Annotated in this window: 215 protein-coding genes, 1 tRNA gene, 8 pseudogenes and 4 riboswitches (2 of these 228 cut by a window edge); of the genes and pseudogenes, 184 read left to right on the top strand and 40 right to left on the bottom strand. The window is 33.8% G+C overall.

Annotation, left to right across the window (positions count from 1 at the left end):
• On the bottom strand, nucleotides 1-801 hold the 5' portion of the coding sequence (locus TETH514_RS05165) for a Na/Pi cotransporter family protein (protein ID WP_004400573.1). Its footprint begins 126 nt before the window's first position; the window shows 801 of its 927 coding nt (coding positions 1-801); the start codon lies at nucleotides 799-801; its stop codon lies off the left edge, out of view.
• A gap of 127 nt (nucleotides 802-928) precedes the next feature.
• On the opposite strand from TETH514_RS05165, the gene TETH514_RS05170 reads away from it, so the two are divergent.
• From TETH514_RS05170 to TETH514_RS05265, 20 genes are all read left to right on the top strand, one after another.
• Nucleotides 929-3,259, top strand: coding sequence for a sugar phosphate nucleotidyltransferase (locus TETH514_RS05170; RefSeq protein WP_009052785.1), 2,331 nt, complete (start codon nucleotides 929-931; stop codon nucleotides 3,257-3,259).
• A 164-nt stretch (nucleotides 3,260-3,423) separates the two neighbouring features.
• Complete coding sequence (locus tag TETH514_RS05175; protein WP_003866556.1) at nucleotides 3,424-3,702, top strand: hypothetical protein; 279 nt, start codon at nucleotides 3,424-3,426, stop codon at nucleotides 3,700-3,702.
• Nucleotides 3,699-4,259, top strand: a complete 561-nt coding sequence (cas4, locus tag TETH514_RS05180) for a CRISPR-associated protein Cas4 (RefSeq protein ID WP_009052784.1) — start codon at nucleotides 3,699-3,701, stop codon at nucleotides 4,257-4,259. The genes TETH514_RS05175 and cas4 overlap by 4 nt, the downstream gene beginning before the upstream one ends.
• Before the next feature lie 72 nt (nucleotides 4,260-4,331).
• Entirely contained in the window at nucleotides 4,332-5,216 is an 885-nt protein-coding gene (gene pdaA / locus TETH514_RS05185) for a delta-lactam-biosynthetic de-N-acetylase (RefSeq protein ID WP_003866558.1), read from the top strand.
• 283 nt (nucleotides 5,217-5,499) lie between these two features.
• On the top strand, nucleotides 5,500-6,069 hold the full coding sequence (locus TETH514_RS05190; protein ID WP_003866560.1) for a glycerol-3-phosphate responsive antiterminator: 570 nt from the start codon (nucleotides 5,500-5,502) through the stop codon (nucleotides 6,067-6,069).
• Nucleotides 6,070-6,150: 81 nt separating this feature from the next.
• Nucleotides 6,151-6,879: an MIP/aquaporin family protein gene (locus tag TETH514_RS05195; protein ID WP_009052783.1), complete on the top strand. Its 729-nt coding sequence runs from the start codon at nucleotides 6,151-6,153 to the stop codon at nucleotides 6,877-6,879.
• A 72-nt stretch (nucleotides 6,880-6,951) separates the two neighbouring features.
• A complete protein-coding gene (gene glpK / locus TETH514_RS05200; RefSeq protein WP_009052782.1) occupies nucleotides 6,952-8,445 on the top strand; it encodes a glycerol kinase GlpK in 1,494 nt (497 codons plus the stop codon).
• A gap of 168 nt (nucleotides 8,446-8,613) precedes the next feature.
• A complete protein-coding gene (locus TETH514_RS05205; RefSeq protein WP_003866563.1) occupies nucleotides 8,614-10,116 on the top strand; it encodes an NAD(P)/FAD-dependent oxidoreductase in 1,503 nt (500 codons plus the stop codon).
• A complete protein-coding gene (locus tag TETH514_RS05210; RefSeq protein ID WP_003866564.1) occupies nucleotides 10,109-11,368 on the top strand; it encodes an NAD(P)/FAD-dependent oxidoreductase in 1,260 nt (419 codons plus the stop codon). The genes TETH514_RS05205 and TETH514_RS05210 overlap by 8 nt, the downstream gene beginning before the upstream one ends.
• 1 nt (nucleotide 11,369) lies before the next feature.
• A complete protein-coding gene (locus TETH514_RS05215) occupies nucleotides 11,370-11,735 on the top strand; it encodes a DUF1667 domain-containing protein (protein ID WP_003866565.1) in 366 nt (121 codons plus the stop codon).
• Between the two features lie 19 nt (nucleotides 11,736-11,754).
• Nucleotides 11,755-13,389 (top strand): sigma 54-interacting transcriptional regulator, encoded by a 1,635-nt coding sequence (locus tag TETH514_RS05220; protein ID WP_003866566.1) that lies wholly within the window; start codon nucleotides 11,755-11,757, stop codon nucleotides 13,387-13,389.
• Nucleotides 13,390-13,806: 417 nt separating this feature from the next.
• The gene (gene dhaK, locus TETH514_RS05225; RefSeq protein WP_003866567.1) at nucleotides 13,807-14,805 is read left to right on the top strand and encodes a dihydroxyacetone kinase subunit DhaK; all 999 of its coding nucleotides are present in this window, start codon (nucleotides 13,807-13,809) and stop codon (nucleotides 14,803-14,805) included.
• An 18-nt stretch (nucleotides 14,806-14,823) separates the two neighbouring features.
• Nucleotides 14,824-15,462, top strand: a complete 639-nt coding sequence (dhaL, locus tag TETH514_RS05230) for a dihydroxyacetone kinase subunit DhaL (protein WP_009052781.1) — start codon at nucleotides 14,824-14,826, stop codon at nucleotides 15,460-15,462.
• 14 nt (nucleotides 15,463-15,476) lie between these two features.
• Nucleotides 15,477-15,869: a dihydroxyacetone kinase phosphoryl donor subunit DhaM gene (dhaM, locus tag TETH514_RS05235; protein WP_009052780.1), complete on the top strand. Its 393-nt coding sequence runs from the start codon at nucleotides 15,477-15,479 to the stop codon at nucleotides 15,867-15,869.
• A gap of 198 nt (nucleotides 15,870-16,067) precedes the next feature.
• Nucleotides 16,068-17,918, top strand: coding sequence for an MBL fold metallo-hydrolase (locus TETH514_RS05240; RefSeq protein ID WP_003866570.1), 1,851 nt, complete (start codon nucleotides 16,068-16,070; stop codon nucleotides 17,916-17,918).
• A 10-nt stretch (nucleotides 17,919-17,928) separates the two neighbouring features.
• Entirely contained in the window at nucleotides 17,929-19,512 is a 1,584-nt protein-coding gene (locus TETH514_RS05245) for an Hsp70 family protein (protein WP_009052779.1), read from the top strand.
• Nucleotides 19,502-21,079, top strand: a complete 1,578-nt coding sequence (locus tag TETH514_RS05250; protein ID WP_009052778.1) for a HEAT repeat domain-containing protein — start codon at nucleotides 19,502-19,504, stop codon at nucleotides 21,077-21,079. Before TETH514_RS05245 ends, TETH514_RS05250 begins: the two co-directional genes overlap by 11 nt.
• Nucleotides 21,080-21,091: 12 nt before the next feature.
• A complete protein-coding gene (locus tag TETH514_RS05255) occupies nucleotides 21,092-22,042 on the top strand; it encodes a hypothetical protein (protein WP_009052777.1) in 951 nt (316 codons plus the stop codon).
• An 11-nt stretch (nucleotides 22,043-22,053) separates the two neighbouring features.
• Nucleotides 22,054-23,550 (top strand): hypothetical protein, encoded by a 1,497-nt coding sequence (locus tag TETH514_RS05260; RefSeq protein ID WP_009052776.1) that lies wholly within the window; start codon nucleotides 22,054-22,056, stop codon nucleotides 23,548-23,550.
• Nucleotides 23,540-24,244, top strand: a complete 705-nt coding sequence (locus tag TETH514_RS05265; RefSeq protein ID WP_012268651.1) for a TIGR01906 family membrane protein — start codon at nucleotides 23,540-23,542, stop codon at nucleotides 24,242-24,244. The genes TETH514_RS05260 and TETH514_RS05265 overlap by 11 nt, the downstream gene beginning before the upstream one ends.
• Before the next feature lie 9 nt (nucleotides 24,245-24,253).
• Here TETH514_RS05265 and TETH514_RS05270 read toward each other — a convergent pair whose 3' ends face one another.
• Nucleotides 24,254-25,786 carry an ATP-dependent metallopeptidase FtsH/Yme1/Tma family protein gene (locus TETH514_RS05270; protein ID WP_009052774.1) on the bottom strand — a complete coding sequence of 511 codons (1,533 nt, stop codon included), beginning with the start codon at nucleotides 25,784-25,786 and terminating at the stop codon, nucleotides 24,254-24,256.
• Nucleotides 25,787-25,920: 134 nt separating this feature from the next.
• Here TETH514_RS05270 and TETH514_RS05275 point away from each other — a divergent pair, with 134 nt between their 5' ends.
• From TETH514_RS05275 to TETH514_RS05300, 6 genes are all read left to right on the top strand, one after another.
• Nucleotides 25,921-26,904, top strand: coding sequence for an acyl-CoA dehydratase activase (locus TETH514_RS05275; protein ID WP_003866578.1), 984 nt, complete (start codon nucleotides 25,921-25,923; stop codon nucleotides 26,902-26,904).
• A 219-nt stretch (nucleotides 26,905-27,123) separates the two neighbouring features.
• A complete protein-coding gene (locus tag TETH514_RS05280; protein ID WP_009052773.1) occupies nucleotides 27,124-28,878 on the top strand; it encodes a cell division protein FtsA in 1,755 nt (584 codons plus the stop codon).
• A gap of 96 nt (nucleotides 28,879-28,974) precedes the next feature.
• Nucleotides 28,975-29,481 carry a hypothetical protein gene (locus TETH514_RS05285; protein WP_003866581.1) on the top strand — a complete coding sequence of 169 codons (507 nt, stop codon included), beginning with the start codon at nucleotides 28,975-28,977 and terminating at the stop codon, nucleotides 29,479-29,481.
• A gap of 18 nt (nucleotides 29,482-29,499) precedes the next feature.
• On the top strand, nucleotides 29,500-29,856 hold the full coding sequence (locus TETH514_RS05290) for a nucleotidyltransferase domain-containing protein (protein WP_003866582.1): 357 nt from the start codon (nucleotides 29,500-29,502) through the stop codon (nucleotides 29,854-29,856).
• The gene (locus TETH514_RS05295; RefSeq protein ID WP_003866583.1) at nucleotides 29,825-30,232 is read left to right on the top strand and encodes a nucleotidyltransferase substrate binding protein; all 408 of its coding nucleotides are present in this window, start codon (nucleotides 29,825-29,827) and stop codon (nucleotides 30,230-30,232) included. Before TETH514_RS05290 ends, TETH514_RS05295 begins: the two co-directional genes overlap by 32 nt.
• Before the next feature lie 86 nt (nucleotides 30,233-30,318).
• Nucleotides 30,319-30,999: an HAD family phosphatase gene (locus TETH514_RS05300; RefSeq protein WP_009052772.1), complete on the top strand. Its 681-nt coding sequence runs from the start codon at nucleotides 30,319-30,321 to the stop codon at nucleotides 30,997-30,999.
• A gap of 10 nt (nucleotides 31,000-31,009) precedes the next feature.
• Here the strand turns inward: TETH514_RS05300 and TETH514_RS05305 are convergent.
• Nucleotides 31,010-31,085, bottom strand: a tRNA-Arg gene (locus TETH514_RS05305).
• 117 nt (nucleotides 31,086-31,202) lie between these two features.
• On the opposite strand from TETH514_RS05305, the gene TETH514_RS05310 reads away from it, so the two are divergent.
• Entirely contained in the window at nucleotides 31,203-31,808 is a 606-nt protein-coding gene (locus TETH514_RS05310) for a 50S ribosomal protein L25/general stress protein Ctc (protein WP_003866585.1), read from the top strand.
• Nucleotides 31,809-31,838: 30 nt separating this feature from the next.
• Here the strand turns inward: TETH514_RS05310 and lysA are convergent, their stop codons facing one another.
• Complete coding sequence (lysA, locus tag TETH514_RS05315) at nucleotides 31,839-33,176, bottom strand: diaminopimelate decarboxylase (protein WP_003866586.1); 1,338 nt, start codon at nucleotides 33,174-33,176, stop codon at nucleotides 31,839-31,841.
• 123 nt (nucleotides 33,177-33,299) lie between these two features.
• A riboswitch (Lysine riboswitch) is annotated at nucleotides 33,300-33,489 on the bottom strand.
• Nucleotides 33,490-33,621: 132 nt separating this feature from the next.
• Here lysA and TETH514_RS05320 point away from each other — a divergent pair.
• The 15 genes from TETH514_RS05320 to uvrC all read left to right on the top strand — a co-directional run bounded on the left by TETH514_RS05320 (nucleotide 33,622) and on the right by uvrC (nucleotide 52,772).
• Entirely contained in the window at nucleotides 33,622-34,077 is a 456-nt protein-coding gene (locus TETH514_RS05320) for a hypothetical protein (RefSeq protein ID WP_009052771.1), read from the top strand.
• Nucleotides 34,078-34,311: 234 nt separating this feature from the next.
• A complete protein-coding gene (locus TETH514_RS05325; protein ID WP_009052770.1) occupies nucleotides 34,312-35,436 on the top strand; it encodes an ABC transporter ATP-binding protein in 1,125 nt (374 codons plus the stop codon).
• A gap of 403 nt (nucleotides 35,437-35,839) precedes the next feature.
• Nucleotides 35,840-36,892 (top strand): CdaR family transcriptional regulator, encoded by a 1,053-nt coding sequence (locus tag TETH514_RS05330; RefSeq protein WP_009052769.1) that lies wholly within the window; start codon nucleotides 35,840-35,842, stop codon nucleotides 36,890-36,892.
• Between the two features lie 6 nt (nucleotides 36,893-36,898).
• Complete coding sequence (gene ftsE / locus TETH514_RS05335; protein ID WP_003866591.1) at nucleotides 36,899-37,585, top strand: cell division ATP-binding protein FtsE; 687 nt, start codon at nucleotides 36,899-36,901, stop codon at nucleotides 37,583-37,585.
• The gene (gene ftsX / locus TETH514_RS05340; protein ID WP_009052768.1) at nucleotides 37,569-38,462 is read left to right on the top strand and encodes a permease-like cell division protein FtsX; all 894 of its coding nucleotides are present in this window, start codon (nucleotides 37,569-37,571) and stop codon (nucleotides 38,460-38,462) included. Before ftsE ends, ftsX begins: the two co-directional genes overlap by 17 nt.
• A gap of 23 nt (nucleotides 38,463-38,485) precedes the next feature.
• Nucleotides 38,486-39,625 carry a murein hydrolase activator EnvC gene (locus TETH514_RS05345; RefSeq protein ID WP_003866593.1) on the top strand — a complete coding sequence of 380 codons (1,140 nt, stop codon included), beginning with the start codon at nucleotides 38,486-38,488 and terminating at the stop codon, nucleotides 39,623-39,625.
• Nucleotides 39,626-39,712: 87 nt separating this feature from the next.
• The gene (locus TETH514_RS05350) at nucleotides 39,713-40,909 is read left to right on the top strand and encodes a S41 family peptidase (protein WP_003866594.1); all 1,197 of its coding nucleotides are present in this window, start codon (nucleotides 39,713-39,715) and stop codon (nucleotides 40,907-40,909) included.
• A 9-nt stretch (nucleotides 40,910-40,918) separates the two neighbouring features.
• Complete coding sequence (locus TETH514_RS05355) at nucleotides 40,919-42,163, top strand: PDZ domain-containing protein (RefSeq protein ID WP_009052767.1); 1,245 nt, start codon at nucleotides 40,919-40,921, stop codon at nucleotides 42,161-42,163.
• Between the two features lie 13 nt (nucleotides 42,164-42,176).
• Nucleotides 42,177-42,902: a 2-phosphosulfolactate phosphatase family protein gene (locus tag TETH514_RS05360; protein ID WP_003866596.1), complete on the top strand. Its 726-nt coding sequence runs from the start codon at nucleotides 42,177-42,179 to the stop codon at nucleotides 42,900-42,902.
• Nucleotides 42,903-43,062: 160 nt separating this feature from the next.
• Nucleotides 43,063-45,048, top strand: a complete 1,986-nt coding sequence (uvrB, locus tag TETH514_RS05365) for an excinuclease ABC subunit UvrB (RefSeq protein ID WP_009052766.1) — start codon at nucleotides 43,063-43,065, stop codon at nucleotides 45,046-45,048.
• Nucleotides 45,049-45,057: 9 nt separating this feature from the next.
• Nucleotides 45,058-47,841, top strand: a complete 2,784-nt coding sequence (uvrA, locus tag TETH514_RS05370; RefSeq protein ID WP_009052765.1) for an excinuclease ABC subunit UvrA — start codon at nucleotides 45,058-45,060, stop codon at nucleotides 47,839-47,841.
• 9 nt (nucleotides 47,842-47,850) lie between these two features.
• Entirely contained in the window at nucleotides 47,851-48,255 is a 405-nt protein-coding gene (locus TETH514_RS05375) for an FHA domain-containing protein (protein WP_003869421.1), read from the top strand.
• A gap of 11 nt (nucleotides 48,256-48,266) precedes the next feature.
• On the top strand, nucleotides 48,267-49,511 hold the full coding sequence (locus tag TETH514_RS05380) for an FtsW/RodA/SpoVE family cell cycle protein (protein WP_003866601.1): 1,245 nt from the start codon (nucleotides 48,267-48,269) through the stop codon (nucleotides 49,509-49,511).
• Nucleotides 49,486-50,907 carry a penicillin-binding protein 2 gene (locus TETH514_RS05385; protein WP_009052764.1) on the top strand — a complete coding sequence of 474 codons (1,422 nt, stop codon included), beginning with the start codon at nucleotides 49,486-49,488 and terminating at the stop codon, nucleotides 50,905-50,907. Before TETH514_RS05380 ends, TETH514_RS05385 begins: the two co-directional genes overlap by 26 nt.
• A 17-nt stretch (nucleotides 50,908-50,924) precedes the next feature.
• Nucleotides 50,925-52,772 carry an excinuclease ABC subunit UvrC gene (gene uvrC / locus TETH514_RS05390; protein WP_009052763.1) on the top strand — a complete coding sequence of 616 codons (1,848 nt, stop codon included), beginning with the start codon at nucleotides 50,925-50,927 and terminating at the stop codon, nucleotides 52,770-52,772.
• A 284-nt stretch (nucleotides 52,773-53,056) separates the two neighbouring features.
• On the opposite strand, the gene TETH514_RS05395 is transcribed toward uvrC, so the two are convergent.
• Entirely contained in the window at nucleotides 53,057-54,037 is a 981-nt protein-coding gene (locus TETH514_RS05395; protein WP_009052762.1) for a biotin--[acetyl-CoA-carboxylase] ligase, read from the bottom strand.
• Nucleotides 54,038-54,183: 146 nt separating this feature from the next.
• On the opposite strand from TETH514_RS05395, the gene hprK reads away from it, so the two are divergent.
• From hprK to TETH514_RS12540, 25 genes and pseudogenes are all read left to right on the top strand, one after another.
• Nucleotides 54,184-55,101, top strand: a complete 918-nt coding sequence (gene hprK, locus TETH514_RS05400) for an HPr(Ser) kinase/phosphatase (protein WP_009052761.1) — start codon at nucleotides 54,184-54,186, stop codon at nucleotides 55,099-55,101.
• A 15-nt stretch (nucleotides 55,102-55,116) separates the two neighbouring features.
• A complete protein-coding gene (locus tag TETH514_RS05405; RefSeq protein WP_003866606.1) occupies nucleotides 55,117-55,854 on the top strand; it encodes a phosphatase in 738 nt (245 codons plus the stop codon).
• Nucleotides 55,851-56,789 (top strand): ROK family protein, encoded by a 939-nt coding sequence (locus TETH514_RS05410; protein ID WP_003866607.1) that lies wholly within the window; start codon nucleotides 55,851-55,853, stop codon nucleotides 56,787-56,789. Before TETH514_RS05405 ends, TETH514_RS05410 begins: the two co-directional genes overlap by 4 nt.
• A gap of 12 nt (nucleotides 56,790-56,801) precedes the next feature.
• Entirely contained in the window at nucleotides 56,802-58,274 is a 1,473-nt protein-coding gene (locus TETH514_RS05415) for a long-chain fatty acid--CoA ligase (RefSeq protein ID WP_009052760.1), read from the top strand.
• 18 nt (nucleotides 58,275-58,292) lie between these two features.
• Nucleotides 58,293-58,892, top strand: a complete 600-nt coding sequence (locus TETH514_RS05420; protein ID WP_009052759.1) for a YesL family protein — start codon at nucleotides 58,293-58,295, stop codon at nucleotides 58,890-58,892.
• A 64-nt stretch (nucleotides 58,893-58,956) separates the two neighbouring features.
• Complete coding sequence (locus TETH514_RS05425) at nucleotides 58,957-59,118, top strand: nucleotidyltransferase domain-containing protein (protein ID WP_009052758.1); 162 nt, start codon at nucleotides 58,957-58,959, stop codon at nucleotides 59,116-59,118.
• Nucleotides 59,119-59,218: 100 nt separating this feature from the next.
• Nucleotides 59,219-60,625 (top strand): AmmeMemoRadiSam system protein A, encoded by a 1,407-nt coding sequence (gene amrA / locus TETH514_RS05430; protein ID WP_009052757.1) that lies wholly within the window; start codon nucleotides 59,219-59,221, stop codon nucleotides 60,623-60,625.
• Nucleotides 60,626-60,675: 50 nt separating this feature from the next.
• Entirely contained in the window at nucleotides 60,676-61,677 is a 1,002-nt protein-coding gene (gene amrS / locus TETH514_RS05435) for an AmmeMemoRadiSam system radical SAM enzyme (protein WP_003869410.1), read from the top strand.
• A gap of 138 nt (nucleotides 61,678-61,815) precedes the next feature.
• Nucleotides 61,816-62,043, top strand: a complete 228-nt coding sequence (locus TETH514_RS05440) for a hypothetical protein (RefSeq protein ID WP_004404829.1) — start codon at nucleotides 61,816-61,818, stop codon at nucleotides 62,041-62,043.
• A 68-nt stretch (nucleotides 62,044-62,111) separates the two neighbouring features.
• A complete protein-coding gene (locus TETH514_RS05445) occupies nucleotides 62,112-62,450 on the top strand; it encodes a hypothetical protein (RefSeq protein ID WP_009052756.1) in 339 nt (112 codons plus the stop codon).
• 150 nt (nucleotides 62,451-62,600) lie between these two features.
• Entirely contained in the window at nucleotides 62,601-63,026 is a 426-nt protein-coding gene (locus TETH514_RS05450; protein WP_003866614.1) for a hypothetical protein, read from the top strand.
• On the top strand, nucleotides 63,005-63,223 hold the full coding sequence (locus TETH514_RS05455) for a type II toxin-antitoxin system HicA family toxin (protein WP_003866615.1): 219 nt from the start codon (nucleotides 63,005-63,007) through the stop codon (nucleotides 63,221-63,223). The genes TETH514_RS05450 and TETH514_RS05455 overlap by 22 nt, the downstream gene beginning before the upstream one ends.
• Nucleotides 63,224-63,508: 285 nt before the next feature.
• Nucleotides 63,509-64,102, top strand: coding sequence for an IS607 family transposase (locus TETH514_RS05460; protein ID WP_003866616.1), 594 nt, complete (start codon nucleotides 63,509-63,511; stop codon nucleotides 64,100-64,102).
• Nucleotides 64,083-65,519 carry an IS200/IS605 family accessory protein TnpB-related protein gene (locus TETH514_RS05465; protein WP_003866617.1) on the top strand — a complete coding sequence of 479 codons (1,437 nt, stop codon included), beginning with the start codon at nucleotides 64,083-64,085 and terminating at the stop codon, nucleotides 65,517-65,519. Before TETH514_RS05460 ends, TETH514_RS05465 begins: the two co-directional genes overlap by 20 nt.
• Before the next feature lie 149 nt (nucleotides 65,520-65,668).
• On the top strand, nucleotides 65,669-66,661 hold the full coding sequence (locus TETH514_RS05470) for a LacI family DNA-binding transcriptional regulator (protein ID WP_009052755.1): 993 nt from the start codon (nucleotides 65,669-65,671) through the stop codon (nucleotides 66,659-66,661).
• A gap of 57 nt (nucleotides 66,662-66,718) precedes the next feature.
• The gene (locus TETH514_RS05475) at nucleotides 66,719-67,807 is read left to right on the top strand and encodes a Gfo/Idh/MocA family protein (RefSeq protein WP_004404816.1); all 1,089 of its coding nucleotides are present in this window, start codon (nucleotides 66,719-66,721) and stop codon (nucleotides 67,805-67,807) included.
• Nucleotides 67,808-67,821: 14 nt separating this feature from the next.
• Nucleotides 67,822-68,871, top strand: coding sequence for a Gfo/Idh/MocA family protein (locus TETH514_RS05480; protein WP_009052754.1), 1,050 nt, complete (start codon nucleotides 67,822-67,824; stop codon nucleotides 68,869-68,871).
• Nucleotides 68,872-68,888: 17 nt separating this feature from the next.
• Complete coding sequence (locus TETH514_RS05485; RefSeq protein WP_009052753.1) at nucleotides 68,889-69,638, top strand: sugar phosphate isomerase/epimerase; 750 nt, start codon at nucleotides 68,889-68,891, stop codon at nucleotides 69,636-69,638.
• On the top strand, nucleotides 69,639-70,565 hold the full coding sequence (locus tag TETH514_RS05490; RefSeq protein ID WP_009052752.1) for a sugar phosphate isomerase/epimerase: 927 nt from the start codon (nucleotides 69,639-69,641) through the stop codon (nucleotides 70,563-70,565). It abuts the gene before it with no gap.
• Between the two features lie 107 nt (nucleotides 70,566-70,672).
• Nucleotides 70,673-71,593 (top strand): AEC family transporter, encoded by a 921-nt coding sequence (locus tag TETH514_RS05495; protein ID WP_009052751.1) that lies wholly within the window; start codon nucleotides 70,673-70,675, stop codon nucleotides 71,591-71,593.
• 22 nt (nucleotides 71,594-71,615) lie between these two features.
• Nucleotides 71,616-72,587 carry a D-glycerate dehydrogenase gene (locus tag TETH514_RS05500; RefSeq protein WP_009052750.1) on the top strand — a complete coding sequence of 324 codons (972 nt, stop codon included), beginning with the start codon at nucleotides 71,616-71,618 and terminating at the stop codon, nucleotides 72,585-72,587.
• A 241-nt stretch (nucleotides 72,588-72,828) separates the two neighbouring features.
• A complete protein-coding gene (locus tag TETH514_RS05505) occupies nucleotides 72,829-73,584 on the top strand; it encodes a DeoR/GlpR family DNA-binding transcription regulator (RefSeq protein WP_009052749.1) in 756 nt (251 codons plus the stop codon).
• 38 nt (nucleotides 73,585-73,622) lie between these two features.
• Nucleotides 73,623-74,198 (top strand): annotated as a pseudogene (locus tag TETH514_RS05510) (NAD(P)-dependent oxidoreductase); the annotation flags it as partial.
• Nucleotides 74,199-74,254: 56 nt separating this feature from the next.
• Entirely contained in the window at nucleotides 74,255-75,661 is a 1,407-nt protein-coding gene (gene gndA, locus TETH514_RS05515; protein ID WP_009052747.1) for an NADP-dependent phosphogluconate dehydrogenase, read from the top strand.
• A 108-nt stretch (nucleotides 75,662-75,769) separates the two neighbouring features.
• Nucleotides 75,770-75,949: a hypothetical protein gene (locus tag TETH514_RS12540; RefSeq protein ID WP_012268654.1), complete on the top strand. Its 180-nt coding sequence runs from the start codon at nucleotides 75,770-75,772 to the stop codon at nucleotides 75,947-75,949.
• A 14-nt stretch (nucleotides 75,950-75,963) separates the two neighbouring features.
• Here TETH514_RS12540 and TETH514_RS12545 read toward each other — a convergent pair.
• Nucleotides 75,964-76,316 (bottom strand): annotated as a pseudogene (locus tag TETH514_RS12545) (DDE-type integrase/transposase/recombinase); the annotation flags it as partial.
• Nucleotides 76,317-76,333: 17 nt separating this feature from the next.
• Here TETH514_RS12545 and TETH514_RS05520 point away from each other — a divergent pair.
• A complete protein-coding gene (locus tag TETH514_RS05520) occupies nucleotides 76,334-77,854 on the top strand; it encodes a gluconokinase (RefSeq protein WP_009052745.1) in 1,521 nt (506 codons plus the stop codon).
• A gap of 61 nt (nucleotides 77,855-77,915) precedes the next feature.
• Here the strand turns inward: TETH514_RS05520 and TETH514_RS05525 are convergent, their stop codons facing one another.
• Nucleotides 77,916-78,275 carry a Uma2 family endonuclease gene (locus TETH514_RS05525; protein ID WP_009052744.1) on the bottom strand — a complete coding sequence of 120 codons (360 nt, stop codon included), beginning with the start codon at nucleotides 78,273-78,275 and terminating at the stop codon, nucleotides 77,916-77,918.
• Nucleotides 78,276-78,584: 309 nt separating this feature from the next.
• On the opposite strand from TETH514_RS05525, the gene TETH514_RS05530 reads away from it, so the two are divergent.
• From TETH514_RS05530 to TETH514_RS05615, 18 genes and pseudogenes are all read left to right on the top strand, one after another.
• Nucleotides 78,585-80,162, top strand: a complete 1,578-nt coding sequence (locus tag TETH514_RS05530; protein WP_009052743.1) for a UDP-glucose--hexose-1-phosphate uridylyltransferase — start codon at nucleotides 78,585-78,587, stop codon at nucleotides 80,160-80,162.
• Entirely contained in the window at nucleotides 80,159-81,322 is a 1,164-nt protein-coding gene (locus TETH514_RS05535) for a galactokinase (protein WP_009052742.1), read from the top strand. Before TETH514_RS05530 ends, TETH514_RS05535 begins: the two co-directional genes overlap by 4 nt.
• A gap of 13 nt (nucleotides 81,323-81,335) precedes the next feature.
• Nucleotides 81,336-82,325 carry a UDP-glucose 4-epimerase GalE gene (galE, locus tag TETH514_RS05540; RefSeq protein WP_009052741.1) on the top strand — a complete coding sequence of 330 codons (990 nt, stop codon included), beginning with the start codon at nucleotides 81,336-81,338 and terminating at the stop codon, nucleotides 82,323-82,325.
• 14 nt (nucleotides 82,326-82,339) lie between these two features.
• Nucleotides 82,340-83,530 carry an ROK family transcriptional regulator gene (locus tag TETH514_RS05545; protein WP_009052740.1) on the top strand — a complete coding sequence of 397 codons (1,191 nt, stop codon included), beginning with the start codon at nucleotides 82,340-82,342 and terminating at the stop codon, nucleotides 83,528-83,530.
• A 91-nt stretch (nucleotides 83,531-83,621) separates the two neighbouring features.
• Nucleotides 83,622-84,527: a hypothetical protein gene (locus TETH514_RS05550; protein WP_009052739.1), complete on the top strand. Its 906-nt coding sequence runs from the start codon at nucleotides 83,622-83,624 to the stop codon at nucleotides 84,525-84,527.
• A 439-nt stretch (nucleotides 84,528-84,966) separates the two neighbouring features.
• Nucleotides 84,967-86,268: an ABC transporter substrate-binding protein gene (locus tag TETH514_RS05555; RefSeq protein ID WP_009052738.1), complete on the top strand. Its 1,302-nt coding sequence runs from the start codon at nucleotides 84,967-84,969 to the stop codon at nucleotides 86,266-86,268.
• Nucleotides 86,269-86,392: 124 nt separating this feature from the next.
• Nucleotides 86,393-87,268 (top strand): carbohydrate ABC transporter permease, encoded by an 876-nt coding sequence (locus tag TETH514_RS05560; RefSeq protein ID WP_009052737.1) that lies wholly within the window; start codon nucleotides 86,393-86,395, stop codon nucleotides 87,266-87,268.
• Entirely contained in the window at nucleotides 87,265-88,077 is an 813-nt protein-coding gene (locus TETH514_RS05565; RefSeq protein ID WP_009052736.1) for a carbohydrate ABC transporter permease, read from the top strand. Before TETH514_RS05560 ends, TETH514_RS05565 begins: the two co-directional genes overlap by 4 nt.
• A 105-nt stretch (nucleotides 88,078-88,182) precedes the next feature.
• Nucleotides 88,183-90,384 (top strand): alpha-galactosidase, encoded by a 2,202-nt coding sequence (locus tag TETH514_RS05570; protein WP_009052735.1) that lies wholly within the window; start codon nucleotides 88,183-88,185, stop codon nucleotides 90,382-90,384.
• On the top strand, nucleotides 90,377-92,608 hold the full coding sequence (locus TETH514_RS05575) for a glycoside hydrolase family 2 TIM barrel-domain containing protein (RefSeq protein ID WP_009052734.1): 2,232 nt from the start codon (nucleotides 90,377-90,379) through the stop codon (nucleotides 92,606-92,608). The genes TETH514_RS05570 and TETH514_RS05575 overlap by 8 nt, the downstream gene beginning before the upstream one ends.
• A gap of 206 nt (nucleotides 92,609-92,814) precedes the next feature.
• The gene (locus TETH514_RS05580; RefSeq protein ID WP_009052733.1) at nucleotides 92,815-95,949 is read left to right on the top strand and encodes an alpha-mannosidase; all 3,135 of its coding nucleotides are present in this window, start codon (nucleotides 92,815-92,817) and stop codon (nucleotides 95,947-95,949) included.
• 100 nt (nucleotides 95,950-96,049) lie between these two features.
• Nucleotides 96,050-96,634: an MFS transporter gene (locus TETH514_RS05585; protein WP_003866654.1), complete on the top strand. Its 585-nt coding sequence runs from the start codon at nucleotides 96,050-96,052 to the stop codon at nucleotides 96,632-96,634.
• A gap of 323 nt (nucleotides 96,635-96,957) precedes the next feature.
• Nucleotides 96,958-97,092: pseudogene (locus tag TETH514_RS05590) on the top strand (aldo/keto reductase); the annotation flags it as partial.
• A 205-nt stretch (nucleotides 97,093-97,297) separates the two neighbouring features.
• Nucleotides 97,298-98,671, top strand: coding sequence for an ABC transporter substrate-binding protein (locus TETH514_RS05595; protein WP_003866656.1), 1,374 nt, complete (start codon nucleotides 97,298-97,300; stop codon nucleotides 98,669-98,671).
• A gap of 83 nt (nucleotides 98,672-98,754) precedes the next feature.
• Nucleotides 98,755-99,657 carry a carbohydrate ABC transporter permease gene (locus TETH514_RS05600; RefSeq protein ID WP_009052732.1) on the top strand — a complete coding sequence of 301 codons (903 nt, stop codon included), beginning with the start codon at nucleotides 98,755-98,757 and terminating at the stop codon, nucleotides 99,655-99,657.
• 24 nt (nucleotides 99,658-99,681) lie between these two features.
• On the top strand, nucleotides 99,682-100,524 hold the full coding sequence (locus TETH514_RS05605; RefSeq protein WP_009052731.1) for a carbohydrate ABC transporter permease: 843 nt from the start codon (nucleotides 99,682-99,684) through the stop codon (nucleotides 100,522-100,524).
• A gap of 131 nt (nucleotides 100,525-100,655) precedes the next feature.
• Nucleotides 100,656-101,105 (top strand): glycosyl hydrolase-related protein, encoded by a 450-nt coding sequence (locus tag TETH514_RS05610; RefSeq protein WP_232195911.1) that lies wholly within the window; start codon nucleotides 100,656-100,658, stop codon nucleotides 101,103-101,105.
• A 143-nt stretch (nucleotides 101,106-101,248) separates the two neighbouring features.
• Nucleotides 101,249-102,139, top strand: a complete 891-nt coding sequence (locus TETH514_RS05615) for an AraC family transcriptional regulator (protein WP_232195938.1) — start codon at nucleotides 101,249-101,251, stop codon at nucleotides 102,137-102,139.
• A 217-nt stretch (nucleotides 102,140-102,356) separates the two neighbouring features.
• Here the strand turns inward: TETH514_RS05615 and TETH514_RS05620 are convergent, their stop codons facing one another.
• Nucleotides 102,357-103,256 (bottom strand): acetamidase/formamidase family protein, encoded by a 900-nt coding sequence (locus TETH514_RS05620; protein WP_003866662.1) that lies wholly within the window; start codon nucleotides 103,254-103,256, stop codon nucleotides 102,357-102,359.
• A gap of 594 nt (nucleotides 103,257-103,850) precedes the next feature.
• Between TETH514_RS05620 and TETH514_RS05625 the strand changes: the two genes are divergently transcribed.
• On the top strand, nucleotides 103,851-105,212 hold the full coding sequence (locus tag TETH514_RS05625) for a sodium-dependent transporter (protein WP_009052730.1): 1,362 nt from the start codon (nucleotides 103,851-103,853) through the stop codon (nucleotides 105,210-105,212).
• Nucleotides 105,213-105,368: 156 nt separating this feature from the next.
• On the opposite strand, the gene TETH514_RS05630 is transcribed toward TETH514_RS05625, so the two are convergent.
• The 3 genes from TETH514_RS05630 to TETH514_RS05640 all read right to left on the bottom strand — a co-directional run bounded on the left by TETH514_RS05630 (nucleotide 105,369) and on the right by TETH514_RS05640 (nucleotide 108,230).
• On the bottom strand, nucleotides 105,369-106,169 hold the full coding sequence (locus tag TETH514_RS05630) for an ExeA family protein (protein WP_009051793.1): 801 nt from the start codon (nucleotides 106,167-106,169) through the stop codon (nucleotides 105,369-105,371).
• Between the two features lie 17 nt (nucleotides 106,170-106,186).
• Nucleotides 106,187-107,512, bottom strand: coding sequence for an IS481 family transposase (locus TETH514_RS05635; protein ID WP_009051794.1), 1,326 nt, complete (start codon nucleotides 107,510-107,512; stop codon nucleotides 106,187-106,189).
• Between the two features lie 136 nt (nucleotides 107,513-107,648).
• Nucleotides 107,649-108,230, bottom strand: coding sequence for a DUF6431 domain-containing protein (locus TETH514_RS05640; protein ID WP_003870792.1), 582 nt, complete (start codon nucleotides 108,228-108,230; stop codon nucleotides 107,649-107,651).
• Nucleotides 108,231-108,795: 565 nt separating this feature from the next.
• On the opposite strand from TETH514_RS05640, the gene TETH514_RS05645 reads away from it, so the two are divergent.
• From TETH514_RS05645 to TETH514_RS05655, 3 genes are all read left to right on the top strand, one after another.
• Nucleotides 108,796-110,103, top strand: coding sequence for an ATP-binding protein (locus tag TETH514_RS05645; protein WP_009052729.1), 1,308 nt, complete (start codon nucleotides 108,796-108,798; stop codon nucleotides 110,101-110,103).
• 120 nt (nucleotides 110,104-110,223) lie between these two features.
• Complete coding sequence (gene fsa, locus TETH514_RS05650) at nucleotides 110,224-110,874, top strand: fructose-6-phosphate aldolase (protein ID WP_009052728.1); 651 nt, start codon at nucleotides 110,224-110,226, stop codon at nucleotides 110,872-110,874.
• A 96-nt stretch (nucleotides 110,875-110,970) separates the two neighbouring features.
• Nucleotides 110,971-112,278, top strand: coding sequence for an ABC transporter substrate-binding protein (locus TETH514_RS05655; protein WP_009052727.1), 1,308 nt, complete (start codon nucleotides 110,971-110,973; stop codon nucleotides 112,276-112,278).
• A gap of 23 nt (nucleotides 112,279-112,301) precedes the next feature.
• Here TETH514_RS05655 and TETH514_RS05660 read toward each other — a convergent pair whose 3' ends face one another.
• The gene (locus tag TETH514_RS05660) at nucleotides 112,302-113,963 is read right to left on the bottom strand and encodes a penicillin-binding protein 2 (protein WP_009052726.1); all 1,662 of its coding nucleotides are present in this window, start codon (nucleotides 113,961-113,963) and stop codon (nucleotides 112,302-112,304) included.
• 165 nt (nucleotides 113,964-114,128) lie between these two features.
• Nucleotides 114,129-114,188: riboswitch (Fluoride riboswitch) on the top strand.
• A gap of 87 nt (nucleotides 114,189-114,275) precedes the next feature.
• Between TETH514_RS05660 and TETH514_RS05665 the strand changes: the two genes are divergently transcribed.
• From TETH514_RS05665 to TETH514_RS05705, 11 genes are all read left to right on the top strand, one after another.
• Nucleotides 114,276-114,620 carry a DUF6062 family protein gene (locus TETH514_RS05665; protein ID WP_232195940.1) on the top strand — a complete coding sequence of 115 codons (345 nt, stop codon included), beginning with the start codon at nucleotides 114,276-114,278 and terminating at the stop codon, nucleotides 114,618-114,620.
• Nucleotides 114,607-114,816: a hypothetical protein gene (locus TETH514_RS12275; RefSeq protein ID WP_013337644.1), complete on the top strand. Its 210-nt coding sequence runs from the start codon at nucleotides 114,607-114,609 to the stop codon at nucleotides 114,814-114,816. The genes TETH514_RS05665 and TETH514_RS12275 overlap by 14 nt, the downstream gene beginning before the upstream one ends.
• 318 nt (nucleotides 114,817-115,134) lie before the next feature.
• Nucleotides 115,135-116,454 carry an ABC transporter substrate-binding protein gene (locus tag TETH514_RS05670; protein WP_009052725.1) on the top strand — a complete coding sequence of 440 codons (1,320 nt, stop codon included), beginning with the start codon at nucleotides 115,135-115,137 and terminating at the stop codon, nucleotides 116,452-116,454.
• Between the two features lie 74 nt (nucleotides 116,455-116,528).
• Complete coding sequence (locus tag TETH514_RS05675; RefSeq protein WP_012268656.1) at nucleotides 116,529-117,419, top strand: carbohydrate ABC transporter permease; 891 nt, start codon at nucleotides 116,529-116,531, stop codon at nucleotides 117,417-117,419.
• Nucleotides 117,419-118,246, top strand: a complete 828-nt coding sequence (locus tag TETH514_RS05680; protein ID WP_003870827.1) for a carbohydrate ABC transporter permease — start codon at nucleotides 117,419-117,421, stop codon at nucleotides 118,244-118,246. The genes TETH514_RS05675 and TETH514_RS05680 overlap by 1 nt, the downstream gene beginning before the upstream one ends.
• A 19-nt stretch (nucleotides 118,247-118,265) precedes the next feature.
• Nucleotides 118,266-119,741, top strand: a complete 1,476-nt coding sequence (locus TETH514_RS05685; protein ID WP_003870828.1) for a glycoside hydrolase family 32 protein — start codon at nucleotides 118,266-118,268, stop codon at nucleotides 119,739-119,741.
• A gap of 66 nt (nucleotides 119,742-119,807) precedes the next feature.
• Nucleotides 119,808-120,776, top strand: a complete 969-nt coding sequence (locus tag TETH514_RS05690; RefSeq protein WP_003870829.1) for a carbohydrate kinase — start codon at nucleotides 119,808-119,810, stop codon at nucleotides 120,774-120,776.
• A gap of 87 nt (nucleotides 120,777-120,863) precedes the next feature.
• Nucleotides 120,864-121,838 (top strand): LacI family DNA-binding transcriptional regulator, encoded by a 975-nt coding sequence (locus TETH514_RS05695; protein ID WP_003868037.1) that lies wholly within the window; start codon nucleotides 120,864-120,866, stop codon nucleotides 121,836-121,838.
• Nucleotides 121,839-121,981: 143 nt separating this feature from the next.
• Nucleotides 121,982-123,058: a bis-aminopropyl spermidine synthase family protein gene (locus TETH514_RS05700; RefSeq protein WP_009052724.1), complete on the top strand. Its 1,077-nt coding sequence runs from the start codon at nucleotides 121,982-121,984 to the stop codon at nucleotides 123,056-123,058.
• A 94-nt stretch (nucleotides 123,059-123,152) separates the two neighbouring features.
• Nucleotides 123,153-123,302 (top strand): hypothetical protein, encoded by a 150-nt coding sequence (locus tag TETH514_RS12550; protein WP_156770523.1) that lies wholly within the window; start codon nucleotides 123,153-123,155, stop codon nucleotides 123,300-123,302.
• 27 nt (nucleotides 123,303-123,329) lie between these two features.
• Nucleotides 123,330-123,755 (top strand): hypothetical protein, encoded by a 426-nt coding sequence (locus TETH514_RS05705; RefSeq protein ID WP_009052722.1) that lies wholly within the window; start codon nucleotides 123,330-123,332, stop codon nucleotides 123,753-123,755.
• Between the two features lie 16 nt (nucleotides 123,756-123,771).
• On the opposite strand, the gene TETH514_RS05710 is transcribed toward TETH514_RS05705, so the two are convergent.
• On the bottom strand, nucleotides 123,772-124,401 hold the full coding sequence (locus TETH514_RS05710; RefSeq protein WP_003868041.1) for a class I SAM-dependent methyltransferase: 630 nt from the start codon (nucleotides 124,399-124,401) through the stop codon (nucleotides 123,772-123,774).
• Nucleotides 124,402-124,729: 328 nt separating this feature from the next.
• Here TETH514_RS05710 and TETH514_RS05715 point away from each other — a divergent pair, with 328 nt between their 5' ends.
• From TETH514_RS05715 to TETH514_RS12280, 6 genes are all read left to right on the top strand, one after another.
• Nucleotides 124,730-125,089 (top strand): DUF5320 domain-containing protein, encoded by a 360-nt coding sequence (locus TETH514_RS05715; protein WP_003868042.1) that lies wholly within the window; start codon nucleotides 124,730-124,732, stop codon nucleotides 125,087-125,089.
• A 194-nt stretch (nucleotides 125,090-125,283) separates the two neighbouring features.
• Nucleotides 125,284-125,646, top strand: a complete 363-nt coding sequence (locus TETH514_RS05720) for a NifB/NifX family molybdenum-iron cluster-binding protein (protein WP_003868043.1) — start codon at nucleotides 125,284-125,286, stop codon at nucleotides 125,644-125,646.
• 14 nt (nucleotides 125,647-125,660) lie between these two features.
• Nucleotides 125,661-126,509: an ATP-binding protein gene (locus TETH514_RS05725; protein ID WP_009052721.1), complete on the top strand. Its 849-nt coding sequence runs from the start codon at nucleotides 125,661-125,663 to the stop codon at nucleotides 126,507-126,509.
• The gene (locus TETH514_RS05730) at nucleotides 126,506-127,381 is read left to right on the top strand and encodes an ATP-binding protein (RefSeq protein ID WP_009052720.1); all 876 of its coding nucleotides are present in this window, start codon (nucleotides 126,506-126,508) and stop codon (nucleotides 127,379-127,381) included. The genes TETH514_RS05725 and TETH514_RS05730 overlap by 4 nt, the downstream gene beginning before the upstream one ends.
• Before the next feature lie 83 nt (nucleotides 127,382-127,464).
• Nucleotides 127,465-128,283: an MBL fold metallo-hydrolase gene (locus tag TETH514_RS05735; RefSeq protein ID WP_003868046.1), complete on the top strand. Its 819-nt coding sequence runs from the start codon at nucleotides 127,465-127,467 to the stop codon at nucleotides 128,281-128,283.
• A 35-nt stretch (nucleotides 128,284-128,318) separates the two neighbouring features.
• Nucleotides 128,319-128,396 carry a 4Fe-4S binding protein gene (locus TETH514_RS12280; protein WP_255345465.1) on the top strand — a complete coding sequence of 26 codons (78 nt, stop codon included), beginning with the start codon at nucleotides 128,319-128,321 and terminating at the stop codon, nucleotides 128,394-128,396.
• Nucleotides 128,397-128,414: 18 nt separating this feature from the next.
• Here TETH514_RS12280 and hydE read toward each other — a convergent pair whose 3' ends face one another.
• Nucleotides 128,415-129,464, bottom strand: coding sequence for a [FeFe] hydrogenase H-cluster radical SAM maturase HydE (gene hydE, locus TETH514_RS05740; RefSeq protein ID WP_013337643.1), 1,050 nt, complete (start codon nucleotides 129,462-129,464; stop codon nucleotides 128,415-128,417).
• Between the two features lie 200 nt (nucleotides 129,465-129,664).
• Between hydE and TETH514_RS05745 the strand changes: the two genes are divergently transcribed.
• The 18 genes and pseudogenes from TETH514_RS05745 (at nucleotide 129,665) to copZ (TETH514_RS05835) (ending at nucleotide 147,937) form a co-directional block, all read left to right on the top strand.
• Nucleotides 129,665-131,005, top strand: coding sequence for an FAD-dependent oxidoreductase (locus TETH514_RS05745; RefSeq protein WP_009052718.1), 1,341 nt, complete (start codon nucleotides 129,665-129,667; stop codon nucleotides 131,003-131,005).
• Nucleotides 131,006-131,176: 171 nt separating this feature from the next.
• The gene (locus TETH514_RS05750) at nucleotides 131,177-132,313 is read left to right on the top strand and encodes an iron ABC transporter substrate-binding protein (protein WP_003868049.1); all 1,137 of its coding nucleotides are present in this window, start codon (nucleotides 131,177-131,179) and stop codon (nucleotides 132,311-132,313) included.
• Between the two features lie 61 nt (nucleotides 132,314-132,374).
• Nucleotides 132,375-133,439 (top strand): iron ABC transporter permease, encoded by a 1,065-nt coding sequence (locus tag TETH514_RS05755; RefSeq protein WP_003868050.1) that lies wholly within the window; start codon nucleotides 132,375-132,377, stop codon nucleotides 133,437-133,439.
• Nucleotides 133,436-134,188, top strand: coding sequence for an ABC transporter ATP-binding protein (locus TETH514_RS05760; RefSeq protein ID WP_009052717.1), 753 nt, complete (start codon nucleotides 133,436-133,438; stop codon nucleotides 134,186-134,188). Before TETH514_RS05755 ends, TETH514_RS05760 begins: the two co-directional genes overlap by 4 nt.
• A 23-nt stretch (nucleotides 134,189-134,211) precedes the next feature.
• Nucleotides 134,212-134,628: a tRNA (N6-threonylcarbamoyladenosine(37)-N6)-methyltransferase TrmO gene (tsaA, locus tag TETH514_RS05765; RefSeq protein ID WP_003868052.1), complete on the top strand. Its 417-nt coding sequence runs from the start codon at nucleotides 134,212-134,214 to the stop codon at nucleotides 134,626-134,628.
• A gap of 76 nt (nucleotides 134,629-134,704) precedes the next feature.
• Nucleotides 134,705-135,163: pseudogene (locus TETH514_RS05770) on the top strand (FmdE family protein).
• 63 nt (nucleotides 135,164-135,226) lie between these two features.
• Complete coding sequence (locus TETH514_RS05775; protein WP_003868054.1) at nucleotides 135,227-135,829, top strand: DUF1847 domain-containing protein; 603 nt, start codon at nucleotides 135,227-135,229, stop codon at nucleotides 135,827-135,829.
• 517 nt (nucleotides 135,830-136,346) lie between these two features.
• On the top strand, nucleotides 136,347-136,589 hold the full coding sequence (locus TETH514_RS05780) for a ferrous iron transport protein A (protein WP_003868055.1): 243 nt from the start codon (nucleotides 136,347-136,349) through the stop codon (nucleotides 136,587-136,589).
• 1 nt (nucleotide 136,590) lies between these two features.
• The gene (locus TETH514_RS05785; protein WP_003868056.1) at nucleotides 136,591-136,833 is read left to right on the top strand and encodes a FeoA family protein; all 243 of its coding nucleotides are present in this window, start codon (nucleotides 136,591-136,593) and stop codon (nucleotides 136,831-136,833) included.
• A 14-nt stretch (nucleotides 136,834-136,847) separates the two neighbouring features.
• The gene (gene feoB, locus TETH514_RS05790; RefSeq protein ID WP_003868057.1) at nucleotides 136,848-138,890 is read left to right on the top strand and encodes a ferrous iron transport protein B; all 2,043 of its coding nucleotides are present in this window, start codon (nucleotides 136,848-136,850) and stop codon (nucleotides 138,888-138,890) included.
• 244 nt (nucleotides 138,891-139,134) lie between these two features.
• Entirely contained in the window at nucleotides 139,135-139,728 is a 594-nt protein-coding gene (locus tag TETH514_RS05800) for an HD-GYP domain-containing protein (protein WP_003868058.1), read from the top strand.
• 68 nt (nucleotides 139,729-139,796) lie between these two features.
• A complete protein-coding gene (locus tag TETH514_RS05805) occupies nucleotides 139,797-140,270 on the top strand; it encodes a Fur family transcriptional regulator (protein WP_003868059.1) in 474 nt (157 codons plus the stop codon).
• Nucleotides 140,271-140,453: 183 nt separating this feature from the next.
• A riboswitch (cobalamin riboswitch) is annotated at nucleotides 140,454-140,667 on the top strand.
• Between the two features lie 112 nt (nucleotides 140,668-140,779).
• A complete protein-coding gene (locus TETH514_RS05810; RefSeq protein ID WP_009052715.1) occupies nucleotides 140,780-142,858 on the top strand; it encodes a ribonucleoside triphosphate reductase in 2,079 nt (692 codons plus the stop codon).
• Nucleotides 142,855-143,541, top strand: coding sequence for an anaerobic ribonucleoside-triphosphate reductase activating protein (locus tag TETH514_RS05815; protein WP_009052714.1), 687 nt, complete (start codon nucleotides 142,855-142,857; stop codon nucleotides 143,539-143,541). The genes TETH514_RS05810 and TETH514_RS05815 overlap by 4 nt, the downstream gene beginning before the upstream one ends.
• A gap of 267 nt (nucleotides 143,542-143,808) precedes the next feature.
• Nucleotides 143,809-146,463 (top strand): PAS domain S-box protein, encoded by a 2,655-nt coding sequence (locus TETH514_RS05820; RefSeq protein ID WP_232195913.1) that lies wholly within the window; start codon nucleotides 143,809-143,811, stop codon nucleotides 146,461-146,463.
• 67 nt (nucleotides 146,464-146,530) lie between these two features.
• A complete protein-coding gene (locus tag TETH514_RS05825) occupies nucleotides 146,531-146,872 on the top strand; it encodes a DUF134 domain-containing protein (protein WP_009052712.1) in 342 nt (113 codons plus the stop codon).
• A 116-nt stretch (nucleotides 146,873-146,988) separates the two neighbouring features.
• A complete protein-coding gene (locus tag TETH514_RS05830; RefSeq protein WP_009052711.1) occupies nucleotides 146,989-147,624 on the top strand; it encodes a DedA family protein in 636 nt (211 codons plus the stop codon).
• An 88-nt stretch (nucleotides 147,625-147,712) separates the two neighbouring features.
• On the top strand, nucleotides 147,713-147,937 hold the full coding sequence (gene copZ / locus TETH514_RS05835; RefSeq protein ID WP_009052710.1) for a copper chaperone CopZ: 225 nt from the start codon (nucleotides 147,713-147,715) through the stop codon (nucleotides 147,935-147,937).
• A gap of 64 nt (nucleotides 147,938-148,001) precedes the next feature.
• Here the strand turns inward: copZ (TETH514_RS05835) and TETH514_RS12290 are convergent, their stop codons facing one another.
• Nucleotides 148,002-148,154, bottom strand: a complete 153-nt coding sequence (locus TETH514_RS12290) for a DUF1540 domain-containing protein (RefSeq protein WP_003870552.1) — start codon at nucleotides 148,152-148,154, stop codon at nucleotides 148,002-148,004.
• Between the two features lie 319 nt (nucleotides 148,155-148,473).
• Here TETH514_RS12290 and cysK point away from each other — a divergent pair, with 319 nt between their 5' ends.
• The gene (cysK, locus tag TETH514_RS05840) at nucleotides 148,474-149,412 is read left to right on the top strand and encodes a cysteine synthase A (RefSeq protein ID WP_009052709.1); all 939 of its coding nucleotides are present in this window, start codon (nucleotides 148,474-148,476) and stop codon (nucleotides 149,410-149,412) included.
• 16 nt (nucleotides 149,413-149,428) lie between these two features.
• Nucleotides 149,429-149,654, top strand: a pseudogene (locus TETH514_RS12880) ([FeFe] hydrogenase H-cluster radical SAM maturase HydE); the annotation flags it as partial.
• 25 nt (nucleotides 149,655-149,679) lie between these two features.
• On the opposite strand, the gene TETH514_RS05845 reads toward TETH514_RS12880, so the two are convergent.
• The 3 genes from TETH514_RS05845 to TETH514_RS05855 form a co-directional block, all read right to left on the bottom strand.
• Nucleotides 149,680-149,856 carry a MarR family transcriptional regulator gene (locus TETH514_RS05845; protein ID WP_009052708.1) on the bottom strand — a complete coding sequence of 59 codons (177 nt, stop codon included), beginning with the start codon at nucleotides 149,854-149,856 and terminating at the stop codon, nucleotides 149,680-149,682.
• A 320-nt stretch (nucleotides 149,857-150,176) separates the two neighbouring features.
• Nucleotides 150,177-150,461 (bottom strand): SHOCT domain-containing protein, encoded by a 285-nt coding sequence (locus TETH514_RS05850; RefSeq protein ID WP_009052707.1) that lies wholly within the window; start codon nucleotides 150,459-150,461, stop codon nucleotides 150,177-150,179.
• A gap of 31 nt (nucleotides 150,462-150,492) precedes the next feature.
• Nucleotides 150,493-150,681, bottom strand: a complete 189-nt coding sequence (locus TETH514_RS05855; protein WP_011026495.1) for a hypothetical protein — start codon at nucleotides 150,679-150,681, stop codon at nucleotides 150,493-150,495.
• Between the two features lie 239 nt (nucleotides 150,682-150,920).
• Between TETH514_RS05855 and TETH514_RS05860 the strand changes: the two genes are divergently transcribed.
• Genes TETH514_RS05860 through TETH514_RS12300 form a run of 3 tightly spaced genes read left to right on the top strand, consistent with a single transcriptional unit; the run spans nucleotide 150,921 to nucleotide 153,299 of the window.
• A complete protein-coding gene (locus TETH514_RS05860) occupies nucleotides 150,921-151,616 on the top strand; it encodes a response regulator transcription factor (protein ID WP_011026494.1) in 696 nt (231 codons plus the stop codon).
• Complete coding sequence (locus tag TETH514_RS05865) at nucleotides 151,579-152,964, top strand: ATP-binding protein (RefSeq protein WP_172632705.1); 1,386 nt, start codon at nucleotides 151,579-151,581, stop codon at nucleotides 152,962-152,964. The genes TETH514_RS05860 and TETH514_RS05865 overlap by 38 nt, the downstream gene beginning before the upstream one ends.
• Nucleotides 152,965-152,990: 26 nt before the next feature.
• On the top strand, nucleotides 152,991-153,299 hold the full coding sequence (locus tag TETH514_RS12300) for an SHOCT domain-containing protein (RefSeq protein ID WP_232195944.1): 309 nt from the start codon (nucleotides 152,991-152,993) through the stop codon (nucleotides 153,297-153,299).
• Here the strand turns inward: TETH514_RS12300 and thiF are convergent.
• The 3 genes from thiF to TETH514_RS05880 all read right to left on the bottom strand — a co-directional run bounded on the left by thiF (nucleotide 153,238) and on the right by TETH514_RS05880 (nucleotide 155,073).
• Nucleotides 153,238-153,843 (bottom strand): sulfur carrier protein ThiS adenylyltransferase ThiF, encoded by a 606-nt coding sequence (thiF, locus tag TETH514_RS05870; RefSeq protein ID WP_009053045.1) that lies wholly within the window; start codon nucleotides 153,841-153,843, stop codon nucleotides 153,238-153,240. The genes TETH514_RS12300 and thiF overlap by 62 nt on opposite strands.
• Before the next feature lie 113 nt (nucleotides 153,844-153,956).
• The gene (locus tag TETH514_RS05875) at nucleotides 153,957-154,859 is read right to left on the bottom strand and encodes an ATP-binding protein (RefSeq protein WP_009053044.1); all 903 of its coding nucleotides are present in this window, start codon (nucleotides 154,857-154,859) and stop codon (nucleotides 153,957-153,959) included.
• A gap of 19 nt (nucleotides 154,860-154,878) precedes the next feature.
• A complete protein-coding gene (locus TETH514_RS05880) occupies nucleotides 154,879-155,073 on the bottom strand; it encodes a MoaD/ThiS family protein (RefSeq protein WP_009053043.1) in 195 nt (64 codons plus the stop codon).
• A gap of 237 nt (nucleotides 155,074-155,310) precedes the next feature.
• Between TETH514_RS05880 and TETH514_RS05885 the strand changes: the two genes are divergently transcribed.
• The 4 genes from TETH514_RS05885 (at nucleotide 155,311) to nifS (ending at nucleotide 159,456) form a co-directional block, all read left to right on the top strand.
• Nucleotides 155,311-155,676 carry a helix-turn-helix transcriptional regulator gene (locus TETH514_RS05885; RefSeq protein ID WP_009053042.1) on the top strand — a complete coding sequence of 122 codons (366 nt, stop codon included), beginning with the start codon at nucleotides 155,311-155,313 and terminating at the stop codon, nucleotides 155,674-155,676.
• A 19-nt stretch (nucleotides 155,677-155,695) separates the two neighbouring features.
• Nucleotides 155,696-157,672: a heavy metal translocating P-type ATPase gene (locus TETH514_RS05890; RefSeq protein ID WP_012268662.1), complete on the top strand. Its 1,977-nt coding sequence runs from the start codon at nucleotides 155,696-155,698 to the stop codon at nucleotides 157,670-157,672.
• A gap of 37 nt (nucleotides 157,673-157,709) precedes the next feature.
• Nucleotides 157,710-157,934 (top strand): copper chaperone CopZ, encoded by a 225-nt coding sequence (gene copZ / locus TETH514_RS05895; protein ID WP_009052959.1) that lies wholly within the window; start codon nucleotides 157,710-157,712, stop codon nucleotides 157,932-157,934.
• 367 nt (nucleotides 157,935-158,301) lie between these two features.
• Nucleotides 158,302-159,456: a cysteine desulfurase NifS gene (gene nifS / locus TETH514_RS05900; RefSeq protein ID WP_009052958.1), complete on the top strand. Its 1,155-nt coding sequence runs from the start codon at nucleotides 158,302-158,304 to the stop codon at nucleotides 159,454-159,456.
• Nucleotides 159,457-159,612: 156 nt separating this feature from the next.
• On the opposite strand, the gene TETH514_RS05905 is transcribed toward nifS, so the two are convergent.
• Complete coding sequence (locus TETH514_RS05905) at nucleotides 159,613-160,851, bottom strand: IS110 family transposase (RefSeq protein WP_172632708.1); 1,239 nt, start codon at nucleotides 160,849-160,851, stop codon at nucleotides 159,613-159,615.
• Between the two features lie 478 nt (nucleotides 160,852-161,329).
• Between TETH514_RS05905 and TETH514_RS05910 the strand changes: the two are divergent.
• The 33 genes and pseudogenes from TETH514_RS05910 to TETH514_RS06065 all read left to right on the top strand — a co-directional run.
• Nucleotides 161,330-162,307: pseudogene (locus TETH514_RS05910) on the top strand (heavy metal translocating P-type ATPase); the annotation flags it as partial.
• Between the two features lie 157 nt (nucleotides 162,308-162,464).
• Nucleotides 162,465-162,749 (top strand): HD-GYP domain-containing protein, encoded by a 285-nt coding sequence (locus tag TETH514_RS05915; RefSeq protein ID WP_232195917.1) that lies wholly within the window; start codon nucleotides 162,465-162,467, stop codon nucleotides 162,747-162,749.
• Nucleotides 162,750-162,852: 103 nt separating this feature from the next.
• Nucleotides 162,853-163,080, top strand: coding sequence for a hypothetical protein (locus TETH514_RS12885; RefSeq protein WP_232195919.1), 228 nt, complete (start codon nucleotides 162,853-162,855; stop codon nucleotides 163,078-163,080).
• Between the two features lie 34 nt (nucleotides 163,081-163,114).
• Nucleotides 163,115-163,402, top strand: coding sequence for a phosphatase PAP2 family protein (locus tag TETH514_RS12890; protein WP_232195921.1), 288 nt, complete (start codon nucleotides 163,115-163,117; stop codon nucleotides 163,400-163,402).
• 66 nt (nucleotides 163,403-163,468) lie between these two features.
• Nucleotides 163,469-163,888 (top strand): PaaI family thioesterase, encoded by a 420-nt coding sequence (locus TETH514_RS05925; protein WP_009052955.1) that lies wholly within the window; start codon nucleotides 163,469-163,471, stop codon nucleotides 163,886-163,888.
• Between the two features lie 70 nt (nucleotides 163,889-163,958).
• Nucleotides 163,959-164,705 (top strand): cysteine hydrolase family protein, encoded by a 747-nt coding sequence (locus TETH514_RS05930; RefSeq protein WP_009052954.1) that lies wholly within the window; start codon nucleotides 163,959-163,961, stop codon nucleotides 164,703-164,705.
• A gap of 62 nt (nucleotides 164,706-164,767) precedes the next feature.
• Nucleotides 164,768-165,127, top strand: coding sequence for a phasin family protein (locus tag TETH514_RS05935; protein ID WP_009052953.1), 360 nt, complete (start codon nucleotides 164,768-164,770; stop codon nucleotides 165,125-165,127).
• A gap of 34 nt (nucleotides 165,128-165,161) precedes the next feature.
• Nucleotides 165,162-166,838 (top strand): 2-polyprenylphenol 6-hydroxylase, encoded by a 1,677-nt coding sequence (gene ubiB, locus TETH514_RS05940; protein ID WP_009052952.1) that lies wholly within the window; start codon nucleotides 165,162-165,164, stop codon nucleotides 166,836-166,838.
• 29 nt (nucleotides 166,839-166,867) lie between these two features.
• Nucleotides 166,868-167,437, top strand: coding sequence for a TetR/AcrR family transcriptional regulator (locus TETH514_RS05945; protein ID WP_009052951.1), 570 nt, complete (start codon nucleotides 166,868-166,870; stop codon nucleotides 167,435-167,437).
• Between the two features lie 14 nt (nucleotides 167,438-167,451).
• The gene (locus TETH514_RS05950) at nucleotides 167,452-168,315 is read left to right on the top strand and encodes a patatin-like phospholipase family protein (RefSeq protein WP_003868725.1); all 864 of its coding nucleotides are present in this window, start codon (nucleotides 167,452-167,454) and stop codon (nucleotides 168,313-168,315) included.
• Between the two features lie 750 nt (nucleotides 168,316-169,065).
• Complete coding sequence (gene murB, locus TETH514_RS05955; RefSeq protein WP_009052950.1) at nucleotides 169,066-169,971, top strand: UDP-N-acetylmuramate dehydrogenase; 906 nt, start codon at nucleotides 169,066-169,068, stop codon at nucleotides 169,969-169,971.
• Between the two features lie 12 nt (nucleotides 169,972-169,983).
• A complete protein-coding gene (locus TETH514_RS05960; RefSeq protein WP_012268667.1) occupies nucleotides 169,984-170,715 on the top strand; it encodes a PHP domain-containing protein in 732 nt (243 codons plus the stop codon).
• 5 nt (nucleotides 170,716-170,720) lie between these two features.
• Complete coding sequence (rapZ, locus tag TETH514_RS05965; RefSeq protein WP_003870534.1) at nucleotides 170,721-171,575, top strand: RNase adapter RapZ; 855 nt, start codon at nucleotides 170,721-170,723, stop codon at nucleotides 171,573-171,575.
• Nucleotide 171,576: 1 nt separating this feature from the next.
• Nucleotides 171,577-172,551, top strand: a complete 975-nt coding sequence (gene yvcK, locus TETH514_RS05970) for a YvcK family protein (RefSeq protein ID WP_003868730.1) — start codon at nucleotides 171,577-171,579, stop codon at nucleotides 172,549-172,551.
• A 186-nt stretch (nucleotides 172,552-172,737) separates the two neighbouring features.
• Nucleotides 172,738-174,318 (top strand): alpha-amylase family glycosyl hydrolase, encoded by a 1,581-nt coding sequence (locus TETH514_RS05975; RefSeq protein WP_009052947.1) that lies wholly within the window; start codon nucleotides 172,738-172,740, stop codon nucleotides 174,316-174,318.
• Nucleotides 174,319-174,374: 56 nt separating this feature from the next.
• Nucleotides 174,375-175,616 carry a maltose ABC transporter substrate-binding protein gene (locus tag TETH514_RS05980; protein ID WP_009052946.1) on the top strand — a complete coding sequence of 414 codons (1,242 nt, stop codon included), beginning with the start codon at nucleotides 174,375-174,377 and terminating at the stop codon, nucleotides 175,614-175,616.
• Between the two features lie 46 nt (nucleotides 175,617-175,662).
• Nucleotides 175,663-176,583: a carbohydrate ABC transporter permease gene (locus tag TETH514_RS05985; RefSeq protein WP_003868311.1), complete on the top strand. Its 921-nt coding sequence runs from the start codon at nucleotides 175,663-175,665 to the stop codon at nucleotides 176,581-176,583.
• A gap of 1 nt (nucleotide 176,584) precedes the next feature.
• Nucleotides 176,585-177,478: a sugar ABC transporter permease gene (locus TETH514_RS05990; protein ID WP_003868312.1), complete on the top strand. Its 894-nt coding sequence runs from the start codon at nucleotides 176,585-176,587 to the stop codon at nucleotides 177,476-177,478.
• A 122-nt stretch (nucleotides 177,479-177,600) separates the two neighbouring features.
• Nucleotides 177,601-178,590 (top strand): acyl-CoA dehydratase activase-related protein, encoded by a 990-nt coding sequence (locus TETH514_RS05995; protein WP_009052945.1) that lies wholly within the window; start codon nucleotides 177,601-177,603, stop codon nucleotides 178,588-178,590.
• Nucleotides 178,587-179,663 (top strand): 2-hydroxyacyl-CoA dehydratase, encoded by a 1,077-nt coding sequence (locus TETH514_RS06000; RefSeq protein WP_012268668.1) that lies wholly within the window; start codon nucleotides 178,587-178,589, stop codon nucleotides 179,661-179,663. The genes TETH514_RS05995 and TETH514_RS06000 overlap by 4 nt, the downstream gene beginning before the upstream one ends.
• Before the next feature lie 99 nt (nucleotides 179,664-179,762).
• Entirely contained in the window at nucleotides 179,763-180,563 is an 801-nt protein-coding gene (locus tag TETH514_RS06005) for a helix-turn-helix domain-containing protein (RefSeq protein WP_009052943.1), read from the top strand.
• Nucleotides 180,564-180,576: 13 nt separating this feature from the next.
• Nucleotides 180,577-182,301: a glycoside hydrolase family 13 protein gene (locus TETH514_RS06010; protein ID WP_009052942.1), complete on the top strand. Its 1,725-nt coding sequence runs from the start codon at nucleotides 180,577-180,579 to the stop codon at nucleotides 182,299-182,301.
• 92 nt (nucleotides 182,302-182,393) lie between these two features.
• The gene (locus TETH514_RS06015) at nucleotides 182,394-182,627 is read left to right on the top strand and encodes a hypothetical protein (protein ID WP_003868318.1); all 234 of its coding nucleotides are present in this window, start codon (nucleotides 182,394-182,396) and stop codon (nucleotides 182,625-182,627) included.
• Nucleotides 182,628-182,733: 106 nt separating this feature from the next.
• Nucleotides 182,734-183,690 carry a DNA-binding protein WhiA gene (gene whiA, locus TETH514_RS06020; protein WP_009052941.1) on the top strand — a complete coding sequence of 319 codons (957 nt, stop codon included), beginning with the start codon at nucleotides 182,734-182,736 and terminating at the stop codon, nucleotides 183,688-183,690.
• Entirely contained in the window at nucleotides 183,690-183,956 is a 267-nt protein-coding gene (locus tag TETH514_RS06025) for an HPr family phosphocarrier protein (RefSeq protein WP_003868320.1), read from the top strand. The genes whiA and TETH514_RS06025 overlap by 1 nt, the downstream gene beginning before the upstream one ends.
• A 50-nt stretch (nucleotides 183,957-184,006) precedes the next feature.
• A complete protein-coding gene (locus TETH514_RS06030) occupies nucleotides 184,007-185,314 on the top strand; it encodes a DRTGG domain-containing protein (RefSeq protein WP_009052940.1) in 1,308 nt (435 codons plus the stop codon).
• Between the two features lie 11 nt (nucleotides 185,315-185,325).
• A complete protein-coding gene (locus TETH514_RS06035; RefSeq protein ID WP_009052939.1) occupies nucleotides 185,326-188,763 on the top strand; it encodes a DNA polymerase III subunit alpha in 3,438 nt (1,145 codons plus the stop codon).
• An 81-nt stretch (nucleotides 188,764-188,844) separates the two neighbouring features.
• On the top strand, nucleotides 188,845-189,042 hold the full coding sequence (locus TETH514_RS06040; RefSeq protein ID WP_003868324.1) for a hypothetical protein: 198 nt from the start codon (nucleotides 188,845-188,847) through the stop codon (nucleotides 189,040-189,042).
• A gap of 76 nt (nucleotides 189,043-189,118) precedes the next feature.
• Nucleotides 189,119-190,084, top strand: a complete 966-nt coding sequence (gene pfkA, locus TETH514_RS06045) for a 6-phosphofructokinase (protein WP_003868325.1) — start codon at nucleotides 189,119-189,121, stop codon at nucleotides 190,082-190,084.
• A gap of 22 nt (nucleotides 190,085-190,106) precedes the next feature.
• Nucleotides 190,107-191,858: a pyruvate kinase gene (pyk, locus tag TETH514_RS06050; RefSeq protein WP_009052938.1), complete on the top strand. Its 1,752-nt coding sequence runs from the start codon at nucleotides 190,107-190,109 to the stop codon at nucleotides 191,856-191,858.
• Between the two features lie 51 nt (nucleotides 191,859-191,909).
• Nucleotides 191,910-192,326 (top strand): thioesterase family protein, encoded by a 417-nt coding sequence (locus tag TETH514_RS06055; RefSeq protein WP_004401572.1) that lies wholly within the window; start codon nucleotides 191,910-191,912, stop codon nucleotides 192,324-192,326.
• Between the two features lie 193 nt (nucleotides 192,327-192,519).
• Complete coding sequence (gene rlmD / locus TETH514_RS06060) at nucleotides 192,520-193,881, top strand: 23S rRNA (uracil(1939)-C(5))-methyltransferase RlmD (protein WP_009052937.1); 1,362 nt, start codon at nucleotides 192,520-192,522, stop codon at nucleotides 193,879-193,881.
• A 136-nt stretch (nucleotides 193,882-194,017) separates the two neighbouring features.
• Nucleotides 194,018-194,938 carry an AEC family transporter gene (locus tag TETH514_RS06065; RefSeq protein WP_009052936.1) on the top strand — a complete coding sequence of 307 codons (921 nt, stop codon included), beginning with the start codon at nucleotides 194,018-194,020 and terminating at the stop codon, nucleotides 194,936-194,938.
• A gap of 13 nt (nucleotides 194,939-194,951) precedes the next feature.
• Here the strand turns inward: TETH514_RS06065 and TETH514_RS06070 are convergent, their stop codons facing one another.
• Nucleotides 194,952-196,304 (bottom strand): MATE family efflux transporter, encoded by a 1,353-nt coding sequence (locus TETH514_RS06070; protein WP_009052935.1) that lies wholly within the window; start codon nucleotides 196,302-196,304, stop codon nucleotides 194,952-194,954.
• 327 nt (nucleotides 196,305-196,631) lie between these two features.
• Between TETH514_RS06070 and TETH514_RS06075 the strand changes: the two genes are divergently transcribed.
• From TETH514_RS06075 to TETH514_RS06100, 6 genes are all read left to right on the top strand, one after another.
• A complete protein-coding gene (locus TETH514_RS06075) occupies nucleotides 196,632-197,270 on the top strand; it encodes a TrkA C-terminal domain-containing protein (RefSeq protein WP_009052934.1) in 639 nt (212 codons plus the stop codon).
• Between the two features lie 105 nt (nucleotides 197,271-197,375).
• The gene (locus TETH514_RS06080) at nucleotides 197,376-198,488 is read left to right on the top strand and encodes a betaine/proline/choline family ABC transporter ATP-binding protein (RefSeq protein ID WP_009052933.1); all 1,113 of its coding nucleotides are present in this window, start codon (nucleotides 197,376-197,378) and stop codon (nucleotides 198,486-198,488) included.
• Between the two features lie 19 nt (nucleotides 198,489-198,507).
• On the top strand, nucleotides 198,508-199,146 hold the full coding sequence (locus tag TETH514_RS06085; protein WP_009052932.1) for an ABC transporter permease: 639 nt from the start codon (nucleotides 198,508-198,510) through the stop codon (nucleotides 199,144-199,146).
• 19 nt (nucleotides 199,147-199,165) lie between these two features.
• Entirely contained in the window at nucleotides 199,166-200,080 is a 915-nt protein-coding gene (locus tag TETH514_RS06090; protein WP_009052931.1) for a glycine betaine ABC transporter substrate-binding protein, read from the top strand.
• A gap of 148 nt (nucleotides 200,081-200,228) precedes the next feature.
• Complete coding sequence (cimA, locus tag TETH514_RS06095; protein ID WP_009052930.1) at nucleotides 200,229-201,791, top strand: citramalate synthase; 1,563 nt, start codon at nucleotides 200,229-200,231, stop codon at nucleotides 201,789-201,791.
• Nucleotides 201,792-201,882: 91 nt separating this feature from the next.
• Nucleotides 201,883-202,821 (top strand): DUF1848 domain-containing protein, encoded by a 939-nt coding sequence (locus TETH514_RS06100; protein ID WP_009052929.1) that lies wholly within the window; start codon nucleotides 201,883-201,885, stop codon nucleotides 202,819-202,821.
• A gap of 121 nt (nucleotides 202,822-202,942) precedes the next feature.
• Here TETH514_RS06100 and pepT read toward each other — a convergent pair whose 3' ends face one another.
• Both pepT and TETH514_RS06110 read right to left on the bottom strand, forming a co-directional pair.
• Nucleotides 202,943-204,169, bottom strand: coding sequence for a peptidase T (gene pepT, locus TETH514_RS06105; protein WP_009052928.1), 1,227 nt, complete (start codon nucleotides 204,167-204,169; stop codon nucleotides 202,943-202,945).
• A gap of 18 nt (nucleotides 204,170-204,187) precedes the next feature.
• On the bottom strand, nucleotides 204,188-204,685 hold the full coding sequence (locus TETH514_RS06110) for a nitroreductase family protein (protein ID WP_009052927.1): 498 nt from the start codon (nucleotides 204,683-204,685) through the stop codon (nucleotides 204,188-204,190).
• Nucleotides 204,686-204,863: 178 nt separating this feature from the next.
• Here TETH514_RS06110 and TETH514_RS06115 point away from each other — a divergent pair, with 178 nt between their 5' ends.
• Complete coding sequence (locus tag TETH514_RS06115; protein WP_009052926.1) at nucleotides 204,864-206,219, top strand: glucose-6-phosphate isomerase; 1,356 nt, start codon at nucleotides 204,864-204,866, stop codon at nucleotides 206,217-206,219.
• Between the two features lie 45 nt (nucleotides 206,220-206,264).
• Here TETH514_RS06115 and glgP read toward each other — a convergent pair whose 3' ends face one another.
• Nucleotides 206,265-207,890 carry an alpha-glucan family phosphorylase gene (gene glgP, locus TETH514_RS06120; protein ID WP_009052925.1) on the bottom strand — a complete coding sequence of 542 codons (1,626 nt, stop codon included), beginning with the start codon at nucleotides 207,888-207,890 and terminating at the stop codon, nucleotides 206,265-206,267.
• Between the two features lie 499 nt (nucleotides 207,891-208,389).
• Nucleotides 208,390-208,494, top strand: a riboswitch (SAM riboswitch).
• Nucleotides 208,495-208,557: 63 nt separating this feature from the next.
• Between glgP and TETH514_RS06130 the strand changes: the two genes are divergently transcribed.
• The 3 genes from TETH514_RS06130 to TETH514_RS06140 are packed head-to-tail and all read left to right on the top strand — an operon-like array spanning nucleotide 208,558 to nucleotide 212,375.
• Nucleotides 208,558-209,469, top strand: a complete 912-nt coding sequence (locus TETH514_RS06130; RefSeq protein WP_003871154.1) for a methylenetetrahydrofolate reductase — start codon at nucleotides 208,558-208,560, stop codon at nucleotides 209,467-209,469.
• A gap of 13 nt (nucleotides 209,470-209,482) precedes the next feature.
• On the top strand, nucleotides 209,483-211,906 hold the full coding sequence (locus TETH514_RS06135) for a homocysteine S-methyltransferase family protein (RefSeq protein ID WP_009052924.1): 2,424 nt from the start codon (nucleotides 209,483-209,485) through the stop codon (nucleotides 211,904-211,906).
• Entirely contained in the window at nucleotides 211,875-212,375 is a 501-nt protein-coding gene (locus TETH514_RS06140; protein ID WP_006569951.1) for a YbaK/EbsC family protein, read from the top strand. The genes TETH514_RS06135 and TETH514_RS06140 overlap by 32 nt, the downstream gene beginning before the upstream one ends.
• A 16-nt stretch (nucleotides 212,376-212,391) precedes the next feature.
• Here TETH514_RS06140 and TETH514_RS06145 read toward each other — a convergent pair whose 3' ends face one another.
• The 3 genes from TETH514_RS06145 to TETH514_RS12305 are packed head-to-tail and all read right to left on the bottom strand — an operon-like array spanning nucleotide 212,392 to nucleotide 213,413.
• Nucleotides 212,392-212,964, bottom strand: a complete 573-nt coding sequence (locus TETH514_RS06145) for a manganese catalase family protein (RefSeq protein ID WP_003868341.1) — start codon at nucleotides 212,962-212,964, stop codon at nucleotides 212,392-212,394.
• 13 nt (nucleotides 212,965-212,977) lie between these two features.
• Nucleotides 212,978-213,235, bottom strand: a complete 258-nt coding sequence (locus tag TETH514_RS06150; RefSeq protein ID WP_003868342.1) for a spore coat protein CotJB — start codon at nucleotides 213,233-213,235, stop codon at nucleotides 212,978-212,980.
• A gap of 4 nt (nucleotides 213,236-213,239) precedes the next feature.
• Complete coding sequence (locus TETH514_RS12305) at nucleotides 213,240-213,413, bottom strand: spore coat associated protein CotJA (RefSeq protein WP_003868343.1); 174 nt, start codon at nucleotides 213,411-213,413, stop codon at nucleotides 213,240-213,242.
• 201 nt (nucleotides 213,414-213,614) lie between these two features.
• Between TETH514_RS12305 and rlmD (TETH514_RS06155) the strand changes: the two genes are divergently transcribed.
• Entirely contained in the window at nucleotides 213,615-214,979 is a 1,365-nt protein-coding gene (rlmD, locus tag TETH514_RS06155; RefSeq protein WP_369791823.1) for a 23S rRNA (uracil(1939)-C(5))-methyltransferase RlmD, read from the top strand.
• 202 nt (nucleotides 214,980-215,181) lie between these two features.
• Here the strand turns inward: rlmD (TETH514_RS06155) and TETH514_RS06160 are convergent, their stop codons facing one another.
• From TETH514_RS06160 to TETH514_RS06185, 6 genes are read right to left on the bottom strand one after another with little or no spacing between them, the layout of a single operon-like run.
• Nucleotides 215,182-216,081: a GIY-YIG nuclease family protein gene (locus TETH514_RS06160; protein ID WP_009052922.1), complete on the bottom strand. Its 900-nt coding sequence runs from the start codon at nucleotides 216,079-216,081 to the stop codon at nucleotides 215,182-215,184.
• 25 nt (nucleotides 216,082-216,106) lie between these two features.
• Complete coding sequence (locus tag TETH514_RS06165) at nucleotides 216,107-219,079, bottom strand: type I restriction endonuclease subunit R (protein WP_009052921.1); 2,973 nt, start codon at nucleotides 219,077-219,079, stop codon at nucleotides 216,107-216,109.
• Between the two features lie 19 nt (nucleotides 219,080-219,098).
• Nucleotides 219,099-219,884 carry a hypothetical protein gene (locus TETH514_RS06170; RefSeq protein WP_012268672.1) on the bottom strand — a complete coding sequence of 262 codons (786 nt, stop codon included), beginning with the start codon at nucleotides 219,882-219,884 and terminating at the stop codon, nucleotides 219,099-219,101.
• Nucleotides 219,871-220,332 carry a TFIIB-type zinc ribbon-containing protein gene (locus tag TETH514_RS06175; RefSeq protein ID WP_009052919.1) on the bottom strand — a complete coding sequence of 154 codons (462 nt, stop codon included), beginning with the start codon at nucleotides 220,330-220,332 and terminating at the stop codon, nucleotides 219,871-219,873. Before TETH514_RS06175 ends, TETH514_RS06170 begins: the two co-directional genes overlap by 14 nt.
• Before the next feature lies 1 nt (nucleotide 220,333).
• Nucleotides 220,334-221,725: a restriction endonuclease subunit S gene (locus TETH514_RS06180; RefSeq protein WP_009052918.1), complete on the bottom strand. Its 1,392-nt coding sequence runs from the start codon at nucleotides 221,723-221,725 to the stop codon at nucleotides 220,334-220,336.
• A gap of 4 nt (nucleotides 221,726-221,729) precedes the next feature.
• Nucleotides 221,730-223,388 carry a class I SAM-dependent DNA methyltransferase gene (locus tag TETH514_RS06185; protein WP_009052917.1) on the bottom strand — a complete coding sequence of 553 codons (1,659 nt, stop codon included), beginning with the start codon at nucleotides 223,386-223,388 and terminating at the stop codon, nucleotides 221,730-221,732.
• A gap of 268 nt (nucleotides 223,389-223,656) precedes the next feature.
• Between TETH514_RS06185 and TETH514_RS06190 the strand changes: the two are divergent.
• Nucleotides 223,657-224,894: pseudogene (locus tag TETH514_RS06190) on the top strand (IS110 family transposase).
• Nucleotides 224,895-225,050: 156 nt separating this feature from the next.
• Here the strand turns inward: TETH514_RS06190 and TETH514_RS06200 are convergent.
• The 5 genes and pseudogenes from TETH514_RS06200 to TETH514_RS06220 form a co-directional block, all read right to left on the bottom strand.
• Nucleotides 225,051-225,224: pseudogene (locus tag TETH514_RS06200) on the bottom strand (type I restriction-modification system subunit M N-terminal domain-containing protein); the annotation flags it as partial.
• A gap of 51 nt (nucleotides 225,225-225,275) precedes the next feature.
• A complete protein-coding gene (locus tag TETH514_RS06205) occupies nucleotides 225,276-225,488 on the bottom strand; it encodes a helix-turn-helix domain-containing protein (protein ID WP_009052915.1) in 213 nt (70 codons plus the stop codon).
• A gap of 23 nt (nucleotides 225,489-225,511) precedes the next feature.
• The gene (locus tag TETH514_RS06210; protein ID WP_009052914.1) at nucleotides 225,512-227,290 is read right to left on the bottom strand and encodes an AAA family ATPase; all 1,779 of its coding nucleotides are present in this window, start codon (nucleotides 227,288-227,290) and stop codon (nucleotides 225,512-225,514) included.
• A 4-nt stretch (nucleotides 227,291-227,294) separates the two neighbouring features.
• Nucleotides 227,295-227,744 (bottom strand): ABC-three component system middle component 2, encoded by a 450-nt coding sequence (locus TETH514_RS06215; RefSeq protein WP_009052913.1) that lies wholly within the window; start codon nucleotides 227,742-227,744, stop codon nucleotides 227,295-227,297.
• On the bottom strand, nucleotides 227,737-228,753 hold the full coding sequence (locus tag TETH514_RS06220; protein WP_009052912.1) for an ABC-three component system protein: 1,017 nt from the start codon (nucleotides 228,751-228,753) through the stop codon (nucleotides 227,737-227,739). Before TETH514_RS06220 ends, TETH514_RS06215 begins: the two co-directional genes overlap by 8 nt.
• A gap of 347 nt (nucleotides 228,754-229,100) precedes the next feature.
• On the opposite strand from TETH514_RS06220, the gene TETH514_RS12715 reads away from it, so the two are divergent.
• The 5 genes from TETH514_RS12715 to TETH514_RS06240 form a co-directional block, all read left to right on the top strand.
• Entirely contained in the window at nucleotides 229,101-229,247 is a 147-nt protein-coding gene (locus tag TETH514_RS12715) for a hypothetical protein (protein WP_003350897.1), read from the top strand.
• Between the two features lie 164 nt (nucleotides 229,248-229,411).
• Entirely contained in the window at nucleotides 229,412-229,906 is a 495-nt protein-coding gene (locus tag TETH514_RS06225; RefSeq protein ID WP_009052911.1) for an RNA polymerase sigma factor, read from the top strand.
• A 117-nt stretch (nucleotides 229,907-230,023) separates the two neighbouring features.
• Nucleotides 230,024-230,233 carry a hypothetical protein gene (locus TETH514_RS06230; RefSeq protein ID WP_009052910.1) on the top strand — a complete coding sequence of 70 codons (210 nt, stop codon included), beginning with the start codon at nucleotides 230,024-230,026 and terminating at the stop codon, nucleotides 230,231-230,233.
• Nucleotides 230,226-230,543, top strand: a complete 318-nt coding sequence (locus TETH514_RS06235) for a hypothetical protein (RefSeq protein WP_009052909.1) — start codon at nucleotides 230,226-230,228, stop codon at nucleotides 230,541-230,543. The genes TETH514_RS06230 and TETH514_RS06235 overlap by 8 nt, the downstream gene beginning before the upstream one ends.
• Nucleotides 230,540-230,686, top strand: the 5' portion of a protein-coding gene (locus TETH514_RS06240) for a DUF2800 domain-containing protein (protein ID WP_009052908.1). The gene runs 981 nt beyond the window's last position; the window shows 147 of its 1,128 coding nt (coding positions 1-147); its start codon is at nucleotides 230,540-230,542; the stop codon falls past the right edge of the window. The genes TETH514_RS06235 and TETH514_RS06240 overlap by 4 nt, the downstream gene beginning before the upstream one ends.

The following is a 230,686-nucleotide window of genomic DNA, read 5'->3' on the forward strand; positions in this document are numbered from 1 at the left end:
GATGAGTTTCAAAAACTCTGCAAAAAAATTTGTAAAAGGCAAAAAGAGTATAGTGCCCCCTATATTAAGAAAAATGTTAAAGAGAGCTATTTTTTTCCCTTCTTTGTTAGAGGCAAAGCTCAGTATGATAGCCTCTGAGCAAGTTCCAATATTTAAACCATATATTATTGGCAATGCTTGAGGCAAGGTTATTAGTTGAGAGGAGACCAAAACTTGTAGTGTTGCTATACCTACATTACTTGATTGAAGGATTAATGCTGTGATTATTCCAGCAAGAATTCCCCAGAAAGGATTTGAAAGATTAGCACTAATAAGCTCGAAGTTAGAATTTTTTTTAAGAGGCATTGTAGCCAGTTCCATTATCTTAAGACCATAAAATACTAATCCAAATCCTAAAAATACATTTCCTACAAATTTTAATTTAGTATTGCAATTTTGGAAATGTAGTACAGAACCTATAAAAACTAAATAAGGGGCTATTTTAAACAGATTAAATGCGTAAAGCTGCACGGCAATAGTAGTTCCAATATTAGAACCTATAATTATACCTGCTGCGCTTTTAAGAGTTAAAAGCTCTGCTCCTGCCATTGTTACTGCGATTACAGTTACCATGCTACTGCTTTGAATAATTAAGGTTATAAAAAAACCTATTATTATTGATTTTAATAAATTGCTTGCAAAATTGTTAATAATTTGAGAAATTTTTTGTTGTGAGAAGACCTTTAATCCCCTTGTTAAAGTAAAAATTCCCCAAATAAATACTCCTATTCCTGCCGCGAAATATATTAAAGAGATTATCATTTTTACTCCCCCGCAAAGTCCTTTCCTATTTCAATTTTATGTTGCCAATGTCTTAAAATGAATAATTTTTCATTAAATAAAAAACACTAAGAATTAGAGGTTAATAATATTTTTTAGAGGTGGTTGGATGAAAGGGATAATCATGGCGGGTGGAGAAGGAAGTAGACTAAGACCTTTAACAGCCGATATACCTAAGCCTATGGTACCTGTTGCAAATAAACCTGCGATAAAGCACATAGTGGAACACTTACACAAATATGGAATCAAAGATTTAGCTGTTACGCTTTTTTACTTGCCTCAAAAGATTAAAAAATATTTAGAAGAAGAATATGGGGATGAAATAAAGTTTTATATAGAGGATAAGCCGTTAGGGACGGCAGGCAGTGTCAAAAATGCTAGAGACTTTCTAAATGATACTTTTATTGTTATGAGCGGAGATGTAATTACTGATGTTAATATAAAAGAAGCTTATGAGTTTCACAGAAAGAAAGGGGCAAAAGTTACTCTTATTTTGACAAGAGTAGATGTGCCGTTGGAATATGGTGTTGTGATTGTGGATGAGGAAGGCAAAATAAAAAAATTTTTAGAGAAACCTTCTTGGGGAGAAGTGTTTAGCGATACAGTAAATACGGGTATATACATAATAGAACCAGAAATATTGGAGTTTATACCTCAAGATAAGCCTTTTGATTTTAGTAAAGATTTATTTCCTATGTTGTTGAAAAATGATATTCCAATGTACGGTTATATTACAGGAGGATATTGGTGTGATATAGGAAATACCAATCAATACATCACTAGTCATTTTGATATTTTAGAAGGAAGAGTAGATTTAGGATATAAGGATAAGTTACTTAAAAAGGGAAAGGTAATAGGCAAAAATGTTACAATTTCTCCTGAAGCTAAAATCATCCCTCCTGTGATTATAGGAGACAATGCAATAATTGAAGCTAACGCTGTTGTAGGACCTAACGTAATAATTGGTAAAAATAACTATATAAAGAAAGGGAGCAGTTTAAAAAATGCTGTATTGTGGGATGAAATAATTGTAGATAAAAATTGTGAATTAAGGGGTTGTGTAGTTTGCAATAGAGTGAGAATCGGCAATAATGTCCGAATTTTTGAAAACAGTGTTATAGGGGAGAGTTGTAAAATAAAATCCTTTGCTGAAATAAAGCCAGAGGTAAAAATATGGCCCTATAAAATAATAGATGAGGGCTCTGTGATCACAAAAGATGTAGTGTGGGGGAATGGAAGGAAGCCTTTGACTTTTGGGTATAGGGGGATTAAAGGAGTTTTTAATGAGGATATTACTCCTCAAATTGCAGTTGAAATTGGAGAAGTTTTTGGAAATATAGTGAATAGCAGTGTGTTGGTAGGACACGATGGGGATATTGTATCTCAATTTATAAGCGATTTAATAAGTTTTGGGCTTGTATCTGGTGGTTGTGAGGTCTTAAAAGTCAATAATACTCTTTTACCCACTTTAAGATATGGAATTAAGAAAAATAAGTGTGGAGGAGGAATCTATGTAGAGGAAGAAGAAGGAAATTTAAGGATTTTGTTTCTCGATAAAGAAGGGTGTGATATCGATAGAAACTTAGAAAAGAAAATAGAGAACAAATTGAGAGTATATGATATTGAACGAGTTGATGGGAAAAATTTAAAATCTATAAGAGAAATTGATATAAACAATGATTATCTTAACTTTCTTTTTAAAAAAAGGACTGCCTATAAAAGTTTTAAAATTAAACCTTACGATGAAAAAACAAAACTGCTATTAGAAGCCGTAGGTAAAAATGAGTTTTTTATAACGCAAGAGTCTTATGATGTAGGGGTGCTTTTTTATAAAAATGGGGAAAAAGTTAAACTCTACGACGAAAAGGGAAGAGAATTTGATGAGGATGAACTTGAGTTTATAAGAATGTTAATTGCTAAAGAGCAAGGGGCCAAAAATTTTGTACTTCCTTTCGATAGTTCCAAATACTTGACAGAATTTGCGAAGGAATTTGCTATTGAGACTGTAAGCAGCAAAATTTCCCATAAAGATAGAATGAAAACAATAGTGTCGAAGGAAGGCGTAGAAAAAGATCTACAGATTAATTTAAATTTTGACGGATTTAGTTTTTTACTAGACCTTTTAGAATATTTACAACATACCTCTCAAAAACTTTCCTCTATAAAAGATAGTTTTCCTTTAAGATATAGAATAACCAAAAGTATAAAATGCGATTGGAGAGATAAAGGAAAAATAATAAGAATGCTTTTTGAAAAGGCCGATGGAGGGGCAGAATTTTTAGATGGTTTAAAGTTTAATAAAGAAGATTCATGGGTGTTAGTAGTACCGGATTATGAATTACCTGCTTGTAATATTTATATAGAAGCTCCTACAAAAGAAAGAGCTGAAGAGTTATTTTCAATGTATGAAAAAGAAATTAAAAGTATTGTACAAAAGTAAAATTTTATTTGAAGTTTGCGAGACAAAGAGACGTAGGCGGGGCCGGATGCAAGGATGCCGGAGGCTGGCCTTATGCACGCACTACAGTTTGAAGCGGGTTTTACCCCGTTTTTTTATATGGTATAATAAAGGCATGAAAAAATTTCTCTTGAAGGTGTTTTATTATGAAAAAAGAGGGTAAATATATTTCCGCTACAGAGATAAATCAATTTCTTTATTGCCCCTATCAGTGGTATTATATAAAAAAATATGGAATGGAATATATCAATGGTTTGAGAGAACAAAAAGAGCAAGATTTGCAATTTAATAACTTTAAGAAAGGGATAGAATATCATGAAAAATATTACAAGGATATTGTAAAATTGCGATATAAAAAATATGCGATTATTTTTGGAATTATAGCTATTTTATTGATAATTGCGATTATGAGGGTTTTAAAATGATTCTCAATATAATTTTTTTATTTTTTACCATATATTTGCTTATTCAATCATTTATCGAACAGAAGCCTTTTTATAAAAAAATGAGAAGAAGCATAGGATTTCGAGGAGGCAAAATAATATACATAGATAAGCCACAAGAGGTGAAGGAAAAAGGAGTAGTATATGGAAAATTATTAAAATCGGATAAATATGGCTTATCGGGAAAACCAGATTATATTTACCAATTAGCAGAAGATTTGATACCAATAGAACTAAAGAGCAGTCAAGCAGAGGATTCACCTTATTATAAAGATGTTATGCAATTAGTTGCATATTTTTTGATAATAGAAGATGTATACCAAAAAAGAGTAAAAAGAGGGCGAATAGTTTATAGGAATACTATGTTTGAGGTTTATAATAGGCGACACTTAAGAAAAGAACTTTTTAATATATTAAAGCAAATGAAAAAAATGCAAGAAGGAGATTACTTTCCTGAAGTAAATCCTTCTTTTGCTTTATGTAGATTCTGCCCTTGTAGAGATACTGTATGTGAAATATACAAAAATACTTCCAAATAAAAACAGAATATTATGTTTATATAGAGAAAAAAATAAAAAAGAAATATAGAAAAATTGAAGTGAGGTATGACCATGGTAAGAAAAATATTCTCTATCTTAATGGGAATTTTGTTGTGTTTTTCAATTGCTTCTTGTGGAATAGCTAAAAAAGACATTACAAGGGCAGAAGAACAAAAAATGCAAAATGAAGCTTTACAAAAGCCTTTGGAAAAACCTAAAGAAAAAATATCTAATACGGTCAACAATGCTGTTTATACCAATACAGAAAATCTGGATAACACTTTGTATAGCTGGGGACTAAGGGTGTTGCCAAATCATCAAACTCCAGAAATTACCCCTTTGGCAATGGAGCTTATAAAAAAATACGATGCGATTTTTGTAGGAGATACGACAAAAAAGGTAGTTTATTTGACTTTTGACGAAGGATATGAAAATGGTTATACACCTAAAATATTAGATATACTCAAAGAAAACAATGTAAAAGCTGCTTTTTTTGTAACTGGGCCCTATGTAAAAGAACAGGCTGATTTAGTTAAAAGGATGGTGGAGGAAGGGCATATAGTTGGGAATCACACTGTGAATCATCCAAGCTTACCTACCTTATCTGATGAAAAAGTAAAAGAGGAAATAACTATGTTGGGAGATATGTTTAAAGAGCTAACAGGAAAAGACATGAAGTATTTTAGACCTCCCAAGGGAGAATATAGTGAAAGGACTCTTTATCTTACTAAGTCTTTGGGATACAGGACTGTTTTTTGGAGCCTTGCGTTGGCTGATTGGCAGCCACTTCCCGGAGGACCAGAGGAAAGCTATAATACTGTTATGAAAAGGCTTCATCCGGGGGCGGTAATACTTCTTCATGCAGTTTCAAAAGACAATGCTTTAGCCCTTGATAGAATAATTAAGAGTATTAAAGCTGAAGGATATGAATTTAAAACTCTAGACGATATACCATGAAAAAAGCAAAATTTATACTTCCTCCCAGTAAGTTAGAAATTTTTATAAATATATGGAGATTTTTTGTTTATTATGTTTACTTAGGAATTTTGGCTATAGGATTTTTTATGGCAATAAAAAATCAAGAGGAAAAGAGAATGTTAATTAAATAACATTTTGATACTAATTATCATGATAAAAAATGACCTTTGATATTTTATACCAAATAGTTATTTTTTTTACTCATTTTACTGAAGAGTTTTTTGGCATATTACTTGCATAAGAAAAAGGTGGGGGTATAAAGATGAAAGAAAAGATTCTGGATGCAATGAGAGACTTCCCGATAATAGCTGCAGTGCGAGAGGCAAAAGATTTAAATACGGCTCTTTCTTCAAATGCACAGGTGATATTTTTACTTACTGGTGACATAATGAACATTTCTGAAATAGTTCAAGAGGTCAAAAGACATGATAAAATTGTTTTTGTGCATTTTGATTTGCTTGAAGGTTTAGGAAAGGACAACAAAGCAGTAGAGTATTTGGCTGAAAAAATAAAGCCACATGGTATAATCTCTACCCGCAATAATATTTTGATACACGCTAAACAATTTGATCTTTTCTGCATCCAGAGACTTTTCATTTTAGATTCCCAGGCATTAAAAACAGGGTTTGCTTCAACAAAACAAATAGTTCCAGATGCAATAGAAGTAATGCCTGGGATAATTCCCTCAGTGATAAGTGAAATATCAGTAGATGTGCATCAACCAGTCATCGCAGGAGGTTTAGTCAAGACAAAAGAAGAAGTTATAAATGCACTTAAATCTGGCGCCATTGCTGTATCAACAAGCGAAAAAAGTCTGTGGTTTATAGAATGAAAGGAGGGATAGTTTTAACATATTGCATAATTATTTTAAAAGTTAAACGATTTGAAATTTGGAATTATGGAGGGATATTTTATGAGTGACCTTGCAAAATATGTTGCTGAATTTTTTGGTACTATGATACTTATTTGGTTAGGTGATGGCGTTGTTGCAAACGTTGTCTTGAATAAATCTAAAGGGCAAAATAGCGGCTGGATTGTAATCACAGCGGGATGGGGATTTGCAGTAATGGTAGCTGTTTATGTAGTTGGATGGATAAGTGGTGCTCACATAAATCCAGCTGTGACTCTTGGTTTAGCAACGATAGGGAACTTTCCATGGAGTTTAGTGCCAGGCTACATTATAGCACAAGTTTTGGGAGCTTTTGTGGGAGCCATAATTGTTTATTTGATGTACATGGATCATTTTGCTGCAACTGATGATCCCACAGCTAAGCTTGGTACTTTTGCAACTATTCCAGCTATAAGAAATTTGGGTAAGAATTTTATGACAGAGGCATTTGGTACTGCCATGCTTTTAATAGGAATACTTGGAATTACTAATAGCAATAACTCTGTTGGAGGAATGGGAGCGCTTTTAGTAGGACTTCTCGTATGGGCGATAGGTTTAAGCTTAGGTGGACCTACAGGTTATGCAATTAATCCGGCGAGAGACTTCGGCCCGAGACTAGCTCATGCTGTTCTTCCTATTCCAGGTAAAGGGGATTCTGATTGGGGATACGGCTTAATAGTTCCAATATTTGGGCCGATAGTCGGAGGAATACTTGGAGCCATAGTTTACCAACTTATTGTGAATATACATTAGTGAAAGAGCTTAAATCGGCGAGAGTTTTTCTCTCGCCGACAAATATAACAAAAATTATGAGGGGGAAAAGAGATGGCAAAGTACATTATGGCTTTTGACCAGGGGACAACAAGTTCCCGTGCGATAATTTTTGACCATAGTGGGAAAATTGTGGCTTCACAAAATCAAGAATTTAAGCAAATTTATCCTAAGGCAGGTTGGGTAGAACATGATCCAATGGAGATATGGGGTACACAAATAGGTGTTGCAAAAGGTGTTATAGAAAAAGCGGGTATTAATCCGGAGGATATTGCAGCTATTGGCATTACAAATCAGAGAGAGACAACTGTTGTATGGGATAAAAATACAGGAAAACCTATTTACAATGCAATAGTGTGGCAATGCAGAAGAACTGCTCCTATATGCGATGAACTAAAAAATAAAGGTTTTGACAAGAAAATTAGAGAAAAAACCGGACTTGTAGTAGATGCATATTTTTCTGGTACTAAAATAAAATGGATTTTGGATAATGTTGAAGGAGCAAGAGAAAAAGCAGAAAAAGGAGAATTGCTTTTTGGAAATATTGATACCTGGCTTATTTGGAATTTGACAAGGGGTAAGGTACACGTAACTGACTATTCTAATGCGTCAAGGACGATGCTTTTTAATATCCATGAATTAAAATGGGATAAAGAGATATTAGAAGAACTTAATGTCCCAGAGCAAATGCTTCCTGAAGTTAAGCCTTCCAGTTATGTATATGGCTATACTGATAAAAGTATATTTGGAGTAGAGATACCTATTGCCGGAGATGCGGGAGACCAGCAGGCAGCTTTGTTTGGTCAAGCCTGTTTCAAACCTGGGATGGCAAAAAACACCTATGGAACAGGCTGCTTTATGCTCATGAATACTGGTGAAAAGGCTGTACCTTCCAATACTGGACTTCTCACTACAATCGCTTGGGGAATTGATGGCAAAGTAGAATATGCCTTAGAGGGTAGTATATTTATAGCAGGTGCTGCGATACAGTGGCTGAGAGACGAGCTTAGAATAATTGACAATTCACCTCAAAGTGAGGAATATGCGCTGAAAGTTGAAGACACAAATGGTGTATATGTTGTTCCTGCTTTTGTAGGATTAGGAGCCCCTTATTGGGATATGTATGCGAGAGGCACTATTGTAGGACTTACAAGAGGCGCAAAGAGAGAGCATATAATAAGGGCAACACTGGAGTCTATTGCTTATCAGACAAGAGATGTATTAGAGGCTATGCAAGAGGATTCAGGTATTAAATTGCAGGCTTTAAAAATTGACGGTGGAGCAAGTGCTAATAACTTCTTGATGCAATTCCAATCTGACATTTTAGGTGTTCCAGTTGACAGGCCTCAAGTAATTGAAACTACTGCTCTTGGCGCTTCTTATCTTGCGGGATTGGCAGTAGGATTCTGGAACAGCAAAGAAGAAATAGAGAAGAATTGGAATGTTGATAAACATTTTGAACCAGCTATGGATAATGAAAAGAGAGAAAAATTGTATAAAGGTTGGAAAAAGGCTGTAGAAAGGGCTATGAAATGGGCTGAAGAATAAAATAAAAAATTGATAAAAAGTAGCAGGAATTTTAAGATGTTTGTAGAATATATTTATTAAAGAGAAGAAAAAATAAATATGAGTATGGTGGAGATTTGGAGAACCATATATAGCCGACAGGGGTCGGTTATATATGGTTTTTTTATCTTTTAAGGAGGTTTTATGACTATGAAAGAAATGTACGATGTTTTGATAATAGGTGCTGGAGTGGTTGGATGTTCAATTGCGAGAGAACTTTCAAAATACAAATTAAAAATATTAGTTGTAGAAAAAGGTGAAGATGTGGCTTCGGAAGGAGCTTCTAAAGCTAATAGTGCAATACTACATGCGGGTTATGACCCTGTACCTGGTACTTTAAAAGCTATGCTGAATGTCAGAGGAAATGAAATGTACGATGAGTTGTGTAAAGATTTGGATGTTCCAATAAAGAGAACAGGTTCTTTAGTTGTGGCTTTTTCTGAAGAAGAGGTAAAAGAGCTCTATGAATTGTTTGATAGAGGAATAAAAAATGGTGTCAAAGGGTTGTCTCTCATTACAAAAGATATGGTCAAAGAGATAGAACCACACATAAATGACACTGTAGTTGCTGCTTTGTATGCCAAAACAGCAGGAATAATATGTCCTTATGGATATACTATTGCAGTGGCAGAAAATGCTGCACAAAATGGAGCAGAATTTGTTTTTAATTCAGAAGTAATTGATATCAAAAAAAATGGGGACTTCTTTATAGTAAAAACTCACAAAGAAGAATTTTACAGTAAATATGTTGTCAATGCTGCAGGACTTTATTCAGATGTCATAAATAACATGGTAGGGGCGAAGCCATTTTCTGTGCATCCTAGAAAAGGAGAATATTTGATATTAGATAAAGACCAAGGATATCTTGCAAGGACAGTAATATTCCAGGTTCCAACTAAAATGGGTAAAGGAATACTAGTTTCTCCTACAGTTGATGGAAATCTATTGATAGGACCTACTTCAGAAGACATACAAGATAAAGAATTTAAAGCAACTACCAGAGAAGGGCTCAATAAAGCAATTACAGTTGCAAAAAGAAGTGTGGATAAATTTGATGTCAGAAAGACTATCACTCAGTTTACAGGACTTAGAGCGACTCCTGATACAGAAGACAAAGACTTTATAATTGGAGAATCTGATGTGAAAGGATTTATAAATGCTGCTGGAATAGAATCTCCTGGTTTTACTGCAGCTCCTGCTATCGCTGAAATGATAAGGGATATACTTAAAGATGCTGGACTTCAGTTGATTGAAAAAGTAGATTTTAACCCAAAAAGAAAACCAGTCATAAGATTTACTGAACTTTCAGACGAGGAAAGAAACAAGCTTATAAAAGAAAATCCTGCTTATGGAAGAATAATATGCAGATGTGAGACAGTGACGGAAGGAGAGATAATAGATGCGATAAGAAGACCTGTAGGTGCAAAATCTTTAGATGGTGTTAAAAGGCGTGTAAGAGCTGGAATGGGAAGATGCCAGGGAAGTTTTTGTGGGCCGAGAGTTGTTGAAATATTAGCAAGAGAACTTAATATTTCTCCTCTTGAGGTTACAAAGCATGGAAGAAATTCGAATATACTAACTGCAGAGACAAAAAAATTTTTATTAGAAAAAGCATCGGAGGTTTTAAAGAAAGAGGTGTATGAGAATGCTTAACTATGATATAGTCATAATAGGTGGCGGCCCTGCAGGCTTGGGTGCTGCTGTAGAAGCCTATGAAAAGGGTGTAAAAAATATAGTCATAATTGAAAGAGATAAATATCTTGGGGGTATTTTAGAGCAGTGCATACACAATGGATTTGGACTTCAGGAATTTAAAGAAGAATTGACAGGACCAGAATATGCACAAAGATTCATTGATAAAGTAGAAGAATATGACATAAATGTAATGTTGGAAACTATGGTTTTGGAAATAACTCCTGATAGAATTGTAAAAGCTGTTAATTCTAAGGAAGGTGTGTTCACAATAAAAGCTGGAGCTATAATTTTAGCTATGGGATGCAGGGAAAGGCCGAGAGGTGCTATTATGATACCTGGCACTCGCCCAGCAGGTATTCTCACAGCAGGTACTGCTCAGAGGTATGTAAATATGGAAGGATATCTTCCAGGGAAAGAAATAGTGATATTAGGTTCTGGTGATGTTGGGCTTATTATGGCGAGAAGGCTTACATTAGAAGGAGCAAAAGTCAAAGCAGTTGTAGAACTCATGCCTTACTCTAGTGGACTTACAAGAAACATCGTTCAGTGTTTAGAGGACTTTAATATTCCTCTTCTTTTAAGTCACACTGTCATTGAAATTCACGGCAAAGACAGGGTAGAAGGAGTTACAATTGCCAAAGTTGATGAAAATAGAGAGCCAATTATGGAGACTGCACAGTATATAAGTTGTGATACGTTAATACTTTCTGTTGGCTTGATTCCTGAAAATGAGCTCTCTCAAAAGGCCGGTATAGAGCTAGACCCTATAACAGGAGGACCTATTGTAAATGAAATGTTAGAAACAAGTGTTCCTGGAATTTTTGCTTGTGGCAATGTCCTTCAAGTTCACGACTTAGTTGACAATGTTACTGCAGAAGCGAGATTGGCAGCTAATTCAGCAATACGATTTATTCGAGAAGGTGAATTTGGAAAAAGCAATATTGCCGTAAAAGCTGGTAATGGCATACGTTATGTTGTTCCGCAAAAGATAAATGTAGATAACATAGAAAAAAGGATAAAATTCAGAATGAGACCTGTTAACGTTTATAACAATGCTATGTTAGCAGTAAAGTCAGGAGACAAATATTTACTAAGACAAAAAAGGCAGCGCTTAACCCCTGGTGAAATGATTGATGTAAATTTAAGTAAAGACATACTAAAAAATGCAAATCTTGAAGAAGGTATTGTCTTTTTAGTTGAGGAGGGATAAAATGGAACTAAAAGAAATTACATGCATAGTTTGCCCCTTGGGCTGCAGGATACAAGTTGAAATGGAAGGAGGGGAGATAAAAAGCGTAAAAGGATATTCTTGTTCTAGAGGATTAGAATATGCTAAAAATGAAGTTACTATGCCTAAAAGGACTATTACTACAAGTGTGAGAGCAATAGGGGGACATCTTCCACTCTTATCTGTTAGGACAAAAGAGCCTGTTCCAAAAGAAAAGATACAAGAAATAATGCTTGAATTGGCTAAGGTAGAGGTTAAAGCTCCTGTAAAAATAGGAGATGTAGTGGTGAAGAACATTTTAGGTACGGGGGTTGACATAATTGCTACAAGAAACCTCTATGTAAAATAAGTTTTTGCGTGGTGATAAAATGGAGGGAAGAAGGGAAATATTAAGAACTCCTGTGAGTATCCATTCTCAGATTGCTGCCCATATTGTTCAAAAGGTTAGTCACATAAGCAGACAAAACAATGTAAGCATATTTTTAAGGAAGATAAATGACAATAGGTTGATTCCTGCAAATAGTATGTTATCAATGGTGACTTTTTTTGCTTCTCGGGGAGAAGAAATAGAAGTAGTGGTAGAAGGAGCAAATGTGGACAATGCTATAAAAGAGTTTAAAGGCTTTTTTTACAACGAGTTAGGGAAAGAAAAGGAAGAAAAAACTACTTATGAACTTTTAAAAAATACCTCAATAGCCTATGAGAAAATATTTAATTCTATTGGCTCAGGACTTATAGTTACTGATGAAAATGGGGCAATAATGATTTTTAACAAAGCAGCTGAAAGTATTACAGGGATTAATATGGACCAGGCTATAGGGAAAAAAATACAAGAAGTGATGTCGGATATAAAAATTGCTGATGTGTTAAAAACTGGCAAAGAAGAGATGAATAAAAAACTAAAAATAGGCACAAATGTGGTGTTAACAAATATAACACCTATTTATACAGGTACAAAAATAGAAGGGGCGGTTATAGTATTTTATGACTTCCCTCAAATAGAATATTTGGAAAATGAGCTAAAAAGAGATAGAAAACTTGACAAAGCTTTTGACATAATAATAGGCAATAGCGGAAAATTAAAAGACGCTCTTACTATTGCTTCTAAAGCTGCAGAAACTGATTCAACAGTCCTCATAAGAGGGGAAAGCGGAACGGGGAAAGAGCTGGTGGCTAATGCGATACATTACGCCAGTAAGAGAAAGGATAAACCATTTATAAGGGTAAATTGTGCGGCTATTCCTGTGACTCTATTGGAGAGTGAACTTTTTGGGCATGAAAGAGGAGCTTTTACTGGAGCTGTAACTCAAAAGATAGGAAAATTCGAATTAGCAGATGGAGGAACGATATTTCTTGATGAAATAGGAGATATTCCACCTGAGATTCAGGTAAAGCTTTTGAGAGTGATTCAAGAAAAGGAATTTGAAAGAGTAGGGGGAATAAAAACTATAAAAGTAGATGTGAGGATAATCGCTGCGACAAATAAAGATTTAGAAAAAGCAATAAAAGAGGGGACTTTTAGAGAAGATTTATACTATAGATTAAACGTTATACCTGTGATTTTGCCTCCATTAAGGGAAAGAAGAGGAGATATTCCTCTACTTGTCGAACATTTTATAGAAAAGCTGAACAAAAAACTAAACAAAAATGTAAAAAAGGTTACGAAAAAAGCTATGCAAGCATTGATATATTATGATTGGCCTGGGAATATACGAGAATTAGAAAATATAATTGAAAGGTGTATAACATTAAGTGATACTGATTACATCGATTATGAAGATTTGCCCCAATATATTCGAAATGAAACTACTACTGTATCAGATGATGATATTATTTATCTTGGAGAAAATAGTGAGCTACTTACAATGGAGGAATATGAGTATAAAATAATAAAGGCTGCGATACAAAGATATAAAAGCTTTAATAAAGCAGGAAAAGTTTTAGGACTTACCCATAAAACTATTGCTGCAAAAGCAAGGAAATTTGGACTTGTTGATAGATAATACCAAAAGAAATAAATAGTTGATACTTTTTACCAAAATAGCCTTTGAAGGCTATTTCAGACTGTAGACAAACTTTCGTAAATAGGATATTTTGCATAAGGAACGACTTGTGACAAAGCGGCAACAAAACTTAACAAAACCGAGGGTGGAGGCAGGGCCGTAGCCACGGATGGCGGAGGCGGGCACTAAGACAAGGATGTCGAATGTGCCCGGTACCCTGCCGGAACCCGAAGGTCGAGTTTAGTTTTGTCGCTTTGGAACATCGGAGTGACGATGCAAAATATCCTATTTTAAAAATTTTTTACTTTTTTTAAAAATTTTTTACTTTGTCAACAAGCTATACCTGTTCGCTACAATTTATTTGGCACGTAAATTGCATTTAAAAACTAACAAAAGTAAATTAAGAGGAGGTAAATTATGAAAAAGTTGATTAATAATCCTAATGATGTCGTGAAAGAAATGATAGAAGGTTTGCTGGCTGCTCACCCATCTTACCTGAGAAAGCTTGACAACATAGATGTAATTGTCAGAAAAGATGCACCTGTAGAAGGAAAAGTTGGACTTGTAAGTGGTGGCGGCAGTGGCCATGAGCCTGCTCATGCAGGATATGTGGGCTATGGAATGTTAGATGCGGCTTGCCCTGGTGCTGTCTTTACTTCACCTACGCCTGACCAAGTTTATGAAGCGATTAAGGCGGTGGATGGAGGAAAAGGAGTATTATTGATTATTAAAAATTACACAGGTGACGTAATGAATTTTGAAATGGCTAGAGAAATGGCACAGATGGAGGGAATAGAAGTAGATGAAGTGATAGTAAACGATGATGTTGCAGTAGAAAATAGCACTTGGACGCAGGGAAGACGTGGCATTGCTGGAACTGTTTTTGTTCACAAAATTGCTGGTGCAAAGGCACAAGAAGGGGCTAGCTTACAAGAAGTAAAAAGAGTAGCTGAGAAAGTAATTGCAAATGTAAGGTCAATGGGAATGGCACTAACACCCTGTACTGTTCCAGCAGCAGGGAAACCCAGCTTTACTCTTGCAGAAGATGAGATGGAGATTGGTATAGGAATACATGGAGAGCCTGGAACTCACAGAGAAAAAATAAAACCTGCAGATGAAATAGTAGAACATTTAATGGAGAAAATAATAAATGACCTGCCTTATAAAGAAAATGACGAGGTTGCTGTTATGATAAACGGGCTTGGTGCAACTCCTTTAATGGAACTTTATGTTGCGAACAGGAAAGTAGCAGAAATCTTAGAGAGTAAGAAGATCAAAGTTTACAAAACATACGTAGGAGAATTTATGACCTCTCTTGAAATGAGTGGATTTTCTATAACATTATTAAAATTAGATGAAGAACTTAAAACATTGTTAGATGCAAAGGCTGATACACCTGCTTTCAAACAATTATAAATTTTTAGGAGGTAGAAGATGGTTATCACAAAAAATGATGTCCTAAAAATTGTGGACAAAATTGTAGAGGTTATAAAAGAAAATAAAGAGTACCTTACAGAGTTGGATGCTGCTATTGGTGATGCGGACCACGGAATAAATTTAGATAGAGGATTTGATGCCGTAAAGCAAAAATTGACCACATTGCCTGAAACTACTGATATAGGGACAATATTAAGAACTATAGGCATGACTCTTGTATCTACGGTGGGAGGAGCTTCTGGTCCTTTATATGGTACAGCTTTTATGAGGGCTGGACAAGTAGTTCAGGGTAAAAATGAACTTTCTGAAGAGGATATAGTTAAAATCTTTGAAGCTGCTTTAGATGGCATCAAACAAAGAGGAAAAGCCGAAGCAGGAGACAAGACTATGATAGATTCTATTGAACCTGCATATAAAGCTTTAAAAGAGAGTTTAGAGAACAACATTGCATTACCTGAAGCATTAAATAGAGCAGCTAATGCTGCAAAAGAGGGAATGGAATACACTAAGAATATTTCTGCAAGAAAAGGAAGAGCAAGTTACTTAGGAGAAAGAAGTATTGGACACTTAGATCCAGGGGCAACATCAGCATATTTGATGATAAAGTCTTTTTCTGATGTTGTCAATTTATCATGATGGTGGAGGAAAAAATGGTTGGAATAGTGTTAGTCTCTCACTCAAGAAAAATAGTAGAGGGGATTTATGAACTTGCAAGCCAAATGACAGGTGGAAAAGTTCCTATAGGGATAGCTGGCGGGACACAAGATGGCAGATTGGGAACAGATGCTACAGAGATAATGGAGGAAATTAAAAAAGTAGACGAGGGAGAAGGAGTAGTAGTTTTAGTTGATATTGGAGGTGCTGTAATGAGTGCGCAAATGGCGATAGAACTCCTGGGAGAGGAATATGAAGGTAAAGTAAAAATTGCTGATGCACCTTTAGTGGAGGGAGCAATTGCAGCTAGTGTAGAGGCTTCTATAGGTAGTGATTTTGATAAAGTTCTTTTAGTGGCAGAAGAAGCAAAAAAACTTAATAAATTTTAATATTTTTGAGTCTGGACAAAATCCAGACTTAGTTTTTGTGTAGAATTTTTACTCAAAAGGTATTAAAATAAAAACATAAGGAGGTGATGGAATACGTCATTTTTAAATATTTATGATGTATACGATAACAACCTAAAAGAATTTATAGAAAAGGAGGATTATATAAATGCTTATTGGTATGTTTTTCAGCAAAAAAGTTTGGTAAAGAAATTGGACAAAAAATTATATGAATATTTGCTGTTGTGGCAGATAATACTTGAAATTTATATAGGTATTCCTGAAGAGGCAAAAGAGCATTTTTTTGAGCTAAAAAGCGAATTAGAAATTGATGAACATAATTTAGCTTTGTTTATAAAAAGTGTGATTCTTTTAGATTTGGTAGAAGAATCTTTAAAAACAAAAAACCTTTTTGAAGCATTAATGAATTATAGTGGGGAAGACCAATGGATAAAATTTTATTTATTGTTACTTTCTTTTAAAAATAAAAGAAGGATTTTAGAAGTTTTGGAAGAATTACTTTATATGGAGAAAAAAGTAGAAGATAAATTGTTACTGCCTAAAATATATGGGCTTATAGCTGAAATATACGAAGAAATTGGTGAAATAAAAGGGCACCAATTCTTAGATAAAGCTTATAAATTAAATCCTCAAGATTTATATATATTGCGGCTAAAATTAAAATATGGCCTTATTAGTGAAGAAGAAAAACAAAATCTTAAACTTTATCGTTTGTTTCCAGAAGATTCGAAATTAATAAATGAGTATTACCATAAAACCAGAAAAAATTTTAACTCCATCCATAACTTTAAATTTTTTTGTTGGGGAGGGGATAATATTGGTGCTAGCTCTTATTTGGTATCCTATGAGGGAATAAATATTTTACTAGATGCGGGAGCTTTGATTAAGGATAAAACCTTATATTACAATTCTATAAAAAATTTACCTATAGATATTAAAGATATTGATTTGGTAATTATTACTCATGTTCATTTAGACCATTCTGGGGGAATTGTAGAATTATTAAGAAAAGGTTTAAACTCTCCGATTATAATATCAAGACCTACTAAAGAAATTTTGAAGCAAATATTTTTGCGGGGACATACAAAATTGGAGGTAAAAATAGAAGAAGAAATTATAAATTTTGACAGTCAGATTATAAGTTTTGATACAGAAGAAGAAAGTAGTTTTAGAATAAAAAATAAAGAAGTAAAACTTAAGTTATTTCCTGCGGGGCATATTTTAGGGGCTGTAGCTGTGTATCTTGAGATTGACGGGATAAAAATTTTTTATACAGGTGATTTTACATTAAAAGATGTGGAAAGCAATAAAGGACTTAGATTTCTTCCCGATTTAAAAGTAGATATTTTAATAACTGAAGCTACTTATGGTTACGGCAATAACTTTGGTGTCCAAAATAAGTATTTACAGGATAAATTGATACTTAAGTCGATAGAAAAACTATTAAAAGATGAAGAGAGAATACTTTTACCTGTATATGCTATTGGTAAAGGGCAAGACCTATTATTATTTTTTAGAAAAACTTTTTCATATATTCCTTTTAATGTGTATGTAGATGGAGATATAGCATATTTTAGTAAATTATATGAAAATTTTGCTGGGCCCATATATGGAAATGGAATACTAAATGTGGCTGGAAATACTTTATACACTGATAGAAAAGATTTTATAAAAAAGGAAATAGCCCTAGGCAATTGCGTGATTCTCGCCAGTTCAAATGACTTAAAAGAGGGAAGTGCATCTTTTATATATGCTTTTGAAATAAAAAATTTTTCAAAGGGCTGTATTATGAATCTCGATACTAATAATAGAGAAATTGAAGGTTTAAAAAATTATCAAATTGGAATGTTAAATCATGCAAATATGGTAGACCTATTAGAAACAGTTATAAAGATGGCTCCATCTGCTGTTTTTGTAATTCACAGGGGATACGAAAGTAAGAGTGAAATAAATATAGAAACAATTTTAAAAAGAATTGAAGGAATAAAAGTTTTTGCACCAAAAGAAGGAGAAATAATAGAACTTCAATAGGGGGGAGTTTATGAAAAGATATGTAGGAATAGATTTAGGTACTACGAATACGGTTGCATCAGTTTTGGAAATATCTCAAGAAGGGGAATTACTGCCTCGGGTCATAGATATTGGACAGTTTAATGAAGACTATGAATATATTTATGATAAAATATTGCCTTCTTGTTTATATGTAGATAAAAGTGGAAATCAGTATGTGGGTAGAATAGCACAGTCTATGAAAGTTAAGGAACCGGAGAGAGTTATTTATAACAGTAAAAATTATATAGGAACGTCAGGTTATTTTTGGGAAATTGATAGAAAACTTTTTTCACCAGAAGAAGTGGCAGCTTTAATATTAAAGGAAGCTAAACAGAGCTTGGAGAGAGAAATTGGTGAAGAAGTAGTAAATGCAGTTATAACTGTGCCAGCATCTTTTAATCACGACCAAATTCGAGCAACAAAAAAAGCTGCAAAAATGGCAGGATTTGATGAACAAAATACTTATTTTATTTCTGAGCCTACAGCAGCACTTCTTGATTTTATAAATACTGAGAAGAAATTGCCACAAAACAAAAGACATTTAGATTTTTCGCGGCCGAGAAAAATGTTGGTGTTCGATTTAGGAGGAGGAACTTGTGATGTCTCGATATTAGAAGTACAAATAACGGATAAGGACTTCATTGTAGAAGAAATAGCCATTTCTTCTCATACTCTAGTAGGAGGAATAAATTTTGATTTAATAATGGGCAGTATTTATCTTTTAGAAAAATGTTCGAAGGAAATGGGGGATTTATTTGATAGTGAAAATGAAAAAAGGCATGTATATAATAGATTGGTTTGCGAGATGGAAAAGGCAAGAAAATTTTTTAGTATTTCAGTGGGAGAAGAAGTAATATATGAAAATATTGTAGAAAATTTTATAAAAGGGAAACCTTATAAGTTTAAAATATCTAATAAGGAATATGAGGAGTGCATAAGACCTCTATTGGTTAAAGAAGGAAACATGGGATATAATGTCGTAGACCCTATTTTAGATACTTTGGAAAAAGCGGGGCTTATGATTCAAGATATAGATGATGTACTTTTGACAGGAGGTATGAGCAATTATAAGCCTGTGCGAAATGTCATAGAGAAATTATTTGTGAAAAAAGCTTTAATAAGTTTACACCCTATGTTTTCGGTTGCGCGGGGAGCAGCAATTTACCACTATTTAAGCGAAAAACTGAATAAAGGAAATAACAATATCAAAATTGAGCCTGTTCTGGCTTCCAACATATACATTGATATAAAGAATGGGTTACCTTTTTTGATTGTTTCACAAGGTACAAAAGCACCTTATGAAAGAGAGTATGACAAGATTTTAAGAGTAACTAATGCTACGGGGATGCGCTTGGATGTATTTTCAGGGAAAAATTTATGGGATCCAAAGATGAAGCGTTTAAAAAGTGTCCAATTAAATTTTTCAAAGTTAATAAAACCCGGCACGCCTATTTCTCTAAAAATAAATTTTGATAAAAATAGGATTTTGACTTTGAGCGCATGGGTAGTAGCTTCTACAGAGCAAAGAGTCCAAGTGGCTATTGGCGAGGAGAGTGAAAAGTATGAGCATTGACTGGAAGGAGTTGCTTTTGGAGAATAAAGATTTTTTTATAAATGTTTCTAAAGAGGTGATGGATGAAGGAATGGAATATTTGGGAGCAAAAAGGCTGAAAGATAAAGATAAAAACTTTAAAAGAGAACTATTTAAATATTATATTAGCGAAACTAATGCAAAACTTGTTGGAGAAAAAATTCAATTGCTATCTACTCTTAACCAATCTGCCCTAACTTCTTTAGAAAAAGACATTGTTGAATTAGGGAGAAATATTTTATCAGAAGGGCAAAATCCAATTGAGATGATAGTATATAGTACAAAGGCTTTGGATTTAAGACAAGAAGAAGTTTTTAAAAGAATGGTAAGAATTCTCAAAAATATATCAAATAACAGCTTAGAGGCCCGCGATGCTCTTATCACTATTTTGCAAGAATGGGAATGGGAAGAACAAATTAAACTTGTCATTCAAACGCTTAGAGAAATAAAAGAAATAAGGGCTTATGAGCAATTAATTACACTTTTAGAAAATGATAATTTAAAGGAAATAGCAGCAGAAACTCTTATAGAATTGGGAGAGAAAAAATGCATTCCTCATATATTGAATATGGTTAATTCTCTTAATGGATTTAATAGCAGAGAAAGAAATTTTGCTTTTAGAATTTTAACAAAGCTTATTGTGCTAGGAGATGAGGCAGTAAAGCAGATAATAGAAAAATATTTGGACAATGAAAATAGCAGCTTGAATATTGTATATTCTAATGTTATAGCGAATCTAAAGGAAAAGGCAGTTGAAAATATTGCAGAGCTGCTATATGAGGAGAGATATAGTCAAAAAGCTGCGATAACATTAGGGAAAATGAGGACGAGCATTGCTACAGAGTATTTACTTAAGGCTTATTATGATCCTAGCATAGAAAACAAAATGAATATAGTAATTGGGTTAGGGTATACGAAAGATGAAAGATGTGCAAATGTAATGTTGGAAATTTTGAAAGAAGAAAATCAATCGTTAGAGTTAAAGGCTTGTGCCATTACTTCTTTAGCAAATTTGCAAATATTAGAAGCAAAACCTATGATAAAACAGTTTTTAGAAAATAATTATTTGGCTATTAATGCTTATTCGGCTTTGGTTCAGTTGGGAGAGATAAAATATCTAAGTAATTTATTCTATTATATTGTAAAACCAGGTTTTTCTGTAGAGGAATTATTAAATGCAATAAAAGAAATTAAAAGATTGAAGGGGCTTAGGAACAGTGACATAAATAGGCAAATTGCGGAAGGGATAAAGTATATTATTAAAAATGATGATGGTTATGCTTGTATAAACGCTTTAAAAATAATAGAAACAAATCTCGACGAGGAAATAGCACAAGAATTAATACAAAAATTAAAAAACACTGCAAAGGAAGAAATACAGTATTTGATTTATAAAATTTTAGGCAAAAATGCGAAAGGATTAAAAAATATAATTGATGAAAAAATATTTAGGGATGCAATGGAAAGCAATAGTGCTAGGATTAGGTATTTAGCACAAAAAATCATTGAAGAGAACTATAAAAAAACAGACAAGCTCATTAGAATGTGAGAAGGTGAAAATATGTTGGAATTTAAAAATGTGACAGAAAAGAAGTATATAGATATTTTTTTATCTACTCTCCCCTATGATGTGCTTATAAAACCTTTCAAAAAAAATACTAATTTACAAAAAAAGTTGGCCGGTTTTCGATTAATAGAAAGTGCTTCTCCACCTAAAAAGATAATTCCAATTCTCAGAGAAGAGATTTTGAAAGGGAATATAGAGGAAGAAATGTTTATAAAAGAATGGGAAAAAATTTATGCAGATTTGGTAAGGCAGATACAGCCTTTGACTCTTGAAAAAATAGAGGAGAAAGTACCAGAGCTTTTGAGTTTATATAAGCCAGAAGTTATTTTTTCCGCACTTCTATTTTCCAAAGGAGAGAGTTATAAAAAAATATTACAGGACTTATCAAATTTAATTGAAGGAGAAAAAGAAAAAATAGAAAAAAATATTGATGGGCAAGAGGGTAGTGATAAACCAGTAAAAATCAACAAAAAACTATTGAAAGAGATTGAAAAATTACAGGAAAAATTGATTCTGCAGGAAAAAAAGAATATAATGGAGATAGAAAGGCTTACTGAAAAAATAAAAGAGCAAGAAGGGGAAATTTTAAGCTATAAAAATAAAATTTCACAGTTAGAAAAGGAAAAAGAAACATTAGAGGAGAGAATAGAAAAAATTGGATTAGAGTTTGAAAAAAGAATGAACAAGATTATTGAAAATGCTTCATCAAAAGAAAGACAAGCCGAAAATTTAAAAATCTCCGTGAATAGATTGCTAGTAGAAATCCAACAGCAAAAGATAGATTTTAACAATGTTTTGCTTGAAATAAAAGAAATTTTGACTAATATAGAAGAGAAAACAAATTTTTTGCTTGCCAACACTGTAGCTCAACTGGCTGTAACTAAGGAAGAACAAGAGTATTCTTTAGTAGAAGACCTGTCGCGAATGTTAAAGATAATTGACTGAGAGGTGTAACAATGCAACAAGATGAAGTAAGAGAATTGCGGGAACAACTAAATAAAATTCCGAAGACACCAAATGAGATTTCTTTGTTGTTAAAAAGAATAATAAAAAAACAAAAAGAAATAGTACAAATAATTAGCATTTTGGAGCTTTTTAATGAGACGGTGTATTTATACCATGTACTATTTAGGAAAAAAAATGTGGCAAATGCTTTGGCGTATTTGGATAAAGAAACACAAAACATTTTGGAGGTTGTTAAGAATATAGCAAATAATACAAAATATTTCAGCCTTATGGAAGAAAAAATGAAAGAAAATGTAGAAAAGACGATTAGAAAATATAAAGAGTATTTTGAAAATGCTATAGATGTTTTGTATGGGTATTATGTAGAATCGAGATATGTTAACGAAGTGGTAAGTGATAGAATAAGAGATTTCTTTTCTGAAGAATTGATAGATGAGGAAGAATTTTACGAAAGTGTTATTAATTTTATAAATGAGGTTGAAGAGGAAAAAGAAGAAAGGATAAAAGAAATAATATCCAGTATTCCTTTTGCTATGTCTAAAAAACGCTTTTATGAATATTTAACAAAGGGATTGGAGAAGGATTATCCAAATTATGAAGCTTTTTTGGAAAATGTAATAGATATAGAGGAAAATTTTTATGGAAAATTAATAGAAGGCTACGGCGAATTTTTCCCTCTTATTGCTAAGAAAATTGAGTACTTACAGTCACTGGATTTTAAAGAAATGACTCGGGAAGAAGTAGACGCGTACTTTAAAAAAAGTATAGAGTTAATAAAAAGTATTCAAAGTCTAAGAGAGGTTTCTTTTTCTGTTTTAAAAATTATAAATAGATTATTGATAGTATTTTTGCCAGAAAATAAATTTGAAACTTTATTTAAAAAAGAGCCTTTTATTGTGGAGTATATGGATTTTTACAGCAAATTGAATAAAGATTCTTTAGATTACAAAGAAATAGAAAAAAACATCAAAAAATGTGATAATGTAATTTCTAATTGGTATTTTGAATTGTATAGGTATAATCTACTATTGGGAGAAATTGATTATTCTGGTTTAGATATTATGGAAATTATAAATGAGGGTATATTAGGAGACATTGAAACGCTTTCAGAGTACGAAAACTTGTTAAATGATACGAGTGAAGTAGTACTCGAGGGTGGTCAAATAGACGAAGAACCTATAGATATGGCTCTGATAAAAGGCGAAATAAAAAATGTCATTTCTTTAATTGAAGATATTTCAAGAAACATGAAAAATGAGTATAGAAAAGCGAGAATGAAAAGACTTATGGGAATTATTCCTGTACCTCAGAATTTTGAAAAAGAAGTCTTGCATTATATAAAAAACTCCATTGAGCTTGACAATTCACAGAGTAGAAAGTTATCTTTTATGCATACAGTAAAGAAAAAAATAGAACTTTACAAGGATTTAAAAAACCAAAAAAATTTTTATGAAGCTATAATAAAAGGTGCAAAGGATGTTATTTAAAATGGTGAGGAAAACTATTGATGCCCTCCTTATTGGCGGGATGATGATTTCACTGCTTTTGGCTGTTTTGCTTAGTAGTTTGCAATATGTGGCTTTTAACCGTAATTTTTATAAAGAGGAATATGAAAAAAATAATGTAATGTCAGTAACTGGCATGAGTATTGATGAACTTATGAAAGTAACCCAGATAATGCAGAAGTATTTAATGGATAAAGAAGAAACTTTAGATGTAATGGCAAAAATTAATGGCAGTATGCAGAGAATGTTTAATGATAGAGAATTAGCTCATATGAAAGATGTAAAAGATTTGTTTCAAATGGGTTTTTTAACAAGAAATATATCAATAATAGTTTTTATACTCATTTTTACATACTTTCTTTTTGAAAAATCCTTTTATAAAGCCTTTGATTATCTTCTAAAAGGTACAATATTTATAATAATTCTACTGTTGGTTTTTGCGCTGGCGGTGACTTTGAATTTTGATAATTGGTTTACTGGTTTTCACCTTGTATTTTTTGACAATGATTTATGGCTATTAAACGTTGAAACAGATAGACTTATACAAATGTTTCCTTTAGAATTTTTTCAAGATGCTGTGTTTGTAATTTTCAGAAATACTTTCTTTACTTTTATAGTTATACTTGCTATAGTATATGGAGTAGTGAAAATGACAAAAAAGCCTGTTTTTAAATAGGCTTTTTTGTCATACGCATAAGGTATTTTCTTCTTCCCATAATGTTTCTAATTCTTCTTTTGTAATTGATTCTTTTTCTAAAAGCTTTTCGGCTATTGCAATAACTTTATGTTTATTTTCCAGCAATATTTTTTTGGCAAGTATATAACAGCTATTTATAATTTTGTCAATTTCTTTATCGACAATTTCTGTGGATTTTAACATGTGTAAGTCAAAAACCCTGTTTCCCAATTCACTCATTCCATAATTGCAAACCATCTGATAGGCAATTTTTGTAGCTTCTTTTAAGTCATTTTCGGCTCCTGTTGAAATTTCATTGAATATTATTTCCTCAGAAGCTCTACCCCCTAAAAGCATGGTTATTTTATTTTTCAACTCTGTTTTTGTTAGTAAAAAGGCATCTTCTTTTGGAAAGTTTAATACATATCCTAATGCTTCACCTCGAGGAACGATTGAAATTTTTTCTATAGTATTTACGTTTAAAATTTTTCCAATAAGAGCGTGACCTGCTTCGTGGTATGCAGCAATATTTCGTTCTTTTTCTAATACAGAAGGATTTTTCTTTTTAAGACCTGCGATTACGCGCTCTAATGCTTCTTCAAACTCTTCCTTTCCAATTTTACTTTTGTTTTTCATTACAGCCAGTATTGCTGCTTCGTTGCACATAGCAGCCAGATGTGCCCCTGTCATACCGTGAGTTTTTCGAGCTAATTCACTTAAAGATACACTTTCGTCAAGGGGTTTATTGCGAGTATGTACCTTTAATATTTCCAACCTTGCTTTCATATTAGGTGCTCCAATGTGTATGGTTCTATCAAATCTTCCAGGCCTTAATAAGGCTTCGTCTAACATGTCAATTCTATTAGTTGCTCCTATGACTATAATCCCTTCGTTGCTATTAAAACCATCCATTTCTACTAACAGTTGATTTAAAGTTTGATCTTTTTCTGAATTGTTATCGGTGTTTCTCTTTGTTCCCACAGCATCTATCTCATCTATAAATATAATACTGGGAGCGCTTTTTTTTGCTTTTGCGAAAAGAGCTCTTATGCGACTTGCACCTACTCCTACATATTTCTCTACAAATTCTGAACCGGAAGCACTGATAAAAGTAGAATTGGTTTCACCAGCTAATGCCGTAGCCAAAAGAGTTTTTCCTGTGCCTGGTGGTCCGTAAAATAATATACCCTTAGGAATTTTTGCACCCATTTTGTTGTACTTTTCTGTATTTGTCATAAAGTCGATTATAACTTTTAATTCATCGATTACTTCATCTAATCCTGCCACATCCTTAAAAGTGATATTGGTTTTTCGATGACTGGTATCTTCCTTTGTCTCAGTGATATTGTTGTAGTTTACAGGCATGAGCTCCGAAAATTTATTTTTAAATAGTAGGTAGGTTACAACAATTACTGCTGCTGTCAAGATAAAAGAAAGGTTGAGATTTAGATTTGGTTTTACTTCTGAGATAAAAATGTAAATAAAAAGTAAATTTATAAAGATAGAAAGCGCCAAAATAATAATATGCAAATTCTTTTTCATAATTTCTCGCCCCCACTTTTATTCTGAATGTAGTTTTTGCTTATTAATGCAATTTATTCGTTAATTGAAAGAGTATAAAAAATGATTTTGAAGGTAAAAATGTAAAATAAATGAACGATTTTAGGAGGTTAGATATGAAAGGTTACATGGGGATAGACGTAGGTTCTGTTAGTACTAATATTGCAGTAATTGATGAGAATAATAGAGTAATAGATTCTGTTTACATAAGGACACAGGGTCAACCTATTAAAGCAGTTCAAAATGCTCTTCGTGAGATAAAAAATAAAATAGGAGATATGGTTATTAAAGGAGTAGGCACCACAGGGAGTGCAAGGCAATTGACTGGCTTAATGGTGGGGGCAGACATTGTCAAAAATGAAATTACTGCTCATGCCGTGGCAGCTTCCAATGTAATAAAGGATGTCAGAACGGTAATTGAAATAGGGGGACAAGACTCGAAGATCATAATTTTAAGAGATGGGGTAGTAGTAGATTTTGCAATGAATACAGTCTGTGCAGCAGGTACCGGTTCTTTTCTTGACCAGCAAGCATACCGGTTAAATATTCCCATCGAACAGTTTGGAGACATAGCTTTGCAATCTAAAAGTCCTGTCAGAATTGCGGGTAGATGTAGTGTTTTTGCAGAATCTGACATGATTCATAAGCAGCAGATGGGATATGCTCTTCCAGACATAATAAGTGGCTTGTGTGATGCACTTGTTAGAAATTATCTAAATAATGTAGGGAAGGGAAAAGAAATAAAAGAGCCAATAGTGTTTCAAGGTGGTGTTGCTGCTAATAAAGGAATAAAGGCAGCCTTTGAAAAGGCATTAGGAATGAAAGTATATGTGCCTGAACATTACGGTGTAATGGGAGCCATCGGGGCAGCAATATTGGCAAAAGAAGCAGTGAAAGAAAAAGGATATACTTCCTTTAAAGGCTTTGAAGTAAGTGACTTTAAATATAGAGCGGTAGGTTTTGAGTGTACTGCTTGCCCAAATCGATGCGAAGTCGTAGAATTCATACAAGGAGATGAGGTAATTTCAAGATGGGGAGATAAGTGTGGCAGGTGGTCTAACAGTACTAGTAAGAAAGTCCATGCAAATACAGCTAGTTAATTAATGGGAGGCAATATAAGCCTCCCAATTTTAAACCTTATTTTTTTATATATGTCCATTTCCAATCATTATCCACGCCAACTGCATGCCTTACAATTCCTTTTACGTAATCCTGCTGTTAAAAATGTTAATCTATATTAAACTTACTAAAAACTCTTCCGAAATAATATGTAAAATTGTATAATAAAATTATAAAGTAATAATTTCGGAGGTTAAAGGATGGATAACCGTGATATTATTTTTGCTCTTGACATTGGGACAAGGGTAGTTGTAGGGATAGTTGGAATTGAAAATAATGGGAAATTCCAAGTGCTTGCTGTTGAACAGATGGAACATGAAAGTAGGGCAATGTTTGATGGGCAAGTTCATGATATAGATAAAGTTGCTAATGTTGTTGAAAAAATAAAGAGAAGGCTTGAAGATTCTTTAAATATAAAATTGACGGAAGTGTGTATTGCGGCGGCGGGAAGGTCTTTAAAAACTCAATTTGCGAGAGCGGAAAAAAATATTGATGAAGAGCACGAAATAACAGTAGAAGACATAAACAATCTCGAATTGGAAGCCCTTGAGATTGCACAAAATTCCATCATTTCTCAATCAGGAGTTACAAGATATCATACCGTCGGTTATACAGTATCCAATTATTACTTAAATAGTTTTCCTATTACCAATTTAAAAGGACATAAAGGCCGTGAAATAGCAGTAGAAATTTTAGCTACTTTTCTTCCTTACGATGTAGTAGAGGGACTCTATGCTGCAGTAAAAAAAGCTGGGTTGGAAGTTTCATATATCACTTTAGAGCCTATAGCAGCAATAAATGTGGCAATTCCACCTGAAATTCGGATGTTGAATATAGCTCTTGTAGATATAGGAGCAGGTACTTCTGACATTGCTATATCAAAAGAAGGAAATATAATAGCATATTCTATGGTGCCTTATGCCGGCGATGAAATTACCGAATCAATTGCTACCCATTTCCTCACCGATTTTAATACTGCCGAAAAAATAAAAAAAAGCACAAAAAAAGAAATAAAATTTAAAGACGTGTTAAATATAGAGCACAAAATAACAAAAGAAGAAGTAATGGAAATTATAGCGCCACAAGTTAAAGTTTTAGCGCAAAAGATATGCGAGGAAATTATAAAATATAATGGTAAAAGCCCTTCTGCAGTATTTTTAGTGGGTGGCAGTAGTAATCTTCCTAATTTGCCTGAAGAAATAGCCTCTATATTGAATTTACCTATAAATAGAGTATCTGTGCGAGATATAAAATCAGTAGAAATTTTAGATTACAAAGGGAAGACGTTAAAAGGCCCTGAAAGCATAACTCCAATAGGAATAGCTTACTCTGCAATGATAAATAAGAAAAAGGACTTTATAAAAGTTTCTATTGATAATAAAACAATAAAGATTTTTAACGTAAAAAATCCCACGGTAATGGATGCTTTAGTTGCTATAAACTATGACTCTAAAAATTTAATTGTGCAAAATGGTGAAGATTTAGTTATCAAGCTTAACGGCCAAAAAGTTGTTATTAAAGGTGAAGAAGGAACACCTCCCAAAATATATGTAAATGGTTCATTAGCAAATTTAAAGACTCATATAAACGATGGGGACAAAATAACAATTGTAAAAGGTCAAAAAGGGCAAGATGCTACAATAACCGCTGATGAACTACTAAAGCAGCAAAAGGGGAAATTAATTTTTGTAAATGATTCCAAAGTGGACAAAAATTATGTTATAAAAAATGGGGATGAGATAGTTATAAAAGAAGATTTAACAAGTTTTGTTGTTACAGTAAATGGGAAAGAAGTAGAGTTAAAGGGGAAAGAAGAGTATCTCTTTGTAGACGTATTTAATTTTATAGATTTGAAACTGGATAATAACAAGGTGCCAGAAATGAAACTTAATGGAAGGCGTGCCTCCTATACAGATATATTAAAGCCAGGAGATAATATTGAAATTGAAATATAAAAGTAGGTGAAGTCTCCGCTTTTAAAAGGGTGGAGACTTTATAAAGTTGTGGAATTTTGACATTGCTGATATAATTAAGGGAGAGGTGAAAAGAGAATGGATATATTTATTGAAAAATTGGTCAAAAAACAAAAAACTTCGAAGGATAATCTATTTAGTATTGGTGTTGTGGTGGCTACATTAATTATTGTGTTTGGCGTGATACCTTTAATACCAATAGTTAAAAATTTCTTAATTTTCTTTTTGTTTTTGTTTGGCTATTTAGCGCATTACTTAATAAGGTCGAGAAACATTGAGTTTGAGTATTCGCTTACAAACAGTGAATTGGATGTAGATAAAATAATTGACCAAAAAAGAAGGAAACATGTTATAAGCGTTGACTGCAGAGATTTTGAAATCATGGCAAGAGTTAACAGTGACAGATTCACACAAGATATAAAAACTATTAAAAATCGAATTGAAGCGGTAAGTTCTATGTCTTCTCCTGATGTATATTTTGCAGTTTTTGAAAATGGGGGAGTAAAAACTTTGCTATTTTTTGAGCCAAATGAAAAAATGTTGGAAGCGATAGCAAGGTATATACCAAGGAAGCTTTTTAGATAATATTGAGAGGTTTGGGATATGAAAGGAGAATTAGAATTTCTAGATATTAGTAAGAAAACAGGATTGTCTGTCACACTATTGAAAGAAATAATAAAGGTGATATCAAAATATACAAGTGTTGAAAAAGCAGTTATTTTTGGTTCCAGAGGTCGGGGAGACTTTAAAAAAACGTCGGATATTGATATTTGTATTTTTGGAGATGAAGTAACACATACAGAGATAAATCTTTTAGAATTTGATTTAAGAGAATTAAATACTCCTCTTGACTTTGATGTAGTAAGTTTTAAAAGTATTACGAAAGAGGAATTAAAAGAAAACATATTGAAGGATGGAGTAGAGGTATATGATAGAAAAAAGATTACTTCAGAGATTTGAAGATTTTAAAAATGCTTTTATGCGTTTAAAAGAAGCCTTTGATATCGAGATAGAGAATGAGATAATTATTGATGGGATAATACAAAGATTTGAATTTACTTTTGAATTAGCGTGGAAACTTATGAAAGATTATCTTGCTTATGAAGGGATTGAAGTAAACAGTCCGAGAAGTGTTATCAGGGCAGCTTATGAAAATCATTTAATAGATGATGGAGAAGCTTGGATAGATATGTTAATGGATAGAAATAAAACTTCACATATTTACGATAAAAAATTATCTTTAGAGATTTATAACAATATAAAGGATAAGCATTTAAAATATCTTGAAGATTTAAAAAGAAAATTGGAAATGATCATTGAGAGAGAAAATAAGTAAGATTCCTTTATCTTAATTTATGCTGCTATAAGGGGATTATTTGAAAATAGAAAGAAATAACTAATAAATTATAAGGAGTTGATGAAATGATTAAAGCAGTTATTTTTGACATGGACGGTGTAATTATTGACAGTGAGCCAATACACATTAAATTAGAAGAGGAATTATTCAAAAGTTTAGGAGTAGAGATAAGTGAAGACGAACATTTGACATTTGTGGGGACTTCTTCTTATTATATGTGGAGGAAGGTTAAAGAAAAATTTAATCTTTCTCAAAGCGTAGAAGAGCTTGTAGAAATAGATAGAAAAAGGTATTTAGAACATGTCTTGAAAACAGGCGAAATAATTCCTATAGAAGGTATAACAGAGACGGTAAAAAAGCTTTTTGAGAAAGAGTATAGATTAGCTGTTGCTTCTTCCTCTCCTATAGATGTGATAGAATTAGTTGTGAAAAAGTTGGGAATTGATAACTGTTTTGAGGTGCTTGTATCTGGAGACTATGTAAAAAATAGCAAACCAGCCCCAGATATATTTTTATATGCAGCAGACAAATTAAAAGTAAAACCTCATGAGTGTGTTGTAATTGAGGATTCATACAATGGAGTTCATGGTGCTAAAAAAGCAGGGATGAAAGTGATAGGTTTTAAAAATCCTAATTCCGGAAATCAGGACTTATCAGAAGCTGATTTTATTATAGATTCTTTGGGAGAAGAATTATTAGAAATTATAGATGAATTAAACAATGCGGAAGATGTTGTTAAAAACTAATAAAAATAAATGGTGCGCCTGACAGGAATTGAACCTGCGACCTCTCGGTCCGGAGCCGAACGCTCTATCCGCTGAGCTACAGGCGCACACTTTACACATAAAAGTTTACTATGAAAAAACTAACCTGTCAAATGGATTTGATATTTATTAAACGTAGTGGTAAAATAATATTTGGAAACAATAAACAAAAGGAGGAGTGACAGATGCAGAGCGTTAGTATCGAAGCTATAAAAAGAGATACTGGTAAAAATGCAGCTCGCCGTTTGAAAAATCAAGGCTATATTCCTGCTATTTTATATGGCAAGGGTATGGCGGAGAGCATTCCTTTGGCAGTTGAATATAACAAGCTTCAAAGGTTGCTACAAAAACATGGAAGGAATGTCCTCCTCAATGTGATTGTGGATGGTTCTACTCATAATGCGGTTATTAAAGAGATTCAAGAAGATACTTTGAAAGGGAAAATAATTCATGTTGATTTCCAAAGAGTGTCAATGTATGAAGAAATTGAAGCTACTGTTCCATTGAAATTTGAGGGAACAGGCCTTATTGAAAGTAGAGGTGGAATTGTACAGCATCAACTTTGGGAGTTGACAGTGGAAAGCTTACCCGACAAAATTCCTCAAGAAATTGTTGTGGATTTAAGCAATTTAGAGATTGGAGATACACTTTTTGTAAAAGATATACAAGTTCCTGAGGGAGTAAAAGTTGTAGATGACCCCGATGAGATTGTAGTTTCTGTATTGGCACCTAGAGAAAGTGAAGAAGAGGCAGAAGAAGAGGCTACTGAAACAGCGAAAGAAAGTGAATAATAAAAAAAGAGAGGTTATACCTCTCTTTTTTTAATAATTAGCTATTTTTCTTTTTTCATTGGTTAGCCTTTCTGGGATTATATCATTTCGGATTAAGTCTTCATAAGTTTCTCGCGCAACAATTATATCAGCCTGACCATTAGATACGAGTACTGCAGCAGGACGAGGTAACCTGTTATAATTGCTGGCCATCGAATAATTGTAAGCACCTGTACAGGTTACAGCTAGTATATCTCCTTCTTCAATTTTAGGTAGAGTAATGTCCCAAATTAGCATATCACCTGATTCGCAAAGCTTTCCTGCTATTGAAACTTTTTCTGATTTTATATTCTTAGCTTTATTAGCTACAATAGCATCATATTTTGCTCCATATAAAGCGGTACGTATATTATCAGACATTCCTCCATCTACCGCTACGTATTTTCTGACACCTGGTATGTCTTTAATTGCTCCTACTGTGTAAAGAGTAGTTCCGGCATTTCCTATTATAGAACGACCTGGCTCTACAATTATGTTTGGCATTTTTATATTTAAAGCAACGGAGTATTCTTTTACTGCTTGCATTATTTCTTGAGCTATTTGTTCGATTGGCTGGGGATCGTCCTCTTCTACATATGCTATTCCAAAACCTCCACCTAAATCTAGTTCCCCTACTTCCCAACCTAAAAATTCTTTTACTAATTTTAAGAAATTCATCATAATTTCTATTTCAGCTTTATAAGATTCTGCATCAAAAATCTGAGAACCGATATGAGAATGTAGACCTACTAGATTTACATTTTCCAAAGTTAAAGCATATTCTATGGCTCTCATTGCGTCTCCATTAAAAAGAGGGAAGCCAAATTTTGAATCCATTTGTCCTGTTTTTACATATTGGTGAGTATGAGCTTCTACACCAGGAGATACTCTTATATAAATATTAGGAACTTTATTCATCTTTTTTGCCAAGTCATTTAACATATTTAGTTCATACCAATTATCTACAATGATTCTCCCAATATTATTTTCTAATGCCATTATAAGTTCTTCTTTTGATTTATTGTTGCCGTGAAAGTATATTTTTTCAGCAGGGAATCCTGCTTTTAACGCAGTATATAGTTCTCCACCAGAAACGACATCAAGACCCAAGTTTTCTTCTTCAATTATTTTGCATATTGCCATTGTCATGAAAGCTTTGCTGGCATAAATCACTTCATTTCCTGGATAATCTTTTTTAAAGCCATTATAAAATGCTCTACAATTTTGCCGCAATAACTCTTCGTCTATTACATAAAGCGGTGTACCAAACTTTTTTGCAAGAGTTACAGTATCGCAACCACCTATTTCCAAATGACCCTTTGAATTTATCTTCATTGTCCCATGCAACATTCTATCAACCTCATTTACTTTAATAATTTAAATTATGAAACTAAATAACAAAATAAAATACAGCTAAGTATTACCTCAGCTGTCTAGTTTGCACATAGACATGGTAATACCTCCTTCCCCCTATAGCGAGATAGCTCTTCACTGAAGGCTCGGGAAACCTCCAGTGACAGTCCTATACCTATTCGGCATAGGCCCAGCTGCGTAAACTTTAAGGAATTTACGCGCTTCGGCGAGCATCCCTTTCATATACCTTCATCGGCCCTTAAATACCTCTGGTATACTACTCTTGATAACCCGCGCCTCTACCTCACCTTCCAAGAAGATGAGGTATTGTTATTCAATTTTTTTATTATAATATCATTTATGAAAACACCTGTCAATAGATTTTCGAAAAATTCTTATTAGAAATTAAAAAATGGATAAACTAAATGAGAGGTGTTTATAAATGCCATGGATAATAACTTTCATAGTTTCATGGATTATATTCTTTTTGTTAGTTGATTGGAGGTATATAAAATATACTGTATGGGGAGGACTATTAGCTTTAAGCTTTCAACTTGTTGTAGATGAAATTGCAATTGGTCTTAATCTTTATGATTTTTCTAATGTTGTTATTAGGATCTTTGATTCAAGTTTATTTTTTACTTTAGGTGCGCCTTTTTGCATAGGGGTATTGTATGCACAAACATATCCTAAAAATAATATTTTGCGCCTTATAGATGTGATCATTTCAACCGCATTATTTTTTATAATGGAATATTTATTAGTGCATATAGGGGCACTAAAGTATTTTCACTGGCACTATTTATATAGTCTAATTATAGACGTGGCAGCACTTTTGGCCTTAGGAAATCTCATCACTATTTTTAAATTGTCCCCCTGGATGAGGAGGGAAAAATAGTGAAACTATATGTTTTTTTGAGTTTGATTGTTATTGATGGGGTATTGGTGTTCTTGTGGTTTAATTTTTTAAATAAAATTCAAAAAAAAGAGGGTTAAAGAAAAAAATACCTACTATTGTAGATATATTGTACAAAAATTTGTGCTAAATATCATATTTATTGACGATAGTAAAGTAGAAGAAATAGTATTATAATAAAGGCATCAAACGTTTTCTAATAGGGGGAATCTAAAAATGGCTGATGTTGTACTCAAACATGTTTACAAAGTCTATCCAGGTGGTGTTACCGCAGTTAAAGATTTTAATCTGGAAATTCAGGACAAAGAGTTTATAGTATTGGTTGGACCTTCCGGTTGTGGTAAAACTACAACATTGAGAATGATAGCAGGACTTGAGGAAATATCAAGTGGGGAACTTTATATTGATGGCAAACTTGTGAATGACGTGCCACCAAAAGATAGGGATATCGCAATGGTATTCCAAAACTATGCTCTTTATCCTCATATGACAGTGTATGACAATATGGCTTTTGGTCTTAAACTTAGAAAGGTTCCAAGAGCGGAAATTGATAGAAAAGTAAAAGAAGCAGCTCGAATTTTAGGATTGGAAGAATATTTAAACAGGAAACCAAAAGCTTTGTCAGGTGGACAAAGACAGAGGGTTGCATTGGGACGTGCTATTGTCCGCAATCCAAAAGTATTCTTGATGGATGAACCTTTGTCCAACTTAGATGCAAAGTTGAGAGTACAAATGAGAACCGAGTTGGCTAAACTACACGATAGATTACAGACGACTTTCATATATGTTACCCACGACCAAACAGAAGCTATGACAATGGGTACAAGAATAGTAGTTATGAAGGATGGCGTTATTCAGCAAGTAGATAAACCTCAGACTATTTATGATTATCCAAATAATTTGTTTGTAGCTGGATTTATTGGAAGTCCTCAAATGAACTTTATTGATGCAAGATTAGAAAATAAGAATGGCAAAGTATATGCTACTTTTAAGGGATTCAGCATTTTGGTGCCAGAAGGGATTTTAAAGAGATTAAAAGATCCAAGCTACGTTGGAAAAGAAATTGTGCTAGGAATAAGGCCAGAAGATTTGCATGACGAAGAAGTGTTCTTGGAAGCATATCCAGAGGCTGTAGTTGAAGCAAAAGTAGATGTTACAGAGTTGATGGGTCCAGAGACATATCTATATTTGGATGTGAATGGTGTTCCATTGACAGCAAGAGTAGATCCAAGAACAAGGGCAAAAGCAGGAGACGTAATTAAAATAGGATTTGATATAAATAAATTGCACATGTTTGATAAAGAAACAGAAATGTCAATTTTGAATAGAGTAATAAGCTAAAAGGCGGTTATTCCGCCTTAGACTGTAGACAAACTTTTTATATAACATGTTAGCATTTTGCATAAGTGTAGCGACTTGATAGAGCAGTAACTAAACTTAGCGAGGCTGAGAGGCGAAAGCGGGGCCGAAGCCAAGGAAGGCGGAGGCGGGCACTAAGTCAAGGATGACGAATGTGCCCGGAACCCCGCTTGAGCCCGAGGGCGAGCGATAGTTTAGTCTGCGATATCACCGGAGCGAACGATGCAAAATGCTAACAACGATAATTAGTTTGCCAGCAAACTGAGGCGGTTATTCCGCCTTTTATTTTTTGTGTCAAAATACCACATAAATTTACATTTGCCTATTATTTCTTCTAGGAAATAGTGTATAATTATTGTATACTATAAAGTAAGGTGGTATGAAAATGATCGGCTATGACCTTATAAAAAAGGTGGCTTACGATATTCAAAAAAATCTTCAAATGCCGTTATATATAATAGATAAGTCAGGAAATTTAATTTACGGTAACAAAGATTTTTTTGAAAAAAAAGCAGGATTTTTAGAGATAAAGGTAGAATATATTGATGAAAAAGATATATATGAAGTAGGAGAATTTATATGCTATAACATATTTTACAATAATGTTCTCTTTTTTACTATCGCTTTAGAAAGAAAAGATGAACAATCAAAAAAAGTGCTTTATCTAATTTCTCTAATTTTTGAACAATTGCTGCAGAAATATAATAGAGAAGAGTTTTTGATAGAGGCTTTAACAGGTAAATTAAGCGTAAATTTAGTGTCGTATTATGCTGAAAAATATAAAATAAATAAGAATGTGAAATACACAGTAGCAATTGTCGAATCGAATAATGAAATTGATGATGCGATAAAGATAATTACAAATATTTTTGATAAAGGCAATTTATATACTGTAAAATTTGATGATAAAAGATTTGTAACGATATTTTCTTACAAAGGAAATAACTCTTTAATAGAACTTTATAAAACTATGAAAGATATGATAGAATCTGAAGGCTATATGAAAGTAAAAATAGCTAGTTCTTCTTCCTTTGTGCCAATTGAGAATATACATATCGCCTATAGGGAAGCAGAGACAGCCTTACTTATTGGACAAAAATTGGAAGATGAAAAAGGAATATATATTTACGAAGATTACAGCTTTCCAGAAATTTTATGGGGAATTGATATAGAGAAGGTAAATAATTTTATTAAAAAAAGAAATATTGATTTTGGTATTTTCAAAGATGAGGAATTGATACAAACCTTAAATGCTTTTTTCAGGAATAGTTTAAATTTGAGTGAGACTGCCAGAGAGTTATACATTCATAGGAATACATTAGTTTATAGACTTGATAAAATTTTTAAAATGACAGGTCTGGATGCTAAAAATTTTGATGATGCTGTCCTATTAAAGACGATCATGATTTTGACCAAATTATATAATATTCCGAGGTGAGAAAATTTGATTAAATTTATAAATGTATCCAAAAGATACAATAAAGATATAATTGCTCTTTCAAATATTAGTTTTGAAATTGAAAGTGGGGAATTTGTATTTATTGTTGGGCCTAGTGGCGCAGGTAAATCAACTTTAATTAAATTATTGCTAAAAGAGGAAGAACCTACTTCTGGCAGTATTATGATTAATAAAAAAGATATAACAAAACTTAAAAAGCGTGAGATACCTTATTTGAGAAGGAGTATGGGGGTAGTTTTTCAAGATTTTAGATTGCTTCCTAATAAAACAGTGTTTGAGAATGTTGCCTTTGCTATGGAAATAGTTGGAGCACATCCAAAGGAGATAAGAAGAAAAGTCCCAATGGTATTGGCATTAGTAGGGTTAAGTGATAAAGCGGACAAGTATCCTAGGCAGCTGTCTGGTGGAGAACAACAAAGGGTTTCTTTAGCAAGAGCTATTGTAAATGAACCTTCTATTCTTATAGCAGACGAGCCTACTGGTAATCTTGATCCTGATACTTCCTGGGAAATTGTAAAACTCATTTCTGAAATAAACAAAAGAGGCACTACAGTTGTTATGGCCACCCATGCAAAAGATATAGTAGATGCCATGAAAAAAAGAGTAATAGCGCTGGAGAAAGGAAACATAGTACGAGACGAAGTAAGGGGTGCTTATGGATATGCTCTTTAGAAATTTAAAATATTTTTTAAAAGAAGGTTTTAATAATTTAGCAAGAAATAGGCTTATGACAATAGCTTCTATAACTTCTGTAATGGCAGCAATGCTTATTTTAGGTTTGTTTCTTGTTATTATTTTAAATGTTAATAGCTTGACTAATCAGGTGGAATCTCAATTAGAACTTAAAGTCTTTTTAAAAGATAATATTTCTGAACAAGAAGTTAGCCAGATAGGTAATGAGATAAAATCAATACATGGTGTTACTTCAGTAGTTTTTGAATCTAAAGAAGAGGCTTTACAAAAATTCAAACAACAATTAGGAGATAAAAGCTATTTAGCAGAAGGTTTAGAAAAGGACAATCCCCTTCCCCAATCTTATATAGTAAAAGTGAAAGATGCTAATTTGATGAAAAATATTTCAAACAAGATAAAGCAGATAAATGGAGTTGACAAAGTAAGTTATGGGCAAGATGTTGTAGATAAGCTTCTTGGAATTATAAAGATAATAAGGATAGTGGGGCTTTCTATTATACTTATTCTCTTTATAATTTCAATTGTCATAATTTCCAACACAATAAAATTGGGGGTTTTTGCAAGGAGAAGAGAAATCAACATAATGAAGTATATTGGAGCGACTGATTGGTTTATACGATGGCCATTTTTGATTGAAGGTATAGTATTAGGATTGGTAGGTGCCTTGCTATCAGTTGTAATATTAGCTTTAATTTATGGATATATGCTTGATATTATTAATAATAAATTAATGGTGTTTAAACTATTGCCATTAGAAAAAATAGCAGGGGACATTATAGTATATTTTTCTATAATTGGTGCAATTATTGGAGCCTTAGGAAGTGGACTTTCAATTAAAAGGTTCTTGAATGTTTAAAAATTTACAAGGGGGAAATAGCATTGCGAAGATATAGGTGGAAATGGCTAATCTTTGTCGTTATATTTCTCTTTACAGTGCTCTTTACGTCCTATCCAAAAGCAGACCAGCTTCAAGATGCTAAAAACAAATTAAATCAAATCCAAAAATCCATTACTGAGACTAAGAAGAAAAAGGAAGAAATAATTAATCAAAAAAATGATATTGCCGCTCAAATAGCAGATTTGGATAAAAAACTTAATGCTACACAGCAAGAATTAGCAAATGCACAAAAACAATTGTCTGATATTACTGCAAAACTTAACAAGACGCGAAAAGAATTAGAAGCGGCCAAACAAAAGGAAAATACCCAGCTCCAAACAATGAAAGAGCGTATAAGGGCTATATACATAAGTGGCGAATGGGGATATTTAGACGTACTTCTTGGTGCCCAAAATTTTGGAGATTTTATAACGCGATTGGATATTGTAAAACGCATAGTAGATTTTGATTCTAGTTTATTTGAATCCTATAAGCAACAGAGAGAACTTATTGAACAAAAAGAAAAAGAATTAGCACAAATGCAAAGAGAAGCGCAAAATTATAAAAACCAAATAGTTTCTCGACAAAGGGAATTACAAGTAGCTATGGCCTCGCGGGAAGGTTTGATGAGAGATTTAGAGAGACAGCAAAAATTATATGAACAACAGGAAGATGAGCTTTTGCAGCAGTCGAAACAGTTAGAGACAGTTATTCAACAATTGCAAGCGAAGTCAAGCATCAAATATGGCGGTGGAAAACTCTTATGGCCTGTTCCTTCTAGTAATGTGATTACCTCACCTTTTGGAATGAGATTGCATCCTGTACTTGGGGTTTATAGAATGCATACAGGTATTGATATTGCCGCCAATACGGGGGCTTCAATAGTAGCTGCGGCAGATGGACAAGTAATTTTTTCAGGATACTATGGGGGATATGGTTATACGGTAATTATAGACCATGGGGATGGAATATCTACCTTGTATGCTCATAATTCTGCCTTATTAGTAAAAGAAGGAGATACAGTTAAAAGAGGCCAAGTTATTGCAAAGGCAGGAAGTACAGGTTTAAGCACAGGTCCGCATTTGCACTTTGAAGTGCGTAAAAATGGTGTTCCAGTTAATCCGATGGACTGGTTAAAATAACCAGTCTGTTTTTTTTATTTCATGAATGTTGTATAATAAATAAGAACATATATATAATTTTAAGAGACTAAAAAAGGTGGGGAAATTATGGCAAAAAAAAGATTTTATATTTTGTTAGCAATGCTTTTGATAGTTACAAATGTCATAACTTTTGCACTCGCAAATGTGGTGTCAGTGGCTCTTCCCAATGGTAAAGTAATTGTTTCTCGCGAGGAGTACCAGTTGATAAAAAAATATAGTAAACTTTTTGAAATTGAGAAAACCCTTGAAAATAGATATGTGGATAGAGTAAATTCTTCAATTCTTTTAGAAGGCGCTCTGAAAGGAATGGCTAATTCTTTAGAGGACCCTTATACTGTATACATGAATAAAAAAGAATTTTCTGATTTTATGACTCAAACTACAGGTACTTATGGGGGAATAGGGATAGTTGTAGCAGTTGATAAAGAAGACCATATTGTGGTGGTTTCTCCAATAAAGAATACACCGGGGGAAAGAGCAGGAATAAAATCCGGAGATATAATAGTAGAAGTGAACAATAAAAAAGTAAGTGGCAAAAATTTAGATGAAGCAGTAGCTATGATGAGAGGACCTCAAGGAACAGAGGTAACCCTTACTATAATGAGAGAAGGAAAAACTTTTACTAAGACAATTACAAGAGAGATAATAAAATTAGAAACAGTATATGATGAAATGCTTCCTGATAAGATTGGGTATATTAAGATTACAATGTTTGACCAAAGCACAGCTGATGACTTTAAGGCAGCTCTTGATAAATTAAAGTCTCAGGGTATGAAAGGACTTATACTAGATTTAAGAGATAATCCTGGTGGACTTTTAGAGGAAACTATAGATATTTCTAATTTAATTTTGCCAAAAGGGGTTGTTGTGACGACCAAAGGGAGAGTTGACAATAAAGAATATTATTCTAAAGGACCTGGTCTGGGATTGCCACTTGCTGTGCTTGTAAATAAAGGCAGTGCTAGTGCCTCAGAAATTTTAGCAGGTGCAATAAAAGATAGGAAAGTAGGAGTTTTAGTTGGATCAAATACTTTTGGAAAAGGACTTGTACAAACTATTGTTGACTTTGGTGATGGTACAGGATTAAAATATACTATTGCAAGGTATTACACGCCAAATGGCACAAATATTCAAGGCAAAGGAATTGAGCCCAACTATGTAGTGGAGCTTCCTGAAAGTTACACTCTTCAAGATACTCCTGACTTAAAAGGAGATACTCAGCTTATAAAAGCTTTTGAAATTGTAAAAAGTGAGATAAAGTAGGGTGTTAAAATGACAGCTTTTATTAAAGTTTTTTGGTGGGCAATAGAGACGATAGCTTTATCAGTTTTTAATCCCTTTTTCTGGATAGTGATAATTCTGATAGTAATGCAGTATAGAAACAAAATAGCCATAGAAAGGGAAATTATGGGACAGGAGCAAGAACCAATGAAAGAATTGGTTCTTGACTCTGTCTTTTATGGTGTAATTGCTGCAATAATTGGGAGCTTTCTCATGATATTTTTAGGAATAACAATAGAAAATATAGGGCTTCAGTATGTATGGCCTTTGGTCATAGTATTGATGCTTGTCAATCCTAGATATATTTGTTTTTCTTATGCAGGAGGAATAGTTTCTCTATTCAGCTTGTTTTTTGGATTTCCTAATATAAGTGTGCCTGCCCTTATGTCTATTGTAGGTATTCTTCATTTGATGGAAAGCCTTTTAATATATATAGATGGTCCAAGGAATGCCACTCCTATCTTTGTAAGGCTTAAGGATGGGCGAGTGGCAGGAGGCTTTACTATGCAAAAGTTTTGGCCTATTCCTTTTGCTGCATTAACTATTGCTACTGGGATAACAATAACGGGACAGGGTGTAAATATGCCAGATTGGTGGCCCATCATCAAACCCTCTGGCATTGATTTAAATAATGTAATTTTTTTGATGATGCCAGCAATTGCAGCTTTGGGATATGGAGATTTAGCTTTAACTCAACTTCCAGAGAAGAAAACGCGCATTTCTTCGCTGCGTTTATTTTGCTTTAGCATAGTTTTAATTATATTAGCAGTATTAGGAATCTATATTAAATTATTTCAATATTTGGCAGCTATTTTTGCTCCAGTAGCTCATGAGCTTTTGATTTTGATAGGACAAAGAGAAGAAAGGGAAAATCCACCTCTTTTTGTAGCGCCAGATACAGGAGTGATGATTTTAGCGACAGCAAAAGGTTCTCCCGCTAGAGAAATGGGAATTAAACCGGGGGATGTAATATTAAAAATTAATGATATTCCTATTAATGAGCCAGATGATATAATACGAATACTCAATGAACGGCCTTCTGTGATGTGGATCACTGTAAAAGATTTAAATGGCAATTATACTAACTATGAATATAAGGATCCACAGGGAATTTTGGGATTAGGAGTTTTAATAGTGCCAAAGGCAACTTCTATGATTTATGAAATTAATGGGGAAGGAATATTTATAAAAAAATTAAAAGAAATCTTTAAAAACATTTTTAAGAAAAACAGATAAGGAGGCAGGGTGAGTGTTTTTACAAACTTTTGAAACATATAATTCTTTTAATGAAAGAGAGTTAAAAAATAAAAACGTCGTTGTAATAGATACCCTACGAGCTACAAGTGTTATTACTACTGCTTTATACAATGGAGCTAAAGAGATTATTCCAGTTTCAGAAGTGGAAGAAGCGATCGAACTTGTAAAAAGTTTAGATAAAACGACTTATCTTTTGGGTGGGGAAAGGAACTCTACAAAGATTGAAGGCTTTGACTTATCTAATTCTCCTTTGGAGTATACTCGTGAAAAGGTGGAAAATAAAACAATAATTTTTACTACTACTAATGGGACAAAAGCTTTAAAAAAAGTCTCTTTAGCAGATAATGTAATTTTAGGATGTCTTTTAAATGCTTCTGCGGTTGCTAAGTATATATATACCAGCAATAAGGATACAATAATTGTATGTGCCGGGACAGAAGGGAAATTTTCTCTTGACGACATAATAACTGCTGGAGTGATATATAAAAAACTGCAAGATTTAATGGAATTTGAAAGTGATGATTTATCAAAAGCCAGTTATTTTTTGTACAAACCTTATGAAGATAACTTGTATGAAATAATGAAACATGGCTTTCACTTTAAAAGATTAAAAGACTTAGGGTATGATGAAGACATAGAGTTTTGCTTGACGGTTGATAAGTTTGATATTGTGCCAAAACTTAAAGACGGAATTATAAAAAATTCAGCCGACCTGTAAAGGCCGGCTGTTTGGTATGTGCAAAATGTCAGCCATTTATAAAGTGTAGCTACATCTTTACCTACAAGATCTTGACACGGACGGCTGTTTGGTTATGTTTGTGTTGACAAGTAGGGTATGCTATAATAATAAGATGATAATTGCAAAGAGGGTAGAAAAAATGAGTGGATTTAAGTTGGTATCTAATTTTAAACCAACAGGAGACCAACCTCAAGCTATAGATAAATTAGTTGAAGGGGTAAAAAAAGGATATAGATTTCAAACCTTATTGGGTGTGACGGGTTCTGGAAAAACCTTTACTATGGCTAATATAATCCAGAAGTTAAATCGTCCTACTCTTGTCATCGCTCATAACAAGACCTTGGCTGCACAATTGTACAGCGAATTTAAAGAGTTTTTTCCAGACAATGCGGTAGAATATTTTGTGAGTTATTATGACTACTACCAACCGGAGGCTTATATACCCCAAACTGATACTTATATTGAAAAAGATGCTTCTATAAATGAAGAAATAGATAAATTGAGGCACTCTGCTACGGCAGCTCTTTTTGAGCGAAGAGACGTTATAATTGTCGCCAGTGTTTCTTGTATATATGGCTTAGGTGACCCTGTAGATTACGAAAATCTTATGCTTTCTCTAAGGCCGGGAATGATAAAAGATAGGGACGAAATAATTAAAAAGCTTGTAGATATACAATATGAAAGAAATGATGTGAATTTTACAAGAGGCAAATTCAGGGTAAGAGGAGATGTTATAGAAATTTTCCCTGCTTCTTTTTCCAATAAGGCGATAAGGGTTGAGCTTTTTGGAGATGAAATTGACAGAATAGCGGAAATTGATGTGTTAACAGGTGAAGTACTGGGATTAAGAAAACACGTGGCTATATTTCCGGCTTCTCACTATGCTACTTCAAAAGACAAATTGGAAAGAGCGATAAAAAGCATTCGAGAAGAACTGGAGCAAAGGTACAAAGAGCTTAAAGATGCTGGCAAAATAGTAGAGGCTGAAAGACTAAGACAGAGGACAAATTACGACTTAGAGATGCTTCAAGAGATGGGCTACTGCCAAGGAATAGAAAATTATTCAAGGCATATTTCAGGAAGACCTCCAGGAAGCCCTCCTTATACTCTTTTAGATTATTTCCCTAAAGATTTCCTTATCTTTATAGATGAGTCTCATGTGACAATTCCTCAGATTAGAGGGATGTACAATGGAGATAGGTCGAGAAAAGAAGCATTAGTAGAATACGGATTTAGACTTCCTTCTGCCTTTGACAATCGTCCTCTTACTTTTGAAGAGTTTGAAAAGAGGATAAATCAAGTTATCTTTGTTTCTGCAACACCAGGACCTTACGAGCTTGAACATTCGGAGCAAGTTGTTGAGCAGTTAATACGACCGACAGGTCTTATAGATCCAGAAGTGATTGTAAAACCTGTAAAAGGGCAAGTAGATGACTTAATAGGAGAAATTAGAAAGACGGTAGACAAAGGCTTTAGAGTACTTGTTACAACTCTTACGAAAAAAATGGCAGAGGATTTAACGGATTATCTAAAAGATATGGGAATAAAAGTAAAATATTTACATTCTGATATTGAGACGATTGAAAGGGTGGAAATAATAAGAGATTTAAGGCTGGGTAAATTCGATGTTTTAATAGGCATAAATCTTTTAAGAGAAGGGTTGGATATACCTGAGGTTGCTTTGGTGGCAATATTAGACGCAGACAAAGAGGGATTTTTGCGTTCAGAGACTTCCTTAATACAGACTATAGGACGTGCCGCAAGAAATGCGGAAGGACGAGTAATAATGTATGCAGATACTGTAACAAATTCTATGAAGAGAGCAATTGATGAGACGAATAGAAGAAGAAAGATACAAATGGAATATAACAAAAAGCATGGTATAACTCCAAAGACAGTAATTAAGGGAGTAAGAGATGTAATTGAAGCTACTCACGTAGCTGAAGAAGAACAGAAGTACAGAAGAAAGAAAGTTAAGACTTATGACCCTGAAATTATTAAGTCAACTATAGAGCAACTTGAAAAAGAAATGAAAGAAGCTGCAATTGAGCTGCAGTTTGAAAAGGCTGCAAAATTGAGAGATGTGATTTTTGAATTGAAGAAACAGTTGGAGGAAGTAGTTTGAGGTGAAATCATGGCGAAAGACAAAATTGTAATTAAAGGGGCAAGAGTTCATAATTTAAAAAATGTAGATTTGGAGATTCCACGAGATAAATTAACTGTGATAACGGGTTTATCAGGTTCTGGTAAGTCTTCTCTTGCCTTTGATACCATTTATGCTGAAGGTCAGAGAAGATATGTGGAGTCGTTGTCAGCTTATGCAAGGCAATTTTTAGGACAAATGGACAAACCAGACGTTGATTATATAGAAGGTCTTTCACCGGCAATATCTATAGACCAAAAGACCACAAATAAAAACCCTCGTTCTACGGTAGGAACGATAACTGAGATTTACGACTATCTAAGACTTTTATATGCAAGGGCTGGGATTCCCCATTGTCCTGTTTGTGGAAAAGAGATTAGCATGCAAACTATAGATCAGATGGTAGACAGAGTCAAAGAATTGCCAGAAGGTACAAGGATACAGGTACTGGCTCCTGTTATTAGAGGAAGAAAAGGGGAATATGCTAAGCTTTTAAATGACATAAAAAAGAGCGGATATGTCAGAGTGAAAATTGATGGAGTCATGTACGATGTAAATGAGGAGATTAAACTTGACAAAAATAAAAAGCATACTATTGAAGTTGTGGTAGACAGGGTTATTATAAAACCGGGAATAGACATGAGGTTGACAGACTCTATAGAAACAGCTTTAAAATTAGCAGATGGGATAGTTTCTATTGATGTAATAGACGGAGAAAGCTTTACACTCTCTGAAAAATACGCTTGTACAGAGTGCAACATAAGTATTGAAGAACTTTCCCCGAGAATGTTTTCCTTCAATAGCCCTTATGGGGTTTGCCCTGTTTGCACTGGATTGGGAGAATTTATGAAGGTAGATCCAGAGCTTTTAATACAAGACCCTAAAAAATCATTAGCAAATGGGTTGTTGCCGGGGATTGTTGCTTCACAGGATAGTTATGCTTATTACAACATTTTAAGATTAATTGAACATTTTGGATATACAGAGAATACTCCTTATGAAAAGTTTAGTGAAGATTTAAAGAATGTACTGCTTTATGGCAAAGATACAAAAGGTAAGTCCTATGGATTTGAAGGTATAGTAAACAATCTTGAAAGAAGGTACAACAATACTTCTTCAGATTTTATAAAAGAAGAGATAGAGAAATATATGAGACCGGTTACTTGTCCTGCATGCCATGGGGCTAGATTAAAGCCAGAAGCGCTAGCTGTGACTGTTGGTGGACTTTCCATAAAAGAAATGACAGACCTTTCTGTTGGCGAGCTTATAAAATTTATTGAGGAACTCAAATTAACAGAAAAACAAGAGATTATTGCAAAGCCAATTTTAAAAGAAATAAAGGCAAGGCTTAATTTTCTTGTGGATGTAGGACTGGATTATTTGACTCTTTCAAGACCTGCAGCTACTTTATCAGGTGGAGAAGCACAAAGGATAAGATTGGCAAGCCAGATAGGCTCTGGGCTTGTAGGAGTCACATACATCCTGGACGAGCCGAGCATTGGACTTCATCAAAGAGATAATGAAAGGCTTATAAATTCCTTGAAAAAATTAAGAGACCAAGGCAATACTCTTATAGTAGTAGAGCACGATGAGGATACAATATATGCGGCAGACTACATTGTGGATGTAGGACCAGGCGCAGGTGAGCATGGAGGAGAAATTGTAATTGCGGGTACGATAGAAGATGTGTTAAAATGTGAAAAATCAATTACAGGCCAGTATTTAAGTGGTAAAATAAAGATAGAAGTGCCAAAACAGAGGAGAAAACCTAATGGAAAAGCTTTAATAGTGAAAGGAGCTAAGGAAAACAATTTAAAGAATATAGATGTGGTTTTCCCCCTCGGAGTATTTATATGTGTTACAGGGGTTTCTGGCTCAGGCAAAAGCACCCTTATAAATGAGATACTGTACAAAGCATTGGCACAGAAGATTTATAAGTCCAAAGATAAACCAGGTATGCACGATGCAATAGAGGGTATCGATAATATAGATAAAGTAATAAATATTGACCAGTCTCCTATAGGCAGGACTCCTCGCTCAAATCCTGCTACCTATACAGGAGTTTTCGACTATATAAGAGAGGTTTTTGCAAATACTCCAGAAGCTAAAATGAGAGGCTATAAACCAGGAAGATTTAGTTTTAATGTTAAAGGTGGAAGGTGTGAAGCCTGTGGTGGAGATGGTATAATTAAAATTGAGATGAACTTTTTGCCGGATGTGTATGTCCCTTGTGAAGTCTGCAAAGGGCAAAGGTATAATAGGGAAACATTGGAAGTAAAATATAAAGGGAAAAATATTTCGGATGTACTTAATATGACGGTAGAAGAGGCGTTAGAATTTTTTGAAAATATACCCAGGATAAAAAATAAATTGATGACTTTATATGATGTGGGTTTAGGATATATTAAGCTAGGGCAACCTTCTACTCAGCTTTCAGGAGGAGAAGCACAAAGAGTAAAATTAGCTACTGAACTTTCTAAAAGGCCTACAGGTAAAACACTATATATTTTGGATGAGCCTACAACTGGATTACATTTTGCAGATGTGCATAGGCTTCTTGAAGTTTTAAATAGATTAACTGATGCGGGCAATACTGTTATTGTAATTGAACACAACTTAGATATCATAAAAAGTGCAGACTATATCATTGACTTAGGACCAGAAGGTGGAGACAAGGGTGGAAGGGTAATAGCTACAGGGACACCTGAAGAAGTTGCTGCTAATGAGAATTCTTATACAGGCCATTTTTTGAAAAAAGTCCTTTCTCAAAAATGAGGTGAATTTATGTATTATGCCATAGCTTCTCAGATATTAAAATATGTCCTTATTTTTCTCATCTACCTGTTTTTATACAGGGTTTTTAAAATAGTGTATATGGACATAAAAGGGGCAAGATATGAGAGGCAAATAACCTCTGCAAAACTTTCTTTTTTAAATGGAGAAAGGACTTTTAATCTTTTTGAAGTTACTACTATAGGAAGGTCGGAGGAATGTGATATAGTAATTGAAAGCCCTTATGTGTCTGCACGGCATGCTATCATACGAAAGAGGGGCAAAAGGTTTTATATACAAGATTTAAACAGTACAAATGGCACTTTTGTAAATGGTAAGAGAATAAAAAGAATTGCCAAAATAACAAATAATGATGTAATTACTTTAGGAGATGTTGAACTCAAATTTATTTTATAGGGTGAAATCTTATGGAAGAATATATAAAAACTGGATCTAAAGCTATGAAAAATGTTTTTTGGATATTTGTAATAGCCTTTTTGCTGCTTTTTATACACAATAAACCGAAGGGATTTGACACTATATATTTTACATTAGCATTTCCAATATTAATTTATATTGTTTATTACTTACATGTAAGATTGTTTCCCTTGGGGGAAATCCAATTTGTCATTTTAACTTCTTTTTTGACCGAAATGGGACTTATAATGATATACAGAGTTGCGCCGAATTTGCTCGTAAAACAGATTGTCTGGATTGCAATAGGATTTTTACTTTATTTCATTTCCTCATATATCTTCAAACACTATTATTTGCTTTATAAACTCAAATATGGGGAAGCTATTTACATTGCAATTACAATAGCGCTATTGGCTTTACCATTGATTTTTGGAAGAGAGATAGGTGGTGCTAAAAACTGGCTTACTTTTGATGGCATATATGTTCAGCCAGCTGAGCTTGCTAAGATAATATATATAATTTTCTTGGCAAAATATTTGTGTACTAGGAGAGAAACGAAAGACATAATTATGTTAGGATTAATAACTCTTGTAATCGTAGGAATATTTGTATTGGAAAAAGACTTAGGGATGGCGTTTTTGTTTTATGCTACTACAGTATTATTAATTTTTGTCTCTACTTCTAATCTATTGTACACAGCAGTAGGGATTGGGCTATTTGTTCTAGGAGGTATAATATCCTACTTTTTGTTTTGGCACGTAAGAGTAAGAATTGAGGCATGGTTGAATCCTTGGATGGATGTACCAGGAAAAACATATCAAATTGTACAGTCCCTTTTTGCCATTGCGGCGGGAGGTTTTTTTGGTACAGGGCTTGGCATGGGGCATCCCGAATATATACCGGCTGTGGCAACTGACTTCATTTTTTCTGCCATTAGTGAAGAATTTGGGTTTTTAGGAGCGGTAGCTATAATTCTTGTGTATTTTGTTATAATGTATAGAGGGATTAAAGTGGCACTAAATGCTAAAGACGAGTTTGGTGTATTAGTAGCTACAGGCCTCATTTCAATGTTTAGCTTACAAGTTTTTACTATAATTGGTGGTGTCATAAAATTCATACCTCTGACAGGGGTAACCCTTCCCTTTGTAAGTTATGGCGGTAGTTCTATGGTGACGAGCTTTGTGACATTGGGCATGCTCAATGGCATAGCTCTTAAGGAGGAGCAACAGGATGTCCAACTTAAATCGCAATATTAAAATTCTGTTTTGGTTTTTTTCTGTACTTTTTTTCGGCCTAATTGCCTATTTAACTTATTTCCAAATATATGAAAGAGATAAATTAATTACTAGTTCTTATAGTGTTTACAATCGAAGACTTATAGAACAGGAAAAAAAGATATTGCGAGGTAGTATTTTGGACAGAAATGGGATTGTGCTTGCAAAAAGCGTGCAGGTAGATGGTTTACAAAAAAGGGAATATCTAGATGGACCTGCTTTTGCCCATGTGATAGGATACAGCCGTAGAATATACCAGCAAGGAAACACAGGGATAGAAAAAGCCTATGATAGGGAACTACTTGGAATGGTAGGAAATGACCCGATGATTCTTTTGAGGAAATTAATTTTTGGAAAAGGACAAATGGGGAATAATGTTTATTTAACAATAGATAAAACATTACAAGATATTGCTTATAAGGATATGGAGGGTAAAAAAGGAGCGGTTGTGGCTTTAAATCCAAAGACTGGTGAAATTTTAGCGATGGTTTCTACACCTTCTTATGACCCCAATACTTTAGGAGAGAATTGGGAAGAAATAATGACAAGTTCTGAGCACGTAGTTTTAAATAGAGCTACGCAAGGTTTGTATCCTCCAGGGTCTGTCTTTAAAATTGTAACTACCGCAGCAGTTTTGACATATAACCCTGAGTTATATGACAAGACTTTTTATTGTAAAGGATATATAATTGTAGATGGTAATAGAATAAATAATTTTGGAGGTATTGCTCACGGAATAGAAGATTTTAAACAAGCTTTTTATAGGTCTTGCAACTCCTTTTTTATACAGGCTGGTTTGGATTTAGGAAGTGAAAATTTGCAAACAATAGCTTATGCTTTTGGACTAGATAAACGAGTTCCTTTAGAGATAGATACAACAAAAAATCAATTTCCTCCTATTGATGGGAAGTCTGATTTAGCTGAGACTTCTATAGGGCAAGGGAAAATGCTTGTGACACCTCTTACAATGGCCTTAGTTGCTTCTGCCGTTGCAAATGATGGGGTTATAATGAAACCCTATTTGATGAAATATGTAGCAGATCCTATTTCAGGGGCTGTCATTGAAAAAAGCACTCCTTCACAGTATTTAAATCCTATATCAAAAAAGGTGGCAGATGCTATTAAACAATTGATGATAGGCGCAGTTAACGATAAAGAGGGGACAGGTAAAGCTGCACAAATTCCTGGTATTACAGTTGCAGGCAAAACTGGGACTGCAGAAAATCCTCACGGTGATCCTCATGCGTGGTTTGTAGGTTTTGCCCCTGCAGAAAACCCACAGATAGTTGTAAGTGTAATAGTTGAAAATGGCGGTGAAGGTGGGAAAGTAGCAGCACCTATAGCGAGAGATATAATAAGAGCTTATTTAACTAAATGACCTGAAGGTGATGGATAATGACCATAGAAGAAAAATTAAAGCTTTTGCCTGAAAAACCTGGCGTTTATATAATGAAAGATAAAAGTGGCAAAATAATTTATGTAGGTAAAGCGGTAGTTCTCAAAAACAGAGTGAGGCAGTATTTTCAAAATAAAGAAAAACAATTGCCAAAAGTAAAAGTAATGCTTTCTCATGTAGAAGACTTTGAGTACATTGTTACTGATACTGAACTTGAAGCTTTAATGTTGGAATGCAACTTAATTAAAAAGTATAAGCCTAAGTATAATGTATTATTAAAAGATGACAAAAATTACCCCTATATTAAAGTTACAGTAAATGAAGAGTATCCCCGCATAATGTTTACGAGAAGGATTGAACCCGATGGGGCGAAATACTTCGGACCTTATAGCAGTGCCTTTGCAGTGAGGGAGACTATAAAACTTGTCAGAAAAATGTTTCCAATAAGAACATGTAACAAAAATATTGAAAAGGACATGGGTAAGGTTAGAGAATGTCTCTATTACCACATAGGATTGTGTTCTGCCCCTTGTACTAACAAAATAAATAAAGAAGATTATATAAAATTAGTTGATCAGGCAGTTCTCTTTCTTGATGGAAAGAGGGATTGGCTCATACAAAAACTTAAAGAAGATATGAAAAAAGCGGCGGAAGAATTGAGGTTCGAGGAAGCGGCGAGGATTAGAGACCAGATTTTTGCTATTGAAAGGACATCAGAAAAACAAAAGGTGGTATCAGTAGGAGAAGATGAGCAGGATATAATTTCAATGGCCCGAAGTGCGGATATTTCCTGCATACAGGTGTTCTTTGTACGAGACGGAAAATTAAGCGGAAGAGAGCATTATTATATGAAAAATACAGAAGGGATGGAAAGAGGAGAAATAATCTCTTCTTTTATAAAGCAATTTTATGAAGGTGCTCCTTACATTCCCAAAGAAATAATAACTGATGTGGAATTAGACGAAAGTGAGCTTCTCAGTGAATGGTTATCACAAAAGAGAGGCAATAAAGTTTTTATAACCATTCCTGTTAGAGGTAAGAAAAAAGAGCTTGTGGATATGGTTTATCAAAATGCTTTAGAAGCCCTTAAGAATGACATATCAATAAGAGAGGAAATTTCAAAAGACCAGGTTGTATTAGAACTTTCTAATTTAGTGGGACTTGACTACGCCAAGAGGATTGAAGCCTATGATATTTCAAACACAAGAGGTCAAGACAATGTAGGGTCTATGGTGGTGTTTGTAGATGGAAAGCCCAAGAAAAGTCAGTACAGAAAGTTTAACATAAAATATGTAGAGGGACAAGACGATTATGAGAGTATGAGAGAGGTAATAGAAAGGCGTTTTTTACATGCCATTGAAGAAAAAGAGCTTATTGAAAAAGGTGAACTTGAAGAGGATAAGGCCAAATTTGCTGAAATGCCAGATTTAATATTTGTAGATGGTGGCATAGGGCATGTAAATGCTGTACTGCAGGTGTTAAGTGGCTTGGGGATTTCTATTCCTGTTTATGGTATGGTAAAAGATTCAAAACACAGGACTCGAGGCCTTGTATCACCTCAAGGTGAAATTGACATACCTATGACTACAAAAGCTTTTCGCCTGATTGCTCAAATACAAGAAGAAGCTCATAGATTTGCCATAACTTTCCACAAAGAAAAGCAAAGTAAGAGATTTAAAAGCGAACTTCTCAATATCCCCGGCATAGGAAAAAAGAGGGCAAAAGCTTTATATGATGCCTTCAAATCCATAGAAGAAATAAAAAGGGCAAGTGTGGAGGACCTTAAAAAAGTGGAAGGAATGAATGAAAAAGCTGCTCAAGCTGTATATGAATATTTTAGGAAATAAAAAGCGTCAAGATTTTGTCTTGACGCTTCAGACTATAGACAAACTTTCGTAAAGGAGATATTTTGCATAAGGAGCGACTTGTTACAAAGCGATAACAAAACTTAGCAAGACCGAGGGCGGAGGCGGGCACCTTAAGGCATGGATGCCGATTGTGCCCGGTATCCTGCCGGAACCTGAAGGTCGAGCTTTAGTTTTGTCGCTTTGGAACACCGGAGCGACGATGCAAAATATCTCCTTTGAACATTTTTTAACTTTGTCAACAAACTGGAGCGTCAAGATTTTGTTTAAACATAATCCAGTAACCCCCTTACAGACACATCTCCTGACATAATACTAAGTCTTTTGCCCTCTTTTGTCTCTACTACCAAACTTCCATTATTGTCAATAGTGACAGCTTTTCCTTCAATTTCACCTTCATTGGCAATGACTTTTATCTGCCTTCCTATTGTTATGGACTTTTCAATGCATATAGGCCCTATGTATTCAAAGCCTTTTTGTAAATATGCATTATAATAAAATTCCAGGTTATTTAAAATGCTGGCGGTAAGTTTTTTCCTATCAACTTTAGAGTTGGTTTCTAAGTACAAGGAAGTGGCTTTCCCTTTTAATTCTTCAGGGAAATTGTCACAATTTACATTGACTCCAATTCCTATTATCACATAGTTTATTTTGTCAATTTCTGAACTCATCTCTGTCAATATTCCACACACTTTTTTATTGTTTAGTATTATATCATTTGGCCACTTTATTTTGCTTTCTACATGAAATACTTCTTCAATAGCTTTGACTACAGAAATTGCCGCTACTTGTGTGAGATTAAGTGCCTCCTGTGGCTGTATATTTGGTTTTAAAATGATAGACATCCAGATGCCACAGCCTTTTTGAGATATCCAACTTCTTCCTAATCGGCCTCTTCCTGCTATCTGCTCTTCGGCAATAATTACTGTACCATCAGGAACCTTTGATGCCATTTCTTTTGCGAAGTTGTTTGTAGAATCAATGACTAACTTATGTATATAATTTTTTCCTATAAAATTTGTAGTAAGATAAGGGGATACTTCTTCATAAATTAACAAATCAGGCTCAGAAACTAACATATACCCCAGCTTGTGATGGGCTTCTATTTGGTATCCTTCATTTTTTAATTCATTTATATGTTTCCATATAGCAGTTCTTGAGACGTTGAGTTGATCAGAAAGTTTTTGCCCAGAGATATATTCCCCTTTGTTTTCTTTTAAAAGTTTAAGAAGCTTTGACCTTAACATTTTTTCACCTCAAAAGTTTATATGGCTATAAACATATTATAATTTACATCTTCCAAGAAGAAAAGGTTTTGTCTATTTACTTATTTTACATTAAATAATATAATTGAATTAAATGCAGCGTTTTGTTGCTGGCTGGAGGTGAAAAAGTGGATAAGATTCCTGTTGAAACTTTGATAAAGGATTTAAATTTGGAAGTTATTGTTGAGGCCAAAAATAATAAAATAGATATAACTACAAGTGATGTAAATAGGCCGGGCTTACAATTTTCCGGCTTTTATGAGCATTTTGCTTACGAAAGAGTGCAAATCATTGGAAAAGTTGAAACAACTTTTATAGAACAGTTGCCAGATGATGTATTAGCTGAAAGAGCAGACAGGTTTTTTAATTATCCCATTCCCTGTCTTATTGTAACGAGAGATTTAAATATTCGTCAAGAGATCATAGATGCTGCGCAAAAACACGATAGATACCTTTTAAGGACAAAAGAAGCTTCTACCAAGTTTATAAATAGATTAATTAATTACCTTGATGAAAAGTTAGCACCACAAATTACTATTCACGGAGACCTTGTAGATGTGTATGGTATAGGTGTTCTTTTATTAGGAGAAAGTGGCATAGGTAAAAGTGAAACGGCATTAGAGCTAATCAAAAGGGGACACCGACTGGTTGCTGATGATGCGGTGGAAATCAGCAAGATAAGTGAGGACAAGCTTCAAGGGAGTTCACCTGAGATAATAAGGCATTTTATTGAAATAAGAGGTATTGGCATACTTGACATAAAGACATTGTATGGTGTGGGTTCTGTTAGAAATTCTATGAACATAGACTTAGTTATTCAATTGGAAGAATGGGACGAAGATAAGTACTACGACAGGTTAGGATTAGAAGACGATTATATCAAATTTTTAGATGTCAAAGTTCCAAAGCTTACTATACCTGTAAGACCAGGAAGAAATCTCGCGATAATAGTAGAAGTAGCAGCGATGAACCACAGGCAAAAACAAATGGGATACAACGCTGCTCACGAACTTAACAAAAAATTATTAAAACAAATAGGGAATTAAAGGGAGAGGATAAAGTTGAAGTTAGTTTTGGATACTCACACTCACACAATTTCCAGCGGTCACGCTTACAGCACTATTACAGAAAACGCAAGGGAGGCTTATAAAAAAGGGCTTCAACTTATATGTATGACAGACCACGGACCTAAAATGCCAGGAGCTGCTCACCTTTGGTATTTTGGAAATTTAAAAGTGTTACCTGAAAAAATAGAGGGGGTGGAGATATTAAAAGGGGTAGAAGTTAATATAATGGATGAAGAAGGAAATTTGGACTTACCAGAAGGAATACTTAAAAAACTAGATATAGTGATTGCCAGTTTACATGACGTGTGTTTTGAACCAAGTGACGATATAGAAAGAAACACAAAAGCTATTATAAATGCTATAAAAAACCCTTATGTAGATATAATAGGACATCCTGGGAATCCCATCTATCCAATAGATATTGAAAAAGTTTTAATGGCTGCTAAAGAATATGGCAAATTTATTGAAATAAACAACAGCTCCTTTGTAAGTTCAAGAAAGGGCAGTGAAGAAAATTGTTTTCTCATTGCTAAAAAAGCGAAAGAAATGGGAGTAAAAATTGCTGTGGGAAGCGATGCACATGTAAGCTTTGATGTAGGAAGGTTTGAGGAAGCTCTCAAAGTTATTAAGAATGCCGGTATAACTGAGGATTTAGTGCTTAATACTGATGTTGGAAAAATAAAAGAATATCTTAAAGAGAAAAAACGGAAAATTGGAGGAGAGGAAGAATGAGAATTGGTGTTGACCTTGGAGGCACTAATATTGCTGTTGGATTGGTGGATGAAGAGGGACGTATAGTAGCTACAGGTAGCAGGCCGACAAAACCGGAAAGGGGTTATGAAGCAGTTGCCAAAGACATAGCGGATATAGCTATAGAACTTATTAAGAGGAGTAATCTAAGTGGAAGTGATATTAAGTCAATGGGAATAGGAGTCCCGGGTGTAGCAGATAGCGAAAGAGGCATAGTAATACGAGCGGTGAATCTCTTTTGGACAAAAGTTCCTCTTGCAAAAGAAATAAGAAAATACATTGATTTGCCAATATATATGGACAATGATGCTAATGTAGCAGCTTTGGCAGAAGCAGCATATGGGGCTGGCAAAGGTTCTAAGTCCTCAGTGACAATTACCTTAGGAACAGGAGTAGGTTCTGGTTTTATCCTTGATGGTAAAATATACAATGGTGCACATCATTTTGCACCTGAGCTTGGACACATAGTGATAGGAGACAATGGTATAAGATGTAACTGTGGTAAAATTGGATGTTTAGAGACATATGCTTCAGCAACTGCTTTAATAAGAGAAGGGAAAAAGGCAGTAGAGAAGAATCCCAATTCTCTTATTTTAAAATTTGCAAATGGAGATATAAACAGCATAACGGCTAAAAACGTAATTGATGCTGCGAAGCAGTATGATGAAGACGCCATGAGGATTTTTAATGACTATGTCAAATACTTAGCTATTGGGATTGTAAATGTGATAAACATGTTTGACCCTGAAGTGATAATATTGGGTGGCGGAGTTGCAAATGCAGGGGATTTTCTCATAAAACCTCTTAAAAAAGAAGTGGCAGAGAATATTTTATTCAAAGACTTACCGTATGCTGACATAAGAAAAGCAGAGCTTGGAAATGATGCAGGGATCATCGGTGCTGCCATATTAAGTTAAAGGAGGATAATTATGCAAATTCATGAACTTCACAAAAACGCAAAAGTGTCTGACGATCATGTTGCAATAAAGTTTAAAGATAGAATCTATAGTTACGGAGAAGTTGACTCTCTCATAGATAAGTACGCTTCTTTCTTTCAATCAATAGGTGTAAAAAAAGGTGATAGAGTAGCATTGAGTTTTCCTAATTGCCCTGAATATATTTTTTCTTTTATGGGAGCATCTAAAGCAGGGGCAATTGTTGTACCGCTAAACATGATGCTTACACTTGAAGAAATTGCATATATAATTATGGAATCAGGTGCTAATACTATAGTCATTCATCCTTTAATAGCTCAAAAAATTGATAAGTCTCAATTAGGAAGATTGAATCTCAAAAATGTGGTCGTTTTAGATGAAAATACCATTAATGCAATTTTAAAAATGGGTCCTTCTCAACATGTTGAAATAGAACCAGACGAAGTATGTACGTATATATATACCTCTGGAACGACAGGGAAACCTAAAGGTGCGATGCTTACTCACAATAACTTCATTGCTGATGTAAAAGCATTAGACGATGTATCTGACTTAGGACCAGAGGATAACTTTTTGTGCGTATTACCTTTGTTTCACAGTTTTTCTTGGACAGTCAACATACTTCTTGGATTTTATTTGGGTTCTGCTATTACAATAAAAGAAAGTTTTATGCCAAAAGACACATTGGAGACACTGACAAAAGAAGATGTAACTGTATTTTGCGGAGTGCCTTCGATGTTTGCAGTCCTTATGAGAATGGCAGAAAAGGGACAATTTAAAGCTTTAAGGTTAGCTATATCAGGTGGAGCTCCATTAGCCCCTGAGATACAAAGAGGATTTGAGGAAAAATTCAATTTTCCTCTTGTAGAAGGCTATGGTTTAAGTGAGGCAGCTCCTGTTGCACTTTTAAATCCTTTAGAGCCTAATGCAATAAGAAAGCCAGGGTCTGTGGGATTGCCACTTCCTTGTGTTGAAGCAAAGATAGTGGACGAAAATGACAATGAACTTCCTGTGGGAGAAGTAGGGGAGCTTGTTTTAAGAGGACCTAATATAATGGTTGGCTATCACAACATGCCAGAAGAAACTGCCCAGACTTTAAGAGGTGGTTGGCTCCACACGGGCGACCTTGCCAAAAAAGATGAAGACGGATATTTTTACATTGTAGACAGACTAAAAGACATGATAATATTAGGTGGGTTCAACGTATATCCGAGGGAAGTAGAAGATGCCTTGTTAGAACATCCAGATGTTTTAGAAGCTGCTGTGATAGGAGTGGGTGATCCATTGAAAGGAGAAGAAGTCAAAGCTTTTGTGGTGCTAAAAGAAGGAGCGAAAGCTGACAAAAAAGAGCTTCAAAACTTTTTAAAGTATAAATTGGCATCTTATAAAATTCCAAAGATTTTTGAGTTTGTACCCGAACTTCCCAAGAATGCAGCTGGTAAAATACAAAAGAAATTGTTAAAATAAATGTAAAGGTGAAATGCAATGAGAGATTCAAAGCTTTACGACATAGCCTATTTCATAAGCGATTTAATGATATTAAATCTTCTGTGGATTGTATTTTCACTTCCTGTTGTGACAATTTTCCAATCCACAGAAGCTCTTTTTCGTTCTGTGCATCTTTTAAGAAAAGACGAAGGAGAAGGAGTCTGGAAAGAATTTTGGAAAGCCTTTAAAAAACACTTTTGGTGGATGCTTATAAACTTTGTGATTACCGTTGCTGTTATTTTAATACTTTATGTAGACGTGAGATTTTTTATACAACAAAACACAGCTTTTGCATACATTCTTGCTGGTTTGTTATTGTCAATGGGACTCATGTTTTTAATCACATTGATATACACGTTTTTGACGATTCAATATTATGAGGGAAAACTTTTTGGCTTATGGAAAACCTCTTTTTTATTAGGTCTTGGACATTTACCCCAAACAATACTCATAATTTTGACGTTGTTAACTGCCTTGATTCTTGCAAACATTATGCCAATATTGTTCTTTATAATATTAGCAAGTGTTTCAGCCTATGTAATAGATATTATTTTTGAGGGAGTAATTAGGAAGTATATAAAGAAAGATGAGGAATGAGGTATAGTAGTTTAAAATATGAATTTACCACTTTAAGCATTGAGAAGATAAAGGAGATGAGACAATGGCTACTTTCATTGATAGAAAAACCGTAGAAAAAATTGCTAGAGAATACGCCGAATTAGCCAAAAAAGAAATGAACATTGAGAAAGCTTATTTATATGGTTCTTATGCGAAAGGCAATTATACTAGTGAAAGTGATATTGATATTGCTGTTATTATGTAATTTTTAAAAAGCTTCACCCTAATATTAATTTATAAGGGATGAAGCTTTTGTTATTGTGGTATAATCAAATATGAGAAGAAAAAGTGTCGAGGTGTTAAAAATGGGAGTTTTGTTGTCTTGTTATCTCATGCCTCATCCACCTATAATCGTACCTGAAGTAGGGAGAGGAGAAGAAAAAAAGATTCAAAAGACGATAGATTCACTTAATACTGTTTCAAGCAACATAAAAGAAAAAAAGCCTGATACAATAATAGTTGTCACTCCTCATGGATACGTTTTTAGAGATGCTGTGGCAGTGACTGTTTTTCCTCGTTTAGAAGGAGACCTTGGACAGTTTGGTGCAAGAGGTGTAAGGTTTGAATTTGAGAATGATTTAGAACTTGTTGAAAAAATTGTAGAAGAATCTAGAAAGAGAGATATACCTATTGCAGAAGTAGATGATGAATTAGCCAAAAAATATGTGCTTCCAAAAAAGCTTGACCATGGAACTATTGTACCTCTATATTTTGTTACAAAACATTATTCTAACTTTAAATTAGTCCATATTTCTTATGGATTTTTGTCCTTTGAACAGCTTTATGAATTTGGCACTGCAATTGGAGATGCTATAAGAAATTCAAACAAAAAGGTCGTTTTTATCGCCAGTGGTGATTTATCTCACAAATTGACTCCCAATAGTCCAAATGGCTATACGCCAAAGGGAGAAGTTTTTGACAAAAAACTTTTAGACTTGCTTTCTGAAATGAAAGTAGAAGAAATAATCGGAATGGACAAAGGCTTAATTGAAGAAGCTGCAGAGTGTGGATTTAGATCGGTTTGTGTTATGCTGGGAGCTCTTGATGGATATGAGGTCAAAGCGGAAGTATTATCTCATGAAGGACCTTTTGGTGTAGGATATGGTGTTGCACAACTTGCCGTTGGGGAATACAAAGGCACAAGTCTTATAGAAAAATTGTACAGGTTAAAAAGACAAAGGATTGAAGAGATAAGGCAAAAAGAAGACCCCTATGTCAAACTTGCCAGAGAAAGCCTTGAATATTATGTAAAAAATAGAAAGCCAATGCCAGTACCACAAAGTTTACCGGAGGAGATGTATAGTAGAAGAGCAGGAGTTTTTGTTTCTCTTCACAAAGATGGGGAATTAAGAGGATGCATAGGTACAGTGTTTCCACAGCAGAAAAACATAGCAGAAGAAATAATAAAAAATGCCATAAGTGCAGGTTTTGAAGACCCTCGTTTTGAACATGTAGAAGAACATGAACTGAAGGATATAGAGTATTCTGTTGACATTCTAATGCCTCTTCAACCTGTTAAATCAAAAGAAGAACTTGACCCCAAAAAATACGGAGTAATAGTGAGAAGTGGCTATCGTTCTGGTCTACTTTTGCCTGACTTAGAAGGAGTAGATACTGTTGAAGAACAAATTTCTATTGCCTTGAGAAAAGCGGGAATTAGGCCAGATGAGGATTACACCATAGAAAAATTTGAAGTTGATAGACATAAATAGTAAGGTAAAAAGGAGGGAGGAGCCATTTCTCCATTTAAGTTGATGGATAAATGGTATCTTTTACTATGTTAAAAGAGGCTATGTTCTATAAAAAACTAGAAAATAATGTTGTAGAATGTTTGCTATGTCCCCACAATTGCCGTATAAATGAAGGAAAGTACGGAGTCTGCAATGTGAGAAAAAATATAAACGGAACATTAGTGACTGAAAATTACGGAATTATAACCTCTGTAGCAATGGACCCAATTGAGAAAAAACCTCTTTATCACTTTTATCCAGGCAGATATATATTTTCTGTGGGGACTTATGGCTGCAATTTAAAGTGTAAGTTTTGTCAAAATTGGGAAATAGCACATCAAAAATGGGAGGGAGATTACATCTCTCCTCAACAATTGATTGCTGCAGCAAAAAGACAAAGAGACAATATAGGGATTGCTTTTACTTACAACGAGCCTTTAATATGGTATGAATATGTACACGATGGATTGATTGAGGCTAAAAAAGAGGGGTTAAAAACTGTACTTGTGACAAACGGATATATAAATTTAGAACCATTAAAAAAGATACTTCCTTATGTAGATGCCATGAACATAGATGTAAAAGCCTTTACAGAAGATTTTTATAAAAAGATTGTCGGCGGAAGATTAGAACCCGTTTTAAAGACCGTTGAAGAAGTTTCGAAATATTGCCATGTAGAGGTTACTAATTTAGTTGTTACTGATTTAAATGACAAAGAAGAAGAAATAGAAAACTTAGTAAAATGGCTTTCTCAAATTGACAAAAATATACCTTTACATTTTTCAAGGTATTTTCCACGCTACAAACTAAATAATCCTCCTACTCCTATTTCTATTCTTGAAAAAGCCTATCAAATTGGGAAAAAGTATCTAGATTTTGTCTATGTAGGGAATGTAATGGGATTTGATAATAATACCCATTGTCCTTATTGCGGTAATTTGCTTGTAGAGAGGCAAAACTGGTATGTTAATGTAAAAGGATTGGAAGGCAATAAGTGTAGGAAATGTGGTAACAGTATAAATATAGTTAATTAAAGATGCAAAATATCTCCTTTTACGAAAGTTTGTCTACAGTCTGTAAAAAGACTACAAAGCCTTTTCTTTTTTTGTGGCACTATCGTGATAATTTTCATATATTATCTTTAGATTATACTTTTTTGGAGGTAAATAATAATGGATGACATAAAAAAAGAATTTCAAAAGGCAGTTGATGCCTTAAAATATGCGATGGAATTGTCTTTTAAGGAATATAAAAAAGACCCGTCTAAAAAGAATGAAATAGTAAATTTATGGCAAGAGACAATAGGAGAATTTTTACAATATTTTTCTAAAATTAGTGAAAAATATAATGCAAAGGATTTATATAAAGCGATAACAAAAGTTATGATTTTTGGTAAATAACACATTAAATTATATAAAAAATTGAGGGCAAAATATTAATGGAACAAAAGAGAGGAGGAGAGAAGAAAATGGGTATTTTAAAATTTCTTTCCTCCAGAAAGCTTTACTGGGGGATTGGAGCAGCAGCTTTAAGTTTAATGCTCTACCCAAAAGCAAAAGAAAATATGAAACCCTCAATAGAAAAGAGCATAGAAGAGATGCAAGATGCTGTTAATAAAGCTATGGAGTTTTTTGACAATAGCAAACAAAAAATAGTTGAAACAGTTAAAAATAAGATGGAAGAATTAAGACAGCAAGGCAGTGAAAAAGAAGAGATGATGCAACAAAAACAACAAGCCCTACAGCAATTAGAATACCTTAAAAATAAGATACAAGCTCTTGAAGAGCAGATAAAAACATTAAAATGATAGTTTTGCTCAACCGCTGTGGTTGAGCTTTTTCGGTTCACAAAGAGGCGGAATAAATTTGTTTTGTATAAAAACTTAGCAATATGTACATATTGTACATATTGCACATAATATGATATAATGGAGGTGAAAAAGGGGGGAATGAATGAAATGTTTACAGTGAATGCAACAGATGCTCGAAATGAATGGAGTGATTTTATCAATTCGGTCATTCGTGAAAAGCCAAAAATTATTAAGCGCACAAAAGATTATATTTTTGTTTCAAACTTAGAAATGGCAAAAGAAATGTTAAAAGTATATACATTTACAGCAAATATTTTTAAAGAAGAGAATGGGAGTGTAACAATTTCATTAAATGAAATTGATATTGTTGCTAATGGAAAAAACGAAGAAGAAGCTTTAAATCGTTTAGTAAATGATTTAATTGAATATGCAGAAGATTTTTATAACGATTTTCAATATTGGTATTCAGCTCCTAACCGTAAAAAACATTTACCATATATTTTAAATGTCTTATTACAAGATAGTCATGAAGGAGTAAAAAAACTAATAAAATGCCAACGTGGAGAGAATTAAAGCGTTTTTGTGAAAGAGACGGTTGGGAGTTATACAAACAAACGGATCATTATTTCTACGTTAAACGTGATAAAAATGGCAATATTAGACGGACAAAAGTTTCAATGGGAAGTGGTGAAATTCCAAAATATTTATGGAAAGAGATTTTAAAAAATCAGCTTCAAGTTTCAGAAGAATATTTTAACAGCAAAATATAGTATCGAGGTACAGTATTTTTACTTCGATGCTTTTTATTTTGTTAGACTGCTTCGGCAGTCTTTTTTAAATAAAAAAACAAAATTTAAAATAAAAGTATGAAAATTTATTTGTTGCTATTGATTTTTTTTAATTTAGAGGTATAATAGTAAATGTAATGCGTTACATATTTTATTAGATATGTCTCTGAAAATCAATGAAAAATATTATGTAATCTGTTACACAAGAGGTTATAACAGTTGGCGATAATCGTGCAAAAAGGTATAATTTTAATTAGGTGATGATAGATGTTATTAAGTATGCAAAAAGTAAAAGAAATATACTCGATTAGTCGAAGGACACTTATAAACTGGGAAAAAGAAGGGTTAATTACTCCTCTTAGAACTCCAAAGGGTAGAAGAAGGTATAGAAAAGAAGATATAGAGAAGCTATTAGGTATGATAGAAGAAAAACCAAAACCGACTGTAGTTTTATATGCAAGAGTATCCACAAAAAAACAAGAAGAATATCTTAAGAATCAAATTAGAAGACTCGAAGAATGCGCTAATTTCCAGGGATGGCAGTATGAAGTCATATCCGAAATAGCAAGTGGGGTAAATGAAAACAGGAGAGGCTTATTAAAGCTTTTGAACAAGATAAAAAGAGGGGAAGTTGAAAAAGTTGTAATAGAATATCCTGATAGGCTAGTGAGATTTGGCTTTGAATATCTCAAATTTTTCATGGAAAGCTTTGGGGTGGAGCTTATAGTTTTAAACGGAGAAGAGAATAAAGAAGATGTAAATAAAGAGCTGGCAGAGGACTTAATAGCAATAGTCACCTCATTTGCAGCAAGAATTTACGGACAAAGAGGTAGTAAAAAGTATGATAGTAATACAGGCTAAACTCATTTTCCTAAATAAAGAAGACAAACAAATAGTATTAGACTTAATGAGAAGATGGTCCTCCTGCATGAGATTTGCATACAAAAGGCTTTTAGAAGGTTATGATAGAAAAACATTAAAAAGAGACCTTCAGGGGATGTTTGACTTAAACTCAAGATATGTAGATGATGCAATAATGAAAGCAATAGGTGTATTAGAATCATCTAGACAATTAGACAACAATCCAAAGAAAGTCATTTTTGGAGGAAGAGACTTATTTGGAAAACTTCAAAAGCGCCATATAAACGGGAAAGCATATGAAAAATTAAAAATTAGGTGGCAGGAGAAGAGAAAAGGAAATCTCTATTCAAGAGGGGATAAAAGCAAAAAAGGAAATCTCAACACAAGAATAGAAGCAAAAGAAAATAGTACTTTCTTAAGGATAAATGTAGGAGAAAGAAAATATGTCTATTCCAGAATAGAAGCAGGATATAAAAAGAATAAGAGAAGAGAAGAACTTCTACAGGAAATTGCCGAATCAAATATACCATACTCTGTAGAGCTAAAACTTAAAAATGGCAGCATATATGCCTATTTTGCTATTGAAGAAGAATATCCAGAAATAAAAATAACAAAAGAAAAAGGAGTCATAGGAATAGATGTAAATGCATATCCGGACAACATATCATGGGCAGAAACAGATGAAAAAGGGAATCTAATAAACTATGGCAGTATACCAATGCCAGAGCTTGCAAGCGGAAATAAAAACAAAAAAGAATATTACAGATGGCAGTATGCTCATGAAATAGTAAAAATAGCAAGAGAGAAAGGAAAAGCAATAGTAATTGAGGGATTAGAAATAAAAGAAAAAGGTAAAAGAGGAGACTTTTCAGGGAGAAAATCAAGGAGAATAAGACATAACTTTAGCTATAAATCACTTCTTTCAAAAATAAAAACACTAGTAAAAAGAGAAGGGATAGAAGTAATAGAGGTAGACCCTTCTTACACATCAATAATAGGCATGTTAAAATATGCACCGCAGCATATGATAACAAAAGATGAGGGAGCAGCCTATGTAATAGCAAGAAGAGGATTGGGACTGCAAGAAAAGATACCAGACAATTATATAAAGTTTCTCAACGCATTGACTGTAGAAGAATTAGAAGAATTAAAGGAGTACGTAAAGAAAACAGTCAAAAACATATATTTAAAGAAAAAGCATTTAAGAGAGATAAATAGAGCAATAAAATTTTTACAAAGCCTTGAGAGTGAGTCAGGAAGGGTACTAAAACCTCTGGAGGGAACAAGTTTTAGTATCTATGATTTCTGGCGAGTTTTCAAGGTAGCGGTGGTAACACCACTCTCTCCTGAGAAGGTACCAAGAGACTTCTCTATCCTGAAGGAATTATTAATTCAGGGTAAGTGGGGAGACCCGTAAGGGCGTAAGTTCCTGCTTCTTGGGGCAGGGGCTATGGGAGTGCTTAAATACCGCCTGCTGGGAATAGGCACTCTCTGAAAGGGCGGACTATAAATAGCCCAGCCTTCTAAACTAGTGCAGTTTTGCACAGTTTAGATGACCAGGTTACAATGGCTAATATTAGAGAAGTTGCTAAAAGAGCAGGAGTCTCTGTTGCAACAGTATCAAGAGTTTTAAATGGCAGTGACTCGGTGTCTGAAGAAACAAAGGAAAGAGTATTAAAAGCGATAAAAGAATTAAATTATCATCCAAATCTCCTTGGAAGAAATTTAAGACGTTCTGAAACGAAAATGATATTGGCTTTGATGCCTAATGTCTCAAATCCTTTTTATGCAAGGGTTGTAAAAGGAATAGAAGATGTAGCCCATAAAAATGGTTATAATGTAATGCTTTGCAATACTGATTCTGATATTAACAGAGAAAAGGTATACCTTGAAATTTTAAAAAACAGATTAGCGGATGGCGTTATTTTTATGGCGCCTGTGATGGGAAAAGAAGAATTGACATTGATAGGCCAAAATTATCCTGTCGTTCAGTGTTGTGAATACATAGAAGGAGCTGGCGTTTCATATGTATCTATAGACAACTTTTCTGCAGCTTACAAAGCAGTAAAGCACTTGGTAAGTTTAGGACATAAAAAAATAGGAATGATAAGCTGTGAAAATAACTTTGTATCTACGAAGCAGAGGGAAGCGAGTTATAAAAAAGCTCTTGAAGATTCAGGGATAGAATTTGACGAAAAGCTTATAAAATACGGAGATTACAGCTTTAAAAGCGGAGTAAGAGCAGCGAAACAGCTTTTGGTGATGGAAGAAAGGCCTACTGCTATATTTGCAATCTCTGACATCATGGCTATTGGAGCTATAAGAGCGATAAAGGAAGAGGGGCTTAAAGTCCCTGAGGATATAGCGGTTGTAGGCTTTGATGATATAAGCTTTGCTTCTATGTATGACCCTATGCTTACAACTATTTCACAGCCAAAATACGATTTAGGATGTGTTGCTATGGAACTACTGATAAAACACATGAGTGGCAAATTAGAAGAACCACAGAGGATTTTTTTAGAACATGAGTTAATAATAAGAGAGTCGACAGTAAAATAAAGAATAAAGTTTTGTCTTAAAAATACAAATTTAAATATAATCATGGGAGGAATTTTTATGGTAAAAGAAAAACTTAGAGTAGGAATTATAGGTTGTGGAGGAATTGCTTTTGGTAAACACATGCCCTCTTTGGCAAAACTAGACAATATTGAAATGGTGGCCTTTTGTGACATCATAGAAGAGAGGGCTCAAAAAGCGGCAAAAGAATATGGTACAAAAGACGCGAAAGTATATACGGATTACAAAAAACTTCTTGAAGATAAAACGATAGATGTGGTTCATGTTTGTACTCCCAACAAGTCTCATGCAGACATAACTGTTGATGCTCTTTATGCAGGAAAACATGTAATGTGTGAGAAGCCTATGGCTAAGACTGCTGCAGATGCCAGAAGAATGGTGGAAGCATATAAGAAAACAGGTATGAAACTCACTATAGGGTATCAAAATCGCTTTAGACCAGATTCTCAATATTTACATAAAGTTTGTCAAAATGGTGAATTAGGGGAAATATATTTTGCTAAGGCTCATGCTATACGTCGCCGCGCGGTACCTACATGGGGTGTTTTCTTAAATGAAGAAGAGCAAGGTGGTGGGCCTTTAATTGATATAGGAACACATGCCCTTGATTTGACATTGTGGATGATGAATAACTATAAGCCTAAAGTTGTAATGGGAAGCGCCTACTATAAATTAGGCAAAAGAGCAAATGCTGCGAATGCTTGGGGGCCATGGGACCCTGAAAAGTTCACAGTTGAAGATTCAGCTTTTGGATTTATAGTAATGGAGAATGGGGCTACCATTATATTAGAGTCCAGTTGGGCTTTGAATACTTTAGAAGTTGGCGAGGCTATGACCACTTTGTGTGGAACAGAAGGCGGAGCTGACATGAGAGATGGACTTCGCATAAATGGAGAGAAATTTGGAAGGCTTTATACAACTAAAGTTTCTACTGATGTAGGTGGAGTAGATTTCTATGAAGGTAAATCAGATGAGCCGGGATTTTTAGAAGCAAAAGCTTGGATTGATTGCATCATAAACGATACAGAGCCGGTTGTAAAGCCAGAAGAAGCTCTTGTAGTAACTGAGATACTAGAGGCTATTTATACATCTGCGAAAACAGGAGAACCAGTATATTTTAACAGGTAAATGGAGGCTTTTGTATGGAAAAACTTAAATATGCATGTGTTGGTGCAGGGTCAGTTGCTGATTACAAACACTTAAACGGTTATTCAAAAGTAGAAGATGTTGAAATTGTAGCCATATCTGATCCGGATATAGAGGCTGCAAAAAGATTAGCGGAAAAGTACAATATACCTCACGTTTATACAGATTATGAAGAAATGTTTAAAAAAGAAAAACCAGACTTAATAAGCGTATGTACTCCTAATTATTTACATGCGCCTATTTCTATAAAAGCGATGGAAAAGGGAATTCATGTGCATTGTGAAAAACCTATAACTCTAAATGCAAAAGAAGCTTATGAGGTCATTGAATCAAAAAATAAATACAAAAGGAAGTTTATGGTAGGATTAAATAATAGGTTTACAAATGAATCTTTCTTTGTAAAAAGATATATAGAGGAAGGGTATATAGGCGAAATATACCATGTAAAGACTGGCTGGAGGAGAAGGAGAGGCATTCCTGGAAAGGGCGGATGGTTTACAAATAAGAAATTGTCTGGAGGAGGCCCTCTCATTGACCTGGGAGTACATTTTTTAGACTTAGTCTTGTATTTCATGGGATACCCAGAGGTGCAATCTGTGTCAGCAGCTACTTATTCTAAGTTTTCAAATAGCAACAGTTTAAACAGCTGGAATTATGCAAAAAGCGGGGATGGAATTTACGATGTGGAGGATATGGCAGTAGGCTTTGTAAGGCTTAAAAATGGTGCCACAATTGACTTTGAATTCAGCTGGGCTTCCAACATTGAGGGAGATTACAATTACTATGAAATTTTAGGTGATAAAGGTGGCATATGGTTTAAAAACGGACAGCTTAAAGTATTTTCGGAAATTGTTGATACATTGATTGACATAGTTCCCGACACCAATTATCCAAAATCGCCTTTAAATGAATTTGAACATTTTGTTGACTGTATAAAAAATGACAAAGAGCCTTTGGCTTCTGCTGAAGAAGGGGCAAAACTCATGGGAATAATAGACGGTGCCTATGAATCAGCTGAAAAAGGTAAGGAAATAGTTTTAGGTTAAAGGGGGAAAAAATTAAAATGAGTATACCTATAGCACTTCAACTTTACACTTTGAGAGAGGAGACACAAAAAGATTTTATAGGTACTCTTGAAAAGGTTGCGGAAATAGGATACGAAGGAGTGGAGTTTGCAGGATATGGCGGTTTAAAAGCATCAGAATTAAGAAAAACGCTTGATAATTTAGGATTAAAAGTTGCTGGTAGTCATGTAGGAATAGAATTACTTAAAAACAATCTTGAGGAAGTGATAGATTATAACCTTGAAATAGGCAATAAATACATCGTCTGTCCGTGGAATGAGTACAAGTCAAGAGAGGATTATATTGAAACAGCAAAGTTGTTTAATAAAATAGGTGAAAAGTGTAGGGAAAAGGGACTTGAGTTTTGCTATCACAACCACAATCACGAATTTGAAATATACGATGGAGAATATGGACTTGATATACTTTACAAAAATACAGATAAAGACCTTGTAAAAGCTGAAATCGATGCGTATTGGGTTACATATGCGGGAGTTGACGCGGTAGAATATCTTAAAAAATTCTCCAATAGACTACCTTTAATTCACTTAAAAGACATGGATAAAGAGGACAGGTCTTTTACTGAAATAGGAAATGGAATTATCAATTTTAAAGAAGTAATAAAAATTGCAAAAGAAAATGGAGTTAAATGGTTAATTGTTGAACAGGATGTGTGTAAAAGACCTCCAATTGAAAGTGTGAAAATTAGTTTTGAAAATTTAAAAAAGATTTTAGAGGAGGAAATGTAGATGTATTTAGGATTTTTAACAGTATGTCTTGGGAATATGCCTCTTAAAGAAAAAGCTAAGTGGGCAAGTGAAAATGGGTTTAAATCACTGGAAATTGCCTGCTGGCCTAAAGACAATACGAGGGATTATTCTGCAAGTGACATAGATGTAGAAAATCTCACACCTGAAGAGGCGGAAGAAATAAAAAAATATTTTAAGGAGTACGGGCTCACAATTTCATCTCTTGCATATTATGACAACAACCTTGACAGAGACCCAGAAAAGAGAAAGTTTATAAACAATCACTTAAAAAAGTGCATTGATGTAGCTAAAATGCTGGGGACTGACATGGTGGGGACTTTTGTAGGCAGGAACATTGAAAAAAGCATCAAAGACAATTTTGATGAATTTGAAAGAGTTTTTACCGATATAGTAAGTTATGCGGAAGACAAAGGAATAAAAATTATAATCGAAAATTGCCCTATGGAAGGATGGCAGGTACCTGGCCTTCCAGGAACCATATCTTTTACACCAGAGCTTTGGAAGGAGATGTTTAGAAGGATACCTTCTAAAAACTTTGGTTTAAATCTTGACCCTTCCCATCTTGTTTGGCAGTTTATAGACTATATAGATGTGATACCAGAGTTTAAAGATAGAATATTTCATGTACACGCAAAAGACACAGAAGTGTTTGAGGATAAATTTAAGCGATATGGAGTTTTCAACAGACAGCTTTACACAGGAACGCATGGCGAATTTGGATACTGGAGATACCGAATGCCAGGTATGGGAAATGTAGATTGGGGCAAGTTTATAAAGGCGCTAAAAGACAACGGATATGACGGAGTAATAAGCATAGAACATGAAGACCCTCTATATGAAGGCAGTGAAGAGAAAGTTAAAGAAGGACTTATTTTAGGTCTAAATCATCTAAAACAATTTATATAACTTTAATAACTTTAAAAAAAGCTCAACCTAATAATCGGTTGGGCTTTTTTTTAATGTAAACATACTGTAAAATATAAGATATACGTTAAGTGATGGGGGAGATAAAATTGGTCACTTCAAAAATCGCTGAAGTGCTTCTACAAATATTCACTGTTATGGCAGTAGGATTTTATGTGGCAAAAATAAAAATAGTAAAGGAAGAAAATTTTAAAGCTTTTGCTGATCTAACTGTCTTAGTGGCAATACCTGCTCTTATATTTTACGGCATATACACAAACTACACCTTAGATATGTTAAAAACTTCTTATATGATACCAATAGTGGGAGTGGCTGTTCCTTTTTTAACCTATCTAGTGAGCAAAATTATCTTTTTACTTTTAAAAGTTCCTGAAGAGATAGAAAAAGAACTTTACCTCATTTCTTCTTTTAGCAATACCTTGTTTGTAGGGTTACCTGTCAGTTTGGCTCTTTTTGGAGAAAAAAGTCTGCCTTTTGTCATATTATATGATTTTGGACATACTTCACTTTTTTGGACATTGGGTGTGATGATTATTACAGGTGACAAGCTTTTTAATGCGAAAAACTTTAAAAAGTTAGTTAATCCCTCCACAATTACTCTTTTCTTTAGTTTTTTAGCTATAACTTTACATATTAAAATTCCTTCTTTTTTATTAAAAAGCCTTCAAATGATAGGTGGCATTGCTGTACCTCTTGCTATGATGTTTATAGGGATGAATATGGTCCATATCGATTTTAAAGAAAGAAATGGTAGCAAATATGTTTATATCGCAGCAGTAATTAAACTTATTTTAGCTCCTCTTATTGCTTATGGAGTGGTGAGCTTTTTGAGTATACCTTCACTTGTGAAAAAGATAGTCATTTTAGAAAGCGCTATGCCTGCAATGGCTAGTTCAGCAATTATTGCAAAACAATATGATAAAAACCACAAATTTGTCTCTATAAGTGTATTTTTGACAAATATTTTGTCTTTTATAACAATATCTGTTATACTATACTTGATGGGATAAATTTGTATGGAGGAGGATTCTTATGTTTAAAGTGTATGTTACAAGGATGATTCCTGAGGAAGGGATTGAACTTTTAAAAAAGTACTGCGAAGTTGAAATAAACCCAGAAGACAGACCTCTTAAAAGAGAAGAATTGCTTGATGTAATAAAAGACAAAGATGCCGTTGTGACGCAGCTTAATGAAAAAGTTGATGCAGAATTTTTTGATTCAGCAAAAAATTTAAAAATTGTGGCAAATTACGCTGTAGGATTTGACAATATCGATCTAAAAGAGGCAACTAAGAGAAAAATTTATGTTACAAATACGCCAGATGTTTTGACAAATGCAACAGCAGAACTTGCATGGGCACTCCTCTTTGCAGCAGCTCGAAGGGTTGTTGAGGCAGATAAATTCACAAGAGAAGGAAAATTTACTGGATGGGCACCGAACCTCTTTTTAGGTAAAGCTGTGACGGGAAAAACATTGGGAGTAATTGGTGCGGGGCGTATAGGACAAGCTTTCGCAAAGATGTCGAAAGGGTTTGACATGAAAATTTTATACACTGCAAACACTCCAAAAGAAGAATTTGAAAAAGAGACAGGTGCAAAGTATGTTGACTTGGAAACACTTTTGAAAGAATCGGATTTTGTATCACTTCATGTTCCGCTGACACCTCATACACGCCATTTAATAGGGGAAAAAGAATTAAAACTTATGAAAAAAACCGCAATTTTAATAAATACAGCGAGAGGTCCTGTTGTAGATGAAAAAGCGCTGGTAAATGCATTAAAAAATAAAGACATTTATGCAGCAGGTCTTGACGTATATGAAAAAGAACCGGAGATTACAGAGGAATTAAAAACTTTAGATAATGTAGTAATACTTCCACATATAGGAAGTGCTACAGATGAGGCAAGGAGAGATATGGCAGTACTTGTTGCACAAAATATAATAGACGTAATAGAAGGAAGAACGCCGCGCACCCTTGTAAATAAAGACATATTGGAGAAGTAAATTTTTAAGGAATCCCTAAAATGGGATTCCTTACTTTGTTCTTATAAAACCATACAAACTAATAAAAAAATTTTAAAACAAAGAAGGATTTTTTGGATTTGTGTAGAATTAATATATTAAAGTCAATAAAATCAACAAACAAAAACGGAATTTCCAACTTGAAACTGTGTTTTGTTTTTATTTACTTTTTAGGTTTTGAGCAAAATAAAAAACAAATTGATATTTTTAGGAGTGGATGTAGATGCTGGTTTCGACAAGGAGAGATAAAATCAAAGAAATCATTTTAAAAAAGAAAGCCGTTAAAGTCTCTGAGCTTTGTGAGATTTTCAAAGTTTCTGATGAGACAATAAGAAGGGACTTAGAAGAATTAGAAAGACAAGGACTGGTAGAGAGAAACTATGGAGGCGCAGTACTGAAAGAAAATATTATTATTCCTCCACTTGTCAAAAGATTTAAAGAGCACACAGAAGAAAAGCAAAAAATTGCTGCAAAAGCGGTAGGAGAAGTAAAAGAAGGAGATGTCATTTTTTTAGATGCAGGTTCTACTACTTATCACATAGCCCGACTCCTTAAAAATTTTAATAACATAACTGTTGTGACAAATGCTTTAAACGTTGCTACAGAATTAGCTAATAATCCTAATATTAATCTTTTTATTACTGGTGGAAAATTAAAAACTGACAATCATTCAATGGTAGGCTTTGAAACACTAAATTGCATTGGCAGATACAACATTGACATCTTGTTTTTAGGAACTGGTGGCATTTCTTTAGAAAAAGGGCTTACGACTTCTGATATTTTTGAAGCCGAAGCTAAAAAAGCAATGATAAAATCAGCCAAGCGAGTAATTGTCGTGGCTGATAGTGGCAAATTTGGAAAAGTTGCAATGGTGTCTTTTTGCACATTTGAAGATGTAGAAAAGATAATAACCTCTGGAGAACAAAACAAAGAGATAGTAGAGGAATTAAAAAATTATGTAAAGATTGAAGTGGTATAGAAAATTTAAAAGGAGAAGATTACTTAGGAGGCGTAAAAATGGGTGTTAAAATTGCTATTGTAAATTCCAGTAGTTTTGGTAAGCATTTTCCTGAACATATCGAAAGGTTAAAAGCGTTAGGAGAAGTAGAAAGATTTGAACTTCCCCACGATATAAGAGGGAAGGCTTTAGCAGAAAAGCTAATGGGCTATTCTGTAATAATTGCCAGTGTCAAGCCATATTACGATAAGGAGTTTTTTGAGCATAAAGATAAAACTCTTTTAATAACACGCCACGGCATAGGTTATGATACAATAGACATTAAAAGCGCTACTGAAAAGGGAGTTATTGTAACGAAAGTTGAAGGCATTGTAGAAAGGGAAGCTGTAGCCGAAAATGCTGTTGCACTTTTATTAGATGTTATGAAAAAAGTAAGGTCTGCATCCCTTAAAGTGAAAGAAGGAAAGTGGGAGGAAAGAGCGAGCTTCATTGGATATGAGATAAAAGACAAAGTTGCAGGAATTATAGGTATTGGAAATATTGGAAGCAGAGTTTGTGAAATTCTGAAATATGGGTTTGGTGCTAAAGTAGTGGCTTATGACCCTAATCTTTCACCTGAAAACTTTGACAAAAGAACTTAAAAAATTATTTGAACTGCACACTAAATTATAAAAAACGAGGAGGTAATTAGATGAAAGACATTGGATTAATTGGATTGGCAGTAATGGGACAAAATCTTGCTCTAAATATTGCGAGGAAAAAGTATAGTGTATCTGTTTTTAACAGGACACCTGATAGAACACAAGAATTTATGAAAAACAAAGTAAAAGACGAAGAAATCGCAGCTTATTATGATATCAAGTCTTTTGTAGAATCTTTAAAAAAGCCGCGAAAAATCATCCTCATGGTTAAAGCAGGAAAACCAGTAGATGAAATGATTCAAGAACTTTTACCTTATCTAGATAAGGGAGATTTGATTATTGATGGAGGAAATTCCTACTTTAAAGATACCTCCAGGAGAATTAATGAATTAAAAGAAAGAGGCATATTGTACCTTGGAATGGGAGTGTCAGGAGGAGAAGCCGGAGCTTTACACGGGCCTTCTTTGATGCCAGGGGGATCTTACGATGCTTATGAGATGGTAAAAGAAATTCTTTTAAAAATTGCTGCTCAGACGGAAGCAGGTCCTTGCTGTACATACGTTGGAAATGATTCTGCAGGACACTTTGTCAAAATGGTTCACAACGGTATAGAATATGCCATAATGCAAGCAATAGCTGAGGTTTACGATGTACTTCGAAAGGTGTTAAAACTTTCTCCCGAAGAGATAGGAGAGATATTTGAAAAATGGAATAATGGGGTGTTAAACTCCTTCCTGATGGAAATTTCTTATAAAATAATGAAGTACAAAGACAAAGAAACAGGAAAATACCTCGTTGACCTCATATTAGACGAAGCAGAACAAAAAGGCACAGGCAAGTGGACTTCTCAAACTTCTTTGGATTTAGGAATCCCAACTCCTTCTTTAAATCTTGCAGTAGAAGCAAGAACTTTGTCTTTCTTTAAAGAGGCGAGAGTAGAATTGTCTAAAAAAGTAACAAAAACTTATCCTAGCATTAAGGTGGACAAAGAGAAAGTAATAAATGATTTGGAGAATGCATTGCTTTTTAGTGTTTTCGTCTCTTTTTCTCAAGGACTATGGCTTATATCTGAGGCTTCAAAGGCTTTTAACTATAACATTGACCTTTCAGAAGTTTTAAGAATTTGGAAAGGCGGATGCATCATAAGAGCCAAAATTTTAGATTTCTTAAGAGACATTATTAAAGAAAATAAAGAAAATGTAAATCTTCTTAACAGTGAAAAGGCGTTATCTTTCTTAATGGATAAAATTGATTCAATAAAATATATCACTAATTTAACAAAAGATTTTTACCTTCCAACGCTTGTACTTAATTCTTCATTAGATTATTTCTTGAGCATGATAGAAGAAAACTTGCCTGCTAATCTAATCCAAGCTCAAAGAGATTTCTTCGGTGCTCACACTTACAGAAGAATAGACAAAGAGGGAATTTTCCACACTGAATGGGAGGCAAACTAAAACCTAATTGACATCATTTAGTTAATGTTGAATTAATGGGAGTTTTTTGCTCCCCATTTTCTTTCAATAAAAATTCAATAAAAAAATTTAAAAATCAAGAAGGATTTTTTGGATTCGTACATGCTTTTAAACAAAGAAGGCATAAAAGACATTAACAAATGGCAGCAAGCAGGTATAAAGCTTCCGGACTTTGATGTAGAAAAAATAGCAGAACAAACCAAGAAATATCCTACATGGGTGCATTTTGGAGCAGGGAATATATTTTTAGAGGATTTATTGCACTCTTGAAGCAAGTTATTTTGACTGTTTGCTGATTCAAATGAACTAAATCCTTGCTTAGTTTTATACCAGGCTTTAAATTGGTGATGGAAAGATTCTATCAAATTATTAGAAATGTCATCTTTAAAGCTTTCAACTCTAATATGTTTAACATTGTCATCAAAGAGAGATTTAACAGGTACTTTATAGGCGCTGTAACGATCACTGACTATAGCAGAGGGAGTTCCTAAACCTTAACAGAATTAAGCAAAACAAAAGCTTGTTTAGAGTTTCTATAAGGTGATAGATGGAAGCCTAAGATGAAACGAGTTTCTGAATCTATAATAAACCAGATGTAATATTTTTCACCTGCGATTTTAAATACAGTTTCATCCACAATTAGGAGGTAATTTTATGGAATATTTAATAGGGGTAGATATAGGCACGACAGCTACTAAGGCTATAGCATTTAATAGGGAGGGTGTTATTATATCTAAAAAGAGTGTTGAGTATCCTATATACCATCCAAAACCTACATGGAGTGAGCAGGACCCTGAAGAGATATTTCATGCGGTTTTAATTTCTATAAAGGATGTAGTTGAAGAAAACAATGCAATGGGTAATAAACTTGAGGGTATAAGTTTTAGTGCAGCTATGCATAGTTTAATAGCTGTAGATCCTGAAGGGAAACCATTGACCAATTGTATAATCTGGGCTGATACAAGAAGTGAAGAATATGCAAAGAAAATGAAAGAAAGTAAGGTCGCACATTCCATATATCTAAAAACGGGAACTCCGATACACCCTATGTCACCACTTTGTAAACTTTTATGGATGAAGGAGAATAATAGTGAGATTTTTAATAAGGCGTATAAATTTATATCAATAAAGGAATATGTCTTTTACAAATTATTTTCAATATATATCGTTGATTATTCTATTGCATCTGCAACAGGGCTGTTTGATACTTATAAATTAAAATGGGATGATGAGGCACTGAATCTCATTGGCATTTCGCCTGATAGACTATCTATTCCTGTTTCTACAACACATACTGTTAGAGGGCTAAAAGATGGATATGCGAAGTTTTTAAATATACCTAAAAGTACACCATTTATAATTGGGGCTAGCGATGGATGTTTATCAAACCTAGGTACCAATGCTGTAAAACCTGGTGTAGCTGCTGTCACAATAGGTACCAGCGGTGCGATAAGGGTAATTTCAAACAAACCGGTGTCAGATCCAGGCGAGAGAATATTTTCTTATATACTTACTGAAAATCATTATGTAGTAGGCGGTCCAATCAATAACGGAGGTATAGTGCTAAGATGGTTTAGAGACAACTTTTATCCGTTAGAAGTTGAAAATGCAAAAAAAGAAAATATTGATTTCTACGATATTTTAACTCAAAAAGTAGATAGTATTCCTGTGGGAGCAAGCGGATTAATATTTCTCCCTTATTTACTAGGAGAGAGAGCACCCCATTGGGATGCCAATGCTCGAGGCGTTTTTTTTGGAGTAAATATAACCCATACGAGAGAACACTTTCTAAGGGCATTAATGGAGGGTGTAATATTTGGAATATATAGTGTAGGAAAAGTCTTAGAGCAGATTACTGGTAACATAGAAAAAATTTATGCTACTGGTGGGTTTGTAAGGTCATCACTATGGGTTAAGATCCTAGCGGATGTTTTTAATAAAAAGGTTTTGGTAGCAGAAAGCTATGAGAGTTCATGTCTTGGTGCAGTTGTTCTAGGGATGAAGTCTCTCGGTTTAATAAGCTCAATTGAAGATGTTGAAAAAATGGTTCCGATATCACAAACCATATATCCAGATAAAAATCACCATTATACTTATACAAGGTTATTTGAAATATATGAACGTCTATATGATCAACTAAAAAATGAGTTTATTAGAATAATAAATCTGCAATAATATAATAAGAACTGAGTTATAAACTTGTTTTAATGCACTTTATATTATTTTGGGAAGATACTTATGATAAAGGTGATTGCAATTGCATACAGATATTGGGATTATTGGACTTGGTATAGTTATTTTCAGTGAGTCCTTTTTCATCACAAATAACAGCTATATCTGGCTGTACTTTGTGCTTTTCTTGAGCATTTTGTAGTATAACATCTAAAGGGGCAACAAAATGTTTGCACTTTTTATCTCTAAAATATATTCCAAATTCTGTCGATAAGTTCGTTAAAATTCTTTGGTGTGCCACTGAAGGTGCGGATAACAAATATATTTCGCCGTTTATGAATTCGAGCATTTCATCAGTTTTAGAGTCTATTTCTTCGAATTCTTCATAAGTAATTCTTTTATTTTTAGGTATTATATTTTCCATTATATCATCCCCATTTACTACGTTCTAAATATATTTTAGCACATTTTTCAATATTAACAATTATTCATTACCTTTATAAAAATATCTAAAAAACTTTTTATAAACTAGAAGGAATTTTTAAATGTGTGTCGAATATAATAAAAAAGAGGTTAATTAAAATAATAAACAAACTCTTTTAAATGTTTTTCATTGCATGTGAATGTCATGTTTTAATAATCTCTTGTTTTAACAAAGTCATTGTATACTGTAGATTTCTTTTTTATTACAGACTTAATTAAAAAATATAATAAAGTCACTGGAGGATATATTATGGATTCCAGAGAGGTAGCATTACACATCGAGCGGCTTATAAAGTTTGCACTTAAAAAAGGCTTGATAGAGGAATTAGATGTGATTCCAAGCCGCAATGCACTTATGGATTTATTTAAAATAGAAAAACCTTATGAAGGTGAGGTTTCTGAGGAGGAATTAGAAAGCCCTTCTCCTATTTTAAACAAATTATTGGACTATGCGGTGGAGATAGGCCTTATTGAGGATACTGTTACCTATAGAGATTTAATGGATGCAAGAATTATGGGGCTTTTAATGCCAAGAGAATCAGAAGTTGTAAAAAAGTTTAATACCATTGCCTCTGAAAAGGGGATTGAAAAAGCCACAGAGTATTTTTACAAATTATCTCAAGCCTCCAATTACATCAGGATGGATAGAACTTCGCAAAATTTATATTGGCGTACTCCCACAGAATACGGTTCTTTAGAAATCACTATAAATCTTTCTAAGCCAGAAAAAGATCCAAAAGAAATTGAGGCGGCAAAGAAAATTCCTCAGTCAGGATATCCAAAGTGCCTTTTATGCATTGAAAATGTAGGTTTTGCGGGAAATTTAAATCATCCAGCAAGGCAAAACTTAAGAATAATCCCAGTAAAAGTTGCGGGAGAGCAATGGTATTTCCAGTATTCACCTTATGTATATTACAATGAGCACTGCATTTTGCTCCATGAATCCCATATTCCAATGAAAATATCAGAAAAAACTTTTGTGAGGCTTTTTGATTTTATTGAGCAATTCCCCCATTATTTTATGGGCTCCAATGGGGATTTGCCAATTGTGGGAGGCTCGATTTTATCCCATGAACATTTTCAAGGGGGAAGGCACGTTTTTCCAATGGAAGAGGCTCCTATAGAAGAATACTTTATATATCCTCAATATCGTAACATTAAAGCAGGAATAGTCAAATGGCCTATGTCTGCCATTCGCCTTTCAAGTAAAGACAGGGATAAACTAATAGAGCTTTCTTCACATATATTGAATACCTGGAAGGACTATAGTGATGAATCTTGTGACATATTGGCATATACTAAAAAGAATGGGGAACTTATCCATCACAATACGATTACACCTATTGCGAGGATTAATAAAGAGGGGGAATTTGAAATTGACCTTGTCCTTCGGAATAACAGGACAACAGATGAATACCCCTATGGAATTTTTCATCCTCATGAGGAACTTCACCATATAAAAAAAGAAAACATTGGACTTATAGAAGTTATGGGATTAGCAGTTTTGCCAGGAAGGCTGAAATTTGAGTTGGAGGAAATTATTAAGTTTTTAATAGGGGAAGAAAAATTTAATCCAGACTTGTATAGTGAAGGCAGTCCTTTATACAAACATATTCCATGGATTGAAGAATTGCTTCTAAAATATGGTACTAACTGCACTCAAGAAGAAGCCGAAAATTATATAAAACAGGAGGTTGGAAACAAATTTTTGAAGGTTCTTTTAGATGCAGGAGTTTTTAAAAGAGATGAAAAAGGGAAAAAAGCCTTTGAAAAATTTATAAAAACAGTAGGCTTTGAAAAAATAGATATGAAAGGAGACCTTAAATGAAAACGGCTGTAATTGAAGCACTTGAAAAATTCTACGGTAAAAATGATGCTGAAATAAGGCTTTTCTATTCTCCGGGACGAGTGAATCTTATTGGAGAGCATACAGATTACAATGGAGGCTATGTATTTCCTTGTGCCCTTGACTTTGGAACATATGCTGCGATTAGAAAAAGAAATGACAAAAAAGTCTTCATGGCTTCTTTAAATTTCGATTTAAAGGTGGAAGTAGACCTTGATGCACTCAATTTTGATAAAAGCCATGATTGGGCTAATTATCCTAAAGGGGTTTTAAAAGTGTTACAGGATGAGGGGTATGACTTTTCTGGATTTGAAATTGTGTTTGAAGGCAACATTCCAAATGGCGCTGGACTTTCCTCATCTGCTTCAATAGAGCTGGTTACTGCTGTTGCAGTAAATGAAGTTTTCAATTTAAATATTGACAGAATAAAATTGGTGAAATTGTGTCAAAAAGCAGAAAATACTTTTGTTGGGGTAAATTGTGGCATAATGGACCAATTTGCTGTTGGAATGGGTAAAAAAGACCATGCTATTTTATTAAAAAGCGATACATTAGAGTATTCATACGTGCCTTTGAAGTTAGAAGGTTATAAAATTTTGATAACAAATACAAATAAAAGGAGAGGGCTCTTGGATTCGAAATATAATGAAAGAAGAAGTGAATGTGAAAAGGCCCTTTCATATCTTCAAAAAGCTTTGCCTGTAAAAAATCTATCTGAAATTACAATTGAACAATTTGAAGAATACAAAGATTTGATACCTGACGAAGTGCTTAGAAAAAGGGCAAAACATGTTATAACTGAAAATAAAAGAGTTTTAGATGCAGTAAAAGCACTTAATGATAAAGACTTAATCAAATTTGGAGAATTAATGGTTGAATCTCACAATTCTTTGAGAGATGATTACGAAGTTACAGGGAAAGAACTGGACACTTTGGTAGAAGAAGCGTTAAAATTAAAGGGAGTAATAGGTTCCCGTATGACTGGAGCAGGCTTTGGTGGCTGCACTGTAAGCATTGTAAAAGAAGATGCAGTAGAGGAATTTATAAAAGTGGTGACTCACAATTACACTCAAAAAATAGGCTACAGGCCAACAGTCTATATAACGGGAATAGGTGAAGGAGCAGGAGAAATTAAATACTGAAGGAGGTAAAAATATGGCGGTTTTAGTATGCGGTGGTGCAGGTTATATTGGAAGCCACACAGTTGCAGCACTTTTAAGGAGAAATGAAGAAGTTGTCGTTGTAGATAACCTCGTCACAGGGCATAAGGAATCTGTTTTGGGAGGAAAACTGTATATAGGTGATTTAAGGGATGAAGCCTTTTTAGACAAGGTATTTATAGAAAATGAAATTGAAGCGGTAATTGATTTTGCAGCTTTTTCACTTGTGGGAGAAAGTGTAGAGGAGCCATTTAAATATTATGAAAACAACGTATGCGGGACATTGAGCCTTTTAAAAGCGATGAAGAAACACAATGTCAACAAAATCGTGTTTTCTTCAACAGCTGCAACATATGGAGAACCAGAGAGAATTCCAATAGAAGAGGAAGATAGAACTAATCCCACAAGCCCTTATGGTGAGACAAAGCTTGCCGTTGAAAAGATGCTAAAATGGGCAGACAGTGCTTATGGAATCAAATACGTCGCTTTGCGATATTTTAACGTTGCAGGGGCTATTGAAACAGGCGAGATTGGAGAGGACCATTCGCCTGAGACGCACCTTATACCGATTATACTTCAGGTTGCACTTGGGAAAAGAGAAAAGATAATGATTTATGGTGATGATTATCCTACTAAAGATGGGACATGTATAAGAGATTATATTCACGTGATGGACTTAGCTGATGCACATATACTTGCGTTGGATAAATTGAGAAAAGACAATAATAGCGCAATTTATAACCTGGGAAATGGAGAAGGTTTTAGTGTAAAGGAAGTGATAGAAGTTGCAAGAAAAGTGACAGGGCATCCTATTCCAGCAGAAGTTGCTGGGCGCCGTCCGGGAGACCCTGCAGTACTTGTGGCATCTTCCAAAAAGGCAATAGAAGAGTTAGGTTGGGTGCCAAAACATCCATCTTTAGAAGAAATAATTGAAAGTGCTTGGATGTGGCACAAAAATCATCCAAATGGCTTTAAGAGAGGGTAAAGGAAGGGGTATAAATGGAAAACTTAATACCAGTCAGCTACAAATTGTTAAAAGGAATGAACGAATCAGTTATATTAAATATCATAAGAAAAATGGGACCTATTTCAAGAGCGGATATTGCCAAAGAGACAAATTTAACGCCGCCGACTGTGACTAACATTGTAAACAAACTCATTGCTGAAAATATTGTGATGGAGTACAAAGTTGGCGAATCAAATGGTGGAAGGCCTCCTGTACTTATCAAATTAAATCCTGACTTTATGAGTATTATTGTCATTCATATAAGCACTTACAACTTACATCAATATACTCTTGACGCAGAACTTAAAACAAAAAAGAAAGAGAAGAATTCTATTAGAGGTTTAAAGCAAGAAGAAGTTTTAGAATTGTTGACATCTGTTCTTGATAAAGCAATAAAAGTATCTCCACAAAATGTATCGGGGATAGGAATTGTGGTTAGAGGACCTGTAAAAATGAAAGAAGGTATATCTGTATTTGCTCCCAATATAGGGTGGAGAAATGTGCCTTTAAAATCAATTGTAGAAGAAAAATTTGGTGTACCTACCTATGTTATAAATGACGTGCGAGCTATGGCTTTAGGAGAATTTCACATGGGCAAAGCAAAAGACGTTGAAAATATGATATTTTTAAAGGTTGGCTATGGAATAGGTTCAGCAATACTTATAAATGGCAGGATATATACTGGAGCCAGTGACGGTGCGGGTGAAATAGGGCATACAACTATTGATGTAGCAGGGCCACAATGTAGTTGCGGCAATTACGGTTGTTTTGAAGCATTGGCTTCAGAGAAAGCCTTAGTGAATTTAGTTGTTAAATCTATTAAAGAGGGTATGGATTCTATTGTGTATCAAATGGCAGAAGGGATGTTAGACAGTGTTACTCCTGAGATGATATACGAGGCAGCAAAACTAAACGATAAATTAGCAGTCAATGCTTTAAAAACTATAGGAAGATATTTAGGAATAGGTATAGCCAATACAATAAATACATTTAACCCAGAGCTCATTTTGATAGGGGGAGGGATTGTGCAGGCACGTGAGCTTATTGAAGATATCATCATAGAAACTGCTAAAAAACGCACTTTTGAGAATTCATTTTCTTCCTGCAGAATAGCTTTTGCTGAATTAGGTGATGATGCTACACTCATCGGTGCTGCCAATATGGTCATGGATGAAGTATTGTAACCCATCTCTGTTATTCTGAGCGCAGCGAAGAATCTTACCTACTGAGGTAGTGAAAAAAATAAAAAATTATGCAGAAAGGAATGAAAATAGTATGGCAATAAAAATTGACAAAATAAACTTTTTAGGATGGGAAAATAGTATAAAACTGTCTAATGGCATTATTGATGTTGTGGCTACAACTGATATAGGCCCAAGAATTGTGAGGTTTGGATTTGAAAATGATGTAAACGAATTTAATTTGGACCCTAAAACTATTGGCTTAAAAGGAGGTGACGAATACAGATATTATGGCGGCCATAGACTGTGGCATAGCCCCGAAGATAGAAAGAGGACATATATACCAGACAATGATGAAGTTGATTGGCATGAAATAGAAAACGGTGTGAGACTTATTCAAAAGCCAGAAAAATGGGTTAATACACAAAAGCAAATCGATATAATATTAAATCCTGATGAGAGTAGAGTAAGGCTTGTACACAGGATAACCAATCTTGGAGCGTGGCCTATTGAGCTTTCAGCGTGGACAATTACAGTATTAAACACAGAAGGCATCGAAATAATTCCTCAACCAAATAAAGACACAGATTTACTTCCAAATAGGCAAATTGTACTCTGGCCTTATTCTAAAATGAATGATAAAAGGGTGTATTGGGGAGAAAAATATATTGCACTGAAACAAGATCCTAATAACAAAGCTCCCTTTAAGTTAGGAATTAACAATCAAGAAGGCTGGGCAGCTTACGCAAGAGGAGGACATCTTTTTGTAAAAAGGTATTATCCACAGCACGACGCAACATATCCTGACTTTGGAGTATCTTTTGAAACCTATACAAATGATTGGATGCTTGAAATAGAAACATTAAGTCCATTTACAAAATTACAACCCGGTGAAACTGTTGAGCATGTTGAAGAATGGGAGCTTTACAATAATGTAAATGTAAAAGATATAGATGAAGGTGCATTTGATAAGGTTGTAGAAAAATATTGCAGGAAGTAAATTTTTGGTTACAAAAAGTTTATAAAAATTTTTAATAAATTACGCTTTCGAAGAAGGAATTTTCGAATTCATGTCGAATATATAATATAGGAATTAGTTAAAATAAAAAATAAAGTTAGAGAAAATGATAAGTTTTGAATTACAATAAAAATGTTTACATCAAGAATTTATGACATTAGAGAATATTAATAGTTAAATGTAAATAAAATATTTTAATAAAATATCAATAATTAGGAATTAAGAAGAAAGTTAAAAAGGAGGTGGGGAATATACATTAATTATAATATTTAATAAAGATTTAGCATAAGAAGCGATGACGTTACCTAAAATTGGCGTATTGTTAGAGATTTGGGCATTAAAACAAATTTTAATTTTGATTTTAACATTAAAAGTTTAATTGAGTTAATCACAAAATATTGAGATAGGGGGAAATTGAATTATGTTAAAGAAAAGGTTTTTAAGTATGACAATAATAATTTTAATGATTTTATTGTTATATTTAACAGGTTGTGGAAATAGTTCTACTACTACAGAAAAAGCTAATGCAGAAAAGACGAATGGTTCTATTACTTTAACATTAGCCGTTAATTTCCCAGAAACAGACGTCACGACCCAAAATTTAAAAACAATAGCTAAAAATTTTGAGCAAGAGAATCCTAATATTCGCGTAAATGTTACATCACTTCCGGACTATGAAGCAACTATGAAAACTAAGATGGCAGCTAATGACCTTCCTGATATGTGGACAACACATGGTTGGTCTGTAATGAGATATAGTGGATATTTGCTACCTCTTCAAGATCAACCTTGGGCATCAAAAATTAATCCGCTTATCAAACCTATTATCACAGATAAAGAAGGTAAAATCTATGTATTACCAATGGACGTAGATGTTGCTGGTATAGCATTTAATAAAGATGTACTTGATAAAGCGGGTGTAGATCCTGATTCAATAAAAACTTGGGATGATTTTAAAGTGGCTTGCGATAAAATTAAAGCTATTGGTAAAATACCAGTTTATTTAGGTGGCTCAAAAGACGATTGGACTATAGGTAATTTCTTTGATTGGGTTGCTCCTTCTTTTCTAGTTACAGATGATAATCATAATTTTAGAAAAGAACTGAAAGATGGAACATTTGATTGGAATAATTATAGACCGGTAGCTCAATTGTTTGTGGATTTTATAAAAGCTGGATATTTTAATAAAAATGCAAATGAAGGTACATGGCAAGAAGTAGGAGAAGCCTTAGCAAAAGGTGAAGCAGGTTTTGCTTTTTTTGGTAATTATGTTATAGGCGAAGCGATGAAATATAATCCTAATGGAAATTATGGATTTATGCCTTTACCAGCAGCTTATAAAGATGGTGAACGTACAGTTATTGTTGGTGAGCGTACAGCTATAGGTGTTTGGAAAGATTCAAAATATAAAAATGAGGCTCTTAAATTTTTAGAATATTTGGCTAAACCAGAAAATATTAACTTAGTAGCCAAAGGTAATATGACGCCGACTGGATTAGTTGGTGATGGATATAAGTTGGATGCTGGAAAATTAAGTCCATATTTCGAAAATGCGGCTAAGTATAAAGGTTTTGGATATTTTGATAGAGAGTATTTACCCAATGGTATGTGGGATTCTTTATGCAAGACTGGAACTGGTATGCTTGCTGGTACTATGTCTATTGATCAAGTAATTGCTCAATTAAAAGCTGATTATCAACGACTTTATCAGCAACAAAAATAAAAAAATAAGAAAGGAGAGAAAAAATCAATTATTACTACTCTACAAAGCATATATTTCTAATATATGCTTTGTAGAGATAAATGTTTTTATTTGTTAAAATGCTGGATAAGGAGGAATTACCAACTTGGAAAGGGAACTTAAACGTTCAAATATTATGTATATTCCTGCTATTATTTTCCTTGTAGTATTTATTGTTTATCCTTTTTTAACCGGATTTAGGATTTCTTTTACGGACTGGGATGGTTATTCACAAACGTATCGCTATATAGGTATAGAAAATTTTAAACTATTGTCTAGAGATCAAAATGTGCGAATAGCCTTTGTTAATACTTTGATTTATGGCTTTGGTAGTACTTTTTTTCAACAGATTTTGGGACTTGCATATGCTTTACTTTTGAATAAACCATTTAGAGGACGGACTTTAGCAAGAACTGCTGTTTATTTGCAAGTTTTAATTTCACCAATTATAATGGGTTATATGTGGTACTTTATATTAAAATATGATCACGGAGCACTAAATGATTTATTGGGTTTATTTGGCATAAAACCTGTATTATGGTTATCTGATCCTACAATTGCAGTATGGGTAATAGTAGTATTGAATACTATCCAGTATGTAGGAGTTTCGATGGTAATATATCTTGCTGGTTTACAAGGAATACCTTCTATGTATTACGAAGCAGCAGCTATTGATGGAGTAACTCTATGGCAAGAATTTAGACATATAACTTTACCTTTACTATATCCATCAATAGTTAGCAGTGTTATTATAAATGTAATAGGAGGCTTAAAATTATTTGACATTATAAGAGCATTAACTGGTGGTGGACCAGGATACACAACCCATTCACTGTCAACATTAATTTATACAACGTACTTCCAATCGCAATCAGCGGGATATGCTGCGGCTATAGGAGTATTACTTTTTGTTTCGATATTGGTCTCTACAATTATATTGCAAATCTTTTTTAAGAAAAAAGGTGGTGATTATATATTATGAAAAATAATACATGGTATAAAACTATATTGGCGATACTAATTACTATAATACATCTTATTCCCATTTATATTGCTTTAACAGTTTCTTTCAAAAATATAACAGATTTTTCATCTTATTGGACTTTACCCAAGCAATTATTTTTAGAAAATTATAAGGTTGCATGGCAAAATGGTGGCATGCCCATTGCTTTTAAAAACACAATAATAATAACGGGGGTATCTTCCATATTGATTATATTAATATCCGCTATGGCTGCTTATCCACTTGCTCGCAATAATAGCAAATTCAATAATACCATCCTTACAATGATTTTATCTGTAATGATGATTCCACCACTTAGTTTATTAGTTCCATTGTATGTATTAATGAGAAAAGTGGGAGCAATAAGTACCTATTGGGGGATAGTATCAGTACATCTTGCTTTTCAATTACCATTAGCTATTTTTTTGTATACAAATTTTATACGTGCGTTACCAAGGGAATTAGATGAAGCTGCTTTGATAGATGGATGTAGTATATTTACTATATTTTATAGAATAATTTTACCACTTTTAAAACCCGTTACTGTGACTGTTTTGATAATGACTGGATTGAATATATGGAACGATTATCAACTCTCATTATTTTTCTTACAAAAACCTGAAATAAAAGTAATTACACTTACAATAGCAACATTTTTTGGAATATCAGGTGCAAATCCTAATGTTGCGGCAGCTGCTGCGATTATGGCTGTTTTACCAGTTATAATAGTATATTTATTTTTACAAAAATACTTTATTCAAGGTATGGTTGAGAGTGCAATAAAATAAAGATATTTTTTTAAGGAGTTATGAGATGCTTTTGTTGAAATGAGAAAATTAAAGAAAAACTAAGATATTAAGAGAAAATAAAAAATAATATAAGGAGGACTTACTATGTCTATTCATTTTAATGATAAAACAAAAACTTTTTACCTAACTGCCAAAGATACAAGTTATGTAATTTATGTTTTAAAAAATGGCGCTGTTTTACATGCATATTTTGGCAAAATAATAAAGACTCCTAATATATACCATTTATTAAAATTACCCCATATAAGTATAGATAATGATATTATTAACTTTGGGAATCAGTTAATGCTAGATTTTTTGCCACAGGAGTATCCTGCGTATGGTAATACTGATTTTAGGAGTCCTGCATATCAAATTCAGCTTGAAAACGGTTCTACTGTTTCTGATCTAAGGTACTTATCTCACAAAATCTATAAAGGTAAGCCTAAATTAGAAGGGCTTCCGGCTACTTATGTTGAAAATGAAGATGAAGCTGATACTCTTGAGTTAGAATTGTATGATAAAGTAGCTAATTTAAAGGTAACTTTAATTTATACAGCATTTAGGGATTATGATGTTATAACAAGGTCAGTGAGATTTGAAAACATGGGAAAAGAAGACATAAAATTGTTAAGAGCTTTGTCTATGAATGTTGATTTTAATGATAGTAATTTTGACATGCTTCAATTGTCAGGAGCTTGGGCGAGAGAAAGACATGTTATAAGAAGACCGCTTGTACCAGGAGCCCAGTCTATTGAAAGCAGAAGAGGTGCAAGCAGCCATCAGCAAAATCCTTTTATAGCACTTTTAAGGAACGACGCTGATGAATGGCATGGAGATGTGTATGGATTTAGCCTTGTTTACAGTGGCAATTTCTTGGCACAAGTAGAAGTAGATCAATATAATATGGCAAGAGTTTCTATGGGAATCAATCCATTTGATTTTTCATGGCTTCTAAAACCAGGTGAAACATTTCAAACACCAGAAGTCGTTATGGTTTATTCGGATGGTGGCTTAAATAAAATGTCAAATACCTATCACAAACTGTACAGAAATAGACTTATGAGAAGTAAATTTAAGGACAGAGAAACACCAATTCTTATAAACAACTGGGAAGCTACTTATTTTGATTTTACAGAAGAAAAACTTAAAGAACTTGCTAAAGAAGCTAAAGATTTGGGGATTGAACTGTTTGTTCTTGACGATGGATGGTTTGGAAAGAGAAATTCTGACAATTCTTCACTGGGAGATTGGTTTGTAAATAAAGAAAAGATTCCAAGTGGTTTGGATGGCCTTGCAAAAGGGATAAATTCTTTAGGTTTAAAATTTGGATTATGGATGGAACCAGAAATGGTGTCTCCTGATAGTGACCTCTATAGAGAGCATCCCGATTGGTGTATACATGTACCTAATAGGTCGAGAAGTGAAAGCAGAAATCAACTTGTGTTAGACTTGTCGCGCAAAGATGTACAAGATTATATTATAAAAGTAGTGTCAGATATTTTGGAAAGCGCCAACATAAGTTATGTAAAATGGGATATGAATAGAAATATGACAGAGATAGGCTCTGCACTTTTGCCTCCTGAAAGACAAAGAGAAACTGCTCACAGATATATACTTGGACTTTACAGAATATTAGAAGAAATAACGACAAGGTTTCCTGATGTTTTGTTTGAAAGTTGTGCTGGTGGTGGTGGTCGTTTCGATCCAGGAATGCTTTATTACATGCCACAGACTTGGACCAGTGATGATACAGATGCAATTGAAAGACTTAAAATACAGTATGGTACAAGTATAGTTTATCCTCTTATTTCAATGGGAAGCCACATATCCGCTGTACCAAATCATCAAGTTCACAGAATTACGCCGTTAAAAATACGTGCACATGTAGCAATGTCAGCTAATTTTGGCTTTGAACTTGATTTGACAAAATTGAGCAGTGAAGAAAAAGATGAAATAAAGAAATATGTTGAAAAGTATAAAGAGATTAGGAAACTGGTGCAATTTGGAGATTTTTATCGATTGTTAAGTCCCTTTGAAGGGAATGAAACTGCTTGGTTGATTGTTTCTGAGGATAAAAGAGAATTTTTGCTCTATTATTTTAGAGTTTTGGGAGGAGCAAATGAACCTATTAAAAGACTTCGTCTAAAAGGGATAAATCCAGATTTTAATTATGTTTTAGAAGATGATGGTAGTGAATATAGTGGTGATGAACTTATGTATGCAGGGAAAGTAATTCCAGAACTTAAAGGGGACTTTCAGAGCATTATGATGCATTTTAAGGAGGAGAGTATTAAAGATGGGTAGAGAGATTTTAAATTTTAATGTAGATTGGCTATATATTCCTGAAGACTTAAATGATGCATATAAACTTGATTTTGATGAAAGCAATTTTGAATTTGTTAGTCTTCCTCATGCAAACAAGATATTTCCTCATCACTATTTTAAAGAGGAAGATTATAGGTTTGTTTCGTGGTATAGAAAGCACTTTAAACTAGATAGCAAATATGAGGGTAAAAAGGTTTATATTCATTTTGAAGGTGTTATGACTGTTGCGATGGTTTATGTAAATGGCGAATTCGTAGGAGAACATAAAGGAGGATATACCCCTTTTGAATTTGACATTACAGAATATGTCAAATATGGCGATTTTGAAAATTTAATTGCTGTACAAGTGGATTCAAGAGAACATAAAGATATTCCCCCAGAAGGTCATCTTGTAGATTATATGTTGTTTGGTGGAATATACAGAAATGTATGGTTGAAAATTTTAAATGAAACTTATATACAAGATGTTTATTTTGTTGTTGATAAATTGCAAGATTCTGTTGCTGAAATTTCAATTACTACAACCATCGAAGGTAAAGAGGTAAGAAATGCAAAAATATTGACAGAGGTTATAAATAAAGAAGGTGCTGTGTGTTCATCTTCGGTTACTGATGTTAAAGACATGCAAAAGGAGATTGTACAGCGAATAAAGATGGAGAATCCATTAACTTGGTATCCAGATCATCCGTATTTATATAATGTGTCTGTAAAACTTATTGCAGAGAATGAAATTTTAGATAATTATACTTTTAGAACAGGAATAAGAACTGTGCATTTTGGAGATGACGGTAAGTTTTATATTAATGGTGAACCTTTAAAATTAAGAGGATTAAACAGACATCAGACTTTTCCTTATGTTGGCGGTGCTATGCCGGATAGGGTTCAAAGAAAAGATGCAGATATACTAAAGTATGACTTGGGATTAAATTATGTTAGGACGTCACATTATCCGCAGGCTGTTTCATTTTTGGATAGATGTGATGAAATAGGCTTGTTAGTTTTTGAAGAGATACCTGGATGGCAGCATATAGGCGATGAAAATTGGAAGAACATTGCAAAAGAGAATTTAAAAGAAATGATTTTAAGAGATAGAAATCATCCTTGTATATTTATGTGGGGTGTGCGAATAAATGAGTCTTTAGATGACCACGATTTTTATAAAGAAATGAATGAAATAGCTCATAAATTAGACAGAAGTAGACCAACAGGTGGTGTTAGATATTTAAGAGATAGTGAAAAGCTAGAGGATGTATTTACATATAACGACTTTATATACAATTTAGAAGGCAAAATACAACTTCCAAATCACAAAAAGTATATGGTAACAGAATATATGGGTCACATGTATCCGACAAAATCTTATGATAACCTTAATCGACTTATTACTCATGCAAGGTTGCATGCTCTTATTCAAGACAAACAATATGGGATACCAAACATGGCTGGTGCATCAGGCTGGTGTGCATTTGATTATAATACCACAAGTGCTTTTGGTTCAGGAGACAATATATGCTATCATGGAGTCTGTGATATATTTAGACTTCCAAAGTTTGCAGCTCATTTTTACAGGAGTCAAGCCGACCCGCACTTATATGGACCCTATGTGTTTATAGCTTCGTACTTAATACCATCATTTGAGGAAGAGAACGGCGATAAATTGCTTGTATTTAGCAATTGCGAAGAAGTAGAACTTTATATAAATGATAAATTTGTGAAAAGACAAATGCCCAATAGAGTTGATTTTCCTAGTTTACCACATCCGCCTTTTGAATTTTCAATGAAGGAATGCGGAATCAACTATATGGAGGTAAGAGTTAATAACGCTTCTATTACTGCGATAGGTTTGATAGACGGTAAGGAAGTAGCAAGACATACATTAAGGCCATATGGGAAACCACATAAATTAATTCTTTCTTGTGATGATAATGAGATTATGGCAGATGGCGCTGATTGTACACGGGTTGTTATAAGTGTTGTAGATGAAAACGGCTCTATTCTTCCATATGCTAATATACCTGTATCATTTGAAATAGAAGGTGAAGGAAAACTGATTGGAGAAAATCCGTTGACATTAGAGGCTGGCAGAGGAGCAGTTTATGTAAAATCGACACGAAAGCCGGGAGAAATAATTTTAAAAGCTAAATCTCATTATGTAGCGGAAGAAAGCAATGTATCTATAAAAACTAAGTCAATAGGATATTAAAAACCCACCCTTTGGGGTGGGTTTTATTATAGTATGTATAATTTCCTATTGGTAGCTAATCAATAATTTTTGAAAAAATAAATTCCTACAAACTAAAAATGTCTCAAAAACTTAAAAGAATGTCTATAAATCGAATTTTATAAACTTTTGTTGCAATTTATAATATTAAACGAGAATATTATGCTATGAAAGGAGAGAAGAAGACGATGTATTTTCAATTAGAAAGAATAGAGCGTATTTTAAAGGAATTAGAAAGTTATATTTATTCGCAAGAGGTTCCAGTAGATATGTATAGATTTAAAGAATGTGGTTATAACTCTTATCACTTGTTGGAGGAAGATGGGGAGAATTGGGATATATTCAAAAGAGGAGACCGATATGGAGGAACAGATAAACATTTTTGGTTTAAAACACAAATAGCTATTCCAGAAACTTTTGAAGGCAAAACAGTAGTATATAAAGTGTCAACAGGCAGAGAAGGCGAATGGGATGCATTAAACCCTCAATTTTTTATCTATGTTAATAAAAAATTAATCCAGGGATTGGATGTTAATCATAGAGAAATAATATTAACTGAAAATGCAAAGGCCGGAGAAAAGTATGATATAGATTTATATGCTTTTGCTGGGATGTTAGAAGGGTACATAGACCTTTATACAGAGATAGCTATTTTAGAAAAAGAAATTGAAAAGCTTTATTATAATATAAAAGTTCCATTGGATATAATTAAACTGTTAGAAAAAGATAGTTTAGAATATATAAATACCATAAAATATTTGCAAACAGCTATTAATATTTTAGACCTTCGAAAACCATTTAGTAAAGACTTTTATAATTCTATAAATAAAGCTAATGAATATTTAGAAAAGGAGTTTTACGAAAAGTATTGCGGACATGATGATGTAATCGAAATATGTGTTGGACATACGCATATTGATATTGCTTGGTTATGGACATTGTCACAGACAAAAGAAAAAGCAGCAAGGAGTTTTTCAACTGTTTTAAATCTTATGAAACAATATCCAGAATATATATTTATCTCGAGTCAACCACAATTATATAAGTTTATAAAAGAAGACCATCCAGAGATATATGAAGAAATAAAGAGAAGAATAAAAGAAGGAAGATGGGAAGCAGAAGGTTCGATGTGGGTAGAAGCAGATACAAATCTTACATCGGGAGAATCACTTGTCAGACAAATCTTATTTGGAAAACGATTTTTCAAAAAAGAATTTGGAGTAGATAACAAAATATTATGGTTACCTGATGTATTTGGTTACAGTGCTGCTTTACCACAAATTCTTAAAAAAAGTGGAATAGACTATTTTATGACAACTAAAATTAGTTGGAACGAATACAACAAAATGCCTTATGATACCTTTATGTGGAGAGGAATAGATGGAACAGAAATACTAACACATTTTATAACAACTACTGATTATGTAAAAGGAGAACCTAAAGGATGGTTTACTACATATAATGGTAATTTAAATCCTTCACAAGTTATGGGGTGTTGGCAAAGGTATCAACAAAAAGAAATAAATAATTACGTTTTAAATAGCTATGGTTACGGAGATGGTGGTGGTGGTCCTACTAAAGAGATGCTGGAAAATGGAAAGAGACTCGCAAAAGGTATACCAGGTGCTCCTAAAGTAAAAATGGGAAAAGCGATAGACTTTTTTAAACAGTTAGAAAAAATTGTAAAAGGTAATCCTAAACTTCCTAAATGGGTAGGCGAACTCTATTTAGAATATCATAGGGGAACCTATACTTCTATGGCAAGAAACAAAAAATATAATAGAAAGACGGAATTTCTAAATTTAGATTCTGAATTATTTTCTACTATGAACATGATTTTACAAGGGAAAAAATATCCTCAAAGTGAAATTAATAAAAATTGGGAAATTACTTTGCTTAATCAATTTCACGATATAATTCCAGGTTCTTCGATAAAAGAAGTTTATGAAGAATCAAAAAAGCAGTATGAAGAAATTAATGCTAGAGGGAAAAATATAATAAATTCTGCCTTAGATAGTATATGTTCTAATATTAATTTAAAAAATATTTCTTTAGTTGTATTTAATCAACTTAGTTTTGAAAGATCTGATATAGTTGAATTTGAATTACCTGAGGGTTGGTCTGATGTTTTAGTGTATGATGGAGAAAAATTAATAACTTCACAGAAAGTGGGAAGTAACAAAATAATATTTTTTGCAGAAAATGTTTCATCAAAAGGATACAAAGTATATACCTTAAAGAAAGCAGAGAATTTCTCTCAGACAAGTAGTGAAATTAAAATAAACGAAAAAGAGATGCAAAATAAATTCTTTAATATTAAACTTGATGACAATGGTAATATTATCTCTATTTACGACAAATTAAACGAAAGGGAAGTACTTAAAAATAATCAAAAAGGTAATGTACTCCAAGCTTTTGAAGATAAACCACATAACTTTGATGCCTGGAATATTAATATTTATTATCAAGAAAAGATGTGGGAAATTAATGAGGTAGAAAAAATTGAAGTTTTAGAGACAGGCCCAGTTAGAGGAGCACTTAAAGTAAAAAAGAAATTTTTAGATTCAACTATTGAACAGATAATATATGTGTATAACGATATACCGAGGATAGATTTTAATAATAAAATAGACTGGAAGGAAAAGCAAATATTGCTCAAAGTGGCTTTTCCAGTTGATATACACGCAGATAAAGCAACTTATGAAATACAATTTGGAAATATAGAAAGACCAACCCATTGGAACACGAGTTGGGATTATGCGCGTTTCGAAGTTCCTGCGCATAAATGGGCTGATTTATCTGAAGGAGGATATGGAGTAAGTTTATTAAATGATAGTAAATATGGGTACGACATTAAAGATTTAGTAATGAGACTTACTCTTCTTAAATCTGCGATTTATCCCAATGAGGAGGCTGATAAAGAAATTCATGAATTTGTATATTCCCTATATCCTCATAAAGGAGATTGGAAAGATGGGAATACTGTAAAAATGGCATATAATTTAAATTGTCCAATGTATGCTAAAATTGAAGGGCCACATGATGGTGTTTTGCCAGAAAGATTTTCTTTACTTAATGTAGATAAAGAAAATGTGATAGTCGAAACTGTAAAAAAAGCAGAAGAAAGTGATGACATTATTGTAAGATTATATGAATATCAAAACAAAAGAGAAAAAGTTACCTTAACTTTATTTAAGGAAATAAAAGATGTAATTGAATGTGATCTTATGGAAAATGAAATAAACAAAATAGATTTCGAAGGGAATAGCTTTAAATTTGAAATAAAACCTTATGAAATTAAAACATTTAAGATAAAATTTTAATAATAACCAACTTTTCGTATAAAAATTTTACAGAACCTGTGGGTTAGGGTTCTGTAAAATTTTTATTTTGATGTTATATTTTTTAGGAAGGTGGGATAAAATGAAAGAATTGTATTCCAATTTTATAATGATGAATAGAAATGCCCAAATAAGTATAATATTAGAACCGCTTTTTATGATACCAATAAATATGTTTATGACATATCAAATTCTTTACATGAATCGAAGTGGATTATCTGCAGAAGAAATTGGATATATAGTTTCATTGAATTACATTATAACTCATAAAAACAATCTGATTTTATTAATAATTATAGTACTGAACAATTTTCAGAATATATTGAGATTTACCTATTACAATTTGTACTTAACGTCTTACCTTCAAATAGAAGATAAGTTTATAGCATTGTTTCCTGGGATAGGAGCATTTATAACTTTAATAACAATGTACATAACTCTTCCAAGATTAAGTAATAAAGATAACAAAAAAGTTTTGCTTGCTGGTATGGTTTTGTTTACTTTCTCCAATCTTATATTTTTGTTTGTTCCACCAAAAGGTTTTGTTATTTTATTGGTTAGTATTTTTTTAGGATCTATATCAATTGCTGTTATAGGACCTTATTTGGAAACTTGTTGGGCCAATTCTATTGAAAACGACAAAAGAGCAAATGTTGATCACATTTGAAATGTCCCAAAAACTTAAAATAATGTCCTGGAATAGAATTTTATAAAATTTATAGTACATTTATAATAATAAAAAAGAATAAAAACATATCCTTATTGAGCGTCTGACCTCCTATTTAAACCCTATGTGATAACATACAACTACTGCAATAATTATCCCTAGGTAAAAAGAGTTTCTAACAATTGCTAATCAATAAGAAATGCTTTCCGGTAAAGTTTAAAAAGAAAACACATTTAATAATAGCAATCTAGATATAAAGTATAAGAAGAATTATAAAAACGTTTAAAAAATGCATAAATACAAAAAAGGTGAGAGGTTGTATGATTCCAAAACGAATATTAGGTAAGACAGGAGAAATGTTGTCAATAATTGGTATAAGTGGAATAGTTGTTATGAATTTAGAGCAAAAGGAAGCTAATTCAATTGTAGCAGAAGCTATAGAAAGAGGTGTAAACTATTAGGTTTTAAATTCATTATAAAAATTTAAATAAAAAGTTAACAATCAAGTATGAATATATGAAATAAAAAAATTCTAAATTTGTTTTCAAAGGATCCCTATTTTTAAAAAAGGGAATTCCTTTGAAATAGAGAGTAGAACCATTTAAACAATTTTGTGGTTCTACAATAGCAAATATGAATAAAATAAAAAGGGGGATGAATGTTGTGGGTAAAACAAAAAAGTATCTTTCGTTGATGGTAGTTATTGTTTTTGCACTCACGATAATGTTGGCAGGGTGTGGAGGACAAAAAACTTCCCAGTCATCTGAAGGAGCTCCAGCGCCTCAAACAGAAACTTCACAAAAGAAAGTAGAAGTTGTTTTCTGGCATAATATGAAGGTAGTGACTGATAGACAGTCTATTGAAGAAGCAGTTCAAATGTTTAACAAAGAACATCCGAACATTGAAGTAAAAGCGGTATTAGTTCCAGGTGACGAAACAGATGCAACGAAATTAATGACAGCTGTTGCAGCAGGGGAAGGACCTGACGTTTATTATCTTGATAGATTTACAGTAGCACAAAGAGCTCATGCAGGCATGTTAGAACCCTTAGAAGATTATCTAACACAATTGGGTACAAATATTGATGACTTAAAGAGTAAATTTTTCGATTTTGCAATTGAAGAAGCAACTTATAAAGGAAAACTTTATGCACTTCCGTGGGATACTGATGCACGTGTTTTATATTATAATAAAAAATTATTTAAAGAAGCAGGATTAGATCCGGAAAGACCACCACAAACTATATCAGAACTCGATGAATATGCTAACAAACTCACGAAAGTGCAAGGGGGAAAAATTTTGCAAATAGGTTTTATTCCTTGGCGTGGTCAAGGATGGCCTTACACTTGGGGTTGGGTATTTGGAGGAAAATTTTATGATCATGAAACCAAAAAATTTACTTTTGCAGATGATCCTAAGATTGTTGCTTCACTAGAATGGCAGAAAACCTATGCTGATAAATATGGAATAAAAAATATTGATTCTTTCTTTGCTGCTTTTGGGGATGGTGGAGGAGCAGAGCCTGTTGATCCATTTATGATGGGAAAAGAAGCTATGAGGATAGATGGTAACTGGTTTTTGAGCACGCTGAGAAAATTTGCAGATCCTAAAGTATGTGAATGGGGAATAGCTCCAATACCATATCCTGGAGGTAGGGAAAAAGATTCAACTTGGGCAGGAGGTTGGAGTTTAGTTATTCCAAAAGGTGCAAAACATCCAAAAGAAGCAGCTGAATTTATTCAATGGATGGCTACAAAGGGTGCTATAAAATATGCCAAAGATACTGCTCATTTTTCTGCAATTAAAGAAGGTACATTGGAGGTTGTAAAAGAAGATCCAGATCAAAAATTGTTTTATGAACTTTTAAATGGCCCCAATGCTCACAGCCGCCCTGTTGTACCAGTAGGAGCACTTGTTTGGGATGAGTTAGTAAGGGCTAGAGATGACGCACTTTATGGTAAAAAAGTACCTCAACAGGCTTTGAAAGAAGCACAAGAGAAAGTTCAAAAAGAACTTGATAAAGCTCTGAGTGAATAAAAAGGATAAATATTTTAACCTCAGCCTTGCTTTTTGTAAAGGGCAAGGCTGAGGAAAGTAAGGAAAAGGAGGCTCAATATTGAATGTTTAAAACAAAAAAATTATCGTTAGAAATGAGAAATAACATAACTGGCCTTTTATTTGCATTACCTTGGATAGTAGGTTTTTTAATTTTTACTTTTTATCCAATAGTAGCTTCTTTCTATTACAGTTTTACAGAATATAATGTTGCAACACCCCCAAAATGGGTAGGCTTAGAAAATTATATTAATTTGTTCAAAGATGAATTGTTTTTAAAAGCTTTTTATAATACAGGATATTACGCTGCGGGATTAGTTCCTCTCGGACTTATTGTTGGTTTAATATTAGCACTATTATTAGTACAACCATTGAAAGAAAAATATTTATATAGGGCTTTAATTTATCTGCCGAGTATTGTACCGGTTTATGCTCTTGCTGTTATTTCGTTGGTTTTTTTTAATCCATATTTCGGTCTTGTAAATGGTTTCTTGTCTATTTTCAGAATAAATGGACCTATGTGGTTAAATGATGAGAACTGGGTTAAATTTACTATTGTGCTTCTTTCACAATGGGGAGCAGGAGGAACAGCTTTAATATTTATGGCAGCGATAAATGATATACCAAAAGATTTATATGAAGCTGCTATGCTTGATGGAGCTACTGGTTGGCAAACTTTTTGGAAGATAACATTACCTCTTATGTCACCTGCTATTCTTTATTATTTAATTACTGCTACGATAGGAGCAGTGCAGATTTTTGATTTGCCTCAAATAATGACAGGTGGAGGACCAGCTAACGCTTCTTTGTCTTATGTAATGTATTTGTACCGACATGCGTTTAGGTATTTACATATGGGGATAGCTTCTGCAATGGCATGGATATTATTTATCGTAACAATTATTCTTACCATTTTAATATTTAAAACTTCCGCAAGATGGACTTTTTACGGTGGTAGTGAAAAATAGTTAAAAAGGGGGATTTCAATAGCGATGTTTAAAAATCTGAAAATAAAAAAAATATTTCATACCAATATGACAAGATTATTATTGATATTAGTAACTTTTATATACATGCTTCCACTTCTTTGGATGGTAACAACATCTTTAAAAGCGAATCAAGATCTTTATGCGTCTCCACCAAAGATAATATCTATTCCTCTTGTTTTTGAAAATTACAAAAAAGCCACAGAATATTTTCCTTTTTGGAGATATTTCAAAAATAGTGTAATAATTACTACTGGAGTAATAGTCGGTACTCTTTTCTCTTCTCCGTTAGTTGCTTACAGCTTTTCTAAAATTAATTGGAAAGGGCGAGATATACTTTTTTACATTGTGTTATCCACGATAATGCTACCTTTTGCAGTTACTATGATACCTCAATTTTTAATTTTTAAAAAACTTGGATGGATAAATACTTTCTTACCACTCATAATTCCCAGTTTCTTTGGCAATCCCTTGAGTATTTTCCTTGTAAGACAATTTTTTATGACAATACCTGATTCACTTCTAGATGCTGCGAGAATTGATGGGGCATCAGAATTACAAATTTATACAAGAATAATGCTACCTCTTGCTAAACCTGTATTATTTTTGATAACCTTGTTTACTTTTATAGGTGCGTGGAATAACTATTTAGGACCTTTGATATATTTAACCGATGAAAGTAAATATCCTCTTGCGCTAGGGCTTCCTCAGTTTCTAGACAGATATGGTACTTATTGGAATTGGATGATGGCAGCAGCTACTATTTCCGTGGTACCCACTATCATTTTCTTTGCATTTGCTCAAAAATATTTGATAGAAGGTATAAAATTGACAGGTTTGAAAGAATAAAAATTAGGTTCAAAAGTAGAGGTGGGAATTATGTATGTATCATCCAATGAATTAAAATCAAATCTACGTCAATATATATTAGCTTTAGAATTTACTATTATGGGTTTGATTTTTTAGGTGATACTATGCGCATGTCTTTAATAAGAAGTTCTTATTTTCCTGATCCGCTTCCTGAGATAGGAGAACATGAGATTGAGTTTGCAGTATATCCTCATACTGGAAACTGGACAAATGCACGCTCTACGAGATGTGGATATGAATTTAACAACAGATTGGAAGCTTTTTATGATGATCCTCATGAAGGGATATTAGGAGATGTAATGACTACAGTAGAAGTAGAACCGGAAAATATCATTATAGCGGCTATAAAAAGAGCTGAAGATGATGATTCTATAATATTGAGGATGTACGAAACAAATGGAGTAGAGACGGTAGGAAATGTGAAAATATCATTGTTTGCTGAAACAGTGGTAGAGACTGATTTATTGGAACAACCTGTAGGAGATATAGTAAAGATTCAAAATGGTGTTTTTAGTAGCGTATTTAAACCGTATGAAATAAAAACTTTCAAAGTTAAGTGATATAAGTTAGAATAAAAGATAGTTATTAATGAACATATAACGTTAATTAAAAAATTTTTTTAAGTAATTTTAGCTTTGATAAGAATAAGTATGTATTAAGTTTATATGTAGTGCTCCTATTGTGGGGGTGGCATTTTGTGAATATGTATAGAGCTTCTGAAGAATTATCTAAACTGGATATTCAAGTTTCTATTGATGATTTTATAATAAATGTATTATGGTTTAGAGTGATGGTTAGAGAAGGGGAATGGGAAATACCAAGACATACTCATTCTAGTTTTGAATTTCATTTTGTTCCGGAAGGGGATTCACTAGTTATTCTTGATGATGAGCAATTTGTAGTCAAAAAAGGTGAATTTTATGTTACAGCACCGGGAATTTATCATGAGCAACGTTCAATAGGGGAAAAATATATAGAATATAGCATAAATTGTGATTTTAAAAAAACAGAGAAAGAAGTTTTCTCTGAAATAGATATTATTTTTGAAATATTAAGCTCAGCAAAATGTTTTCCAGTCAAAGATCGATATGGAGCAATGAAGTATTTCGAATTAGCTCTACAAGAGGCATATGCACAAAAAATAGGATTTTACAATAATATAAAAAGTTTAATTGTCATGATACTTACTATGGCTGCACGTGCCTTGGTTTTTGATAACAAAATATCTTCTTATTATCCTGTGCCTAAAAAATTAAAAGAAACTGATTATAGGTTTACTTTGATAAAAAAATTTATTGAAGATAATATTTCAGATGTTCGTAAAGTAGAAGATATAGCAAATTATCTTCATCTCAGTCCTAAACAGATAAATAGAATTGTAAAAGAAAAAACAAATAAATCTACAAAAGAGCTAATAAACTTTCTTAAGCTTCAGGAGGCAAAAGAAATGCTAAAAAATACAAATATTTCAATTAAAGAAATAGCTAATAGACTAGGTTTTTCTAGTGAATATTATTTTAATCAATTTTTTAAAAGAGAAGAAGGATATCCTCCGGGACTTTATAGAGATAATATTAAGAAGTATTACTATTAATATTTTATTTTTTTATTGAAAGTGAAAGTATTACTAGAGGAATTCAAAAAATTCATAAAGAGCTGGAATCAGTAGATCCCAGCTCTTTACATAATTTAGAGCAGTAATTAAATTATGTGATAATTTATCCTATTACCTTTGTCCAAAGAAATACTTTTATATAAAATTATATAAATAGAAATATTTATCCATAGCAAATTGTTCTAATAAAAAATCTTCACACCCCTATTCCATAACTTTCCAATACCCAATTTGGCAAACTAAAGCGTGAGGTTTTAAGTGGATCTACTACTTGTGAAATCTGTACATTTCCTGCTATGCTAAAAAGTGTAGCTATCTCTTCTATTGATAATTTAGTAAAGCTTCGGAATAAGTTTGCCATATCATGAACAGCTAACTTTACTGCTTTATCTAAAGATTCATCTGATGCTATTGTTGCTGTTACATCTTTTGTTTTTACCATTGGGTTAGAAAGTTTGAGATTATTTAAAACTCTAAACTCCACTGTAACAGAACCTGCCACTTCTACACCTGATACTCCTACTTCTCCATCTCCCATTGCAGCATGTAAATCTCCCAAAGCAAATAATGCACCTTCTACAAATACTGGCAAGTAAAGTTTTGAGCCTTCACTGATAAGTAGGGTGTCCATGTTTCCGCCATGAGAACCAGGTGTTCCACAGTTTATATTGCCTTCTTTTGGTGAAACGCCTATTACTCCTATCATAGGTTTAATTGAGAGAGAAACTTTTTCATCAAAAATAACTTTTCCATCTTTTATATTAACTACTCTGGAATACAGTCCCTCCATTAAATCTCCCAATACGCCCAAATCCTTACCTGTTGCCACTACACCTTTATTGGCTATTTCAATTTTTTTAATTGTGACTTCCAAAATATCACCTTCTTTTGCACCTTCAACATAAATAGGGCCTGTTGCAGGGTTTACTTTGTTCCAATCCATTTGCTCAAGCTTATCTTCATTTGACTTGATTTGATTTGAAAAGCAATCTAATGTTTCAATCTCTACTTCATCGCCGTCTTTTACGAATAGTACAGGCTTATTATCTTTTGTAAAACTAAATATGTGATTTTCACTTGATATTTTGTAATGCATTTACACGACTCCCCTTTCGTATTTGTGTTGATTTAATTTTCAATTTTGTGATTTGAAATAATCACTCCTTTTTTGGTTATACTGCTTTCAAAAACATTTTATTTTCTAATTGAGAATATTATACTCTCCCAAAAGTCATTTTTGTCACTTTCTCTATTTTCAACTTTTGTGAATTCAATGTTAAGCTCATCTATCTTCATTCCTTTCATTACTTCTGTTATCATCATTATAGCACATAATTATAACAAAAGATAATATGTACTAAAGTTACAGCTTATTGAACCTCATAAGCATAAAAAAGTTGGTTGGTGTAGCTGTTGCTTGTTGAATAATTTTGTGTTATAATTTCATATTATAATTTATCAAAGAACAGTTTATTTGGAGGTTTAAAATTTCCTGTTTAAGTTTTTAAACCTTAACTGGAAATTTTATATACAATCATATTATACGAGAGAGATGAGGTGAAAAATGAAAAATAAAAAATAAAAAATAAAAAATAAAAAATAAAAAATAAAAAGGTTATTCCGTTTATAGAATCCTTATTTAAGTGTTGCATTTAATATGCAATTTACATACTTAAGGAGGGAATATTTGATGGAAAAAAGACAAAGAGAAAGTTGGGGTTCTCGGATTGGATTTATCCTGGCAGCTGCAGGTTCAGCAATTGGGCTTGGTAACATCTGGAGATTCCCATACATGGCCGGTTCAAACGGTGGTAGTGCATTTATTTTAATTTATTTTGTATTCGCATTAGTCATCGGTCTCAGTATCATGATCGCAGAATTTGCTATCGGACGTAGAACCGGCTTAGCAGCAGTTGGAGCGTACAAATCTATTAACAAAAATTGGACCTTTGCAGGGGTTCTTGGTATACTTACTGCCTTCTTTATAATGGGATTCTATCCTGTTGTAGGAGGTTGGGCACTTGCCTATGTAGTAAAATCTGTAACAGGCCTACTGTCAAATGCAGGATCAATTGCTGATGCCTTTGGTGGCTTTATCTCTAGCCCAGTGGAGCCTTTGATTTGGATGGGCATATTCTTAGCAATGAATATCTTTATCGTTGCCAGAGGTATTGCAGGGGGAATTGAAAAAGCAAGCAGTATTCTTCTGCCTACATTATTTGTGCTACTTATTCTAATCGCACTTAGAAGTATAACATTACCAGGAGCGGGAGCGGGTATTGAATTCCTATTCAAACCTGATTTTAGTGCTGTTACTGGTCAGACCTTTCTTGCAGCTTTGGGACAGGCATTCTTCTCTCTAAGTTTAGGTATGGGCTGTATGATAACATACGGTAGTTATCTAAGTAAGAGTGAGAACCTTCCAAGCAACGCGTTGATAGTTACATTAATGGATACTATTGTTGCTATTCTTGCAGGTTTGGCAATATTCCCAGCGGTGTTTGCTTATGGAATGGAACCAACAGCTGGACCAGGGTTGGTATTCGTAGTTGTTCCTACAATCTTTGCTGAAATGGGAGCATTGGGAATTCTCTTCTCAGTTATATTCTTCATTGCTCTTACAGTTGCAGCTCTTACTTCATCAATATCATTACTTGAAGTAGTTACAGCTTATCTGATTGACGAAAGAGGAATGGAAAGAAAGAAAGCTGTTTATATCTCCGGAACTATTATGTTAGTTACAGGAATTTTTTCATCCCTATCATTGGGAGTTATGTCAGATGTAAAATTCCTTGGAGTTGGAGTATTTGACTTCTTCGATATCTTAACAGATAAGATATTCCTTGCAATCGGTGGATTGTTACTGGCTATATTTGTTGGCTGGGTCGTTAAGAAGGAGGACCTTGAGGATGAGCTTACAAATGGTGGAACTATTAAGTTTCCACTGTTTAACGTATGGTACAATCTTATTAAGTATGTAATTCCAGTAGCTATAGTGTCAATTCTCAAATTAAATCTCCAAAGATTTTCAAATTATAATGGCATTTTTTAAGTGCATAAAAGTATTTTTTCTCAAATTATCACAGCCTGATTAAAAATTTTTTTCACTTTTTAAGAGCATAACCGCCAAAATATGTTAATATCTGTTATTGGCAATTTGGGTTAATTGAAGTATAATAAAAAATGAGAGTAGCGAAAGCTACTACTCTCATAAACTGATTTCATTTTGTGCCTGGTATATTACTTCTTCATCTATTTCTCTTAGCCTTTTAGAATACGCATAGAGAAGAGAAGCCGTTACCAGGTTATTTATTATCCTTGGCAGCCCTTTTGTTAGAGAATATATTGCTTCATATGCCGATGGTGTAAATATATCATCCATCACTCCAGCTATTTTCATTCTTGTTTTTATATAATCTTGAATTTCTTCTTTTTTTAGCCCTTGCATTACATACTTTATAGAAATTCTTTGCCTTAGTGCACTGTTTACATTCAAGGCTAGTTTGTTTCTTATGTGTGGTTGTCCTGAAAGTATCAGTATATACGGGTTTTGAGAATCCATATTAAAGTTAAATATTATTCTCAAATCTTCAAGAACATCATTAGAAACCAGTTGTATTTCATCTAATATTATGACAGGAGTTATCTTCTGGCTATAGTAAAGTTCTGTTATCGCTCTTTGTATCTGGTGAAAGAGCGTTACTTTTTTGTATGAGGGGGTTTCGCCTAAAATCATAGCCAATGCTTGATAGAATTCTCTCACTGTGAGTGTAGAAAGGGCAAAGTAACATGGTTTAAATGTAGAACGATTGAGGCTTTCAGCATATTTTCTTAATGCGGTAGATTTGCCTGAACCGGCCTCCCCAACGACAAGTCCTATACCCCTTGTTTCTTGTAAATATTTTAGCCTGGCATTTAATTCAGCAATGTCTTCACTTATGTAAAGGTCGTTTACACTTATCTCTTTAGAAAATGGATTAAATTTCATTCCAAAATATTGGGTAAACATTGTAAACACCTCTTTTTTTAATCAATGATATCATTAAAGGATATTACTGGGGAATTAGGTTTTGCCGCAAAATCCACAGTATCTTCATTTTCGCTTACAACCTTTCTGTCTTCGATATATTCTACAGGAATTTTAGCATTATCATGAAAATTTACCTTATACGCTTCCCCTACTTTTTTGCCTTCATGAAAAAGTAAAAGGGGTGTATTATCCTTAAGCCACTGCGGGTCATATCTGACTTCTAAGCGCATACCTTTAAACTTTTCTTCTGTTTCGTAAAGTATATTTTCCACTTTAAGTGTGGCATCTTTGTTTACTTTACGATTTACTCTTATGAGAAAACATTCATTCAACATATCTATGTCACCACACATATTTACCCTTGATATTTGAGACATGAAAAAATCTAAAGGACTCATGCCAATACTGCTATGTTCTTTTCGGTTGTAATCATCCTCCAGCCATTTAAAAAACATCATATTGAGCTCATCTATACTCTTTATGGATGTAGGATCTATTGTGCTTAAAAATCTCATTCTCACCGTATGAAAGAATCTTTCTATTTTCCCTTTTGAATGAGGTGAAAAGGGCTCAGCATGAATAAGAGATGTACCTAATGATGCACATATATATTCAAATTGAGTGCTTCTATATATCTTTCCATTGTCAGTGTAGAGCATTTTGGGTATTCCCCTTCTTAGCACTGCTTCTTTAAATGAGTCTCTTAAAGCTAAAAAATTCTGGGTATAGTAAAAGCGAGCATAGGTACACAGCCTGGAAGCATCATCTATATATGCAATAAGGTACGTTTGTCTCTTTGTTTTACCTTCTTTAATATATGGCCCATACATGACATCAGTCTGCCACAGTTCATTGATGAATTCATGGGAAAATCTCTTTGTTTTACCCTCTTTTTCTTTATCTAAAGATTTTACAGGAATGTTTTTCAAAAACCTATAGAATGTCGAAAGGGATACTTTATCCGGTGAGATTATTCCTTCTCCTATCAATGTCTCATAAAGAAGTTTGTTTGGCATTTCAGGATGTTCAAGCTTTTTTTGCTTTATTTTCTCTGAAAGTTCAAAGTTTATCTTTCTGTATTTGCCTCTGTCGCTTCGATAACCCGGCTTTAACGCTTCTATACCGCCTCTTAAATACTGATATAGCCACCCTCTAAGTGTCTTGGGAGTATATCTTCTCATTCCAAGATAAGGTATCTCAATAGGTTTATCGGAAAGAGCATCAAAATATTCTTTCTGATTTTTTACCTGTCCGTTTAGCACCGGACTTATCAGTGAAAATCTCTTTAATGCTATAGCTTCTCTCGCTTTTTCATCAAGCATTTATATGTTCCCCCTTCACTTTTTTGATTTCTTAATCGTAATTTTAGCTCATACCTGGGGGACATTAAAGGAAAAAGTTATGTTGCTAAGAAAAAATCAAAATTTTTATTTAAATCTTTCGGATTTAATGCTAAAATTATGTGAGAGAGGCCAGAAATGATTTTTGGCAATGAGCATAAAACCGTTGGGAGAAGAGTGGTACAATGCTTATTATGTCCAAAATCTCTCTGGCCCTCTCTCTTTGTGAGTCAGTCTCAGATAACTTTATGTAAGGGTCTATTTGCCTTAATCCGTATATGATAAAACTTAAATTATTCATTATCCTTTTGGTGTAAAAATATATATGCTGTCTTGAAAATAGTATGGTGGGAAAGTTTCTTTTTAAGTCACTTATGAAAGAACTGAGAGTTTTTTCTCTTGTAAGTGTCTCTTTTAAAGACTTTACAATCATATTGAAAGAATACTGAAAATGGGGAAGACAGAAATCAGGAAGGTAGGAAAGAGTTCTTTTACACACAGGACATATATATCTTCTTATGGCTATTTTTATACAGTTAGGTCCATCTAAATAGTAACGGTAATAAAACCCGTGCTTTTTTAGTTTTACTCTACACTTGCAATCGGGATAAGGACATCTATCTGGTGGGTCAGGAAAATTGTAATCTTTACCTTTATGTAAATATTCTTCAATGTTATCAACATGGAAAATTATTTGCATAAGTAACCTCTCCAATTAAAATTAATGCTAAAGGAATCTGAAAAAATTTTTTTAAATTCCTTTAGCATTAATTTTATCACAAGATTATTTAATCTGAAAAATTTTATCGGTTTTGGGCTAAATTAATTTGAGAAATGACACTATAGCTATTGTTGCTATTATGGGTATTATCTCTATTGAACAAACAAGCCTGATGATATTTGGTTTGGCAATCATAGGAGTATTAGCAATTTTTTCTAAGAAGCTATAAAGATAGTTTAAATATTATAAATAAAGGGTATTATCTCACGATGAGATAATACCCTTTTAAAATTGCAGGAGGGGAGAAAAGTGATACTTCAAAGTATGAAAAATATAATATAGAAAAATTAAGAAAAACAAGCCTTACAGAAAAGTTACGATTTAAGATATTTCATGGGTTGTTGCTAAAAATTATCCTACAGTATCTTGACACTATCTCACAGGACACAATAAATTTTAGTAAATATTGCTTTTATGATATAATTTAATAAGATAAAGAGATAAAGTAGAAATTTTTTAAACTATGTTATAGGAGATGATGCAGTTGGGAAATAAAGAAAAATTAAAAAATATTTTAAACGGGTTAAATGAAATAGTGATTTATAGAAATATTACAAATCATAGCTTAATAAGAAAAGGGATTAAAATTTTACAAGAACTTTTAAAAGAAGAGCCCTCTATTGAGTTTATTTATTCTGAATATAGCAGTTTTTACAAAGGTATTACTGAATATGCTTTTAAAAAGAGGATTCATAAAAATATTTGGCCTACTTTTTTGGCAGAAGAAATCGCTTATGATGAAAACCCCTTTAGCCACATTTCAGAAAAATATGGTTTTAATGCTGTGAGCAATTTAATTATTAAGACTATTGAAAAAGAAATAGGGATTTTAAAGGAATTTTGCTATGTAAACATAGCAGAAACTGTAAATAGTTTATTAAATACGGAATTACCTGACTTTGAAAACTCTGTTAATAATATTTTTTATGAAAAAGTTAACAATACCACTTTCATGTTAGGAAATTTATGGGAACTAAAAGAGGGTAAAATTGCTGAATATCTATCAAATTATTACCATTCAAACGGTTGCGGCATTTTTGGAAAATATAAAGCTTTTCGATGGGTTACAGAAAATGGGTCAGGACAATTAAAAGGAATAGAAAATGTTGACCCTATAACCTTTGAGGATTTGATAGGATATGAAGAAGAACATAAAATAGTTATAGAAAATGCGAAAGCTCTCTTAAAAGGTTTTCCTCCAAATAATGTGCTTTTATACGGCGATAAAGGTACTGGAAAGTCTTCTACTGTTAAGGCTTTGCTCAATGAATTTTACAAAGAGGGATTGAGACTTATAGAAATTAATAAAAATGATATAAAAGATTTATCATACATACTTGATATAATTAAAGACAGAGGAATGAAATTTATATTGTTTTTTGACGATTTGTCTTTTGATGAAAGTGAGGCGGATTATAAAGAACTTAAGTCAGTATTAGAAGGTGGAGTAGAGATTTTACCTTCAAATGTAGTAATTTATGCGACGTCAAATAGGAGGCATATTGTCACAGAGAATATAGAGGACAACGAACTTCATAATACAGATGCGAGAGAAGAAAAACTTTCTTTAAGCGATAGATTTGGGATAACTATTACCTTTGTTACTCCAAGTCAAGAAGAGTATTTAAAAATTGTTAAGGGTTTAGCTCAAAAGCACAATATAGAAATTGAATGGAATCTCTTAAAGGAAAAAGCATTGCAATGGGGTATTTGGCATAATGGCAGGTCGCCTCGAAGTGCAAAGCAATTTATAGACCATTTAAGATATGAGTTATCTAAGAATACTGTTTGAGTTTTTGAAGGCTTGTTTTGAAGATAAAATAAAAATTGCATAATATAAAGCATGGCTTTTAATTTTTTAAAGTTAGATATATAATAAAGGTAAATAAATTGATAACGGAGGGATGAAGTGATGAAATTTTTTCTTGACACTGCAAATGTTGACGAAATAAGAGAAGCTAATGCATTAGGTGTAATATCAGGTGTTACTACAAACCCATCTCTTATTGCTAAAGAAGGAAGAGATTTTATTGAGGTAGTAAAAGAAATTACTCAAATTGTAGATGGTCCTATAAGTGCAGAAGTTATAAGTGATGACAGTGAGGGCATGATTAGAGAGGCAAGAGAGCTTGCAAAGATACATAAAAATATAGTAATAAAAATTCCTATGACGGCTGAAGGGTTGAAAGCAGTAAATGTTCTTTCCAAAGAAGGGATTAAAACAAATGTGACATTAATATTTACAGCAAATCAAGCATTACTCGCAGCTCGTGCAGGTGCGACATATGTAAGTCCTTTTGTAGGAAGGCTTGATGATATAAATACAGATGGCTTGCAGATTATTGAGGATATTGTTACGATATTCAATAATTACGACATAGATACAGAGATAATCACTGCAAGTGTAAGACATCCTATACATGTTTTACAGGCAGCAAAACTAGGGGCACATATAGCGACAGTACCATATAAAGTGCTCATGCAGATGGTAAAACATCCGTTGACAGATGCGGGAATAGAAAGATTCAAAGAGGATTGGAGAAAAGCAGGGCTTAAAATATAAATTGATAAAAAAGCAGGGTAGAATTAGGAAAGCTATCCTGCTTTTTAAGTTATTTAAGAGTAATTTTGAGAATATAGATAGTAAGAGGTGGTTAATGTGAGAAAGCCTTTTACTATTTTCTTATATTTGTTAGTGATATTTTTTCTTATATATTGGCCTTACTATATGAATCTTTATGAAAAAGAACAAATACAAGAAAAAAATCAGGTAGAAGAGGAGTTTAGGGGGATAATAACTTTTTGGGATTTCCCTCATCCTTCAATAGGAGACCCGGGAGGATTTGAATTTATAAAAAAGAAAATAGAATTATTTCAGTACAAATACCCGGGTGTGGTAATAGATTTTGAGCCTCTTTCATACAAAGACGGATATGAAAAACTGATTAACTCTTCTAAAGATGGCTCTTTGCCAGATATTTTACCTGTTGGGGCAGATTTTTATTTTATTTCAAAGGATTATTTAAGTCCTATCAATAAATATGTAGATGAAGAGTTTAAGAAGCAATACAAGGAAGGCGTTATTGATGCTATAAGTTATAAAGGCAATATTTATGGAATGCCTTTAGGAATGTATACTAATGTGCTTTTTTTAAATGTGGATATGTTTGATGAAAAAGAAATTAAACTTCCTGAAAACGGCGAGTGGAATTACGAAGAATTTGTGGATAGTATGATAAAATTGACTTATACTGAAGGTAAAAAGGATAAAAAATACTTTTATGGATTAGGCATTTCTCTTGCACCTGATAATTATAATTTATGGGGGTTTTTACTTTTAGATGGTGCGAGAGCTTTTGACAAAGAAAAGTATTCTTTTTTTGGCCCTCAAGCAGTTTCAGGAGTGCAAAAAGTTTTGGATTTATTTAATAAATATAAGGTGGTCAATCCTGTTTCACTTGAGGGAGAGAGGGAAAAGTTGTGGCAAGACTTTATTACTACTAAAAACACTGCAGTATTAGTAGAAGAAAGTTATAAAATAGCACAGCTTAAAAATTTACAGTCAAAAGGAAAGTTGTTTGAGTTTGATGTAGCGATGTACCCCGAAGGGGAAAGTGGCATACCATTGACATTATCACCTAAAATATATGCCTATGGCATAAAGAAGGAAAAAGATGAAAAAAAGCTTGAGATGGAGTATAAATTTATAAAGTTTCTTACAGAAGACCAACAAAAGGTGATTGAGTTAGGTTATGTACCAGTTAAAAAAGATAAAGTTACTGAAGATGACAAAATGAAAAGAATTGAATTAGCTACTAATTATACAAATATCATCCCACAATTTGACGGATGGAGAAAAATAAACAACACAGTGATAGCAAAAATAAAAGAAGGAATAGGAAATAACAAAAATGCCTTTGATATAACAGAGGAAATAAAAAACAGTGTAAGTCAGTTGGTGCACTAAAAATAACGGGTATTATTATTTTTTTACTTTTTTACTGTGTCATAATACCTAAGAGTATCTCTTAATATTTCTTGTGCTATTGGCGCGGCTACTTCTCCTCCCATATGACCATTTTGTGTTGGATTTTTAACAAGAACTAATACTGCAATTTTTGGGTTTTCAACTGGTGCAAATCCAGCAAATGATGCTACGTATTTCCCTGGAGCATAATTTTCCGTTGTACCTGTTTTTCCACCTACTGTATAGCCAGGTACTTTTGCTGCTTGGCCGGTACCCTCTGTTACTGTTTTTTCAAGTATATGTCTCATTGTATCGGATGTTTTTTTAGAGATAACTTGTCTAACTATTTGAGGCTTATATTCTTTAATTTTTTTATCGCCGTTTTCGATATATTTTACAATATGTGGAACCATGAGGTTTCCACCGTTTATCACGGCTGAAAAAGCTGTAATCATTTGGATTGGAGTTACAGCGATTCCTTGACCAAAAGACATAGTAGCGAGGTCGACAGGATATATCTTTGACTTTGGCAAGATCATTCCACTGGCTTCTCCAGGAAGCTCAATTCCTGTTGGAGTACCAAAACCAAAAGCTTGTATGTATTTATAAAAGGCATCGACACCTAATCGTTCTACTACTTGGACAAAAACTGTATTACTTGATTTTTCAATAGCTTGCGAAAAAGTTATATCTCCCAAAGCTTTCCAACTTCTAATTTTTTTACCAGAGACTATATAATATCCAGGGTCGTAGAATTTTTCGTCTGGTGTAACTACAGCTGATTCTAATGCTGCAGAAGCGGTTATTACTTTAAATACTGAAGCGGGTTCGTAAGTACTTGACACTGCCGGGTTTGACCAGTATTCCTTTGAAGGCACATTTTGCCAATTATTTGGGTCAAAATCGGGCAAATTAGCCATGGCAAGTATTTCACCAGTTTTTGGATTCATAACTATTGCTGTTATGCCATCTTCTGGTTTATATTTTTCATATGCTTTTTTTATAGCTTTTTCTGTATAACTTTGTATTACAGAATCAATTGTGAGGACAATATTATCACCGTTTGTAGGTTCTTTGTAAAACTTTGGAACTCCTACTTTTCTACCTTCTCTATCTACAAGAGAGATTTCACGGCCAGGTACACCACCCAAGTATTTATCTAAAGAGTATTCAAGGCCATACAAACCATTACCATCAATTCCTGCAAAACCTAATACTTGTGATAGCATTTTGTCGTTGGGATAATTTCTCATAAAAGTATCTTCTACATATATGCCTGGTATGTTAAGACTTTTTATTTTATTTATATTTTCAAGAGGAATGGACCTGCCAAGTACAGCCCACTCTGAGTTTTTATTTGAAAGAATTTTATAAAGCGAGTCTTTGTCCATATTTAAGTATTTATAGAGTTCTTCTGAAGCTTTTTCTGGATTTTTTATAAATTTAGGAGCCGCAAATACATCTCCTGCTGGAACATTACAGGCAAGGATATTCCCGTTTACATCATAAATATTGCCCCGTTGAGGCTTTAATATGATATCAGCAGTACTTTGCCTTTCGACTGCCATGGCAAGTTTTTCAGAGTTTATACCCTGTATCCATATAAGCCTTACGATAAGGGCGAAAATCATAATAGTAAAAAAGATAAATATGGTAAATGTTCGTTTTTTTACATATGATGTCAATTTTATTCTAACCCCTTTTTATAAAGATTTTGTTTATCCAATATAATTATACCATAGATATTTTGCAATTTAATTAAATAAAAGTATAGAAATGTTTTTGCTTGGGTGGAGGCTTCACTTGTATTTTTCTTATAAAAAATATATAATTATAAATAAGAGATAAAATTAAATAACGGTGATGAAGCTCACCTTATTGCCGTGAAGGCTAATGGCTTCTACGCGCTTTCGTAGAAGCCATTTTTGTTTATTTGACAAAAAAGAGAGGATGAGGTTTTTGAAAAATATAAGGGAGGTTGTCCAATATGCAAGGTTATAAAAGACGAAGAAAAAGCCTATTGTGAGCATTTGTTTGAAGATGAGGTTTTAAAAGACCCTGAAATGTATGTCAAAATAAGAGAGACAAATTTTTGCCATTATCATTTGGAATTATTGAATAATTCATATGATAAATTGGGTTTGGCAATCGCATTAAAAGAGAACGTCACTTATAAATTACAGCAAATTACGGAGAAACGAAAATCTTTAAAGAAAAAAAGGAAAAAAGAAACAAAAAACAAATGCCTTGTTTGTGATTATTTAAGTGAAAGAGATAAATACCAAATGCATATATTGATAGATATTTTACAGGCTGATAAAGATTTTGTTGAAAGGCAGTAAAAAGGACCCATATATTGAACAGGTTATTGTTTGGGCTCTTGGAGAGATTGGCGGAGAAGAGTCTCACAGGTTTCTTTTAGAAAACAAAGATAAATTCTCAATTTTAACAAAAAATATCATTGAAAATTCTTTGGAGAAAATTAAAACAAGAGTGGCAAATAAGGAGGATGTGTCCCATTCAAAATATCTACTATAATTGTTGTACACGTGGTTAAATACGTACATTAGCGAGGAAGAAACTAGGTTATTAAATTTATCTATTAATATATCTGGCTCTAATGTTTTTAAGTCACGATTTGAATCTTCCCAAAAGGAAAAGGTAGAACGATTAGTTGAACAAATTAACAAAATAGCAAGATCCAATCTATTATAATATTAATAAGTTTCAAAAATGTCAACCGTATTATAAACGGTTGACATTTTATCAAAAAATTTATGTCAAACGGTTGACATATAAAAATTAATCAAGTATAATAAGAGTAAATCAAAAAAATTTCAAAGAAAGGGGATTGTCATGAAGAGAAAAATTTTATCCATTATGTTGACGTTTGCATTGGTTTTTTCGCTCATGGCAGGCTGTGGTACAAAAAGCAGCGATAATGGAGAAAGTAATAGTACTGCCACGGCAACAAAGACTGTAAAAATTACTTTGCTAAATTCTAAGGGGGAAATTCAGGCTCAATTAGAAGATGCAGCTAAAGCTTTTACAAAAGAAAATCCGAATATTACTGTAGAAGTCATTCCTGCAACAGCCGGTCAGTCACCTTTTGAAAAGGTTACCTCCATGTATGCATCTGGTAATGCACCGACAATGGCAATGTTAGATCCAGGTGATATAGCAAAATTCAAAGATAAATTCTTAGATTTAAGCAGTGAAAAGTGGGTTTCAGATGCAATAGATGGTGCTTTAAATGCAGCTACAGTGGATGGAAAGGTTATAGCGTTTCCGTTTGCTGTTGAAGGATATGGACTTATTTACAACAAGGCTGTACTGGACAAGGCTTATGGTGGAAACTTTGATCCGAGTTCTATAAAGACGAGAGATGCTTTAGAAGAAGCATTTAAAAAAGTAGAAGCAACAGGTGCTAAAGCACTAGAAATTTCTCCAATGGATTGGTCTTTAGGCGCACATTTCCTTTCAATAGCGTATGCGGATCAATCTAAAGATCCTGCTCAAGTAGCTCAATTTTTATCAGACTTAAAAGCGGGAAAAGTTGATTTAGCAAATAATAAAGTTTTTAACGGTTTAATGGATACTTTTGACATGATGAAAAAGTACAACATAGATAAAAATGATCCATTATCTCCGACTTATGATAGAGGACCAGAGCTTATTGGTAAAGGTGAAGTTGGATTTTGGTTTATGGGAAATTGGGCATGGCCACAGATAAAAGAATTTGATACTGCAAATGGACAATACGGCTTTATACCTGTACCAATCAGCAATAACCCAGATGACTATGGTAATTCAGGTATACCTGTAGGTGTAACAAAATTTATCGGCATAGATAAAACACAAAATAGTGCTGAGCAGCAAGATGCAGCTAAGAAATTTTTAGATTGGTTGGTATACAGCTCTACAGGTCAAGACATGCTTGTGAACAAACTTAACATTATACCTGCATTTAAAAATATAACTTTACAACCGCAAGATCCCCTTGCTAAATCTATTTTGCAGTATGTTAAGAGTGGTAATACTTTAGAGTTTATGACTACATTGCCACCTGACCACTGGTCAAAGTTAGGAGCTTCAATGCAAAAGTATTTGGCAGGGAAAATTGACAGAAAAGGCTTGATTGATGAAATAGAAAATTATTGGAAAAATGTTCAATAATACGTAAGATTTGATTGAATAACGGATAGAATGTTATTGTCTATCCGTTATTCAATATAAAAGTGAAGGAGGATATGAGTGTGGAACAAGAAAAAACTTTGTTGGCTAAACTCAAAACGTACTTGATATTTGCAGGACCTACTACCTTTGCTTTTCTCACAGTAATAATACTACCGTTTTTATATGGAATATATTTAACTTTTACTGATTGGAATGGTATTTCTGCTACACATGCTTTTGTAGGTTTTTCAAATTATTTACAAGTATTTAAAGATAAAGTATTTTGGACATCTTTTTTATTGACACTAAAATATGTATTTTTCACAGTAATATTAATTAATGTCATAGCTTTTTTCTTGGCTTATATGTTAACGAGTGGCGTAAAAGGCCAAAATTTCTTTAGAGCAGGGTTTTTTACTCCCAATTTGATAGGCGGAATATTGTTAGGTTTTATATGGCAATTTATTTTTTCAAACATTTTAGTATATTTAGGAAAATCATATAATATACCAATTTTGTCAGGCTCTTGGTTGTCAGATCCTGACAAAGCTTTTTGGGCTTTGGTGATTGTGACAGTCTGGCAGTATACTGGTTATATGATGGTGATATATATTTCAGGTTTTATGAATATACCGAGAGATTTGTTAGAAGCAGCAAGTATAGACGGAGCAAATACTTATCAAAGACTAAAAAATGTGATACTTCCATTAATGGTGCCTTCTTTTACTATAAGTGTTTTTTTGACTTTACAAAGAGGGTTTATGGTTTACGATATAAACTTGGCTTTGACAAATGGAGGACCATATAAAAGCACCGAACTCATATCACTTCACATATATAACACTGCTTTTTTAAGTCAGCAGTATGGTATTGGTCAAGCAGAGGCGTTTTTTCTCTTTTTTGTGGTAGCGGCTGTCACGTTGCTTCAAGTGTATTTTAGCAAAAAGCTGGAGGTGGAAAATTGATGGAAAAGAATAATCGCCTACTTGGTGGAATAAAATTTTTTGCTTTAAGTATTTTTTTGGTACTTTATATATTTCCATTTTTTATAGTTTTAATTAATTCCTTTAAAGAGAGAAAGGAAATACTAGAAAACCCACTCAAGCTTCCGTCGGTGCTGAATTTAAGCAATTACATTGATGCTTTTACAAAAATGAATTATCTACATGCTTTTTTGAATTCTTTGATTATAACTGCTTTTAGTGTATTTTTGATTACATTGCTGTCATCAATGACTGCTTATATTTTTGTAAGAAAAAAGTGGAAATTCAATCAGTTTATGTTCTTTTTTATGGTGGCATCTATGATTATTCCTTTCCAAGGGATAATGATACCCCTTGTAAAAATATATGGTTCTATCGGCATGATGAATAGCAAATGGGCATTGATTTATATGTATGTAGGTTTTGGTGCATCTTTGGCCGTATTTATGTATCACGGTTTTATAAAGAGTATACCATTGGAATTAGAAGAGGCTGCTACTATTGATGGGTGCAGCCAGCTTCAGACTTTCTTTAAAATTGTTTTTCCGCTTTTGAAGCCAGTAACAACAACAATAGCTATATTGGATATTTTGTGGATATGGAATGACTTTCTATTGCCATATTTAGTACTCATGGCGCCAGAGCAGAGAACTTTACCGCTTTCTGTTTTCTATTTTTATGGAACTTACACGATTGAATATGGGCCTGCTATGGCAGCTCTTATGTTAGCTACAATTCCTGTAATAATTGCATATTTACTAATGCAAAAGCAGATTATAGAAGGCGTTTTAAAGGGTTCAATAAAATAAAGGTCTGGAGGTAGTAGAATTGGAATTGAGAAATATAAATGATGCAAATAAGTATATTCAAGCAAATAAGAGTAGATTAAATTTACAGTATAGATTGAAATACCATCTAATGGGTGAATATGGTTGGATTAATGACCCTAATGGATTTATATATTACAAAGGTAATTACCATTTGTTTTATCAGCACAACCCTTATGAAGCAGTTTGGGGTCCAATGCATTGGGGGCATGCGATTAGTAAGGATTTGGTTAAATGGACTTATCTTCCAATAGCGTTAGTGCCGGGAGATGATTTTGACAAAGATGGGTGTTTTTCAGGTAGTGCCATTGAAAAAGACGATATGTTATGTTTACTGTATACTGGACACATATATACAGGACCTGATAAGAGTAAAGATTATAAGCAGGTTCAAAATTTGGCTTACTCGAAAGATGGCATTAATTTCATAAAATACAGTAAAAATCCTGTAATTGGAGAAAAACAAATTCCAGAAGAAGCAAGTAAAAAGGATTTTAGAGACCCTAAAGTTTTTAAAAACGGACAATATTATTACATGATGTTAGGTTCAAATGATGGAAATGGACACGGGCAGGTATTATTGTATAAATCAACAAATTTAAAAGATTGGGATTTTGTAAATATACTTGCGAGAGGGAATGAAAACACAGGTTACAATTGGGAATGTCCTGATTTATTTGAATTAGAGGGCAGGCATGTACTGATGGTATCTGCAGAACATATAAAGACTAGAGGGAATGATTTTAATAGTACTCACTCATCTATATATTTTATTGGAGATTTAGACATAAACAAAGGGATATTTAAGTTTGATATTGATGGTTATCAACAGATTGACTATGGATTTGACTTTTATGCTCCACAAACTACTAGTGATAAATTGGGAAGAAGGCTTATGGTTGCATGGATGGATATGTGGGGGGAAGTTATGCCAACACAGGAAAGAGGCCATAATTGGGCTGGAGCCATGACATTACCAAGGGAAATTTTAATGGTTAATGGTAAATTATATTTTAGGCCGATTAAAGAAATAGAAAACTACAGAAAAAATCATTATAAGCTTATAAACTTAAAGATAGATGGAGAAAAAAACTTAGACACATATGGTGACTGTTATGAACTTGAAGTTGAGTTTGAGGGGGGTAAAGCAGAGGAATTTGGTTTAAAAATAAGAAAAGGAGACAATGAAGAAACTATTTTATCATATAAAAGAGATGAATCATTATTTATATTTGACCGCAATAAATCAGGTATAGGACCTAAAGGAGAAAGGAAAATAAATGTAGCTTTAAAAAATAATAAACTTAAACTCAGAGTATTTGTAGATGTAAGTTCGGTTGAGATATTTATTAATGATTGGGAAAAAGTAATGAGTGGAAGGATATATCCTAGCAAAAATTCGGTAAATATATCTGTATATTCCAAAGGGGAATGCAAAATTAATTATTTAAATAAATGGGATATTGTTGTAGATTAAATTTATTGATAAATTTAAAGTGAGCGTTACCACAGTGTAAAATAAAATCTGTGTGGGGTGATTATAATGTATGATGTTATAGCTTTAGGTGAGTTGCTGATTGATTTTACTCCTGCAGGGTTTTCTGATAATGGAAATACACTATTTGAAATGAATCCTGGGGGAGCACCTGCAAATGTGTTAACTGCTGTTACAAAATTAGGAGGAAAAGGTGCTTTTATAGGTAAAGTAGGTGATGACCAATTTGGATATTTTTTAAAAAAAGTGCTTGAAAATAATCAAATTAACACAGATGGTTTAAAATTTACTACAAAAGCAAATACAACTCTTGCTTTTGTACATCTTGATGACAAAGGAGACAGAAGCTTTACTTTTTATCGAAATCCGGGAGCTGACACAATGTTGGAAGAAGAGGATATTGAACTGGATTTAATAGAAAAAGGAAAAATATTTCATTTTGGGTCTTTATCTATGACAGATGAACCTTCGAGAAGTGCCACATTAAAAGCTATTGAATATGCAAAACAAAATAAAAAAATTATTTCATATGACCCAAATTGGAGACCACCTTTATGGGAAAATGAAACTGTTGCGAAAAAAGAAATGGTTTTGGGATTACAATATGCAGATATAGTGAAATTATCTGAAGACGAACTACAATTTCTGACGGGAGAATCAAACTTGGAATATGGCAGTAAAACATTATTTGATATGGGGATAAAACTAGTTTTAGTAACTTTAGGAGCAAAAGGTTGCTATTATAGACATACATCGGGCACAGGACATATACCTGCATATCGTGTAAATGTGGTAGATACAACAGGAGCTGGAGATGCTTTTTTAGGAGGAGTTCTTTATAATATATCAAAAATAGATTATCCCCTAGATAAATTAAAAACTCAAGAACTCGAAAAAATTATTGACTTTGCTAATGCTACCGGTGGACTATGCACAACTAAAAGAGGAGCAATTCCTGCAATGCCAACATTAGAAGAGGTAAAATATTTACTAGTACATGGTGTAAAATCGTTGTAAAATATGCCATTATGAAGACTTTAATTGTAATTACGATAAAGGTATAATAGAAGAGGAGACAAAAAGTAGTAATAGAAGGTGATAGACATGCCAACTATAAAAGACGTAGCGAAAAAAGCAGGAGTTACTGTTACGACTGTATCAAGGGTCTTAAATAACAGAGGTTATATAAGCGAGGTAACGAGAAAAAAAGTCTATGAGGCGATGAAAGAATTAAATTACCAGCCTAACGAATTAGCAAGGTCCTTATACAGAAAAAAATCCTATTTAATAGGTTTATTAATTCCTAATGTATCACATCCTTTTTTTGCAGAATTGACCGGTTATATAGAATATTATGCTTATCAAGAAGGTTATAAAATTTTGTTGTGCAATTCTGGGCAAGATAGTAGCAAAGAAAAAGGATATATAGATATGCTGAAAAGACATCAAGTTGATGGTATAATTATTGGCAGTCATACCTTAGAAGCAGAGCAATATTTAAATGTGAAACTTCCTATAGTGGCAATTGATAGATATTATTCCAATATACCTTATGTAGCTTCAGACAATTATAAAGGTGGAATTTTGGCTACAAAACTTTTGATACAAAAGGGATGTAAAAAAATCGCTCACATAAGCGGACCATTGATTTTGAATACACCGGCTAATAACCGTTATAAAGCGTTTAAAGAGGTAGCAACACAAGAGAATGTTGAGTATTTTGTTGTAGAAACAAAGTTAAATAGATTTGAAATAGAAGAATATAAAAAAATAGTAAGAGGCCTTTTTAAAGAACATCCAGACATTGATGGTATATTTGCCAGCAGTGACTTAATCGCTGCTTCTGTAATAAGTGTGGCTAAAGAGTTAAATAAAAAAATACCTCAAGATTTGAAAATTGTAGGTTATGATGATATAAATGTTGCTAATTTGGTAGTTCCCTCTTTAACAACCGTAAGACAACCAATTAAAGAAATAGCAAGAAAAGCTATTGAACTGATATTACGCCAAATAGATGGTGAAAAGGTGGAAAAAGAAAATATTTTGCCTATAACTCTGATAGAGAGGGAGACTACGTAATTTTGACCTCTCTTGACTTTTTTATTCAATTAAATGTATAATTTTATGTGCTGGCCTAAATATTGGCTTAAATGGAATATACCCCTGTATGGTATTTTGAAGGTGTAAAAAACTTGTAGCAATACTAGTATGGGGGTGAGAAGATGGAAAATCTACAAGATATAGCACACCAAATCTACCAAAAAACAGGGGTTATGACTTCCTCAAAAGATGTAGAAAAAATATTGTCAGCTGCTGCAGCAACTCCGCATTTTTGGGAGATTATAACCTTATCTCAGAAACCTTTTTCGGTTGTAGCAGAAATGATTGAGATACTACGTCAAAAAAATCTGTTGAAAGTTGAGAAAAATGGAGATATAAAATTTAATTCTAAAGGTTTAGAATATCTTGGGAGTCTTAAAATAGCTCCAAAAAGAACATATACTTGTCACGCGTGTGAAGGACGAGGGATAAACTTTTCTAAATTAGAAGACTTGATCAAAAAATTTGACCAAGTGACAGTAAATCGCCCAAAAGCTATTAGTGATTATGACCAAGGTTTTGTTACGACACAAACAGTGGTGGGCAGAATAGCTCTCATGGCTGAAAGAGGAGATTTAGAGGGGAAAAAGCTTTTAGTTTTAGGTGATGATGACCTTGTAAGTATAGCAGCAGGACTTTCAGGTATGCCAACGGAAATTGTTGTGATGGAAATAGACGATAGACTAGTGGAATACATCAATGAGGTGGCAAATAAATATAATCTGCCTATAAAAGCTATGAAATACGATTTTAGAGACAAACTACCAGAGGAATATGTAGGGTATTTTGATACTTTTATTACTGACCCGCCAGAGACTATAGAAGCTTTGGAAATTTGCATAGGAAGAGGAATTTCTGCTCTTTCCAAAGAAGGGTGTGCGGGGTATTTTGGACTGACGTTGATAGAGGCCTCATTGGAAAAGTGGAATGTTTTCCAGCAAATTTTAGCAAGTAAATTTAAAGTGGTAGTGACAGATATTATCCATAACTTTAATCATTATGTAAATTGGGACTATCTTTTAAATACAGTAGGTAAACAATATGAATTTGTGCAAGTAGAGCCAAAACTTAATTGGTACAGGTCTTCTATGTATCGTATAGAGACCTTAAAAGATTCAAAAGGAATTGAAAATGAATATAAACCTTGTGAATTATACGTAGACGAAGAGGCTTTAATTTACAAAGGAGACAAAGCATAGGCTTCCACACTAATGTGGAGGCCTATATTTATTATTCAGTACAAGCACAAGACAAACTATAAAATCATATATAAGAATGAGTATATAAAATTTTATGAAAAGAGTGATCGCTATGAAAGAAGAAAAAGAAGGATTAAATGCTTATTTGCTTGTAATTATACTTTCGTTGATTCTCTATTTTGGTTTGGGTTATGCAAGACCTGAAGAGCCAGCGATAATAATTTTTCCACTGCCAATAAGATGACATAAAAGTTATAGGGGGAGAAAATACATGTTTTCATCGGATAATTTAGAATCCCAATTGAAAGATTTGCTATTAAAGCTAGGATTAAAGGAAAATAGCGAAGGGGATGGTCAAAAAGGAAATAAGGAGGAGGATAAAAACGAAGAAGGTGGAGAACATCCTGATGTAGATGGAGGGAATGGTGATAAAGGGAATGGGGAAAATGGTGAAAAAGATAACACAGGTGGAAAAGGAGGAGATGAAAAAAAGAAGGGAGTCTTAACCCCTTCACAGATAATGGTTATTTTAGGTATACTTAGCGGAGCTTTGGAACCTATCTCAATAATTGTGGATAGAAATCAAAATGTGCAAATTGTTTTATCAGGTACATTGATAGAAAAAATAGAATCAAAAGAGGATACGCAACCCAAAGAAGGGGATTTTTTAGACAACGTAATAAAAGCTTTGCTTTAAAAAGGTAGTTCAAATGTCATTTTTTAGCGCTTATTACTATGAAGGAGCCTTTGCCAAAGCCATATCTTACAGGTTCTTTTTCTTTTATTTCATCAAGTTTTTTAAAAATGGTCTGTGAGAAATTGAAATTTTTAAATCCTGCTTCGTAAAGCAATTCAACTATTTCACTTGTAGAATAAAACGTTGCTTCTTTGTAAAATAGACTTTTTTCTTTATTTGCTTGATATATTTTGCCAATTGTGCTCTCTCTATCTACAAAACCTATTAAAATTGTACCGTTATTTTTAAGCACTCTAAAACATTCTTTGAAAGATTTTAGCACATCGTCTACAAAACATACAGTCGTCACCATTAAAACAAGGTCAAAAGAGTTGTCTTCAAACGGAAGATTTTCTGCTACTCCATCTACCACATTAAGACCCCGTTCTAAAGCTATTTTTCTCATTTCTGAAGAAGGTTCAACTCCATTTTTTATATTGAGAGGTACCGCGAATCTTCCTGTGCCAATTCCTATTTCTAATCCCTTTACAAATTTCGGCATGAGTAGTTTCACTGCGTCTAATTCCGATTGATAGGCGTATTCATTTTTTTCAAACCATTCTTCATATCTGTCAAAATGTTTTTCAAAAGCAGATATTTTAGGCATATTTTAAGCCCCCTTCTTTTTATTATTTTCTTCCTGGATATGCTTTTTTAAATCAATCTTATTTATCAGTTCATCCTCTGGTAAATTTATTATAGATTATCTCAGTTTTTTTCGAAATAGTCTAAATTTTTATAGTAAACCTTCCATTGATTTCATTATATCATATAACAGAAATATAATGAAAATACGTGAAGAATTAAATCAGGTTTTAAAAATTCAACAATAAAAAGCTTTTTTTGGGTAAAATATTATTGACATAAGTCCATAACAGTGATATTATATAACTAGGTAATGGTCATATGACCAAAATAAAAGAGGAGGGATTGATATGCCAAGAGGAGATGGAACAGGTCCAATGGGATTAGGCCCAAGAACAGGAAGAGGCTTAGGATATTGTTCAGGATATAATGTACCTGGTTATTTAAATCCCGGAGGAGCATACTGGGGATTTGGCAGAGGCTTCGGTTGGTTCGGCAGAGGAAGAGGATTTAGACATATGTACTATTTAACAGGACTTCCTGGTTGGGCAAGAGGATGGTATGGTTATGGGTATCCTCAATATCCTGGCTACAATATAAATGAAAAAGATGTTTTAAGTGCTGAAGCAAAATATTTGGAAGACCAATTAAAATATATAAAAGAAAGATTGGACCAATTAGAGAAAAAAGACGATAAAAAAGAGGAATAATTAGTTTTAAAAGTCGCAGTCACGCAAGTGGCTGCTTATTTTTATGCTTTAATTTGATATAATTTGGCTAAAGTGTTATAGTAAAACAGATTAAGTGCGCTTTTTGTTTAATAAATTTATTGACATATGACAAAAATAATAATATATTAATAAATGTAAGTAACATATGTCAATAATGAAATGGAGGATGCAATATGAAAATAGCTATTTCCTCAGAAGGAAAAACTCTTGAAGCTAAGGTGGATTCAAGATTTGGACGAGCTCAATATTTTATTATAGTTGATAGTGAGACGATGGATTATAAAGTTATTGACAACGCTGCAGTAGCCCAAAGCAGTGGTGCGGGCACTAAAGCGGCACAGACTCTTATAGATGAAGGGGTGCAAGTTCTCATCTCAAGCAATGTAGGACCAAATGCTATGGAAGTATTTAAAGCAGCAGAAATTCCAGTTTATAAAGCAATAGAAGGAGATGTAAAAACAAACATAGAGCTTTTTAAAAATGGAAGCCTTGAAAAGATAACAGAAGCGACAAATCAAGGACATCACCATCATTAAAAGGAGCATTGAAGATGAGAAGAGTCAAGATTTCTGTATTGAGTGGTAAAGGTGGGACAGGAAAAACAACTGTTTCTGTTAACCTTGCCAAAACTTTTAATAATAGCCTGTATGTTGATTGCGATGTAGAAGAGCCTAACGGCTATTTATTTTTAAATCCTCAAATAGAAGATGAAAAAACGGTTGAAGTCATAATACCTGAAATAAACTCCGACAAATGCACATTATGTGGTGAGTGTGTAAAAGCGTGTAGATTTGGAGCTTTGACAAAATTAATCAAAAAAATTCTCGTGTTTGACCACTTATGTCATTCCTGCGGAGCTTGTTTTGAGATGTGTCCTTATGATGCCATAGTAGAAAAATACAAACCTATTGGAACGATAAGGAAGGGCAAAGCCCAAAGCGTAGATTTTATAGACGGAAAATTAAATTATGGAGAAGCGACTGGAGTGCCTATTTTAAAAGAGATTAATAAATTGATTGAGAATGTAGATAAACCTGTAATAGTGGATAGTCCGCCAGGGACTTCCTGCCCAGTTATACATTCTATTGAAGGAAGTGATTTGTGCATTCTGGTTACAGAACCTACCCCTTATGGTCTGCACGACTTTGATTTAGCGGTACAGCTTGTAAAACAGATGGGCATTCCTATGGCCGCTGTCATTAATAAAGCTGGGGAAGGAGACAATATTATCGAGGAATACTGCGAAAAAGAAGGCATAAAAGTTTTAGCGAAGATTCCTTTTAAAAAAGAGTTTGCAGAGGCCTATTCAAAAGGTAAATTGTTGATTGAGGTTAATGAAGAGGTAAAAGGAATATTTGAGAAGTTGACGACTGATGCATTGGGGTTGATAAAAAAATGAAGCAGTTAGCAATTTTAAGCGGGAAAGGTGGTACAGGGAAGACCACAGTTGCCACTACTTTGAGCACCATTGTCAAAAATAAGATTATGGCGGATTGTGACGTAGAAGCTCCTAACCTAAATATAGTTTTGCAAGGAGAAATAATAGAAAAGCAAGACTTTTACGGCAAAGAGACAGCAGTAATTGACAAAGACAAGTGTATTGAATGCGGACTTTGTGAAAGACTTTGCAGGTTTGATGCTATTTCAAATTTTGAGGTAAATCCTTATTATTGTGAAGGTTGTGGCCTTTGCATGTATAAATGCCCTGTTGAAGCGATTAAATTGGTAGAGGAAAAAACAGGCCATGTAGTATATGCCAAGACAAAGTCGGGAGAAAAAGTAGTATATGCAGAGCTTTTTCCTGGAGCAGATGGTTCAGGGAAATTGGTGACAGAGGTGAGAAAGAAGGCGAAGGAAGTAAGTGACGGTAACGATGAGTATTTGATAATTGATGGCACTCCAGGAATAGGATGTCCTGTCCTTGCTTCTGCTACGGGTGCTGATTTGGTATTAATTGTTACAGAACCTACACTTTCTGGTTTTGCTGACATGAAGAGAGTATTGTCAGCGATAGAAAGCTTTAAAGTTCCTTCCGTGGTGTGTGTCAATAAATGGGATTTAAATAAAGAAGTATCACAACAAATAGAAAAATATTGTGAGGAAAACAACATTGTGGTTGTTGGGAAAATAGATTTTGATGAAACAGTTGTAAAAGCTCTAAAAAATTTACAAAGCTTAAGTAGTTATCCTGACAGCACTGCTTACCAGCAAATTTATAAAATGTGGCTTAGGATTAAAGAAATTTTAGATGAAGGGGTGGAAAGTAAATGAAAATTGCTGTTGCTTCAGAAGGCGAAGAAGTTTCAATGCATTGTACGAACATCATCATCACTAAAGAAGGGAGGAGAGAATAATTGGAAATACAAGTGCTTATAGAAAATGTGGCTTTTAATAAAAACTTTGTAGCAGAACATGGATTATCAATTTTAGTAAAAAAAGATGATAAAGAAGTTTTGGTGGATACCGGCCAGAGTGAAAACTTTATAAAAAATTGCGGTTTAATGGGTATAGAGGTAGAAAGAATACAAAAAGTGGTTCTCACCCATGGGCATTATGACCATATTGGTGGGCTCAAAGGTTTGCTTGAAAAGAATCCCAATGTAAAAATATATGCTCATAAGCGGATTTTAGATAAAAAATATGCATTGAGGAAAAATGGAAATATAGATGAGATAGGTTTTAACTTAGCAATTTACAATAAATACAAAAATAATTTTGTGCTAATAGAGGAAGATACAGAAGTAGAAAAAGATTTTTTTGTGATCACAAGCACTGACATAGTTTATGACAATGAATTCACTACTAAGAATTTTTTAATTGAAGAAAAAGGAGAAAAAATAAAGGATAATTTTTTAGATGAGGTTTTTGTGGTAGTAAAAGAGGAAGATGGAATTAATGTAATTACGGGATGTTCCCATGCAGGTATATTAAATATTTTGGGAACGGCAAAAAGGCGTTTTGAAGGAAGTTCTCTCAAGTCATTAATTGGAGGTTTTCATTTAAGAGGTATGCCAGAAGAAGAAATCATAGAAATAGCCAAAAAAATAGATAGCTATGGAATAAAGAAAATATATACAGGTCATTGCACGGGAATAGACGAATATGGAATCCTAAAATCTGTTTTAAAAGACAAACTATCTTATTTAACTACAAGTTCTTCTATTGTTGTTTAAAAGCCCGTTAAATTTAACATAAGTTAAAAAATGGAATTGCCTATATAGACCCTAAGAAGTGCAGAGACTGTGGCAGATGTATTGATATTTGCCCTGTAGGAGCAATTTCATAGAAAAAAGGCTATCGTATATCAATTTAATATTTTTTTACGATAGCCTTTATCTTTTCCAATTGTCCTATTTTGGGATAAAATAAGCTTTTTGATATTTTCAAGGCTATTTACAGCTTCAGAGGGATTGTCAGGTACTTTTCCAGGATAAAGTTTATATAATTTTTTATACTCATCTATACCTATATTTGGCATTATTACATTAGCTCCACACTTTAGTCCTTTAATATAACCTGCTTTGTCTTTAACAGCCAAAGCAGTAGTAGCAGGTATGTTAATGTCAGGCAATAGTAGTCTTGATAAAGCTAACATTTTTAATACAATTTCCACATTGCCGCCTTTTTCCCTTTCTAAAGGTGTGTTTTCGCAAGGTATAAAAGGACCTATTCCTAGCATATCTGCATCTATTTTTTTAAAGAATATGAGGTCTTGTGCCAGCATTTCTAAAGTTTGTCCCGGGAGGCCTACAAGGCTTCCTGTTCCGACTTCATAACCTAATTCTCTTAAATCCATAAGGCACCTTACGCGATTTTCATAACTCATGCCGGGATGTAATTTTTGATAAAGCTCTTTGTTTGTAGTTTCAATGCGAAGTAGATATCTATCGGCTCCTGCTTTTTTTAATTCAGCGTAGTCTTTAGTGGAAAGTTCTCCAATACTTAAAGTTACTGCAATATCTAATTTTTTAATTTCTTCTATTATTTTACATAAAGTAGTTATTTTAAAATATTTATCCTCGCCGCTTTGAAGGACTATTGTTTTTAGTCCAACTGATGCTCCATATTTTACACATTGTAAGATTTCTTCGGGTTCCATTCTGTATCGTTTAATTGTCCTGTTAGGACCTCGAAGGCCACAATAAAAACAAGTATTGCTGCAGTAGTTACTGAATTCTATAAGACCTCTTAAATGTACTTCATCTCCTACATATTTTTTTCTAACTCTATCCGCAGCTTGATAAATCTTGGAAGGGTCTTCTAAAGCTAAAAGTGTCACAAGTTCTTCTTTATCAATGTTGTGATGTGTTTCTAATTTTTCAATTAATTCATCAATATCTTTTTCTTTTATCATGAATATCACTCTCTCTTTCCCTAATTAGTATAAAACAATTGTTAATAAAAAATCAATAAAATTGTTAAACTATTTTCTTAACAAATTTTTGATATTTTATTGACATAAGTTTATTATAATCCTATAATTTACGTAGAGGTACCCTACAGGGTAGGGGGTAGTTTCTAGCAAAATGCAAAATATAGGAGGTAATAGAAGTGATGGAAACTGATGTTTTGGTCATTGGAGGAAGTGCAGGTGGAATTTTAGCAGCTTTATCTGCTAAAAAAACTTACAAAGATAAGAAAGTAACTGTTGTAAGAATGGGAGAACGGGTAATGGTTCCTTGCGGTATCCCGTACATTTTTGGAACATTAAAAGACACATCTAAAAATGTTATACCCGATGCAATGCTTACCAATGCTGGTATTGATTTAATAATAGATGAAGTTCTTTCAATTGATAGGGAAAACAAGAAAGTTAATGCTAAAAAGAGTGGAGAAATTTCCTACAAAAAACTAATTTTAGCGACAGGTTCTTTGCCAATAGTTCCTACTTTTATACCAGGGCATGACTTAGAAAATGTATTTACAATAAAAAAAGACGAAGAATACTTAAAATTTGTTCAGCAAAAGATTAACGAGGCTCAGGATGTTGTAGTAATTGGCGGTGGATTTATTGGTGTTGAAATGGCAGAGCAGGTGCAACTTCTTGGCAAAAATGTAACAATAATTGAGGTTGCTGACAAGCTTTTGTGGCAAGCCTTTGACCATGAATACAGTGATATGGCAGAAGCCACATTAAAAGAACATGGTATAACAATAAAAACAAATACAAAAGTTACAAAACTTGTAGGGGATACAAAAGTAAAAGAAGTTGAATTAGATACAGGTGAAAAAATAAAAGCTGACGTTGTCATATTAGCTATGGGCGTAAAACCAAATACTAAATTAGCTGAAGCTGCAGGTATAAAACTTAATGAAAAAGGAGCAATAACAGTTGATGAATACATGAGAACTAACGATCCAGACATATTCGCCGTTGGTGACTGTGCAGAAAAGAAATGCTTCTTTACAAGAAAGAATGTTCCTATACTTCTTGCCTCTACTGCGGCTAATGAGGCAAAAATTGCAGGTGTAAATGTATTTCAATTAAGATTGGTTAGGGAAAATAAAGGTACAATAAGTGCTTTTTCTACAAAGATATACAATACTGCTTTTGCTGCTGCAGGTCTTACAGAAACGCAAGCAAAAGCTGAAGGCTTTGATATAGTAATCGGAGAATTTAGCACAATGGACAAACATCCTGGAACTTTGCCTAATGCAAAGAGTGTGAAGATAAAATTGATTTTCTCAAGATATTCTGGAGTCATATTAGGAGCTCAAATAGCAGGAGGAGAAAATGTTGGTGAAATGATTAATATTTTAAGTCTTGCAATACAAAAAGGAACAACAGCGTCAGAACTAAATACATTCCAAGTGGCGACACATCCACTACTCACATCTTCTCCTGTGTCATACCCAATAAATTCAGCTGCTTTAGATGCTATGTCAAAGATATGAGAATTTTAAGAATTAAAAAAACAGGCCAAATTTGGTCTGTTTTTTTAATGACTATTGTTTTCGCTATTTTTTCGTGTTATAATTTTTAAAAAAGTAACACCGTATTATACTACTCGTATACATTATACATGGACCGATAATAGTAAAAATTTATTAATGGAGGGGTAATTAGTGTCAAAACAATTAAAAAAATTTAATGGAATAGTTGCTATTTTGTTAGTGATTGTCATTTCTTTGACAGCTTGTAGTAAAGCTTCACAAAATCAATCTCAAACTTCTCAAACTTCCAAGGAAACAGTTCAAACAGTTACAGATTTAGTTGGAAGACAGGTAGAGATAAAGACCCCAGTACATAAAGTTGTAGGGATAGGTCCAGGAGCTTTAAGACTTATAACCTATATAGATGGGATTGATAGAGTCGCAGGAGTAGAAAATATAGAGAAAAAACTTGTAGATGGTAGAACCTACAATATGATTTTTCAAGAGAAATTAGCTCAACTTCCTACTATTGGACAAGGTGGTCCTGATTCTACAGCAGATGCAGAGAAATTAGTTGAAGTAAATCCTGACGTTATTTTTGTGATATCTTTGCTCGACAAAGCCAAAGCTGATGACTTGCAGGCCAAAACAGGAATTCCTGTGGTAGTTTTAAGCTATGGCAAACTCGGGACTTTTGAAGAGGATGTATATACCTCATTAGAGATTATAGGAAAGATTATGGGAAAAGAGGATAGAGCTAAAGAAGTAGTTGACTACATCAAAGGAATTCAAAAAGATTTACAGGACAGGACAAAGGATATACCAGAGGATAAAAAGCCAACCGTTTATATAGGTGCACTAGGATTTAAAGGTGCACACGGTATAGAGAGTACACAAGGGAATTATCCGCCTTTTATGGCTGTAAATGCAAAAAATGTAGCTGATACTTTAGGACAAAAAGGAAGTATCATGATAGAAAGAGAAAAATTATTAGATTGGAATCCTGATATAATATTCATTGATGAAGGGAACTTTGATTTAGTTAAACAAGATTATCAAAAAAATACTGATTTTTATAAAAGTTTGAAGGCTGTTAAAAATGACAATGTATATGGAATTTTACCTTACAACAATTACACTACAAATATTGACACAGCTTTGGTAGATTCCTATTGGGTTGGAAAAGTTCTTTATCCAGAAGCATTTAAAGATATCGATCCTGTAGAAAAGGCAAAAGAAATTTATAGTTTGTTTTTTGGAGATTACGGAAAAAATGTGTATGACAAAATGGAAGAAGTGTATGGGGGTTTTGAAAAAATTAAGTTTTAGAGTATAACATAATTCCTCCGCTTTTCGAGTGGGGGAATTACAAAGATAAGGGGATGAAGCTTTGAGACAGTCATATATATATACTGTACCGGATAGCTATAATAAATATATCAAAAGAAAAATATTGATTATATTTTTAACAGCTTTGGCTACACTTGTACTTGCAGTATATGCTATAAATGCAGGTTCGGCTGGCATTAGTACCTATGATGTCATAAAAACGTTGTTAGGTAAGGGAGAAGAGAGATTTCGTATCATAGTTTGGAACATTAGGATGCCAAGGGTTTTAACAGCAATTGTAGCAGGAATTGGTCTTTCAGTTGCAGGATGTGTAACACAAAGCATTTTAAGAAATCCCTTAGCCTCTCCTTTTACTTTAGGTATTTCTCAAGGAGCAGCTTTTGGAGCAGCAGTAGCTATAATTGTGTTTGGTGCAGGTAGTACTGCAAATTCTGATTCTGTGATTATAAACAATCCTTATTTAGTAGTCTTTTTTGCTTTTTTGGGTTCTATGGGTTCGACAATAGTCGTATTGATGTTGGCAAAAAGTTTTAGAGTAACTCCTGAGGCTATGGTTTTGGCAGGAGTAGCTTTAGGGTCTTTGTTTTCAGCTGTTACTATGATTTTGCAGTATTTTGCTGATGATGTAAAAGTGGCTTCTGTAGTTTTTTGGACTTTTGGAGATATAGGAAGGGCATCATGGAAGGATTTAGGTATAATGTCTGTAGTTGTAGGCATTTCTCTGATATATTTTATGTTTAACAGATGGAACTATAATGCTTTAGACAGTGGAGAAGAAACGGCAAAAGGCCTTGGAGTTGACGTGGAAAGAGTAAGATTATTGGGCATGTTTGTCTCTTCTTTAATTGCTGCCGTTATTACCTCCTTTGTAGGAATTATAGGCTTTATTGGACTTGTTGGGCCTCACATAATGAGGAGATTAATTGGAGGAGACCATAGATTTTTAATTCCTGCTTCTTCTGTAATGGGAGGTTTAATACTTTTAGCATCAGACACTTTAGGCAGAACTATTATTTCTCCGGTAGTGTTACCTGTGGGAGCTATAACCTCCTTTTTGGGAGCACCGATTTTCCTCTATGTGCTTTCAAGGGGGTATAAGAGATGATTTTGGATATAGATGGTATTGAATTCAGCTATACCAGTGTACCTGTTTTAAAAGATGTTAAATTTACTCTTCAAAGAGGAGAATTACTTTCTATCTTAGGAAACAATGGGGCTGGTAAGTCTACTCTTTTGAAGTGTATAAATAAAATTTTAAAGCCTCACAAAGGGACGATATATATCGAAAAAGATGAAATTTCAAAACTAAGTAGAATAGAAGTAGCTAAAAGGATAGGTTATGTGGCTCAAAGGAATGAGAATGGTCGATTTACTGTATTTGATGCGGTACTTTTAGGAAGAAAACCTCATATAAAGTGGGATGTGACTGAAAGGGATATAAAGATTGTAAATGAGGTATTAAAAAAATTTGACTTAGAAAAGTTATCACTGCGTTATTTAAGTGAGTTAAGTGGAGGAGAATTGCAAAAAGTGGTCATAGCAAGGGCATTGGCACAGCAACCTATTGTAATGCTTTTGGATGAGCCGACAAATAATTTGGATTTAAAAAACCAAATCGAGGTTTTAAGAATTGTGAAAGAGACAGTGAAAGAGCAAAATATAGCAGCAATTGTTATAATCCATGATTTAAATTTGGCACTTAGATTTTCTGATAAATTTTTACTTTTAAAAGATAACACCATTTTTGCCTATGGTGGAATGGAAGTCATGACGGAGGAAAATATACAAGCTGTTTATGGTATACCTGTTGCAGTAGAAAAATGCCGTAATATACCAATAGTTATACCACTCTAAATTGTAGAAAGGGGTAGTTTAGCTTGGATTTAATACCTATAGGAATTGTTCACAGCCCTTATGAAAAAAGAGGAGATGCTCCAAAGCAAGGTAGGATGTCGGATAAAGAGGCAGTTTTAAAAATATACCCTGAATTTGTAGATGGGCTTTGTGATATTGAAAGCAAAAAACACATAATTGTGCTTTATTGGTGCCATTTAGGAAAACGGGATGTTTTAAAGACAGTTACACCTTGGGGACCAGAGGTAAAAGGGGTTTTTGCTACTCGATCTCCTTCAAGGCCAAACCCTATTGCTTTTTGTGTTGCCGACCTTGTAAAAGTTGAAGGAAATAAACTTTATGTAAAAGGTGTGGATGCTTTAGATGGAAGTCCAATCCTTGATATAAAGCCTTATGTTTATGAACTTGACAGTATAAAGGGACCAGAGGATAGGCTTTAGAATGAGGTAAAATATGGATAAAGAATTATAGAAAAAATGCGTATCATTTCATGGTCATGAGTGCCTTGGACTTGCAATAGGTTTTAGGGCATGCGAAGCTGCTATAAAAAAGCTTGACTTGAATTTTTCGCAGGATGAGGAAGTAGTTGTGCATTACAGAAAATAATGCATGTGGTGTAGATGCAGTTCAGTATATAACAGGCTGCACTTTTGGCAAAGGTAATCTTATATTTAAAGACAAACAGCCTTTTACTTTTTTTAGAAGGGATACAAGGGAAGGCATACGGATAGTACTTAAAACCTACAGTATTGGTAAAAGTAGAAAATAGTGGCAGGAATTTTTGCTGAATGCGCCTTTGGAGGAAATTTTTGAATTTAAGGTGCCTCCTTACGATATTCCACCAAAAGCTAAAATTTATCCTTCAATACAATGTGAAATCTGTGATGAATATGCGGGAGAGAATAAAATAAGATAAGATTTAAGGAAGGCAAAAAGGTCTGTATAGATTGCTTTGAAAATACCCCCCTTGCATAGGGGGTGGGAACATGTTATAATTTTTTAGTAAATATTGTATACAGTATACAAGAGGTGAATAAAATGAAGTCGATTTACACTTGTGGAATATGTCCTAAAAAGCCTTGCGCTAAAGGAGAGTCTAATTTCCCGAAAAATTGTCCTACTGTTGAAAGAAGGGATATAGTAGAACAATCAGTAGCAATATATAAACAAGATGAAATGGTTCATAAAATAATGAACTTTGCCAATACTCTTCCTAAAAAGAAAAATGGAGAGTTGAGAAGTAGAGCTGAAGAAATAATAGAGTTTATTAAACAGATGGGATTTAAAACTATTGGCGTTGCATTTTGTTATTCTATGAGTAAAGAAGCTAAACAATTTGTAAAATTATTAGAACGATACGATTTGAAAATTGTTCCTGTTTGCTGTAAAGTCGGTTCTATTGATATAGAAGATATAGACATTCAAAAAGATAAAGAGGGATTTGTTGCTACTTGCAATCCTATAACACAGGCAGAGATAATGAACCAAGAAAATACAGAACTTAATGTAGTGATAGGACTTTGCGTAGGGCATGACATACTTTTTAATAAATATTCTAAAGGATTAGTAACAACTTTAGTAGCAAAGGATAGAAAATACTCCCATTGTCCTGTAAAAGGATTAGAAGTTGTTAATGTATAACACTAGGGTTTATAAAAAACGGGACAACCGCAGAAGACGGCTATCTCAGCTTTTTGACAAAGTCAAAAATTTTTAAAAGCAGATATTTTGCATCGTCGCTCCGGAGTTCCAAAGCGACAAAGCTAAAGCTTGACCTTCGGATTTCGGCAGGGTCCCGGGCACATTCGACATCCTGTCTCAGGTGCCCGCCTCCGCCATCACAAGGCTGCGGCCCTGCCTCCATCCTCGGTCTCGCTAAGTTTTGTTAACGCTTTGTCACAAGTCACTCCTTATGCAAAATATCTACTTTCCGAAAGTTTGTCTATAGTCTGGGACATCCGCAGAAGATGTGCGGGTGTCTTTTTTTATATTGACTTAAAGTAAGATGTGTGGTAATCTTTTATATAGATAATGAGAAATATTATCAATATCATTTGTAATTTATTTTCAATTTGTTTCATACATAATTATTTTTAGAATAGCGAATGTTCAAGTAATTTATTAAAACAGATAAACCATAGGAAAGGAGGCGGAAAAGATGGGGACTCAAAATGTAACTACATTAAATAAATTGCCAATAGGTACAAAAGCAAAAATTGTTAAAATTGCAGCTAAAGGAGATTTAAGGAGAAGGCTAACAGACATGGGAGTCATTCTAGGGACTGAACTTAAAGTAGAAGGTGTTGCACCTTTAGGAGACCCAATAGAAGTTAAAGTTTTGGGCTATCGTTTAAGTCTTAGAAAGAGTGAAGCAGCTTTGATAGAAGTAGAGGTGATGTAAATTGATAGGGAAAGAAGGGGTAATAGTGCCATTAACCATGCTTCCAGTTGGAAAGAATGCTGTTATTGTGGATGTTGTTGGAGGAGAAGGCATTAGAAGAAGGCTTGCGGAAATGGGGCTTATTAGAGGAGCTACTATACGAGTAATAAAAAATGATATAGGGCCTCTTATTATAGCATTAGGTGAAAGCAGAATGGTTTTAGGCTTTGGAATGGCTCAAAAAATTATGGTGGAAGAAAGATAAAAAGGAGGATAAGGATGGGAGAGGTATCTACATTGCAGGGAAGGGAGCTTGTGATTGCTTTAGCTGGCAATCCTAATTCAGGTAAAACAACTTTATTCAACGATTTGACTGGCTCAAGGCAACATGTTGGGAATTGGCCAGGAGTCACAGTAGAGAAGAAGGAAGGGAAATTAAAATTTGAGGGTGTAGATATCAATGTTGTTGACCTTCCTGGTACCTATAGTTTAGGAGCTTATACAGAAGATGAAGTCGTAGCTCGCAATTTTATCATTTACGATAAGCCCGATGTGGTTGTAAATGTAGTTGATGCTACTAATTTAGAGAGAAATCTGTATTTGACAATGCAGCTTTTGGAAATGAATGCTAATGTGGTACTAGCATTAAACATGTATGACGAGGCAAAAGCTAAAGGCATCCAAATAGATGTGGAGAAACTATCAAAACTTTTAAGAGTACCCGTTATCCCTACTGTTGCGACAAAGAATGTAGGGATAAAGGAGCTTTTACAAGCTGTTTTGAAAGTTTATGAAAGCAAAGAAAAAGAGGTTTATAAAGTTGACTATGGAAAAGAGATAGAAGAAGAAATTGATAAGTTAAAAAAATTGATTGAGAAAGAAGAAAATTTAACAAAAAGATTTTTGGCACGCTGGTTGGCTGTAAAATTATTAGAAAATGATGAAAACCTCATAAAAGAGATAGAAAATTATAAAGATATTTTGTCTCAATTAAAAGAGAGCAGAAAGTATTTAGAAGAGGTATTGGGAGAAGATGCAGAAATTCTTATAGCTGACAAAAGATACAGTTTTATATCTGGCATTATAAAAGAATGCGTAAGAAAACACTATACAGTAGAAGACAGGTATACCCTTTCGGATAAAATTGATAAAATTGTTACAAATCGTTATTTAGGGATACCCATTTTTCTACTGGCAATGTGGGGAGTTTTCCAATTTACCTTTGTTATTGGAGATCCTTTAGTAGGCTGGATAGAGACTTTTTTTGGGTGGTTGGGAGAAGTTACAAATACTGTATTAGCAAATATTGGAGTTCCAGAGGTAATAACTTCTTTTATAACTGATGGGCTTATAGGCGGTATAGGTTCAGTTCTTGTATTTATACCTCCAATATTTTTGCTGTTTTTTGCCATATCTATTTTAGAAGACAGTGGATATATGGCTCGTGCAGCTTATGTGATGGACAGATTAATGAATGCACTTGGTTTACATGGAAAGTCTTTTATTCCTATGATTATAGGTTTTGGATGTAATGTGCCAGCTATAATGGCTACAAGGACATTAGAAAACAAAGAAGATAGGCTTATAACTATTTTGATAAATCCGTTAATGTCCTGTACTGCTAGGCTTCCTGTTTATGTGTTATTTGCTGGGGCGTTTTTCACTGCAAATCAAGGATTGGTAGTATTTTCTATATATTTATTGGGAATTGTTCTGGCAATAATAGTAGCAAAATTGTTTAAAAAATACCTTTTTAAAGGAAAAACTTCTCCTTTTGTTATGGAGTTGCCTCCTTATAGAATTCCTACTTTAAAAGGGCTTTTTATTCACATGTGGGAAAGAGGAAGTGAGTTTATTAAAAAAGCAGGTACGATAATTGTGAGCGTTGTAATCCTTATATGGGTACTTTCAAATTTACCTGTTGGAGTGGAATATGCCAGTGAAAACAGCTTAATAGGCCGAATAGGGTCTTTGATTGCGCCAATTTTAAAGCCAGCCGGTTTTGGAAAGTGGGAAGCGGCATCAGCCCTTATATTTGGCGTTTTGGCAAAAGAAGTAGTTGTTGGAACTTTTGGTGTTGTATATGGAGCTGAAGGGGCTGCACTAACAGAGGCAATCCGCCAAAACTTTACTCCACTTTCTGCATATGCCTTTATGGTAATGACCTTGATTTATATTCCTTGTGTGGCAACAATTGGAGCTATTAAAAGAGAAACAAATTCCTGGAAATGGACTGCTTTCGCAGTTGGATACACCCTTGCGTTGGGATGGCTTATGGCTGTGATTGTGTATCAAGGTGGAAAACTTTTAGGACTTAATTGATTTTGAAAGGATAGATTTGTATGTTAGAAACAATTGTTTTAGGTTTACTTGGTGTTTTATCTGTTTTTGTGATATATAAAGAGTTAAAAAAACAACTTAGTTCGAAGTCATGTGCATATTGTTCTAATTGCAAGAATTCTTGTAGCAACTGTCCTGTAAAAAATATAGAGTATATACTCTCAAGAAGCAATCCCAATTTGTAATGGGATTGCTTTTTTTGAAATTTAACAAAGGAGGAAAATAAATGTTTAGAAAAACACATGAGTTCTACCATGACATTGTTGAATGCTTAATTGCTGCATTAGAAGCAAGAGATGTTTATACAAAAGGGCATTCTACAAGAGTTGCTGATATGACAGAAGATTTAGCGCGAAAAATAGGACTCAGAGGCAAAGAACTTGAGAAAGTACATATCGCTGCCCATTTACATGACATAGGGAAAATTGGCATTTCAGATCAAATATTAAATAAAAAAGGTAAACTATTGCCTCATGAATTTGAGATTATAAAGACCCACCCTGTGATAGGTTACAATATTCTTACCAGATCCAGTAGACTTAAAGAAATCGCTAGAATAGTTCTTTATCATCATGAGCGCTGGGATGGGAAGGGATATCCTGAGGGATTAAAAGGTTTAACTATTCCTTTGGGAGCAAGAATAATTGCTATCTGTGACAGTATAGATGCCATGGCTTCCAAAAGACCTTATAGAAGCCCGCTAGATTGGGGAGAGATAAGAGAAGAAATCTTTTTCAATAAAGGCACACAGTTTGATCCGGTATTAGTAGAGGAAATAGATGAAATATTGTGGGATAAGTGGAGAAAAATGTACAAATAGTTATTGACATATGTCAATAAAAGGTGTATATTTAAATTGAACATATGTTTGAAATTTGGTGATTCATTATGAATGCTATTAAAAGTAAAAATGATTTAATGTCTCTTTTAATAAAGGCTTTGAAAGCAAATGGTTTAAAAATAACTGAAAAGCGACAAATCTTACTAAATGTGTTTTTAAAAAATCCCGATATACATTTTGACTTTGATACCCTTTACCAAGAAGCAAAGAAAGAATGGCCCCATTATGGTGTAGCAACTCTTTATAGGAATTTAAAAATTTTTGTAGACAAAGGAATATTATCAGAAAATATAATAGGAACCAAAAAGTACTATGAGCTTAAAATGTTTAACAAGAAAAAGATTCACGCTCATTTAATTTGCAAATATTGTGGTAGTATAGACGAATATTACAGTCCTGATTTGATTAAGTATATAAAAATGATAGATAATAAATATGATTTCGACGTATATTATGGAGAATTAAATTTTTATGGAATATGTAGTAAATGCAAAAAAACTCCAAAAAATGAGAAACATTAATATTGGCGAAATTAATAATTTTTAGGAGAAGGCAGGAAAATCCTGCCGTTTTCATTTATAGTATTTTCTACACTTTACAACAGAGGATGTTAAAAAAATATTTATTGTTGACAAGTTTATAAGGGGATGATATACTAAATATTGGGTTATAAATATTTTTATACACTATATTTTGTAGAAAAATTAATATTCTCAGATACAGGTGCCCAATTTGGAAGCTAAAATTGGGTTAAAAGGGAAGCAGGTGAAAGCCCTGCACGGTCCCGCCACTGTGATGGTGAGCTCTTTACATTATGCCACTGCCTGGCACTTCCTTGGGGAATATTGGAGCTGGGTGGGAAGGCGTAAAGAGTGATGAGCCTAAGTCAGGAGACCTGCCTGTATTTGTTATCACTTCTCTACGGTGTATAGAGGAGGTGAGGTACCTTTGTATACCTCTTAACTGGCCGTAGGAGTTAAGAGGTATAATTATTAACCAAAGAATTATTAAAAAATGGAGGTTTTAAACTATGAAAATTGCTATGAAAGTTATAAAAAGGAATGGAAATGAAGTTGAATTTGATAAGTCTAAAATTGTAAATGCTATATATAAGGCTTTTAAGGCAGTAGGAGAAGGGGAGTATGAGCAAGCAGTTCAAATAGCTGATGAAGTTACAGACTATGTTGAAAAGCATTTTGAAGGGATAGCCACTGTAGAACAGATTCAAGATATTGTAGAGCAATATTTGATAAAATATGGTCATGCCAAAGCAGCAAAAGCTTATATTTTGTACAGAAAGCAGCATCAAGACATAAGAGAATTCAAAAAGATGTTTATGGATATTGAAAGAATGGTGGATGAATACATAGGAAAACAGGACTGGAGAGTAAATGAAAATAGCAATATGAGTTATTCTCTTCAAGGCTTAAATAACCATATTTCCAGTACGATAACGGCCCATTACTGGTTAAATAAAATATACCCTCCAGAAGTTAGAGATGCCCACGTAAATGGAGATTTGCACATTCATGACTTAGGGCTTTTATCTGTATATTGCTGTGGATGGGATTTAAGAGATTTACTGCTTTCTGGATTTACAGGAGTAGAAGGAAAAGTTCAAAGCAAACCTCCAAAGCACTTTAGGTCTGCTCTTGGGCAGATTGTCAACTTTTTCTATACACTTCAAGGGGAAGCAGCAGGAGCTCAGGCTTTTTCCAACTTTGATACTTATTTAGCGCCTTTTATATATTATGATAATCTTTCCTACAAAGAGGTAAAACAGGCTTTGCAGGAATTTATATTTAATATAAATGTGCCTACAAGAGTAGGATTTCAAACCCCTTTTACAAACATAACTATGGACTTGGTGGTACCGGAGATTATGGCAGATGAACCTGTCATAATTGGCGGTCAATTGATGGACAAAACTTACAAAGAATTTCGAAAAGAAATGGACATGCTAAATATGGCTTTTGCAGAAGTCATGATGGAGGGAGATGCCAGCGGCAGGATATTCACTTTTCCAATACCAACTTATAATATAACTAAAAATTTTGACTGGGATAGCCCTGTAGTAGATAAAATAATGGAAATGACTGCAAAGTATGGTCTTCCTTACTTTAGCAATTTTGTAAATAGCGATTTGGATCCAAATGATGTTCGCAGTATGTGCTGTCGCCTCAGGTTGGACAACAGAGAGTTGAGAAAAAGAGGGGGAGGACTTTTTGGTGCAAATCCTTTGACGGGTTCAATAGGTGTCGTAACAATAAATATGCCAAGGATTGGGTATTTATCAAAATCAAAAGAGGAATTTTTCAAAAGGTTAGAAAGGCTCATGGATATAGCTAAGACAAGCCTTGAAATAAAAAGAGAAGTATTAGAAAAAATGACTGAAATGGGACTTTATCCTTATTCGAAATTTTACTTAAAGGATATAAAGAAAAGATTCGGTTATTACTGGCAAAATCATTTTAACACAATAGGACTTATTGGCATGAATGAAGCACTATTAAATTTCATGGGAGTAAGCATAGCTACTGAAGAAGGAAGAAATTTTGCTCTTGAAGTATTAGATTTTATGAGGCACAAATTAGAACAATATCAATTAGAATCAAATATGATGTACAATTTAGAAGCTTCTCCTGCAGAAGGAGCTTCCTACAGATTAGCTAAAAAAGATAAAGTATTATTCCCAGATATAATAACTGCAGGTAGCGATGTGCCTTACTATACTAATTCCACCCAGCTTCCTGTGGACTTTACTGAAGATATATTTACTGCTTTAGACTTGCAAGAAGAGTTACAAACAAAATACACAGGAGGTACGGTATTTCATGGGTTCATTGGAGAGAGTATAAACGATGTAGCTACTTGTAAGGCTTTAGTCAAAAAAATAGCTTATAATTACAGACTTCCCTATTACACGATAACTCCAACCTTTTCAATTTGTGAGGACCATGGTTATATATCAGGAGAACATTTTGAGTGCCCATATTGTGGGAAAGAATGTGAAGTTTACAGTCGAGTTGTTGGCTACTACAGACCAGTTAAGAATTGGAATGAAGGTAAGAAAAAAGAGTTCAAGGACAGAAAGGAATTTGTTGTATGATATACAATTTTATGCCTGTTTCTTTTATTGATTTCCCAGGAAAAATTGCAGCCACTGTTTTTATAAGTGGCTGCAATTTTAAGTGTCCTTATTGCCACAACAGTTATCTAATTCCTATAAGAGAAGGTATACGGAGTGAAAAAGATTTTTTTAATTATCTTAAAAGAAGAGCAAACCTCATAGAGGGTGTATGTATCACAGGAGGGGAACCTGCTCTTTGGAGAGGATTAAAAGATTTTATAAAAAATATAAAAGATTTACATTTCAGTGTCAAGTTGGACACTAATGGTTCAAGGCCACAGGTTTTAGAAGATTTGATAAAAGAGGAGCTTGTTGATTATATAGCTATGGACATAAAAGCTCCAATAGAAAAATATAGCATATTTTTGAAAAATAAAAAAGATATAGATAATATTCAAAAAAGTGTAGAGATAATTAAAAATTCTCATATAGATTACGAATTTAGAACTACTGTAAATGACAAACTACTTACTTTAGAAGATTTTGAGGCTTTAGCTGATTGGATTTCTCCTGCAAAAAGGTATGCTTTGCAAAGGTACAAGTATGCTGAAAGTATATTGGATAAGGAGAAAAGTGGAATTCAAGATTGTGATATTAACTTTTTAAAAAAAATAAAAGAAAAACTGAATGGAAATTTTGGAGAAATATTAATAAGAGAATGAGAGAGTCACCTCTCTCTTTTTATTTTTCGGAAAAATGAACTTGATAATGGACATAAATTAAAAATGGATTTATAATGTATTTAGAAACATTTGTTTTTCTAGGTAGAGGGGGAATAGGATGGCTAGCAATATACATATTTCAATAAATACCAGATATTAATTTTGTTGATTTTAGCAATATTTTATTTATTAGTGCATAATGCAGAAAAGGAAAAATATATTCTATTTTGGGGAAGTGCTTGGGGCCTTGATTTAATAAGATACGCTATGGAATATGCAATAGAATATGGGGATTTGCCTAATACATTTTTGACACAGGTGATAGTATATGGTTTGCTTGTAATAAGTTCTATATTGTTTACTTATGGTTTTCAATCTTTTTTTGAAGTAAATTTTTTGCAAAAGGGTTTATGGATTATTTCACTAAGTTTAGGGTGGTATGCAGTAAATAAAATTTTAGGAAGTAGTAATTATATAGCTGTAATTCCAATGTATATTTTTTTAGGGGTTATGAGTATATTTTCTGGTACATTGATATTTAAAAATTTCAAATCCTCAAAAGTGATTTCTAGTTTAGTCATAGGAATATTACTTATTTTAATAGGCATTCGTGAGATTACATTTCCCATTATAAAACACTTTAATTTGATAAATTATTTAGTTGATTTTGACCTTTTGTATTCCTTAAAAGTTATATTAGCGATTGCTTTACTGATGCATTTCTATGAAATTGCAAGCAATATATTAGCTATTATTTTTCACAAACAAGAAGAACTTATGAAATCTTTGAATAAAGAAAAAGAATGGCTTCGTGTTACATTAAAGAGCATTGGAGACGGAGTTATTGCTACGGATGCAAACGGCAATATAGAGTTTATGAATCCTACTGCAGAAAAGCTTACAGGGTATAAAGAAGGAGAGGTATTAGGAAAGAGAATTGATGAGGTTTTTAATATAATCAATGAAGATACGAAAGAGAAGGTAGAAATTCCAATAGAAAAAGTTTTAAAAACTGGTGAAATTACAGGGCTTGCAAATCATACTGCTTTGATATCAAAAGATGGGCATGTGATATCCATTGCCGATTCTGCTGCTCCCATAAAAGACTCAGAGGGAAATGTAATTGGGACAGTTATGGTTTTTAGAGACATAAGCGATAAAAGAGAGTATGAAAAGCTATTGAAACAGTATGAATTTATTGTAGAATCTTCTAATGAAGGAATTGGGAGTTTTGACCTTGAAGGCATTATTCAAACTTGGAATAAAGGATGTGAAAAAATATACGGCTATAAAGCTGATGAAATGATAGGCAAGAGCATATACACTTTGATGCCAGATTTTGAAAAAGAAAAAGTCAAAAATATTTTACAAAGATTGTTAAAAGGAGAAGAAATAAAAAGTTATGAAGGAATACGGATTACAAAAGAGGGAAAAACTATACATGTGCTTGTTTCACTTGCTGGTTTAAAAGATGAGTTAGGTAGATATATTGGTATATCTTTTATTTCCCGTGATATTACAAAAAACAAAAAAACCGAACAAATTTTAAAAAGATATAAACTGCTTTTTGACAATATAAATGACATAATTTTATTTGCAAGATATGAAGATGGCAAGATTATAGAGGTGAATAAAGCTGCAATAAAGGCTTATGGCTATGAAATGGAAGAACTTTTAAAGATGGATATTTTTGAGCTTTGTAATTGTGAGAAAGAGGAGTTGACTCAATTGTTAGATGTTGAAGCTGAAAGGGGTGTTTTGCTGAACTTACAACATAAGAGAAAAGACGGTAGCGAGTTTTATGTGGAGGCCAATGTAGTAAGTGTTGATTTTGAAAATGAAAAGCTTATTATGACGATAATAAGAGATATAACAGAAAGGAAGTTAGCGCAAGAGAAGCTTGAGCACTTGGGCACCCATGATATACTTACTGGCCTTTACAATAGAAACTTCTTTGAAGAAAAATTAGCTTTTGTTGGTAAACAGAATATAGTGCCGACTGGTTTGATAATTTGTGATGCAGACGGATTAAAACTTATCAATGATACAATAGGACATAAGGCAGGAGACATGCTTTTAAAAACAGCGGCGGATGTGCTGAGAAAATGTTTTAGAGGACAGGACATTATCGCCCGAATAGGAGGAGATGAATTTGCTGTAATACTGCCTAACGCTAGCATTGAGATTGTAGAAGAAGCGGTTGATAGAATAAGAAAAATGGTTGAAAATAGTAAATTTACTTTTGAAAAAGAAAACATACCTTTAAGTATGTCAATAGGCTATGCAGTGAAGAATAATAGTTTTAAAAAAATTGAGGAAGTTTTTAAAGAAGCAGATAATAACATGTATAGAGAGAAGCTATTTCATAAAAGAAGCAGTTATAGAAAAGTATTAGATTCTATCTTAAAGATGTTTGAAATACGACAGCCTAAGCTACAAAAGCATCTAAATGCAGTCAAAGAAATTTTAGCAAACTTTGCCGAATATTTAAAACTTTCTCAAGTGCGGATAAAAAATTTAGAGCTTCTGGCTGAGTTTCATGATATTGGAATGGTAGGAATTTCAGATAAAATACTAGATAAGGTAGATAACTTAAATGAAGAAGAAAAATTGGAATTTCAAAAACATTGTGAAATAGGTTATAGAATTGCTATGTCATCGCCTGATTTAGCTCACCTTGCGGATATGATTTTAATGCATCATGAATGGTGGAATGGACAAGGTTATCCACTTGCTGTAAAAGGAGAGGATATTCCTTACGAATGTAGAATTTTGGCTATAGTAGATGCTTATGTGCAGATGATAGATGAAGAAGGGAAGGGGCTTTCTAAAGAGCAAGCGCTAAAAGAGATTAGAAAGATGGCGGGGATACAATTTGACCCTATTCTTGTTGAAAAATTTTTAGCCTTTATGAAGGATTGATATTTTTCTTTAAAAAGTATAAAATATTAAAGTAATCGTCATTTATTAAACAATAGGGTGTGATAAAATGCCAAGACCTCCAAAATGCAGATGGGTTAGAAGTGAACCAAATGTAACTCATTTTAAACCAGTAGGTGTGCCTATGTCTATGTTAGATGAAGTTATACTAACAGTAGAGGAATTAGAAGCTATAAGGCTTAAGGATTTAGAAGGTTTAGAGCAAGAAGAATGTGCTGATATGATGAAGGTGTCGAGACCTACCTTTTTTAGAATAATCAATTCTGCTAGACAAAAAGTGGCAGATGCTTTGGTTAATGGTAAAGCGATAAGAGTGGAAGGTGGAAATTACAGAGTTTATGAAGAAGAACAAAGAGGTCATAGAGGTATGCGACATAGACATGGCCACTAGGGTGGAGAAGATTAAAATTCTATTAAATTTTCATATTTTTTTACAAAACCTTTCATATATATAGTATAATTAATGCTGTGAATAAGAGTTACTATATATATGAAAGGATGAAGTAAATGGACCTTATAAAAAACTTCATTGATATTGTATTGCATCTTGATAAGTATTTAGGCAGTGTTATTCAAACTTATGGCACATATACTTACAGCATTTTGTTTTTTATTATTTTCCTTGAGACTGGCTTTGTGGTGACGCCTTTTTTGCCTGGAGATTCTCTTCTCTTTGCAGCAGGGACTTTTGCAGCAATTGGCAGTTTAAATGTATTTTATGTGGTTATACTTTTGGCATCTGCTGCCATATTAGGAGATACAATAAACTATCATATAGGGAAATTTGTGGGAGAAAAGATTTATGAAAGAGAAAATCTACGACTAATAAAAAGAGAGCATTTGCTGGAAGCTCGTGACTTTTATGAAAAGTATGGTTCTATTACTATTGTTGTAGGAAGATTTATACCAATTATTAGAACTTTTGTCCCTTTTGTAGCGGGTATTGGACAAATGAGATATTTTAAGTTTTTATTTTACAATGCATTAGGAGGAACGCTGTGGGTTTTACTTTTTACTTTAGGTGGGTACTATTTTGGGAATTTGCAAATAGTGAGAGACCATTTTGGATTGGTGACAATTGCGATAATTGTCATATCGTTAATACCCGCAATTATAAGCGTTTTAAAAAGGAAAAAACGTTGATGCAGGAAGTTTTTGATAAAATGTGTGCTGTTTCGATATAATATATTATTTAATATATTTTAAATTTTATGAAAGGGGAATATGGATTATGGGCCTGTTTGGAACTAAAGGTGAGACTATCGTTATAAATGTTAAAGGAATGTCATGCAATCATTGCAAAATGTCTGTCGAAACTGCACTAAAGAAATTAAATGGGGTATCGAAAGCTATTGTTGACCCTGACAAAGGTAATGTTACGGTAACATATGATCCTGCTAAAGTTTCTGTAGATGATATGAAAAAAGCAATTATTGATACAGGATATGAAGTGTAATACCTATTAAAAAATTTAAAGTGAAAGAAAAGCATTGAATGAGATATCAATGCTTTTCTTTGCGTTACCTTGGTTTAAATGTTGTACATTCTGTTTCTGCACTAGTTTTTGCAGACATTACTTTTGAATTTATTTCAATCGATGGAGCATGACATTTCATATCTTTCCAGTAACTACAAGTATTTACTGAACATTTAACTACATTTTCTGCTGACATGTAACACACCTCACTTTTTATTATCAAAAATAGTATTTGCATATATTATTTTATTATACCTTTTTGTAAACAAAATAACAGGATGTTTTGTGGAACTTGTGAAACATCGGTGTTAACTTTACTAAATAATTTGCACCGGACTAAGGAAAAGATATGTTGGGCGGCTTGATACCGCCCATTCAGTTTGATAAAGGCTAAGACATAGCAATTTGGATGCGTAAATGCACCTATTGACATTGAGATAAGATTGTGATACCTTAAAAAGGGAAAATTTATAATTCTTATCGGAATACTCGGAATTAAAAGGAGGCAAAAAGTTATGCCTAAAAGACAAAACGAAATTTATGAGGATATAACTCAGCTTATAGGCAATACACCTATGATTAGGTTGAATAAAGTTGTTCCTGAAAATTCAGCGGAGGTCATAGTAAAATTAGAGTCTTTTAACCCAGGTGGAAGTGTTAAGGACAGAATTGCATTAAATATGATAAAAAGAGCTGAGGAAGAAGGAAGATTAAAACCTGGTGGGACAATTGTTGAACCTACCAGTGGAAATACAGGCATTGGTCTTGCGATGGTTAGTGCTGTAAAAGGGTATAAGTTGATTCTTGTAATGCCTGATACGATGAGTATAGAACGACGAAATTTACTTTTGTCATATGGAGCAGAGCTTGTTTTAACACCCGGTGCAGAGGGTATGAAAGGAGCCATAAAAAAGGCACAAGAAATTTTGGAATTAAATCCTGGTTATATAATGTTAGATCAGTTTAAAAATCCTGCGAATCCAGAAATACATGAACTTACAACGGCAAAAGAAATATTAAAAGATACAAATGGAATAGTAGATGCATTTGTAGCAGGTGTAGGCACAGGGGGAACAATATCCGGAGTAGGGAAAGTTTTAAAGCAATATAACAAAGATATAAAAATTTTTGCAGTAGAACCAGAGGAATCTCCTGTATTGTCAGGCGGCAAACCTGGACCTCATAAGATACAAGGAATAGGAGCTGGATTTATTCCCGACACATTAAATCTTGACGTTATCGATGAAATTATAAAGGTAAAAGAGAGAGATGCTTTTGAGATGTCAATGAAACTTGCAAAACAAGAAGGGATTCTTTGTGGTATTTCTTCAGGCGCAAATGTTTTTGCGGCAGTTGAAGTTGCAAATCGCCTCGGGAAAGGAAAACGAGTTGTAACAGTACTACCTGATACTGGGGAAAGATATTTAAGTATGCACAAATTTTTTGAATATTGAACGCCATAATGAATTTAATCCTAATGGAAGAATGACAGCACTTCGTTGTGGAGCAAATGTTGTAATGCCCAATGTGACAGAGGGAGAATGCAGAAAGTTGTACGCATTATATCCGGCTGTATCCGGGAAAAATTTGTGTTGCTGATACTCCTGCTCATTGCTTTAGTTGTATAACTGCCAGGATAAATAGTATTGGAAGAGTAGTTTCAGAAAGTTTTGGTTATAGAAAAAAGAGAGTGTAAAATCTGCACTCTCTTTTTTTACAGATTATTTTGCAGAGTAATAGCATCTTTTAGGAGACATTATTAAATCTTCTTTTTTTAATTCTTTAATAGCCTTTTCAACTTCTTTTTTGTCAAGGCCTGATTTTTCCACAATATCACTAGGACGCAGAGGCTCTGAAGATTCTCTTAAAGTTTTTAATACTATCTCTTTGGCATCCATTTTATTTTTCCTCCTTAATACACATTACAATTTTATATTGATTACGATTCCATTATAATATCAATTCTTATTTTTGACAAGAACTTCTAAAATAATTTTTTAACGATAAAATTAAGATTTCACTGGCTTCCCCAACTACTGCTTTTGCAGCTTTTCAACAAAGGGTATAACTAAAGATTTAATTTATTATACAAAAGGGGGTTATCAAAAATCTGTGATTATTGTCACTTATTATACTAAAAAAGGCAAATTATATACAAATACAGCCCCCCTTTTCTGTATTCAGAAAAATGGGGGGTTTTTCAATCTGATTATTTAGCTCACTTTTTTAAAGTTTTAGTTATTTCTATATACTCATCTAAGGTGATTTCACCGCGAGCGTACCTTAACTTGGCAATTTCTAATGCTTCATTATTAGGATCTGTATCGTGTTTTTTAAAAAAGTTAACATTTCTAATCTGTTTTACTAGCAAGTAAATTACTACGCCTATTAAAATTAAGAACAATATATTGGTAAGTCCACCACCGAACCAAGTTCCATAACCACAAGGATAATATCCTCCAAACCAACGACCTAAACCACCCATCATATATCCTCCAAACATTATTTTCTCCTCCTCTCCAAATATTTATATTTTACAAAATGCTTTTTAATTTGTTATATTCTTCTACTGTAATTTCTCCCTTGGCTAAACGTATATCAAGTATTTTCTTTGCTTCATTCACTTGGCAATCTTTGTTTGCATTTAAATTATTAATTATTCTTTGCAGATCACCTGTTTTGTACAAATAAAAGCCAATTGCCAAGATTAATATAAGCCCCATACATTTCAACTCCTTTCTATTTATCAAAAAACTGTTAACTTGGGTTTATTTTTATTTTAAGGCTTACTTTTGAAGAAAATATGAAGAGAAAATAAATACAGTTTAATTAAAATAATTTCCAAAAGTAGGCGATTAGATTTTTGCAAACTGTGATGTATAATATATTAAAAGAAGTTTATCAAGCTATCTTCATAAGTTATTCATAATTTTGCTGCAAAATAATAAAGGGTGGATGGAAGATGAATAAGAAAATACTTGTGGTTGATGACGAAATAAAAATACTGGAAGTTGTAAAGTCATACCTTGAGCGTGAGGGATTTAGCGTTATTACTGAAACTAATGGCAATAACGTTTTAGATACATTCAAAAAAGAAAAACCAGACCTTGTTATATTGGACCTCATGTTGCCAGGTATTTCAGGAGAGGAACTGTGTAAAAGGTTACGTCAGTTTTCCAATGTTCCGATATTGATGCTTACAGCAAAAGTTCAAGAAAGTGATAAAATTAATGGATTTTCTATAGGTGCTGATGACTATATTACAAAACCATTCAGCCCACGCGAATTGGTTATGAGAGTAAAAGCAATATTAAGAAGAACAACTGATGATGTGCCTCTTGCTGAAGTAATGTCTTTTAATAATGATGACCTTGTGGTTGATTTAAGAGCACATACAGTGAGGAAAAAGGGTGTGGTTGTAAATCTTACTCCAAATGAATTTAAAATTTTAAAGATTCTAATTCGCAATCCAAATAGGGTCTTTACAAGAGAAGAATTAATTGAAAAAGTTATGGGATTTGACTATGAAGGCTATGACAGGACGATTGATGCACATATTAAAAATTTAAGACAAAAAATTGAAGACGATACGAAAAATCCAGTGTATATTAAAACGGTGTATGGCGTTGGATATAAATTTGGTGATGGAAATGTTTAGAAATAATTTAAGAACAAGGACGGCTATTGTATTTATTTCAATAGCTCTTATATCGATTGTTATTGTAAGTATTACAACAAACATCTTAATAATAAATAGCTTTGGAAATTATGTTACAAAGTCAACAGATAAAGAATTTAGCAATATAGCTAACACTCTTGCTGCAGTGTATAAATCTGAGGGAGGTTGGAAAAGTACAACAGGGCGTGAAATTGCTCATGCAGCTATGATGAAAGGATATGGATTAAGGCTTAGAGATAAAGATGGCAAAATTATATGGGATTTTTCTTCAATGTCATATATGATGAATATGATGGGAAAATGGAATAAGAAAAATATTTCTGAAAAAACTCTTCCCATCATTGTAGATGAAAAAACAGTGGGATATGTAGATATAATTTATTATGGGCCGATAATGATGAGTGACTTGGATTTTAAGTTTTTATGTGATATTAGCAGATATAATATTATAGCAACATTGATAGCTCTTTTTATAGCATTGACTATAAGTATTTATGTGTCAAATTATATTACAAAACCGTTAATTAATATTACGGAAGTTGCTAAAAAGCTTGAAAAAGGTGATTTTACTGCAAAGGTTTATGATATACCTAAAGAAGATGAGCTATTTAAGCTCACAGCTGCAATAAACCACCTTGGAGAATCTTTAAAAAATCAAGAAATACTAAGAAAACAAATGACCTCTGACATTGCACATGAGCTTAGAACACCATTGACAACATTGCAGAGTCATATTGAAGCAATGCTTGATGGGATTTGGGAGCCGACGCATGAAAGATTGAAGAGTTTAAATGAAGAGGTCTTAAGGCTTATAAATATTGTAAAAGACCTTGAAACATTGAATAAATTTGAATCTGATATGTTAAAGCTTAATAAAATCAAATTTGATGCAAGCGAATTAGTAAAGAGCATTTTGACAAATTTTGAAGCATCTTTTGCTGAAAAAGAACAAGAAGTTGTAAAGAACATCGAAGATAACATTATGTTGTTTGGTGATAAGGACAGGATAGCACAGGTCTTCGTTAACCTAATATCAAATTCAAATAAATATACTCCTGTAGGTGGCAAAATAAAAATAGACTTTTATAAAGATGGTGATTATGCAGTATTTGTAATAGAAGATAATGGAATGGGCATATCAAAAGATGATATTCCTTTTATTTTTGAAAGGTTTTACAGAGGAGAAAAATCAAGAAATCGTGAAACAGGTGGAAGTGGAATAGGGCTTTCGATTGCAAAAGCTATAGTACTAGCCCATGGAGGCGAAATAAGCGTTGAAAGCGAGATAAATAAAGGGAGTAAGTTTACTGTTAAAATTCCTTTGTAAAGGAGGAGAGACAATTGATGCGTATGATGTGCGCATGGGGATATAGAGCGGATGTATTCATTTGGGGTATTATTTGGTCAGCAATAGAAATAGGTTTAATAATTGTAGCAATCTATTTTATTATATCATCATTTCGAGGTACAAGAAATAGAAGTCACAAGAGTGATGCATTAGAAATTTTGAAAGAAAGATATGTAAGAGGGGAAATAAGCGAAGAAGAGTATCTGGAACGAAAAAAAAAATACTTGAAGAAAAATAATTATATCATCATTTTTACTCCAGCTCATTTATCATCCTTAATACTTCATCTGCTTGTATTGCGGCGACTGCTATGACTTTGGGTGCCAAAGGTTTCTTTTCATTAATCGATGTAACAAAATCCCCCACAATTGAAAAGTTTTTACCCCGTTTTATTTTAATATTTTCGCAATCACCAAATCCTGCGACACCTGAAGCCAAAACCACTTTTTTATTATGTTTTTGGGCTTTTTTAAAAATCAGCGTTTTGGTAAATTCATTGTCAACAGCTTCCACAACTATATCATGTTGAAGGATTAACTCATCTAAATTTGACTCATCAATTTTTATATTTTTGGCTGCTATGTTTGCGTGGGGGTTGATTTTAAAGAGAGTATCTTTAAGGGCTAATACCTTTTTTTCTCCTACCTGGTGTAAAAAGTAATTTTGTCGGTTGAGATTTAAGATGTCTACCTCATCAAAATCGACTATTGTGAGGTTTTTAATACCACTTCTTATAAGCATCACTGCAACATTTGAACCAAGTCCACCACAGCCAATGAGAAGAATTTTTACTCTTGAAAGCTTGTCAAGCATCTTTTCATCAAAATAATTTTTAAGCATTACATCAAAAGGATTCATGCATTTTTCACTCTCCTTACTTTGTTTGTAATTTTAAATGTTGACTTTTGTGTAAGAAAAAAGGCTGGTTTTAAAAATTTTTTATACTACCAGCCTTAGGTACAATCTCTACACTAGCTAACGGTATTAGAAACTTTTGTAAGTCTGCAAAAAGAACATTCTTCCGTTGTTGTGACATGGCCACAAGTTTTGCATTCCTTCAATTCAATATTTTCTACCTCTTTGAAATGTTTTTTGCCCTTTTCAAGGAAGCCAATCAAAAAACGCTGTTTTGTGCCAGGACTTTTTTCTTCCAGTTCATTTAATAATTCTTTATAAAGAATTGAACGAGCTCCAACTGAATAAGGACACTCTTCATGTAAAAATTCAATTTTGTTTAAAAGTACGTAATACATGTTTTCTTTTTCTGTTAAAGTATAAAGAGGTTTTACTTTTTTTATGAGTTTCGGGTGAGTTTGAGGTAAAACTGGTCCCTGTCTTGCAAGATAGCTTTCTCCCCAATTCAAAATATTGCCTAAAAGTGTTGCTGCTTCGTCATCTAAATTGTGACCTGTTGCAATAACTGAAAATCCATTGTCGTAAGCTACTTTGTTAAACAGGTATCTTTTAATTGTTCCACATACGGAACAGGGGCTTCGTTTTAAAGTCTTTGAAAGCTTGTATATATCAAGCCCGAATTCTTCTTTAATATTTTTTACAATGAGTGGAAGATTATTTTTCTTTGCAAAATTTTCAACCACCTCTTGAGACCTGTTTGAATACTCTCCAATTCCAAGATTTATATACATTGCGACAACGTTATAACCTTCCTTGACTAGAACGTCCCACAGAGCCATACTATCTTTGCCGCCAGATACTACCACTAAAACTCTATCGTCTTTTTTAAACATTTTATTTTTTTGAATGTTTTTTAAGACTTGGTTTCTATAATAATGTAAAAAACACTCAGCACAGAAGGCTGCATTATGCCTTTTTAGAGTGATAACTGCTTTTTTCTTACATCTTATGCACTTCAATTGGTAAAGCCTCCTTCTACTAACCTCCAGAAACTACTGATATTATTTCTACTACATCATCATCTTGAAGAATTTCGTCTGGAGTAACTATTTCTCCATTTTTTATAATGACATGTGATTCTAAATTTATATCCAACTCTTTCGCGAGTTTTTCAACATTTTTTGGAGCTTTTATTGTAATTTGATTGTTTTTTCCTACAAATATTACTGTCATTCTTGATACCCCCGTAGAAACCAAATTTCGAAAATTGTACGGTAAAATTATTTATAACACATTTGAATTATTCGGTCAAGAATTTTAAAAGGAAATAGAATGTTCAACAAATATTTTAGCTTGGAAGTTGTATTTTAGTTTTTGGATTAGAGATTGAAGTTCTTGAAAGGAAGCAAAAATTATTATATAATAAAGTATGAACAATTATTCATATATTAAAGCAAAGAGGAGATGGCCATGAAAAGAGAAGACAGCAAAATCCCAATCTGCGAAATTAGCGTAATACATGAAGATATTATAAATAAGGTAAAAGAAACTATGCCAGAGGAAACAAAATTGTATGACCTTGCAGAATTGTTTAAAGTATTAGGAGATACTACAAGGATAAAAATTCTTTATGCATTATTTGAATCAGAAATGTGTGTTTGTGATATTGCTGCACTTCTTGGCATGAGCCAGTCTGCAGTTTCTCATCAGCTTCGGATACTAAGGCAAAATAAGCTTGTTAAATTTAGAAAAGAAGGAAAAGTGGTTTATTATTCTTTGGCGGATGACCATGTAAAGAAAATATTTGAACAGGGTTTTGACCATATTAATGAATGAATCAGGAGAGGTGAATACTATGCAAAATAATAAAAGGGCCTTTGTTTTAGAGAGGTTTGGTTGTAGAAGTTGTGCCCTAGATGCAAAAGGAAATCCACTGAACGCAAATTGTGATTCTGATAGTTGTAAGCTTTCTTTTGATAATGATGACTCTAATAAAGTATACAGGAGAATCATTCAATATGGGATTTCTGCTATCTTGTTTACTGTTGCATTGATATTTAATTTATCTGTTTATGTTAAATTTACTTTATTTTTCATAAGCTATATAATCGTAGGTGGAGAAGTCATCTTAACAGCTGGTAAAAAGATTTTAAAAGGGCAGGTTTTTGATGAACATTTTCTTATGAGCATAGCGACAATTGGTGCTTTTGTTATTGGAGAGTATCCGGAAAGTGTAGCTGTAATGCTTTTTTACCAAATTGGGGAACTTCTGCAGGATATTGCTGTTGACCGTTCGAAAAGGTCTATTAAAGAGTTAATGAATATTCGTCCCGATTATGCTAACTTAAAAATTGGATATGAAATAAAGAGGGTTTCACCACAAGAAGTAAGACCGGGAGACGTCATCATAGTAAAGCCTGGTGAAAAAATACCACTTGATGGGAAGGTAATCGAAGGGGAATCGATGGTGGATACTTCTGCATTAACAGGAGAATCTGTTTTAAAAGAGGTTTATAAAGGCGCGGACGTTTTAAGTGGCTTTATAAATAAAAATGGACTTCTCACAATAGAAGTAACCAGAGAGTTTGCAGAATCAACTGTTTCAAAAATACTAGGACTTATTGAAGAGGCTAGCAGTAAGAAAGCTCCTACAGAAAAATTTATGACAAAGTTTGCCAAATATTACACTCCTATTGTTGTTTTTTTGGCATTGATTATTGCAGTAATTCCTCCTTTAATTATACCAGCAGCAACCTTCAAGGAATTTATATATAGAGCACTTATTTTTCTTGTAATATCGTGCCCCTGTGCACTGGTGTTATCGATTCCTTTAACCTTTTTTGCTGGTATAGGTGCTGCCTCAAAAAATGGCATCCTTGTAAAAGGAAGTAACTATTTGGAAGCGTTAAGCAATGTAGAAACTGTTGTATTTGATAAAACAGGTACCCTTACAAAAGGGGTATTTAAGTTAACGGAAATTAAACCTGTAAATGGTATAAGTAGGGATGCGCTTTTAGAATATACGGCATATGCCGAAAGTTTTTCAAACCATCCTATAGCAGAATCCATTTTAAAAGCCTATGGAAAAGAAGTAGACAGATCTAAAATAAAAAAGTATGAAGAAATTTCAGGAAATGGCGTAAGAGCAAATATAGATGGAAAAAAAGTCCTTGTAGGTAATGCTAAATTAATGAAGGCCGAAAATATTGATTGTGTTACCAGTGACTCAATAGGTACTATCATTCATGTAGCTATAGATAACAAATATTCTGGTTATATCGTCATATCCGATGAAGTAAAAGAAGATTCCTCAAGAGCCATAGAAGGCCTAAGAGAAATGGGCATTAAGAGGATTGTCATGCTTACGGGGGATAACAAAGCTATCAGCGATAAAATCGCTGCTTCATTAAGGATTGATGAAGTGTATTCAGAACTTTTTCCAAATGAGAAAGTTGGTATACTTGAGAAGTTATATGCTAACAATAAAAAGGGCAAACTCATATTTGTCGGTGATGGCATAAATGATGCACCGGTTTTAGCGAGAGCTGATGTGGGTGTTGCAATGGGTGGAATCGGGTCAGATGTTGCTATAGAAGCAGCCGATGTAGTTTTAATGACAGATGAACCTTCAAAACTGGTAACAGCGATAAAGATATCCAAAAAAACAAAATTAATAGTATGGGAAAATATCCTTCTTGCGCTGGGAGTAAAAATAGTAGTTTTAGCACTTGGTGCTTTAGGGGTTGCTACAATGTGGGAAGCTGTGTTCGCCGACGTAGGTGTTGCACTCCTTGCAGTCCTTAATTCTTTAAGATTGCTTAATAAAAAATAAAAATATTACTAACTTTTAAAAAAGGAGGATATGAATCATGGGTTTGTTTGGACCTAAGGGTGAGACTATCGTCATAAATGTTAAGGGGATGACATGCAACCATTGCAAAATGTCTGTTGAAAATGCACTAAAGAAGTTAAATGGGGTATATTTAAGCTTTGTTGACCTTGATAAAGGTAATGTTACGGTAACATATGACCCTGCTAAAGTTTCTGTCGATGATATGAAAAAAGCAATTATTGATACAGGATATGAAGTGTAATACCTATTAAAAAATTTAAAGTGTAAAGTAGGAGGATGTTTTGTGGAATTTGTGAAACATCGGTGTTAACTTTTCTAAATAATTTGCAACTGACTAAGGAAAAGATATGTTGGGCGGCTTGATACCGCCCATTCAGTTTGATAAGGAATAGCAATTTGGATGCGTAAATGCACCTATTGACATTGAGATAAGATTGTGATACCTTAAAAAGAGAAAATTTATAATTCTTATCGGAATACTCGGAATTAAGGTACAAGGAATAGGAGCTGGATTTATTCCTGACACATTAAATCTTGACATTATCGATGAAATTATAAAGGTAAGAGAGATACTAAGAAGTAAAAAATAATAGAGAGAGGCGATTTTTGTGGATAGAATTTATTTAGACAATGCTGCGACTACACCAGTTGATAAAAGGGTATTAGAGGCGATGTTACCATATTATAGTGATGTTTTTGGTAATCCATCTTCTCCGTATTCATATGGTCAAGAAGCGAAAAAAGCTATTGAAGAAGCGAGGGAAAAAGTAGCAAAAGCACTAGGGGCAGATTCTGAGGAAATATATTTTACCAGTGGAGGGTCTGAGTCAGATAATTGGGCATTAAAAGGTGTAGCATATGCGTTGAAAGAAAAAGGAAATCATATTATTACAACAGAAATTGAACATCATGCAGTGCTCCATACTTGCCGATATCTTGAAAAAGAAGGATTCAAAGTAACATATCTTCCAGTTGACGAATATGGACTTGTAAAACCTGAAGATTTAAAAAAGGCGATTACAGATAAAACAATCCTTGTTTCTATAATGTTTGCTAATAATGAGATAGGTACGATAGAGCCAATTGAGGAGCTTGTCAAAATAGCTCATGAGAAAAATGTATATTTTCATACTGATGCTGTGCAAGCAGTTGGAAATGTACCGATAGATGTAAAAAAATTAGATGTTGATTTGTTATCTTTGTCTGCTCATAAGATATATGGACCCAAAGGTGTAGGAGCATTATATATAAAAAAGGGTGTAAAGATTCATTCGCTTATACAAGGTGGAACACAGGAAAGGAATAGAAGAGCGGGCACTGAAAATGTTCCAGGAATAGTAGGACTGGGGGAAGCGATAGAGCTTATCACGAAAAATTTGGATTCTCATATAAATAAACTCAAATTTTTAAGAGATAAACTTATAAATGGAATATTAGAAAAAATACCATATGCGAGGTTAAACGGGCATCCAACAAAAAGGCTTCCAGGCAATGTTAATGTATCATTTGAATTTATAGATGGCGAATCCCTTATTTTAAACTTAGATATGGCAGGAATATGTGCTTCAAGTGGTTCAGCATGCACTTCTGGTTCACTTGAGCCATCTCATGTGCTTCTGGCAATTGGGCTTTCTCGCGAATTAGCTCGAGGGTCATTAAGACTTACAATAGGTAAAGAAAACACGGAAGAAGATATAGATAAGGTTTTAGAAGTACTTCCACAAATTGTTAAAAGATTAAGGTCAATATCACAGATTGTATGAGAGAATCTACAAGTATTTCGGTAATATGTCAAGAGGGTGGTAAAAAAAATTCAAAAAAAATTTAATAAAATAACCTAAAAAAAGGGTATAGCAAAGCTAACCATCACGCAATAAGCTAATGGAAATTAATGTAAAATATGGTTATGGGGTAATATGTTAACTTATACAATCATCTCCTTTCATTATTGGGGATTTATAAAGTTTTTCTTCGCGCAGCAGAGCGAAGACTAACCTTACAGTTTTACGTGCAGTCAATACAAGAGCACGTTTATGCTTGTGAGTTTTGCTTTCTTTAAATTTGCGGGCATAGTATTGTGAGAACTCAGGTAAATACTTCCTGAGCTGGTCAGCTGCTTGAATAAAATAATATCTGAGATACTCATTACCAGTACGCTTGAGATATGTGTCCTCCGCTTTAAAATCAGCAGACTGGTACTCTGACCAATAAAGGCCGGAAAACTTTGCAAGGGCATTATCATTATCAAACCTTGAAATTCCGCCTATCTCAGATATTAAGCCGGCTGCGATGGTTGGGCCAATACCTTTTACTGATGTAAGACAAAGAAATTCATTGTTAAATCCTTTTACCTCATTAATAATGGCTTTTTCTACAGCTTTCTTCTGCTTTTCAAGGGACTGTAGATTGTCAAAGCAAGACTTGATAACAAAGTTTAAAGAATCATCTACAGTAGCATTAATTCTATAAGACTTGCGAACAGCCTCTTGAAGCAATTTAGCTGTAGCTTCTGGATCATCAAAGCGATCTTTACTCTTATCAACCAAAAAGCCGGCAAGTTCATCAAGCGGTCGAGCCGCAATATCATCAAGGGTGAAAAACTCATTAAATATTTCAGTAGCAGTTGCTCCAAAATTATTACTAAAGACTTTATTTTGGCACAAACCGCTAAACTTAAGGAACAAATTGCTGAGTAAATAATTTTTTTCTCTAACAATACTATTAACAATGTGAAAGCGATGGCGAGTAAGCCTCTGGAGAGCAAGATATCTAAAATCTACAGAACAAGATTTAGGGAGTCTACCGAATCTCAGTTTTTCGGCAATAGCAAAGGCATCAATCCAGTCATTTTTAGGTAAATTGCCGAGAGACTTTTTAAAAGCATTAATAATATTTGCATTAAAAGTAGTAATAGAAGGTTGATAAGGCTTAAGAGCAGAATGATCAGCCAAATAATACTGAAGATGCCAGCCATAGACTGAGGTAGATTCCAAACCAATAAAGACCTTTTGAATATTGTATTTATTACAACACTCCAAGATACGTGATACTATAACATCACAACCATGAGGGTTATTTTCTACAGAAAAACGGGAGGAAGCATCATTACCCTCCTGGTCGAGAATATGAACCTTGACATCATTCAGGCTTACATCCATACCAACAAAAAGCTTATTCAAGATTGTTACACCTCCTTTCAAAAGTGATAAAGTAAGTAAAAGTTAATTTGAGATAACCCTAGCAACCAGATTATGTAGCAACCTCGCAATTAGCTCTTAATATATAAGCCTGAATCCTCTGCTGCCAGGGGCTTATATATGACAAAGCAGATTTCGCGTAAGAAAAGGCAAATCTGGTGTAGGGACCACACTTAAAAGAGCGGTCAAGCCGCATGGAGGACGAAAGCCTGTCCCACATTAACTTTACAGTATAATAATGCTACAAGTTATCTCAAAAGTAAATAATAAGGCCGAAAAAAGATGAGACGGCCGCGCCATGAATCCTGCATATTGCGCAATATTACGGATTCATGGCAATAGATAAGATTTTAGACAAGATGAGAATATTAAAGATTTCCAGTTATAAATGCACTTTATTAAATTTTTAAGAAGTGAGACAAATTTATTGTCTTTAAAATTAATTATACGAGGAGGAGAACATCTGCAGAAAGCAGGAAAAATCACGACAATAGTGCTTGATAAGACTGGGACGATAACAAAAGGAGAACCGGAAGTTACAGACATAGTAGCTTTTGGAGATTTTACCGAGGATGAGATACTAAAAATAGCGGGAATTGCAGAAAAAAATTCTGAGCACCCATTGGGACAAGCAATCGTTAATAAAGCAAAAGAAAAATTCAAAATATTGGAAGACCCTGAGAAATTTGAGGCTATACCAGGCTACGGTATATGCATTATGATAAATGAAAAAGAGTTTTATATTGGCAATAGAAGGCTCATGGACAAACAAAATATTGATGTAACATCAATTGAAGATAAAGTCACAGAACTAGAATCACAAGGTAAAACAGCAATGATATTGGCATCTCGCGACAGCGTTTATGGCATTATAGCTGTTGCAGATACCGTAAAGAGTGACTCGGCAAAAGCTATTAAAGAGTTACACGCTATGGGTATTGAAGTATACATGATTACAGGAGATAATAAAAGGACTGCTGAGGCAATAGCAAAACAAGTTGGTATAAAAAATGTGCTGGCAGAAGTATTGCCAGAACATAAGGCTGAAGAGGTTATGAAACTTCAAAAAATGGGAAAAGTAGTTGCAATGGTGGGAGACGGTATTAATGATGCTCCTGCTTTAGCTACAGCGGATGTTGGCATAGCGATAGGTACAGGTACAGATGTGGCGATAGAAACCTCGGATATAACGTTGATAAGTGGTAATCTTATGGGTATTGTGACCGCCATAAAATTAAGCAAAGCTACCATGAGAAATATATATCAAAATTTATTCTGGGCTTTTGTATACAATACAATCGGCATACCATTTGCCGCAATGGGCCTTTTAACTCCAGCTATAGCAGGAGGGGCAATGGCATTTAGCTCAGTATCAGTTGTATCAAATGCCTTGAGATTGAGAAGATTTAGGGAATGAGTTTGGAATTGTCCAAACTCATTCTTTCGCTTATTTCTGTTGCTACTTCAGTCATATGACTGATTGGGTTTAATGCTTTGTTTGAGATGATTATTCCTCCTAAAATTGCAATTGCAATTAAAATTGGAATCATAATAGTTTAATGGATCATCCGGTTATGAGTTATGAGATTATAAATAAGATGAAGGTTATGGAAAATATCGCAAAGATAATTCGTCATCATCACGAAAGATATGATGGCAAAGGTTATTCCGATGGATTAAAAGGAAAAGAGATACCTTTAGGTTCACGAATAATAGCTGTGGCTGACAGTTTTGATGCCATGACTTCTAAAAGGCCTTACAGAGATTCATTTACAATGGCTCAAGCTATTGAAGAATTGAAAAAAATGCGGGAAAACAGTTTGACCCCAAAGTTGTTGATGGATTTATATCTGTTATAGAAAATTTGGGCATTGATTTTTAAGATTTTTTAATTTGTTTTTAATGAAAATCTAATTTTCCTTTAAGACTTCACCTCTATAATATTTCGTGAGGTGAAGAAACATGAATTTGACACTTTTTCACATGATAAATGGCTTAGCAGGCCATAATATTTTTTTGGACAAGATTATGACTTTTATTGCTGTGTATTCTCCAATTTTGTATGGGATGCTTATGTTGGTTCAGTGGTTTATAGGCGGTGATAAGGGTAAAAAGACTTCTATGAATGCCTTTTTTGCAGCTATTATTGCATTGGGGTTAAAATTTAATAATTTCTACCGTCTATTTTGAACCCAGACCTTTTGTGCATCACAAAGTCAATCTTTTGGTAAAACATCCTGCAGATGCTTCTTTCCCAAGTGACCATGCGTCAGGAGACTCGGCTTTATCTTTTACAGAGCTTATGTATGACAAAAGTATTGGCAGTATAATGATGGTTTTAACTCTATTACTTTTATTTGCAAGAATATATGTGGGAGTACATTATCCACTGGATGTCATAGCAGGCTTTATAATAGGATTTATAAGCAGTAAAATTTTAAGAGGACTTGAAGGAATACTTAGTCCTGTTGAAGGGTATATTATAAAAATATGGCATAAAATATTTGCATAAACACAGGAAAAGTCCTGTGTTTTTTATGCTATAATAATAACAACAACTTATGAGGAGGGCGGGAATGTGAAAGCAATAAATGGAGGAATAGATGAAAAACTTTTTGAAGAACTTTTAAAAATAAATAGGAGTACTAATTTTCATCAATTAATAGGGGTGCATGTAGCAGAATTAGGGAAGGGTTATGCTGTTACAAAAATGAAAATTGAAGAAAAACACTTAAATCCTCTTGGCATTGCTCACGGAGGCGTGCTTTTTTCTTTGATGGATATTACAATGGGTATGGCAGCAAGGACAGTAGGTAAACAGGTGATAACTATTGAGATGAATATAAATTACCTTTCGCCAGTGAAAGTGGGAGAAAAAGTGAAAGCGACAGGTAAAATAGTTCATGCGGGGAGTAAAACTACTGTGGCAGTTTGTGAAGCCTATGCTGAAGATGGGAGGCTTTTAGCTGTGGCAAGAGAAACTTTTTTCAATATGTAATACATTATGTTTAAGAATTGTTTTTATGGTATAATTTTGGTAAGAATAAACATATAAAGGGGTGTTTTTTATGAATTTTGACAGTTTTTTGTATAACACAAGGCCATTTTTAAATTACCTTTTTGATTTTTATAGCAACCTAGAAGAAAAAAGTTTAAGCAGTGTGATATACAATGCTGGTGGAGAGGATAAGGTTTCAGTTTTGGTTGTAGATATGCTAAACGGTTTTTGTAAAAGCGGTCCATTAGCTAGTCCAAGAGTGGCAGGCATAATAGAACCTATAAAGAATTTATTAAAGGCCTGCTACAGAATGGGGATAAAAAATGTGTTCTTTTTAAATGACGCTCATCCTTCAGATGCAGTTGAATTTGGAGAATTTCCACCTCACTGTGTAAAAGGCACTTTTGAGAGTGAAATTGTTGACGAATTAAAAGAAATAATTGAAGGAGAACCTGTGATTGTGGAGAAAAATTCGTTGAATGTGTTTTTTGGAGGGGAATTAGAAGGCGGGAATGAGTTTTTAAAGAAAGTTGTTGAAATGATAAAGGAAGGAAAATCTACTTTTATCGTTGTAGGAGATTGTACTGATTTATGCGTTTACCAGACGGCTATGTCTATAAAAATGATTGCAAATGCCAATAATCTTAAAGTAAATGTAATTGTACCGGAAAATTGCGTTGAAACCTATGATACATCTGTAAAAACTGCTCAATCCCTCAAAATAATGCCTCATGATGGCAATTTGATACATACCATGTTTTTGTATCACATGAAATTAAACGGTATAGAAGTTGTAAAAGAGCTGTTGGAGGAGTAATAAAATTCCATATTGACTTTAGGAAATTTTAGTATATAATATTAATAGAGATATTAGGACGGATGTCCGAATTAATTTTGAAAGGGGTTATATATATGACAAGTTTGCTTGAAAAATCTATCAATTTTGGTTTGGGATTATTTGCATTATCGCGAGAGAAAATAGAAAAAGTAGTAGAAGAACTTGTAGATAGAGGAGAAGTTGCAAGAGAAGATGCACAAAAAATGGTAAAAGACTTGGTAAAAAAAGGTGAAGAACAGAAGGAAGAATTGAGAAAAATGATTAAAGACGCAGTTGCTGAAACGTTAGATTACATGAACATCGCCAAAAAGGAGGACATTGTTAGTAAAGAAGATATAAGAAATATTGTTCGTGAAGAAATTAAAAAAGTGCTGGAGGAAATGCAAAACACAAAGAAATAAGTAACTATAAAATTTTGATGACAGGTGTGAAATAATGCAACATTTAAGAAGATACAGAGAAATAGTGTTTGTATTTATCAAATATGGGTTTGGTGCTATAATTGACAATATTGGCATTCTAAAACATATTAATGTAAGAAGAAAAATCTTGAAGCAAACAAATGATGAAAATATTGCGAAACTTTCCCGTGGAGAAAGATTAAGACTTGCTCTTGAAGAATTAGGACCTACTTTTATAAAAATGGGGCAGATTTTAAGTACCAGGCCTGACATTTTGCCAAAGGATGTTATAAAAGAATTGGAAAAATTACAGGACAAAGTTCCTGCTTTTTCTTTTGATGAGGTGAAATCAGTTATACAAAATGAATTTGGCGAAAGTTTGGAGGAAGCCTATGCTGAATTTGAGCCTACTCCTTTAGCGGCTGCTTCTATAGCACAAGTTCATATGGCTTTGTTGTGGTCAGGCAAAACTGTTGTTGTCAAAGTTCAAAGGCCAGGGATAGAAAAAATCATAGCCCAAGATATGAGGATATTAGAAGATATTGCCAAATTTGTTGATAATCATACAAAATATGGCAAACTATATAATTTTACAAAAATGGTAGAAGACTTCAAAAAGAGATTGGAAGAGGAATTAGATTTTAGAATAGAGGGGGAAAACGCAGAAAAGTTCAAAAAGAATTTTTTAAAAGACAAAAAAGTCAAAATTCCTTCTATAATCTGGACCCATACGACAAGACGTGTATTGACGATGGAATACATTGATGGCATTCCGTTAAATGATTTTAATGCAATTGATGAGGCTGGATTAGACCGCGGTGCAATTGCAAGAAACCTTGCAAAATCTGTATTGAATCAGATTTTAAGGGATGGTTTTTTTCATGGAGACCCTCATCCGGGAAATATTATGGTGCTAGGGGATGGGACAATAGCATTTTTAGATTTTGGAATGGTAGGTAGCTTAAGCCCAGAAAGAAAAAGGCAGTTTTCTAAAATGTTGTTGGGGATTGTTTACAAAAATAGCAGGATGATTACTGAAAGCATTATAGATTTAAATGCTGTGACTCTAAATGTCAATATGAAAAAGCTAGAAAAAGACATAAATAATTTGCGAGATAGATATGTTGAAATACCATTAGAAAAGCTCAAAGTTGGGGAAGTCCTCAATGGGATATTTGACCTTGTATTTTCGTATAATATTGTAATTCCCAATGAATTTAATATGCTGGCTAAAAGCCTTATAACGTTAGAGGGAATAGTAGAAAAGTTAGATCCTAAAATTAGCGTTTTAGAAGTGGCAAAACCAATTGCAAAGCAGTTGATACCTAAAATGTTTTCTACTCAACATATGAAAGAAGAGATAATAAATGCCACAATGGATTATAGCAGATTGATAAAAGAGTTGCCATCATTTTTATTGAATTTTTTAAGGAAAACAGAAGAAGAAAATTATGCTGTAGAATTGAAAATAAGAGACTTTGAAAATTTAGAGAAACGCGTTGATAAGGTATTTAATCGACTTTCCACCAGTATTATACTTTTGGCTTTAAGTATTGTTATTGCAGGGATTTTAATAGGGTCAGGAATTAGTGCTAATGCTGGTGCAGAATTGTATGAGCTTAATGGGATAATTTTAAAGATTGGTTTAGCGATAGCTTTTGTCATGGTATTAGGTTTAGCAATTTCTATTTTCCGATCTGGGTGGCTTTAATAAATAAACTTCAAAAGGGGAAATCCAAGATGGAAGAAAGAAACCAATCACAAAGAATATTAAATGCTGCATATAAATGCATTTCAACTAAAGGCTATGCTAATGTTTCGTTAAGAGATATTGCAGAGGAAGCTGGTGTTGTATTAAGCCAATTGCATTATTATTTTGGTAGTAAGGAAGGGCTTTTTACAGAGGTAATAAAGATGATGATAGATAAATATTTAGAAGAAATAAATGAAGCTTTGAGTATTGGAGAAACTGCAAAGGATAAGATGCTATCCTTAGTGAAATTTTTTAAAGACCTGTTAAGTAATAATCCGGGACTTTTTAAACTGTTGTACGATTTTACAGGTTTAGCCATGTGGTCCTCTTCTTTTAACAGTTTATTAAAGGATTTATTTAATGATTTATCTAAAATGATTGAGGAAAAAATTTTAAGTAATAGTGCTTTAGGAGACAATTTTAAAAGTTATTCTCCACGAGCAGTAGCGAGAATGATACTTGGTGCAATGTTTGGTACGGGAATTCAAGTGATTTTAGATTCTAATGAAAATGAAATTTTGGATGCGTTAAATGCCATACAAATTATTTTTGAGTAAAATGGTGATGGAAAATGAGACCAAAAGTAGGACTTATACTAGGTGGTGGAGCAGCAAGAGGATATGCGCACTTAGGTATACTAAAAAGATTTGAAGAAGAAAATATTCCTATTGACTTTATAATAGGCATAAGTATGGGAGCGATAATAGGAGCAATCTATGCTTCAGGACATAATGTAGACAAACTTATAAGTGATGCAAAAAAGATTAATATGTTAAAATTTTTAAACTTATTGGATTTTAAAACATCACAAACTGGTTTGGTAAAAGGCGAAAAAATAGAAAAATATTTGCAGGTCTATATAAAAGAAAGATTTGAAGAGCTTAATATCCCTCTATATATTGTGGCTACGGATATTCACACAGGAAAAGAAGTAGTATTCTCAGAAGGAGACTTGATAAAAGCTATAAGAGCAAGTATTTCTATTCCTGTCATTTTTGAACCTGTGGAATACAATGGAACCAAGTTAGTTGATGGGTCAATTATTGATTTTGACGCAGTAGGATTAGCAGCTAAATTGGGTGCAGACATAATTATAGAATGTGATGTGAGCTCTAGCATAGATATGGGAGTTTTTGAAAAAACCTTTTATTCTTTAGCTAATAGTGATAAGTTGCTGCCTCTAAAAAAATATTTCAATTTAAAAAGGACAGCGCCTGAAATTATATCCATTACAGCTACAACTATGAAGTTATTAAAAGACAGTTCTAACAAAAATTCTGAAAAAACAGAGAGGGGTAAAAGAGTCTATACAATAAAACCTAATGTTAATAATATTCGCTGGTATAGGTTTGACCAGGCGGGAAAATGCATAAATATGGGATTTGAAGCTGCCGATTCTATTGTTTGGAGAATAAAGAGAGAACTGGAAGTATAGAATAAACAACTCCCATTGATGTGAAAAAAGGAATGGAAAATACTTTTATAACTTTAAAAATCATATTGAACACCTCATATAATTATATGCTCTAGGTTTTAGCAAAAAACATAGAAAAACGGATATTTTTTTTGCTAAAGGGAGAAATACTGAATAAATATAAGGAAAAATTCAAAATATTAGAAGATATGAGGTAATTTCAAGCTATATCCGATTTCTTCCCCTGTGGTATAATAAAAATTGAAATGGAAATCAAAATTTTAAGATTATTTAATGCACAAATCAAAAGCTGCTTATACTGGAATAAATTTAATTACAGGAGGTGTGTTGGACACGCCAGAGAAGGAACAGATGGCAGTCTGTGACTCTGCAGCCCACTAATTCATTGGCGATGCAGTTCATAGTGTAAGCAGCTAATTAAGAGGTGATTGCTGTGGAATGCCCAAATTGCAAAAGTACGAATGTGGGCAAAATAGGGAATAACCTGTATTTTTGCAGGGATTGCAATTGCGAGATAAAGATAAAAAAGTGCACAGCTGTTGTGAGCATGTATGATTCGGAAGGTTGCATAAGCAAGAGATTTAAAGTTTGTTACAATGCATAAAGGAGGGGTAGTCCCCTCTATTTATTTTGTGAAAAAAAAGTGATATTATAAAATTGCATATAAAGTTTCATTTTGGAATGAAAACAATATATTATTGATAGACTATAGATGGAGTAGTTAAACTTTAAATTTTGAGGAGTGGTAGAGTGATTGAGATAGTTGACAAATTGAAGGATATCCTTAGAGAAGGGAAATTGTATTTAAACGAGCCCATGAAAAGACACACTTCTTTTAAAATAGGTGGACCTGCAGATGTGTTAGTTGTACCAAATAATCGTAAAGAATTATTGGAAGTCATATTTTTGTTGAAAGGAGAAAACATTCCTTTTTTTATACTAGGAAATGGTACTAATTTATTGGTAAGTGAAAAGGGCATTAGAGGAGTTGTAATAAAATTATCCTCTTTAAGGAATGTAATGGTAGAAGGTAATAGCATAATTGCTGAAGCGGGAGCCCCTCTTTCCTATATTGCCAATGTGGCACTTGTACATGAACTTGCGGGATTTGAATTTGCTAGCGGGATTCCTGGCACTTTAGGTGGAGCAATAGTGATGAACGCAGGAGCTTATGGGCCTGAAATGAAGGACGTGGTAGAAAAGGTAGAGGTTTTAGATGAAAAAGGCAATATATTGATTTTATCAAACGAAGAAATGAATTTTTCCTATAGACACAGCATTATTCAAGAAAAGGATTGGATTGTTTTAAGAGCATGGCTTAGTTTAACAAAGGGGAAATACGAAGAAATAAAAAGCAAAATGGAGGAACTAAATGCAAAAAGAAAGGAAAAACAGCCTTTAGAGTATCCCAGTGCCGGAAGTACTTTTAAAAGGCCACCTGGATATTATGCTGGAAAATTGATTGAGGAGGCAGGACTTAAAGGTTATTCAATTGGAGGGGCTAAAGTTTCTGAAAAGCATTCGGGATTTATTATAAATACTGGCAATGCAACTTTTTACGATGTTTTAAATTTGATTGAGCATATACAAAAAGTAGTAAAAGAAAAGTTTGGAGTGGAACTTGTACCAGAAATAAAAATAGTAGGAGAGAAATAGGTGATTAGACAAATGAGAATTTTTGCTGATTATCACACCCATACGGTATACAGCCATGGCAAAGGTACAATAGAGGATAATGTGAAAAGGGCAATAGAAATTGGACTTGAGGTAATTGCGATTACTGACCATGGACCAGCTCATGTATTTTATGGTTTAAGAAAAAGGGATTTTAAAAAAATGAGGGAGGAAATAGATAAGATTAATGAAAAATATCCTCAAATTAAAGTGCTGATGGGAGTAGAAGCTAATTTAATCAGCTTAGAAGGAGATATTGATGTTCCAGATGAACTTATGAAATATTTAGATATTTTGCTTATGGGATATCATGAAGGAGTTATGCCTAAAGACTTTAGAAGTACTTTACAGCTTTTTGGTAAGAACATGGCAAGTAAATATTTTATTTCCTTGCGGGAAGAGATGAGAGAAAAAAATACTCAAGCGATGATTAATGCTATAAAAAAGTACAAAATTGACATAATAACACACCCCGGAGCAAAAGTAGACATTGATACACAAAAGCTTGCAAAGGCAGCAAAAGAGAAAGGAACGGCTCTTGAGATTAATTCTAGTCATGGTTATATGACAGTTGAATATGTAAAGATAGCCAAAAAAGAGGGGTGCAAATTTGTAATAAACAGCGATGCCCATACGCCTCATAAAGTAGGAGACTTTAAAAGGGGAATAGAAATAGCAAAAGAGGCGGGACTAACAGAAGAAGATATAATAAACGCAAAGAGGTGATATTTATGAGGTTTGTCATAATAACAGGGCTTTCTGGCGCTGGAAAAACACAGGCATTAAAAGCGATGGAGGATATGGGCTTTTTTTGTATAGATAATTTTCCACCTGCTCTTCTTCCAAAACTTGCTGACCTTTTTTATCACTCAAAAAATGTTGATAAGGTAGCCCTTGGTATGGATTTAAGAGGTGGCCAGTTTTTTGAGGACATCTATTCTAGCCTTGAGTTTTTGAAAAAAAACAACTACGATTACGAAATAGTTTTTTTGGAAGCTTCTGACGAGGTTTTGATAAAGAGGTTTAAAGAAACCAGAAGAAAACATCCTCTCTCTGAGGAAGGTAGAATAGTTGATGGAATAAATGAGGAAAGAAAGAGACTTGCAGAAATAAGGAAAATTGCCAATAGCATAATAGATACTTCTAATTTAACTTCTTCCCAGTTAAAAGAGGAATTGTCTAATATCTTTTTAAAAGGGAAAAAGTTTAAAGGAATCATAATAGATATTATGTCTTTTGGATATAAATATGGAATACCTCTTGATGCTGACCTTGTATTTGATGTGAGGTTTTTGCCTAATCCTTTTTATATTGAAGAGTTAAGACCTTTAACAGGAAATGATGATAAGGTAAAAGAGTACGTGATGAAGTGGGAGGAAGCAAAGGAGTTTTTAAAAAAATTAGGGGACATGATTAAATTTTTAATCCCGTATTATATAAGAGAAGGTAAATCTCAACTTGTTATAGCTATTGGATGCACAGGAGGAAAGCATAGGTCTGTTACTATTGCAAATGCCCTTTATGAGTTTCTAAAAAAAGAAGATTATTCTGTTATTTTGCACCATAGAGATATAGGAGAGGAGTAATATGATTATGAAAAATAATTCTAAAGGAGGACCTCGTATTGTTGCTATTGGTGGAGGTACAGGGCTTTCTACTATGTTGAGGGGGTTAAAATTTTATACAACTAATATTACTGCGGTAGTTACAGTAGCAGATGATGGCGGTGGCTCGGGAATCCTAAGACAGGATTTAGGGATACTGCCGCCTGGAGATATACGAAATTGTATACTGGCTTTAGCAAATACAGAGCCTACAATGGAACAACTTTTGCAGTACAGGTTTACTGAGGGAATGTTAAAAGGACAAAATTTTGGGAATTTGTTTTTGGCAGCCATGATAGGTATTTCTAAAAATTTTGAAGAAGCTGTAAAAAAGATGAGTGATGTGCTTGCTGTATCTGGAAAAGTTATTCCTGTAACTCTTAATGATGTAAGGCTTGTAGCAGAGCTGGAAAACGGGACTATTATTAAAGGGGAATCGCAAATTCCTGTTGTACAACAAAAAGAAAACAGCAAGATAAAGAGGATATATATTGAACCTTCTCATGCAGCGCCTTTTGAAGAAGTGTTAGTGGATATATTAAATGCTGATGCCATTATATTGGGTCCTGGAAGTTTATATACAAGTGTAATACCTAATCTTTTGGTAGATGGAATGTGTGATGCTATTGAAACCTCCAAAGCGGTTAAAATTTATGTATGTAATATCATGACACAGCCAGGAGAGACTTTGGGTTATACTGCTTGTGACCATGTGAAGGCTCTTTTTGAACATGGGCTTAAATCTATAGATTACATTATTGTCAACAATGGCGAAATTCCTCATGATTATATGGAGCGCTATATAAAAGACATGTCACAACCTGTTGAATACGATAAAAATCAGTTAGAAAGAATGGGAATTAAAGTAGTAGAAGAAAATTTAGTAGCTTTAAAAAAGGAATTTATAAGGCATAATGAGCAAAAGCTTGCAGAAGTGATTATAAGCCTATTAGTATAAATGCAAAATTTTAGTCTATGTTGTACAAAAAAATATATTGACATTTGTTGAAATAAGATATACAATATTATTAAAAGCAAGCGCAAGCGATTGCAATGAAATTGCAATTGGGCGCGCTTTTTAAAAATACGTTTCGAGAAAGCGATTGCTGTAACATATTGGCAATTACTTGTAAGGGGGAAAGTGATGAGAAAAAATGTAAAGCTATTTGCGGTGATAATTTTAGTCTTTTCTTTATTGCTGACCAGTTGTGGTGTTAAAGATACCACTTCTAGTAATGTTCCTGAGTCGGATGTAATATATCAGGTTATGATAGATAGGTTTTACAATGGGGATAAGTCCAACGATGACCCGGAAGTAAGCAAAGGTATGTTTGACCCAACACATACTAATTGGAGAATGTATTGGGGCGGAGATTTAAAGGGACTGACAGAAAAAATTCCATATATAAAAGGGATGGGAGTAACAGCTATTTGGATTTCTCCTGTTGTAGACAACATCAACAAACCGGCAATATATAATGGCGAAATAAATGCACCTTATCACGGATATTGGGCAAGGGACTTTAAAAGAGTAGAAGAACATTTTGGTACATGGGAGGACTTTGACAATTTTGTAAAGACTGCTCATGCTAATGGGATAAAAGTTATACTAGATTTTGCTCCAAATCATACGAGTCCTGCAGATGAAAACAATCCTGACTTTGCTGAAAACGGTGCACTTTATGGCGATGGGAAATTATTGGGAACTTATAGCAATGATCTTAATAAGCTTTTTCATCACAACGGCACTATTACAAATTGGAACAATTTAAAGGACTTGCAAGATAAAAATTTGTTTGACTTAGCGGACCTTGATCAAAATAATCCTATTGTTGACAAATATTTAAAGGATTCTATCAAGTTATGGTTTAGTCATGGAATTGATGGGATAAGGCTAGATGCAGCAAAGCATATGCCTATGGAATGGGTAAAAAGTTTTGCTGATACCATATACGGCGTTAAAAAAGATGCTATTCTTTTTGGCGAGTGGATGTTAAACAGTCCCACTGATCCTTTGTACGGTTATAATATTCAATTTGCCAATATGAGTGGTTTTTCTGTATTGGATTTTATGCTCAACAATGCGATAAAGGATGTTTTTGAAAAAGGCTATGGCTTTGACAGGTTGAATGATACTATTGAAGAGACAAATAAAGATTATGATAATCCTTATAAGTTGGTTACTTTTGTGGACAATCATGATATGCCGAGGTTTTTATCAGTAAATGATGATAAGGACAAACTCCATGAAGCGATTGCATTTATAATGACATCTCGTGGGATTCCAGCGATATATTATGGCACAGAGCAATATTTGCATGATGATACCAATGGCGGATATGACCCTTACAATAGGCCAATGATGGAAAAGTTTGATGAGAATACTAAGGCTTATGTTTTAATTAGAGAACTATCAAACTTGCGTAAGGCTACACCGGCATTACAGTATGGTAAGACTGTAGCAAAGTATGTTAGTGATGATGTTTATATCTATGAAAGGCAATATGGCAAAGATATAGTTGTAGTTGCAATAAATAAAGGAGAGGAGACTACTATAAAAAATATAGAGACTTCTCTTCGAAAAGGCAAATACAGTGATTATTTAAAGGGTTTATTAGAAGGAGTTAATTTAAAAGTTGAAAGAGGAAATGGTGAAAACAACATTTTAAGTATAACTTTACCTAAAGACAGTGTAAGCATATGGACAAATGTAAAAGTGAAATAAGATTTTGGGTTTTTCCCAAAATTATAATAAAATTAAAAATTAAGAGGAGGATTTGTATGAAGAAGTACACAAAAATAATTGCATTGCTGACTGTGATGGTATTCGTTTTGTCAGCTGCTTTAACAGGTTGTGGTGGCAGCAAGACAAGCGAAAATACTTCATCAGGTCAGACAGAACAAAAGAAAGAGCCTGTAGAATTAATAGTATGGTCCCACTTAACAGATCCTGAAATAGCAAAGGTTCAAGAGATTGCAAATAAGTGGGCAGAGCAAACTGGCAACAAAGTAAAAGTTTTGGCAGACCAGAGTGACTTCCAAGCTTTCTCAACAGCTGCTCAAAGTGGTAAGGGCCCAGACATCATGTTTGGTTTACCACACGATAACTTGGGTACTTTCCAAAAGGCAGGACTTTTAGCTGAAGTACCAGACGGAGTTATAAACAAAGACGACTATGTTCCAATGAGCATAAGTGCTGTATCTTACGATGGAAAAATGTATGCTGTACCAATTTCAATGGAGACTTATGCACTTTTCTACAATACAGATAAAGTTCCAACACCACCAGCAACACTTGATGATTTAATTAAGCTGGGCAAAGAAGTAGGATTCCAATACGATGTAAATAACTTCTATTTTAGCTTTGCCTTTATATCTGCTTATGGCGGTTATGTGTTCAAGGATACAGGCGGTGGACTTGATCCAAACGATATAGGATTGAATAACGATGGTGCAAAGAAAGGCTTAGAACTTATAAAAGACTTTGTGACAAAGTATAAATTCATGCCTGCAGATATAAATGGAGATATGGCAAAAGGTAACTTCCAAAGTGGAAAGACTGGTTTGTATATAAGTGGTCCATGGGATGTGGATGGCTTCAAGAAAGCTAATGTTCCATTCAAAGTTGCTCCACTACCACAGGTTGATGGTAAACCAATGCCTTCCTTTGCAGGTGTGCAAGCTGCTTTTGTAAGTGCAAATTCAAAACATCAACAAGAAGCATGGGATTTAATGAAGTATCTTGCTGAAAATACAGGATTGCCATTATTTGAAACAGGTAACAGGATACCAGCTCTTAAATCCCTCTTAGACAATCCAGAAGTTAAGAATAATGAGATTTTGAATGCATTTGCTGAGCAAGCTACACATGCTATTCCAATGCCTAATATACCGCAAATGGCAGCAGTCTGGACTCCTGCAGGCAATGCATTACAGCTTATTACATCTGGAAAAGTTCCGGTTGACAAAGCTGCTGACGATATGGTGAATCAAATCAAGCAAGGCATTGCAACACAGCAATAACAAAAAGGGGCTTTTAGCCCCTTTTTTTAGAGAAGGAGGTTGCTAGATGAAAACAAACAAAACTATGCGGGATAAATTAAGACCTTATGCTTATTTGTCTCCTGCTATACTATCTATGACTGTATTAAGTTTTGCCCCTATTTTGTATACTATTTATATTGCTTTTACAAACTTTAATTTATATCATTTTAAAAATTATCAATTTGTAGGATTTAAAAATTTTGTTGATATACTTGCCGGCCCTTTCAAAGTAGTTTTTGCTCCTGTATTTGTGTGGACAGTTATTTTTGCTCTTTCAGCTACATTATTGAGTTATATTATCGGTCTTCTTTTAGCAGTTATTTTGAATAACAAAAATATGTGGGAAACAAATTTATATAGAGCAATATTGATTATTCCATGGGGACTTCCTGGCACAATTGCCGCACTTACCTGGACAGGACTTTTAAATCAGCAGTATGGGGGTATAAATCTGATACTGCAAAAGTTGCACCTTCCCATGATACCATGGCTTCTTGATCCTTTTTGGGCAAGAGTTGCGATTATAATTGTCAGTGTGTGGATGGGTTATCCTTTTATGATGAATGCCTCATTAGGAGCTTTGCAGGCTATTCCACCTGAACTTTATGAAGTTGCAGATATTGATGGTGCTACATGGTTTCAAAAGTTTAGGATGATAACAGTACCAATGTTGACATCTTCTACTTTGCCACTTATTATTTCATCTTTTGCTTATAATTTCAACAATTTTGGCGCAGCGTTTTTAATTACAGGAGGAGGGCCTCCAAGGACAGATACTTCTTTTGCAGGTCATACTGATTTGCTTGTAAGTTCAGCTTATAAAATGACAATGCAGTTTAATAGGTATGACTTGGCGGCAGCTTTGTCTATAATTATATTTTTGATAATTGGCACATTGAGCCTTATCAATATGAAGATGACTCGTGCTTTCGAGGAGGTGGATTAAGGTGGAATATGCAAGTGTTAAAATTGGTGACAAAAAAACGACTAAAAAGATTTATTATAGGGAAAAATTAAAACCTCATGAAAAAGTATCTCTATGGATTAGCCGACTTATTATATGGGCTGTAATTGCAATAATGATGTTTCCTGTAGCTTGGGTAGTAGGAGCGTCTATGGCGCCTGGAGATGCCTTTTTCTCCGGTTCAATTTTTCCGCAACATATGACATTTCAAAATTATAAGGATGTGCTTGTTAAGACTAATTTTTTACTTTGGGTAAAAAATAGTATGATTTTAAGCGTTGGTGTAGCAACTATTCAATTATTTTTGACTGCTACGTCAGCTTATGCTTTCAGTAGAATGAAGTTTGCTGGAAGAAAAAATGGCTTAAAGACTCTCTTAATACTTCAGATGTTTCCTACGTTTATGGCATTACCTGCTATATTTGGTATAATGGCAAAATTAAACCTTCTGGATAATCTCTATGCCCTTATGCTGGTCATGGCAGGTAGCAGCGCTTTTAGTATATGGCTTTTAAAAGGCTATATTGATAGTCTTCCAAAAGAGTTGGACGAAGCTGCTTTAGTTGATGGAGCTACTCATTGGCAAATTTTCACGAAAATAATTCTTCCTTTGGCGACTCCCATGCTTGTAGTTATATTCTTATTTAGCTTTATGGGAGTATACAGTGAATTTATTTTGTCCAGTGCGGTACTAAAGTCACCTGAAAATTACACAATAGCGTTAGGGCTTCAAAGGTTTATTCAAAACCAATTTTCGGCCCACTGGACTCAATTTGCGGCAGCCTCTGTTATGGCATCTTTGCCTCTTGTAATACTCTTTATGGTATTGCAGAGGTATTTGCAAGCTGGTCTTGCAGCAGGTGCAGTAAAAGGATAAAAAATTGTTACACATGGAACAATTTGTAAATACCGGATTATTTCCGGTATTTTTATTTTGTATATAAATAAAAATTTATGGCAAGAATAAATATGTATTTGCTTTTAAAGGAGGTGTCAAAAATGAGTAAGACTGTAGGAATACCCAAAGGACTTTTATATTACGATTTTTATCCAATGTGGAAGACTTTTTTTGAAGGTGTGGGAGCAAAAGTAGTGGTTTCCCAGGATACAAATAAAAAAATTCTTGATGAAGGAGTAAAAAACTGTGTTGAAGATGCTTGTCTTCCTGTAAAAACTTATGTAGGACATGTGATAAATTTAAAAGAAAAAGATGTTGATTATATATTTATTCCGAGGATTGTAAGTGTAGAAAGAAAAAAATACCTTTGTTCAAAGTTTTTGGGACTGCCAGATTTTATAAAAAGCTTAATTGGTGATTTACCACCTATTATAGATATTGAGATTAATTATTATAAAAATAATGATAAATTTACTCAAAATGAATTTATAAAAATTGGCAGGATGTTTGGGAAGACTAAAGACCAATCTTTAAAAGCCTATTTTAAGGCTACCCACCAACAAAAAAAGTTCGAGAGTTTGTTGAAAGAAGGTCTTACCAATTTAGAAGCTTTAAAAGTTTGGGAAGGAAAGAATTTGGTAAAAGAAGAAAGTAATTATGACCTTAAAATAGCCGTCATTGCTCATCCTTATGATATTATGGATGAATACATAAGTATGGGGATTATTGAAAAGTTAAAAAACATGGGAGCGCAAGTTTATACCATGGAAATGTTAGAGAGAGATTTAATATTAGAAGGAGTGTCAATGCTTTCAAAAGAAATGTTTTGGAACTATGAAAGAGATATTTTGGGAGCGGGATTGTATTTTTTAAAACAAAAGAATGTAGATGGGGTAATTATGGTTTCTGCTTTTGGTTGTGGACCTAATTCTATGACAGAGGAATTGTTGGAGAGGATTTATAAAAGAGAGAAGGAGGTACCTTTTATGTTGATTACAATTGATGAACATTCGGGGGAAGCTGGCATTATGACGAGGTTGGAGGCTTTTACAGACCTTTTAAGATTTAATAAAAAGGCGGTGATGGTATGAAAATTACTTATCCTCACATGGGTTCTTTAAATATGATTTTAAAGACGATGTTTGAAGGAATTGGGGTAGAAGTGATAGACCCACCACCTTCTACTAATAAAACTTTGACCTTAGGAGTTAGAAATTCTCATGAATTTGCATGTTTACCCTTTAAAATCAATGTCGGAAATTTTATTGAGGCTCTTGATAAGGGAGCAGATACGATTATAATGTTAGGGGGAATTGGGCCCTGCAGATTTGGGTATTACGGTCAGGTGCAGAGAGAGATATTAAAAGATTTGGGCTATGACTTTAAAATGATAATTGTTGATCCACCCCATGGCAGGTTGATAGACTTTTTAAAAGAATTAGCTTCATATTTTCCTAATGTAGATGGAAAAATAGCTTTAAAATCTTTTGTATTTGCAGTGAAAAAAATGATAGCGGCTGATAAATTAGAAAAGTTTTTATTAAAATACAGAGCCCATGAAGATAACCCAGGTGTAACTACAAAAATATACGAAGAATACATGAAAAAGCTAGAAAAAGCTCAAAATGGTAAAGAAGTGGACAAAATAGTATCAGAGGCCATGAAAAAAATAAAGGAAAATGCAAATGTACGGAGGAAAATACAGCTTAAAGTAGCACTAGTGGGAGAAATTTATATGCTCCTAGAACCCTTTACTAATATGGATATCAGCAAATCTTTAAATGAATTGGGGGTAGAAGTTACAAAAACAGAATATCTTTCAGATTATTTAATTAACAGCGCTTTTAAATTGCCTCAAAGAATGGAGTTTAAGAAAAACGCAAGAGGATATTTAGAAAGAGATATAGGAGGACATGGGCTCAACACTGTTGCAAATACCGTAAAATATGCTAAACTAAATTATGATGGCGTGATTCACATACTTCCATTTACCTGCACCCCTGAAATAGTAGCTCAAGGAATAATTGCAAAAATTAGCCGAGATTACAATATTCCAGTGATGTCTTTAGTATATGATGAAAACACTGGGCAAGCAGGTTACCAAACCCGTTTGGAAGCTTTTGTGGATCTTTTGTATAGAAAAAGGATGGAGGTAGTTTGCTGAAATCATCCTTTTAATTTTTATTTTTCCGAAAATAATGAAGGAAAAATGTATTTTGTGTGGAATATATAATAAGTGGATGGTTAGTAAGGGGTGATAGGTATGAAGGAATTGGGAGAATTTTTAAAAAGTGAAAGAATTAAAATGGGATTGACTCTTGAAGAAATTCAAGAAATAACTAAAATACGGATACGCTATTTGAAAGCTATTGAAGATGGAGATTTTAGCGTAATGCCTGCACTTGTATATGCTAAGGGCTTTGTAAAAAGTTACGCTGAGGCCTTAGGGTTAGATGGCAATGAGTTAGTAAAAAAGTATGAGTATTTGTTTCAGGAGAAAGAGGAGGAAGCCATACCTAATATAGAGATCACATCTTATAAAAAAGAGAGAAGAGATTTTTCACAATTTTTTTTGACTTTAAAAAAAGCAGTAATTGTTGTTTTAATAATAGGTATTATAGGATACGGTTTTTACTATTTTCTAATTCAAGTTAAAAAAGGACTTGCACCAATTCCACAACAAAATCAAAGTGAAGCTTCAACAATTTCGGAAGACAAAACAAATCTTCCACAGGAAAGCAATGTTTCTCAACTTACAGTAAAGACGTCGATTGAAAAAGTAGCAGAGACTTCTAAAAAAATAGAATATAAAGTTGTTCCCTTTGGAGAAAGTTATAAAGTAGAAATAAGCGTACCTGGCGAAAAATGTTGGTTTAGTGTAAAAGTAGATGGAAATGTCGTTTATGAAGGCCTTATGACAAAGGATATGTCTAAAATTTTTGATGTAAAAGATAGTATTACTATCTTGATGGGTTATCCGCCAGCTGTTAAAATAACTGTAGATGGTGAGGAGCTACCAACAGTGCAAACACCGTCACCAGTTACAATAAATATACATACATAGAAAGGGGAAAGAGATGATAAAAGAAGCTATATTTCATAAAAGCGATATGCCTTACGCATATCCACTGAATGAAAATCAATTAAAGATAGTACTAAGGACGGCTGTATTTGATGTAGATAGGGTGTATGTTTTATACAAAGACAGATACGATTGGCTGGGAAAATTCAAAATAAAACCAATGGTATTAACTCATACCAACGAGTTATTTGATTATTATGAGACTACTTTAGAGCTTAATAAAAAATTTGTGTATTTTTTCTATTTGGTATCTGATGGGGGCGAGAAGTTATATTATACAGAAGCAGGATTTTACAAAAAAAGGCCAGAAAATCATTTTTGGGGATTTTTCCATTACCCGTATATAGGAGAAAAGGATGTCTTTTTTGCTCCAGAGTGGACAAGCGATTGCATAGTGTATCAGATATTTCCTGAAAGGTTTAATAACGGTGACAAATCAAATGACCCTGAAAGTGTAAAGCCTTGGGGTGAAAAACCTACTGCAGATTCTTTCTTTGGAGGAGATTTGCAAGGAATAATAGATAAAATAGATTATTTAAAGGATTTGGGTATAAATGCTATTTATTTAACCCCCATATTTTTATCGCCTTCTACTCACAAATATGATACCACTGATTATTATACAATTGACCCCCACTTTGGTGATACGCAAAAAGCGAGAGAACTTGTGCAAAAATGTCATGACAATGGCATAAAAGTTATATTTGATGCCGTTTTTAATCACTGTGGATATGATTTTTTTGCATTTCAGGATGTTATTAAAAATGGTAAAAAATCAAAATACTGGAATTGGTTTAATATATACGAATGTCCACTTAAAACTCATCCAAAACCATCATATGAAGCTTTTGCAGATACTGTATGGAGAATGCCAAAACTTATGACAAAAAATCCAGAAGTACAGAAGTATTTATTGGAAGTAGCGGAATATTGGATTAAAGAAGTGGACATAGACGGCTGGAGGCTGGATGTTGCTAATGAGATAGACCACCATTTTTGGAGAAAGTTTAGAGAAGTTGTAAAGGCAGCTAAACCGGAGGCCATAATTGTAGGAGAGGTTTGGCATGATGCTTCTCCTTGGCTTAGAGGGGATCAGTTTGACAGTGTAATGAACTATCCTTTTAGAAATGCGGTTGTAGACTTTTTTGCAGAAAGGAAAATAAGTGCTTCTCGCTTTAATACAATGATTACAGAGCAACTTATGAGGCATATGGATAGTGTAAATAGGGTTATGTTTAATTTAATAGGAAGTCATGATACTGAAAGGTTTTTGACTTTAGCTAATGGCATGGTTGCGAGAATGAAGTTAGCGTTGGTGTTTCAATTTACCTTTGTTGGAATTCCATATATTTATTATGGAGACGAGGTAGGAATGGTAGGGGGGTATGACCCTGATTGTAGAAGATGCATGATATGGGAGGAGGAAAAGCAAAATAAAAGTATTTTTAATTTCTATAAAAAGCTGATTTCTATAAGGAGAGAAAATGAGGAGCTCAAATACGGAAGTTTCTGTACTTTATACGCTATAGGAAGGGTATTTGCTTTTAAGAGGGAATACAAAGGTAAATCAATAATTGTTGTACTAAATAACAGTAGCAAGCAGGAAGTGATATTTTTGAATGAAGTAGAAGGAAAAGAAGATATTTTAAAGATGAAGGAATTAAAAAGGAGTGGAAATCTCCTTTACTTGCAACCTAACTCTGCCTATATTTTAAAGTAACCAATCTGAGTTTAAGTGAATAATATGAAGATAGAAAAATATAGGGGAATTAAAATTCCCCTATATTTTTTAAAAAAAACAGGGGTGATGGTATGAAAGATACATCCCGCTATGGCAGAGATTATCAATATTATAAGGATTATGAGAGATTATATGGAAGTTACGACATTACAAAGCTTATCACATTAAAAAAATTAGTTGAAGCAAGTGAATATGAAGAGTGGAAAGATTACAAAGAGTTCAAGGAATGGTGTAATTCTGAAGAAAGACATAATTGGAAAAATTCACCTAAATATATTGAATGGGAAAAGAAAAAATTATTGTAGTTTGCTATAAACTTATAAACCCCTTTTTGTTCATTTGTTTTTTAAAGGGGTTTTTTTTTTGAAATAATGTAGTATAATAAAGATAAGCCTATTGAGGTGATGCTTTATGTCATTTTCTTCAGATACAAAAGACGAATTGGCAAGGATTTATCCTGAAGAGGAAGAAAGTAAAATAGCAGAGTTAGCTGCTTTGATTAGGACGATAGGCAGCATTTCAATGTATGGCAATGGAAAAATTTCTTTGACCTTTACTACAGAAAATGCTTCTGTGGCGAGATTAGTTTTTAAGTTAATAAAAGATTTATTTGGAATAATTCCTGAGACAATGGTAAGAAGAGGTAGATATCTAAAAAAAACCTTAAGCTACCTTATCTTTGTACCTGATACAAAAATTGCAGAAGAAATTTTAGGTAAAGTTAAGATATTGAATTATGAGAAAGGTCATATAAAATTAAATTATGGGATAGACCAAAAGATTTTAAAAAACAGTAAAGCAAAAAAGGCTTATTTGAGAGGAGCTTTTTTGGGGGGTGGTTCAATAAGCGATCCTGAAAAAGCTTATCATATGGAGTTTATTACTCATAATTTAGAACACGGGAAAGATTTAAGTAAATTGATAAATTCTTTTGACTTAAATTCAAAGGTTATTGCAAGAAAAAATAATTATGTAGTATACTTAAAAGAAGGAGAGCAAATTGTTGATGTTTTAAATATAATAGGAGCCCACAGTGCTCTTTTGAACTTGGAAAATATACGAGTATACAAAGAAATGAGAAACAATGTAAATAGAATTGTAAATTGTGAAACTGCAAATTTGACAAAAACTATTAATGCATCTTTAAGGCAAATAGAGAGTATAAATTATATTAAAGAAACAGTAGGACTTGATTATTTGCCGCCTAATTTGAAAGAGGTGGCGGAACTCAGGATTAATTATCCTGATCTGAGCTTAAAAGAATTAGGACAAATGCTAGTTCCTCCTGTCGGTAAGTCAGGAGTGAATCATAGACTTAGGAAGATTGAAGAAATTTCAAAGAAATTGAAAGAGAGGAGAGTTCAATAATGAAAGAGGTTACGATTGAAATTAAAAATAAGACGGGGCTTCATGCAAGACCTGCAGCATTATTTGTACAAACTGCCAGCAAATTTTCCTCACAAATATGGGTAGAGAAAGATAACAAAAAAGTAAATGCCAAAAGTATAATGGGAATTATGTCTCTTGGAGTATCGCAAGGCAATATTGTCAAATTGAGTGCCGAAGGTGACGACGAAGAGGCAGCTATAAAAGCATTGGTAGACCTTATTGAATCAAAATTCGGTGAGGAGTAAACAAAAAAGGTTTCTTTTTAGAAACCTTTTTTGTATAAAGGATGATAGTTATGAAAAAAAATGAAATTGTATTGGAATATATAAAAAATTTACCTGAAGGCACAAAAATTTCAGTAAGAGGTCTTGCACAGACTTTACATATAAGTGAAGGTACCGCTTACAAAGCCATAAAGGATGCAGAAAATTTAATGCTTGTAACTACGATTCCAAGAGTAGGAACTATAAGAAGAAAACAAAAAGATCCATTTTTTGACCGTCTTACTTATGAGGTTATTACAGATGTAGTGGAAGGGACAGTATTAGGTGGTCATGGTGGAATGGGGATGGAACTTCACAAATTTTTAATTGGAGCCATGACCATTGATGAAATGGTGAAGTACATATCACCAGGAGACCTTGTAATTTTGGGAAATAGGGAAGATGCACAGGAAGCGGCTTTGAAAGCAGGGGCAGCAGTGATGATTACAGGAGGTTTTGATACATTACCTCATATAAAAGAACTGGCGGATAAGCTTTCATTGCCGCTTATATCTACTTCTTATGATACTTTTACTGTAGCGACTCTTATAAACAAGGCGATCAATGAAAGTATGACACGAAAAAAGATTTTGTACGTCAGCGATGTAATGACATATAATCCAATCTATATGACGCCTCAACAAACAGTAAAAGATTGGAAAAAATTATATACAGAGACTAAACATACCAGATATCCCGTTGTTGATTCTAAAGGGATGTTAGTCGGTATGGTAACTTCAAGAGATGTTGCCACTGCATCGGATGATGATAAAATTGGGAGTATTATGACTCCTAACCCTGTATTTGTAACGGATACTACTACGCTCTCTTATGCAGCCCATCTGATGATATGGTGGAATGTAGAGATACTACCTGTGACTCGTGGCAGAGAATTGATAGGACTCATAAGCAGGGAAGATGTAATTAAGGCCCTACATTATACGACAAAACAGCCCCAGATTAGTGAAGCTATTCAAGATACAATTTTTAAAGATTTTGATATGGAAAAAATAGAAAATGGAGTAAAATTTAAAGGTAAGATCCCTTCGATGATGATTAACCAATTTGGTACAGTAAGTAGCAGTGCTTTGATGATGTTAATGTGTGAATCTGGTATTTTTGCTATAACGCAGAATAAAAGATATGATGCGGTTTTAGATAATTTCTCAGTTTATTTTATTAAACCTATGCGTACAGAAGAATTAATAGAGGTTTTCGCAAAAATAATAGAAGTTAGTAATAATTTTAGTAAGTTGGAAATTCAAATCATTCATGAAAAAGAAGAAATTGCAAAGGCATTGATGTCTGTCAGACTTTCTAAAAGAATAAAGATGGTTTAGGTGATTATATCATGTTTGTCCATTTGCACGTTCATTCTGAATACAGTTTACTTGACGGTTCTTGCAGAATTAAAGATTTAATTGCCAAAACTAAAGAGTTAAACATGAAAGCCATAGCTATTACAGACCATGGAGTGATGTATGGCGTAATAGATTTTTATAAAGAAGCAGTAGCACAAGGAATAAAACCTATTATAGGCTGTGAAATTTATGTAGCCCCTCGAAGCATGCAGGATAGAGAATATGGGATTGATAATGAAAATTATCACTTGGTGTTACTGGCAAAAGACATGACAGGGTATAAAAATTTAATGAAGATAGTGACTGTGGCTTCAATTGAGGGCTTTTATTATAAACCGCGAGTTGACAGAGAGTTTTTAAAAGAGCACAGTGAGGGGCTAATCGCTTTAAGTGCTTGCCTTGCAGGAGAAGTTCCTTCTTATATCTTAAGAGGTGAGTATGAAAAAGCGAAAGAGGCAGCACTTTTTTACGACTCTATTTTTGGACGAGGGAATTTTTATTTAGAACTGCAGGACCATGGAATTTTAGAACAGCAAAAGGTAAATAAAGAGCTTATAAGACTATCCAAAGAGACGGGAATACCTTTAGTTGCTACTAATGATGTACACTATCTCGAGAAAAAAGACGCAAAAGCTCATGAAGTGCTATTGTGCATTCAAACAGGAAAGACAATTGATGATGAAGATCGCATGTCTTTTCCAACTGATGAATTTTATTTAAAATCTCCCGAAGAGATGGAGAATCTTTTTTCTTGTTGTAAAGAGGCAATTGAAAATACTGAGAAGATTGCAGACATGTGCAATGTAGAATTTGAGTTTAATAAGACGAAATTGCCCAAATACGATTTGCCAGAAGGCGTTGATTCCTGTGAATATTTGAGAAATTTATGTTATGAAGGATTGTACAAGAGGTACAAAAATCCAAGCAAAGAAGTGATTGAAAGATTAGATTACGAACTTTCTGTAATAGAGCAAATGGGATATGTAGATTATTTCCTCATAGTGTGGGACTTTATAAAGTTTGCAAAAGACAACGGGATTATGACGGGACCAGGAAGAGGTTCTGCGGCAGGTAGTTTGGTAGCCTATACGTTGGGAATAACCAACATAGATCCTATAAAATACAACCTTCTTTTTGAGAGGTTTTTAAACCCTGAGAGGGTCAGCATGCCTGATATTGATTCAGACTTTTGTTATGAGAGAAGACAAGAAGTAATTGATTACGTTGTAAAAAAATATGGTAAGGACAATGTGGCTCAAATTATAACTTTTGGTACAATGGCGGCGAGAGCGGTTATAAGGGATGTAGGAAGGGCTTTAAATTATCTCTATGCAGAGGTAGATGTAATTGCAAAAATGATTCCTTTTGAATTGGGAATGACTATTGATAAAGCTTTATCTTTAAACCCTGAACTTAAAGCGCGATACGAAAATGAAGAAAAAGTAAAACAGCTTATTGATATTTCTAGGTCTTTAGAAGGCCTTCCTAGACATGCCTCTACTCATGCTGCGGGAGTAGTAATATCAAAAGAACCCCTTGTCAACTACGTGCCACTGCAAAAAAACGAAGATTCCATAGTGACCCAATTTCCGATGACCACCCTTGAAGAGTTAGGGCTTTTGAAGATGGACTTTTTGGGACTGAGAACTTTGACGGTTATAAGGGATACTATTGAAATGGTAGAAAAGAACAGGGGTGTGACTATAGATTTTGATTCTATGGAATATGATGACCCTAAAGTTTATGAACTTATATCAAAAGGGGAAACCGAGGGCGTTTTCCAATTAGAGTCTTCTGGCATGAAACAGTTTATGGCAGAATTAAAGCCTAAAAACCTTGAGGACATAATAGCAGGAATTTCTCTCTATCGACCCGGACCTATGGACCAAATTCCAAGATATCTTGCAAATAGAAATCACCCAGAGAGTATAGTCTATGACCATCCTCTTTTAAAGCCAATTTTAGACGTAACTTATGGCTGCATGGTGTATCAAGAGCAAGTTATGCAAATTGTAAGAGATGTCGCTGGTTACTCTTTAGGCAGGTCTGACTTGGTAAGACGAGCTATGGCTAAAAAGAAAATGGATGTAATGGAACAAGAAAGAAAGAATTTTATCTATGGGATAGTTGATGAAGAGGGAAATGTGATAGTTCCAGGGGCTTTAAGAAATGGATTAGACGAGGCAACTGCTAATAAACTTTTTGACGAAATGTTAGATTTTGCAAACTATGCTTTTAATAAATCTCATGCTGCGGCTTATGCTGTTATAGCTTATCAGACTGCATATTTGAAAAGGTATTATCCTGTAGAATTTATGGCAGCTCTTTTAAACAGTTTTGTAGATAACCTGGATAAAGTAGCTTTTTATGTGCAAGTTTGTAGAAAAATGGGGATAAAGGTGCTGCCCCCTGATATAAACGAAAGTGATTCCTATTTTACAGTGGTAGAAGATAAAATAAGGTTTGGCCTTAGCGCAGTAAAAAATGTTGGTTTAAATATGACAATGGAAATCGTAAGTGAAAGAGAAAGAAATGGGAAATTTAAATCTGTAGTCGACTTTTTTGAGAGGATGCAGGACAGTCAATTAAATAAAAAAGCAGTGGAAAGCTTAATTAAAGCAGGAGCTTTTAGTTCTTTTGGAGTGCGGCGTTCTCAACTTCTATCAGCATATGACAAATTAATGGAAAATATAAAGAAAAATAGAAATAATAATTTAAATGGGCAAATTTCTTTATTTGGAGAAGTAGAACAAACTCATGGGGTGGGGTTTGAATTTCCTGATTTAGAGGAATTCCCTAAAAGTAGATTGTTGTCCATGGAAAAAGAAACTTTAGGCCTTTATATAAGTGGGCATCCTCTAGAAGAATACATGGAAGATATTCCTAAAATTACTAATGCCACTACTTTGGATTTTAAAGTTAGCGAAGAGGAAATGTTTCAGCCCAAATTGCAAGATAACCAAGAAGTGGTGATAGCAGGAGTTATAGCTACAAAAAAAATTAAATTTACAAAAAATAACAATATCATGGCTTTTGTCACAATTGAGGACTTATATGGTACTGTAGAAGTAATAGTATTTCCAACTGTATATGAAAAGTATTCCAGTATAATAAAAGAAGACAACCCGGTTGTAGTGAGGGGAAAGGTTAGTTTAAAGGAAGAGGAAGAGCCTAAGATTTTATGCGATGAAATTAAGCCATTGTCTCAAGCGATAGTGAAGAAACTTTATCTTAATTTACAGGATTCTACAAAGATTGAGATTGTTAAACAAATATTGCGCAAAAATCCTGGTAATATGCCAGTAGTTTTAAAGCTTAACAGTAAAAAATTATTAGCGGCTAATAGAGATTTGTGGGTAAATGGAAGCAAAGAATTAATTAAAGAACTTCATGCTGTCTTAGGAGAGGAAAATGTCAAAGTAGTTTGAGAAAAAGTTTGCAAATTTTAAGTTGATAACTGAAAAAAAATAGATTAAAATATAATTTAGAAATACTAAGGAGGCCGTTTTATGTGGACGGTAATATACATGGCACAAGATATGGAGACAGCAGAAAAGGTCAAAGACGTTTTAACAAAAGAAGGTTTTTTGGTAAAATTGCGTCCACTTAATAAAAAAATAGACAAAAAAGGTTCTTATTGTGAGGTTTTAGTTCCAAAAGCAGAAGCTCAAGATGCGCAAAGCATTATTATTGAGTATGGCTTATAATTTTTTGCCCGAAAGGGCTGCTTTAACGAAAATGGGACAACTAAAGTCCATGTGGGATAAAATGAGGAGGTAGACTATGAAGACGATTGGTATACTTACAAGTGGTGGAGATGCACCAGGGATGAACGCAGCTATAAGGGCTGTGGTAAGGACAGGAATTTATTATGGGCTTAAAGTAAAAGGTATTATGAGGGGATATGCAGGCTTAGTAGAGGATGAAGTTATTGATTTAAATCTTTCTTCAGTAGGAGATATATTGCAAAAAGGCGGTACTATTTTGAGAACTGCTAGATGTGAAGAATTTAAGAAAAAAGAGGTGCGCAAAAAAGCTTACGAAACCCTTCAAAAACATGGAATAGAAGGTCTCGTTGTAATTGGAGGAGATGGCTCTTTTAGAGGAGCACAGCTTTTGAGTGAAGAATGGAATGTAAATACAATTGGAATTCCAGGTACAATTGACAATGACATACCTTGTACAGATTATACAATAGGTTTTGATACAGCTTGTAATACTGTTATTGATGCAATAAATAAAATAAGGGATACTGCTACTTCCCATGAGAGAGCAAATATAATAGAAGTGATGGGAAGAAATGCGGGTTACATTGCTTTGTATGCTGGTCTAGCTGGTGGAGCGGAGATGATTATACTTCCTGAAGTGGAATGGAGCATCGATGAACTTTGCGATAAAATTACTTACGGGATAAAGAGAGGAAAGCTTCATCATATAATTGTCCTTGCAGAAGGAGTTATGAGCGCTCCAGAACTAGCGAAAATGATTAAAGAAAGGCTACCAAAATTGGACTTAAGGTATACTATTTTGGGGCACATTCAAAGAGGTGGAGCTCCTACAGTGATGGATAGGGTATTGGCAAGCCAAATGGGAGCAAGAGCAGTGGAGTTGCTTTTAGAAAATAAAACCAAGAGGATAATAAGTATACGAAACAATCAAATTGTAGACGATGATATAGATGAAGCCCTTTCCATGAAAAAGGAGTTTAACAGAAAACTTTATGAGCTCAGCAAGATATTGTCTATATAAATAAATTTTAGGGAGTGAAGGTATGCGCAGAACAAAAATAGTGTGTACAATAGGACCTGCCAGCGAAGACTATAATATACTGAGAAAATTAATTGAGAAAGGTATGAACGTTGCTCGATTGAATTTTTCTCATGGGGATTTTGAAGAGCATGGGGCAAGAATTGACAATATTAAAAAGATAAGAGAAGAATTCGGGCTACCTGTTGCTATTTTGTTGGATACTAAAGGTCCAGAGATAAGGACAGGAAAGTTTAAAAATGGCGGAGTGGAATTAAAAGAAGGACAAACTTTTGTCATTACGACAAGAGATGTATTAGGAGACGAAACTATATGCAGTGTATCCTATAAAGGGTTGCCTCAAGATGTGGAAAGAGGTAGCCGCATACTAATTGACGATGGGTTAATTTCTCTAAAGGTTACTGATGTTAAAGGAGAAGATATAGTTTGTATTGTAGAAAATTCTGGTCCTGTAAAAGACCATAAAGGAGTAAATGTTCCAGGAGTAAAACTCAATCTTCCTGCTTTGACTCAAAAAGACGTAGATGATATAGAGTTTGGAATTCAAAAGGGCATTGATATAATTGCGGCTTCTTTTGTTAGAAAAGCAGCTGATGTTTTGGCAATAAGAAGACTTTTAGAAGAAAATAAGGCAGAGCATATTTTAATTATTGCTAAAATAGAAAATCGCGAAGGAGTAGAAAATATAGACGAAATTATAAAGGTTTCAGATGGAATAATGGTAGCCAGAGGAGATTTAGGGGTTGAGATTCCTCTTGAAGAAATACCAATCGTTCAAAAGATGATTATACAAAAATGTAATAAAGCAGGGAAACCGGTAATTACTGCAACTCAAATGTTAGACTCTATGATGAGAAATCCAAGGCCTACAAGAGCAGAAGTTACAGATGTAGCAAACGCTATTCTAGATGGGACAGATGCTATAATGCTATCAGGGGAGACAGCTCAAGGTAAATACCCCATAGAGGCCTTTGAGACAATGGCAAAGATTGCAGAAAAGACAGAAGCTTATGTGGGATACAGAGATATCATTGATAGAAATATTGATACAAATGTTTCTATTACAAACGCTATAAGCCATGCAACTTGTACTACTGCAAGAGATATAGGTGCAGCTGCTATAATAACTTGTACTAAATCTGGCTATACAGCGAGAATGGTATCAAGGTACAGACCTCAAGCTCCGATTATTGCTACTACTCCAAGCGAAAGTGTTGCAAGGAAACTCTCTATAGTCTGGGGAGTATATCCTTTGATTACAGAAGAGGTTTCTACTACAGATGAAATGATAGATGTCGCAATACAAAGTGCTTTAACTGCAGGACTTATAAGAAATGGTGATATCGTAGTAATTTCTGCAGGAATTCCTGTAGCTATGACAGGCACCACCAACATGTTGAAGGTACATATAGTAGGAGATGTTTTGTTGAGAGGAATAGGTATAGGTTCTAAGGCTACTACAGGTGTTGTATGTGTTATTAATGATATCAGCAAAGACAAAGATAAATTTAGAGAAGGCGATATAATAGTAACTGCAAAGACAGAAAGAGATTTTATGCCTCTTATAGAGAAAGCTTCTGCTATAATCACAGAAGAAGGAGGGCTTACTTCTCACGCAGCTATTGTGGGATTAAACTTAGGAATTCCTGTAGTTGTAGGTTGTGAAGGAGCGACTTCTAAATTAAAAGATGGCATGACTGTAACGGTTGACACAGTTAGAGGATTTGTGTATAAAGGAATTGTAAATATTAAATAAATAAGACAAGATTTTCTCTTGTCTTTGTTTTTTTAAGGAGTGATTTAAATTATGCATGTATGGGATGCCGAGGTAAGGGCTCGATACGGAGAAACGGACAAAATGGGTATAGTTTACTATTCCAATTATTTTAATTGGTTTGAAATTGGCAGGACGGAGTTTTTTCGCTCTTTGGGGATGTCCTACAGAAGCTTAGAAGAAAAAAATGTAATGCTACCTGTAATTGACGCTCAGTGTAAATATTTTTCTTCTGCTTTGTACGATGACCTCATAATAATACGAACACGATTAGAATTTGTGAAAGGAACTCGTCTTAAATTTTTATATGATATAATACGCAAAGAGGATAACAAACTTTTAGCACAAGGTTATACAGAGCATCCCTTTACAAATCTTGAAAAAAAGCCTATCAATTTAAAAAAAGTAATGCCAGAAGTTTATGAAATGCTTGCAAAATGCTGTGATTAAAATTTATAAAAAATGGTATAAAATACTATAAAAATGAGTTATAATAAATAATAGGGTAACCGATTTTTTTAAATGCACTTTTTTAAGTGTATTTTTTCTTAAAATTATAGTAAACGTTTACATATTTTATAAGAACTCTATGTTTTTTCTCAATATAACGGTATAATAATTATGGGAAAAGGAGGCGTTTTTGTTGCACAACATAAAAGTAGGAGAAAATTATGAGGTATATATTGACAATATGGCTCATGAAGGGCAAGGAGTTGGAAGAATTGGAGGAGTTGCTACATTTGTAGAAGGAGCATTGACAGGAGAAAAGGTTGTTGCACAAATAGATAAAGTTTATAAAAATTACGTTATAAGTCATGTAGTAGAAATATTAGAAAAGTCTCATGATAGAGTAAAGCCTTTATGCCCTTATGCAAATAAATGTGGTGGTTGCTCTTTCCAGCATCTAAGTTACGAAGGGCAGTTAAAATACAAAACACAAAAGGTAAAAGACAATTTAGAAAGAATAGGTAAAGTGTATACTAAAGTTCATGAAATCATAGGAATGAAAGAGCCACAAAGATATAGAAATAAGGCTCAGTTTCCTGTTGGAATGCTTGATGGTGAAGTAGTGACGGGCTTTTATGCACCTCGTTCTCACGATATTGTACCTATAGAAAGCTGTATGATACAGGATGAGGTTAGTGATTATATCGCAAGGACTATAAGAAATTGGATTAAAAAATATAACGTTTCTGTATATGATGAAAAAGCAGGAAAGGGTTTGATAAGGCATATTGTTACAAGAGTTGGGTTTAAAACAGGAGAAGTTATGGTTATCCTTGTGGTTAATGGAAAACACATACCCTATAAAGAACAATTAATTGATGCTTTGAAAAAAGAGATAAATGGACTTAAAAGTGTAGTATTAAATATCAACACAAAAAGAACTAATGTGATTATGGGGGAGGATAATATAACTATTTATGGAAGCGATAATATTATTGACTATATCAAGGACATAAAATTCGAGATATCACCTTTATCCTTTTTTCAAGTAAATCCTGTTCAAACAGAGGTTTTATACGGAAAGGCCCTTGAGTATGCCGATTTAAAGGGAGATGAGACCGTAATAGATGTGTATTGTGGGATAGGTACCATATCTTTATTTGCAGCACAGAAGGCTTTTTTTGTCTATGGTATAGAGGCTGTCCACCAAGCAGTGGAAGATGCAAAGAGAAATGCTTACATAAATGGCATTAAAAACGTGGAATTTATTTCAGGACAAGCGGAAAAAGTAATGCCTGAGTTAGTTGATAAAGGAGTCAAAGCAGATGTAGTTATAATAGATCCTCCAAGGAAGGGTTGCGATATACCTGTTTTAGAAGCAATTGTGAATATGAATCCACAAAAAATTGTATACGTCTCTTGTAATCCTTCTACATTGGCACGAGATTTAAGATATCTTGATGACAAAGGATACAAAACCATGGAAGTGCAACCTGTTGATATGTTTCCTTATACGCATCACGTTGAAAGTGTTTGCTTGATTACTAATAAAAGTTAACAATTTTGATTACTGGAAGTAGAATAAAAATCGTGTTTCCCACTATTTAAAGGCAGTTAGAACTTAGGTTATTGGAAAATAAATTAATTGGTTTTAGATGTTTTTATGCAATAGAATAGACTTTGGGGTGCGTTAAATGAACCAGTTAATGATACAAGAAAAAATTTTTTTAAATATTGCTGTACTTTTTTTAGGGTATTTTATAAAAAAATCCAGGAAATTTCCTGAAAATTCAGGTGATGTACTGAGCAAGATTGTGCTTTATATAACTTTACCTGCTACGATTTTAACTATTTTTTCTCAGTATAAAATTGATGCGCGATTATTTATTCTCACTTTTATAAGTATTATTTTGGGAGTTTTGACATTTATCTTTGGATATTTTGTGGTAAAAAAAGTTAACTTAGATAATTCTGATAAATGGACTCTGTTGGTTTCTATATGCGGATATAATATAGGTTTATTTGCCCTTCCCTTTATACAGCAGGTTTATGGAAATGAAGGCATTATAAATATGGCAATGTTTGATATGGGTAATTCTTTTATTGTTTTTGGTTTTGCCTATGGTGTATCTTTTTTAGCGGGTGGAAAAACTAATTTTAATTTAAAAGAGGTATCAAAAAAGATTATATATTTTTTTCCACTTGATGTGTACATATCAGCTCTTTTGATGAATTTATTTAATATCAATTTTACTGGGATGACAAAGGAATTTATTTATCAACTTTCCCTACCTAACAATGTTCTTGCTTTATTTACAATTGGATATTTTTTGGATTTTAATTTGAATAAAAATGAATTAAAAGCTTTGATAATAGGTTTGTTTGTAAAATTTTTACCGGGAGTTGCTTTAATTTTAACAACACCATTTTTGTTTGATACAAAGCTGCTTATAATAAAAATTATAACAATAGGAGCAATTCTTCCTACTCCTATGGTAGCAGTAATTTATGCCAAGGAAAGAGGACTAAATGCTAAGTTGGCTTCTGTTTTTATTACCGCTTCAATTATTATAAGCATTTTACTTATGACTTATATAATGCTTAGATGGCAATAAAGGGGAGTAAGGTTTATATATTCCTTACTCCCCTTTTTAATTTATCTATTTCTTTTCTAAAGTATATATACATTATGCTTCCTTCAAACGCCCATTGGATGGCTGTTACAAACCATACATAGACAACTCCTAAATTTAAAATGTAGATGACTACGTACATAAGAGGAAGTCTTATAAACCAGCTGGATATTGTAGAGATAATAAAGGGAATCTTTGTATTTCCACTTCCTTTAAGGCCACCTCCATAAACCATGCCAACTGCCATAAAAGGTTGTTCAATAGAGGCTACCATAAGGCAGAGAATTCCTACTGCAATTACATCAGCATCTTTTATAAAAGCTCTCATAAAAAGATGAGGTATTGTAAGAAATAGTATAGACATTGTACCCATAATAGCTACAGCGAATAATGCTGCAATATTTGTATATCTTTTTGCACTTTCAAAGTCTTTTGCGCCAACCATTTGACCTGCCATTGTGGTTGCAGCCACTGCAAAACCCCATCCTGGCATAAAGGAGATAGATTCAATCGTAGTTGCAATTTGATTCGCTGCAAAAGCTACAGTTCCAAGGTGCATTATCATGAATATTGAAATAAGTCGACTTATGTCAAAGGCAGCTTCTTGAAGAGAAGCAGGAAAAGCAAGTTTTAGTATATTTACAATTATTTGTTTATCAAAGTTTACTATATCATGAAGCTCAATATTTAATATTTTTTGGCTGAAGTAATATGACATTATAAATATAAAGCCAGTAATTTGTGCTATAGTAGTAGCAATTGCAGAACCTTTTGCACCTAAAGCAGGAAAGCCTAATTTTCCAAATATTAAAATCCAATCCAATAAAATGTTGATAAATATAACTATACTTGCTGCTATCATGGGGGTTTTTGTATTTCCTTGTGCTCTTAAAACTGCGTTTAATACATTCATAAGCATATTAAAGAAAATACCTATTGATGCAATTTTTATATATATTTTTCCTAAGAAAAGTACATTACCAGTAGCACTGGCTATTATTAAAAAATTTTCTGCAAAAGCAACAAGTATTAAAGAAATAAATAAAGCAACAATAAATCCTAAAAAAATTCCTTGAGATGCGTATTTTTCAGCAGTTTCAAAATCTTTTGCTCCAATGCTACGGGCGACATAGGAAGTTACTCCTATAGAGATTCCCATTGCTACAAAAATGTTAGAGAAGGTATATATAATTTCTGATGCAAGGCCTACAGCACTAACACTGTCTTTACCGCCAAATTGCCCCACCATCATCGTATCTATTACCCACACAACCATGTATAAAAGCATTTCTCCAACTGCAGGTAATGCTAAATTAAGTATTTCTTTTATTTCTTTTTTAGTTGCCATATAACACCTCCTATTTTTATTGCAAAAATACAAGGAAACATCCTATATTGTCTGTATTGTTTAGGGGCAATTTCAATTGGATTATAATGGAGTCCAAATAGATTTTGATCAGCACTTATATATTTGTTTTTTCTAAACTTTTTAATCACTAATAGTATTATAACACAATAGGAAAATTAAAGTAACTGAGGCTTGTGTTGATAAAGGGATTTTTTAAATTTTGATTGAGTTTTTACATGGAAAAGTATAAAATATGAATAAAGGCAGTGTAGTGAGAAAATTAATTAAAGCCATGATTTTTAAATAATGAGACGGAGGCATATTTATATGTCTGAAATTATAAGACCAAAATATGAATACATTGCTTTTGATATTGCTAAAAGAATTGTAGATGGCGAGTTTAATGAGGGTGAGAGACTTTACGGCAGGTCAAATCTTGCGGGAATTTATAAAGTTTCACCTGAGACAATACGGCGTGCTATTTCCCTTTTACAGGACATGGGAGTAGTTTTTTCAGAACAAGGTAAAGGAGTAATTGTTAAATCGAAAGAAGCGGCACAAAGATATATAAATCAATTTAATGAAAAACAAACCTTAGAGGTCTTAAAAAATGAATTGGTTAAAATCGCTGAAGAAAGAAAAAAACTTGATGAAAGGCTGGAAACTATTTTACTAAAATTTATAGAATACGCTAATAGATTAAAAAATATTAGTGACTTTAATCCTGTTGAAATTCGCGTCAATGAGAAAAGCACTGCTGTAGGTAAGACTTTGGCTGAGTTAAAATTTTGGGATGTTACAGGTGCTACCGTAATAGCTATAAGGAGAGGAGAAGAGGTAATTATTTCTCCTGGTCCCAATGAGCAAATTAAAGGTGGAGATTATTTAGTTCTTGTAGGAAGTAAGGAGGCTTTCAAAAAAAGTATATCTCTAGTCGATAACTATACTGTTATTAGTTTTCCCTAGCAACAACATTAGTTGCTAGGTTATTTTTTGTAATCCCTTTTATTGACACAGTGACAACTTTATTATATAATATAGGTTGTCACTTGTAAAGGAGGTGTGGTAGCATTGATAAGATTTGAAAATATAGTTAAAACATATGGAGAAACTGAAATATTAAAAGGAATAAATTTAGAAATAAAAGATAATGAATTGGTGGTTTTGATAGGACCGAGTGGTTGTGGGAAAACCACTTCGTTGAAAATGATAAATCGCTTAATTGAACCAACCTCTGGCAAAATATATATAAACGGACAAGACATTTCTCAGATAGACCCAATCCAACTTCGCAGGAATATTGGATACGTGATTCAGCAAATTGGTTTACTTCCACACATGACAGTAGAACAGAATATAGAATTAGTTCCTTTGCTTAAAAATTGGCCAAAAAAGAAGAGAATTGAAAGAGCAAAGGAATTAATGCATCTTGTAGGAATGCCTCCAAAAGAGTATATGAACAGATATCCAAAAGAATTATCCGGGGGGCAACAACAGAGGATAGGAGTTGCACGGGCTTTAGCTGCAGATCCAGATATCATTTTAATGGATGAACCTTTTAGTGCCCTGGATCCTATTACAAGGTCTCAGCTACAAGAAGAACTTTTTGAATTGCAGCAAAAGTTGCAAAAAACCATTGTATTTGTAACTCACGATATGGATGAGGCGTTGAAATTAGGTGATAGGATCTGCATAATGAAAGATGGAAAAGTAGTGCAATTTGATACTCCCGAAAAAATATTGAAAAATCCAGCAAATGAATTTGTGGAGAATTTTATAGGAAAAAAACGAATGTGGATACAACCAGAGCATGTTTTAGCAAAAGATATTATGATTACCAATCCAATAAAGGCTCTTCCTTCCAGGACTCTTGCACAAGCGATAGAAATTATGAGTAATAGTGGTGTTGACAGTATTTTAGTGGTTAATAAAGAAAATCAACTTTTAGGCATAGTAACAGCGGAGGATATAAGGGCTAATAAAAACACTGCAAAACGGATAGAAGAGATTTATACTCGAAATGTTTATACAGTCAAACCTGATGATTCAATTTTAGATGTTCTTAAAATAATGGCGCAAAAAAATATAGGTTATGTACCAGTAGTGAATGAAAATAATTTGCTCCAAGGCTTGATCACGCGAAGTGCCCTGGTAAATTATTTAGGTGCAAATTATGCAGAATAGGAAGGAGGACTTTTAAATAGTGTTGGCAGAATATATAAATTTTATAAAAGATAGAGCTGACGATATTTTAATTTTAACAACTCAGCATATTCAATTATCTGTTATGGCTCTGATTATAGCTATAGCTATAGGAGTACCATTAGGTATCTTGATTGCAAAATTTCCTTCAACTTCTTCATTTGTCATTGGATTAGCCAATGCTGTACAAGCAATTCCAAGTTTAGCTTTGTTGGGATTTTTAGTGCCTTTTTTAGGTATAGGTTCAACTCCTTCAATAGTTATGATAGTTATGTATACACTACTACCAATTATAAAAAATACCTATACCGGTCTTGTCAATATAGATAAAGCTATTCTCGAAGCGGGTAAAGGTATGGGAATGACGGAGATACAATTAATGAGGATGGTGCAACTGCCATTGGCTTTACCTGTTATAATGGCAGGTATTCGAATAGCAGCTGTGACAGCCGTTGGTTTTACTACTTTGGCGGCGTTGATTGGAGCCGGTGGTTTAGGTCAATTGATTTACAGGGGGATATCGATGGTGAATAACCAGATGATACTAGCAGGTGCAATACCAGCAATGATTTTGGCACTATTGATAGACTATATTTTACTTTTAGTAGAAAAGATAGTAACTCCAAAGGGAATAAAATAAAAAAAGGAGGAGATTTTAAATGAAAAGAATTTTGCTATTAAGTTTGGTTTTTATTTTAGCTGTTACTTTCATGGCATCTTGCGGTATTGGCAGTTCTCAAAGGAATGCAAATGATACTGTAGTTGTAGGATCAAAAAATTTTACAGAGCAAATTATCGTAGCTAATATGGTTGCCGAAATGATTGAAGCACATACCGATCTCAAAGTAGTGCGAAAACTAAACCTTGGCGGTACAAATGTAAACTTTGAGGCGATAAAAAGGGGAGGTGCGAATAACGGAATAGATATTTATGTTGAATATACAGGGACAGGTTTGGTGGACATATTAGGGATGGAACCTACTACTGATCCAGAAAAAGCTTATGAAACAGTGAAGAAAGAATATAAAGACAAATGGAATATAGTATGGTTGAAGCCACTTGGATTCAATAATACCTATACTTTAGCTGTAAAGGATGAATTGGCAAAGCAATATAATTTAAAGACTTTTTCAGATTTAGCTAAAATTAGCGATAAGTTAATCCTGGGAGCTACAATGGAATTTTTGGAAAGGCCTGATGGCTATCCTGGTCTACAAAAAGTGTATAATTTTAAGTTTAAACACACAAAATCCATGGATATGGGTATAAGATATACAGCGATAGATAATAATGAAGTTCAGGTTATTGATGCTTTTGCTACTGATGGATTGCTAGTATCTCATAAACTAAAAATACTTGAAGACGATAAACACTTTTTCCCACCTTATTATGCTGCACCAATTATTAGGCAAGATGTGCTAGACAAACACCCTGAATTAAAAGATGTTCTCAACAAATTGGCAAATCAAATTTCTGATGAAGAAATGCAAAAACTTAATTACAAGGTCGATGGTGAAGGGCAAGATCCAGCAAAGGTAGCAAAAGAATTTTTAAAAGAAAAGGGATTAATTTAGCAGCAGAAATGCAAAGCTTCCTGAATTTGGTCAATCAGGAAGCTTTATTATTTTATTTTAAGAATTAAAAATAAATTTTCTTCACTTTATCAGTTCAATTTGATAAAATATGTACTATACATAAAAAAGGTATAAAGGGGGATGCATTGTGAGGAACATACGGATATACGACACCACATTAAGAGACGGAGTTCAAGGACAAGGTATATCTTTTACTGTAGAAGACAAATTAAAGATAGTTAAAGTTCTTGATGAGTTTGGTGTAGCCTATATTGAGGCAGGTAATCCTGGGTCTAATCCTAAAGATATTGAATTTTTTGAAAGAGTTAAAAATATTAAATTAAAAAATGCTAAATTAATCGCTTTTGGCAGCACAAGAAGAGCAAATACAACTACCGAAGAGGATGCTAATGTGATTTCTCTTTTAAATGCTGACACAGAGGTAGTAACTATTTTTGGCAAGTCATGGGATTTTCAAGTTACAGAAATTTTGAAAACCACTTTAGAAGAAAACTTAAAAATGATTTATGATACAGTAAAGTTTTTTAAAGACAAAGGTAAGTCAGTTATATTTGATGCAGAGCATTTTTTTGATGGTTACAAACAAAATCCAGAGTATGCTTTAAAGACATTAGAAGTAGCATTAGAGGCGGGAGTAGACAGTGTTTGTTTGTGTGATACAAAAGGTGGAGCTTTTCCGATGGAAGTTTATGATATAACAAAAACTGTTGTAGATAAATTTAATACGGAAGTAGGAATACATTGTCACAATGATAACGGAATGGCTGTTGCAGATTCTATAATGGCAGTACAAGCAGGGGCAATACAGCTGCAGGGTACAATAAATGGCTATGGGGAAAGGTGTGGCAATGCTAATTTATGTACTTTGATACCTAATCTACAACTTCTGATGGGATATAAATGTGTACCTGATGAAAATTTAAAGCAATTGACTCATTTAGCCAGATTTGTAAGTGAAATTGCAAATGTCACTTACGATGAAAGGGCGCCTTATGTTGGGAAAAATGCTTTTTCCCACAAAGCGGGGATGCATGCTGATGCTGTAAATAAAAATACTTATTCTTATGAACTGATTGACCCTTCTTTAGTGGGAAATAGTAGGACCTTTTTGATTTCTGAAGTTGCTGGCAGAGGAGCAGTGCTAAATGCCATAAATGAAATAGATCCAACTATTACAAAGGATTCTCCTGAAACCAAGTTAATTTTAGATAAATTAAAAGAAATGGAGTATTTAGGGTATCAATATGAAAATGCAGGAGGCTCTTTAGAACTTTTGATAAGAAAGGTTCTTGGAAAATATAAACCAGCATTTAATTTAAAAGAGTTTAAAGTTATTGTAAATGAGCCTTCTGTAAATAGTGTTAATTCTTCAGCACTTATAAAAGTGGAAGTCGATAGTATAGAGGAGATAGCTGCAGCTGAGGGAGATGGGCCAGTACATGCTCTTGATAATGCTGTAAGAAGAGTACTGGAGAGATTTTACCCACAGATAAAAGAGATGAGGTTGACAGATTATAAAGTGAGGGTTTTGGATTCTAATTCTGCAACTGCTGCTAAAGTTAGAGTTATAATAGAGTCTACAGACGGAAAAGATTCCTGGAGCACAATTGGGGTTTCTACAGATATTATTGAGGCTAGTTGGAGAGCCCTTGTTGATTCAATAGAGTACAAACTTAACAAAGAAAGTTAATTCAAAAGCGGAGAAATTGACATGAATTGTCATTGATGTTAAAGTAAAAATGAACATGTCAATTTCTCTTTTTTTGAAAGGAGAAATTTGAATGATAATAAGTGCCAGCAGGAGAACGGATATACCAGCTTTTTATAGTGAGTGGTTTTTCAAAAGGATGGAGGAAGGTTATGTTTTAGTGAGAAACCCTTTTAATTTTCGTCAAGTAAGTAAAGTTTTTTTAAATAAAGAAACAGTAGATGGAATTATATTTTGGACAAAAAATCCAGAAAAAATGATACCGAAATTGCATTTGATAGAGGACTATGCTTATTATTTTTTATTTACTTTAAATCCCTATGATAAAAGAATAGAGAGGAATGTGCCAGAAAAATCACATATAATTGAAATTTTTAAAAAGCTGTCTAGCAAAATAGGGAAAGAGAGGGTAATTTGGCGTTATGACCCTATTATTTTAACTCCCGAATTTGATATAGAATACCATGTAAAAAGCTTTAAGGAAATAATGTCTGAACTTTATGGATATACATCAAAATGTATAATCAGTTTTGTGACTCTTTATCCTAAAGTTTACAAGACTTTAGAAAAAATAGGGGCTTATGAGATAAACAAGGAACAGAAGTTAGAAATTGCATATAGATTTTATGAAATAGCGAAAGAGCACTCAATTAAACTTGAGACTTGTGCAGAAGAATTGGATTTATCGCCCTATGGTATAGAGCATGCGAGATGTATAGATAAAACTTTAATAGAAGAGCTTTCAGGTAAAAAATTCAATATAGGAAAGGATAAGAATCAAAGGAAGTTTTGTGGTTGTGATGAAAGTATAGATATTGGTGCCTATGATACTTGTCTACATGGCTGTATTTATTGCTATGCAAACAGCAATATAAGTTCTATAAAAAGAAATGTAAAGCAATATAATGTAAATTCTCCACTGTTGTGTAGCAAATTGACAGAAAAGGATACAGTAAAAGAGAGAAAAGTGGAATCTTGGGCTATTAGCCAAACTTCAATTTTTGATAAATGAAAAATCTGTGTATGTGGAAAAGTTTTCTTTGTTGTAGTATGATTGAATTATAAAATGTTTGTTGAGATATCAGTAAAGTCTTTAAAAAAGAATTATTAAAGGGATAGTTTTTGGCTATCCCTTATTTTTGTGCATAAAGCTCAATTATTTTTATTATAACTTCGACGGCTTTTTCGATTGCGTATGTTGGTATAAATTCATATTTACCATGAAAATTATGTCCACCTGTGAATAAATTAGGTGTTGGAAGTCCCATGTAGCTTAATCTTGCTCCATCAGTGCCCCCTCTTATAGGCACTATTTTAGGTTCGACTCCTACTAATTTCATTGCCTCTAATGCTGTATCAATTATGTGCATATGCTTTTCAATTATTTCTCTCATATTGTAATACTGGTCTTTAAGTTCAAGCTCTATTGTGCCTTCACCGTATTTTTTATTTAATGTTTCTACAATGCTTTTTAGGTATTCTTTTTTATCTAAAAAAGTTTGTTTATCAAAATCTCTGATAATATAATACATTTTAGTTTGTTCTACATTGCCTTCAAAATTGTTTAAATGATAAAATCCTTCATATCCTTCAGTATTGGCAGGAGTTTCATGCTCAGGTAACATATTTTGGAGTTCTATTCCAATCAAAATGGAGTTTTTCATCTTGCCTTTTGCTGTTCCAGGATGCACATTTCTGCCATTAATTTTGATTTTAGCACTGGCAGCATTGAAATTTTCGTATTCTATTTCTCCAATTCCACCGCCATCTACAGTATAAGCAAAATCACAATTAAATTTTTTTACATCAAATTTGTCTACACCCCTACCAATTTCTTCATCAGGTGTGAAGGCTACTTTTATATTGCCATGCTTTATTTCAGGATGATTTATTAAATATTCCATAGCTGTTATTATTTCTGCAATTCCTGCTTTATCATCAGCTCCCAAAAGAGTTGTTCCGTCTGTGGTGATTAAAGTTTTTCCTATGTAATTTTTAAGCTCTGGAAATTCAGTAGGAGATAATACTATGTTTTTTTCTTTGTTTAAGATTATATCTTTGCCATCATAATTTTCTATTATCTGAGGCTTTACGTCTTTGCCGCACATGTCAGGACTTGTGTCCATATGAGCTATAAATCCTATTGTAGGGAGTTCTTTGTCAGTATTTGAAGGAAGTAAAGCCGTAACATAACCGTTTTCATCTACATTTACCTCTTTAAGGCCTATTTCTTCAAGCTCATTTGCTAATTCTTTTGCAAATATTACTTGTCCCTCAGTGCTGGGATAAGTTGTTGAGTTTTCATCCGATGTTGAATGATATTTTACATATTTTAAAAATCTCTCCACTATTTTTGACATATTATAACCCTCTTTCATTTAAAATTTTTCCCAATGTAAAACTTCAGATAAAGCTTTTTTATATTTTGGTTGTGGTTCTTCTGCGGGATATCCTAATGATATAATAGAAATCATTCTTAAGTTGTCAGGAATGTTGAGGTATTCGTTTATTTCTTTTTCATAGGTTCTGTTATACCCAGCTACCCAACAGGAACCTAAGCCGTAGGCAGTAGCTGCGAGTAATATATTTTCTGTTGCTGCTGAACCATCTTCTAAATGATGTCTGTTATTTTTATCGCAGTAGACGATGACACAAGCTCCTGCATCTTTAATGAATTTCCCATATGTAGCTTTTTCTGCTATGAATTTAAGTCTTTCTTTGTCTGTTATAACGACAAAATGCCAAGGTTGTGCGTTATTTCCACTGGGAGCAAGCCTTGCGCAGTCTATTATGTCTTCTAATATTTCTTTTGGAATAGGTTTATCTATGTATTTCCTTATACTTCTTCTCTTTTTTAAAGCCTCTAATGCCTCCATAATTTCGCACCTCCTCTTTATATTATATCCCATAAAGTAAAAATTCCAAAAAGATTGACAAAAATTTATGGGTATGTAAAAATAAAGCTAAGTAAACTTATACATACTTTTGAAAAACTTGAACAACATAGATTTATGGTATAAAATAAGTATGTAAATAAAGAATGGAGGTTTACATATGAGGAAATTGATAAGCTTTGATTATTCAAAAGCGCTGCAATTTGTAAGTGAAAAAGAAATCGAATATATGGAAAGGCATGCAAAATTATCTCTTGATATGGTGCTTAGTAAAAATGCTCAAGGAAATGACTTTTTAGGATGGGTGAGTCTTCCCAAAGACTATGATAAGGCAGAGTTTGAACGCATTAAAAAAGCAGCAGAGAAGATTAAATCAGATTCTGATGTGCTTGTAGTAATAGGTATAGGTGGGTCTTATTTAGGGGCAAGAGCGGCAATTGAAATGCTTTCTCATTCCTTCTATAATTTGTTGCCAAAAGGTAAGAGGAATATGCCGGAGATTTATTTTGCTGGAAACAGCATAAGCTCTACATATTTAAGTGATTTATTTGAACTTATAGAGGACAAAGATGTATCAATAAATGTGATTTCTAAATCTGGTACTACTACAGAACCGGCAATAGCTTTTAGAGTTTTTAGAGATTTTCTTGAGAAAAAATATGGAAAAGAAGGGGCTAAATCGAGAATATATGTGACAACAGATAGAGCGAAAGGAGCTTTAAAAAAATTAGCTGATGAAGAAGGATATGAAACATTTGTGATTCCTGACAATGTTGGAGGAAGATACTCAGTTTTGACAGCTGTAGGCCTTCTACCAATAGCAGTAGCAGGCATTAGCATAGACGATATGATGCAGGGAGCTTATGATGCTTCAACAGTCTATACCAAAGACAACCTTAATGAAAATATCAGCATGCAGTATGCAATTTTGAGAAATATTTTGTACAGAAAAGGCAAAGCTATAGAAATACTTGTAAATTATGAGCCAAAGCTTCACTATTTCTCTGAATGGTGGAAACAGCTTTTTGGAGAAAGTGAAGGTAAAGACAATAAGGGAATTTATCCTGCTTCAGTAGATTTTACGACAGATTTACACTCAATGGGGCAGTTTATACAAGAGGGAAGCAGAAATATTTTTGAAACAGTTTTAAATGTTGAAAAACCTGTTAAAGATATAGTTATAAATGAAGACAAGGACAATATAGATGGGCTTAACTTTTTAGCAGGAAAAACTATAGATTTTGTCAATAAAAAGGCTTTTGAAGGAACATTATTGGCTCATACAGATGGAAATGTTCCTAACCTTGTAGTAAATATCCCTGAAATATCAGCTTACTATTTTGGCAATCTGGTCTACTTCTTTGAAATGGCTTGTGCTATAAGCGGATATATAAATGGGGTTAATCCATTTGACCAACCAGGAGTAGAGGCTTACAAGAAAAACATGTTTGCACTTTTAGGAAAACCAGGATATGAAAAAGAAAAAGAATTGTTAGAAAAAAGATTGGGAAAATAAATTAAAGGCCGGGCAATTGCGCGGCCTTTTTAAATAGGGGTTGACTTATTTTTTTGTGTACATTAAATCGTAGTATTCTTTTAACATTCTATTAGCTGAGAAAGCTTCATAAGTCGTCCTTATGCTTTCTCTCATCATGTTTTCCCATTTCGCTTTATCATTGTAGTAGGTTGGAACTACTTTATTTAAAAGGACGTCATAGAGTGCTTCAAGGTCGTGTTTGTCTAATTCTTCTATGTTGTCAGACTCAAAACCATCCCCAAATTGCCAGCCATTTACTCCGTTTATACAAGCTTCTGGCCACCATCCATCTAAAATACTTAAATTTAACACTCCGTTCATGGCGGCTTTCATGCCGGAGGTACCACTGGCCTCTAATGGTCTTCTTGGATTGTTTAACCACACATCAGTGCCTCGAGTAAGCATTTTTCCTATTGTCATATCGTAATCTTCTAAGAATACTACGCTTTCAGGATATTTCTTTGTCATCTCTATTAATTTTGCGACAATTTTTTTACCCACGTCATCTAATGGATGACCTTTTCCTGAAAACACCATTTGAATTTTTTTAGACCTTAAATAATCACCTATAACTTCGTCATTGGTAAATATAAGATCGCTTCTTTTGTAAGGAGCAGCTCTCCTTGAAAAACCTATCAAAAGTTTATCAGCGTCTAATTTAACTCCTGTTTTTTGATATACAAAATCAATTAATTCTTGTTTTAAAATATTGTGAGTTTGTAGGAGCCCTTCACCTTTGTTGTAGGCTTCTATTATCCTTTTATCTACCCAAGTATTTCTGTCAATACCATTGGTTATGGAGATTATAGGTGCTTTGTTGTCAACATGCTGCCACATTCTGTTTGCAGTTTGCCCGTGAAGTTTTGAGACACCGTTTGCAATGCGAGAAAGTCTCAAACCTGCGACTGTCATATTAAAAGGAACGCCACCAATTTGGGCCATTTGCTCAATTGAAAGGCCATTGTTTGCACCCATATACATAAGAAGTTCTAAATCGTGAGATTCGTTTCCTTCCTTAACAGGGGTATGGGTTGTAAATACTACTTCTTCCCTTGTGGCTTTCCATGCTTCTTCAAAACTCATATTTTGATTTTCCATTTTTTCTTTTATAAGCTCAATGGCTGCTAATACTGCATGCCCTTCGTTAAAATGATAAACATCAACATCAATTCCCAAAGCTCTTAAAGCTCTTACTCCGCCAATGCCTAATACTATTTCCTGTGCAACTCTTTCTTCACCAAACCATCCATAAAGTTGACCTGTTATCCATCTGTCCCCATTTTCTGGTATATCTGTGTCAAGCAAATACAGAGGAGCATTGTCAAAGTTGTCTATCAACCATACTTTGCAATACACATTTCTATTTCTTATTTTTACTTTTACCTTTACTCCAGTGTCCTTTAAAAAGTCGTACTTACGTGTGTAATTGCGATAGGCATCATAGGGGTATCCGTCTTCACCGATATGTTGTTCTGTATAACCTTGTTTCCACAGTATGCCTATTCCTACTAAAGGCATACCTAACTCTTTTGCAGCTTTTAGATGGTCTCCTGCTAAAATGCCTAAGCCACCTGCATATAGTTTGAAATCTGACTGTAAGCCATATTCCATGCAGAAATAGGCTACTCTTGGTAATTTTTCATTACCCATATTAAACCTCCTCATTTTCCAAGTGTTAAGTATATTATAATATTAAAAAAATCATTATGCAAGTGTTTGCACAAGTATTAAAAATAAAAACAGTGTTATTGCTCAATAATTTTTATATCTATGTACGGGCCACTCAGTGAATGCTAATACTAAAAGCATTATAAAATTCACAATAGGTATAAACATCAAAAGACCATATGCTCCTCCATAACCAGTTTTATCAAAAATTTTCCACCAGATTAAACCGTAAAGTATAATTGATCCAATAGAAAGGATACCAAAAATAAGAGATGAGAACATTCAAAACATTCCTTTCTCGAAAATTTATATTCTTTACAATTATAGTATAGCAAATAACATAAAAAATTTACAGATTTATTTTAAAAAAGTTAAAAGCCTGCAAAATCTTTAGAGAGGGACAAAAAAATTTCTATTGACATAGGAGTTAATCCATAGTATCATATAGCTTAAATAGTTTAACAATTTAATACTTTAAAATCTCTTATCGAGAGTGGTGGAGGGACTGGCCCGATGAAACCCGGCAACCGGCATTTTATATGCGTCTTGGTGCCAATTCCAGCAGCGTTTCGCTGAAAGATGAGAGAGTTTTGGTGTCTCTTCTTTTGGCGAAGAGACTTTTTTATTTTTAAAAATGGAGGCGATGTAGATGTTGAAAAATGAAAATTTGTGTACTAAACTTAAGAAAAGGAAGTTTGTTGTGACAGCAGAAATTTCTACGCCAAAAGGGGTAGATATAACGAAAACTATTGAAGAAGCGAGAAAATTAAAAGGCATTGTAGATGCCTTAAATATAACGGACTGTCCTATGGCGAATATGCGGATGAGTCCTATAGCAGTCGCTCACCTTTTACAAGACCACTTAAACATTGAAGCTATTTTTCATTTGACCTGTAGAGACAGAAATCTGATAGGCCTTCAGTCAGAGCTTTTAGGAGCTTATGCATTAGGGGTGAGAAATATACTTGCATTGACAGGAGATGACCCTTCCCGTGGAGATACTCCTCAGGCTAAAGGGGTATATGATGTAGATTCTATTGGGCTTTTAAAGATTATCAGTGCTTTTAATAGAGGTTATGATTACAATGGAAATAAATTAGATTCCCCAACAGAATTTTGCGCCGGTACGACTGCAAATCCAAATGATTTAAGGGATGAAGCACTAGAGAAGCTTAAAGTTAAGATAGAGGCAGGGGCAGAATTTATTCAAACACAACCGGTTTATGATGAGGAAATTTTATTTAAGTTTATTGAAAAGATTAAAAATTTCAATGTACCACTTTTGATAGGCATATTACCTCTTAAAAGCTATAAAATGGCAGTCAATTTAAATGAAAAAGTGCCAGGTATAGATATTCCAGAAAAAGTTTTAGAAAGGCTAAAGGATGGAGGAAGAGAAGAGGGAATAAACATAGCTGTAGAGTTTATAAAGCGGATACGCAGTGAAGTTGCAGGAATTCACATTATGCCTTTAGGGAGTACAAATGTTGTGTTAGAAATAATTTCAAGAGTCGATGATTTAGTCTGTGATTTTGCAGAAAATAACGTACAGATGAATTAAATGGAGGTTAAAAATGTTAGACATTTTTAAAGAACTTTCAAATAGAGTGATTGTTTTTGATGGAGCAATGGGGACACAACTTCAAGAGAGGGGTTTAAAAACTGGAGAGTGTCCCGAATATATGAATATAACCCATCCAGAAGTAGTATTTGATATCCACAGGTCCTATATAGAAGCAGGAGCGGATGTGATTGAGACAAATACCTTTGGCGCTAACAGGATAAAATTAGCAAAATATGGACTGGAAAATGAGGTTTTCAATATTGTCACTCAGGCTGTCAAAATTGCCAAAGAAGCTTCCAAAGATAAACCTGTGGCACTTTCTATAGGACCTATTGGAGAACTTTTGACCCCTTATGGAGACATGACTTTTGACGAAGCTTATGATGTTTTTAAAGAAGTAGTTATAGCTGCAGAAAGAGCGGGAGCAGATATTGTTTTAATTGAAACAATGTCAGATATGCTGGAGGCAAAAGCTGCCATTCTTGCTGCTAAAGAGAATTCAAACATGAAAGTTATATGTACAATGACTTTTCAAGAAGATGGAAGGACTCTCATGGGGTCAGACCCTATAACTGTAGTAGTTAGTTTACAAGGGTTAGGATTAGATGCCATTGGCGTTAACTGCTCGACAGGTCCCGATAAAATGGTAAGTGTAGTGGAAAAAATGTCTCAAGTTTCTCGCATACCTATTATTGCACAACCTAATGCAGGTATGCCTGTCATTCGCGACGGCAAAACAGTTTACGACTTAAAACCAGAAGAATTTGCTAGTTTCTTTCCTTCTCTTGTTGAAAAAGGAGCATCTATAGTGGGAGGGTGCTGCGGTACTACTCCTCACTATATAAAACTTGTTAAAAAAGCTGTAAAAGATTTAAAGCCAAAAGTCAAAGTCAACAAATTTACAGCTGTAGCTTCCAATACAAAAACAGTTTTCATAGGCCACGATTATTCTTTAAGGGTTATAGGGGAACGTATAAATCCTACTGGAAAAAAGAAGTTAAGTGAGGCTTTTTTGGCGGGAAATGTGAGTTTAGCAGTAGAGGAAGCTATAAAACAGCAAAAATGCGGAGCGGAAATATTGGATGTAAATGTGGGAGTTCCTGGGGTAAACGAAGAAGAATTACTTCCTAAAGTAGTTTCTGAAATACAAAATGTGGTAGACATTCCTCTTCAAATAGATAGCACTAATATTAAAGCTGTAGAAAAAGCTATAAGAATTTTAAGAGGTAGACCCATAATCAACTCTGTAAGTGCAAAAGAGGAAAGTTTAAAAGAAGTGCTTCCTATTGTCAAAAAATACGGAGCTTGTGTTGTAGGACTTACTGTAGGAGATAAAGGGCTTCCCAAAGATAGGCATGAAAGAATTGAAAATGCGAAAAAAATTATAAAAAAAGCGGAAGAGTATGGCATACCTAAAGAGGACATATTGATAGATTGTATTGTGCTGACGGTTTCTTCTGAGCAGGAGGCCGCAATTGAGACTTTAGAAGCGATAAAATTGGCTAAAGAAGAGTTAGGAGCAAATACTGTTGTGGGACTTAGCAATGTTTCCTTTGGTTTACCTGAAAGAAGGTTGATAAACTCTACTTTTTTAGCAATGGCAGCATCTTATGGGCTTACTACTGCTATTATAAATCCCTGCGATGAAGCCATGATGGACACTTTGAGGGCATCAATGGTTTTACTAAATAAAGATAAAGGCAGTGTAAATTATCTAAAAATATATGGTAACAGGCAAAAAGAGGAAGGTAAAGAAAAAGAACAGCAAAAAATTCAGGAAGAAGATTTAAAGTCAAAGTTCTATATCCAAATTTTAGAAGGTAAAAAATCAGGAGTAGAAGATATAGTAAAAAATATTTTAGAGAAGGAAGTTCAGCCTCTTTCTATAGTTGATAACATAATAATTCCTGCCTTAAAAGAAGTGGGAGATAGATATGAAAAAGGCATATATTTCTTGCCACAACTTTTGAGCTCTGCAGAAGTGGTGCAAAATGCTTTTAGGATAATAAAGGAAAAGCTTCCAAAAGGTTCAGTATCTAAAGGCAAAATAATACTTGCTACAGTTGAAGGAGATGTACATGATATAGGAAAAAATATAGTAAAAGTTTTGCTTGAAAACTATGGATATGATGTAATTGACTTAGGAAAAGATGTCAAAGGAGAAGTGATATTAGAGGAAGTAAAGCGAACAGGGGCACCGTTAGTAGGTCTAAGTGCTTTGATGACGACAACTTTGTTTAATATGGAGAAAATTATCAAACTGCTTAAAGCAAATACTGATGTGAAAATAATGGTAGGCGGGGCTGTTTTGACTGAGGAATATGCCTATAAGATTGGAGCAGATTATTACGGAAAAACGGCTCAAGATGCAGTTAAAATTGCTGATAAGTTTTTCTTAAAAAATGCTCTTTTATGTAAAACTTGTGGTATTTAAAGGTGGTGTAGAGGTGTCAGTAGAAGCGGTGAAAGAGTTTTTTAAAGAGAAAGGATATGATATTAAAATAAAAATTTTTGAAGATACAAGCACTGTGGAAAAAGCAGCTAAATCTTTAGGGGTAACTCCTGGGGAAATAGCAAAGTCTATGCTTTTTAGATTAAAAGATAAATATATTATGATTATAACAGCAGGGGATAGAAAAATAGACAATAAAAAATTTAAAGATACTTTTAAAACAAAAGCAAAAATGGCATCCCCAGAAGAAGTGTTAGAAGTTACAGGGCATCCTGTTGGTGGCGTTTGTCCTTATGGGCTGAAAAATCCGGTTGAAGTATATTATGATGTGTCTTTAAAAAATTATGAGGTAGTATATCCTGCAGCTGGTGATACAAATGCTGCTGCTACCATAAAAGTCGAAGACCTTGATAAAATAGTAGAAGGAAAATGGGTAGATGTATGCCAATAGACATACATCTACTTTTTTAAAAGAATTTTTTACTTTCCATATATTCTCTTACCTGTACTAAAGTTTCTCCAAATCTTTGAAAGTGTACAATCTCCCTTTCTCTCAAAAACCTTAGAGTATCTTTTACACAAGGGTCATCTGTGAGATTTATTAAATGTTCATAAGTTGCTCTTGCTTTTTCTTCGGCTGCCATATCTTCGTGTAGATCAGCGATTGCATCTCCTTTAGCCTGGATATAGGCGGCGGTCCATAACATTCCTGTTGTATCTGCATAGAATAGGCCTCTATCATGTTCTGTATAGTATTCCCCTAATCCTTCTCTTTTTAATATTTCTACTGGTACTCCCTTTAAAAGCTTGAAAACAAGAGTTGCTATTATTTCAAGGTGTGCTAATTCTTCTGTAGCAATGTCTGTCAAAACTGCTTTTGCTTTTCCTGTAGGCATGACGAATCGCTGAGTTTGATATCTTAAAGCGGCTGCCAATTCTCCATCAGGGCCTCCATATTGGGCGATGAGGTATTTTGCCATTTTTACATCTGGTTTGCATACTTTAGCAGGATATTGTAGTTTCTTTTCATAAACCCACATAGCAAAGTCCTCCTCAATATTCTATTTCCCAAGGCCATGGGTCATCTACCCATTTCCAAGGATATTGACTTTGTGAATGACCAAAAACCATCAAGGGCCCGTAAAATTGTTCATATTGTTGTTTCAACATAGACAATTGGTTGGAATAATAGTTATAGTCTTGAAGGGCTTTTTGGTCATCGGGATGGGTGTCTAAATATAGATTCAAATCTATACAGGTAAACTCTATTTCCATGATTTTCTTAAGCAAAGATATTTGATTGCCATCCATTTTATCACCTCATTTTTTCGCCTACATAAGGCATATCAAGTTCAGGAAAAACAGTGCCTTTTTTAATGGCTTCTTCCGGAGGATAAAGAGATACATATTTCTGTAAAGGCACATAAGCCTGTGCAAGCTTTAGAGGAGGAAAAGCATAATCCTGCACATAAGGATTATAGTCGTACATTTTTAAACCTCCCAAATCTGTATATTTACTAATATAATATTCTTGTATATATGTTTGTGATACAATAAAAAAACAATCAAAAGTGTGTACAACTTTATTAAAATTATGTAAAGGTTATTTTATTTTTTGATAAAAACATTTTAGTGAATTATATTAGAATTATTGAGAAAAAAGAGGTATAATCTAAATAGCGAAGGAGGAATGAGAGTGAAAAGAAATGATATTATAACAGTTGAGATAAAAGACATGGAATTTGGTGGATTTGGGATAGGCTATTTTGAGGGGAAAAAAGTAAAAATAAAAGGAGCACTTTTGGGGCAAATAATAAAGGCAAAAGTTAAAAAAGTAAAAAAGGATATGGTAGAAGGCGAAATAGTGGAAGTAATGGAGAATTCTCCTTTGGAGAAGCAAAGCTTTTGCCCTCACTTTGGAGATTGTGGTGGTTGTATTTATCAAAATGTTGATTATTCAGATCAACTTAAGATAAAAGAAGATATTGTAAAGAAGCTTCTTGAAAAAGAGGGAATAAGAGATTATGAATTTTTAAGGATTGTGAAAAGTCCTAAAGAGCATGGTTATAGGAATAAAATGGAATATACTTTTGGAAAAGATAAAGAAGGTAATGAGGTGTTAGGACTTCATAGAAAAGGTAGATTTTATGAAGTGGTTATGACAGATAAGTGTAATATTGTTGATGATGACTTTCTAAAAGCTTTAAATCTCACTTTTGATTATGCAATAAAAAAAGGACTACCTTTTTATGATAAAAAAACTCATAAGGGTTTTTTGAGACATTTGGTGGTTCGGAAAGCTTCAAAAGCAGGGGAAATTTTGTTAAATATTGTAACAACAACACAGTTGGAACATGACTTTAAAGAGCTTATTGAGATATATAAAAATGTGGATTTTGAAAGTCGGCTTGTAGGTGTACTACATACTCAAAACGATTCCTGGTCAGATGCTGTAGTATGTGAAAAGTTAAATGTGTTATATGGAAAAGATTATCTTATTGAAGAGCTTTTAGGATTAAAATTTAAAATAAGTGCATTTTCTTTTTTTCAGACCAATTCATACGGGGCAGAAAAACTTTATGAGACGGTGAGGGAATTTGCAGGAGATGTATCTGACAAAATAGTTTTTGATTTGTACTCCGGTACAGGGACCATAGGTATAATTATGGCTCCAATGGCTAAAAAAGTGATTGGGATAGAACTTGTGGAAGAAGCAGTTATGTCGGCGAGGGAAAACGCAGAACTCAATGGACTTAAAAATTGCACTTTCATTGCCGGTGATGTCTCAAAGAAACTCAAAGAAATTAAAGAAATGCCTGATGTGGTGATTGTGGATCCTCCAAGGTCTGGAATCAATCCAAAAGCTCTTGAAGATATTATAAAATTCAACCCTCAAAAAGTAGTTTATGTTTCTTGTAATCCTGAATCTCTTGCAAGAGATTTAAAAATTTTTAGTGAAGGAGGATATAAAGTAGATAAAGTAAAATGTGTAGACATGTTTCCTCATACCTATCACGTGGAGTGCGTAGTATTGATGTCAAGGGTTGAGAAGTAGCTCTACTAAAAATACTGATAAATAAAGGGTTTCCAGACATTAGGTTTTTCTCACGGTTACTTTGCCGGAAGAAATAATGTCAGAAAACCCTTATTTTTATTGTTTGCGGTAACATATCAACTGCCTTGAAAGTGATAGGGTTGAGTTGATAGGTTAGATATTTTAACAGGGTTGAGGAGACAGGATGGATATAAATTTCTGCTTAATTTTCTTCACTGTTTTCTATTTCTTTCAATGATACCCCGTCTTTCGTTTTCCATTCTACCAGTCCATTTACGTGCCCGCCAATGACAAAAGCAGCAGCATATGATGGGCTACGAAATAAGATGTTTTCTTGAAGTATTCCATTTTCATCTATTTTGGCTTTTTGTCTACGTTCTTTAATTCCAGGTGGAATGCTATCAGAATCTATAGTTTCTATACGACTGCCTTGTAAGACGACAAAGCCCTCGTTTGTTTGCTTACAGCTTGCCTCAATTACTTGTCCACTCTTACGACTTTTTCGCTTCATAAAGAGAAGCAATTCTTCTTCGGGAGATTCTACTGTGATAGCTGCTTTTGGTTTATCTGTTAGTGGTTCGAATAATTTGTGTCCAAGAGCGCCCATTATAATCTTAGCGTAATCAATGAACTCTTCAAGCTCACTTTCTTTTTCCTCGGTTATATTTCCTGGAGTAGGGTCGTTTCCATTCTTAACCACATACCGGTTTGCCTCTACTGCAAGTCCACAAAAGCGGTTCTCAAGATAACTTATCTCTGTGGGACCAAAGGAGTTATTGGACGTAGTGAATACAACAGCCTCTGTCCAATAATCTTTATCAGGATTTCGCTTATGTTCTATCAACCGACAGAGAAGACCCTCTCCATTTTTTCGTACTCCAGCTTGACCAATATAAACCATATTGTCGTCTGTTTGATCGGAAGTGCCAAATAAGAAGTAAACACCGCTCTGTGATAAATCTTCGCGTCCCTTGCACTTATCTAGTTCTGTTCGAGGTATTTTGTAAGCCACGCCTGTCCAATTAGCAAGAGTACACTTTATTCTCCCATTTGGTGTGCCATCCATTAAAAACAAATTTATACTTTTTCCTCGTTTAGCCATAATCCTTTACCTCCCTCGTAACAGCTTATTTGTTATTTGAATCATTGGAAGGAGTTTCAAATGGCTTTCCTTCAGGGTTATACGTTAAATTGAAAACAAGATCCGACAGCCATTTCTTAAACGAAGGATTATCATTAAACTGCTTAAATAACTCCATATTATCCGCCATTATACTAAATATAACCGACTGAAGGGCACGTTCACTTTCCATACGCGCATTTTGCTTGTCTGAATTTTTCATTGCGTTAATATAGCGCTCGTCTTTTGTAACCATTCCTGGTATTTCTAGAATTTGGCGGCGAACATTATCAGCATCGTTCCAGTCTATATTGCCGAACAAGTCATTAAATGATGAAAGAATGCTAGAAAGTAAATCCATTTCTGGCTCCACTATGCCACCTACACGACCAGCAGGTACAGGGCCAATCTCAGCGTCAGCATCATCTAATACAAGAGACATAGAATCACGAGCTTCCACTCGGTAACTATCTAAATCAATTGAATCTAGTATCCCTTGAGATAAATCATCTTCTTTGGGAGAAGGAAGTTTAGGTATTAATAAATTTAAAAATATTGATAGCTTTTCCCATTCTGCATTACCGTAAGGAAGAATAGCTCCAAGAAAGCCGTATGTTCGAACAAATGCTTTTGCTGCACTTTTGAATTCAATTTTCCCTTCGTCATCAAGCTCTTTGTAAATAGCAGTACATGCATCGAGGATAGGATCTAACCTATCACGTTCTGCACCATTTAAGTACAGTTCAACAAGCGAATCAACATGCCCACTTTCGTATACTTGATGGGATTCCATAATTGCTATGAGATCATAAAGCTTGTTCGGATCAGTTTCATTAGACAGAATAGTTGTCCGATAATATTTTGAGAATGCTGCTTCAATGGTCTCTGTTTTATTTGCAAAATCAAGTACAAAAGTATCATGTTTCTGTGGATGAGAGCGGTTCAGTCGAGATAGAGTCTGAACCGCCTTTATATCAGATAGCATTTTGTCAACGTACATTGTATGGAGTAGTGGTTCATCATAACCCGTTTGGAACATATCAGCCACTATAAGAAATCGATATGGATCCTTACGGAATACCTTCTCAATTGTATTATCTGGGAAGCCATTAATTGCTGCAGAGGTTAAAGTTTTACCACCATATTCTTTTTCCCCAGAAAAAGCAATAATAGCTTTATAAGGACTACGCCTGTCAGCAAGGCATTTATTAATTGCGTAATAGTATTCTATACAGCGCTCTATACTACTCGTAACCACCATAGCTCGCGCTTTTCCTCCGATTTTTCCTTTTGAAATAACCTGATCATGAAAGTGGTTCACCATGATTTCTGCTTTTTGTGATATGGCAAATTTATTGCTTTCTACAAATTGACGGAGTTTCTTTTGTGCTTTTTTCTTGTCAAATAAAGGATCATCTTCAATGGTTTTAGCAAGTCTGTAATAACTGTCAACAGGGGTATAGTATTTAAGTACATCTAAAATAAAACCTTCTTGAATTGCTTGCTTCATTGTATATACATGGAACGGACGATGTTTAATTTCATCTCCGTCTTGGTATGGGATACCAAACATTTCAAGGGTTTTGTTTTTCGGAGTAGCGGTAAATGCAAAATAGCTAGCGTTCTTCAGCATTTTGCGCCCTTCCATAAGGCGGTTGATTTTATCTTCAAAATCTTCCTCTTCTCCAGTAACTTCACCCGATAATACAATATTCATCTTAGCCGACATGTTACCGCTCTGTGATGAATGGGCCTCGTCAATAATTATGGCAAAAGAACGCCCTTTGTGTTCTGAACCTATACTATCAAGAATAATAGGGAACTTATGTACAGTAGTTATTATAATCTTCTTACCGCCATTGATTGCTTTCCTTAAATCATCAGAGTGTTCTGCCCATGCTACAGTGCTAGAAACCTGCATAAATTGTTTTATCGTATCTCGAATTTGTTTATCAAGTATTACACGGTCTGTAACAACTACCACAGAGTCAATGATGGCTTTTCCATTCTTTTCGAGTCCTACGAGTTGATGAGCCAGCCATGCAATAGAATTTGATTTTCCACTACCAGCACTATGTTGAATTAAGTATCTTTGGCCAACACCATTATGTCGTACATCTGCGAGGAGACTTTCAACAGCAGACAGTTGATGGTAACGTGGGAAAATTTGTGTATATGTTTTCTTTTTTGTTTCCTGGTCTACTTTTTCAACAACTTGAGCGTAATTTTCGATTATATGTGCAAGCATATACTTTTCAAGGATGTCCTTCCATAAATAATCTGTCATTATACCAGAAGAATTTGGAGGGTTGCCGGCTCCATCATTGTACCCTTTGTCAAATGGCAAGAACCAGGAAGCTTTACCATCAAGCTTAGTACTGAACTTGACCCTTGCATCATCTACTGCAAAATGAACCATACAGCGTTTAAATTGGAAAAGCAGTTCCTTCGGATCACGATCCGTTTTATATTGGTAAACAGCATCATCAACATTTTGCTTTGTAAGTTGATTCTTAAGCTCGCATGTTATAACTGGCAAGCCATTGATAAAAATGCACAAATCAAGGGCAAGACGAGTCGCATCTTTTGAATACTGCAGTTGTCGTGTAACACTGAAAATATTCTGCTCAAATAGAGCTTTTGCTTTTATGTTTCTCTCACTTGGTGTTAGATAAAACATAACCAGGTCAGCAGGATAAACCTTAATACCATTACGAAGTACATCAATAATTCCGCGTTTTGCTATTTCACCACGCAATCGGTTTAGAAACTGAGCCTTTTTTAAGTCGCTTTTAAATACACCGAGTTTCTCCATTTCATCTGGCTGCGTCGCTGAAAGAAAACGAAATAGGCGTGTTTCATCAATAGCATAGTCACGGTTATAGTCAGCATTGCTGCCTTGTTCATAACCATTTTGATTTACAAGCCAATCTACAATCAAAGATTCAAGACCACTTTCTCGTGTATTAGTAGCAGTCATTATTCCACCTCCGTTCTATTTATAACAATGGATTAATAAATTGAATTAGCGCCGTAATTGCCGCAGCAAACTCAGCGGTTCCTTTTAGCATTTTCAATCCGGAAACTGCAGTTTTTATAAAACCTTTTCTAGGGTTTTCAGATTTTATTTCTTCTTCTATAACTTCTAAATTGCTATTCAAAATTTCAGCATCTTCGTTTGATAAACCATCAGCAGTTTTTCTCACTGCTTGTATCAACTTTTCAAGTTGGGTAGTATCAATGCCCACTGTATTGGTTGCTGAAATGGAAGCATTGTCGTTGGCAATATTGACTTGTCCATTTTGTACTGTAATTGAATAAATAATTTTTTCATCAACTCCCATATCAATTCCTATCTTGGTTAAGTATCTTTCTATATGGTGAATTAATACCATAACAACTCGGTCGTTGAATCCTTTGATTTTGTCTTGATATTTTTTTGAAGACGAATATCCAAAGGCAACGCCTAGATGTATTTCGATGTTATTTTCAGCAATATAGTTTAAAATTGCAAAGATATTTCGAATCTCTTCTTCATCTGTATCCCCGAGAGAAAAAATGCATCTTCCGTAAGAACGACTAACTTCGTCAAACTCTTGTTTCAAGTCTTGATCACAAACTCCACAAGCTATAATGTAATCAATAATAATAGGTGTATTTTTAATAAAAGCAATAAATTTTGATAGCACATTTGTATAGTCGTTGAAATCAGCTTGTAGAAGACGATTAGAAATACTGTTAAAATCGTACATGATTTTTCTTAAGTCTGCTCTATTCAACTTCATAATTTTTCACCCCACAAAACGGGCAGTAGCACCCGGTCATACTTAGAATAGGCTTTATTTTGGCAGTGCGCTTGCAACACGGAAATGATACGATTTCTAGAGCTTCAATTCCAGAATGAATGGGATTTTCAGGCTCATGCTTGGGACGTTTTCCAGCCTTAAAAGTAACAGGTCCTTTCCTAAATTGACGCTCAATTTTTTTAAATTCTTCGTGGATAATGTCCATCGCCTTGTTATGAGCCATTGCCATAGCCAACTCTAATACATCCTCTGTAATATAGTCTTCTCCTACAAGGCCACAACTTGGACAAAAAAGTTCAAGTACGCCATCGTCCTCTATATCAGAAGGAGTAGCTTTGAAGAAAGTACCACAGTTGGGGCATTGCAAAAGTATATATCCATCGTTATCTGCTGGTATAGATATTTCCATATGAATATCGTCGGTCATGTTATTCCACCTCCATTTCTCCGCCTTCTTCCTCAAGGACGATATTATCATCAATTTCACCGTCGATAGTTTCATCAGAGTCGCCTTCATATTCAGGTATTTCGATATCACGTACATCGACTTTCCCTGTTACCACATCCGAAATAAGGCGGATACGGTATTCTGTTAATAGTTCTATTTCACGATTTAATGTTTCGTACAACTTATCGAACTTAGCTAAACGATTATCGAGATATTCAAGAATTTCACTTTGCTCGGCTATACTAGGAATTCCCAACTCGAAGTTACTTATGAAGCTGCTGGGAACCCGTTTTTGCCCGGCAGAACCTGTCATTACATTAGCGCCTTCTATACGAAATTGTTGTAATTGTGTAATCATATATAGATAGCGTGGCAGAACTTTTTCGTTTGCTCTTAATACAATTAATTCTGTAGTACCAAAACCAATATTTGTTTCAAGGGTATCTAAGCAAGCACCCTTACCATTTTCAAAACATGGGGTAATCTTTGCAACAATAACGTCATTTTTAGCAAAAGATGAAAAACCATTTCTTACATCTTTGAGTTTGCGTTTTTCGCAACAATCAATTTTTCCATCCGATGAAATATTCTCCATTGGTAGAAAGACTACATAATCTTCTAAAGAGTATTTCTCTAGTTGAGATGTAATGGATGCATTAATTCGGCAAATACGCTTAAGCTTCATAACAGACCAATGCGACGGAATTTCACCTAACCAGATTACTCCACTTTCTTTTCTATTTGCGTGTGGATTAATTCCATACATAATTACGTTATCAATGGTAGCCTTGCGGTACTCGGTCAGCAGTGCGATCTGCTTTTTCTTTGCCTGGATAAGTTTATTGATTTTAGCAAGCTTCCAGTCAAGAAAACGCACAATCTGGTCTTGTTCCTCAATGCTTGGAACTGGCAGATATATAGATTTCATTTCTGTATATCTAGTTGTCCACAGGTCAGCAACAATTCCTCGACCATTTCTGTAAAACTCTTCGATAAAATAATGGCTTTTAAGCAGATAATGCATATATCGACCATTAACAAAAGAGCGCGGCTTTAACACTATGTTAATTAGTGAAACAGAACCATCATAATTGGATATGCCGCTGGAACCTCTTCTATCCGAACGACTATTTATTACAAAATCTCCTTTTATAACAAGTTTACGATTATCACCATTATTTGTTTTTGCAACAGTAGCAATTTGAGGGACAACCCCAGCTTTACTTACAGAAAGAGGTGAATAATCCTTATCTGATACTTTTTCACTTCTTTCCACAAAAAGTTCACGTATTTTATGAGATTCCCAATGGTTTGGGATACTATTAAGCCATAGAGCAGGAGTTTCTTTATATTTTGGATAGGGCTTCAGCATATTCTCAACCCCCTATAATCTCAGCAAGTAATCCGTCTGTCTCTACTTCGAGAGCACGAATGTCTGCTGTTATTTCTTCTAGTGTTCGCAGCTGAATTGGTTTATAGAAGTATTTTGTAAAACTAATCTCATAACCTATCTTGGTTTGCTTCTCGTCAATCCATGCATCGGGAGCAAAGGGTTTTACTTCTTTTTCAAAGAATGCTTCGATGCCACCTTCATAGGTAAAAGGTATTTGTTCTGTATCTGTTAACTCCTTATTAACCACAGGTTTTCCTTTTTTATCTTTCTGAATAGTACCATCTTCATTGTAAGCAGGGCGAAGGACAGTTACTTTCCAATAACCAAACTCGTTGTTATCAAAAATTTTGCTATACTCATTTTCCTCAAAAGCCATATACAAATCTAAAATTTGACGTCTAATTTCGGAAGTAAATTCACAGTTCTTTTTCCCAAGGTTTTTACGAAGTGGCGACTTTAATAAAGTAGCATCTATAAGTTGAATTTTGCTCTTTCTGTGTTCTGCTTTGTTATTCGAAAGAACCCAGATATAAGTGCCTATGCCTGTGTTGTAGAACATGTTTTCCGGCAAAGCAATAATTGCTTCTACAAGGTCATTCTCAATTAAATAACGACGGGCATTGCTTTCTCCGGAGCCAGCATCACCGGTAAATAAGGAAGAACCATTATGAACTTCTACGATACGGCTACCTAACTCGGTAGTTTTCTTCATTTTTGCAACATTGTTTAGTAGGAAAAGTAACTGTCCATCACTTGTTCTTGGAATCATACTGAAATTAGGATCATCAGCAAAGTTGGTCACAAAACGACTGTCCATAATATCTTTCTTGCCACCGAGCTTATCTGCGTCAACTTTCCACGATTTACCATATGGTGGATTACTTAGCATGAAATCAAACTGATAAGTAGGAAATTGGTCATTTGAAAGTGTGGAACCAAACCCAATATGGTCTGCTTGATCACCTTGACCTTGTAGTAAAAGATCAGACTTAGCTATAGCATAGGTTTCTGGGTTTATTTCCTGACCAAAAAGATGAATTGATACTTTCCTACCAGCTTTTTCAGCAAGTTCAATAAGACGATCTTGGGCAACAGTAAGCATACCACCTGTTCCACAAGCTCCATCATAGCATGAGTAAGTTGCATCCTTAATTTTATCTGCTACTGGTACAAATATAAGGTCTGCCATTAATTCGACAACATCACGTGGTGTGAAGTGTTCCCCGGCCTCTTCGTTGTTTTCTTCATTAAAGCGGCGAATAAGTTCTTCAAAAATTACTCCCATGGTATGGTTATCAAGACCAGGTAAACGGATTTCTTTCTTTTCATCATCTTTATAAACCGGGTTAGGACTTAAGTTAATTGTAGGTGATACAAATTTTTCGATAACAGCGCCAAGTATATCCGCATCAATCATGGTGTCTATCTGATTGCGAAATTTGAATTTATCTAATATTTCCTGAACATTAGGAGAGAAGCCATCCAAATAGGCTATAAAATCTGCTTTTAAAGTTTGTTTCTTTGCTCTAGAGGTTAAATCGCGCAAGCAAAAAGGTGAACTGTTGCAAAATGACTGTCCAGCAGCATTGCATAGTGCAGCAGTTTGATTGGTGATGCCTGCCTCGTCTAGTTTCTTTTTCATTTCAACGCCTCATGATCTTACAATCACAACCATAGATGAAAATGAACTAAGTGGGTACTTGCATATTTCTGCTTATATGATAAACTTGGAAATAGTGCAGGAACAAAGTTTGGGCGTTCATTGGAGGAATAAATACCCCGTTTTTCAACGTAAACCGATTGCCTTCGAGTACAACCAACTGTGCACCTTAGGGTAGCACGTGTAGTAAAGTTCATATAATCTCTGGCAATCATTCCTGCCAAAATAATTAATTTAGGAGCTGATCTATATGCAAGATATCCTCGAATGCTGTTGTGGACTTGATGTGCATAAAGAGTCTCTAGTAGCTTGCTTACTTAAAGGACCGGTTAATCAACAACCTTCGTCGGAAATAAGAGTATTCTCTACTTTACGTGACGATCTTGAGGCTCTTAAAACATGGCTTGTTGAGCAAAACTGTATGCACGTGGCCATGGAAAGCACAGGTATTTATTGGATACCTGTCTATGAAATACTTGAAACAGCCTTTGATAGCTCCATATCTCTTGTTATCGCCAATGCAAGACATATGAAGAACGTGCCTGGCAAGAAAACTGACATGAAAGATGCTGAATGGATTGCCACTCTCTTAAGAGCAGGCCTTCTAAACGGCAGTTTCATACCGGATAAAGACATACGCGAGTTAAGAGAGCTTACCAGATACCGTAAAAACGTTATAGCCGATATTACTTCTCAGAAGAACCGCATTGAGAAGTTTTTACAAAGCTGCGGTTTTAGACTCTCCTCTTTTATATCGGATATATTTGGTGTTTCCGGTAAGGGTATAATAAAGCATCTATATACTCATGGTAGCATTACTATAGATGACCTTGATGGTTATCTAAAGACGCAAACTCGCAGCAAGATAAATGAGATAATGTCGGCTATAAACGGTAAATTGGATAAACATCAAATGCAATTTCTCAAGATGATATTTGAACACCTTGAGAGCCTTGAATCTCATCTTTCAGAAATTGAAAGCCAAATTAACTTATTCATCCAAAAATACGACCATCAGATAGACTTACTAGATAGCATACCAGGCATAGATAAGGTTGCTGCATCTACCATATTAGCGGAGATAGGCACTGATATGAGCAAGTTTAAGACCGCCGAACATATTTGTTCATGGGCAGGATTAAGCCCAGGCAATAATGAGAGTGCCGGTAAAAAAAACGAGTAAGCGTCAACAAAGGTAACCCATATATAAAGAGTATACTCTGTGAGGTAGCCTGGGTGATAACTCGCCAAAAGAAATCTTATCTCTGTGCATGGTATTGGAAGATGCGGCAACGTAAAGGTCATAAAAAGGCTATCGTAGCTCTTGCCAGGAAACTACTTGTAATTATCTATACAATGCTTAAAACAGATACAATGTATGATGAAAGCTGTTTTGATATACGCAGGCAACAAACCGAGCAAAAGAGGGTTGTAAAGATGGTCAGCGAACTCAAGAAACTCGGTTTTGAAGTAAAGCAGCCTGTATAACAATTGAAATATTTCCGTTATATCGCATATCTATTTGGCAAGTATAGGTAATTATGCTTGCATAGGATAGTATTGTCTTTTTTAAAGATTATCTATATTCAATTGTGAATGTGCAGTTCACTAAAGATTTTTGGCCTTTAGTGGATTATAAGTCATTTTCGTAGTAAGAACAGCAGGCTTTGTTTCCTCTAATACAGCATCTAATCTACGGATTACTGTCATAGGCAAGATTACATCTCTGTATTTACCTCGTACATATACGTCTCGTAGGCAGTCGTCGGCTATTCCCCATATAAAGTTTACTATTGAATTGTAGGTTTGGTTATCCATATAAAACACTTCCTTTCAAATAATGAAATTCTTATAATGCTAAAGGGTTTTTTAAACATCATCTGTTTCACTTTTCTCAGCCGCGCCACCTGAGCGAATCCATTCATCAACTTCGGAAATTTTAAATTTCCATAGCCTACCTACCTTATGGGCTGGCATGTTGCGATTGTTAATCCACTGCAGTACAGTTTCACGACTTACACCCAGATAATCTGTAATAATATCCATTGAAGACCATTTTTCTAGATTTTGATCTTTGCTCATTAAATAAGCCTCCATTTCATTTCTTATTGGCGTACACCATTCAAAAATCCGTAACGACCATACGATTCATCTTTAGTAAACTGAATCACATTTGCACTGCTATAATCTAAATCAGGAATATCATTTTCTACAATAATAACTTGACCATGACTTTGGTTGTCTAATAGGTATTGGAATAATGCAGCTTTCATTGTGTCAGATGCCACACCATCTTCTTTTTCCTTCAGAGAAAGAATAGGGGAGTCAATAATCAATAGCTCAGGTGCATATTTACCTTTATCGGTTAGATACTCCATAAGCGAAATGGCAAGTACCGTATTTAAAAAAGCGCGATATCCTTTGCCATATGTGTCTTTGGGAGTCCCGTTGATAAATATGTCAAAGGAACTTGAATCAAAATAAGCAGAGCTATAACCATCAAACTTACAAGCTTCTAGGATTCTATTTAGATAGATGTCCAATGTTGCTATGATCTCGTTATTAAAGTAGGCCTTGATTTTAAACTCTACAGCTGATTCGTCTTCCATCATTGCTTCAAACAATTCGGATTTCATTGTTGTTTCATATTTGGTAATAACAACTGATTCATTTCGAATTTCAATGGCTCTTCGATAATCATATAAAGTTGATCTAAGCCCAGCAATTTTGGGTTTTAATTCATCATTAATGAGTAATTCAACATCTGATTTTTCATTATTTAATCTCGCAAGTTTAGTCTCTAGTGTTGAACGTTCTTTTATTAGATCTTGCTCAGCTTCTAATAAATCATCTAATTGGAGTTGTATTCTATGTAGCTCAGCATGTGATGCTTCAACATAAGAAGCTCCTCTTTGAGAAGAGGATATACTGCTGTCACAGAAGGGGCATTTAGAATTTGGGTGTATTTTACTTTTATGCAGCTCTCCTTCAACAATAAAAGTTAATCTCTTGATATCAGATGCATACTGAGTCTTCAATGCCTTATACCGGTTATACAGCGTATTACATTCAGCCAATTGATCGCTGACAATATAAATTTCCTTTAGAAGTTGTTTGCTGCGGTTAACTGAATCAGCAATTTTTTCTTCCGTTTTAGCGATTTCAACAAGTATATTTTCTACTTTTTCTTGAAGGTACTCTTCATCTCCAACTGGAAGCTTGTTAAGCTCGTTTTTACGTTCAGCAAAATCATTTAACCTTTTGTTAATATAATCAGCAACAGCCTTTTTTCTAGCTTCTTTTATCTTTTTTTCTTCCTTTGGGTCAGATTCAGCAAAATCTTGACCAGTAATTAAGAAAAAGAGAGCAGAAAGAGCTGCGGTATGTGCTGTATTTTGCCTTGGCAATATAATAGAAGCTTCTTGAAAAACAATAGATTCCTTAATGAGAAACATATGTGAAAAAGTCCTCCAGGTAAGACGTTGTTTATCATACCTTGAGTTTTTTATAATAAAATGCTCCTTATCAATACCTATAAGACTTAACCATACATCACTGATATTCTTTTTTCCACTAGTTCTATAATCTCCAGATTCAATCTTGTGATTGTTGCTATGAACTCTAATTTTATTTGAATCTAATTCACGATCCAATGTAATACTACCGTTTTCTGTAGCAACAATTAATTTGATATTATTGTAGCCAGTGCTTCTATCAAAACGAATTTTATCACTGCCAAATAAGTAGTCGATACATTCTAAGATATAACTTTTTCCAGTATTCGATGGTCCACATATAATATTTAATCCTTCATCAAATTCCAAAACTGAAGGCTCTTTACCACCACCGGAAACAATTAGCTTTTTTATATATAGGTTAGTCATTTCATTAATCCTCCCGCAGCGAATATATGGAGCGTTTATTTATAGATTCTAAAACTTCACGCTCTGTTTTATTAGATATAAATTCCCTTACCAAATAAACAGCTTGACGATATGTGTTAGCATAATCACTGGATAAATGTTCGCTAAAACTTAAGCCTTTTTGATTCGCGGAATATGTAAAACCTTGTTTGGTCGTGCTAACTTTTATGAGGTCATCAAGAACAAGATGCTTAATTGCTGTTTTTATGAGTTCGCGGCGCAAGGCGAATTCACTGAATTTATAACTATTATCTCCATGCAGATTTTCATTAGAAAGACCAAAATCTCTTCCGTAAAGAGAAATAAAATCTATAGCAGTAAGCATGTCCAAACTAAAGCTCTGATTTTTTGAAGACTCTAGTACAAGCAATATACGTAGTGATACTTCAAATGGCGTATTATACAACTTACTCATCGGTTTCAACCCACCCCCTAAGTTTGCCATCATTTACAAGAATGTGGCAGACACCTTTTTTTTCACTAGCGCCGATCCAATTAGGAATTTGGCTATATACGCATTTATCAACTCGAATAAGAGTGGCTTGAGACATAACCCCTTTTAGCCTAGCGAGACCATGAGGATACTCATTTTCGTAAACATCTATGATACCGTCATATGTTTCTTCTTTTAATATTTCAAAATGATCCGGATTCGTTTCTCCGAATACATCTCTTGCACCACGTCTAATACTTTCAGCTGCATAGTAGTCTTTTCTCCTACGATTAAAGTCCTTCTCATACTTTGGAAAACTTTCTAAGGATTCTTTTGGCAACTCATCAATGCCTTCAGCATCAGCATAAGCGGCTAATAATTCTCTGACGTAAACCATCTCATGATTCTCGATTTCTTCTGGTGGAGCAATAGCTTCTGGTTGTCTAGGAGGGATTTTTTCAATAAGCTCCTTTAGCTTTTTTACATCACTAAGAATAGAAGGCATTTTACTATTTAAGGGAGCTGGTGACTTCTTAGAAATTTTATTATCCTTTTTTATTACGTACAAAAATAAGTCAGACAAAAAGACATGAATGGAGGTCGGATTAGCAAATTTTAAGAATTCATCTTTTTTATCCTGAGGAACACTATCGTCACTTGATATGAGGTCTACTAATTCAGCAATCATGTCTTGTATCATTTCAGGCATCATTTCAGGCATGACCACATCTTCAAAATAGTCATGAGCAGAATTAATAATTAATGGGGAGCTAGATGCTTCTTTAATTTTTTTGCGCATATTAATTTTACAATTAAATAAGTCACTGGCAAGCTTGTCAGTAACTACGAAAGGTTCACCTTCTTGGTTTGTAACATCTTCATTGTCGGTGATCAGACCAAGTAATAATTCAGCAACACGTTTTTGACTATTAGGCTCTTTAATTGATTTTTGAACAATTTTAGCATATGAACCAAAGCATAATTTACCCACGACGACCATCCCTTTCTGCAGAACCATAAGGTCAAAAAAGGGTCAAAAATAGGTCAAACCGAGGGGAAATACTTATAGGTCTAAAGCTTGTATCCTTTTCTTGTAAGCATTACAGGAAAAGGATTTTTTATTTTGTGACTATGGTCTTTGAGCGATGTTATTCCCCGAAAAGATAACCCTGATAAACCATTGATTCTGCTAACTACATTTTATAAATTATATCACTTAAATAAGTATAATTCAATTCCTTTACCTGTAATAGAAATTTAAACTGCTTACATCAAATTAAATACTCATAAATACACATAAATACCTGTTATCAGAAGAGGAGAAAGGATGAAAAGAAGATGAGTGAAGTGAGAAACCTTGATGGAAAACTTGTTTGTAGAGTAGATGAAGCTACTGGTACTGTAGAAATCAAAATCAAAGACTGTATTACATTAATCAAAAGAAATGCAGATGGCACTACAGAAGTAGTAAATCTTAAAAATTAGTTTATCTGCTTTTTAATGAAGTAAACATTAAATCCGCGAGACCGCTAGACGGCAGTGCGGAATACCTGAAAAGGTATTCCACTGCCGTCTTTTTTTGTCTCACGGATAATGAGCGGCTCCCGCGGATTTCAAAGCCAAATTTTGAAAACCAAAGGAGTCAAATTATGAAAAGAGCGTACAAAACTAGCCAAAAGAAGAGAACTAACTACATTTATTACACAGCTGAAGGAACAAAGATTGTGATTACCCCGGGTGAGAATGGGGTCACCGAAGCGGACATCGAGCTTTTGCACATTATGGATGATGACGAAGTGGACGAGCAGCGTCGCTATGATTATCGAGTGAAAACACATCTGGATGCTTATTATGACGGAGAAGAGGAAGCAGCCAATGACCGCAATAAATATCTTGCAGATGATACTGCGAATCCAGAACAGCTAATCATACAAGCTGGATATGAAGCCGATTATCAAGATATGTTGGACAAGTTAACAAAGGCAATGGAGTCTCTTTTGCCACAACAAAAAGAACTTTTCAAAAAAGTATATCTTGAGAAACGATCCAACACTGATATTGCAGCAGAAGAAGGCGTGACAGAAGCTGCCATTCGCGGCCGCCTTAAGAAGCTTCATGAAAGACTAAGAAAAATTCTATCCTAATTGGGTTCGTAAGAACCCTTTATATAAAAAATCTTTTCTGAAAGGGGGTTCGAAAGAACTCTCTTTTTCGCTTATCGGTGAGGGGTAGGTAAATTGCCCCCGGAAAGGAGAGGGAATATGAGCCTAAAACATAAAGTCACTATTAATGTGGCAAAGCCTAATGGCGAAAAAAGCTCCGTCATTCAAAGCACTCGTAAGACTATCCGAACTAGAATGCTTGATTTCCTATTTGGAAAGAAAGCCAGTTTGTTAGTAATTACTCCAGGTGACTCAGTTGAGACGGTAGAAATTAAAGAAATCAAGGAAGGAGGTGTAGGCCATGAGTAAGATTAAGCTCCTTCTTGATGTGGTATTAGATCTTCGAGCATTAGCAGATAGTGTTCAGGCTGTGGCTGATGCTATTGAAAGTAATGAGCCAAAGGAGGATACAAAGTCAGAGCAGCCAAGATATGAAAAACAGCCTGAAGAAAAGCAAATTACCTTAGAAGAAGTAAGAGCGGTGCTCGCGGAGAAAAGTCATGATGGATTTACTGCTGAAGTTAGAGGTCTTCTAGAAAAGTATGGTGCATCAAAACTTAGTCAGATTGATCCAAGTAAGTATGCTGCAATTCTTGCTGATGCGGAGGAGTTGAAATGAGTAAACATGCAATTCTCTCCGCGTCAGGAGCTCATCGCTGGATGAACTGTACACCATCGGCAAGGCTAGAACTGGAGTTTGATGACAACAGTGGTGAGGCTGCAGCTGAAGGCACAGCAGCTCATGCATTAAGTGAACACAAA

The sequence above is a fragment of the Thermoanaerobacter sp. X514 genome (genome assembly GCF_000019065.1).
GTDB lineage: Bacteria > Bacillota > Thermoanaerobacteria > Thermoanaerobacterales > Thermoanaerobacteraceae > Thermoanaerobacter > Thermoanaerobacter pseudethanolicus.

Coding starts and splice junctions, on each gene's coding strand:
- TETH514_RS05220 (WP_003866566.1), top strand. CDS start 11,755: ATGGAGGGAAGAAGGGAAATATTAAGAACTCCTGTGAGTATCCATTCT.
- copZ (WP_009052959.1), top strand. CDS start 157,710: ATGGGTTTGTTTGGACCTAAGGGTGAGACTATCGTCATAAATGTTAAG.
- pepT (WP_009052928.1), bottom strand. CDS start 204,169: ATGTCAAAAATAGTGGAGAGATTTTTAAAATATGTAAAATATCATTCA.
- TETH514_RS05845 (WP_009052708.1), bottom strand. CDS start 149,856: ATGGATGCCAAAGAGATAGTATTAAAAACTTTAAGAGAATCTTCAGAG.
- TETH514_RS05410 (WP_003866607.1), top strand. CDS start 55,851: ATGAGAATTGGTGTTGACCTTGGAGGCACTAATATTGCTGTTGGATTG.
- TETH514_RS05810 (WP_009052715.1), top strand. CDS start 140,780: ATGAAAATTGCTATGAAAGTTATAAAAAGGAATGGAAATGAAGTTGAA.
- TETH514_RS05720 (WP_003868043.1), top strand. CDS start 125,284: ATGAAAATAGCTATTTCCTCAGAAGGAAAAACTCTTGAAGCTAAGGTG.
- TETH514_RS12300 (WP_232195944.1), top strand. CDS start 152,991: ATGTGCGCATGGGGATATAGAGCGGATGTATTCATTTGGGGTATTATT.
- TETH514_RS06065 (WP_009052936.1), top strand. CDS start 194,018: ATGAACCAGTTAATGATACAAGAAAAAATTTTTTTAAATATTGCTGTA.
- TETH514_RS06005 (WP_009052943.1), top strand. CDS start 179,763: ATGAAGGAATTGGGAGAATTTTTAAAAAGTGAAAGAATTAAAATGGGA.
- TETH514_RS05490 (WP_009052752.1), top strand. CDS start 69,639: ATGTATTTAGGATTTTTAACAGTATGTCTTGGGAATATGCCTCTTAAA.
- TETH514_RS05585 (WP_003866654.1), top strand. CDS start 96,050: ATGAAAGAATTGTATTCCAATTTTATAATGATGAATAGAAATGCCCAA.
- TETH514_RS12550 (WP_156770523.1), top strand. CDS start 123,153: ATGAAAAGAGTGATCGCTATGAAAGAAGAAAAAGAAGGATTAAATGCT.
- TETH514_RS05550 (WP_009052739.1), top strand. CDS start 83,622: ATGGCAATAAAAATTGACAAAATAAACTTTTTAGGATGGGAAAATAGT.
- TETH514_RS05320 (WP_009052771.1), top strand. CDS start 33,622: ATGCCATGGATAATAACTTTCATAGTTTCATGGATTATATTCTTTTTG.
- TETH514_RS06000 (WP_012268668.1), top strand. CDS start 178,587: ATGAAAATTACTTATCCTCACATGGGTTCTTTAAATATGATTTTAAAG.
- TETH514_RS05455 (WP_003866615.1), top strand. CDS start 63,005: ATGCCAACGTGGAGAGAATTAAAGCGTTTTTGTGAAAGAGACGGTTGG.
- TETH514_RS05300 (WP_009052772.1), top strand. CDS start 30,319: ATGATTAAAGCAGTTATTTTTGACATGGACGGTGTAATTATTGACAGT.
- TETH514_RS05480 (WP_009052754.1), top strand. CDS start 67,822: ATGGAAAAACTTAAATATGCATGTGTTGGTGCAGGGTCAGTTGCTGAT.
- TETH514_RS05485 (WP_009052753.1), top strand. CDS start 68,889: ATGAGTATACCTATAGCACTTCAACTTTACACTTTGAGAGAGGAGACA.
- TETH514_RS05985 (WP_003868311.1), top strand. CDS start 175,663: ATGAAAACAAACAAAACTATGCGGGATAAATTAAGACCTTATGCTTAT.
- pfkA (WP_003868325.1), top strand. CDS start 189,119: ATGAAGACGATTGGTATACTTACAAGTGGTGGAGATGCACCAGGGATG.
- TETH514_RS05500 (WP_009052750.1), top strand. CDS start 71,616: ATGTTTAAAGTGTATGTTACAAGGATGATTCCTGAGGAAGGGATTGAA.
- TETH514_RS05245 (WP_009052779.1), top strand. CDS start 17,929: ATGAAAAGATATGTAGGAATAGATTTAGGTACTACGAATACGGTTGCA.
- TETH514_RS05205 (WP_003866563.1), top strand. CDS start 8,614: ATGAAAGAAATGTACGATGTTTTGATAATAGGTGCTGGAGTGGTTGGA.
- TETH514_RS06040 (WP_003868324.1), top strand. CDS start 188,845: ATGTGGACGGTAATATACATGGCACAAGATATGGAGACAGCAGAAAAG.
- TETH514_RS05415 (WP_009052760.1), top strand. CDS start 56,802: ATGCAAATTCATGAACTTCACAAAAACGCAAAAGTGTCTGACGATCAT.
- TETH514_RS05380 (WP_003866601.1), top strand. CDS start 48,267: ATGGAAGAATATATAAAAACTGGATCTAAAGCTATGAAAAATGTTTTT.
- TETH514_RS05535 (WP_009052742.1), top strand. CDS start 80,159: ATGAAAACGGCTGTAATTGAAGCACTTGAAAAATTCTACGGTAAAAAT.
- TETH514_RS05640 (WP_003870792.1), bottom strand. CDS start 108,230: ATGCAAATAATTTTCCATGTTGATAACATTGAAGAATATTTACATAAA.
- TETH514_RS06150 (WP_003868342.1), bottom strand. CDS start 213,235: ATGGATGGCAATCAAATATCTTTGCTTAAGAAAATCATGGAAATAGAG.
- TETH514_RS06015 (WP_003868318.1), top strand. CDS start 182,394: ATGAAAGATACATCCCGCTATGGCAGAGATTATCAATATTATAAGGAT.
- TETH514_RS05780 (WP_003868055.1), top strand. CDS start 136,347: ATGGGGACTCAAAATGTAACTACATTAAATAAATTGCCAATAGGTACA.
- TETH514_RS05635 (WP_009051794.1), bottom strand. CDS start 107,512: ATGCTTGATGAAAAAGCGAGAGAAGCTATAGCATTAAAGAGATTTTCA.
- TETH514_RS06175 (WP_009052919.1), bottom strand. CDS start 220,332: ATGACCGACGATATTCATATGGAAATATCTATACCAGCAGATAACGAT.
- TETH514_RS05570 (WP_009052735.1), top strand. CDS start 88,183: ATGTCTATTCATTTTAATGATAAAACAAAAACTTTTTACCTAACTGCC.
- dhaK (WP_003866567.1), top strand. CDS start 13,807: ATGAAAAAGTTGATTAATAATCCTAATGATGTCGTGAAAGAAATGATA.
- TETH514_RS05565 (WP_009052736.1), top strand. CDS start 87,265: ATGAAAAATAATACATGGTATAAAACTATATTGGCGATACTAATTACT.
- TETH514_RS05580 (WP_009052733.1), top strand. CDS start 92,815: ATGTATTTTCAATTAGAAAGAATAGAGCGTATTTTAAAGGAATTAGAA.
- TETH514_RS05295 (WP_003866583.1), top strand. CDS start 29,825: ATGATAGAAAAAAGATTACTTCAGAGATTTGAAGATTTTAAAAATGCT.
- TETH514_RS05695 (WP_003868037.1), top strand. CDS start 120,864: ATGCCAACTATAAAAGACGTAGCGAAAAAAGCAGGAGTTACTGTTACG.
- feoB (WP_003868057.1), top strand. CDS start 136,848: ATGGGAGAGGTATCTACATTGCAGGGAAGGGAGCTTGTGATTGCTTTA.
- whiA (WP_009052941.1), top strand. CDS start 182,734: ATGTCATTTTCTTCAGATACAAAAGACGAATTGGCAAGGATTTATCCT.
- TETH514_RS05825 (WP_009052712.1), top strand. CDS start 146,531: ATGCCAAGACCTCCAAAATGCAGATGGGTTAGAAGTGAACCAAATGTA.
- TETH514_RS05375 (WP_003869421.1), top strand. CDS start 47,851: ATGTATTATGCCATAGCTTCTCAGATATTAAAATATGTCCTTATTTTT.
- TETH514_RS06210 (WP_009052914.1), bottom strand. CDS start 227,290: ATGACTAACCTATATATAAAAAAGCTAATTGTTTCCGGTGGTGGTAAA.
- TETH514_RS06205 (WP_009052915.1), bottom strand. CDS start 225,488: ATGAGCAAAGATCAAAATCTAGAAAAATGGTCTTCAATGGATATTATT.
- TETH514_RS05620 (WP_003866662.1), bottom strand. CDS start 103,256: ATGCATTACAAAATATCAAGTGAAAATCACATATTTAGTTTTACAAAA.
- TETH514_RS12715 (WP_003350897.1), top strand. CDS start 229,101: ATGAGTGAAGTGAGAAACCTTGATGGAAAACTTGTTTGTAGAGTAGAT.
- TETH514_RS05950 (WP_003868725.1), top strand. CDS start 167,452: ATGAGACCAAAAGTAGGACTTATACTAGGTGGTGGAGCAGCAAGAGGA.
- TETH514_RS05730 (WP_009052720.1), top strand. CDS start 126,506: ATGAAGCAGTTAGCAATTTTAAGCGGGAAAGGTGGTACAGGGAAGACC.
- TETH514_RS05215 (WP_003866565.1), top strand. CDS start 11,370: ATGGAACTAAAAGAAATTACATGCATAGTTTGCCCCTTGGGCTGCAGG.
- TETH514_RS06030 (WP_009052940.1), top strand. CDS start 184,007: ATGAAAAAAAATGAAATTGTATTGGAATATATAAAAAATTTACCTGAA.
- TETH514_RS05195 (WP_009052783.1), top strand. CDS start 6,151: ATGAGTGACCTTGCAAAATATGTTGCTGAATTTTTTGGTACTATGATA.
- uvrC (WP_009052763.1), top strand. CDS start 50,925: ATGACCATAGAAGAAAAATTAAAGCTTTTGCCTGAAAAACCTGGCGTT.
- TETH514_RS05475 (WP_004404816.1), top strand. CDS start 66,719: ATGGTAAAAGAAAAACTTAGAGTAGGAATTATAGGTTGTGGAGGAATT.
- TETH514_RS05880 (WP_009053043.1), bottom strand. CDS start 155,073: ATGACAGTAATATTTGTAGGAAAAAACAATCAAATTACAATAAAAGCT.
- TETH514_RS05250 (WP_009052778.1), top strand. CDS start 19,502: ATGAGCATTGACTGGAAGGAGTTGCTTTTGGAGAATAAAGATTTTTTT.
- TETH514_RS05355 (WP_009052767.1), top strand. CDS start 40,919: ATGACAGCTTTTATTAAAGTTTTTTGGTGGGCAATAGAGACGATAGCT.
- TETH514_RS05520 (WP_009052745.1), top strand. CDS start 76,334: ATGGAATATTTAATAGGGGTAGATATAGGCACGACAGCTACTAAGGCT.
- TETH514_RS06145 (WP_003868341.1), bottom strand. CDS start 212,964: ATGTGGGTTTATGAAAAGAAACTACAATATCCTGCTAAAGTATGCAAA.
- TETH514_RS05815 (WP_009052714.1), top strand. CDS start 142,855: ATGATATACAATTTTATGCCTGTTTCTTTTATTGATTTCCCAGGAAAA.
- TETH514_RS05995 (WP_009052945.1), top strand. CDS start 177,601: ATGAGTAAGACTGTAGGAATACCCAAAGGACTTTTATATTACGATTTT.
- gndA (WP_009052747.1), top strand. CDS start 74,255: ATGAAAGACATTGGATTAATTGGATTGGCAGTAATGGGACAAAATCTT.
- TETH514_RS05545 (WP_009052740.1), top strand. CDS start 82,340: ATGGAAAACTTAATACCAGTCAGCTACAAATTGTTAAAAGGAATGAAC.
- TETH514_RS05860 (WP_011026494.1), top strand. CDS start 150,921: ATGAATAAGAAAATACTTGTGGTTGATGACGAAATAAAAATACTGGAA.
- TETH514_RS05945 (WP_009052951.1), top strand. CDS start 166,868: ATGGAAGAAAGAAACCAATCACAAAGAATATTAAATGCTGCATATAAA.
- TETH514_RS06115 (WP_009052926.1), top strand. CDS start 204,864: ATGAGGAAATTGATAAGCTTTGATTATTCAAAAGCGCTGCAATTTGTA.
- TETH514_RS06035 (WP_009052939.1), top strand. CDS start 185,326: ATGTTTGTCCATTTGCACGTTCATTCTGAATACAGTTTACTTGACGGT.
- TETH514_RS06070 (WP_009052935.1), bottom strand. CDS start 196,304: ATGGCAACTAAAAAAGAAATAAAAGAAATACTTAATTTAGCATTACCT.
- uvrA (WP_009052765.1), top strand. CDS start 45,058: ATGGCGAAAGACAAAATTGTAATTAAAGGGGCAAGAGTTCATAATTTA.
- TETH514_RS06140 (WP_006569951.1), top strand. CDS start 211,875: ATGCTCTTTTATGTAAAACTTGTGGTATTTAAAGGTGGTGTAGAGGTG.
- TETH514_RS06180 (WP_009052918.1), bottom strand. CDS start 221,725: ATGCTGAAGCCCTATCCAAAATATAAAGAAACTCCTGCTCTATGGCTT.
- TETH514_RS05600 (WP_009052732.1), top strand. CDS start 98,755: ATGTTTAAAACAAAAAAATTATCGTTAGAAATGAGAAATAACATAACT.
- TETH514_RS05575 (WP_009052734.1), top strand. CDS start 90,377: ATGGGTAGAGAGATTTTAAATTTTAATGTAGATTGGCTATATATTCCT.
- hydE (WP_013337643.1), bottom strand. CDS start 129,464: ATGATAAAAGAAAAAGATATTGATGAATTAATTGAAAAATTAGAAACA.
- TETH514_RS05190 (WP_003866560.1), top strand. CDS start 5,500: ATGAAAGAAAAGATTCTGGATGCAATGAGAGACTTCCCGATAATAGCT.
- TETH514_RS12885 (WP_232195919.1), top strand. CDS start 162,853: ATGAATTTGACACTTTTTCACATGATAAATGGCTTAGCAGGCCATAAT.
- TETH514_RS05630 (WP_009051793.1), bottom strand. CDS start 106,169: ATGTTTACCCAATATTTTGGAATGAAATTTAATCCATTTTCTAAAGAG.
- TETH514_RS05830 (WP_009052711.1), top strand. CDS start 146,989: ATGGACCTTATAAAAAACTTCATTGATATTGTATTGCATCTTGATAAG.
- TETH514_RS05760 (WP_009052717.1), top strand. CDS start 133,436: ATGATTTTGGATATAGATGGTATTGAATTCAGCTATACCAGTGTACCT.
- TETH514_RS05975 (WP_009052947.1), top strand. CDS start 172,738: ATGAGAAAAAATGTAAAGCTATTTGCGGTGATAATTTTAGTCTTTTCT.
- cysK (WP_009052709.1), top strand. CDS start 148,474: ATGCCTAAAAGACAAAACGAAATTTATGAGGATATAACTCAGCTTATA.
- TETH514_RS06235 (WP_009052909.1), top strand. CDS start 230,226: ATGAGTAAGATTAAGCTCCTTCTTGATGTGGTATTAGATCTTCGAGCA.
- rapZ (WP_003870534.1), top strand. CDS start 170,721: ATGAGGTTTGTCATAATAACAGGGCTTTCTGGCGCTGGAAAAACACAG.
- TETH514_RS05680 (WP_003870827.1), top strand. CDS start 117,419: ATGGAAAAGAATAATCGCCTACTTGGTGGAATAAAATTTTTTGCTTTA.
- TETH514_RS06185 (WP_009052917.1), bottom strand. CDS start 223,388: ATGAAAAAGAAACTAGACGAGGCAGGCATCACCAATCAAACTGCTGCA.
- TETH514_RS06010 (WP_009052942.1), top strand. CDS start 180,577: ATGATAAAAGAAGCTATATTTCATAAAAGCGATATGCCTTACGCATAT.
- lysA (WP_003866586.1), bottom strand. CDS start 33,176: ATGTTGCATGGGACAATGAAGATAAATTCAAAGGGTCATTTGGAAATA.
- TETH514_RS05285 (WP_003866581.1), top strand. CDS start 28,975: ATGGATATATTTATTGAAAAATTGGTCAAAAAACAAAAAACTTCGAAG.
- rlmD (WP_369791823.1), top strand. CDS start 213,615: ATGAGAGTGAAAAGAAATGATATTATAACAGTTGAGATAAAAGACATG.
- TETH514_RS05385 (WP_009052764.1), top strand. CDS start 49,486: ATGTCCAACTTAAATCGCAATATTAAAATTCTGTTTTGGTTTTTTTCT.
- TETH514_RS05670 (WP_009052725.1), top strand. CDS start 115,135: ATGAAGAGAAAAATTTTATCCATTATGTTGACGTTTGCATTGGTTTTT.
- TETH514_RS05280 (WP_009052773.1), top strand. CDS start 27,124: ATGGATAACCGTGATATTATTTTTGCTCTTGACATTGGGACAAGGGTA.
- TETH514_RS06025 (WP_003868320.1), top strand. CDS start 183,690: ATGAAAGAGGTTACGATTGAAATTAAAAATAAGACGGGGCTTCATGCA.
- pdaA (WP_003866558.1), top strand. CDS start 4,332: ATGGTAAGAAAAATATTCTCTATCTTAATGGGAATTTTGTTGTGTTTT.
- TETH514_RS06130 (WP_003871154.1), top strand. CDS start 208,558: ATGTTGAAAAATGAAAATTTGTGTACTAAACTTAAGAAAAGGAAGTTT.
- TETH514_RS05470 (WP_009052755.1), top strand. CDS start 65,669: ATGGCTAATATTAGAGAAGTTGCTAAAAGAGCAGGAGTCTCTGTTGCA.
- TETH514_RS05275 (WP_003866578.1), top strand. CDS start 25,921: ATGAAAGGTTACATGGGGATAGACGTAGGTTCTGTTAGTACTAATATT.
- TETH514_RS05865 (WP_172632705.1), top strand. CDS start 151,579: ATGGCGTTGGATATAAATTTGGTGATGGAAATGTTTAGAAATAATTTA.
- TETH514_RS06135 (WP_009052924.1), top strand. CDS start 209,483: ATGTTAGACATTTTTAAAGAACTTTCAAATAGAGTGATTGTTTTTGAT.
- TETH514_RS06075 (WP_009052934.1), top strand. CDS start 196,632: ATGTCTGAAATTATAAGACCAAAATATGAATACATTGCTTTTGATATT.
- TETH514_RS05350 (WP_003866594.1), top strand. CDS start 39,713: ATGGCAAAAAAAAGATTTTATATTTTGTTAGCAATGCTTTTGATAGTT.
- TETH514_RS05800 (WP_003868058.1), top strand. CDS start 139,135: ATGTTTAGAAAAACACATGAGTTCTACCATGACATTGTTGAATGCTTA.
- dhaM (WP_009052780.1), top strand. CDS start 15,477: ATGGTTGGAATAGTGTTAGTCTCTCACTCAAGAAAAATAGTAGAGGGG.
- TETH514_RS05465 (WP_003866617.1), top strand. CDS start 64,083: ATGATAGTAATACAGGCTAAACTCATTTTCCTAAATAAAGAAGACAAA.
- TETH514_RS05615 (WP_232195938.1), top strand. CDS start 101,249: ATGTATAGAGCTTCTGAAGAATTATCTAAACTGGATATTCAAGTTTCT.
- fsa (WP_009052728.1), top strand. CDS start 110,224: ATGAAATTTTTTCTTGACACTGCAAATGTTGACGAAATAAGAGAAGCT.
- TETH514_RS06110 (WP_009052927.1), bottom strand. CDS start 204,685: ATGGAGGCATTAGAGGCTTTAAAAAAGAGAAGAAGTATAAGGAAATAC.
- TETH514_RS05705 (WP_009052722.1), top strand. CDS start 123,330: ATGTTTTCATCGGATAATTTAGAATCCCAATTGAAAGATTTGCTATTA.
- ftsX (WP_009052768.1), top strand. CDS start 37,569: ATGGATATGCTCTTTAGAAATTTAAAATATTTTTTAAAAGAAGGTTTT.
- TETH514_RS06100 (WP_009052929.1), top strand. CDS start 201,883: ATGATAATAAGTGCCAGCAGGAGAACGGATATACCAGCTTTTTATAGT.
- TETH514_RS05930 (WP_009052954.1), top strand. CDS start 163,959: ATGAATTTTGACAGTTTTTTGTATAACACAAGGCCATTTTTAAATTAC.
- TETH514_RS05425 (WP_009052758.1), top strand. CDS start 58,957: ATGGCTACTTTCATTGATAGAAAAACCGTAGAAAAAATTGCTAGAGAA.
- glgP (WP_009052925.1), bottom strand. CDS start 207,890: ATGGGTAATGAAAAATTACCAAGAGTAGCCTATTTCTGCATGGAATAT.
- TETH514_RS05915 (WP_232195917.1), top strand. CDS start 162,465: ATGAGTTATGAGATTATAAATAAGATGAAGGTTATGGAAAATATCGCA.
- thiF (WP_009053045.1), bottom strand. CDS start 153,843: ATGAATCCTTTTGATGTAATGCTTAAAAATTATTTTGATGAAAAGATG.
- TETH514_RS05725 (WP_009052721.1), top strand. CDS start 125,661: ATGAGAAGAGTCAAGATTTCTGTATTGAGTGGTAAAGGTGGGACAGGA.
- TETH514_RS05210 (WP_003866564.1), top strand. CDS start 10,109: ATGCTTAACTATGATATAGTCATAATAGGTGGCGGCCCTGCAGGCTTG.
- TETH514_RS05855 (WP_011026495.1), bottom strand. CDS start 150,681: ATGGGGCTTATATTAATCTTGGCAATTGGCTTTTATTTGTACAAAACA.
- TETH514_RS05675 (WP_012268656.1), top strand. CDS start 116,529: ATGAGTGTGGAACAAGAAAAAACTTTGTTGGCTAAACTCAAAACGTAC.
- TETH514_RS12305 (WP_003868343.1), bottom strand. CDS start 213,413: ATGTACGACTATAATCCTTATGTGCAGGATTATGCTTTTCCTCCTCTA.
- TETH514_RS06230 (WP_009052910.1), top strand. CDS start 230,024: ATGAGCCTAAAACATAAAGTCACTATTAATGTGGCAAAGCCTAATGGC.
- TETH514_RS05980 (WP_009052946.1), top strand. CDS start 174,375: ATGAAGAAGTACACAAAAATAATTGCATTGCTGACTGTGATGGTATTC.
- copZ (WP_009052710.1), top strand. CDS start 147,713: ATGGGCCTGTTTGGAACTAAAGGTGAGACTATCGTTATAAATGTTAAA.
- TETH514_RS05960 (WP_012268667.1), top strand. CDS start 169,984: ATGAGAATTTTTGCTGATTATCACACCCATACGGTATACAGCCATGGC.
- TETH514_RS05420 (WP_009052759.1), top strand. CDS start 58,293: ATGAGAGATTCAAAGCTTTACGACATAGCCTATTTCATAAGCGATTTA.
- TETH514_RS05745 (WP_009052718.1), top strand. CDS start 129,665: ATGGAAACTGATGTTTTGGTCATTGGAGGAAGTGCAGGTGGAATTTTA.
- TETH514_RS05885 (WP_009053042.1), top strand. CDS start 155,311: ATGAAAAGAGAAGACAGCAAAATCCCAATCTGCGAAATTAGCGTAATA.
- cas4 (WP_009052784.1), top strand. CDS start 3,699: ATGATTCTCAATATAATTTTTTTATTTTTTACCATATATTTGCTTATT.
- TETH514_RS05935 (WP_009052953.1), top strand. CDS start 164,768: ATGTCCGAATTAATTTTGAAAGGGGTTATATATATGACAAGTTTGCTT.
- TETH514_RS05690 (WP_003870829.1), top strand. CDS start 119,808: ATGTATGATGTTATAGCTTTAGGTGAGTTGCTGATTGATTTTACTCCT.
- TETH514_RS06165 (WP_009052921.1), bottom strand. CDS start 219,079: ATGACTGCTACTAATACACGAGAAAGTGGTCTTGAATCTTTGATTGTA.
- galE (WP_009052741.1), top strand. CDS start 81,336: ATGGCGGTTTTAGTATGCGGTGGTGCAGGTTATATTGGAAGCCACACA.
- TETH514_RS05330 (WP_009052769.1), top strand. CDS start 35,840: ATGATCGGCTATGACCTTATAAAAAAGGTGGCTTACGATATTCAAAAA.
- TETH514_RS05555 (WP_009052738.1), top strand. CDS start 84,967: ATGTTAAAGAAAAGGTTTTTAAGTATGACAATAATAATTTTAATGATT.
- TETH514_RS05505 (WP_009052749.1), top strand. CDS start 72,829: ATGCTGGTTTCGACAAGGAGAGATAAAATCAAAGAAATCATTTTAAAA.
- TETH514_RS05175 (WP_003866556.1), top strand. CDS start 3,424: ATGAAAAAAGAGGGTAAATATATTTCCGCTACAGAGATAAATCAATTT.
- TETH514_RS05310 (WP_003866585.1), top strand. CDS start 31,203: ATGCAGAGCGTTAGTATCGAAGCTATAAAAAGAGATACTGGTAAAAAT.
- dhaL (WP_009052781.1), top strand. CDS start 14,824: ATGGTTATCACAAAAAATGATGTCCTAAAAATTGTGGACAAAATTGTA.
- TETH514_RS05445 (WP_009052756.1), top strand. CDS start 62,112: ATGGGTATTTTAAAATTTCTTTCCTCCAGAAAGCTTTACTGGGGGATT.
- TETH514_RS06215 (WP_009052913.1), bottom strand. CDS start 227,744: ATGAGTAAGTTGTATAATACGCCATTTGAAGTATCACTACGTATATTG.
- TETH514_RS05710 (WP_003868041.1), bottom strand. CDS start 124,401: ATGCCTAAAATATCTGCTTTTGAAAAACATTTTGACAGATATGAAGAA.
- TETH514_RS05290 (WP_003866582.1), top strand. CDS start 29,500: ATGAAAGGAGAATTAGAATTTCTAGATATTAGTAAGAAAACAGGATTG.
- TETH514_RS06055 (WP_004401572.1), top strand. CDS start 191,910: ATGCATGTATGGGATGCCGAGGTAAGGGCTCGATACGGAGAAACGGAC.
- TETH514_RS06225 (WP_009052911.1), top strand. CDS start 229,412: ATGAAAAGAGCGTACAAAACTAGCCAAAAGAAGAGAACTAACTACATT.
- TETH514_RS05715 (WP_003868042.1), top strand. CDS start 124,730: ATGCCAAGAGGAGATGGAACAGGTCCAATGGGATTAGGCCCAAGAACA.
- yvcK (WP_003868730.1), top strand. CDS start 171,577: ATGATTATGAAAAATAATTCTAAAGGAGGACCTCGTATTGTTGCTATT.
- amrA (WP_009052757.1), top strand. CDS start 59,219: ATGGGAGTTTTGTTGTCTTGTTATCTCATGCCTCATCCACCTATAATC.
- TETH514_RS05775 (WP_003868054.1), top strand. CDS start 135,227: ATGAAGTCGATTTACACTTGTGGAATATGTCCTAAAAAGCCTTGCGCT.
- pyk (WP_009052938.1), top strand. CDS start 190,107: ATGCGCAGAACAAAAATAGTGTGTACAATAGGACCTGCCAGCGAAGAC.
- TETH514_RS05610 (WP_232195911.1), top strand. CDS start 100,656: ATGTCTTTAATAAGAAGTTCTTATTTTCCTGATCCGCTTCCTGAGATA.
- TETH514_RS05805 (WP_003868059.1), top strand. CDS start 139,797: ATGAATGCTATTAAAAGTAAAAATGATTTAATGTCTCTTTTAATAAAG.
- TETH514_RS06170 (WP_012268672.1), bottom strand. CDS start 219,884: ATGAAGTTGAATAGAGCAGACTTAAGAAAAATCATGTACGATTTTAAC.
- TETH514_RS05170 (WP_009052785.1), top strand. CDS start 929: ATGAAAGGGATAATCATGGCGGGTGGAGAAGGAAGTAGACTAAGACCT.
- TETH514_RS05395 (WP_009052762.1), bottom strand. CDS start 54,037: ATGTTAAGGTCAAAGCTTCTTAAACTTTTAAAAGAAAACAAAGGGGAA.
- amrS (WP_003869410.1), top strand. CDS start 60,676: ATGGTATCTTTTACTATGTTAAAAGAGGCTATGTTCTATAAAAAACTA.
- TETH514_RS06090 (WP_009052931.1), top strand. CDS start 199,166: ATGAAAAGAATTTTGCTATTAAGTTTGGTTTTTATTTTAGCTGTTACT.
- ubiB (WP_009052952.1), top strand. CDS start 165,162: ATGCAACATTTAAGAAGATACAGAGAAATAGTGTTTGTATTTATCAAA.
- TETH514_RS05450 (WP_003866614.1), top strand. CDS start 62,601: ATGTTTACAGTGAATGCAACAGATGCTCGAAATGAATGGAGTGATTTT.
- TETH514_RS05325 (WP_009052770.1), top strand. CDS start 34,312: ATGGCTGATGTTGTACTCAAACATGTTTACAAAGTCTATCCAGGTGGT.
- TETH514_RS05850 (WP_009052707.1), bottom strand. CDS start 150,461: ATGTTTGGAGGATATATGATGGGTGGTTTAGGTCGTTGGTTTGGAGGA.
- TETH514_RS05255 (WP_009052777.1), top strand. CDS start 21,092: ATGTTGGAATTTAAAAATGTGACAGAAAAGAAGTATATAGATATTTTT.
- TETH514_RS05460 (WP_003866616.1), top strand. CDS start 63,509: ATGTTATTAAGTATGCAAAAAGTAAAAGAAATATACTCGATTAGTCGA.
- TETH514_RS05820 (WP_232195913.1), top strand. CDS start 143,809: ATGGAATATGCAATAGAATATGGGGATTTGCCTAATACATTTTTGACA.
- TETH514_RS05890 (WP_012268662.1), top strand. CDS start 155,696: ATGCAAAATAATAAAAGGGCCTTTGTTTTAGAGAGGTTTGGTTGTAGA.
- TETH514_RS05525 (WP_009052744.1), bottom strand. CDS start 78,275: ATGGAAAATATAATACCTAAAAATAAAAGAATTACTTATGAAGAATTC.
- TETH514_RS05260 (WP_009052776.1), top strand. CDS start 22,054: ATGCAACAAGATGAAGTAAGAGAATTGCGGGAACAACTAAATAAAATT.
- TETH514_RS05625 (WP_009052730.1), top strand. CDS start 103,851: ATGGAAAAAAGACAAAGAGAAAGTTGGGGTTCTCGGATTGGATTTATC.
- TETH514_RS06160 (WP_009052922.1), bottom strand. CDS start 216,081: ATGGCTAAACGAGGAAAAAGTATAAATTTGTTTTTAATGGATGGCACA.
- TETH514_RS05905 (WP_172632708.1), bottom strand. CDS start 160,851: ATGGATGTAAGCCTGAATGATGTCAAGGTTCATATTCTCGACCAGGAG.
- glpK (WP_009052782.1), top strand. CDS start 6,952: ATGGCAAAGTACATTATGGCTTTTGACCAGGGGACAACAAGTTCCCGT.
- TETH514_RS05440 (WP_004404829.1), top strand. CDS start 61,816: ATGGATGACATAAAAAAAGAATTTCAAAAGGCAGTTGATGCCTTAAAA.
- TETH514_RS05265 (WP_012268651.1), top strand. CDS start 23,540: ATGTTATTTAAAATGGTGAGGAAAACTATTGATGCCCTCCTTATTGGC.
- TETH514_RS05530 (WP_009052743.1), top strand. CDS start 78,585: ATGGATTCCAGAGAGGTAGCATTACACATCGAGCGGCTTATAAAGTTT.
- uvrB (WP_009052766.1), top strand. CDS start 43,063: ATGAGTGGATTTAAGTTGGTATCTAATTTTAAACCAACAGGAGACCAA.
- TETH514_RS05605 (WP_009052731.1), top strand. CDS start 99,682: ATGTTTAAAAATCTGAAAATAAAAAAAATATTTCATACCAATATGACA.
- TETH514_RS05270 (WP_009052774.1), bottom strand. CDS start 25,786: ATGAAAAAGAATTTGCATATTATTATTTTGGCGCTTTCTATCTTTATA.
- TETH514_RS05700 (WP_009052724.1), top strand. CDS start 121,982: ATGGAAAATCTACAAGATATAGCACACCAAATCTACCAAAAAACAGGG.
- TETH514_RS12290 (WP_003870552.1), bottom strand. CDS start 148,154: ATGTCAGCAGAAAATGTAGTTAAATGTTCAGTAAATACTTGTAGTTAC.